At 70.5% G+C, this 182,910-nt stretch carries 181 protein-coding genes, 2 pseudogenes and 1 riboswitch; of the genes and pseudogenes, 89 read left to right on the forward strand and 94 right to left on the reverse strand.

The annotated features are described in order from the left end of the window. The 5 genes from AW273_RS20390 to AW273_RS20410 form a co-directional block, all read right to left on the reverse strand. Nucleotides 1–761 (reverse strand): Clp protease N-terminal domain-containing protein (locus AW273_RS20390; protein ID WP_275935594.1); only part of this gene is annotated, 761 nt, incomplete at its 3' end. A gap of 292 nt (nucleotides 762–1,053) precedes the next feature. Next, complete coding sequence (locus AW273_RS20395) at nucleotides 1,054–1,395, reverse strand: histone-like nucleoid-structuring protein Lsr2 (protein WP_030452969.1); 342 nt, start codon at nucleotides 1,393–1,395, stop codon at nucleotides 1,054–1,056. 465 nt (nucleotides 1,396–1,860) lie between these two features. Continuing rightward, nucleotides 1,861–2,631, reverse strand: coding sequence for an RDD family protein (locus tag AW273_RS39130; protein ID WP_083949898.1), 771 nt, complete (start codon nucleotides 2,629–2,631; stop codon nucleotides 1,861–1,863). Between the two features lie 187 nt (nucleotides 2,632–2,818). Beyond that, nucleotides 2,819–3,976 carry an RDD family protein gene (locus tag AW273_RS20405; protein ID WP_083949916.1) on the reverse strand — a complete coding sequence of 386 codons (1,158 nt, stop codon included), beginning with the start codon at nucleotides 3,974–3,976 and terminating at the stop codon, nucleotides 2,819–2,821. A 199-nt stretch (nucleotides 3,977–4,175) separates the two neighbouring features. Next, nucleotides 4,176–4,685 (reverse strand): amino-acid N-acetyltransferase, encoded by a 510-nt coding sequence (locus AW273_RS20410; protein ID WP_062336944.1) that lies wholly within the window; start codon nucleotides 4,683–4,685, stop codon nucleotides 4,176–4,178. A 177-nt stretch (nucleotides 4,686–4,862) separates the two neighbouring features. Continuing rightward, a riboswitch (cyclic di-AMP (ydaO/yuaA leader) is annotated at nucleotides 4,863–5,013 on the forward strand. 2 nt (nucleotides 5,014–5,015) lie between these two features. Here AW273_RS20410 and AW273_RS39135 point away from each other — a divergent pair. Next, complete coding sequence (locus AW273_RS39135) at nucleotides 5,016–5,987, forward strand: C40 family peptidase (protein WP_269750254.1); 972 nt, start codon at nucleotides 5,016–5,018, stop codon at nucleotides 5,985–5,987. Here the strand turns inward: AW273_RS39135 and AW273_RS20420 are convergent. The 7 genes from AW273_RS20420 to AW273_RS20450 form a co-directional block, all read right to left on the reverse strand. Continuing rightward, nucleotides 5,984–6,199 (reverse strand): LuxR C-terminal-related transcriptional regulator, encoded by a 216-nt coding sequence (locus AW273_RS20420; protein WP_030452964.1) that lies wholly within the window; start codon nucleotides 6,197–6,199, stop codon nucleotides 5,984–5,986. The two genes, AW273_RS39135 and AW273_RS20420, sit on opposite strands and share 4 nt — an antisense overlap. Before the next feature lie 169 nt (nucleotides 6,200–6,368). Beyond that, complete coding sequence (lysX, locus tag AW273_RS20425) at nucleotides 6,369–7,826, reverse strand: bifunctional lysylphosphatidylglycerol synthetase/lysine--tRNA ligase LysX (RefSeq protein WP_062350590.1); 1,458 nt, start codon at nucleotides 7,824–7,826, stop codon at nucleotides 6,369–6,371. Between the two features lie 54 nt (nucleotides 7,827–7,880). Next, entirely contained in the window at nucleotides 7,881–8,663 is a 783-nt protein-coding gene (locus AW273_RS20430; protein ID WP_062336940.1) for a type III pantothenate kinase, read from the reverse strand. A 7-nt stretch (nucleotides 8,664–8,670) separates the two neighbouring features. Continuing rightward, the gene (locus tag AW273_RS20435) at nucleotides 8,671–11,172 is read right to left on the reverse strand and encodes an L-aspartate oxidase (protein ID WP_062350148.1); all 2,502 of its coding nucleotides are present in this window, start codon (nucleotides 11,170–11,172) and stop codon (nucleotides 8,671–8,673) included. Between the two features lie 48 nt (nucleotides 11,173–11,220). Further along, nucleotides 11,221–11,640 carry an aspartate 1-decarboxylase gene (gene panD / locus AW273_RS20440; protein ID WP_062350150.1) on the reverse strand — a complete coding sequence of 140 codons (420 nt, stop codon included), beginning with the start codon at nucleotides 11,638–11,640 and terminating at the stop codon, nucleotides 11,221–11,223. A 10-nt stretch (nucleotides 11,641–11,650) separates the two neighbouring features. Further along, nucleotides 11,651–12,481 (reverse strand): pantoate--beta-alanine ligase, encoded by an 831-nt coding sequence (panC, locus tag AW273_RS20445; protein ID WP_062350152.1) that lies wholly within the window; start codon nucleotides 12,479–12,481, stop codon nucleotides 11,651–11,653. Then, nucleotides 12,472–13,362 (reverse strand): Rossmann-like and DUF2520 domain-containing protein, encoded by an 891-nt coding sequence (locus AW273_RS20450; protein WP_062350154.1) that lies wholly within the window; start codon nucleotides 13,360–13,362, stop codon nucleotides 12,472–12,474. The genes panC and AW273_RS20450 overlap by 10 nt, the downstream gene beginning before the upstream one ends. 119 nt (nucleotides 13,363–13,481) lie before the next feature. Here AW273_RS20450 and AW273_RS20455 point away from each other — a divergent pair, with 119 nt between their 5' ends. The 3 genes from AW273_RS20455 to AW273_RS20465 are packed head-to-tail and all read left to right on the forward strand — an operon-like array spanning nucleotide 13,482 to nucleotide 16,083. Beyond that, complete coding sequence (locus tag AW273_RS20455) at nucleotides 13,482–14,417, forward strand: SAM-dependent methyltransferase (RefSeq protein WP_062350156.1); 936 nt, start codon at nucleotides 13,482–13,484, stop codon at nucleotides 14,415–14,417. 5 nt (nucleotides 14,418–14,422) lie between these two features. Next, entirely contained in the window at nucleotides 14,423–14,905 is a 483-nt protein-coding gene (locus AW273_RS20460) for a cation:proton antiporter regulatory subunit (protein ID WP_062350158.1), read from the forward strand. Nucleotides 14,906–14,910: 5 nt separating this feature from the next. Beyond that, entirely contained in the window at nucleotides 14,911–16,083 is a 1,173-nt protein-coding gene (locus tag AW273_RS20465) for a cation:proton antiporter (RefSeq protein WP_062350160.1), read from the forward strand. A 46-nt stretch (nucleotides 16,084–16,129) separates the two neighbouring features. Here the strand turns inward: AW273_RS20465 and AW273_RS20470 are convergent, their stop codons facing one another. After that, entirely contained in the window at nucleotides 16,130–17,311 is a 1,182-nt protein-coding gene (locus AW273_RS20470) for a cytochrome P450 (protein ID WP_062350162.1), read from the reverse strand. Between the two features lie 37 nt (nucleotides 17,312–17,348). On the opposite strand from AW273_RS20470, the gene AW273_RS20475 reads away from it, so the two are divergent. Next, complete coding sequence (locus tag AW273_RS20475; protein ID WP_062350164.1) at nucleotides 17,349–18,494, forward strand: NADH-quinone oxidoreductase subunit D; 1,146 nt, start codon at nucleotides 17,349–17,351, stop codon at nucleotides 18,492–18,494. Here AW273_RS20475 and AW273_RS20480 read toward each other — a convergent pair whose 3' ends face one another. From AW273_RS20480 to dacB, 11 genes are all read right to left on the reverse strand, one after another. After that, nucleotides 18,495–18,956, reverse strand: a complete 462-nt coding sequence (locus AW273_RS20480) for a DUF3180 domain-containing protein (protein ID WP_062350166.1) — start codon at nucleotides 18,954–18,956, stop codon at nucleotides 18,495–18,497. A 10-nt stretch (nucleotides 18,957–18,966) separates the two neighbouring features. Continuing rightward, on the reverse strand, nucleotides 18,967–19,467 hold the full coding sequence (gene folK / locus AW273_RS20485) for a 2-amino-4-hydroxy-6-hydroxymethyldihydropteridine diphosphokinase (protein ID WP_062350168.1): 501 nt from the start codon (nucleotides 19,465–19,467) through the stop codon (nucleotides 18,967–18,969). Beyond that, nucleotides 19,464–19,805: a dihydroneopterin aldolase gene (gene folB, locus AW273_RS20490; RefSeq protein ID WP_439648639.1), complete on the reverse strand. Its 342-nt coding sequence runs from the start codon at nucleotides 19,803–19,805 to the stop codon at nucleotides 19,464–19,466. Before folB ends, folK begins: the two co-directional genes overlap by 4 nt. Before the next feature lie 514 nt (nucleotides 19,806–20,319). Continuing rightward, nucleotides 20,320–20,760, reverse strand: coding sequence for a nuclear transport factor 2 family protein (locus AW273_RS20495; RefSeq protein ID WP_062336910.1), 441 nt, complete (start codon nucleotides 20,758–20,760; stop codon nucleotides 20,320–20,322). Beyond that, nucleotides 20,747–21,604, reverse strand: coding sequence for a dihydropteroate synthase (folP, locus tag AW273_RS20500; RefSeq protein WP_062350173.1), 858 nt, complete (start codon nucleotides 21,602–21,604; stop codon nucleotides 20,747–20,749). Before folP ends, AW273_RS20495 begins: the two co-directional genes overlap by 14 nt. Before the next feature lie 94 nt (nucleotides 21,605–21,698). After that, nucleotides 21,699–22,292 (reverse strand): GTP cyclohydrolase I FolE, encoded by a 594-nt coding sequence (gene folE, locus AW273_RS20505; protein WP_062350175.1) that lies wholly within the window; start codon nucleotides 22,290–22,292, stop codon nucleotides 21,699–21,701. After that, nucleotides 22,289–24,295 (reverse strand): ATP-dependent zinc metalloprotease FtsH, encoded by a 2,007-nt coding sequence (gene ftsH / locus AW273_RS20510; protein ID WP_062350177.1) that lies wholly within the window; start codon nucleotides 24,293–24,295, stop codon nucleotides 22,289–22,291. The genes folE and ftsH overlap by 4 nt, the downstream gene beginning before the upstream one ends. Nucleotides 24,296–24,555: 260 nt before the next feature. Continuing rightward, nucleotides 24,556–25,113 carry a hypoxanthine phosphoribosyltransferase gene (hpt, locus tag AW273_RS20515; protein WP_083949901.1) on the reverse strand — a complete coding sequence of 186 codons (558 nt, stop codon included), beginning with the start codon at nucleotides 25,111–25,113 and terminating at the stop codon, nucleotides 24,556–24,558. Between the two features lie 11 nt (nucleotides 25,114–25,124). Continuing rightward, the gene (tilS, locus tag AW273_RS20520) at nucleotides 25,125–26,102 is read right to left on the reverse strand and encodes a tRNA lysidine(34) synthetase TilS (RefSeq protein WP_062350593.1); all 978 of its coding nucleotides are present in this window, start codon (nucleotides 26,100–26,102) and stop codon (nucleotides 25,125–25,127) included. Further along, a complete protein-coding gene (locus AW273_RS20525) occupies nucleotides 26,099–27,175 on the reverse strand; it encodes a zinc-dependent metalloprotease (RefSeq protein ID WP_198168258.1) in 1,077 nt (358 codons plus the stop codon). Before AW273_RS20525 ends, tilS begins: the two co-directional genes overlap by 4 nt. 23 nt (nucleotides 27,176–27,198) lie before the next feature. Beyond that, nucleotides 27,199–28,581, reverse strand: coding sequence for a D-alanyl-D-alanine carboxypeptidase/D-alanyl-D-alanine endopeptidase (dacB, locus tag AW273_RS20530; protein ID WP_063910047.1), 1,383 nt, complete (start codon nucleotides 28,579–28,581; stop codon nucleotides 27,199–27,201). Nucleotides 28,582–28,664: 83 nt separating this feature from the next. On the opposite strand from dacB, the gene AW273_RS20535 reads away from it, so the two are divergent. Further along, nucleotides 28,665–29,144: an inorganic diphosphatase gene (locus AW273_RS20535; protein WP_030452941.1), complete on the forward strand. Its 480-nt coding sequence runs from the start codon at nucleotides 28,665–28,667 to the stop codon at nucleotides 29,142–29,144. A gap of 1 nt (nucleotide 29,145) precedes the next feature. Here AW273_RS20535 and AW273_RS37330 read toward each other — a convergent pair whose 3' ends face one another. The 8 genes from AW273_RS37330 to AW273_RS20575 all read right to left on the reverse strand — a co-directional run bounded on the left by AW273_RS37330 (nucleotide 29,146) and on the right by AW273_RS20575 (nucleotide 37,274). Continuing rightward, nucleotides 29,146–30,195: a C40 family peptidase gene (locus tag AW273_RS37330; RefSeq protein ID WP_198168260.1), complete on the reverse strand. Its 1,050-nt coding sequence runs from the start codon at nucleotides 30,193–30,195 to the stop codon at nucleotides 29,146–29,148. 57 nt (nucleotides 30,196–30,252) lie between these two features. Further along, a complete protein-coding gene (locus AW273_RS20545) occupies nucleotides 30,253–30,900 on the reverse strand; it encodes a hypothetical protein (protein WP_062350182.1) in 648 nt (215 codons plus the stop codon). Further along, nucleotides 30,872–32,170 carry an RNA polymerase sigma factor gene (locus tag AW273_RS20550; RefSeq protein ID WP_062350183.1) on the reverse strand — a complete coding sequence of 433 codons (1,299 nt, stop codon included), beginning with the start codon at nucleotides 32,168–32,170 and terminating at the stop codon, nucleotides 30,872–30,874. Before AW273_RS20550 ends, AW273_RS20545 begins: the two co-directional genes overlap by 29 nt. A 60-nt stretch (nucleotides 32,171–32,230) precedes the next feature. Beyond that, nucleotides 32,231–33,196, reverse strand: coding sequence for an alkaline phosphatase family protein (locus tag AW273_RS36415; protein ID WP_198168261.1), 966 nt, complete (start codon nucleotides 33,194–33,196; stop codon nucleotides 32,231–32,233). A gap of 23 nt (nucleotides 33,197–33,219) precedes the next feature. After that, nucleotides 33,220–33,531, reverse strand: coding sequence for a hypothetical protein (locus AW273_RS37980; protein ID WP_062350187.1), 312 nt, complete (start codon nucleotides 33,529–33,531; stop codon nucleotides 33,220–33,222). A 158-nt stretch (nucleotides 33,532–33,689) separates the two neighbouring features. After that, nucleotides 33,690–34,772, reverse strand: a complete 1,083-nt coding sequence (locus tag AW273_RS20565; protein ID WP_062350189.1) for a saccharopine dehydrogenase family protein — start codon at nucleotides 34,770–34,772, stop codon at nucleotides 33,690–33,692. Nucleotides 34,773–34,795: 23 nt separating this feature from the next. Next, nucleotides 34,796–35,587: a hypothetical protein gene (locus tag AW273_RS20570; RefSeq protein ID WP_062350192.1), complete on the reverse strand. Its 792-nt coding sequence runs from the start codon at nucleotides 35,585–35,587 to the stop codon at nucleotides 34,796–34,798. A 76-nt stretch (nucleotides 35,588–35,663) separates the two neighbouring features. Beyond that, nucleotides 35,664–37,274, reverse strand: coding sequence for an ABC-F family ATP-binding cassette domain-containing protein (locus AW273_RS20575; protein ID WP_062350193.1), 1,611 nt, complete (start codon nucleotides 37,272–37,274; stop codon nucleotides 35,664–35,666). 86 nt (nucleotides 37,275–37,360) lie between these two features. On the opposite strand from AW273_RS20575, the gene AW273_RS20580 reads away from it, so the two are divergent. From AW273_RS20580 to murG, 5 genes are all read left to right on the forward strand, one after another. Further along, entirely contained in the window at nucleotides 37,361–38,077 is a 717-nt protein-coding gene (locus AW273_RS20580) for an SDR family NAD(P)-dependent oxidoreductase (protein WP_198168262.1), read from the forward strand. A 20-nt stretch (nucleotides 38,078–38,097) separates the two neighbouring features. After that, complete coding sequence (locus tag AW273_RS20585) at nucleotides 38,098–38,679, forward strand: SDR family oxidoreductase (RefSeq protein WP_062350197.1); 582 nt, start codon at nucleotides 38,098–38,100, stop codon at nucleotides 38,677–38,679. Nucleotides 38,680–38,722: 43 nt separating this feature from the next. Beyond that, nucleotides 38,723–39,523, forward strand: coding sequence for an ion transporter (locus AW273_RS20590; RefSeq protein ID WP_232327518.1), 801 nt, complete (start codon nucleotides 38,723–38,725; stop codon nucleotides 39,521–39,523). 45 nt (nucleotides 39,524–39,568) lie between these two features. After that, a complete protein-coding gene (locus tag AW273_RS20595) occupies nucleotides 39,569–40,471 on the forward strand; it encodes a sporulation protein (protein ID WP_062350202.1) in 903 nt (300 codons plus the stop codon). A 64-nt stretch (nucleotides 40,472–40,535) separates the two neighbouring features. After that, entirely contained in the window at nucleotides 40,536–41,696 is a 1,161-nt protein-coding gene (murG, locus tag AW273_RS20600; RefSeq protein WP_062350204.1) for an undecaprenyldiphospho-muramoylpentapeptide beta-N-acetylglucosaminyltransferase, read from the forward strand. Between the two features lie 14 nt (nucleotides 41,697–41,710). Here murG and AW273_RS20605 read toward each other — a convergent pair whose 3' ends face one another. From AW273_RS20605 to AW273_RS20620, 4 genes are all read right to left on the reverse strand, one after another. Further along, complete coding sequence (locus AW273_RS20605) at nucleotides 41,711–42,742, reverse strand: ABC transporter ATP-binding protein (RefSeq protein WP_062350205.1); 1,032 nt, start codon at nucleotides 42,740–42,742, stop codon at nucleotides 41,711–41,713. Further along, nucleotides 42,739–43,476: an ABC transporter permease gene (locus tag AW273_RS20610; RefSeq protein WP_083949917.1), complete on the reverse strand. Its 738-nt coding sequence runs from the start codon at nucleotides 43,474–43,476 to the stop codon at nucleotides 42,739–42,741. Before AW273_RS20610 ends, AW273_RS20605 begins: the two co-directional genes overlap by 4 nt. A 44-nt stretch (nucleotides 43,477–43,520) precedes the next feature. Further along, nucleotides 43,521–44,267: a molybdate ABC transporter substrate-binding protein gene (gene modA / locus AW273_RS20615; protein ID WP_062350602.1), complete on the reverse strand. Its 747-nt coding sequence runs from the start codon at nucleotides 44,265–44,267 to the stop codon at nucleotides 43,521–43,523. 211 nt (nucleotides 44,268–44,478) lie between these two features. After that, a complete protein-coding gene (locus tag AW273_RS20620; RefSeq protein WP_062350210.1) occupies nucleotides 44,479–45,063 on the reverse strand; it encodes a class I SAM-dependent methyltransferase in 585 nt (194 codons plus the stop codon). A gap of 35 nt (nucleotides 45,064–45,098) precedes the next feature. Between AW273_RS20620 and AW273_RS20625 the strand changes: the two genes are divergently transcribed. Further along, a complete protein-coding gene (locus AW273_RS20625) occupies nucleotides 45,099–46,211 on the forward strand; it encodes an alpha/beta hydrolase (RefSeq protein ID WP_063910042.1) in 1,113 nt (370 codons plus the stop codon). Here AW273_RS20625 and AW273_RS20630 read toward each other — a convergent pair. Then, nucleotides 46,183–46,908 (reverse strand): GNAT family N-acetyltransferase, encoded by a 726-nt coding sequence (locus tag AW273_RS20630; protein WP_062350217.1) that lies wholly within the window; start codon nucleotides 46,906–46,908, stop codon nucleotides 46,183–46,185. The two genes, AW273_RS20625 and AW273_RS20630, sit on opposite strands and share 29 nt — an antisense overlap. An 18-nt stretch (nucleotides 46,909–46,926) precedes the next feature. On the opposite strand from AW273_RS20630, the gene AW273_RS20635 reads away from it, so the two are divergent. The 3 genes from AW273_RS20635 to mmuM are packed head-to-tail and all read left to right on the forward strand — an operon-like array spanning nucleotide 46,927 to nucleotide 48,994. Continuing rightward, complete coding sequence (locus AW273_RS20635) at nucleotides 46,927–47,382, forward strand: GNAT family N-acetyltransferase (protein WP_062350221.1); 456 nt, start codon at nucleotides 46,927–46,929, stop codon at nucleotides 47,380–47,382. Beyond that, on the forward strand, nucleotides 47,379–48,179 hold the full coding sequence (locus AW273_RS20640; protein WP_062350224.1) for a GNAT family N-acetyltransferase: 801 nt from the start codon (nucleotides 47,379–47,381) through the stop codon (nucleotides 48,177–48,179). Before AW273_RS20635 ends, AW273_RS20640 begins: the two co-directional genes overlap by 4 nt. Further along, nucleotides 48,176–48,994: a homocysteine S-methyltransferase gene (mmuM, locus tag AW273_RS20645; RefSeq protein WP_062350227.1), complete on the forward strand. Its 819-nt coding sequence runs from the start codon at nucleotides 48,176–48,178 to the stop codon at nucleotides 48,992–48,994. The genes AW273_RS20640 and mmuM overlap by 4 nt, the downstream gene beginning before the upstream one ends. A 10-nt stretch (nucleotides 48,995–49,004) precedes the next feature. On the opposite strand, the gene AW273_RS20650 is transcribed toward mmuM, so the two are convergent. Together AW273_RS20650 and AW273_RS20655 are read right to left on the reverse strand one after the other, a co-directional pair. After that, nucleotides 49,005–49,331 carry a hypothetical protein gene (locus AW273_RS20650; RefSeq protein WP_062350230.1) on the reverse strand — a complete coding sequence of 109 codons (327 nt, stop codon included), beginning with the start codon at nucleotides 49,329–49,331 and terminating at the stop codon, nucleotides 49,005–49,007. Next, nucleotides 49,328–49,561 carry a hypothetical protein gene (locus AW273_RS20655; protein WP_157554137.1) on the reverse strand — a complete coding sequence of 78 codons (234 nt, stop codon included), beginning with the start codon at nucleotides 49,559–49,561 and terminating at the stop codon, nucleotides 49,328–49,330. The genes AW273_RS20650 and AW273_RS20655 overlap by 4 nt, the downstream gene beginning before the upstream one ends. 125 nt (nucleotides 49,562–49,686) lie before the next feature. On the opposite strand from AW273_RS20655, the gene AW273_RS20660 reads away from it, so the two are divergent. From AW273_RS20660 to AW273_RS20685, 6 genes are all read left to right on the forward strand, one after another. After that, nucleotides 49,687–51,387, forward strand: coding sequence for a CopD family protein (locus tag AW273_RS20660; protein WP_157555981.1), 1,701 nt, complete (start codon nucleotides 49,687–49,689; stop codon nucleotides 51,385–51,387). Further along, nucleotides 51,299–51,712: a hypothetical protein gene (locus AW273_RS20665; RefSeq protein WP_063910048.1), complete on the forward strand. Its 414-nt coding sequence runs from the start codon at nucleotides 51,299–51,301 to the stop codon at nucleotides 51,710–51,712. Before AW273_RS20660 ends, AW273_RS20665 begins: the two co-directional genes overlap by 89 nt. Before the next feature lie 124 nt (nucleotides 51,713–51,836). After that, on the forward strand, nucleotides 51,837–52,481 hold the full coding sequence (locus AW273_RS20670) for a hypothetical protein (RefSeq protein ID WP_062350241.1): 645 nt from the start codon (nucleotides 51,837–51,839) through the stop codon (nucleotides 52,479–52,481). Nucleotides 52,482–52,570: 89 nt separating this feature from the next. Beyond that, nucleotides 52,571–53,410 carry a hypothetical protein gene (locus tag AW273_RS20675; protein ID WP_157555983.1) on the forward strand — a complete coding sequence of 280 codons (840 nt, stop codon included), beginning with the start codon at nucleotides 52,571–52,573 and terminating at the stop codon, nucleotides 53,408–53,410. Nucleotides 53,411–53,449: 39 nt separating this feature from the next. Then, nucleotides 53,450–54,259: a sigma-70 family RNA polymerase sigma factor gene (locus AW273_RS20680; protein ID WP_232327519.1), complete on the forward strand. Its 810-nt coding sequence runs from the start codon at nucleotides 53,450–53,452 to the stop codon at nucleotides 54,257–54,259. A 4-nt stretch (nucleotides 54,260–54,263) separates the two neighbouring features. Then, on the forward strand, nucleotides 54,264–54,641 hold the full coding sequence (locus tag AW273_RS20685) for a nuclear transport factor 2 family protein (RefSeq protein WP_062350250.1): 378 nt from the start codon (nucleotides 54,264–54,266) through the stop codon (nucleotides 54,639–54,641). Nucleotides 54,642–54,647: 6 nt separating this feature from the next. Here the strand turns inward: AW273_RS20685 and metH are convergent, their stop codons facing one another. Then, a complete protein-coding gene (metH, locus tag AW273_RS20690) occupies nucleotides 54,648–58,184 on the reverse strand; it encodes a methionine synthase (protein ID WP_062350253.1) in 3,537 nt (1,178 codons plus the stop codon). Between the two features lie 253 nt (nucleotides 58,185–58,437). Between metH and AW273_RS20695 the strand changes: the two genes are divergently transcribed. Next, nucleotides 58,438–59,604, forward strand: a complete 1,167-nt coding sequence (locus tag AW273_RS20695) for an endo-1,4-beta-xylanase (protein ID WP_062350256.1) — start codon at nucleotides 58,438–58,440, stop codon at nucleotides 59,602–59,604. Here AW273_RS20695 and AW273_RS20700 read toward each other — a convergent pair. Further along, entirely contained in the window at nucleotides 59,601–60,473 is an 873-nt protein-coding gene (locus AW273_RS20700; RefSeq protein ID WP_062350259.1) for a LysR substrate-binding domain-containing protein, read from the reverse strand. The two genes, AW273_RS20695 and AW273_RS20700, sit on opposite strands and share 4 nt — an antisense overlap. Nucleotides 60,474–60,544: 71 nt before the next feature. Here AW273_RS20700 and AW273_RS20705 point away from each other — a divergent pair, with 71 nt between their 5' ends. Together AW273_RS20705 and AW273_RS37335 are read left to right on the forward strand one after the other, a co-directional pair. After that, complete coding sequence (locus AW273_RS20705; protein ID WP_062350261.1) at nucleotides 60,545–61,261, forward strand: SDR family NAD(P)-dependent oxidoreductase; 717 nt, start codon at nucleotides 60,545–60,547, stop codon at nucleotides 61,259–61,261. A gap of 104 nt (nucleotides 61,262–61,365) precedes the next feature. After that, nucleotides 61,366–62,061 carry a hypothetical protein gene (locus tag AW273_RS37335; RefSeq protein ID WP_157555985.1) on the forward strand — a complete coding sequence of 232 codons (696 nt, stop codon included), beginning with the start codon at nucleotides 61,366–61,368 and terminating at the stop codon, nucleotides 62,059–62,061. Nucleotides 62,062–62,230: 169 nt separating this feature from the next. Here the strand turns inward: AW273_RS37335 and AW273_RS39355 are convergent, their stop codons facing one another. Both AW273_RS39355 and AW273_RS20715 read right to left on the reverse strand, forming a co-directional pair. Beyond that, nucleotides 62,231–63,043, reverse strand: a complete 813-nt coding sequence (locus AW273_RS39355) for a very short patch repair endonuclease (RefSeq protein WP_083949903.1) — start codon at nucleotides 63,041–63,043, stop codon at nucleotides 62,231–62,233. Beyond that, nucleotides 63,030–64,322: a DNA cytosine methyltransferase gene (locus AW273_RS20715; RefSeq protein ID WP_062350269.1), complete on the reverse strand. Its 1,293-nt coding sequence runs from the start codon at nucleotides 64,320–64,322 to the stop codon at nucleotides 63,030–63,032. The genes AW273_RS39355 and AW273_RS20715 overlap by 14 nt, the downstream gene beginning before the upstream one ends. A gap of 23 nt (nucleotides 64,323–64,345) precedes the next feature. On the opposite strand from AW273_RS20715, the gene AW273_RS20720 reads away from it, so the two are divergent. Further along, nucleotides 64,346–65,020 (forward strand): Eco29kI family restriction endonuclease, encoded by a 675-nt coding sequence (locus AW273_RS20720; protein ID WP_083949904.1) that lies wholly within the window; start codon nucleotides 64,346–64,348, stop codon nucleotides 65,018–65,020. A 99-nt stretch (nucleotides 65,021–65,119) separates the two neighbouring features. Continuing rightward, the gene (locus tag AW273_RS36425) at nucleotides 65,120–65,833 is read left to right on the forward strand and encodes an Eco29kI family restriction endonuclease (RefSeq protein ID WP_198168263.1); all 714 of its coding nucleotides are present in this window, start codon (nucleotides 65,120–65,122) and stop codon (nucleotides 65,831–65,833) included. Nucleotides 65,834–66,087: 254 nt separating this feature from the next. Here the strand turns inward: AW273_RS36425 and AW273_RS20725 are convergent, their stop codons facing one another. From AW273_RS20725 to AW273_RS20740, 4 genes are all read right to left on the reverse strand, one after another. After that, nucleotides 66,088–67,284 (reverse strand): cellulose-binding domain-containing protein, encoded by a 1,197-nt coding sequence (locus AW273_RS20725; RefSeq protein ID WP_062350274.1) that lies wholly within the window; start codon nucleotides 67,282–67,284, stop codon nucleotides 66,088–66,090. A gap of 75 nt (nucleotides 67,285–67,359) precedes the next feature. Beyond that, a complete protein-coding gene (locus AW273_RS20730) occupies nucleotides 67,360–70,596 on the reverse strand; it encodes a discoidin domain-containing protein (protein ID WP_232327521.1) in 3,237 nt (1,078 codons plus the stop codon). After that, nucleotides 70,593–71,963 carry a glycoside hydrolase family 43 protein gene (locus AW273_RS20735; RefSeq protein ID WP_232327522.1) on the reverse strand — a complete coding sequence of 457 codons (1,371 nt, stop codon included), beginning with the start codon at nucleotides 71,961–71,963 and terminating at the stop codon, nucleotides 70,593–70,595. Before AW273_RS20735 ends, AW273_RS20730 begins: the two co-directional genes overlap by 4 nt. A gap of 69 nt (nucleotides 71,964–72,032) precedes the next feature. Then, the gene (locus AW273_RS20740; RefSeq protein WP_062350284.1) at nucleotides 72,033–73,022 is read right to left on the reverse strand and encodes a LacI family DNA-binding transcriptional regulator; all 990 of its coding nucleotides are present in this window, start codon (nucleotides 73,020–73,022) and stop codon (nucleotides 72,033–72,035) included. Between the two features lie 148 nt (nucleotides 73,023–73,170). Between AW273_RS20740 and AW273_RS20745 the strand changes: the two genes are divergently transcribed. The 4 genes from AW273_RS20745 to AW273_RS20760 are packed head-to-tail and all read left to right on the forward strand — an operon-like array spanning nucleotide 73,171 to nucleotide 77,825. After that, nucleotides 73,171–74,448, forward strand: coding sequence for an ABC transporter substrate-binding protein (locus AW273_RS20745; RefSeq protein ID WP_062350287.1), 1,278 nt, complete (start codon nucleotides 73,171–73,173; stop codon nucleotides 74,446–74,448). Continuing rightward, complete coding sequence (locus AW273_RS20750; protein ID WP_062350290.1) at nucleotides 74,445–75,320, forward strand: carbohydrate ABC transporter permease; 876 nt, start codon at nucleotides 74,445–74,447, stop codon at nucleotides 75,318–75,320. The genes AW273_RS20745 and AW273_RS20750 overlap by 4 nt, the downstream gene beginning before the upstream one ends. Beyond that, nucleotides 75,317–76,096: a carbohydrate ABC transporter permease gene (locus AW273_RS20755; protein WP_062350293.1), complete on the forward strand. Its 780-nt coding sequence runs from the start codon at nucleotides 75,317–75,319 to the stop codon at nucleotides 76,094–76,096. The genes AW273_RS20750 and AW273_RS20755 overlap by 4 nt, the downstream gene beginning before the upstream one ends. Further along, nucleotides 76,089–77,825: a glycoside hydrolase family 127 protein gene (locus tag AW273_RS20760; RefSeq protein ID WP_062350296.1), complete on the forward strand. Its 1,737-nt coding sequence runs from the start codon at nucleotides 76,089–76,091 to the stop codon at nucleotides 77,823–77,825. The genes AW273_RS20755 and AW273_RS20760 overlap by 8 nt, the downstream gene beginning before the upstream one ends. A 2-nt stretch (nucleotides 77,826–77,827) precedes the next feature. On the opposite strand, the gene AW273_RS20765 is transcribed toward AW273_RS20760, so the two are convergent. After that, complete coding sequence (locus tag AW273_RS20765; protein ID WP_157555987.1) at nucleotides 77,828–79,141, reverse strand: MFS transporter; 1,314 nt, start codon at nucleotides 79,139–79,141, stop codon at nucleotides 77,828–77,830. A 121-nt stretch (nucleotides 79,142–79,262) separates the two neighbouring features. On the opposite strand from AW273_RS20765, the gene AW273_RS39140 reads away from it, so the two are divergent. The 3 genes from AW273_RS39140 to AW273_RS20780 are packed head-to-tail and all read left to right on the forward strand — an operon-like array spanning nucleotide 79,263 to nucleotide 82,437. Further along, a complete protein-coding gene (locus AW273_RS39140; RefSeq protein WP_062350301.1) occupies nucleotides 79,263–80,855 on the forward strand; it encodes a sugar phosphate isomerase/epimerase and 4-hydroxyphenylpyruvate domain-containing protein in 1,593 nt (530 codons plus the stop codon). A gap of 24 nt (nucleotides 80,856–80,879) precedes the next feature. After that, nucleotides 80,880–81,521, forward strand: a complete 642-nt coding sequence (locus AW273_RS20775) for a TetR/AcrR family transcriptional regulator (RefSeq protein ID WP_062350304.1) — start codon at nucleotides 80,880–80,882, stop codon at nucleotides 81,519–81,521. 49 nt (nucleotides 81,522–81,570) lie between these two features. Further along, complete coding sequence (locus AW273_RS20780; protein WP_062350307.1) at nucleotides 81,571–82,437, forward strand: shikimate dehydrogenase; 867 nt, start codon at nucleotides 81,571–81,573, stop codon at nucleotides 82,435–82,437. A 35-nt stretch (nucleotides 82,438–82,472) separates the two neighbouring features. Here AW273_RS20780 and AW273_RS20785 read toward each other — a convergent pair whose 3' ends face one another. The 3 genes from AW273_RS20785 to AW273_RS20795 form a co-directional block, all read right to left on the reverse strand. Then, nucleotides 82,473–82,868: a hypothetical protein gene (locus AW273_RS20785; protein WP_157555989.1), complete on the reverse strand. Its 396-nt coding sequence runs from the start codon at nucleotides 82,866–82,868 to the stop codon at nucleotides 82,473–82,475. A gap of 29 nt (nucleotides 82,869–82,897) precedes the next feature. Then, nucleotides 82,898–83,179, reverse strand: a complete 282-nt coding sequence (locus AW273_RS20790; RefSeq protein WP_062350313.1) for a hypothetical protein — start codon at nucleotides 83,177–83,179, stop codon at nucleotides 82,898–82,900. A gap of 195 nt (nucleotides 83,180–83,374) precedes the next feature. Then, nucleotides 83,375–85,375, reverse strand: coding sequence for a cellulose binding domain-containing protein (locus AW273_RS20795; RefSeq protein ID WP_062350605.1), 2,001 nt, complete (start codon nucleotides 85,373–85,375; stop codon nucleotides 83,375–83,377). Between the two features lie 178 nt (nucleotides 85,376–85,553). Between AW273_RS20795 and AW273_RS20800 the strand changes: the two genes are divergently transcribed. Continuing rightward, nucleotides 85,554–86,531: a polysaccharide deacetylase family protein gene (locus AW273_RS20800; protein ID WP_062350315.1), complete on the forward strand. Its 978-nt coding sequence runs from the start codon at nucleotides 85,554–85,556 to the stop codon at nucleotides 86,529–86,531. A 23-nt stretch (nucleotides 86,532–86,554) separates the two neighbouring features. On the opposite strand, the gene AW273_RS20805 is transcribed toward AW273_RS20800, so the two are convergent. Continuing rightward, a complete protein-coding gene (locus AW273_RS20805; RefSeq protein WP_062350318.1) occupies nucleotides 86,555–87,724 on the reverse strand; it encodes a cytochrome P450 in 1,170 nt (389 codons plus the stop codon). A gap of 49 nt (nucleotides 87,725–87,773) precedes the next feature. Between AW273_RS20805 and AW273_RS20810 the strand changes: the two genes are divergently transcribed. After that, nucleotides 87,774–88,505 carry a GDSL-type esterase/lipase family protein gene (locus AW273_RS20810; RefSeq protein ID WP_083949905.1) on the forward strand — a complete coding sequence of 244 codons (732 nt, stop codon included), beginning with the start codon at nucleotides 87,774–87,776 and terminating at the stop codon, nucleotides 88,503–88,505. On the opposite strand, the gene AW273_RS39145 is transcribed toward AW273_RS20810, so the two are convergent. Further along, on the reverse strand, nucleotides 88,502–88,630 hold the full coding sequence (locus AW273_RS39145; RefSeq protein ID WP_269750256.1) for a hypothetical protein: 129 nt from the start codon (nucleotides 88,628–88,630) through the stop codon (nucleotides 88,502–88,504). The two genes, AW273_RS20810 and AW273_RS39145, sit on opposite strands and share 4 nt — an antisense overlap. Before the next feature lies 1 nt (nucleotide 88,631). Then, nucleotides 88,632–89,213: an HNH endonuclease family protein gene (locus AW273_RS20815; RefSeq protein ID WP_062350324.1), complete on the reverse strand. Its 582-nt coding sequence runs from the start codon at nucleotides 89,211–89,213 to the stop codon at nucleotides 88,632–88,634. A gap of 75 nt (nucleotides 89,214–89,288) precedes the next feature. Between AW273_RS20815 and AW273_RS20820 the strand changes: the two genes are divergently transcribed. From AW273_RS20820 to AW273_RS20835, 4 genes are read left to right on the forward strand one after another with little or no spacing between them, the layout of a single operon-like run. Then, the gene (locus tag AW273_RS20820) at nucleotides 89,289–89,975 is read left to right on the forward strand and encodes an HAD family hydrolase (RefSeq protein ID WP_232327523.1); all 687 of its coding nucleotides are present in this window, start codon (nucleotides 89,289–89,291) and stop codon (nucleotides 89,973–89,975) included. 36 nt (nucleotides 89,976–90,011) lie between these two features. Beyond that, a complete protein-coding gene (locus tag AW273_RS20825; protein ID WP_062350327.1) occupies nucleotides 90,012–90,989 on the forward strand; it encodes an aldo/keto reductase in 978 nt (325 codons plus the stop codon). Between the two features lie 20 nt (nucleotides 90,990–91,009). Then, entirely contained in the window at nucleotides 91,010–91,330 is a 321-nt protein-coding gene (locus AW273_RS20830; protein WP_062350330.1) for a hypothetical protein, read from the forward strand. Further along, a complete protein-coding gene (locus tag AW273_RS20835; protein ID WP_062350333.1) occupies nucleotides 91,330–91,971 on the forward strand; it encodes a nucleotidyl transferase AbiEii/AbiGii toxin family protein in 642 nt (213 codons plus the stop codon). Before AW273_RS20830 ends, AW273_RS20835 begins: the two co-directional genes overlap by 1 nt. A 23-nt stretch (nucleotides 91,972–91,994) precedes the next feature. On the opposite strand, the gene AW273_RS20840 is transcribed toward AW273_RS20835, so the two are convergent. Beyond that, nucleotides 91,995–92,639, reverse strand: coding sequence for a response regulator transcription factor (locus AW273_RS20840; protein ID WP_062350336.1), 645 nt, complete (start codon nucleotides 92,637–92,639; stop codon nucleotides 91,995–91,997). After that, nucleotides 92,636–94,633, reverse strand: coding sequence for a sensor histidine kinase (locus AW273_RS20845; RefSeq protein WP_062350339.1), 1,998 nt, complete (start codon nucleotides 94,631–94,633; stop codon nucleotides 92,636–92,638). Before AW273_RS20845 ends, AW273_RS20840 begins: the two co-directional genes overlap by 4 nt. Before the next feature lie 147 nt (nucleotides 94,634–94,780). Between AW273_RS20845 and AW273_RS20850 the strand changes: the two genes are divergently transcribed. Next, nucleotides 94,781–95,377, forward strand: coding sequence for a hypothetical protein (locus tag AW273_RS20850; protein WP_062350342.1), 597 nt, complete (start codon nucleotides 94,781–94,783; stop codon nucleotides 95,375–95,377). Nucleotides 95,378–95,411: 34 nt separating this feature from the next. On the opposite strand, the gene AW273_RS20855 is transcribed toward AW273_RS20850, so the two are convergent. Further along, nucleotides 95,412–98,594 (reverse strand): glycosyl hydrolase family 95 catalytic domain-containing protein, encoded by a 3,183-nt coding sequence (locus tag AW273_RS20855; protein ID WP_157555991.1) that lies wholly within the window; start codon nucleotides 98,592–98,594, stop codon nucleotides 95,412–95,414. A gap of 154 nt (nucleotides 98,595–98,748) precedes the next feature. Further along, nucleotides 98,749–99,807: an NAD(P)/FAD-dependent oxidoreductase gene (locus AW273_RS20860; protein WP_062350345.1), complete on the reverse strand. Its 1,059-nt coding sequence runs from the start codon at nucleotides 99,805–99,807 to the stop codon at nucleotides 98,749–98,751. A gap of 96 nt (nucleotides 99,808–99,903) precedes the next feature. On the opposite strand from AW273_RS20860, the gene AW273_RS20865 reads away from it, so the two are divergent. Then, complete coding sequence (locus AW273_RS20865) at nucleotides 99,904–100,788, forward strand: RNA polymerase sigma-70 factor (protein WP_232327524.1); 885 nt, start codon at nucleotides 99,904–99,906, stop codon at nucleotides 100,786–100,788. Here the strand turns inward: AW273_RS20865 and AW273_RS20870 are convergent. The 4 genes from AW273_RS20870 to AW273_RS20885 all read right to left on the reverse strand — a co-directional run bounded on the left by AW273_RS20870 (nucleotide 100,730) and on the right by AW273_RS20885 (nucleotide 106,413). After that, nucleotides 100,730–101,950, reverse strand: a complete 1,221-nt coding sequence (locus tag AW273_RS20870; protein WP_232327525.1) for a glycosyltransferase family 4 protein — start codon at nucleotides 101,948–101,950, stop codon at nucleotides 100,730–100,732. The two genes, AW273_RS20865 and AW273_RS20870, sit on opposite strands and share 59 nt — an antisense overlap. Before the next feature lie 111 nt (nucleotides 101,951–102,061). Continuing rightward, complete coding sequence (locus AW273_RS20875) at nucleotides 102,062–103,363, reverse strand: FAD/NAD(P)-binding protein (RefSeq protein WP_062350349.1); 1,302 nt, start codon at nucleotides 103,361–103,363, stop codon at nucleotides 102,062–102,064. A gap of 27 nt (nucleotides 103,364–103,390) precedes the next feature. Further along, nucleotides 103,391–104,416, reverse strand: coding sequence for an LLM class flavin-dependent oxidoreductase (locus AW273_RS20880; protein WP_439648640.1), 1,026 nt, complete (start codon nucleotides 104,414–104,416; stop codon nucleotides 103,391–103,393). Next, nucleotides 104,380–106,413, reverse strand: a complete 2,034-nt coding sequence (locus tag AW273_RS20885) for an MMPL family transporter (protein ID WP_062350351.1) — start codon at nucleotides 106,411–106,413, stop codon at nucleotides 104,380–104,382. The genes AW273_RS20880 and AW273_RS20885 overlap by 37 nt, the downstream gene beginning before the upstream one ends. A gap of 91 nt (nucleotides 106,414–106,504) precedes the next feature. Here AW273_RS20885 and AW273_RS20890 point away from each other — a divergent pair, with 91 nt between their 5' ends. Beyond that, entirely contained in the window at nucleotides 106,505–107,104 is a 600-nt protein-coding gene (locus AW273_RS20890) for a TetR/AcrR family transcriptional regulator (protein ID WP_062350354.1), read from the forward strand. Here AW273_RS20890 and AW273_RS20895 read toward each other — a convergent pair. The 4 genes from AW273_RS20895 to AW273_RS20910 form a co-directional block, all read right to left on the reverse strand. After that, nucleotides 107,094–107,651 (reverse strand): DUF11 domain-containing protein, encoded by a 558-nt coding sequence (locus AW273_RS20895; RefSeq protein WP_198168264.1) that lies wholly within the window; start codon nucleotides 107,649–107,651, stop codon nucleotides 107,094–107,096. The genes AW273_RS20890 and AW273_RS20895 overlap by 11 nt on opposite strands. 50 nt (nucleotides 107,652–107,701) lie before the next feature. Next, nucleotides 107,702–108,211: a hypothetical protein gene (locus tag AW273_RS20900; protein WP_198168265.1), complete on the reverse strand. Its 510-nt coding sequence runs from the start codon at nucleotides 108,209–108,211 to the stop codon at nucleotides 107,702–107,704. Nucleotides 108,212–108,273: 62 nt separating this feature from the next. After that, on the reverse strand, nucleotides 108,274–117,150 hold the full coding sequence (locus AW273_RS20905; protein ID WP_157555993.1) for a DUF7927 domain-containing protein: 8,877 nt from the start codon (nucleotides 117,148–117,150) through the stop codon (nucleotides 108,274–108,276). After that, nucleotides 117,143–118,000 (reverse strand): fimbrial biogenesis chaperone, encoded by an 858-nt coding sequence (locus tag AW273_RS20910; protein ID WP_157555995.1) that lies wholly within the window; start codon nucleotides 117,998–118,000, stop codon nucleotides 117,143–117,145. The genes AW273_RS20905 and AW273_RS20910 overlap by 8 nt, the downstream gene beginning before the upstream one ends. Nucleotides 118,001–118,253: 253 nt before the next feature. Here AW273_RS20910 and AW273_RS20915 point away from each other — a divergent pair, with 253 nt between their 5' ends. Then, on the forward strand, nucleotides 118,254–118,787 hold the full coding sequence (locus AW273_RS20915; RefSeq protein WP_062350368.1) for a hypothetical protein: 534 nt from the start codon (nucleotides 118,254–118,256) through the stop codon (nucleotides 118,785–118,787). 22 nt (nucleotides 118,788–118,809) lie between these two features. Here AW273_RS20915 and AW273_RS20920 read toward each other — a convergent pair whose 3' ends face one another. Next, nucleotides 118,810–120,753, reverse strand: coding sequence for an ATP-binding protein (locus tag AW273_RS20920; protein WP_063910043.1), 1,944 nt, complete (start codon nucleotides 120,751–120,753; stop codon nucleotides 118,810–118,812). A 72-nt stretch (nucleotides 120,754–120,825) separates the two neighbouring features. Then, nucleotides 120,826–122,664 (reverse strand): asparagine synthase (glutamine-hydrolyzing), encoded by a 1,839-nt coding sequence (gene asnB / locus AW273_RS20925; protein WP_062350374.1) that lies wholly within the window; start codon nucleotides 122,662–122,664, stop codon nucleotides 120,826–120,828. Between the two features lie 155 nt (nucleotides 122,665–122,819). Here asnB and AW273_RS20930 point away from each other — a divergent pair, with 155 nt between their 5' ends. The 14 genes from AW273_RS20930 to AW273_RS20995 all read left to right on the forward strand — a co-directional run bounded on the left by AW273_RS20930 (nucleotide 122,820) and on the right by AW273_RS20995 (nucleotide 132,445). Then, nucleotides 122,820–123,428 carry a dihydrofolate reductase family protein gene (locus tag AW273_RS20930; protein ID WP_062350377.1) on the forward strand — a complete coding sequence of 203 codons (609 nt, stop codon included), beginning with the start codon at nucleotides 122,820–122,822 and terminating at the stop codon, nucleotides 123,426–123,428. 27 nt (nucleotides 123,429–123,455) lie between these two features. After that, nucleotides 123,456–123,809: a BlaI/MecI/CopY family transcriptional regulator gene (locus AW273_RS20935; RefSeq protein WP_062350381.1), complete on the forward strand. Its 354-nt coding sequence runs from the start codon at nucleotides 123,456–123,458 to the stop codon at nucleotides 123,807–123,809. Continuing rightward, nucleotides 123,806–124,750 (forward strand): M56 family metallopeptidase, encoded by a 945-nt coding sequence (locus AW273_RS20940; RefSeq protein WP_062350385.1) that lies wholly within the window; start codon nucleotides 123,806–123,808, stop codon nucleotides 124,748–124,750. The genes AW273_RS20935 and AW273_RS20940 overlap by 4 nt, the downstream gene beginning before the upstream one ends. 4 nt (nucleotides 124,751–124,754) lie before the next feature. Next, entirely contained in the window at nucleotides 124,755–125,180 is a 426-nt protein-coding gene (locus AW273_RS20945; protein WP_232327526.1) for a helix-turn-helix transcriptional regulator, read from the forward strand. Nucleotides 125,181–125,190: 10 nt separating this feature from the next. Then, entirely contained in the window at nucleotides 125,191–125,613 is a 423-nt protein-coding gene (locus AW273_RS20950) for a VOC family protein (protein ID WP_062350388.1), read from the forward strand. 34 nt (nucleotides 125,614–125,647) lie between these two features. Continuing rightward, nucleotides 125,648–126,247, forward strand: a complete 600-nt coding sequence (locus tag AW273_RS20955) for an HNH endonuclease family protein (protein WP_062350391.1) — start codon at nucleotides 125,648–125,650, stop codon at nucleotides 126,245–126,247. Nucleotides 126,248–126,301: 54 nt separating this feature from the next. Next, entirely contained in the window at nucleotides 126,302–126,715 is a 414-nt protein-coding gene (locus tag AW273_RS20960; protein ID WP_062350394.1) for a hypothetical protein, read from the forward strand. Further along, nucleotides 126,712–127,017: a winged helix-turn-helix domain-containing protein gene (locus AW273_RS20965; protein WP_062350398.1), complete on the forward strand. Its 306-nt coding sequence runs from the start codon at nucleotides 126,712–126,714 to the stop codon at nucleotides 127,015–127,017. The genes AW273_RS20960 and AW273_RS20965 overlap by 4 nt, the downstream gene beginning before the upstream one ends. A 66-nt stretch (nucleotides 127,018–127,083) precedes the next feature. Continuing rightward, the gene (locus AW273_RS20970; protein WP_062350401.1) at nucleotides 127,084–127,830 is read left to right on the forward strand and encodes a S1C family serine protease; all 747 of its coding nucleotides are present in this window, start codon (nucleotides 127,084–127,086) and stop codon (nucleotides 127,828–127,830) included. Between the two features lie 16 nt (nucleotides 127,831–127,846). Further along, nucleotides 127,847–128,839 (forward strand): AAA family ATPase, encoded by a 993-nt coding sequence (locus AW273_RS20975; RefSeq protein WP_062350404.1) that lies wholly within the window; start codon nucleotides 127,847–127,849, stop codon nucleotides 128,837–128,839. A gap of 3 nt (nucleotides 128,840–128,842) precedes the next feature. Continuing rightward, entirely contained in the window at nucleotides 128,843–129,703 is an 861-nt protein-coding gene (locus AW273_RS20980) for a DUF58 domain-containing protein (protein ID WP_062350417.1), read from the forward strand. Then, nucleotides 129,700–130,662, forward strand: a complete 963-nt coding sequence (locus tag AW273_RS20985) for a VWA domain-containing protein (protein WP_062350420.1) — start codon at nucleotides 129,700–129,702, stop codon at nucleotides 130,660–130,662. Before AW273_RS20980 ends, AW273_RS20985 begins: the two co-directional genes overlap by 4 nt. Beyond that, nucleotides 130,662–131,732, forward strand: a complete 1,071-nt coding sequence (locus tag AW273_RS20990) for a VWA domain-containing protein (RefSeq protein WP_062350422.1) — start codon at nucleotides 130,662–130,664, stop codon at nucleotides 131,730–131,732. Before AW273_RS20985 ends, AW273_RS20990 begins: the two co-directional genes overlap by 1 nt. Before the next feature lie 17 nt (nucleotides 131,733–131,749). Continuing rightward, complete coding sequence (locus AW273_RS20995; RefSeq protein ID WP_063910050.1) at nucleotides 131,750–132,445, forward strand: siderophore-interacting protein; 696 nt, start codon at nucleotides 131,750–131,752, stop codon at nucleotides 132,443–132,445. Between the two features lie 12 nt (nucleotides 132,446–132,457). Here the strand turns inward: AW273_RS20995 and AW273_RS21000 are convergent, their stop codons facing one another. Together AW273_RS21000 and AW273_RS21005 are read right to left on the reverse strand one after the other, a co-directional pair. Further along, nucleotides 132,458–132,691 (reverse strand): DUF3040 domain-containing protein, encoded by a 234-nt coding sequence (locus AW273_RS21000; protein WP_083949909.1) that lies wholly within the window; start codon nucleotides 132,689–132,691, stop codon nucleotides 132,458–132,460. Between the two features lie 64 nt (nucleotides 132,692–132,755). Then, complete coding sequence (locus tag AW273_RS21005) at nucleotides 132,756–133,364, reverse strand: 2'-5' RNA ligase family protein (protein WP_198168266.1); 609 nt, start codon at nucleotides 133,362–133,364, stop codon at nucleotides 132,756–132,758. 105 nt (nucleotides 133,365–133,469) lie between these two features. Here AW273_RS21005 and AW273_RS21010 point away from each other — a divergent pair, with 105 nt between their 5' ends. Next, complete coding sequence (locus AW273_RS21010; RefSeq protein WP_062350433.1) at nucleotides 133,470–134,207, forward strand: VOC family protein; 738 nt, start codon at nucleotides 133,470–133,472, stop codon at nucleotides 134,205–134,207. Here the strand turns inward: AW273_RS21010 and AW273_RS21015 are convergent, their stop codons facing one another. After that, complete coding sequence (locus tag AW273_RS21015) at nucleotides 134,208–134,891, reverse strand: CAP domain-containing protein (protein ID WP_157555997.1); 684 nt, start codon at nucleotides 134,889–134,891, stop codon at nucleotides 134,208–134,210. A 77-nt stretch (nucleotides 134,892–134,968) separates the two neighbouring features. Between AW273_RS21015 and AW273_RS21020 the strand changes: the two genes are divergently transcribed. Beyond that, a complete protein-coding gene (locus AW273_RS21020; RefSeq protein WP_062350441.1) occupies nucleotides 134,969–135,601 on the forward strand; it encodes a class I SAM-dependent methyltransferase in 633 nt (210 codons plus the stop codon). Between the two features lie 21 nt (nucleotides 135,602–135,622). Here AW273_RS21020 and AW273_RS39360 read toward each other — a convergent pair. Both AW273_RS39360 and AW273_RS21030 read right to left on the reverse strand, forming a co-directional pair. Further along, nucleotides 135,623–136,156 (reverse strand): annotated as a pseudogene (locus AW273_RS39360) (hemerythrin domain-containing protein); the annotation flags it as partial. A gap of 53 nt (nucleotides 136,157–136,209) precedes the next feature. Further along, entirely contained in the window at nucleotides 136,210–136,728 is a 519-nt protein-coding gene (locus tag AW273_RS21030) for a D-glycero-alpha-D-manno-heptose-1,7-bisphosphate 7-phosphatase (protein ID WP_062350446.1), read from the reverse strand. A 133-nt stretch (nucleotides 136,729–136,861) separates the two neighbouring features. On the opposite strand from AW273_RS21030, the gene AW273_RS21035 reads away from it, so the two are divergent. Genes AW273_RS21035 through AW273_RS21090 form a run of 12 tightly spaced genes read left to right on the forward strand, consistent with a single transcriptional unit; the run spans nucleotide 136,862 to nucleotide 148,070 of the window. Beyond that, nucleotides 136,862–138,490, forward strand: a complete 1,629-nt coding sequence (locus tag AW273_RS21035) for a carbamoyltransferase family protein (protein WP_062350455.1) — start codon at nucleotides 136,862–136,864, stop codon at nucleotides 138,488–138,490. Continuing rightward, a complete protein-coding gene (locus AW273_RS21040) occupies nucleotides 138,487–139,455 on the forward strand; it encodes a glycosyltransferase family 2 protein (RefSeq protein WP_062350458.1) in 969 nt (322 codons plus the stop codon). The genes AW273_RS21035 and AW273_RS21040 overlap by 4 nt, the downstream gene beginning before the upstream one ends. Further along, on the forward strand, nucleotides 139,440–139,991 hold the full coding sequence (locus AW273_RS37350) for a D-sedoheptulose-7-phosphate isomerase (protein ID WP_062350461.1): 552 nt from the start codon (nucleotides 139,440–139,442) through the stop codon (nucleotides 139,989–139,991). Before AW273_RS21040 ends, AW273_RS37350 begins: the two co-directional genes overlap by 16 nt. Then, nucleotides 139,988–141,346 carry a PfkB family carbohydrate kinase gene (locus AW273_RS21050; RefSeq protein WP_062350464.1) on the forward strand — a complete coding sequence of 453 codons (1,359 nt, stop codon included), beginning with the start codon at nucleotides 139,988–139,990 and terminating at the stop codon, nucleotides 141,344–141,346. The genes AW273_RS37350 and AW273_RS21050 overlap by 4 nt, the downstream gene beginning before the upstream one ends. Next, complete coding sequence (locus AW273_RS21055) at nucleotides 141,328–142,005, forward strand: SDR family oxidoreductase (protein WP_062350466.1); 678 nt, start codon at nucleotides 141,328–141,330, stop codon at nucleotides 142,003–142,005. Before AW273_RS21050 ends, AW273_RS21055 begins: the two co-directional genes overlap by 19 nt. Then, nucleotides 141,996–142,877, forward strand: a complete 882-nt coding sequence (locus tag AW273_RS21060; protein ID WP_062350469.1) for a glycosyltransferase family 9 protein — start codon at nucleotides 141,996–141,998, stop codon at nucleotides 142,875–142,877. The genes AW273_RS21055 and AW273_RS21060 overlap by 10 nt, the downstream gene beginning before the upstream one ends. Next, nucleotides 142,874–143,818 carry a UDP-glucuronic acid decarboxylase family protein gene (locus AW273_RS21065; RefSeq protein ID WP_062350471.1) on the forward strand — a complete coding sequence of 315 codons (945 nt, stop codon included), beginning with the start codon at nucleotides 142,874–142,876 and terminating at the stop codon, nucleotides 143,816–143,818. The genes AW273_RS21060 and AW273_RS21065 overlap by 4 nt, the downstream gene beginning before the upstream one ends. Then, on the forward strand, nucleotides 143,815–144,798 hold the full coding sequence (locus tag AW273_RS21070; RefSeq protein WP_062350474.1) for a glycosyltransferase family 9 protein: 984 nt from the start codon (nucleotides 143,815–143,817) through the stop codon (nucleotides 144,796–144,798). Before AW273_RS21065 ends, AW273_RS21070 begins: the two co-directional genes overlap by 4 nt. Then, complete coding sequence (locus tag AW273_RS21075) at nucleotides 144,795–145,700, forward strand: glycosyltransferase (RefSeq protein ID WP_062350478.1); 906 nt, start codon at nucleotides 144,795–144,797, stop codon at nucleotides 145,698–145,700. The genes AW273_RS21070 and AW273_RS21075 overlap by 4 nt, the downstream gene beginning before the upstream one ends. Further along, on the forward strand, nucleotides 145,697–146,896 hold the full coding sequence (locus tag AW273_RS21080) for a glycosyltransferase (protein ID WP_062350481.1): 1,200 nt from the start codon (nucleotides 145,697–145,699) through the stop codon (nucleotides 146,894–146,896). The genes AW273_RS21075 and AW273_RS21080 overlap by 4 nt, the downstream gene beginning before the upstream one ends. After that, a complete protein-coding gene (locus AW273_RS21085) occupies nucleotides 146,893–147,432 on the forward strand; it encodes a cysteine hydrolase family protein (protein WP_062350484.1) in 540 nt (179 codons plus the stop codon). Before AW273_RS21080 ends, AW273_RS21085 begins: the two co-directional genes overlap by 4 nt. Before the next feature lie 11 nt (nucleotides 147,433–147,443). After that, complete coding sequence (locus AW273_RS21090) at nucleotides 147,444–148,070, forward strand: GAF and ANTAR domain-containing protein (protein ID WP_198168267.1); 627 nt, start codon at nucleotides 147,444–147,446, stop codon at nucleotides 148,068–148,070. Here the strand turns inward: AW273_RS21090 and AW273_RS39480 are convergent. The 5 genes from AW273_RS39480 to AW273_RS21105 form a co-directional block, all read right to left on the reverse strand. After that, entirely contained in the window at nucleotides 148,067–148,318 is a 252-nt protein-coding gene (locus tag AW273_RS39480; RefSeq protein ID WP_062350489.1) for a YihY/virulence factor BrkB family protein, read from the reverse strand. The two genes, AW273_RS21090 and AW273_RS39480, sit on opposite strands and share 4 nt — an antisense overlap. Next, entirely contained in the window at nucleotides 148,207–148,542 is a 336-nt protein-coding gene (locus AW273_RS39530) for a YhjD/YihY/BrkB family envelope integrity protein (RefSeq protein WP_500778875.1), read from the reverse strand. The genes AW273_RS39480 and AW273_RS39530 overlap by 112 nt, the downstream gene beginning before the upstream one ends. A 3-nt stretch (nucleotides 148,543–148,545) precedes the next feature. Continuing rightward, on the reverse strand, nucleotides 148,546–148,935 hold the full coding sequence (locus AW273_RS21100) for a hypothetical protein (protein WP_062350495.1): 390 nt from the start codon (nucleotides 148,933–148,935) through the stop codon (nucleotides 148,546–148,548). Between the two features lie 86 nt (nucleotides 148,936–149,021). Next, nucleotides 149,022–149,180, reverse strand: a complete 159-nt coding sequence (locus AW273_RS37355) for a hypothetical protein (protein WP_157555999.1) — start codon at nucleotides 149,178–149,180, stop codon at nucleotides 149,022–149,024. Nucleotides 149,181–149,366: 186 nt separating this feature from the next. Next, nucleotides 149,367–149,948: a TIGR03086 family metal-binding protein gene (locus AW273_RS21105; RefSeq protein WP_062350496.1), complete on the reverse strand. Its 582-nt coding sequence runs from the start codon at nucleotides 149,946–149,948 to the stop codon at nucleotides 149,367–149,369. 89 nt (nucleotides 149,949–150,037) lie between these two features. Here AW273_RS21105 and AW273_RS21110 point away from each other — a divergent pair, with 89 nt between their 5' ends. Further along, the gene (locus tag AW273_RS21110; RefSeq protein ID WP_062350498.1) at nucleotides 150,038–151,033 is read left to right on the forward strand and encodes a helix-turn-helix transcriptional regulator; all 996 of its coding nucleotides are present in this window, start codon (nucleotides 150,038–150,040) and stop codon (nucleotides 151,031–151,033) included. Here AW273_RS21110 and AW273_RS21115 read toward each other — a convergent pair. After that, on the reverse strand, nucleotides 150,998–151,927 hold the full coding sequence (locus tag AW273_RS21115; protein ID WP_062350501.1) for an SDR family NAD(P)-dependent oxidoreductase: 930 nt from the start codon (nucleotides 151,925–151,927) through the stop codon (nucleotides 150,998–151,000). The genes AW273_RS21110 and AW273_RS21115 overlap by 36 nt on opposite strands. A gap of 82 nt (nucleotides 151,928–152,009) precedes the next feature. Here AW273_RS21115 and AW273_RS21120 point away from each other — a divergent pair, with 82 nt between their 5' ends. The 3 genes from AW273_RS21120 (at nucleotide 152,010) to AW273_RS21130 (ending at nucleotide 154,141) form a co-directional block, all read left to right on the forward strand. Then, on the forward strand, nucleotides 152,010–152,567 hold the full coding sequence (locus tag AW273_RS21120) for a TetR/AcrR family transcriptional regulator (RefSeq protein ID WP_062350505.1): 558 nt from the start codon (nucleotides 152,010–152,012) through the stop codon (nucleotides 152,565–152,567). 67 nt (nucleotides 152,568–152,634) lie between these two features. Next, nucleotides 152,635–153,537 (forward strand): TIGR03564 family F420-dependent LLM class oxidoreductase, encoded by a 903-nt coding sequence (locus tag AW273_RS21125; RefSeq protein WP_062350508.1) that lies wholly within the window; start codon nucleotides 152,635–152,637, stop codon nucleotides 153,535–153,537. An 88-nt stretch (nucleotides 153,538–153,625) separates the two neighbouring features. After that, nucleotides 153,626–154,141, forward strand: a complete 516-nt coding sequence (locus AW273_RS21130; RefSeq protein ID WP_062350512.1) for an RICIN domain-containing protein — start codon at nucleotides 153,626–153,628, stop codon at nucleotides 154,139–154,141. 103 nt (nucleotides 154,142–154,244) lie between these two features. On the opposite strand, the gene AW273_RS21135 is transcribed toward AW273_RS21130, so the two are convergent. The 7 genes from AW273_RS21135 to AW273_RS21165 form a co-directional block, all read right to left on the reverse strand. Then, nucleotides 154,245–154,550 carry an STAS domain-containing protein gene (locus AW273_RS21135; protein ID WP_062350515.1) on the reverse strand — a complete coding sequence of 102 codons (306 nt, stop codon included), beginning with the start codon at nucleotides 154,548–154,550 and terminating at the stop codon, nucleotides 154,245–154,247. Between the two features lie 199 nt (nucleotides 154,551–154,749). Continuing rightward, nucleotides 154,750–155,532 (reverse strand): nickel/cobalt transporter, encoded by a 783-nt coding sequence (locus tag AW273_RS21140; protein WP_062350518.1) that lies wholly within the window; start codon nucleotides 155,530–155,532, stop codon nucleotides 154,750–154,752. Then, nucleotides 155,529–155,744, reverse strand: coding sequence for a hypothetical protein (locus tag AW273_RS21145; RefSeq protein ID WP_062350521.1), 216 nt, complete (start codon nucleotides 155,742–155,744; stop codon nucleotides 155,529–155,531). Before AW273_RS21145 ends, AW273_RS21140 begins: the two co-directional genes overlap by 4 nt. 174 nt (nucleotides 155,745–155,918) lie before the next feature. Then, nucleotides 155,919–156,740: a molybdenum cofactor guanylyltransferase gene (gene mobA / locus AW273_RS21150; RefSeq protein WP_062350524.1), complete on the reverse strand. Its 822-nt coding sequence runs from the start codon at nucleotides 156,738–156,740 to the stop codon at nucleotides 155,919–155,921. Beyond that, a complete protein-coding gene (locus AW273_RS21155) occupies nucleotides 156,737–157,048 on the reverse strand; it encodes a DUF1048 domain-containing protein (RefSeq protein WP_062350526.1) in 312 nt (103 codons plus the stop codon). The genes mobA and AW273_RS21155 overlap by 4 nt, the downstream gene beginning before the upstream one ends. A gap of 1 nt (nucleotide 157,049) precedes the next feature. Continuing rightward, on the reverse strand, nucleotides 157,050–157,406 hold the full coding sequence (locus AW273_RS21160) for a DUF1048 domain-containing protein (RefSeq protein ID WP_062350529.1): 357 nt from the start codon (nucleotides 157,404–157,406) through the stop codon (nucleotides 157,050–157,052). After that, nucleotides 157,403–157,729: a PadR family transcriptional regulator gene (locus AW273_RS21165; protein ID WP_062350532.1), complete on the reverse strand. Its 327-nt coding sequence runs from the start codon at nucleotides 157,727–157,729 to the stop codon at nucleotides 157,403–157,405. Before AW273_RS21165 ends, AW273_RS21160 begins: the two co-directional genes overlap by 4 nt. A 225-nt stretch (nucleotides 157,730–157,954) precedes the next feature. Between AW273_RS21165 and AW273_RS39365 the strand changes: the two are divergent. Then, nucleotides 157,955–158,254 (forward strand): annotated as a pseudogene (locus AW273_RS39365) (monooxygenase family protein); the annotation flags it as partial. A gap of 132 nt (nucleotides 158,255–158,386) precedes the next feature. Here the strand turns inward: AW273_RS39365 and AW273_RS21170 are convergent. Next, nucleotides 158,387–158,824, reverse strand: coding sequence for a pyridoxamine 5'-phosphate oxidase family protein (locus AW273_RS21170; protein WP_062350535.1), 438 nt, complete (start codon nucleotides 158,822–158,824; stop codon nucleotides 158,387–158,389). 112 nt (nucleotides 158,825–158,936) lie between these two features. On the opposite strand from AW273_RS21170, the gene AW273_RS36450 reads away from it, so the two are divergent. After that, the gene (locus AW273_RS36450; protein ID WP_083949912.1) at nucleotides 158,937–160,466 is read left to right on the forward strand and encodes an Acg family FMN-binding oxidoreductase; all 1,530 of its coding nucleotides are present in this window, start codon (nucleotides 158,937–158,939) and stop codon (nucleotides 160,464–160,466) included. Between the two features lie 16 nt (nucleotides 160,467–160,482). Here the strand turns inward: AW273_RS36450 and AW273_RS21180 are convergent, their stop codons facing one another. Beyond that, nucleotides 160,483–161,331 carry a universal stress protein gene (locus tag AW273_RS21180; RefSeq protein ID WP_062350539.1) on the reverse strand — a complete coding sequence of 283 codons (849 nt, stop codon included), beginning with the start codon at nucleotides 161,329–161,331 and terminating at the stop codon, nucleotides 160,483–160,485. 175 nt (nucleotides 161,332–161,506) lie between these two features. On the opposite strand from AW273_RS21180, the gene AW273_RS21185 reads away from it, so the two are divergent. Further along, the gene (locus AW273_RS21185) at nucleotides 161,507–161,710 is read left to right on the forward strand and encodes a DUF1918 domain-containing protein (RefSeq protein ID WP_062350629.1); all 204 of its coding nucleotides are present in this window, start codon (nucleotides 161,507–161,509) and stop codon (nucleotides 161,708–161,710) included. Between the two features lie 11 nt (nucleotides 161,711–161,721). On the opposite strand, the gene nhaA is transcribed toward AW273_RS21185, so the two are convergent. Together nhaA and AW273_RS21195 are read right to left on the reverse strand one after the other, a co-directional pair. Next, nucleotides 161,722–163,539: a Na+/H+ antiporter NhaA gene (nhaA, locus tag AW273_RS21190; protein WP_063910044.1), complete on the reverse strand. Its 1,818-nt coding sequence runs from the start codon at nucleotides 163,537–163,539 to the stop codon at nucleotides 161,722–161,724. Between the two features lie 61 nt (nucleotides 163,540–163,600). Then, a complete protein-coding gene (locus AW273_RS21195; RefSeq protein WP_062350632.1) occupies nucleotides 163,601–164,161 on the reverse strand; it encodes a PadR family transcriptional regulator in 561 nt (186 codons plus the stop codon). A gap of 43 nt (nucleotides 164,162–164,204) precedes the next feature. Between AW273_RS21195 and AW273_RS21200 the strand changes: the two genes are divergently transcribed. The 8 genes from AW273_RS21200 (at nucleotide 164,205) to AW273_RS21235 (ending at nucleotide 173,614) form a co-directional block, all read left to right on the forward strand. Continuing rightward, the gene (locus AW273_RS21200) at nucleotides 164,205–165,362 is read left to right on the forward strand and encodes an FAD-dependent oxidoreductase (RefSeq protein ID WP_062350547.1); all 1,158 of its coding nucleotides are present in this window, start codon (nucleotides 164,205–164,207) and stop codon (nucleotides 165,360–165,362) included. A 16-nt stretch (nucleotides 165,363–165,378) separates the two neighbouring features. Beyond that, nucleotides 165,379–165,885: a PadR family transcriptional regulator gene (locus AW273_RS21205; protein WP_062350550.1), complete on the forward strand. Its 507-nt coding sequence runs from the start codon at nucleotides 165,379–165,381 to the stop codon at nucleotides 165,883–165,885. Next, on the forward strand, nucleotides 165,878–166,543 hold the full coding sequence (locus AW273_RS21210; protein ID WP_062350553.1) for an ABC transporter ATP-binding protein: 666 nt from the start codon (nucleotides 165,878–165,880) through the stop codon (nucleotides 166,541–166,543). The genes AW273_RS21205 and AW273_RS21210 overlap by 8 nt, the downstream gene beginning before the upstream one ends. Then, nucleotides 166,540–167,754 (forward strand): hypothetical protein, encoded by a 1,215-nt coding sequence (locus AW273_RS21215; protein ID WP_062350555.1) that lies wholly within the window; start codon nucleotides 166,540–166,542, stop codon nucleotides 167,752–167,754. The genes AW273_RS21210 and AW273_RS21215 overlap by 4 nt, the downstream gene beginning before the upstream one ends. A 132-nt stretch (nucleotides 167,755–167,886) precedes the next feature. Further along, nucleotides 167,887–169,212 carry a PP2C family protein-serine/threonine phosphatase gene (locus tag AW273_RS21220; RefSeq protein WP_083949923.1) on the forward strand — a complete coding sequence of 442 codons (1,326 nt, stop codon included), beginning with the start codon at nucleotides 167,887–167,889 and terminating at the stop codon, nucleotides 169,210–169,212. Nucleotides 169,213–169,393: 181 nt separating this feature from the next. After that, nucleotides 169,394–172,123: a cation-translocating P-type ATPase gene (locus AW273_RS21225; RefSeq protein WP_062350558.1), complete on the forward strand. Its 2,730-nt coding sequence runs from the start codon at nucleotides 169,394–169,396 to the stop codon at nucleotides 172,121–172,123. After that, entirely contained in the window at nucleotides 172,120–172,971 is an 852-nt protein-coding gene (locus AW273_RS21230) for a universal stress protein (RefSeq protein ID WP_062350561.1), read from the forward strand. The genes AW273_RS21225 and AW273_RS21230 overlap by 4 nt, the downstream gene beginning before the upstream one ends. 10 nt (nucleotides 172,972–172,981) lie before the next feature. Beyond that, complete coding sequence (locus AW273_RS21235; RefSeq protein ID WP_062350564.1) at nucleotides 172,982–173,614, forward strand: CBS domain-containing protein; 633 nt, start codon at nucleotides 172,982–172,984, stop codon at nucleotides 173,612–173,614. 25 nt (nucleotides 173,615–173,639) lie between these two features. Here the strand turns inward: AW273_RS21235 and AW273_RS21240 are convergent, their stop codons facing one another. Together AW273_RS21240 and AW273_RS21245 are read right to left on the reverse strand one after the other, a co-directional pair. After that, nucleotides 173,640–174,485 carry a universal stress protein gene (locus tag AW273_RS21240; RefSeq protein ID WP_062350567.1) on the reverse strand — a complete coding sequence of 282 codons (846 nt, stop codon included), beginning with the start codon at nucleotides 174,483–174,485 and terminating at the stop codon, nucleotides 173,640–173,642. 59 nt (nucleotides 174,486–174,544) lie between these two features. Next, nucleotides 174,545–176,218 carry a SulP family inorganic anion transporter gene (locus AW273_RS21245; RefSeq protein WP_062350570.1) on the reverse strand — a complete coding sequence of 558 codons (1,674 nt, stop codon included), beginning with the start codon at nucleotides 176,216–176,218 and terminating at the stop codon, nucleotides 174,545–174,547. 119 nt (nucleotides 176,219–176,337) lie between these two features. Here AW273_RS21245 and AW273_RS21250 point away from each other — a divergent pair, with 119 nt between their 5' ends. The 3 genes from AW273_RS21250 to AW273_RS21260 are packed head-to-tail and all read left to right on the forward strand — an operon-like array spanning nucleotide 176,338 to nucleotide 178,527. Then, nucleotides 176,338–177,183 (forward strand): universal stress protein, encoded by an 846-nt coding sequence (locus AW273_RS21250; protein ID WP_062350574.1) that lies wholly within the window; start codon nucleotides 176,338–176,340, stop codon nucleotides 177,181–177,183. Nucleotides 177,184–177,208: 25 nt separating this feature from the next. Continuing rightward, nucleotides 177,209–178,063: a universal stress protein gene (locus AW273_RS21255; RefSeq protein ID WP_062350579.1), complete on the forward strand. Its 855-nt coding sequence runs from the start codon at nucleotides 177,209–177,211 to the stop codon at nucleotides 178,061–178,063. Continuing rightward, complete coding sequence (locus AW273_RS21260) at nucleotides 178,060–178,527, forward strand: CBS domain-containing protein (protein WP_062350582.1); 468 nt, start codon at nucleotides 178,060–178,062, stop codon at nucleotides 178,525–178,527. The genes AW273_RS21255 and AW273_RS21260 overlap by 4 nt, the downstream gene beginning before the upstream one ends. 2 nt (nucleotides 178,528–178,529) lie before the next feature. On the opposite strand, the gene AW273_RS36455 is transcribed toward AW273_RS21260, so the two are convergent. Together AW273_RS36455 and AW273_RS21270 are read right to left on the reverse strand one after the other, a co-directional pair. Then, on the reverse strand, nucleotides 178,530–180,086 hold the full coding sequence (locus AW273_RS36455; protein WP_083949915.1) for an Acg family FMN-binding oxidoreductase: 1,557 nt from the start codon (nucleotides 180,084–180,086) through the stop codon (nucleotides 178,530–178,532). Between the two features lie 89 nt (nucleotides 180,087–180,175). Next, a complete protein-coding gene (locus tag AW273_RS21270) occupies nucleotides 180,176–182,773 on the reverse strand; it encodes a bifunctional acetate--CoA ligase family protein/GNAT family N-acetyltransferase (RefSeq protein ID WP_062350587.1) in 2,598 nt (865 codons plus the stop codon). Nucleotides 182,774–182,910: the final 137 nt, after the last annotated feature.

The following is a 182,910-nucleotide window of genomic DNA, read 5'->3' on the forward strand; positions in this document are numbered from 1 at the left end:
CCCGCCACCAGCGCACCCAGGTCGAGGGTGTAGAGCTGCTTGTCCTTCAGCGTCTCGGGCACCTCGCCCTTGACGATCTTCTGGGACAGGCCCTCGACCACGGCGGTCTTGCCGACGCCGGGCTCACCCACCAGGACGGGGTTGTTCTTGGTGCGGCGGGACAACACCTGCATGACCCGCTCGATCTCCTTCTCGCGCCCGATGACCGGGTCGAGCTTGCCCTCGCGAGCGGCCTGCGTGAGGTTGCGGCCGAACTGGTCGAGAACAAGTGACGTGGACGGAGCCGCCTCCTGGGGGCCTCCCGCCGCCGCCGGCTCCTTGCCCTGGTAGCCGTGCAGCAACTGGATGACCTGCTGCCGGACCCGGTTCAGGTCGGCGCCCAGCTTCACCAGAACCTGAGCGGCGACACCCTCGCCCTCACGGATCAGGCCCAGCAGGATGTGCTCGGTCCCGATGTAGTTGTGACCGAGCTGCAACGCCTCACGCAACGACAGCTCAAGGACCTTCTTGGCGCGCGGCGTGAAGGGAATGTGGCCCGACGGGGCGGACTGGCCCTGGCCGATGATCTCCTCGACCTGCTGGCGCACCCCCTCAAGGCTGATCCCCAGGCTCTCGAGAGCCTTGGCCGCCACACCTTCACCCTCATGGATCAGACCAAGAAGAATGTGCTCCGTACCGATGTAGTTGTGGTTGAGCATCCGGGCCTCTTCTTGGGCCAGGACGACCACCCGCCGCGCACGGTCGGTGAACCTCTCGAACATTCGTCGCTCCTCACGAGCGGTCGGGCGGACCGGGAGTTCCGGCTCCGTCGTTCCGCATGCCAGCCCCGGCACGGAGAACAGTCAAGTCTATTGGAGTAGGCGTTCCCCGGGCGCAGGGCGTTCACCCTCCATCCAACTACTGCCGGAGGGTGCGGTGTTCCCGATACGCCGCAAGCGAACGACGTTTATGTGGGCACAAAACACGATCGTGCGATCATCCCGATGGCCGTGACATCCCTTCGACTTCGGGACCCCCGGCGACCGGTATAACCGCACGATCGCTTCGCAGCACTTAGTGAGCCGCTTCGTAGGCCTCCACGATCGAGGCGGCAATGCGACCGCGCTCGCTCACGGGGTGGTTGTTCGCCTTGGCCCAGGCGCGGATCTCCGCGCTCTTCTCGCGGGTCATCGCGCGCTGCGAGCTACCGCCGCCACGACGACGGCCACGTGAAGGAGTCGATTCCGCACGACGGGCACCGTTGACGAAAGGCAGGACCGCTTCGCGGAGCTTCTTGGCGTTCGAGTCGCTGAGGTCAATCTCATATGACGTGCCGTCAAGCGCGAAGGTGACAGTCTCATTGGCCTCGCCGCCATCGAGATCGTCGATGAGAATCACCTGCGTGTGCTTGGCCATCCGGCAATCCTTTCGCAGAGCAAAGTTTGATTCGTCAGCCAAACATATACCCGGTTTCCGCCGCTGACAATTCACGATTGCCAGGAGGCGTTCAGGTTCAGGCGTTGTCGGAAGACTTCTCGTCCGGTTCGCGCCTTCCTCGGAGCCCGGCGGCATCAGAACGCAGCAACTTTACGACGCCGTAGACGACGGCGGCACCGACTACGAGAGGTGGTATGAGGGCGGACAATACCTCTGACATTCGACCTCACTCCTTCCCTGGGAAATCGCCGGGAACCCCTATGAAATCGGGGCTTTCGTGTCAGAAGGTCCACGGAGACGTCCCTGACGATAGCGGAGTCCGTGACCGGTGGGTCGCGCGGGGTGGTCAGGCCGCTTACCCGATGCTTATGAATCGTACCGATGAAAAGCGAGAGGGGCGGTCGCCGAGCGACCGCCCCTCTGTTTGGAACGCTTCCGCGGGCCTCAGAGCTTGACCACCACAGTTCCGGCGACCTTGTCGTGAATCGCCTGCTGCAGGGGCTTGTCCCACAGCGGCCACAGCACGTTGACCAGGCTGAAGACGCCGCCGATGAAGCTCAGGATCGTGTTGAACGCCAGGAGCTGCGGGCCCCACATGACGCCGATGCGCTTGATGGAGCTTTCGGCGTCGATGCCGCCCATGGCGGGCTGGCCGAGCTTAACGATCCGGATCTTCATAACCTTCTTGCCGATTGTCTGACCGTCGCGCGAGATCTGGAAGAACTCGTAGGCGGCGTACAGCAGGAAGGAGACCACGGCCTGGATCAGAAGGCCGACGAACGAGACCGTCGGGAGCTCGATCGTAAGGCCGCCGATCTCGCTGGTCGTCGTCGTGGTGAACGCGCTGGAGATCAGGCCGCCGATAAGCAGGTTGACCACGACGCCCAGGATTAGGCCGTCGATGATGCGGGCGACCAAACGCTGCCACCACTCGGCGAGAGGCGCCGGAACTCCGGGAGGAAGAGGTGCGCCCTGCGGTGTGCCATAAGAGGGGGCGGCGCCATAACCCTGCGGGGCGCCATATCCCTGGGGAGCCTGGGGCGCACCATATCCACCCTGGGGTGGGTAACCACCCTGAGGGGGGTATCCGCCACCCTGCTGCGGAGGCGGGTAACCACCCTGGGGCGGGTAACCCTGGGGCGGCGGGTAACCGCCTTGCTGCGGCGGCGGGACGGAACCATATGGGTTCTGACCGGGGGGCGGTTCCGGGTGCATTGGTTACCTCTCGTCACTTCTATGTGGGGACATGAGTGTTCATGGTCTCAAGGCACGCTAGCACCAACCGCTTACCGCTTTAGGAAGTTATTTCGGATACAACGGACCGAACACGCTGTGTACATGAAACGGGGTCGATGGCGCGATCCATCGACCCCGGGCACGGTTAGTTCTGTGCGCTATGTCACTACTTGACCTTGACGACGATCGTATTCGCCACCTTGTCGTGAAGCGCCTGCTGCAGGGGCTTGTCCCAGAGCAGCCACAGAACGTTCAGGAGCGAGAACAGGCCCGCCACGGCGTTGATGATGGAGCCCACCACGGGAACAATCGCCAACGCGCGGATGAACTGCGGGCCGTACATGACGGCGGCTCGCTTGCCGGCGGTCTCGACGGAAAGTCCCGGCGTCGACAGGTCGCCGCCCACCGGAATGACACGGATTCCCATCACGATCTTTCCGAGGGTCTGGCCGCGCGACTTCAGCATGAAGAACTCGTACGCGAACCAGGCCGTGGCGCTCACGAGCGTGATGAGGATGGTCGCGAGGGTGAACCCGCCGGGCTCGATCGACGTCAGGTCGTCGGGGTTGAACGACGGCTGCGTGACCACCAGGGCGGTGATCGCGAACGACAACACGAAGAACACGACGCCGATGATGAGGCCGTCGACGATGCGGGCCACGAGCCGCTGCCACCAGTCGGCGAGCGGGGCCGGCACGCCCGGGGGCAGGGCCTGGGCCGGGTAGCCGGGGTTGTAGGCGGGGGCGGAGTACTGCTGCTGGCCGTAGGTGCCCTGGGGCTGGCCGGGGTAGCCGGGCTGCTGCTGGTAGGACGGGGCCTGCTGCTGGCCGTAGCCCTGCTGAGGCTGCTGACCGTAACCGGGCTGCTGTCCGTAACCAGGCTGCTGCCCGTAGCCCTGCTGCTGGCCGTAGCCCTGCTGAGGCTGCTGACCGTAGCCGGGCTGCTGCTGGCCGTAACCCGACTGCTGGCCGTAGCCCTGCTGGGGCTGCTGGCCATGGCCGGGCTGCTGCTGCCCATAACCGGGTTGCTGACCATAACCAGGCTGCTGGTCGTAGCCGGGCTGCTGCCCGTAACCAGGCTGCTGGCCGTAACCCTGCTGCTGCCCGTAGCCCTGCTGAGGCTGCTGGCCGTAACCCTGCTGTTGCCCGTAATCCTGCTGGGGCTGCTGTCCATAACCGGGCTGCTGCTGGCCGTAGCCCTGCTGGGGGTAGCCCTGCTGGCCGTATCCCTGCTGGCCCTGCTGGCCCTGCTGGGCGTAGGGCTGCTGGCCGTAGACGGGCTGCTGGCCGGTCCCCCCGGTGGGGTTGCGGCTCACGATCGTCATGTCCGGGTCATAGTCCTGCGCGGGCTTGTCCTGGCCTTGCTGCCCTTCACGGTCGTCCGGGCGGTATGGCGGCTGGGCGCTCACCGTGTCACCTCACTTCGAGTACGCATGCGGTACACGTGAGACACGCACGCTTGACATAGCCAAAAGTATCGATAGCCGGATCTACAGTCACCTTCCCGGCCCGTTATGACCACGGTCAAGCACGCGGTTCCAAGTGCAGGATCATGCGTGTATTGCCCAAAGTGTTGGGTTTCACATGTTCAAGATCAAGGAATTCCGCGACACCCTCGTCGTAGGAGGCGAGCAGTTCGGCGTACACCTCGGGGGAGACGGGGGTGCCGTTGATCTCGCGGAAGCCGTGGCGTTCGAAGAACGGGACCTCGAAGGTGAGGCAGAAGACGCGCCGCACCCCGAGTTCGCGCGCGGTGGCGATGAGGGCCCCGACGATCTCGTGGCCGATGCCCATTCCACGGCAGGCCGGATCGACCGCGACGGTCCGGATCTCGGCCAGGTCCTCCCACAAGACGTGGAGCGCGCCGCAGCCCACGACCGCGCCGTCGAGCTCGGCCACCCAGAATTCCTGGACGTCCTCATAGAGGGTGACGGTGCTCTTCATGAGCAACCGGGGACCCGACCCGGAGTAGGAGTCGACGAACCGGCGGATCGCCCGGACGTCGGGGGTACGCGCGCGGCGGACCTTGACCATGCAAGGACCTTAACGGCCCAGCACAAATCGACGAAGCCTACGGTCACAGATGGCGACCGAAACCCCCCTGGCCACCTCGGTTACCCTGGTCTCTTGCGTGATCTGTCCGTGATTGTTCGGTTGTCGAACCTAGACAGAAATCGCAGTTCCGGTTGAGCACGAACATGACGTGCACTAATGTCCAGGCGGCCGAGTCCTCCGCCTGAGGCGGGGGAGCCGGGGACCCACCGGGACCGCCTCCGCGCGGTCCGATGGGGTGAATCCGCAAGGTAGGGCTGCTTCCGTCCGAACCCGTCAGCTAACCCGGCAGGCCCTCTGGAAGGAGCATGGTTGTTTCGTCGAACCGTCCGCAGGGTCGTGTTCGTGGGCTCGGCGCTGGCCCTCATCACCATCTGCGCTCCGGTGGTCTCCGCCACCGCCGACCCCGAGCCCACGCTGAAAGAGCTCACCGCCGAGGTCGAGAAGCTGCACGAGGAGATCGAGTCGCTCACCGAGCAGTACAACGGTGAGCGCATCAGGCTCGACGAGGCCAAGCGCTCGGCCGCGACGGCCAAGAAGACGCTCGACACGAGCGAGGCCGACCTGGAGGCCCGTCGCAAGCGCGCGATGGTGTTCGCCACCAACGCCTACATGACCGGTGGCGCCAGCGGGATCGCGTTGATGAACGCCCCCAACCCCGACGCCTACATGGACGTCGCCTCCACGACCTACGCGCTGCAGTTGCAGAGCGGCGAGGAGGTCGTCCAGCTCACCAAGGCGCGCAAGGCCGCCGAGCGGGCGCGCGTCAGCGCCAAGGCCCGCCAGGACGAGGTGAGCAAGCTCATCAAGAGCCTCGACAAACGCGAGAACACGATCCGCGGCCTGATCAAGAAGACGGAGAGCCGGCTGTACGCCCAGGTCGCCGGCCAGGTGTCGGTGGCGAAGCGGCTCAGCCTGCCGGTCGTCGGCGACGGCAAGGCCGCCCAGGCGACCAGATGGGCGCTCACCCAGCAGCTCAAGCCCTACGTGTGGGGCGCCGAAGGACCCAACTCCTACGACTGCTCGGGCCTCATCATGGCGGCCTACGCCACGGTCGGCATCAGCATCCCCCACTACACCGGCAGCCAGTGGACGGCGGGCACGCACGTCTCACGGGACGACCTGCGGCCGGGTGACCTGGTGTTCTTCTACAACGACCTGCACCACGTGGGCCTCTATATCGGAGGGGGCTACATGGTCCACGCTCCCCGCACGGGTGACGTCGTGCGGGTCGCGGCGATCGGCAACAGGCCGTTCGCGGGCGCCGTGCGGATCGCCGACTAGATCAAACGCCGTCGGGCCGCCCATGCGACGGCCTCGATGGCGGTGGCGACGCCGATGCGGTCGCAGATGCCGCGCAGCCGACGACGCACCGTCCGGCCGCTGACATCAAGGCTCCGCCCGACACGGTCGACGGTCACGCCCTTGGCCAGTTCGGCCAGCAGCAGCAACTCGTCGTCGGTCAGGCCGACGCGCTCGGTCTCGGAAACTGACATCGTGAGCCCCTCTCCCACGACGGATGATTCTCGCCACCCCTCAGGGAAGGTAAACGTCGGGGAGAAAGGACGTCAAGCAGGGGTATTGACTTGCTCAGGCGTATGTGAACGCCTAGTAACATGAGGCCCCCACGTGCTGTGGGGGCCTCACCTGCTGCTAAACGGGAATTCAATGGCTGGGGCGTACCAGCGGGAACAGAATTGTTTCGCGAATGTTTTTTCCTGTGAAGGCCATGATCATGCGGTCGATGCCCGCTCCCATACCGCCTGTCGGGGGCATCGCGTACTCCAGGGCCTGCAGAAAGTCCTCGTCGAGCTGCATCGCCTCGGCGTCGCCGCCGGCCGCGAGGATCGACTGCTCGGTGAGGCGGCGGCGCTGCTCGATCGGGTCGACCAGCTCCGAGTAGGCGGTGCCGAGCTCGGTGCCGAAGCCGATCAGGTCCCACTTCTCGGTCAGCAGCGGATTCTCTCGGTGCTGACGGGTCAGCGGCGAGGTCTCCAGCGGATAGTCCATCACGAACGTGGGCTGGATGAGGGTGTGCTCGACGAGCGCCTCGAAGATCTCCTGCACGAGCTTGCCCTGGCCCCATTTCGGGTCCCAGTGGATCTCGCGCCGGTCGGCCAGCTTCCGCACGGCCTCCAGCGGCGTCTCGGTGGTGATCTCCTCACCGAGGGCCTTGGAGACCGAGCCGTAGAGGGTGATGCGCGGCCACTCGGCCAGGCCGAGGTCGATCTCCTGGTCGCCGTGGCGGACGACGCTGGTGCCGAGCGCGGCCACGACGGCCTTCTGGTACATGCGCTGGGTCAGGTCGGCCATGTCGTTGTAGTCGAGGTAGGTGCCGTAGGCCTCGAGCATGGTGAACTCGGGGTTGTGGGTGGAGTCGGCGCCCTCGTTGCGGAAGTTGCGGTTCATCTCGAAGACCTTCTCGATGCCGCCGACGACCAGCCGCTTGAGGTAGAGCTCGATCGCGATGCGAAGGTAGAGCTCCATGCCGTAGGCGTTGATGTGGGTCTTGAACGGCCGGGCCGCCGCGCCGCCGTGGATCGGCTGGAGCATCGGCGTCTCGACCTCGAGGTAGCCCTCTTCGTGCCAGAAGTCACGGACCGCGCGCACGGTGGCGCTGCGGATGTGGGCCATCTTGCGGGCCTCGTCGTTGACGATGAGGTCGACGTAGCGCAGCCGGACGCGGGCCTCGGGGTCGCTGAGCCCGGCGTGCTTCTCGGGCAGCGGGCGCAGGCACTTGGCGGTGATCGCCCACGAGTCGGCCATGATCGACAACTCGCCGCGCTTGGAGGTGATGACCTCGCCGGTGATGCCGACGTGGTCGCCCAGGTCGACGTCGCGCTTCCAGGCCGCCAGCGACTCTTCGCCGAGCCGGTCGAGCGACAACATGATCTGGAGGTCGCCGGAGCCGTCGCGGATGGTCGCGAAGCAGAGCTTGCCGCCGATCCGGGAGAGCATCACGCGACCGGCCACGCCGACGGTCTCGCCGGTCGCGGCGCCCGCCTCAAGGCCGGCGTGTTTCGCGCGGACCTCCGCGTTGGTCGCGGTCCGCGGGTAGTTCACCGGATAGGGGTCGACGCCTTCGGAGATCAGACGGTCCAGCTTTTCGCGGCGGACGCGCATCTGCTCCGGAAGCTCGTTCAGCTCTTCGCTCACGGCACTACAGATTAGCGGCGTTTAGGCGGTGTTTCGGGCGTAGACCAGCCGCAGGCCGATGAGGGTGAGCCAGGGTTCGTGTACGTCGATCGTCCGCGCCTCGCTGACCACCAGGGGCGCCCCGGGGCCGGTCGCGACGACGGTCACCTCGTCGGGGTCGGCGGCGAGCTCGGCCGTCATGCGGTCGACGATGCCGTCGACCAGGCCGGCGAAGCCGTAGATGATGCCCGACTGGAGGGCTTCGACGGTGTTCTTGGCGATCACCGAGCGGGGCCGGATGAGCTCGACCTTGTGGAGCTGGGCGCCCGCCTCGGCCAGCGCGTCGACGCTGATCTCCAGCCCGGGGGCGGTCACCGCGCCGACGTACTCGCCCCTCGCCGAGACGGCGTCGAACGAGGTCGCGGTGCCGAAGTCGACGACCACGCAGGGGCCGCCGAACAGGCTGATGGCGGCCAGCGCGTTGACGATGCGGTCGCTGCCGACCTCTTTCGGGTTGTCCATCCGCACGGGCACCCCCGTGCGGACGCCGGGCTCCACGACCACCGAGGTCACGTCGCCGTAGTAGCGGCGGGACATCTCGCGCATCTCGTTGAGGACCGAGGGCACGGTCGAGCAGATGGAGATGCCCGAGATGTCGGTGTTCTTGAGGATGGCCGACTGGGCCAGCAACCCCTGGAGGATCACCGCGAGTTCGTCGGCCGTCCGGCGGGCGTCGGTGGCGATGCGCCAGTGCTCGATGACCTCTTCACCTTCGAACAGGCCAAGCACCGTGTGGGTGTTGCTGACGTCGATGGTGAGGAGCATGCCCCGATTATGCACCACGAAGATCTAGTGCAATATCGAGCGCGGGGGACGAATGGGTCAGGGCTCCGACGGCCAGGAAGTCGACCCCGGTCTCGGCCACCGCCCGCGCGGTGTCGAGGGTGAGGCCGCCGCTCGACTCCAGCCGGGCCCGCCCGGCGACCAGCTCCACGGCCTCCTTGAGCTGCGGCACGGTGAAGTTGTCGAGCAGGATCTCCTCGGCGCCCTCGGCCAGCACCGGCTCGATCTGGTCGATGCGGTCGACCTCGACCTCGATCAGGATGTCGGGGTAGGCCTTGCGCACCGCGCGGAACGCCTCGGCGACGCCGCCGGCGGCCACCACGTGGTTGTCCTTGATCAGGGCGGCGTCGTAGAGGCCGATGCGGTGGTTGACGCCGCCGCCGCAACGGACGGCGTACTTCTCCAGGGAGCGCAGGCCCGGGTGGGTCTTGCGGGTGTCTCTGACCCGGGCGCCGGTGCCCTCGATCGCCTTCACCCACTGGGCGGTGGCGGTGGCGATGCCCGACAGGTGGGTGAGCAGGTTCAGCGCGGTGCGCTCGACCGTGAGGAGCTCCCTGGTCTCGCCCTTGACGGTCATCAGCACGTCGCCGTAGCAGACCTTGTCGCCGTCCTTGGCCCGGAGCTCGACCTCCAGGCCCGCGTCCCGGAACGCGGCGGCGGCGACCGGCAGGCCGGCCACCACGCCGGAGCGGCGGGCCACGATGTCGCCGACGGCCTTCTGACCGGCCGGGATCGTGGCGGCCGAGGTGACGTCCTCGCCGGTCGCCAGATCCTCGCGGAAGGCGGTCTCGATCAGGGTGTGGATCTCGGCCGGGTCGAGCCCGGCGGCCAGCAGGTCGGCGTCGGCGCTGACGTGCGGTACGTGCTCCATGACCAGTTCGCCCTTCTCGGTGAGCGTGATGTCGAGGTGGCCGAGCCACGTGTCGTCACGGCGGTCGGGGAAGTCCTCCCGCCAGTGGGAGCCCCGCGTCTCCTGCCGTGCCGAGGCGGCCCGCGTCAGGGCGGTGGCCACGGTGTGCAGGTTGGTCGCCTCCCACGCCTCCAGACAGGGCTCGACGGCGATCGGGGTCCACTGCGCGTCGCGCAGCGCCTTGGCGACTCCGGAGAGGCTCTCCACGCTGCGCAGTACCCCGGCGCCCCGGCTCATGAACGCCTGGACGCGGCCGCGCGTGCGCGGGTCGACGAGTCCGCTCCGTCCGTCGAAGACGTCCGGGCCCGGCGCCGCACGGGGTGTGATCAGATCCGAGGCGATGCGTTCGGCGTACACGAGCCCTTCGAGCAGGGAGTTGGACGCCAGGCGGTTCGCCCCGTGCACCCCCGTGCACGCCGTCTCACCGCACGCGTAGAGGCCGGGGACGCTGGTCCGCCCGAACAGGTCGGTCCGCACGCCGCCGCTGGCGTAGTGGGCGGCCGGGGCGACCGGGATCGGCTCGGTCACCGGGTCGATGCCGTGCTCCCGGCAGACCGCGAGGATCGTGGGGAACCGGGCCTGCCACTTCTCCTCGCCGAAGCTGCGCGCGTCGAGGTAGACGTGGTCGTCGCCGGTCTCGGCCATCCGCCGCATGATCGCCTTGGCCACGACGTCGCGGGGGGCGAGGTCGGCCAGTTCGTGCACGCCGACCATGAAGCGTTCGCCGGCGGAGTCGACCAGCACCGCGCCCTCGCCCCTGACCGCCTCGCTGACCAGCGGCTGCTGGCCGGTCGACTCGTGGCCGAGCCACAGGACCGTCGGGTGGAACTGGACGAACTCCAAGTCGCGGACCACCGCCCCGGCGCGCAGCGCCAGCGCCACCCCGTCGCCGGTGGAGACCAGGGGGTTGGTCGTGGAGGCGTACACCTGGCCCATGCCGCCGCTCGCCAGGACCACCGCGCCCGCCCTGACCGCGCCCACGCCGTCGCGGGCGCCCTCGCCCATGACGTGGAGGGTGATGCCGCAGGCCCGGCCCTGGGCGTCGGTGAGCAGGTCGAGGACCAGCGCGTGTTCGATGATCTCGATGCGCGGTTCCTGGGCGGCCGCCTCGACGAGGGCCCGCTGGACCTCGGCGCCGGTGGCGTCGCCGCCCGCGTGCACGATCCGGTTGCGGCGGTGGCCGCCCTCGCGGGTGAGCTGGAGCTCGCCGCGGTCGTCGCGGTCGAAGCGGGCGCCGTGCTCCATCAGGCGCTTGAGCGCGTCGGGGCCCTCGGTGACCAGGACCCGCACCGCCTCCTCGTCGCAGAGCCCGGCCCCGGCCAGCAGGGTGTCGCTCAGGTGCTCGTCAGGGGTGTCGCCGGGGGCGAGCACGGCGGCGATGCCGCCCTGGGCCCACTGGGTCGATCCGGCCGACAGGACGTCTTTGGTGACGACGAGCACGCGACCGGCCGGGGAGAGCTCGGTGTAGCGCAGCGCCACGGTCAGGCCCGCGATCCCGGAGCCGACCACGACCACGTCGGCGGACGTCGTCCAGCCGGGAGGTGGCGCGGTCAGCCTGCGGGGGAGGGTGGTGTCGGTCATCGCGAGCCCCTTTCGTCAATATGACGATAACGCCCGCGACGAAAGGGCTCATCCCCGGGTGGTCACTTCGTCGCCCCTTTGGAGACCGGGAAGCAACGTTTCGGCCAAATCAGCGCCCAGGTCCACGATGCGGTTGTCGCGGTCGACATGGACGACCTTGGGGGTGAACACCCGCGCCTCGGCATCGGTGAGCTGCCCGTACGCGATGATGATCACCAGGTCGCCCGGCGAGACCAGGCGGGCCGCGGCCCCGTTGACACCGATGATTCCGGAGCCCCGGGGGCCCGGAATGGTGTACGTCACAAGCCGCGCCCCGTTGTCGATGTCGACGACGTGGACCTGCTCGCCGGCCAGCAGGCCGGCCGCGTCCAGCAGGTCTTCGTCGACCGTCAGGGACCCCACGTAGTGGAGGTCGGCCTGGGTCACCGTGGCCCGGTGGATCTTGGCCGTGAGCATGGTCCTGAGCATCGCGGTCCCTTCACAGACTCAGTACGACGTTGTCGATCAGGCGGGTCGTCCCGACCTTGGCCGCCACCGCGAGGATCGCCTCCCCCCGGTGGCCCGCGGGGACCTCGTCGAACGTGGCGGGGTCGGCCAGCGTCAGGTAGTCGAGCAGCAGCGGGGGCTTGAGCCGGGCGGCCTCTTCGAGCACCGCCTTCGCGGCCTCCTTGGCCCTGTGGGGGTTGGCCGCCCCCGCCCTGAGGGCCCTGGACAGGTGGAGCGCGGTGGCCCGGTCGTCGGCCGACAGGTAGCGGTTGCGGCTCGACAGGGCCAGGCCGTCGGGTTCGCGCACGGTCGGGCCCGCGACGATCGTCACCGGCACGTCGAGGTCGGCGACCATCCGCCGGATCAGGGCGAGCTGCTGCGCGTCCTTCTGGCCGAACACGGCCACGTCGGGCCGGGTCAGGTTGAACAGCTTCAGCACCACCGTAAGCACTCCGTCGAAGTGCCCCGGCCGGAACGCGCCCTCGGCGACCGTCCCCATCGCCCCCGCCGACACCGAGACCTGCCGGTCGGGCAGGTACATGTCCTCGACGGCGGGCGCGAACACGACGCTCACGCCCTCTTCGCCGCAGACCTCCAGGTCGTGGTCGAAGGTGCGGGGATAACGCCCGAAGTCCTCGCCCGGCCCGAACTGGAGCGGGTTGACGAAGACGCTGACGATCACGTGGTCGGCCTGCTCGTGGGCCAGCCGGATCAGCGACCGGTGCCCGTCGTGCAGCGCGCCCATCGTGGGCACCAGCGCGTAGGAGCCGGGCCGTCGCGCGCCCGCGAGCTCGGCGTGGTTCCCGGCGACCGTCAGGTCCATATGTTGCCTCCCAGCGCGTCGAGGAGCCGTTCGGCCGCTTCGGGCTTCAGCAGGCCCGCGGCCAGCGCGCGGTCGGCGGTCAGCCGGGCCAGCGCGATGTAGGCGTCGGCCGCTTCGGGCGCCGCCAGGATCAGGGCGTCGACGTGTTTGCGCACCGTCTCGGCGTCTCCGCGGACGACCGGCCCGGTCAGCCCGGTGATGCCCAGCCGCAGCACGTTGTCGAGCGCGGCGCCGAGCAGCGGCCCCAGCATCCGGCCGGGGTGCTCGACCCCGATGCGCGACAGCAGGTCCTGCGACTCGGCGATCAGGGTGACCATGTGGTTGGCCGCGCCCGCGACGGCCGCGTGGTAGAGCGGGCGGTCGCGGTCGTTGATCCAGACCGGCTCGCCGCCCATCTCGATCACCAGCGCCTCGGCCACCGGCCGTAGCTGATCGGGCGCGGTCACCCCGAAGGTGCAGCCGTTCAGCCGGCCGAAGTCGTCGCCGCGCCCGGTGAAGGTCATCACGGGGTGGAGCGCCAGCGGCAGCGCGCCCACGTCGGTCGCGGGCTGCAGCACGCCCAGGCCGTAGGCCCCGCTGGCGTGCATCAGCAGCTTGCCCCGCAGGTCGGCGCCGGTGGCCGCGAGCCCCGACACCAGGCCCGGCAGCACGTCGTCGGGCACCGTCAGCAGGATCAGTTCGGCCTTGCGCATGACCTCGTCGGGTCTGCTCAGCTCGACGCCCAGCAGGTCGTCGGCCCGTCGCCGGGACGCGTCGGATACCCCGCTGGCAGCCACCACCCGGTGTCCCGCCTGGGCCAAAGCGGCACCGAGAACGGAACCCACCCGTCCGGCTCCGAGCACCCCCACGCTGAGCCGCGCGGGGCGATCGCTTGTGTCCATGCCGTCCTCCCGACCGCCAGAGTAACGGCGGGGAGTTACTGGAAGCCGTAAGGGTCGGGGGGTCACGGCGATCAAGAGTGTCCACTTCCGGACACCGCTTCCTGGGTAGGGTCGTGCGGATGTGGGTTTCGTGGCGGGAGGCGACCCATCGGGCGCTCTACGGAGACGGCGGGTTCTACCTGAAGGAGCGCCCTTCGGCGCATTTCCGCACGTCCGTCCACGCCTCCCCGATCTTCGCCGAGGCCGTGTCGCGGCTGCTCGACCGGGTCGACGCGCGGCTCGGCCATCCGGCGCGGCTCGACTTCGTCGACATGGGGGCCGGTGACGGGCGTCTGGCGGCGGGGGTGCTGGCGGCGTTCGGCGGCGACCGGCTCCGGGTGACCGCGGTCGAGGTGGCGTCGCGGCCGGCCGGCCTTCCCGCGGAGATCGAGTGGGCCGAGGAGGCCCCCGGGGAGATCACCGGTCTGGTCGTGGCCAACGAGTGGCTCGACAACGTGCCGCTCGACGTGGTCGAGCAGACCCCAGACGGCCCCCGGATCGTCCTGGTCGACCCTGAGACGGGCGCGGAGCGCCTGGGGCCCCCGCTCACCGATCCGGCCGACCTCGCCTGGCTCGCCGCCTGGTGGCCGCTCCCCCGCGTCGGGTCGCGCGCCGAGATCGGGCGTCCGCGCGACGAGGCGTGGGACTCCCTTCTCGCACGCCTGTCGCGAGGCCTGTGCGTCGCCGTCGACTACGCCCACACCGCGGCCGACCGCCCCGACCGGGGCACCCTGACCGGCTACCGAGACGGCCACGCGGTGGCCCCCATACCCGACGGGAGTTGTGACATCACCGCCCACGTCGCCCTCGACGCCTGCGCCCGGGGAGAGGGCCTGCTCACCACCCAGCGCGAGGCCCTGCGCGGCCTGGGCCTGACCGGCGCGCGACCGCCGTTGGAGCTGGCTTCCCGGGACCCGCGCGGCTACCTGCGGGCGCTGGCCCGCGCCTCGGCCGAGGCGGAGCTCATCGATCCCCGGGGGCTGGGAGGTTTCGGCTGGTTAGAACAGGTACGGTAAAGGGTGTGGAGATCGAGCAGACCGCATTGCCAGGAATCGGCCTAAAACACGAGTTCACGACCCACACGGGCCGTCGCATCGGAATCGTGTCGCACCGTTCCGGCAGACGCGATCTGATCATCTACGACCGCGACGATCCTGATCGGGCGTGTGAGAGCGTGCAGCTCACCGACGAGGAGGCCGACGCCCTCGTCGAGCTTCTCGGCGCTCCCCGCATCGTCCAGCGTCTCAACGCCCTTCACCGCGAGGTCGAAGGCCTGGTCAGCGTGCAGATCCCGGTGACCCCGAGCTCGCCCTACGAGGGCCGCACACTCGGAGACGCCCGCATCCGCACCCGCACCGGCGCCTCCGTGGTGGCCGTGGTGCGCGGTGGTCAGGTGCACGCCAGCCCGACGCCCGATTTCGTGTTCCGGGCCGGAGACGTGGTCGTGGTGGTCGGCGACGCCGAGAACACCGGGGCGGTCGCCGACATTCTGGCTGACGGGTAGGACGCGTGCACCACACCGCGATACTTTTCCTTGAGCTCGGCGGGGTCATTCTCGCGCTCGGCATTCTGGGGGCCCTGGCCCTCCGTGTCGGCATCTCGCCGATCCCCCTCTACCTCGTCGCGGGCCTGGCCTTCGGCACGGGCGGCATCCTCCCCCTCGCGACCAGCGAGGAGTTCATCGCCACCGGCGCCGAACTGGGCGTGATCCTCCTGCTGCTCACCCTGGGCCTGGAGTACAACGCCGACGAACTCATGACCAGCCTCAAGAGCAACGCCCCCAGCGGCCTGGTCGACCTGGTCCTCAACGCCGCCCCCGGCGTGATCGCCGCGCTGCTGCTCGGCTGGGGCCCGGTCGCGGCGGTCGCGATGGGCGGCGTCACCTACGCGACGTCGTCGGGCATCACCGCGAAGGTCCTGTCGGACCTGGGCTGGATCGGTAACCGCGAGACGCCCGTCGTGTTGTCGCTGCTGGTGTTCGAAGACCTGACGATGGCGCTCTACCTGCCGATCCTGACGGCCCTGCTGGCCGGGGTGTCGCTGCTGAGCGGCGCGGTCACGGTCGCGATCGCGCTGGCGACCGTGACGGTGGTTCTGGTCGTGGCGCTGAAGTTCGGCGACTGGATCGAGAAGTTCGTCGCCAGCCCCAACTCCGAGGTGCTGCTGCTCAAGGTCATCGGTCTGGCCATGCTGGTCGCCGGTCTCGCCCAGCAGCTCCAGGTCTCGGCGGCGGTCGGCGCGTTCCTCGTCGGCATCGCGCTGTCGGGCGAGCTGGCCCACGACGCCCGAGCACTCCTGATGCCCATCAGAGACCTGTTCGCGGCCGTGTTCTTCGTGTTCTTCGGGCTCCAGACCGACCCCGCGAAGATCGTGCCGGTGCTGTGGCTGGCCGCGATCCTGGCCTTCGTCAGCATGGTCACCAAGCTCGCCACGGGCGCCTTCGCGGCCCGCCGCGCCGGCATCGGCAAGGCCGGACGGGTCCGCGCCGGCATCGCGCTCATCCCCCGGGGCGAGTTCAACATCGTCATCGCCGGCCTGGCCGTGGCGGCGGGCGCCCATCCGGACCTGGGGCCCCTGGCGGCGGCCTACGTGCTGATTCTGGCGGCCTTCGGCCCGCTGGCGGCCCGGTTGACCGCCCCGCTGGTGGCGGCCCTGACCAAGTCCAACCCCACTCCCCACTGAGCCCTCCCGTTGTCCACAGCCTGTGGACAACGGGTGGGCAACTCTCTCAGGCTGTGGAGACCCGCAGTTCCGTGAGGCCGCGGATCACGTAACCGGGTTTCCAGGCCGGTTCCTCGACCAGGTCGATGCCCCGGTCGAGCAACGCCCCGAACGACTCGATCAGCTCGATGCGGGCCAGCGGGGCGCCCAGGCAGAAATGGATGCCCGCCCCGAACGAGATGTGCGGATTGTCGGCACGCCCGGCGTCGAAGCGGTCGGGTTCGGCGAACACCGACGGATCGCGGTTGGCCGAGCCGAACAGCAGCGCCACCTCGCTGCCGCGCGGGATGGGGGTGCCGCCGACCTCGATGTCCTCCAGCACCCACCGCTCGAACATCTGGAGCGGCGTGTCCCAGCGCATCATCTCCTCGACCGCCGTGGGCAGCAACGACCGGTCCTCCCGCAGCCGCGCCAGCTCGCCGGGGTTGCGGAACAGCGACCACCAGCCGTTGCCGGTCACGTTGACCGTCGCCTCGTGCCCGGCGTTGAGCAGCAGCACGCAGGTGCCGATCAGCTCGTCCTCGGTGAGCCCGACCTGGGTCAGCGCGCTGATCAGGTCGTCGCCGGGGTTCTCGGCCCGGACCCGGGACAGGTCGCGCAGGTAGGCCGCGAACTCCTCGGCCGCCCGCGCGGCGGTGTGCTGGGCTTCGAGGGAGGGGTTGAGCTCGTACATGCCGCAGATGTCGGCCGACCACGGCCGCAGGTGGGGGCGGTCCTGCTCGGGCACGCCCAGCATCTCGGCGATCACCGTCACCGGCAGCGGCTCGGCGACCTCGGCGATCAGATCGCCACCGCCCTTGGCGGCCAGCGCGTCGGCCAGTTCGGCGGCCATCACCCTGATCCGGGGCCGCAGCGCCTCGACCATACGCGGCGTGAACGCCTTGGACACCAGCCGCCGCAGCCGGGTGTGGACGGGCGGCTCGACGTCGAGCATGCCCGCCCGCACGACCCGCCAGAACGGCTCCTGGAACTCCGGCTCAGGCTCGTGCCCGAAGACGGAGTGGTCGTCGAGATGGAGGTACGACCGCCCGAGCCGCCGATCGCGCAGCAGGGCGTTGACGTCCTCGTATCGCGGGATCAGATATTGGTCGGTCTTGTCGAAGTAGTGAACCGGCCCGTCGGCGCGAAGATCGGCGTAGACGTCGTAAGGATGGGCCACGAAATCCGGGTTCCAAGGGTCAAACCGCACATTTCACATGCTAAACGGGTCGTGGCACGATGACACCATGAGCGAGATCGTGGTCGGCATGGGCGCGGGCGCCAAAGAACTCGCGACCGAGGACATGATCCTCAACATCGGCCCGCAACACCCGTCGACCCACGGCGTGCTGAGGCTCCGCCTCACCCTCGACGGCGAACGCATCGGCACCGCCGAACCGATCATCGGCTACATGCACCGCGGCGCCGAGAAACTCTTCGAGGTCCGCGACTACCGCCAGATCATCGTCCTGGCCAACCGCCACGACTGGCTCTCGGCCTTCGCCAACGAACTCGGCGTGGTCATCGCGGTCGAGCGCATGCTCGGCATGGAGGTCCCCGTACGCGCGGTCTGGGCCCGCACCCTGCTGGCCGAACTGAACCGCGTGCTGAACCACCTGATGTTCCTCGGCAGCTACCCCCTCGAACTGGGCGCCATCACCCCGCTCTTCTACGCCTTCCGCGAGCGCGAAACCCTCCAGGCGGTCATGGAGGAGATCTCCGGCGGCCGCATGCACTACATGTTCAACCGCGTGGGAGGCCTGAAGGAGGAACTCCCCAAAGGCTGGATGTCCCGCACCCGCCAGGCCGTCGCCGACGTCCGCCGCCGCCTCCCCGACATCGAGAACCTGATCTCCGGCAACGAGATCTTCCTGGCCCGCACCCGGGGCGTCGGCGTGCTGACCCCCGAGACGATCCGCCAGTACGGCGTCAGCGGCCCCATCGCCCGCGCCTCCGGCGTCGACTGGGACCTGCGCCGCGACGACCCCTACCTGGCCTACGGCGAGCTTCCGGTCACGGTCGTGACCCGTGAGGCGGGCGACTGCCACGCCCGTTTCGAGGTCCTGCTCGACCAGGTCAAGGTCTCTCTCGACCTCGCCGACGCCTGCCTCGACCGGCTGGCCGACCTGCCGCCGGGCCCGATCAACCAGCGGCTGCCCAAGATCCTCAAAGTGCCCGAAGGCCACACCTACGCCTGGACCGAGAGCCCGCTGGGCATCAACGGCTACTACCTGGTCAGCCGGGGCGAGAAGACACCGTGGCGGTTGAAGCTGCGCAGCGCCAGCTTCAACAACATCCAGGTGCTGAGGGAGATGCTGCCCGGCCGTCTGGTCGCCGACATGGTCGCCATCCTGGGCTCGATGTTCTTCGTCGTGGGAGACATCGACAAGTGATCAGGCGGGCCGCTGGTCCTGGTTGTTCTTGTCGCCCGGGATCCGGCAGCAGAACTCCAGGAAGAGCGCCGCGCAGACCAGCACCACCGCCGAGATCAGCGACCCGGCCGACACCAACGCGTCGTGCCTCGGGCCGGGGATGTCGAACATCCCCAGGGTGTGGATGAGGAACCCGCCGAACATCCCCGCGAACGCCGCCCCCGCGAGAGCCGTCGCCTTGGCCAGTGCCGCCAGCCGCGCCACCACCAGCGGCTCAGGCGGGGTGGTGTCTTCCTTCCGCATGATCCGCCCCCGGGTCAGCCACCCCGTGTACGCCTCGCCGATCGCCAGCAGCAGGAACGTCGGAATGGCCGTCCACGGCACCTGCGGCAGGCTCGCGTAGGCACCCTGCAGGAATGCCCAGGTCACCACGGCGAACACGACCACGACGCCGACGAGCACACCGGGATTGCTGGGCTTCACGACACGACTCCTAAAGCGGGGGTTCCAGCGACAGGTCAGCCCGGAGGCGCACGCCGCTCTGGTCGAGACCGGCCAGCAGCGCCGCCACCGACCCCCGCCCCGGCAGCACCGCCGAGGCGTCGGTCTGCGACCACGGCACCAGCACGAAGGCCCGTTCGTGGGCCCGGGGATGAGGCAGGGTCAACTCGGCCTCGTCGGACAGAAGGTTGCCGACCATGATGATGTCGACGTCCAGGGTGCGCGGCCCCCAGCGCTCCCTGCGGACCCGCCCGAACGCGTCCTCCACCCCGAGGGCCCGGTCGAGCAGGGTGCGGGGATCGAGCGTGGTCTCCGCGATCACCACGGCGTTCAGATAGGCCCCCTGGGAGGGCCCGCCGACGGGATCGGTCTCGTAGACCGGCGAAAGCGCCACGAACGACATGCCGGGCGCGTCGAACAGCGCGTCGAGGCCGCTCTGCAGATAGTCCATCCGCTGCCCGAGGTTGGAGCCCAGCGAGAAGACGACCCTCACCGCGACCTCCTGACCGTCACCACCACGTCGTCGAACGGCAGCGGAATCGGCGCCGCCGGCTTGTGCACGCTGAGCTCGACGTCCTCCACGAGCTCGTAGCGCAGACAGACCGCGGCCAGCCGCTCGGCCAGCGTCTCGATGAGATCGACCGGCTCCCCCTCGACCACGGCCACCAGTTCGAGCGCCAGCGCCCCGTAGTCGACGGTCTTGGTCAGATCGTCACCGGCCGCCGCCGGCCTCACGTCGAGGAACAACGTCGCGTCGACGACGAACTCCTGCCCCAGCTCGCGCTCAGCGGGCAGGCAACCATGCCGCCCCCTCGCCCGAAGCCCTTTCAAGCTCACCGTATCGAGGCCCACGACACCTCCGCACCGATCTCCATCAGGCTTCCTGCCCGAGATCACTTTCTACAGCCAACCGATTCCGCCGATCACAACGCCCCCCGCCCGAACGCACATTCCGCCGAACGCCATGACACCCCCAAAACCCTCCCCGCATAGCACGACACCCGCCGATTGCGGGCGGCGTGACAGGGCCGGCAGCGGCATTCCAAGGGATGGCCGGCGATGGTCATGCACCCTTCAGCCGCGGGCCGACGGGCCGCCGTCGAGCGAGCCGTTCGAGTCCTCCTCCGGCGGTCGCGCTGCGATGAACCGGCCGTGACGTCAGGTGCTCCTGCCACCCGGAGCACCACATGGCGAGACCAGCGACGCCAAGCGCGCCGCAGCCGGCCCGAATCCCGACATCGTGTACTCAGACTTGGCCGGCTAGGTGTGTCGGAGACCCGCCGTTACATCGTCCACGACAGGGATCACCACACAGCCCAGCCCTGTTGCGGCGACCTCACCCGGGTCAGGACGTCTCTTCCTCTTCCTCGTCGTCGCCCGTCTGCAGCACCGGCGACCCGTGGTGGTGCCACAGACGCCAGCCGCCCGCCGTCTTCACGAACGTGTTCGTCGCCACCACCCGCCCGGCCGCGAACCCCGTGTCGCCGACGTCTTCGGCGTCGGCCGCCGTGAGGATGTTCTCGGCGCAGGTCAGCACCGCGACATTCCCTAAAACCGTCGTCTGTACGTCAGTGAGCACAAACTGGATATAGGGCGTGTTGGCCATGATCAGCGCCCACGACCGCAGCACCTCGCCACGACCGGACAACATCGGCCACCCGGGATGGACGCACATCGCCACCAGGTGGTCGGGCACGTCCTCCACCCAGATCTCCGACATTCGATCCAGGTCGGCGCTTTCGATCGCGGCGTAAAAGGCCTGGTTGAGGTCTTCAACCTCTTTCATCGGCTGCCCTCCACGCCGCGGCAACCCGTACGGCGTCGGCGTTGGGTCGGACGTCGTGGACGCGTACGCACCAGGCGCCGTCTCGGGCGGCGAGCGCGGTGACCGCCAGGGTCGCGTCGTCGTTCTCGGCGAACGGGCGGGGTTCGCCGTCGGGACCGGCGAGCAGCCGGCCGAGGAAACGTTTGCGGGACGCCCCGATGATCAGGGGCCGGCCCAACTCCCGGAGCCGGTCGAGACCGGCCAGGAGCGCCCAGTTGTGGTCGGCCTGTTTGGAGAACCCCAGGCCCGGGTCGAGGATCAACTGCTCCTCGCGGACGCCCTCGGCGAGCACCGAGTCGACGCGCTTGCGCAGTTCCTCGCTCACCTCGGTGACCACATCGCTGTAGATCGCCCGGCTCTCCATGTCTCTGCTGTGGCCGCGCCAGTGCATCACCACGTAGGCGACGCCGGAGGCGGCCACCACCCGGGGCATCACGGGGTCGGCCAGGCCGCCGCTCACGTCGTTGACCAGCCGGGCCCCGGCGGCCACGGCCAGCTCGGCGACCTCGGCGCGCATCGTGTCGACGCTGACGGCGACGCCCTCGGCGGACAACGCACGGATCACCGGCTCGACCCGGCGCAGTTCCTCTTCGAGGGAGACCCGCGCGGCCCCGGGACGGGTCGACTCGCCGCCCACGTCGACGATGTCGGCGCCCTGTTCGACCAGGGCGAGGCCGTGGGCGATGGCGATCTCGGGGTCGAACCACCGGCCGCCGTCGGAGAAGGAGTCGGGGGTGACGTTGACCACGCCCATGACGAGGCAGCGCCCGGCGTCGGGCAGCCCCGGCACGGTGAACGCGCTCATCAACGGCTCCTCATGTGGTCGATCGGGATCAAGCCTAGGCGTTCCGGCAGCACGATCCGCCGCCCGGGGGGCACCTGTGGATAACGATCGAAAACTAGCGGCCGATGATCAGGGACATCGCCTCGGCGCGGGTCTTGTCGTCTTCGCGGAAGATGCCGCGGACCGCCGAGGTGATGGTCTTCGCGCCCGGTTTGCGGACGCCGCGCATGGTCATGCACATGTGCTCGGCCTCGATGACCACGATCGCGCCCCGGGGCTTCAGCACCTCCATGAGGGCGTCGGCGACCTGGGAGGTGAGCCGCTCCTGGACCTGGGGCCTGCGGGCGTAGAGGTCGGCCAGCCGGGCCAGCTTGGACAGGCCCGTCACCTGGCCCTTGTCGTTGGGGATGTAGCCGATGTGGGCCACCCCGTGGAAAGGGACCAGGTGGTGTTCGCACGTGGAGTAGATCTCGATGTCGCGCACCAGGACCATCTCGTCGTGGTCGGCGTCGAACACCGTGGTGAGCACGTCTTCGGGCCGCTGCCCGAGCCCCGCGAACTGCTCCGCGTAGGCTCGGGCGACACGCGCCGGGGTCTCGACCAGGCCCTCACGGCCCGGATCTTCGCCGATCGCGATCAGAATCTCGCGTACGGCCGCTTCGATCCGGGCGTTGTCGACCTGGAGAGGCTTGCCAACCACTTTTTTTATGCCTCGTCCTTTTGGGGGGCGGGCTGCGCGACAGCGGCGCCGTTGCCGGAGGCGATGGCGGGGGCGGCGTGGCCGTTGGCCGCGGCCACCTCCTTGGGCGTGATGACCGGAGGACGGTCGGAGGGCAGCCGCTTGCCGTAGCCGGCGTAGGACGGGCGCTTCTCCCTGACCACGATCGGGCTGAAGATCTCCAGCACCTGCTCGCGGGACAGGGTCTCCTTCTCCATCAGCTCCAGGACCAGGTTGTCGAGCACGTCACGGTATTCGACCAGGATCTCCCAGGCCGCGTCGTGGGCCGACTCGATCAGGCGGCGGACCTCGTCGTCGATCGACGACGCGATCTGCTCGGAGTAGTCGCGCTCGTGGCCCATCTCGCGGCCGAGGAAGACCTCGCCGTTGCCGGAACCGAACTTGCGGGCGCCGAGCTTCTCGCTCATGCCGTATTCGGTGACCATGCGGCGGGCGATGGAGGTCGCCTTCTCGATGTCGTTGGAGGCGCCGGTCGTGGGCTCGTGGAAGACGAGCTCCTCGGCCGTGCGGCCGCCCAGCAGCATCGCGAGCTGGTCGTTCATCTCCGAGCGGGTGGCCAGGAACTTGTCTTCCATCGGCAGCGTCATCGTGTAACCGAGGGCGCGGCCGCGCGACAGGATCGTGATCTTGTGGACCGGGTCGGAGTTGGGCAGCGCGTGGGCCACCAGGGCGTGGCCGCCCTCGTGGTACGCGATGATCTTCTTCTCCTGGTCGGACATGACCCGCGACTTGCGCTCGGGGCCGGCCATCACGCGGTCGATCGACTCTTCGAGGATCTCCATCGTGATGAGCTTCTTGTCCTGGCGGGCGGTCAGCAGGGCCGCCTCGTTGATCACGTTGGCCAGGTCGGCGCCGGTGAAGCCAGGGGTCCGGCGGGCGATGACGTCGAGGTCGACGCCCTCGGCGAACGGCTTGCCCCGGCCGTGGACCTTGAGGATGCCCTTGCGGCCCTCAAGGTCGGGACGGTCGACGGTGACCTGCCGGTCGAACCGGCCGGGACGCAGCAGCGCGGGGTCGAGGATGTCGGGCCGGTTGGTCGCGGCGATGAGGATCACGCCGCCCTTGACGTCGAAGCCGTCCATCTCGACGAGGAGCTGGTTCAGGGTCTGCTCGCGCTCGTCGTGACCACCGCCGAGGCCCGCGCCGCGGTGACGGCCGACGGCGTCGATCTCGTCGATGAAGATGATGGCGGGGGCGTTGGCCTTGGCCTGCTCGAACAGGTCGCGGACGCGGCTCGCGCCGACACCCACGAACATCTCGACGAAGTCGGAGCCGGAGATCGAGTAGAACGGCACCCCGGCCTCGCCGGCGACGGCCCTGGCGAGCAGGGTCTTACCGGTTCCGGGCGGGCCGTAGAGCAGGACGCCCTTGGGGATCTTGGCCCCGATGGCCTGGAACTTCGCCGGTGCCTGCAAGAACTCCTTGATCTCCTGGAGTTCCTCGATGGCCTCGTCGGCGCCGGCCACGTCGGCGAACGTGGTCTTCGGGGTGTCCTTGGTGATGAGCTTCGCCTTCGACTTGCCGAAGTTCATCACCCGGGAGCCGCCGCCCTGCATCTGGTTCAGGAAGAACAAGAAGAAGAGCACGATCAGAATGATCGGCAGGAAACTCATGAGCAGGGTGACGAAGAAGTTCTCCTTGGGAACCTCGACCGTCCACCCGTTCTTCGGGTTCGCCTTCGCGAGCGCCTCGGTGATCTGGACGCCCTGACCGGTCACCCAGGAGGCCTGGATGCGGTCGGTCGACTTGCCGCCCACCTGGATGGGCTTGGCCAGGGTCACCGCGGCGACCTGGTCTCTGTCGGTCACCTTGGCGCTGACCACATTGCCGCTGTTGATCTGCTGGAGAACAGTGGAGGTGTCGGCGGTGGTGTAATTGCCGCCGGTGTTCATCAACGTCGTGACGAGGAGCAGAAGCACGACGATGCCCAGGATCCACAGCAGTGGCCCACGTGTAAATCGCTTGAGATCCATCCGATGCGGAACCCCGGCGGGCCCGTCCCTTCCTGACCAAGGCCTGGCCCCCTTTGGGTAAAGGGGGTCGCGGCACCCTTTGCCGCTCCTTCTGACTACCCAGGGCCGCCCCCGGGTTATCAGAAGGTACACCGAGCCGCCGGTGAGGGTCACCGCCCGGCAGGCTCGGGCATTGCTCATCCAACGTACGTCAGGGACAGGCGTGTTCCCTTCGCGGAGAGCAAATATCAAGCCTCCGGAGGGGCCACTTCGCTCAGGGCTTATTCGCCGCCATAGACATGTGGCGCCAGAGTGCCGATGAATGGGAGGTTTCGATAGCGCTCGGCGTAGTCGAGCCCGAAGCCGATGACGAACTCGTTGGGGATGTCGAATCCCACATATTTGACGTCGAGGGGGACCTTCACCGCGTCGGGCTTGCGGAGGAGGGTGCAGATCTCGACCGAGGCCGGGTTGCGCGACTGGAGGTTGTTGAGCAGCCACGACAGGGTCAGGCCCGAGTCGATGATGTCCTCGACGACCAGCACGTGGCGCCCTGCGATGTCGGTGTCGAGGTCTTTCAGCACCCGCACCACGCCCGACGACTTGGTGCCGGCGCCGTAGGACGACACCGCCATCCAGTCCATCTGGACGGGCACGTGGAGCGCGCGGGCGAGGTCGGCCATCACCATGACGGCGCCCTTCAACACCCCGACGATGAGCAGTTCGTGGCCCGCGTAGTCGGCGTCGATCTTCCCGGCGAGTTCCCTGATCTTGGCCTGGAGCTCTTCCTCGGAGATGAGGACCCTGGACAGGTCTCTGCCCATGTCGGCTGCGTCCACCTGCGAATTCCTTACGAGAGGGAGCTGGTGAACATCAGCCTGCCATATCGGCGAACCACACCCACCCCTCCGGGTAGGTCCACCCCCTTCTGCCCCGTCCAGCGGGTGATCAGCCGCTCGGCCTCCTCGATGTGCACGGCCGCGAGCGCGGAGGGCGGCGACCCGGCGGCCACGGCGGCCCGGTGGATCACCCGGCGGCGCACCGCCGCGGGGAGGTCGGCGAGGAGGGCGGTGGACAGGCCGGTGCCCAGGTCTCTGGCCTCGGCGTAGACGCGGTCGGCCCAGTCGTCGAGGGCGTCGGCGTCGTCGCGGCACAACCGGGCGGTGCGGGCGAGCGCGTCGGCGATGCCGGGGCCGAGATCGGACTCCAGGAGGGGCAACAACGTTTGCCGTACCTTGACCCGGGTGAACCGCGGGTCGTCGTTGTGGGGGTCGTGCCAGGGGACCAGGCCGAGCGCCGCGCAGGCCTCTTCGGTTCTCGCACGGCTCACGCCCAGCAGTGGCCGCCGGTAGACGCCCGTGACCTCGGCCATGCCCGACAGGGAGCGCGAACCGCTGCCCCGGGCCAGCCGCAGCAGCACGGTCTCGGCCTGGTCGTCGCGAGTGTGGCCCAGCAGGACGACGGCCCCGAGGCGGGCCGACACCTCGTCGAGGGCGGCGTAGCGGGCGATCCGGGCCGCCGCCTCGGGGCCTCCGAGGGTGCCGACCTCGACCGTCACCGCCTCGGCGACGTCGAGGCCAAGGCTGGGCGAAAGCCGTACAAGATCATCGGCTCTCGACCGGGAACCGGGCTGCAGGTCGTGGTCGACGGTGACCAGCCCGGCGCGGAGGCCGAGTCGCGGCGCGACGAAGCCGAGGCAGGCGGCCAGGGCCAGGGAGTCGGCGCCGCCGCTGCAGGCGGCGAGCACCAGACTGCCCTTGTCGAGATCGGAGAGCGATTCGCGGATCGCGCGGCGGACGTCGGCGACCGCCGGATGAGGACCCATCAGGCGGTCTTGTGATCGGGCTCCAGCGCGTTGGTGGCGAGGACCCGGCGCATCCACGCGTGGGGATCGGAGATCTCCTGGCGGGTGGGCAGGGTCTCGGGGGAGGTCCAGACCCGGTTGAAGCCATCCATTCCGGCCTCTTGCACCACGGTGGTCACGAAGGTGGAGCCCTCGGCGTACTGCTTCATCTTCAGGTCGACGCCGAGCAGGCGGCGGATCACCTGGTCGACGCGGGAGCCGCCCGCGCGGCGATGCTGGAACTTGGCCCGGATCTCGGCCACCGAGGGCACCACGCTGGGGCCGACGGCGTCCATCACATAGTCGCCGTGGCCCTCGACCAGGGTCATCACGGCGGTCACCCGGTCGAGCACGGCCTTCTGCTCGGGGGTTTGGATGGCCTCGATCAGGTTGCCCTCGCCGCCGCGGAAGGCGTCGGCGACCGCGTCGGTGATGTCGCGCATGCGGCCGAGGAGGGCCGACAGGTCCATGTCGGAGATCGTGAGGAACTCCTTCATCTGGGCCTGGAGGTATTCGCGCAGCCACGGGACGCCGGTGAACTGCACCCGGTGGGTCTCCTCGTGGAGGCAGACCCAGAGGCGGAAGTCGCGGGGGTCGACGCGCAGCTCGCGCTCGGTGTTGACGATGTTGGGTGCCACCAGGGTGAGGCGCCCGGTCGGGGCGTTGCCCTCGGGGTCGGGCGGCAGGAACAGTTCGTACTGCCCGAGGACCCGGCTCGCCAGGAACGACAGGACGGCGCCGACCTCGACGCCGGTGATGCGGGAGCCGACGGCGCCGATGATGGGCGGCACGTTGCCGACCTTCTCCGACAGCGGTTCGAGGACGACCTTGAACCCCTCGACGTTGGCCCGGATCCAGCCGGGGCGGTCGACGACGGTGGCCTCCTCGGGAGGCGCCGAGTCGATCCCGGTGAACTCCTTGACGTGGACCTCGGCCTCGCGCGACAGGCGCCGAAGCTCGCTGACGGCCTGCCTGGCCTCTTCACGGCTCACCTGTGGCCCCGGGCGGACGAGCCTGACTCCGGTAGCGACGGCGAGATCCCAGTCGATCACCTGCATGTTCACCACCGTATGTCGTCGGTTCAGGCGGCGCGCGAGACCAGCGTCGCCAGCCGGTCGAGCGCCTTGACGGTCTTGCCCGGGTCGGTGACGCCGTTGGCCATGAACGCGAAGCTCAGCAGCCTTCCGTCGGCGGTGTGGACCAGGCCCGTCAGTGTGTTCACTCCGTCGAGAGTGCCCGTCTTCGCCCGGACCAATCCGGCGGCGGCCTTCGAGTCGGCCTCGCCGTAGCGGCCGTGGAGGGTGCCGGTGAAGCCCGCGACCGGCATTCCGCTGATCAGCGAGTGGAGCTGGGGGTGCTGCGGGGAGGCGCCCAGCGCGACGAGTTTCGCCAGCGCCGCCGGGGTGATCTTGTTGGCGGTCGACAGGCCGCTGCCGTCGTGGACCTCGACGCCCTGGGTGATGCCGAGGCGGGTCAGCACGGCTTGGTAGGCCTTGGCCTGGCCGGCGTAGGTGTGGGGCTGCTTCTCGGCGATGGCCACGTGGCGGCCCAGCGCCTCGGCCAGGTCGTTGTCGCTCTCGGTGAGCATGCGCTCGACCAGGGCGTAGACCGGGGCCGACTCGACCCGGGCCAGTTCCTGGCCGGGCTGCGAGGTCTTGACGGGCTTGATCGTCTTGCCGACCTTGATGCCGTATTTGGCCAGCAGGTCGCCGAACGCCCTGGACGCGTCGGCCGGCGGGTTCGCCGAGCGGGGGGCGTCGTTGCGGGGCACCAGGCGGCCCTCGTCGATGGCCAGGGCGGTCACCGGGGAGGCGCTGCCTTCGGGCACGTAGGTCGGCTTCCAGCCCGGGGCGGTCACCGGGCCCTGGAAGAGCGAGGCGTCGTAGGACAGGACGATCGACTTCACTCCGGCGGCCTTGAGCGCCTTGGCGGTGCGGGAGGCCAGCGTCTGGAGGCTGGCCGCGCGCGGATAGTGGTCGCGCGGGTCGGCCTTGGGGCCGGCCAGGGTCGGATCGCCGCCGCCGACCAGAACGATCTTGCCGGGGGCGGTCTGGACGACCGTCGTGGCGAACGTCACATCGGCGCCGATCGAGGCCAGCGCCGCGGCGCCGGTGACCACTTTGGTGGTGGACGCCGGGGTCAGCGCGGTGGTCGAGCCCTCATCGAACAGCGTTTGCCCGGTTTCGGTGTCGATGACGGTACCTGCGACCTTGCCGCCTATTCCCGGGTCACCCATGGCGTCACGGAGGAGGGTGGTCAAAGTACTCTTAGCCGGGAGAGGGCCGTCGAGCGCGGCGACCAGAACAGGCGGTGCCGTGACGATCGGTGTGGGGGCCGGTTTGGGGGCCGCGGCCTGTATCGGAACCCGCTCGCCGCCGTTGACCACGAGGTAGACGCCCGCGGCGATGACGAACATCTGTAGCAGCGCGAGGGTGGCGACAACCACCCAACGCTCGCGTCGCACCACGTGACCTCTCCCTAGTTACGCCTACGAGACACTAACGCCACTCCGGGACCACTCGGATGGCTTGAGCGGAGGAAATGGCAGTGGAGTTCGACGTTGTCGTTGAGATACCCAAAGGGCAACGCAACAAATATGAGGTGGATCATGAGACCGGCCGGATCCGACTCGACCGGATGCTCTTCACGTCCACTCAGTACCCTGCCGACTACGGCTTCATCGAGAACACCCTCGGCGAGGACGGCGACCCCCTCGACGCCCTCGTCCTCCTCCAGGAACCGACCTTCCCCGGGTGTCTCATCCGCTGTCGCGCCGTCGGCATGTTCCGCATGACCGACGAGAAGGGCGGCGACGACAAGGTCCTCTGCGTCCCCTCACGTGACCCCCGCCAAGAACACATCCGCGACATCCACCATGTCCCGGAGTTCGACCGGCTGGAGATCCAGCACTTCTTCGAGGTCTACAAGGACCTCGAACCCGGCAAGTCGGTCGAGGGCGCCAACTGGGTCGGCCGGACCGAGGCCGAGGCCGAGATCGAGCGCTCCTACAAGCGCGCCAAGCACTGAATCAACCCGGTCTCGTGGCGCCGACGTAGTCGGGCCGCCACATCGACGCGATGCGGACCACGTCTCCCGTCTGGGGGGCGTGGACCATCAGGCCGCGTCCGATGAACAGGCCGACGTGGTGGATCGGGTCGCCGAAGAAGACCAGGTCGCCGGGGCGCAGGTCGGCGGATTCGACATGCGGCCCGGCGGTCCACTGCGTGCCGGTCCAGTGGTCGAGCGGCACCCCCGCCCGTTCCCAGGCCCGCATGGTCAGCCCTGAGCAGTCGAAGCTCTCCGGGCCGTCGGCCGCCCACACATAGGGCTTGCCGAGCTGGGCCAGCGCCCAGCGGGCCGCCTCCCCACCGGCGCCCCCGGCGGTGAGCGCCCAGCCGGGAGCCGCCGGGCCGGCCCCGACCCGGAACGTGGCCAGGTCGAGCCGCTCCTCGATCTCGCGCTGCTCCCTGCGCAGTTCCCTGGTCTCGGCCAGTTGCGTCTTCACGGTCTCCTCCGCGGCCGTCTTGAGACGCTCGGCCTCCGCCGCGGCCCGATGGGCCTCGTCGAGCATGTCGGCGGCCTCGTTCTGCAGGATCCGGAGCACCTCGCGGCTGTCGTCGAGGCGGTCGATGACGGCCGCGCGCTCGTCGCCGATCTGGGTGACCAGGCTGGCCCGGCGCATCAACGCGTCGGGGGCGCCCGGCAGGGCCATCATCGGATTCGCCAGGTCGACGCCGTAGGCGTCGGCCGCCAGGGCGGCGGCCCGGCTCCTGGCCGCCTCGACGGTCCGCTCGGCGGCCAGCAGGTCGGCGGTCACCTCGGCGTGCTCGGCCTGGGCCCGCCGGACCTTGACGAGCTCGCCGTTGTAGGCCTCGATGAGGCGTTCGGCGTCTCGGACGAGCTCGCGGCGGCGCTCCTTGGCCCGCGCCAGCTTCACCTGGTTGCGGGCGAGCTCCCGGACCTGCGCGGTGATCGTGTCGCGGGGACCCGGCGTCGCGGCGGCCTCGCCCGGCGCCCCGGCCAGCAGCCCGGCGACCACGAGCGTCGCGGGCAGCGCCCTTGACCTGCGATTCGACATGGGCAGGCCCATTCCCGCAGGTCACTCAAGGAACACCAGCCTCATTGGCAAAGGAGTTCACATGAGTCTCAGCAACCGCGCGATCCAGGGGCGCATGCCCGTGGTCACCGGCTCGGGGCCGCGCGGATAGGCGAACACCGGGGCGTCGCCACCGTGGGTGGCCCTCAGCTCGGCCGCCTTGCACCAGTCGGCGGCGGTCCGGCAGGCCGCCCACGCGACCGACAGGGCCGGCCGGGCCTCGGGGTGGCGTTCGTGGATCTGCGCCAGGGTGATGGCGGCGTGGGCGGCGGCGTAGCCGTCGTCGGGATAGGCGGTGCCGGCCAGGTAGGGGGCGGTGACCCTGCCGCCGTGGGGGGTGCTCTGCACCCACGTCCAGTTGGCGACGACCAGGTTGAGGACGGGGTCGGGGAGGCGGGCGGCCTCGCCGTACATGCGGTCTTGGCGGGGGCCGGTGAGGCGGCGGGAGGACAGCAGCCAGGTGACGTCGTCGGGGGTGTGGGCCTCGGCCAGCCAGGTCAGGATGGCCAGGGCCCTGGCGGCCTGGAGGCGGCTGAGGTCGAGGACGTCGCGGATCATCCGGGGCCCCGGGTCGAGCCAGACCGGCCAGGCCGCCTCGTGGGCCTTGGCCACGAGCTCGGCCAGCGGCGCGGGCGGCAGGTCCGGGTAGACCCGGCGATCACGAACGGCAAAGCCGTCGGCGGCCATGGTGTTCGCCCTTCACGTGCTCGTGCTCGTGGTCGCCGTCGTCCGTCTGGGGGTTGGCGGCCAGTTCGACGTCGACCGGTTCGGCCGCCGGGGTGACGGTGGCGACCGGGGTCGGTGACGGGCGGGGGCCCGGCGGGCGGCTGTGCGGGGGCTCGCCCTGGGCGGTCTTCGTGGGGCGCGGACGCGGCAGGCCGACGCGTTCGGGCCTCGGGTAGTGGACGCCGAGCACGGTCGGGCGGGGACGCGCCACCGCGCTCTCCGACGACTCCCTGACCGGGTCGAGCGTGCGGACCGGCGGCGGCACCTTGGGCGGGACCTTCGGCGGGTAGTCGCTGACGGTCGCGGCGGGGGTGTAGAGCCGGGCGCTCGGCGCGGCCACCCCACCGCGCTTCTCCATCGGGTAACCGGTGACCTGCATGACCAGCACGACCACCACGGCGGCGGCGGCCACGGCCGCCAGCGCGCCCACGGCCACGTGGCGCCCGCGCCGGTGCCGCGTGCCGGGGAAGCCGTCGGGGTCGAGCGGCCCGGCCCGGCGGGCGACGTAGCGGCGGTAGGGCAGCAGCTCGGGGTCGATGAAGCAGCTCATCACCCGTACGCGGACCGTGTCGGGCATGACCGGGAGGGGCAGCAGGGCGAAGACCTTGCCGGCCGAGACCTGGCGGGCCCGGTGGGGGCGGCAGGTCTCGCACGTGAAGATGTGGTTCACCACGCGGGCGCGGCGTTCGTCGGGGTCGCCGCCCTCGGCGTCGGCGACCAGGACCGAACGGGCCGGGCAGTCGCCGGGGTCGCGGCGGGCCAGCACCTCGGCGGTGATCGCGTCTTGCAGCCGGAGCGAGGCCGACTCGCGCAGGGCCTCGGCATGGCGGGTGCTCAGGCCGAGCACCGTGCCGAGGTCGGCGGCGGCCAGGCCGTGGCGCAGGGACAGTTCGAGGATCTCCCGGTCGGCCGGCGGCAGGCCGTGGACGGCGTGCCAGGCGGCGGCGTCGGGGGCCTCCTCGGGCTCGACCGGCGCCCCGGCCTGCCACCTGCGCCGGCACTCGGCGCGGGCCAGCGCGAGCAGCCAGACGTAGAGGCGGTCGGGGTCGCGCAGGGCCTCGACGTGGGCCTCGGCGGCGATCATCGTGTCGCGTAACGCCACCTGGGCGCCCTCGGGGCCGAGCAGGAACCAGCAGAAGCGGTAGACGCCTTCGGCGTGGGCGTCGTAGAGAGCCGCGAGAGCACCCGGATCGCGGGCGCGCAGGGCCTGAACCAGATCGCGATCGGTCATGTCACCGAAGGTAATGGATCCGTAACTTGGAGTTCAGGCTTTCCGTCGCATTCTCGGCCGCTATTTTCCCGGCATTTCTCCGCCGAGCGGAACACCTTCGAAGTCGTCCGGAATTCGCATCCCCAATTGGGCGAAAACGGTCGGCGCGACGTCGACGAGTTCGGCCTCGTGGCGGCGTTCGTGCCGGATTCCGGGGCCGGCGGCGAGCAGGAAGATCTGCAGTTCCTCCGGCGAGAGACCGCCGTGGCCGCCCTCGTCGCGGTGCCCGTGGTCGGTCACCACGATGACCGACCACTTCTCGTTCGGGTACGTCGGCCGCCGCCTGACGGCGTCGACGAGGCGGCCGACGCCGAAGTCCATGGTGTCGAGCGCGGTGACGTACTCGGGGCCGAGAGGCCCGTGCCGGTGGGCCACCTTGTCGGGGTTGACCAGGTGCAGGAAGACGACGTCGACCTGGTGGCGGGCGATCAGGTCGGTCATCCGCCGGATGATCATCTCGTCCTTGAGGTGCTCGGCGTAGTCGACGCCGGGGCGCAGGGTGGCGTGCCAGTCGACCTGGTGGAGCAGCCCGGTGTCGAAGAAGGTCCGCCACAGGGTGACGGCCAGGGTGTCGAGGTCGGGGCGCACCCTTTCCAGCCGGGTCAGGAAATCGGGATATCTCGTGTATTGGCGTCCGACAAAGGTGTTGTCGCGTACGCCATGCTTTTCCGGATTGACGCCGGTGAGAATGGTCGACCACGCCGGACCGCTCAGCGATTTCACGCCGGGGGCCAGATCGAGTTCCCCGGTGGCGTAGAGTCCCTCGCTCATGAGGGCGCGCAGATAGGTCGCCTCGGTGGTGAGCACGCGGTCGGTGCGCACCCCGTCCACGCCGATCACCAGGACCTTCGGCACCGGCTTCGGCGGGGGCGGTTCGACGTGGCTGACCGGCCCGCAGCCGAGCGCCACCACGATGGCGAGGGCCAGCGCAACGCGGACGGCCGAAGAACGGCCGTGGCACGCGCGGCGAATCCGCCTGTAAGACACCGCCCCCGCCCATGGGCGAGGTCTCACGCCAGCCCGCCGGCCACGATCGCCAGGCCCGCCGCCGCGGCGGCCGAGGCGCCGAGCGCGAGGGTCACCCCGGCGCAGACCATGGCGGTCTCGACGACGCCCCGGTTGATCGACCGGGGGTGGTCGTCGGCGATCTCCCGTAGCGCCCGCACGCCCATGACCAGCGCGCCCAGCGCGAGGAAGACGCCCACGCCGCCCAGGAACAGCAGCGGGAGCGAGAGGTAGCCGAGCCGGGCGGTCCAGACGACCGAGGTGTAAGGAGCGTCGCGCCGCGCCACCGCCGCCTCGACGAGGGCCCAGGAGGTCATGAGGTCCTTCGTGGAGGCGGTGCCACGCCCGAATCGCGGTGTAGGCCGTACTTTGAGGTTCTTCATGGCAATCGCCCCCGGAAGAAAGATCGAGCCTTATTCGGGGGAATATCACGAACGCTGAGTGATACCTCCGCGACGCGCGGTTTCTTGGTGATTCACGGGGTCAGTCCGACGGACGCGCAGCCGTCGGCCAGGGCGTCGAGGCCGAACGCCTCGGCCGGGCCGAGCGCGCCGATGCCGCCCACCCCGCCGACCAGGGCGGTCGTCGCGCCCCAGGCGAGCAGCTTGGCGGTGAGGTCGTAGGGGTCGCCGCCGTTGAGACGGACGGTGGCGAGCAGGGTGCCGTCGTGGGCGTAGGCCTCGGCGATGGTCTGGGACGCGATCGGGTGGGCCTCCTGGTTCGCCGATCGGGCCGCCCGCTCGGCCATGGCCTCCATGAGCCTCCGGGAGCCGGGCAGCGCCCTCAGCAGGGGGGTGGCCCTCGCGAAGACGCCCGCCGCGCGGGTCAGGCCGCCGAGCCAGCCCAGGTAGACGTTGACCTCGCGCAGCCGGGGGTGGGTGCGCGGCAGGGCGAAGTGTTCGCTGGCGCCCATGGCGATGCCGTGACGTCTCCTCGCGCCGAAGGCGAAGGCCCGGGTCCGGCCCGTCTCCCGGACGATGCGGCCGTCGCGGAAGCCGTACATGGGTTCGAGGATCATGCTCAGCGCGGAGGCGCGGGTTCCGGCGCTGGCCCTCTTGGCCACGTTGCCGCGCAGGAAGTAGCCCACGTCGACCCTGACCGCGTCGGTGCCTGCCTTGCGCAGAGCCAGGGCGGCGGCGAGGTTGCCGGGGACGTAGTCGTAGCCGAAGGCGGGGATCAGGGTCGCGCCCGCCGCGGCCGCCTCGGGGCCGTGGCGCTGGAAGACGCGCTTGACGAAGGGCGGTTCGCCGGTCGAGTCGAGGTAGACCGCGCCCGCCTCGATGGCCGCCCTGACCGCCGCGTCGCCCCACCGCAGGAACGGTCCCACGGTGGAGACCAGTACGTCGCCGGGTTCGAGCAGGCGGGCCACCGAACGCGGCCGGGTCGCGTCGGCCACCGCCGTGGGCGGCGCGCCCGGCAGCGAGGCGGCCAGGTCGGCCAGCCGGACGGGGTCCCGCCCGGCCAGGAGAGGCTCCGCGCCCAGCGCGACCAGCGCCTTGGCCGTGAGCCGCCCGGTGTAGCCGGTGGCGCCGAACAGGACGATACGGGGGGTGGTCATGCCATTACCGTAACCTCAGCGGTTCACGGCTTCTGTTCGGTGATGACGGTGTAGCCCCGGTCTTTGGCGAACGGCGCGGTCTTGGGGGCCTGCGTGAAGATCGGCGCGGCCCCGCCGGCGGCCAGGTCCTCATAGGGCTTGGCGGTCGCGCCCCACGTGCGCGCCGTGACGGCCGTGGCGGCGGCGACCCCGGCGCTGACGCTCTCGACCGTGATGATGAACCGCCGGCTCGCCCCCGGCCGCACGTCGTCGACGAAGGCGGTGCCCCCGCCGATCAGCTTGCCCGCGGCGTCGCGCAGCAGCCCGGTCACCACCAGGCTCCCGGCCGGACGCGTGTAGGGCGACTCGACGTAGCCGGTGATCAGGTAGGACGTGGCGCCCAGCTTCTCCGTCGACACCCGGGTCACCGGGAACGTCTTGTACGCCGACGGCACCCGCGCCGCCTGGTGCCACGAGGCCGGCTTGTAGTCGATCTTGACGCTCACCGGCTTCTCGACCGCCAGCGCCTCCCCGGTGAACGCCAGCGACCCGCCGGGCGCGACCGCGTCGAGCGGCTGCTCCATCCGGACGACCTCCTTGCCGGCGGCGTCCTTCCCGGTGATCGTGGCGACCGCGTTCTCGCCGAAGTGCCACTTGTTGCCGTTGTTGAGCACGGCGGCCCAGTTGACCAGGTAACCGCCGCTGGCCTGTACCACCGAGGAGGTCTGCTCCTTCAGCGCGAGCGGGGCGAGTTCGGTCTTCTTGGTCTCCTCTTCCCCCGAGCACCCGGAAACCAGGAGCGTCACGGAGAGGAACGACAGGGCCAGGGCTGTCATACGGTGCGTCACCAGGCCGTGATAACGCCTGCGCGCGGCCCCGTTCACCTCGACCCGCCAACAGCGGACCCAATCTTTAACGCGCGCGGACGACCCGCCCCTCGTCCCAGACGGGCTCTGACGATTCGTAGACCTTCCCATCGGCGCCGAAGACCAGGTAGCGGTCGAAGTCGGCGGCGAACCAGCGGTCGTGGGTGACCGCCATGACGGTGCCCTCGAAGGCGTCGAGGCCCTCCTGGAGCGCCTCGGCGCTGGCCAGGTCGAGGTTGTCGGTCGGCTCGTCGAGCAGCAGCAGGGTCGCGCCCGACAACTCCAGCAGGAGGATCTGCAGACGGGCCTGCTGGCCGCCCGACAGGGTCTCGAAACGCTGCTCGGCGATGGTCCCGGCCAGCTCGTAGCGGGCCAGGATCTTCATGGCCTCGTTCTTGAGCCGGGCGTGCTCGGTCATCACGATCTCGCACGGGGTGCGCTTCATCAGCTCGGGATGCGAGTGGGTCTGCGCGAAGTGCCCGGGGATGACCCGCGCGCCCAGCCGGGCGACGCCGGTGTGGTCGACGTCCTCGCCGCTGAGGAGCCGGAGGAAGTGGGATTTCCCGGAGCCGTTGGAGCCCAGCACGGCCACCCGTTCGCCGTACCAGATCTCCAGGTCGAACGGCTTCATCAGGCCGGTGAGCTCCAGGCGTTCGCAGATGACCGCCCGCTTGCCGGTGCGGCCGCCGCGCAGCCGCATGTTGATGTTCTGGTCTTTGGCCGCCATCTCGGGCGGGCCCGCCTCCTCGAACTTGCGGAGCCGGGTCTGCGCCGCGTGGTAGGCGGCCGACATGCCGTCGTTGTAGGTGGCCTTCTGCTTCAGCATGTTGACCAGGCGCTTCAGCTTGGCGTGCTCCTCGTCCCACCGTCTGCGCAGCTCGTCGAGGCGCTCGTTGCGCTCCCGGCGGGCCTGCGCGTAGGTGGTGAAGCCGCCGCCGTGGACCCAGATGTTGCCCGACTCGACGGTGACGATGCGGTCGGCGGCGTTGGCGAGGAGCTGGCGGTCGTGCGAGACGAGCAGGACCGTCTTCGGGGTCTCCCGCAGGACCTGCTCCAACCACTGCTTGCCCGGCACGTCGAGGTAGTTGTCGGGCTCGTCGAGGAGGAGGACCTGGTCGGGGCCCCGCAGGAGGGCCTCCAGGACCAGCCGCTTCTGCTCCCCGCCGCTGAGGGTGTTGACCTCGCGGTATTTGCAGTCGTCGTACGGGATGCCCAGGGCCGCCATCGTGCACGTGTCCCAGAGGACCTCGATGTCGTAGCCGCCCGCGTCGGTGTAGTCGGTGATCGCCTGCGCGTAGCGCATCTGGGTCTTCTCGTCGTCGCGCTCCATCATCAGGAGCTCGATCTTGGCGAGGTGTTCGGCGGCGTCTCTGACCCGGGTCGGGGCGACCGAGAGGAGCAGGTCGTGGACGATCCGGCCGTCGCGGATGCTGCCGATGAACTGGCGCATCACGCCGAGGCCGCCGGAACTGGCGACCGTGCCCTCGACCGCCTGGAGGTCGCCCGCGATCAGCCGCATGAGCGTCGTCTTGCCCGCGCCGTTGGGGCCCACGAGGGCGGCCTTGACGCCTTCGCCGATGCGGAAGGAGACGTCGTTGAGCAACGGCCGGCCGTCGGGCAGGACATGGGTGATATGGGCGATCTCGACGTGGGCCATGCGGTCGAGGGTATTGACACGATAGATCGGGTGCCAACAGTTATCCATTCGGAACTGAGCTGGGCGATTTGCCGGTTATGTCTGTTATGAGATCTGTGCTTATCACCGGGTCCACCGAGGGCATCGGCGCCGAGAGCGCCCGCGTGTTCGGCGCCCAGGGCGACGACGTGATCGTGTCCGGGCGGGACGCCGCCAAGGGCGCCATGGTCGTCGACGACATCGTGCGGAACGGCGGCTCCGCCCGGTTCGTGCCGGCCGACCTCACCGACCTCGACGCGCTCCGCGATCTGGCCGCCGAGGCGGGCGACGTCGACGTGCTCGTCAACAACGCCGGCATGGCGCCGGTGTCGGCGACCGTCGGCCAGGAACCCGAGGTCTTCGAGAAGACCCTCGCGCTCAACCTCAGGGCGCCCTACTTCCTCACCCAGGCGCTCGTGCCCGGGATGATGGAGCGCGGGCGCGGCGCGATCGTGAACATCTCGACCATCGCCGCCGTGGTGGCCGTGCCGTTCCTGTCGGTCTACGGCGCGACCAAGGCCGCCATCAACGAACTCACCCGGACCTGGGCGGCGGAGTTCGCCGGCCGGGGGGTGCGGGTCAACGCCGTCGCGCCCGGCCCGGTGGCGACCTCCATGTACGAGAGCATGGGCGAGCGGGCCAAGGAGTTCGACGAGGGCACCATGCTGCACCGGGCGGCCGACCCCAAGGAGATCGCCGACGTCGTGGCGTTCCTGGCGTCCGACAAGGCCTCCTACATGACCGGAGCCGTCGTGCCGGTCGACGGCGGCGGCTCCGCGCTCTAGGGGGTTCGATGCCGCCGGATATGAGCAAGGAGTTCCTCGGCCGCCGGGCCGTGGTGACCGGGGGCTCCCAGGGCATCGGCGCCGCCGTCGCGCGGCGCCTGCTCGACGGGGGCGCGCGGGTGGTGGTGACGGCGCCGCACCGCGTGCCCGAGACGCCCGGCGACGCGATTCTCGTCGAGGGGGACCCGGCGAGCCTCGAAGGGGCCGGGACGACGGCCGAGGAGGCGCTCGGGGTGCTCGGCGGCTGCGACATCCTGGTCAACAACGCCGGCGCGATGCCCGACGAGGCCTGGCAGGACTCGATCGACGGCGACTTCCTGTCGGCCGTCCGCATGACCGCCGCCCTCATGCCCGCCCTGCGGCGCTCCGGCCACGCAGCGATCGTGAACGTGTCGGCCCACTGTCGGGTGGCGGAGGCGGCGCTGAACACGTACACGCGCTCGCTGGCGCGGGAGCTCGCGCCGCAGGGCATCCGCGTGACGATCGTGACCCAGGGCGAGCCGTCGGAGGTGGCGGAACTGGTCGCGATGCTCGCGTCGGACCGCGGGCGGTGGATGACGGGCGCCGACTACCACGTCGACGGCGGCTCACGGGCACTCTGACCCACCAGGGTTGACCGACTCGTCCGGTGGGATGATCTTCCGCGTGGAATTAGCCCGACATGAACGTGTTCGCCGGTTCCTCGAACGTCCGGCCGTCCAGCGAGCCGTCGTCATCCTCATCGTCGTCAACGCGATCACCATCGGCTGCGAGACCAGCACCACCCTCATGGCCCAGATGGGCTGGCTGCTCGTCACGATCGACCACGTCGCCCTGACCGTCTTCGCCGTCGAGATCCTCGCCCGCCTCTACGCCTACCGCCGCGACTTCTTCACCGACCCGTGGAACTGGTTCGATCTGATCATCGTGGTGGTCGCGCTCGTCCCGGCGTCGGGGCCGACCTCGGTGCTCCGGGCGCTCCGCATCCTGCGGGCGCTACGGCTGGTGTCGGCCGTGCCCAGCATGCGGCGGGTGGTGAGCGCGCTGCTCACCGCCGTGCCCGGGATGGCGTCGATCATCGGGCTGCTGCTGCTGATGATCTACGTCGCGGCCGTGATAGCGACCAAGTTGTTCGGCGAGGTCGCGGCCGAGCGCTTCGACGAGCTGCCCGACTCGCTGTTCACGCTGTTCCAGATCATGACCGGCGACGACTGGGGCACGGTCGCCAAGGAGGTCATGACACACAAGCCGTGGGCCTGGGTGTTCTTCATCTCGTACATCCTGATCTCGACTTTCGTCGCGCTGAATCTCTTCATCGCGGTGGTGGTCAACGCCATGAACGACGCCGAACCCTCGCCGTCGGAGGAGCTGGCCCAGGCCGAGCTGGTCGAACTCCGCGAAGAGGTCGCCGCACTCCATGCCAAACTCGATCTTCTTCTCGAACGCGGAACCGTAGGCCGGCGCTGAGCGTTCTGGCGTGCGGCCGAGACGTCCAACTCGACAGGAGAAAACGTGGTCTTCAAACGGATGCTGAGCGCATTCGGCGTCGGCGCCCCCTCAGTGGACACCGTTCTGCACAACCCGCGCACCCAGCCCGGTGGCGCCCTTTCCGGCGAGGTGCGGATCAAGGGTGGCGAGGTCGACGCGGAGATCGAGCACATCACCCTCAGCCTCGTCGCCCGGGTCGAGATCGAGCACAGCGAAGGCGAGAGCAGCGGGCTGCGCGAGTTCTTCGGCTTCCCGGTCTCCGGGCCGTTCACCCTCCGGACCGGCGAGGAGCGGACGATCCCGTTCCAGCTCCCGGTGCCGTGGGAGACGCCGATCAGCGAGGGCCTGCGCGGCATGGCGATCGGCGTGCGCACCGAACTGGCCATCGCCAAGGCGGTCGACAAGGGCGACCTCGACATGATCGAGGTCGCGCCGCTGCCCTCGCAGGTCCACGTGCTGGAGTCGCTGTCGCGGCTGGGCTTCCACTTCCGCTCGGCCGACCTGGAGGCCGGGCACATCGGCGGCTCCCGCCAGACGCTGCCGTTCTACCAGGAGATCGAGTTCACCTCCCACCAGTACGGCGAGATCGAGGTGACCTTCATCTCCGACCCCCACCACCTGGAGGTCGTGATCGAGGGCGGCCACGACGCGATCGGCCGCTTCCCGACCACCCACCAGGAGGCCCTGAGCACCGACTGGACGTCGGTCTTCGGCAACTGGCTGGCCCAGCGCTCCTACGGCCACCACGGCGGCCATCACGGCGGTCACCACGGGGGCCACTACGGCCACCACGACGACGATCACCACCACGGCGGCGGCGTCGGCATGGGCGGCGTGATCGCCGGCGCCGCGGCGGGCGTCGTCGGCGGCATGATCCTCGGCGAGGTCGTGGAAGAGGTCTTCGAGGACGCCTTCGAAGAGGAGTGACGAACCCGGCGGACGGCGGTCACCGTGTCGGTGGCCGCCGTTCCTGCTGCTATCGTCCCGGGTCGTGATCTTCGAGGCAGAACCGTTCCGCCTGATCGTCTCCGGGGGCGGCACCGGCGGGCACACCTTTCCGGCGCTGACCACCGTCCGTGCGCTGCGGGCCCGGACCGCCGGGCGGCTGGAGGTGCTCTGGGTCGGCGCGGCCGGGAGCCTGGAGGAGCGGGTGGCCACCGCCGAGGGCATCCCGTTCGTGTCGGTGGCGACCGGGAAGGTGCGCCGGGCCCGGAGCGTGCTGGGGATGGTGTCGGCCGAGAACGTGCGCGACATGTTCCGGGTGCCGCTCGGGGTCTACCAGGCCGTCTCGATCGTGCGCCGGTTCCGGCCCGACGTGGTGCTGGGCACCGGCGGCTACGTCGCGGTGCCGGTCGGCGTGGCGGCGCGGGTGTGCCGGGTGCCGCTGGTCATCCACGAGCAGACGGTCCGGCTCGGGCTGGCCAACCGGGTGCTCGCCCGGGGGGCGGCGCGCGTCGCGGTGACGGCCGAGGCGTCGCTGGAGCTGCTGTCGGGCCCGGCGCGCAAGCGGGCCGTGGTGACCGGCAACCCCGTCAGGGCCGAGGTGCTCACCGGACGGGCCGACCGCGCGCCGGTCGACGGCTTCGACCGCGCCCTGCCGACCGTGTACGTCACCGGCGGCGCCCAGGGCGCCCGGCAGATCAACGGGCTCGTCACGGCGATCCTGCCGTGGTTGCTGGAGCGGGCGAACGTCATTCACCAGTGCGGCCCGGCCGAGGAGGAGCAGGTGGCCGCGGCGGCGCGCACCCTGCCGCCCGCGCCGGCGGCCCGCTACCAGGTCAAGGGGTTCGTGGGCGCCGAACTGCCCGACGTGCTCGCGCTCGCCGACGTGGTGGTCTCCCGCAGCGGCGCCGGCACCATCGCCGAGGTCACGGCGCTCGGCAAGGCGGCCGTGCTGATCCCGCTGGCCACCTCGGCCGGGAACGAGCAGGCCCACAACGCCTCCTACCTGGAGCGGGCCGGGGCCGCGGTCGCGCTGCTCGGCGAGGTGACGCCCGAGAGCCTGCGGGCGGCGGTGGGGCCGTTGCTGGCCGACCCGGCGCGGCGCGAAGCGCTCGCCGCCCAGGCCCGCCGCCACGGCCGCCCCGACGCCGCCGAGCGGCTGGCCGACGAGGTGCTCGGAGCCTCCCGGTCACGCGGCCGGGCCCGATAGACGAGCGACTTCCGTCACGCCGGATAGGCGTGCGTCTCCGTCGCCTTGACCGAGACCCAGATGCGGCGGCCGGGCGTCAGGTCGAGCTCGGCCACGGCGGCCGGGGTGACGTCGGCGGCGACCGGCACCGGGCCGTCGACGTGGACGCGGATGTGGTCGCCGTGCCGTTCGATGCCGTCGATGCGGCCCTCCCACAGGTTGCGGGGGCTGCCGTCGGGACGGGTGCGGTAGAGCGCAACCGCGCGCGGCGCGAAGGCCACGAACGCCGGGCCGCTCACCCGTTCCCCGGCGGCGAAGGCCAGGTCGCCGACCGTCACCCGGTCGCCGTCGCCCTCGCCCCTGAAGAGGTTGAGGCCGACGAGCCGGGCCACGTAGTCGGTGCGGGGACGGCGGGCGATCTCGGCCGGCGTGCCCTCCTGGACGACCGCGCCGTCTTCGACGACCACGAGCCGGTCGGCCAGCACCATCGCGTCGAGCGGATCGTGGGTGACCAGGACGGTCGCGCCGTCGAAGCCGGTCAGGCGGCGGCGCAGCTCGGAGCGGATCTCCAGGCGGGTGTGGGCGTCGAGGGCGGCCAGCGGCTCGTCGAGGAGCAGCAGGCGCGGCTCGACCGCGAGGGCTCGGGCCAGGGCCACCCGCTGGGCCTGGCCGCCGGAGAGGCGGTGGGGGCGTACCGAGGAGAACTCCGCCAGGCCCATTCGGTCGAGCAGTTCCCGGGCCCGCAGCCGGGCCTCGGCCTTCGACCTCCCCTGGCAGCGGGGGCCGAAGGCGACGTTGTCGAGCGCGGACAGGTGGGGGAAGAGCAGGTAGTCCTGGAAGACGACGCCGACGGGGCGCCGCTCGGCGGGTTCGCGCTCGATGCGGACGCCGTCGAGTTCGATCGACCCCTCGGTCAGCGGGATGAGGCCGGCGAGGGCACGCAGGGCGGTCGTCTTGCCGGCGCCGTTGGGGCCGAGCAGCGTGACGACCTCGCCCCGGCCGACCGTCAGGTCGAGGTCGAGCCGGAAGGCCGGCCGCCGGACCACGATCCGGGCGCGCAACGTCATGCCGCCGCCCCCACCCAGCGGTCGCGCAGCGCGACCAGGATGAGCACCGACACGGCCAGCAGCACCAGGCTGAGCACGATCGCCGCCTCGGGTTCGGTCTCCAGCGCCAGGTAGACGGCCAGCGGCATCGTCTGGGTGCGGCCGGGGAAGTTGCCCGCGAACGTGATCGTCGCGCCGAACTCGCCCAGGGCCCGCGCCCAGCAGAGCACCGCCCCGGCCAGCACGCCCGGCGCGACCAGCGGCAGCGTCACCCGGCGGAACACGGTGAAGCGGGAGGCGCCCAGGGTCGCGGCGGCCTCCTCGTAGCGCACGTCGGCGGCGCGCAGCGCGCCCTCGACGGCGATGACCAGGAACGGCATCGCCACGAACGCCTCCGCGACGACCACCCCGGCCGTCGTGAACGGCAACGAGAACCCGAACGCCGACTCCAGCCACTGCCCGACCAGCCCGCGCCGGCCGAGGACCAGCAGCAGCGCCACCCCGCCGACCACCGGCGGCAGCACCAGCGGCACGGTCACCAGGGCGCGCAGGAGCCGGCGGCCGGGGAAGTCGGTGCGGGCCAGCAACCACGCCAGCGGTACCCCGAGCACCAGGCAGACCGCCGTCGCGACGGACGCGGTGACCAGCGACAACCGCAGCGCCTCCAGAACCTGGGGTTCGGAGAGCCGCTGCGGCAGCGTCGACCACGGCGCCCGGACGAGCAGCCCCGCCAGCGGCAGGACGAGGAAGGCCATCCCCAGCACGGCCGGGACGACCAGCAGCCAGGGAACACGGCTTCTCACGGCGCCTCGAAACCGGCCTTCGTCAGCACGTCCTCGCCCTGCGGCGACAACACGAGGTCGACGAACTGCTGAGCAAGGGGTGAGGCGTCCTTCAGGGTGGCGATCGGGTAGTCGTTGACCGCCTGGTCGGCCTCGGGGAACGGGATGCCGGAGACCTTCCCGGCCGACGCGATGACGTCGGTCCGGTAGACCAGGGCGGCGTCGACCTCGCCGAGTTCGACCTTGGTGAGCGTGGCCTTGACGTCCTGCTCCAGGGTGACCGGGGTGACCTCGATCCCGGCCGCGCCGAGGGCCCTGACGGCGGCGGCGCCGCACGGCACCTGCGCGGCGCACAGGGCGACCTTGACCTTGGGGTCGGTCAGGTCCTTGAGGTTCTCGACCTTGGCGGGGTTGTCCGGCGGCACCGCGATCTCCAGCTTGTTCTTCACGAACACGGTCTGCGTGCCCGCGAGGCCGGCGTCGGCCACGGTCTTCATCGTCGCAGGAGAAGCGGCCGCGAACACGTCGGCGGGCGCGCCCTGGGTGATCTGCTGGGCGAGCGTGGCACTGGAGCCGAAGTTGAAGGTGACCTTCGTGCCGGGGTGGGCGGCCTCGAACTGCTTGCCGAGTTCGGTGAAGGTCCCGGTGAGCGACGCGGCGGCGAACACCGTCAGCTCGGTCTCGGCGGGTACGGCCGACGACGACCCGCAGGCCGCCAGCACGAACACGGACGTGATGGCCGCGACGAGGGACAGGCGCTTCAGCACCGAGCACTCCTTACCGTGGGAATCCTCCCAAGATTACGTGGCACCCGCCAATCATTCGATAGCAAATACATCGCAATCGCCACATTATTCGAGCGATACCCTCGCTTCTGCGAGGAGAACTACTTTCCTTCCGTTACGGCTTCGCCCACCCCGGCACCGCCCGCCGCCCCCGCTCCCGCCGTATCCGGCGCCAACCGGCCGCGCCGGCTCATGCACCCGACGCCGAGGCGGCCCTGCGAGCCACAGCCAGGTAGTGGTCGTCGTCATCGTGGAAGTGCACCGGTTCCCAGCCGGTGGCCTGGAGCAGGGGCGTGATCCGGTGTTCGGCGCGGATGTCGTCCGGTGACAGTTCGCGGCCCCGCCGGGCCGCCAGCACGGCGCGGCCGACCGGGTGGAAGAGGGCCAGTCGGGCACCAGGCCGGGCGACGCGGGCGAACTCCAGCAGCGTCCCCCGAGGGTCGCCGAGGTGACCGATCAGACCGGCGGCCAGGATGGCGCCGATGGTCGCGTCGGCGAAGGGCAGTCCGGAGGCGTCGCCGATCAGCGCCGGCCCGCGCTCGCTCGCCTTCAGGGCCATCCCCGGTGTCAGGTCCACCCCGACGACCCGGTCGGTGTGCTCGCGCAGCAGGGGCATCGCGCGCCCGGTGCCGCAGCCCGCGTCCAGGGCGACCAGACCGGGTCGCAGCTCCAGGTGGGCGACGGCCCCGGCGAAGGCCGGGCCGTCGTCGGGGAACGTGTCGTCCCAGGTCGCGGCGCGGGCCGCGAAGAAGGCTCTGGTCTCGTGCTTTTCCATGTCAGCGATGCTAGGCCCACGTATAAATTGCACCCATGCGGACGAAATGGCGGCGCCGTGTGCTGCTGGGCGCGACCGGCACGGTCGTCGTCGTGGTGCTCGCCCTGGGCGCCGCGGGCTATTACTACTCCGGTCTCGTGATCGACCCCGTCCACGCCTCCGACTACCCGATCGAGGTCACCGCCGTCGGCGACGGCCGGGTCACGCTGAAGGGCGGCGGCGACACCGACGCGCCGGGGACGTACGGCCTCACCTGGGCCGGGGGCAACGCCGTGCTAGGCGAGACGATCTCCGTCGGGGCGGGCACGGTCACCCGCAGGCTGGAGCAGGTCCGCGACGGCGACCTGAAGCCGGGCGTGTCGGCCTACCTCGACCGCTGGATGTGGGGCGCGGGCACCCCCGAGTCGGTCGGGGTGCCCTACCGGGAGGTCGAGGTGCAGTCGCCGCTGGGCGTGTTCCCCGCCTGGCGGACCGAGGGCACGTCGGACACGTGGGTGATCGCGGTCCACGGCCGCAACGGCGGCCGCGGCGAGGCCCTGCGCATCCTGCCCACGCTCCACGACCTGGGTCATCCGGTGCTCGCGATCACCTACCGGAACGACGACGGCGCCCCCGCGAGCCCCGACGGCCGGTTCCACCTCGGCGACACCGAGTGGGAGGACGTCCGGGCGGCCATGGACTACGCGCGCACCCAGGGCGCCGGGAAGTTCGTCCTGTACGGCTGGTCGATGGGCGGCGGCATCTCCGCGATGACGGCCAGGCGGCTGCCCGGCGCGGGCGTGACGGCGCTGATCCTCGACAGCCCGGTCCTCGACTGGCGCTCGCCGATCGCGCTGGGGGCGCGGCAGATGGGGGTGCCCGGTTTCCTCACCACGGTCGGCCAGTGGGTGATCATGGCCCGGACCGGGCTGAGCTTCGACGACCTCGACCACGTCGAGCACGCCGCCGAGTTCGGCCTGCCGATCCTGATCTTCGTCGACCACGATGACGCGACCGTGCCGGTCGACCGGGCGCAGGCCTTCGAGCGGGCCCGGCCCGACCTCACCACGCTGGTGGAGACCAAGGGCGGCGGCCACACCGGGTCGTGGAACGTCGACCCGGACGCCTACGAGCGGGCGGTCAGGGAGTTTCTCCGATCGCCACGGTGAACGAGGTCTGGGTGACGGCGAATCCGAGCCGGCTGTAGACCCGCTGGGCCGGGTTGCCGTCGCTGACGGCCAGGCCCAGCCGGTCGAGCCCGTCGGCGGCGGCCTTGAGCTGCACGTGGCGGAGCAGCCGCCCGCCGGTGCCCGGGACCGACAGGGCGGGGTGGCGGAAGACCTCGGTCACCCACGGGACGGTCTTGAAGTCGTTCACGAACACCCCCGCGACGACCGCGCCCGCGTCGTTCACGGCCAGCGCGCTGCAGGGCATCAGCGGGCCGACGAGGGTGCCGTCGAGGAGCGGGACCAGCTCGGTCGCGATGGCCTGGTCACGGTCGCGCGGGTGGTGGTCGACGTGGCCGGGCGGGTAGGCCTCGCTCATGGCGGGATAGATGTCCTCGGGCGAGCGGTCGACGGGGGTGAACCGCACCCCCTCTGGCGGGGCGCCGGGGGCGGAGGGAAGGGCCGTGAGGTCGGCGTACATGGAGTGGGCGTGCCGGAGCCTGCGGGCGCCGCGGGCGACCAGCTCGCGGCCGAGGTCGACGTCGGTGGAGACCGCCCAGCCCTTGAGCTGCGTCAGGATCACCTCGACGGCGCCGGGGCCGATCACTTCCAGGTAGTCGGCCCACGGGCGGCCGTCGCGGACCCCTTCGACGAAGCTGATCGCCGCGACCCCGAGGTCGTTGGCCCTGATCTGTCGCATGCGGCCCAGAATAGGCTCGTGTCCGAGATAGAGGTTCGCCCGGCGAAGCCGTCCGACTACGACGCCATCAAGGCGGTCGTCGACGACTGGTGGGGCGTGCCGGTCCAGAGTGGGCTGACGCGCCTGTTCCTCGACCACTTCCACAACACCAGCTTCGTCGTGTACGCCCACGGCCACCTCGTGGCCTTCCTCGTCGGCTTCCTCTCGCAGGGGCAGCGCGACCTCGCGTACATCCACTACGTCGGGGTCGCCCCGACGTTCCGGCGCAGCGGGGTGGGCCGCGAGCTCTACCGGCGGTTCTTCTCGCTGGTCCACTCCGTCGGCCGCACCCGGGTCGCCGCGATCACCTCGCCGCGCAACACCCGGTCGATCGCCTTTCACACCGCGATGGGATTCCGCGTGAGCGAACCGATCGCCGACTACGATGGCCCGGGTGCGGACCGTGTCTACTTCGACCGATTGATTGACGAATGACGTTTTCGATCCACCGGCTCGGCGTCGACCGGCTCGACGACTTCCTCGCCCTCGCCGTCGACCGCGAGTGGTCGCCCGAACGGGAGAAGTGCCGTCTGCTCTACGAGATCGGCGAGATCCACGGCATCGACGCCCCCGACGGCGACGGCCTGGCGGCCACGGTCGCGCTGGTCCGGTTCGGCACCCGCGTGACCGCGATCAGCATGATGCTGGTGGCCCGCCGCTACGAACGCCAGGGGATCGGCGGCCGGCTGATGCGCCACGCCCTCGATGTGGCCGGCACCGACACCGCGACCCTGACCGCCACCGCCTACGGCCGTCCCCTCTACGAACGCCTCGGCTTCCGCTCGACCGGCGTCTGCGACGTCTACACCGGCGTGTTCACCGGCACGGCGTCCGGACGCACCGGAGAACTGACCGACCTCGCTGCCGTCGCCGAGCTCGACGAGGAGGTCTACGGCGCTCCCCGGGCCGAACTGTTCGCGCGGCTGCCGGGCTTCTGCGAGAGCTTCCGGGTGACCGACGGCGGCTTCGGCGCCTCCTGGCACAACGGCCACATGACCATCCTCGGCCCCGTGGTGGCGGCGTCGGCCGCCGACGCCGGAGACCTGCTCTCCGACCTGGCCGCCGAGGCGACCGGCCCGATCCGCGTCGAGGCGTTCCTGCCCGCCGCCGCGCGCTGGGCCCGCGACCACGGCCTCACGCCCGCCTTCAGCACGACGATCATGGAATACGGCAAGCCGATGACCACCGACCTCTCCCGCGTCTACACGCCCGTCATGCAGGCGCTCGCATGATCCTCGACGGCGGGCTCGCGACCCATCTGGAGACCCTCGGCGCCGATCTGGGCGACGACCTCTGGTCGGCCCGGCTCCTGTCCGACGACCCCGGCGTGATCCGACAGGCCCACCTCGACTTCTTCGCCGCCGGGGCCGACGTCGCGACGACGGCCAGCTACCAGGCCACGATCGAGGGCTTCACCCGCCACGGCGCGTCCCCCTCCGAAGCAGCCGCGCTGATCGTGTCGTCGGTCGAACTGGCCCGGCAGGCCCGCGACGAACACGGCGCGGGCCTGGTCGCGGCCAGCGTCGGGCCCTACGGCGCCTACCTGGCCGACGGCCAGGAATACACGGGCGACTACGGCGGCCTGACCGAAGACGACCTCTACGCGTGGCACCGCGACCGTTTCCACCTGCTGGCCGGGGCGGGCGCCGATCTGGTCGCGGCCGAGACCATCCCGTCGCTGCCCGAGGCCAGGGCGCTGCTGCGGCTGTTCCACGAGACCGGGGCCGACGGCTGGATCAGCTTCTCGTGCCGCGACGACCACACCATCAGCGACGGAACCCCGTTCGCCGAAGCCGCCGCCGCCATGGACGTGCCGGTCGGGGCCAACTGCACCAACCCGGCATACATCGCCACCCTGATCACGCTGGGGGCCCGGGTCGTCTACCCGAACTCGGGCGAGACCTGGAACGCCCGGGAGCACACGTGGGAGGGCGTCGGGACCGACTTCCCCGTCGCCGACTGGGCCGGAGCCACGCACGTCGGCGGCTGCTGCCGCACGACGCCGAAGCAGATCACGGAGATCAGACGGCGACTCGGCTTCACGTGAAACACTCGCCTCACCCCGCGAGCAGGGCCGCTCTGTCGGCCGCCGACAGGCCGGCCTTGTCGAGGTGGGCGAGCAGTTCGCGGTGGGCCTGCCACACCTCTGGCGAGACGCCCGGCAGGTCGTACTGATAGTCGACCTCGACCGCCGTGTCGGAGGACACGTCGAGGATGAAGTGCTTCACGCCGTTCACGGCCTCGCGGAGTTCGGTCAGGGTCTCGGCCGACACCCCCGAGCGGATCGGGGCGTCCACCGGGCGGGCGTACCAGACCTCGATGTCCCGGTCGAGTGCGCGTTCCCTGCTGACCCTGACGGTCAGCCGGTGGACGGCGGTCGTCACCGCAACCAGCCCCTTCCGAAGACGTGTTCAAGGTCGTGCTCGACGTCGTCAAGAGCCGCACGGGTGATGTTCCGTATCGGCACCATCGAGCGTCCCACGACCACCTCGGTTCCGTCGTAGAGCAAGAGTAGGCGACTCGCCGTCGTCGTTTCGCGCCATCTGACCGACAGCGCATGTAACCGGGCCAGGGTGTAGATGCGGTCGACGACTTCGCGGTAGGAGGTCACCATGCCTCCACTGTGCGTGGCGGAAAAGCGCAGCTCAATGCGGGCGCGGGCCGGCCGGGGCCGGGCATCGCACATTGTTACCTTTTCGTTGGCCGAACCCGATCGTGCCGGGCGGCGTATCTCCGGGCGTGAGGCGACCCGTGCTCGTGTGCGCGCTGGCCCTGGCCGCGGGGCTGGGTGCTCTCGTGCTCGTCCAGTCGTTCGGCGGGCCGCGTGACCTGCCCGCCATCCGGGGGCTCCCGTCACCGGGCGCCTTCACCACGTGGGGTCTGCCGATCATGCGGCTGGTCCACGACCTGTGCGCGGTCGGCACGGTCGGGTCGCTGCTGGCGGCGGTGCTGCTCGGCGAGAAGGACATCCTGGCGCGGGCGGTCCCCCGGTGGGCGCTGGCGTGGGCGGGCAGCGCGGCGGCGACCGTGCTGCTCACGCTGTCGGACTTCGTCGGCGCGCCGGTGCCCGACGCGCTGCGGTCGGGCATGCTCTCGACCTTCGTCCTGTACGTCCCGCAGGGCCTGTCGTTCCTGATCGTGTACGTCCTGGCGCTCGCGATCACGTTGCTGAGCTACGTGGCCAGGGGCCGGCCGTGGATGCTGCTCGCTCTGGCCGTGCTCGCGGTGCTGCCGCCCGCCTACGCGGGCCACTCGGCCTCGGCCGTCGACCACGACTTCGCGGTGTCGAGCCTGCTCGTCCACCTGGGCGGGGTCGTCCTGTGGGTCGGCGGGCTGTTCGGCCTGCTCGTGTTCATGCGGGAGGCGCCGGTCAGGGCGGTCGAGCGGTTCAGCGCCCTCGCGTTGTGGTGCTACGTCGCGGTCGCCCTGTCGGGCCTGCTGAACGCGTGGGTCCGGCTGGGCCGGGTGGAGCTCCTCTGGACGTCCGAGTACGGGATGCTCGTGCTCCTCAAGCTGGCCGCGATGGGCGCGCTGGGGTGGTTCGGCCGGCGCCACCGGACCCGCACCATCGCGGCCCTCACCACGACCAAGGTCCCGTTCCTGCGGCTGGCCGCCGGGGAGATCGTGCTGATGACCGCCACGATGGGCCTGGCCGTGGCGCTCTCGCGCACCCCGCCGCCGCCCGGCGAGTCACCGGCCCACGGTGTGCTCGGCTTCTACCTGCCGATCCTGGCCCCCGGACGGTTCGTCACGGAGTGGCGGCCCGACCCGATCCTGCTGCTGGCCGTCGCGCTCGCCGGCGCGGCCTACTTCCGCTGGTCCGACCGGCGGCGTCCGGTGTTGTGGACGGCGGGCCTGGCCCTGTTCGCCTGCGCGACCGTGGGCGGCCTCGGCACCTACGCCCGCGCCATGGTGTCGGTGCAGCTCATCCAGTGGGCGATCGTGGGCGCGCTGGTCCCGGCGATGCTGGCGATGGCCTGGCGGCCGTGGCGGCCCCCGGCCTGGCTGGGCCTGGTGACCGCGACGGCGCCCGGTCTGGCCCTGTTCACCACGCCGCTGTTCGAGCTGTCGCAGTCGGTGCTGGCGGTCCGGCTGCTCGTGCTGCTGGGGCTGGCCGTGGCGGCGTACACGACCATCTGCGGTGGGGTCTGGCCGGTCCTGGCCGGGACCCAGGCGCTGGTCGCCCTCTATCTGCTGTTCGGCCCGGACCAGGGCCGGGGCTGGTATCCGCAACTCGACGACATCACCTGGCTGCCGGCCGGCGACCAGTGGCTCGGCGCCCTGGTCTACGCCGCGATCGCGGCCGTCGCCGTCGCGACGGCGCGGCTCTCACCGAAGAAGGAGGACGGTCATGCCGCTAGTCGTGACCAGACGCTGGACACTGCCGATCCTCGCGCTGGCGGCGATCCCCGTGATCTGGTGGGCCATCGGGGGCGCTGAGTCCCAGGCCACCGGTCACCACGCGGTCGCGCCGGCGCACACCCTGGAGGAGATCACCGGCGTCATCGGCTGCACGCCGGAGATCCAGGGCCGGCAGCCCGACATGCGCCAGGCGATGTGCGCCGCCCCGACCTACCAGTCGGTGGTGCTGACCTTCGCGGCCGACAAGAACCAGACCGACTGGCTGAGGGGCGCCCAGGCCTACGGCGGCACCTACCTGGTCGGCACCCGCTGGGTCGTCGTCGGCCCGGAGAAGGAGCTCACCGGGCTGGTCCCCCGCCTCGGCGGGCACGTCGAGGCGGCCGAGCACGGCGGCCACTCCTGAACCTCGGCGACGGCGCCCGATGTGAAGGTTTTGTGATGGCGGCACGAAGTTCAACACCTGAGGACTTCCCACCAATACGCTGTCCGCCATGAGGCGATTAATCGCATTCGCCGGGAGTGCGGCCATGGTGGGCACGGTTCTCGCCACCCCGGCCGCCGCCGCGCCCGCCGACCCCCTCCAGGCACTCGCGGCCAAACTCGAAAGCGCCCACGGGGTGCATTACGAGACGGTGCAGAGAACCGACGACGCCACCTACCGAATCTACGGCGACCTGCAGTTCGGATGGTCCCGGGTGAAGGCCAACCGCGCCATCGTGGAACGGGTCCTCGGGCCCTCGGCCACGCAGGAAGAGCGGCACGAGAACATCAGCGAGACCATCTGGGTCGGCGACGACGTCTACCACGACGACGACAACGGCGGATGGAAGCTGAAGGGCGACGTGACGGCCGCGGGGCTCGACGACCCCGCCGTGCACGCCCTGTCGGTGGCGGAAGTCGGCGCACTATTGAAATCGGCGAAGAAGAAATCCGCTGGGGGTGTCCTCGACGGGGTGTCCACGACGGTCTACGAAGGCCGCATACGCGGCAAGACCCGTGTGACGGACTGGAAGGTCTGGATCGGCGGTGACGGTCTGATTCGGCGGGTCACGAGTGACACGGCGAAAAAGGATGGAAAAGACCGGACGGTCCGCGACACCTACCTTTCGGAATGGGGCAAGCAGGTCTGGATCTACGCCCCTGACCAGCGGTTTGTCACGTCCACCGCGTAATTGAACCAGTTTGCAATGTCCGCTTGATAACCCTGTCCGGATAGGACAGGGTTACCGGCACATCACAACCAACGGGGTGGCACACAACAATGAGGCGATTAATCGCGACCGCTGCGGCGTTCGTCATGGTGACCGCGCTGACCACGGGGGCGGCGCAGGCCAAGGCGGCAGATCCGGTGGCGGCGCTGGCCGCGCAGCTCAAGAGCGCCCACGGCGTGCACTTCAACTCGGTCAGCAAGATCGAACCCTCCCTGGGGTTCAAGAGCCGGTCGTACGGCGACCTCCAGTTCGGCCGGTCCCGCGTGACGGCCAGCAGCGTCATCACCACCAGCTCCTTCGACCGGGAGGTGCCGAAGGAGCTCACCGAGCTCTTCGGCGACTTCTCCGAGACGGCGTCCCAGACGATCAACGTCAAGGGCGCGACGTACCTGAGCGGCGGTCTGGTCGACTACCTGGACCTGCCCGCGGGCAAGAGCTGGATCCGGTCCAAGGAGAAGGGCAACGCGTCGGGCCTGGGCGGCACGGCCATCAACGTGTTGTCGCCCAAGGAACTGCGCACGCTGCTGAAGACGACCACGTCGAAGAAGGCGGGCGGCGTCGTCGACGGGGTGGCGACCACGCTCTACACGGGCAAGCAGAAGATCAACCTGAGCCTGCCCGACTTCCCGCTCTTCTGGACGCTCAACTGGAAACTCTGGATCGGCACCGGAGACGGCCTGATCCGGCGCATCACCACCCATGACGTGCTGGAGACCTACGACACCAAGGGCAAGGCCCAGAAGGTCGTCCTCGGCACCGACACCCACCTGACCAACTGGGGCAAGCAGGTCTGGATCGACGCCCCGGCCGAGAAGTACGTGGTCGACCTTGAGGATGCCTTCGACAACCTCAAGCCGAACGTCATCGGCGCGATCAACCTGGGCGACTGACGCCCCTCGTCACCCCGCCGGTTCGGCAGAATCGGCGGGGTGACGTCTTTCGAGGAGGTCGCCGGCTACCGCGACGAGCTACGGGCCCACTGCTACCGGCTGCTCGGCTCCATGGACGACGCCGAGGACGCCGTGCAGGAGACCCTCCAGCGGGCCTGGCGCAACCTCGACGGGTTCGAGGGCTCGTTGCGGCCCTGGCTCTACAAGATCGCGACCAACCGGGCGCTGACCCTCATCGGGCAGCGGAAGAAGCCGGTCGAGCTCGGGCCGCCGATGTTCGTGGAGAGCGCCGAGACGCAGGTGCTCATCCGGGAGAGCGTCGAGCTGGCCTTCGTGGCGGCCATCCACCACCTGACCCCGACGCAACGGGCCGCGCTGCTGCTGCGCGACGTGCTCGGCTATTCGGCCCGGGAGGCCGCCGACATGCTCGGGACCTCGGCCGCCGCCGTGCACAGCGCGGTCAGGCGGGCACGGGCGGTCCTCGCCGAACAGGACTCGCTCGGCGAGGAGGGGCAGCGGGAGGCCGCCGCCCGCTACGCCGAGGCCTGGACCGCCGGCGACCTGGAGGCGATCGTCTCGATGCTGACCGACGACGCCCGGTTCACGATGCCGCCGTTCGACGAGCGCTACCACGGCCACGCCGAGATCCGGAAGTTCCTGGCCGGCGGGCCTCTCCAGTACGGCTGGCGGTTCGTGCCGACGGCGTCGCCGAAGGTCTGGGTCACCTACGTGATCGACGACGGCGTGGAGATTCCCGCCAGCCTCGACGTCCTCGTCTTCCGGGGCGCGAAGATCTCCGCCGTGGTCTCGTTCATCGGCGACGAATTCGTGAAGTTCTGCGGGTTGTAGGGGTATGGATGACATCCGCAAGCTGATCGAGAACTGGGCCCGCGCGGCCCACGAGGGCGACCTGGAGCAGGTCACCGCCCACCACACCGACGACGTCGCCATGTTCGACGTGCCCCCTCCCTACGAGGGGGTCCACGGCCTCGACGCCTACCGGGCCACCTGGCCCGGCTTCTTCGAGTGGCAGCGCTCGGGCGCGGTCTTCGAGCTCGAGTCGCTCGACGTCGTCGAAGGGACCGATGTGGCGTTCGCGTACGCCCTGGCCCGCTGCGCCGACGCCGCCGACGACGGGCCGGCGCGGCTGCGCCTCACCTTCGGCCTGACGAAGGCCGACGGGCAGTGGCGGATCGCCCACGAACACCACTCGTTCCCCACGGAGCACTGAGGCTCTTTACGGCTCGTAGGCGAGGTTGGGGCGCAGCCAGCGCTCCACCTCGTCGACCGGCATGCCGCGCCGGGCCGCGTAGTCGTGGATCTGGTCCTTGTCGAGGCGGCCGACCGTGAAGTAGCGGGCGTCGGGGTGCTGCAGGATCAGGCCGCTGACGGCCGCCGCCGGGGTCATCGCGTAGGACTCCGTGAGGCCGATGCCCACCTGTTCGGCGCCGAGCAGCTCGAACAGGTCGCGCTTCTCGCTGTGGTCGGGCGTGGCCGGGTAGCCGAGGGCCGGGCGGATGCCGCGGAACTTCTCGGCGTGCAGGTCTTCGAGCGCGGGCTCGGCGCCGGGCTCGAACCACTCGCGGCGGGCCTTCAGGTGGATCCACTCGGCGAACGCCTCGGCCAGGCGGTCGGCCAGCGCCTTCACCATGATCGACTTGTAGTCGTCGTTGTCGGCCTCGTAGCGGGCCGAGAGGGTCTCGGCGCCCTGGATGGCCACGGCGAAGCCGCCCATGTGGTCGCCCTCGGGCGCCACCCAGTCGGCCAGGCACCGGTTGGGGCGTCCTTCGGGCTTCTGGGTCTGCTGCCGCAACATCGGGAACCGGCGCTCGCCGATGACGATGTCGTCGCCCTCGGAGTGGGCCGGCCAGAAGCCGTAGACCCCTTCGGCCCGGAAGGAGCCGTCGGCGATGATCTGGTCGAGCATGGCGAACGCGTCGTCGTAGAGTTCGCGCGCCTCGGGCCGCTCCAGGATCGCGGGGTACTTGCCCTTGAGGCCCCAGGCCAGCCCGAGGAACTGCCAGTCGATGAACTCGCGCAACTCGGCGATCGAGGGGCTCACCCGGCGCACCCCGGTGAACTCGGGGGTCGGCAGGTCGTCGTAGGAGACGGCGGTGCGGTTGGCCCGGATCTTGTTCAGCGACAGCAGCGGCTGCCGGATGCGGGTCTCGTGCTGCTCGCGCAGCCGCTCCTGGTCGGCCTTGGACCTGATCGCCAGTTCCTTGGCCCGCGCCGGGTCGAGCAGGTCGGAGACCACGCCGACGACGCGTGAGGCGTCGAGCACGTGGAGGGTGAGGGCGTTGTAGGCGGGCGCGATGCGGACCGCGGTGTGCTGCTTCGACGTGGTCGCGCCGCCGATCAGCAGCGGCGTCGACATGCCGCGCTGGGTCATCTCGGCGGCCACCGACACCATCTCGTCGAGCGAGGGGGTGATCAGGCCGGACAGGCCGATCACGTCGGCGCCCTCGGCCTCGGCGACTTCGAGGATCTTGGCCGCCGGGACCATCACGCCCAGGTCGATGACCTTGTAGTTGTTGCAGCCCAGCACGACCCCGACGATGTTCTTGCCGATGTCGTGGACGTCGCCCTTCACCGTCGCCAGCACCACCGTGCCCTGGCCGGAGTCGGACTTGTCCTGCTCCATGAACGGTTCGAGGTAGGCGACCGAGCGTTTCATCACCCGGGCGCTCTTCACGACCTGCGGCAGGAACATCTTGCCGCTGCCGAACAGGTCGCCGACGATCTTCATGCCGTCCATCAGCGGCCCCTCGATGACGTCGAGCGGCCGGGCCGACTTCTGCCGGGCCTCCTCGGTGTCCTCGACGATGAAGTCGACGATGCCGTGGACGAGCGCGTGCGCCAGCCGCTCCTCGACCGGCGCCTCGCGCCAGGAGAGGTCGACGGTCCGGGCGGTGCCGCTGCCCTTGACCGTCTCGGCGTAGGAGACGAGCCGGTCGGTGGCGTCGTCACGCCGGTCGAAGATCACGTCTTCGACGAGCTCCAGCAGCTCGGCGGGGATGTCCTGATAGACGGCGAGCTGCCCGGCGTTCACGATGCCCATGTCGAGCCCCGCCTTGACGGCGTGGAACAGGAACGCCGAGTGCATGGCCTCGCGGACGACGTCGTTGCCCCGGAACGAGAACGACAGGTTCGAGATGCCGCCGCTGATCCGGACCCCGGGACAACGCTCCTTGATCAGCGGGAGGGCGTCGATGAAGTTCTTCGCGTACGCGTTGTGCTCGCTGATGCCGGTCGCCACGGCCAGCACGTTGGGGTCGAAGATGATGTCCTCGGCCGCGAACCCGGCCCGCTGGGTGAGGATGTCGTAGGCGCGGGCGCAGATCTCGACCTTGCGCTGGGTCGTGTCGGCCTGGCCCTGCTCGTCGAAGGCCATCACGACGACGCCGGCGCCGTAGTTCTTGATCTGCCGGGCGTGGTCGAGGAAGACCTCCTCGCCCTCCTTCAGGCTGATGGAGTTGACCACGCCCTTGCCCTGGACGCACTTGAGGCCGGCTTCGAGGACCGACCACTTCGAGCTGTCGACCATGATCGGCACCCGGGCCACCTCGGGCTCGGTCGCGATCAGGTTCAGGAAGGTGGTCATGGCCTGCTCGCTGTCGAGCAGGTCGGCGTCCATGTTGACGTCGAGCAGGTTGGCGCCGCCGCGCACCTGCTCCAGCGCGACGTCGACGGCCGCCTGGTGGTCGTTGCCCTCGATGAGCCGCCGGAACTTGGCCGAACCGGTCACGTTGGTGCGCTCGCCGATCATCACGAACCCGGTGTCGGGCCCGATCGCGAACGGCTCCAGGCCGGAGAACCGGGTCGCCTTCTCGGGGGCGGGCACCTCACGCGGCCTGAGGCCCTTCACGGCCTCGGCGATCTCGGCGATGTGGGCCGGGGTGGTGCCGCAACACCCGCCGGCGATGTTGACCATGCCCTGCCGGGCGAACTCGCCGAGCAGCGCGCCGGTCTCCTCGGGCGTCTGGTCGTAGCCGCCGAACGCGTTGGGCAGGCCGGCGTTGGGGTGGCTGGCGACGTACACGCCCGCGATCTTCGAGAGCTCGGCCACGTGGGGCCGCATCTCGGTCGCGCCCAGCGAGCAGTTGACCCCCACGACCAGCGGTTCGGCGGCCTCGATCGACCGCCAGAACGCCTCGACGGTCTGCCCCGAGAGGGTGCGCCCGCTCAGGTCGACGATGGTGACCGAGATCCACAGCGGCAACTGGGGCGCGACCTCGCGGGCCGCGGCGATGGCCGCCTTGCAGTTGAGCGTGTCGAAGATCGTCTCGATCAGCAGCAGGTCGACCCCGCCCTCGGCGAGCGCCTCGATCTGCTCGACGTAGGCGGCCTTGACCTGGTCGAACGTGACCGCCCGGTAGGCCGGGTCGTCGACCTTCGGCGAGAGCGAGAGCGTGACGTTGAGAGGCCCGACCGAGCCGGCGACGAACCGCCCGCCGAACTCGTCGGCCGCCTGCCGCGCCAGCCGCGCGCCCTGGAGGTTCTGCTCCCGCACGAACCGCTCGGCGCCGTAGTCGGCCTGCCCGAAGCTCGTGGCGGTGAAGGTGTTGGTCGTGGTGATGTCGGCCCCGGCGGCCAGATATTGCCGGTGGACGTCGAGGATCACGTCGGGCCGGGTGACGTTGAGCATGTCGGGGTCGCCGGCGTAGCGCTCGTCGCCATAGTCGGCAGGGGTGAGACCGGCGCCCTGGAGCATGGTTCCCCAGGCGCCGTCGAGCACCGCGACCCGGTCGGCGAGCAGCTGACGAAGATCCACTAAGCCTCCTCCGAACGATGGAAGAGGCGACCTTGTCGGGGTGGTTCCAGCCGAGCGTGGCGGGCGTTGACCAGCCCGTTGCAGCGCCTCTCGACCTGCCGCCTAGTTTAACAAACGCCCCGGCTGTCAATGCCATCGAAACTTTTCGGCGTTTCAAACTGGGTCTTTCTCACTTTGCCCGACACGGTTAGCATCCGGTTTCGGAACATCTCCGAAACATTTTGGAGCCTGACCCCCCAAAGGAGAGAGTTCGATGAGACGACTGGTGGTCATCGCGGCCACGGCGCTCGGACTCGTGGCTGTGCTCAGCCAGGGACCCGTGTCGGCCAACGGCCGGCCTCCGGCCGTACAGGACCAGAGCCTGAAAGCCCTGGCCGCCCGGCACAACCTGGCGATCGGCACCGCCATCAGCAACGACGCCCTGGCCGAACCCCAGTACAAGGCCATCGCCACCCAGCAGTTCAGCAGCGTCACCCACGAGAACGCCATGAAGTGGGAGAGCCTCGAACCCACTCGCGGCACCTACAACTGGGGCCCCGCCGACACGTTGATCGACTTCGCGAAGAAGAACAACCAGAAGGTCCGCGGGCACGTGCTCGTGTGGCACAACCAGTTGCCGACGTGGCTGACCGAGGGCGTGGCCAACGGCACGATCTCCAAGACCGAGCTGCGCGACCTGCTGAAGAAGCACATCACGACCGTGGTGAAGCGCTACAAGGGCAAGATCTGGCAGTGGGACGTCGTCAACGAGGCCGCCAGCGACCCGTGGGACACCCCCTCGGAGATCCACCTGAAGGGCTTCTGGGCCCAGAACCTCGGCCCGACCTACATCGCCGACGCCTTCCGCTGGGCCCGCGCCGCCGACCCCCACGCGCTGCTCTTCTACAACGACTACAACATGGAGGCCTTCGGCGACCGCGGACCCTCCGACAAGGTGTGGTTCATCTACAACCTGATCAAGAACCTGCGCGCGCAGGGTGTGCCGATCGACGGATTCGGCTCCCAGGGCCATCTGGGGACGCAGTACGGCAACTTCGACGCCTTCCAGGTGAAGGAGGTCCTGGACGCGTTCTCCGACCTGGGGATGGTGTCGGCGTTCACCGAGGTCGACGTGCGCAGCCAGATGACGGCCGGGGTGCAGGCGGGCGACTCCAACGAGATCAACCCGCGCCTGCAGGCGTCGGCGTCGAACTTCAGCGTCCTGTTGCAGGCGTGCCTGCTGAACCGGAACTGTTTGTCGTACACGGTGTGGGGCTTCACGGACAAGCACTCGTGGGTGCCGACGTGGTTCACCAACCCGCCGGAGGGGCTGGCGACGCTGTACGACGAGAACTATCTGCCGAAGCGGGCTTACAACTCGATCAAGTCTGACCTGGTGTTCGCGGGCCCGCCGCACGTCCAGCCCAGACCTCGCCGCTAATACGGGACAAGGCCCTGTACGAACCTCTCCAGCACCGGCGAGGTGTCAGAGGTTCGCCACAGGGCCGCTCCGGTGATCGTGGCCGTCGGCCCCTTCAGCGGGACGAAGGCCACCCCCTCCCTTCGCAGGCCCTCCGTCGAGGCCGGGACCAGGGCGACGCCCAGCCCGGCCGCGACGCTCATGAGCTGCGTGGAGACCTGGCAGACACGGTGGGTGACGTGGGGGCGGAAGCCGGCCGACGTGCACATGTCGTGCACCGTCTGGGCCCATTCGGCGCAGTCGGCGAGGTCGAGGAAGACGAACGGGTCGTCGGCCAGCTCGGCGATCTCGATCACCGGGTGGGACGCCAGACGGTGTTTCACCGGCAGGGCCGCGATGAACGGTTCGACCGAGAGGATCGCCCCCTCCGGGCAGTCGATGCCGCCGATCCGGGAGATGAAGGCGACGTCCACATCGGGCGGCTGGCTCGTGGTGCCGAGCGGCAGTTCGAGCAGATCGACCTCGACCCCGGCGTGTCGGTCGCGGAAGTCGGCGAGCATGGCCAGGAAGGGGCCCGAGGAGGTCGTCGGCATGTACGCCACCCTCAACCGCCCCAGTTCGCCGCGTCTGGCCCGGTCGGCGACCGCCTGCGCGGCCTTCGCCTGGGCGAGGGTGCGGCGGGCCTCGACCAGGAACAGCTCGCCCACGGAGGTCAGGCGGGTGCGGCGTTTCTCCCTGATGAGGAGTTCGACGCCCAGGACGGACTCCAGCTTCTGGATCTGCTGGGACAGGGCCGGCTGGGCGATGTGGAGGCGTTCGGCGGCGCGGGCGAAGTGGAGCTCCTCGGCCAGGGCGACGAAGCCCTCCAGGTGGCGCAGCTCGAAGTTCATGCGCACAGCTTATCGACGTATCGGAAAACGGTCTTTGATCTTATTAAGACCCTGCTCCTAGCCTCGGAGCCATGAGACTTTCAGGCAAGATCGCACTCGTCACCGGCGGCACCTCGGGAATCGGCGAGGGCATCGCGCGGCGTTTCGGCGCCGAAGGGGCGACCGTGGTGCTCACCGGCCGCCGGGCCGACCTCGGTGAGCGGATCGCCGAGGAGATCGGGGCCGCCACGTTCGTGCCGGGTGACCTGACCTCGGCCGGGACCCGCCACGCCCTCGTCGCCGCCGTCGAGGCCCACGGCGGGCTGAACGTGCTGGTCAACAACGCCGCCGCCTTCGGGGACACGGTGACCGACCAGGTGACCGACGACGATTTCGACCGGATCGTGGGGCTGAACTTCCGGGCGGCGTTCCAGGTGACGCGGGACGTGCTGCCGTACCTCATCAGGAAGCCGGGCGGGCGGATCGTGAACATCTCCAGCATCGGGGTGACGCGGACGTGGCCGGGGGCGTCGGTCTACAACGCCAGCAAGGCGGCGCTGGAGAACCTGACGCAGACGTGGGCGCACGAATACGGGCCGTTCGGGCTGACGGCGAACGCGTTGACGTTGCCCATCGTGGACGCGCCGATGTCGCTGGCCGCCCGCGAGCACGTCGACCTGGAGGCCATCCCGTCGCGGCGGATCGGGACGGTGGAGGACGTCGCCGACATGGCGGTGTTCCTGGCGGGGGACGAATCGGGTTATCTCAACGGGGCCCGCATTCCGCTCGACGGCGGGCAGACGGCTTAGCGAGGCCGCTCATAATATTTCACTCGCAGAATGTTGGGATTGGCCCGAATTTCGAGGGAAATGTTCGATCGCCAGTTCGATTCGGATGAGGTAAATTCCTCGCCATGATCCAGTCCGAGCACGAGGTTCTCATCGAACTGATCCGGCGATCTCCCTCCCTGGCCACTCGGCTCTTCGCGGAATTGGGCTTCGATACTCCGAAATACACATCAATTCGGGTGGAAACCACCGATATCGCCGCAGATCATCACCACTTAGTGATTCTCCTCCTTGACGGCGACACAATCGTTCTGGCGGTCGTAGTCGAGGTGCGGCTCCATGAGCATGAAGAATTTCGCGACTGGGTTCCCTGCGCGGCGGATGTCTGGGCCCGCCACCGGCGACCCACCGTTCTCCTGGTTTTCGCGCCCAGGCCAACGGCCCAACGCCTCCGACCACCACTCCTTGTTGGCCACCCTGGCCTGACCTTGAGCCCCCTGGTCGTCGGTCCTGAGACCATCCCCGTCATCACCGATCTCCAGACAGCCCGCGAGCTTCCCGAACTTACTCTGCTCTCCGGAACCGCCCACGGGGAGCACCACCATGATGTCCTCCAAGCCATCGCTCACGCCCTGAAAGCCCTTGAGTGGCCTATGCGCGCCGCATACGTTGAGCACCTGGCGAGGCGGCTTTCTGGGCCCTCGATAAGCAAGCTGGATGCTTTCATGACAACTGTCGGATCCGGCCGTAGCATCGTCGCGGCGACCGGCGATGAGGTCAAAGAAGAGCCTGAAAGCCATCAGGGCGTGGATCGCCCCTAACGGCATGACAAAGACTTATTAGAAAGACAAGTCTGCCAGACGTCTCGAAGGGCTTGGCCACTTTTCAGATAGCTTGGATGGCACCGTACGAACTGGAATCAGGAAAACCGTTTGATGCGACTCATTCGTAAGAGAGTGACCTATCCATTACCTGGGTCGCTTATTGCTGTCAGTTATTGGCAGATCGTAATTTCGACGCTGCGGAACGTCTCCTGTGAACTGTCTCAGCGACACGAGCCGCGGCCTCTCTAGCAGGTTCATGTTCCCAGATCCGAATTACCTGCCACCCGGCGTCTCGCAGAACGCTGTCGGTCTCTCGGTCTCGTGCTCGGTTTGAGGAGATCTTCTGGGACCAGAACTCGGCGTTCTTGCGTGCGGGACGGTAGTGCTCTTCGCACCCATGCCAATAGCAACCGTCGAGGAAAACCGCGATCTTGTCTCTGGTGAAGACCATGTCAGCGGTGCGCCGCACTCCTGGCAGCGGACGAACGCCTACCCGATATCTCAATCCAAGGGCGTGAACCGCTGAGCGCAGTGCTCGTTCCGGACGAGTGTCCCGCCCGCGATTGGCACGCATGACCGACCGCACCGCGGGACTCGATGCCCATGACTCGGCCATCGATTCGACCACGCTGGCAGGTGGCTTCGCGCTGAGGAGACCACGGCGTACCGCCAGGAGCCAACCCTGTGCGAGGTTTTCCGCTCGCGTCTCGTGCTCGACCTCGCCAACATAGCGTGCTGGTGAGCGGCCACGATCAGACCATCGCAGATACGCGCGAATGCGTCGCGTTTTGGGCAAAAGCTTTAGATAGATGGACGCGCACGCCTGACGCCCATCTCCAAGATCTACGAACCGAACCTGGCGACCACCGGCCGCCCGGTCCTGTTCCTCCGCGGCCTGAGCGCGTGTGCGCCCTTCGCGCCCCCTCCAAGCCCGATCCGGGGGAGGTCGACGCTTCCAGCGTCCCTCAGCCGCGGTCATGGCCTTGCCGTGCCTCTTCCAGGACTCGCGCGACCGCGCTCGCGAAAACCTCACCGAGCACCACGGGAACCGCGTTGCCAAGCTGCCGCATCTTCTCTCCTCTGGGGCCTTCAAGGCGCCAGTCGTCAGGGAAGGTCATAACGCGAGCCGTCTCCCGCACGGTCATATAGCGGTGTGTTCCGTTGTCCAGCATGACTACCGACTCACCACCGGGAACACCGTGAACCCCCGCCTTGACCGTCTTGGCCGGCCGATCAAGCTCGTTAGGAGTGTGACCCGTGTAGATCCGAGCCCCGGGCCAACCGATGTGATCACTCACGCCGCCCAGGTGTCTCTCTTTCCGGTCCATATGTTCCGGGAGGATGGGCGGGAGCGGCTTCTCACATCCCTGGATCTCCGGGATTCCCGCCAGCGCGTCTCGCATCGTTCGCCATGGGCGCATCCCGTCGTCCTCGATTGTCATCTCTTGAGGAAGCCGCGCCAACACACGATTCCTGACCTGGTCTGGGACGTCATGGCGTGCCCAATAGTCGCCGTCCCACATCGACCGTATGAGGGCCGCTTCGGAGAAGCGAGGCTTGACGAGGTTCTCGAACCGCCTTATGTCAACACCCAGATCCGCGCGAAAAGCCACGATGATGATCCGTTGCCTGATCTGCGGCACACCGTAGTCGGCGGCGTTGACCGGGACCATCAGGACCTCATATCGGCGGGACGGGTCGCCATTCGCCGCTCCCAGCCGAGACCGCAGCACGGCGTCATGTTCCAGCCAACTCGCGCCTTCGTCGCGTTCCTCGAACGGGAGGCACATCTCACGCAGAATGTAATCGAAGTAGGGCTTGAACGATGGACGCAAAAGGCCTCGAACGTTCTCGCAGATGACGGCCTTGGGGCGGGTCTCGCGAATGGCCCGAAACATCTGCGGGAACATGTTGCGCTCGTCCTCGTCGCCTTTGGCGACACCACCCAGACTGAAGGGCTGGCAAGGTGGCCCTCCCGCCAGGACGTCAACCTTGCCCTCCAGGTAGCCGAACTCCACCTTGCGGATATCGCCCTCGATCAACGGCCATGGTTGGCCCGGACCGGGAATCCATGGATCGGCGCCTTCCTCGACGCGCCGCGCGCCGTTGGCCACGAGAGTCTCACAGGCTCTTCTCGCGAACTCGTTGAACAGCAATGGCCTGAAGCCAGCGCGGTGGACGGCCATGGCCAGACCTCCTCCACCAGCGAAGAGCTCGACAGCGGATCGACCGATGACTTCTTCTCGCTGATCAGGCATGCCGAAAGCATACCGCGGAGTTGATGATCTTCAAGAGCTTTGGGAAAAGTGTTCGATATCGAGATGATCGACGCTACTCTCTCGCCGTGACAGCCTTCACCCCTCGCTTCTATGACCCGATGGACACCCGGAACATCACCTCGGTCATCTGTCGTGAGCTTGAGGCGCAGCCCCTGACACCCCTCCCCGAGCTACCTCGTTTCGAGGGGTCGGGTCTCTACGCGATCTACTACACGGGGACCATCGAGACTCTGTACGTGCCCCTCGTAGGACACGACGTTCCTGTGTACGTGGGCCAGTCCCACTCTCACAACAGCGCGACGGGCGTCGCCGTGAGTGGCCGAACCCCACTTTTCTCGCGTGTCAGCGGGCACGGGAGGTCCATCGCCGGCGGCAACCTCACATTGACGGACTTCGCCGTACGACTCCTTCTCATGCCCGATGTCCACGCCGACCTCGGGGAGAACGGCCTGCGTGTCAACTATCAGCCGGTCTGGAACGCGATCCTTCGTGGCTTCGGGAGCAACGAGCAAGGCTCCTCGACGAGAAAGAGCGCGCGCACTAAATGGGACACGGTCCACGCCGGGCGGAGCAGATCGTACGGGAGCAGTCCACACGATCGTGACGCGTTGATCGAGCGCGCCCGAGCACACATAGCCGAACGGATCGCGTTGATCGGCGAGATCCCGTGGCGGTAGCGGATGTATCCACAGGCACAAGGCGAGGGCACGGGCGGACGTAGCCGGGGTTGAATCTATTCTCACCAGATGTCGGTTATGTGGCTTAGCCTCTCTCTCGTGGACGACCACATCGAGCCGTACGAGCCGTACAACCCCTTGGATGAGAGGAATCTGGCCCAGAGCGTCGCCGACGCCCTGGAACGTGAACCCATCCGGTCACTACCACCTGACCCATTCGCGGGACCCGGCCTTTACGCCCTTTATTTTGTGGGGAGCACCGGTCTCTACGCTCCACTGGGCGAATTGTGTCGCCGCGGGGCCAACGCGGACCTCGGTGTCGGGCCCGACGCCGTGCCGATCTATGTGGGGAAGGCCACGGCGTCGGGCAGTCGTCACGGCAATCTGCGGAATTCCAAGGACAAGACCCTCAGTGATCGTATTCGGAAACATACTCGCTCCATCGAGATGGCGACGTCGACACTAAAGATCACCGATTTTCGAGTGCGCTATCTTCGAGTGAAGGACATCTGGATCCCACTGGGGGAATTTGGGCTACTGCAGCGATACACCCCGATTTGGAATCGAGTGCTTGACGGTTTCGGGAACAACGACCCCGGACGAGGCCGCTACGAGCAGGCTCGATCTCCATGGGACACCCTTCATCCCGGCAGAAGGTGGGCGGAGAAGCTACCGGTCAACCCTGAGCCGCGGGAGCGCTTAGAAGCGAAGGTACGCAAAGCGATGAATGCGATCGTGTCTCGTTTTCCCATACCCGAGGACGTACTAGCGGACGAGCCCTCGTATGACCTTACGGGTTCTGGCGAGATTTGATTGTCACATTCTCTGGCCCAGGTTGAGCTCAGCTCGCGCGATCAGGAGTGAGTCGCGCCAAAACCCGCCCTAGTTTATCTGAAGTGCACGATCTCTTCGAGAACGCCCTACCGGGACCAGGGCCTTAATGTGTGTACAAATCGCGTTCGCAAGTCGCTCCCATACACTTCCCGGGAAAATAGGTCGCGGCTCGCGCCCAGGGATTCACTCAGCGGACGGGTGCGCCCGGTCAAGGCCAGGCGCACCCCTCCTAATCAGAGCCCATACCTGCTCTTCAGGTGGCGCCAGAAGTCACGCAGCATCCACGCGTCGAACTCCGTGATCTGTGATGCGCTGCCGGCCTTCATCAGGAAGCCGCCCACGCCCGTCGGAGTCCAGTCGTAGAAGTCGTCCAGCCCGAAGGTGTGCCCTATCTCGTGCAGCAGGATGTGCATGTTCGAGGCGTTGATGTTGTTCATGAAGTACTCGGAGCCCATGCGCTGCCCCCAGTCGCCGCCCGCGCCGCCGCCCATGCCGGCGGTCAGCCACAGTGACATGTCGTAGTGCCGCGCGACGCCTCCCGGGCAGTTCGGGTACGTCCCGCCCTGGTTGAAGAACCGGCCGCACGGCGGCGCGCACTGCGGCGCGTTCTCGCGGATGTCGCCCACGTAGATGTCGACGGAGTTGTCGGTCCACTGGAGTTGCGCCCGGTCGCGGACGGCCCAGCCGACGACCCTCACCGGCACGTCGGCGTAGGGCCAGGCGTTGTGCCCGGCCATGACGTCCATCCACTTCTTGAACTGCCGCTGCAACGCGGCGTGGATGGCGTCGCGCTGGGCGGCGGTCACCGAGGCCGGGGAGTCCCAGCGCACGCAGTAGTTCACGTAGCCCCGGTTGGCCATGACCTGGTCCCAGCCGTAGTTGCGGAACCCGTAGAGGTTCCCGTAGGTGCTCTCGACGTGCGACCAGACCTGGTTGAGCGGGTTGACCAGATTCGCGGGCGGGTTCCAGCCCGTCGAAGAGGTCGGAGTGGGCGTCGGGGAGGGAGTCGGCGAAGGAGTCGGCGAAGGTGGGACGGAGCCGCCGCAGGTCACCCCGTTGACCGAGTACGAACTCGGCACCGTGTTGGTCCCGCTGTAGGTCCCGTTGAGCCCCACCGTGACACTCGCGCCCGTGGACAGGACGGGCGCGTATCCCGGTGCGGTCACGGTCACGTTCTGGCCCGACTGGGCCCACGTCCCGTTCCAGCCCTGACCGACCTGCTGGTTCCCCGGCCAGGTGAATCGCAGGACCCACGGGTCGAGCGGGTCGCCGAGGTTGTTGATCGTCACGTTGGCCCCGAAGGCGCCGCCGTTGTCCCACGTCTTGGCGTAGGTCACGGAGCAGGCGACGGCCGCCTGCGCGGGCTGGGCGGCGATCACGCCCAGCGCGGCCATGACCGAGAAGGTCACGGCCCAGATGGATGTTCGCATTGTGGGAGCGCTCCCATTCAAGGGATAGGTGGGAGCGGGTGCCGTCCGGAAGAGTGACGGCACCCGCCGATGGACCTAGTTCGCGAACGCCCGGACCTCAAGGAGTCCGAGTGACGCCGTGCCCGTGCTGGTCAGCACCACTCTCAGGCGGGTGCTGTTCACGGGTGTGAAGGTGACCGCGTTGAACTGGTTCTTCGCCAGGCCGTAGGTGCCCGGCAGGTCGACGTAGGACGACCCGTTCCAGTACTGGAGCTTCCAGGCCGACGGCATGTCGATGCCCTGCTCGTCGTCGAAGAAGTACACCTCCGCGCGGCCGAGCGTCTGGGCGGAGGGCCAGGTCAGTTCCGCCCACTGCTGACCGGTCTCCGGCCAGGTTCCCCACCGCGGGTTCACGGTGTCGTTCGACGACGGCGGCTGGATGCCGTCGTTCAGCGCCGCCACCGACTCCCACGATGAGGTGTAGGAAGCCGACGGCGTCGCCGACAGGGCCAGGTTGGTGACGGGAGGCGGGGTGCCGCCCCGGTTGTAGGCGGCGATCTCCGTCAGGCCGGTCTTGGCGCTTCCCGCGTTGGTCACCTGGACGCGGATCCGCGCCGTGGACACCGGCGGGAAGGTCACCACGTTGTAGTTCGCCCGCGGCGCGGCGGGGGTCTTCGTCTGCGAGGGCACCGCCGTCCACGTCGATCCGTTCAGGTACTGGATCGTGTAGACGGATGGCGCTCGGTAGGTCGCCGAGGCGGGGCGTGAGTCCTTGAACCACAACCGCACCTCGTTGACCGGCTGTGACGAGCCCAGGTTCAGCTCGTACCAGTCGGTCGTCGACCCCGTGCCACCCCAGAACGGCTCGTTGACCGGCAACCCGTCGACCGCGCCGGCCACGTTGCCGCCCGATGCCGTCGTGGAGGCGCTGCCGGAGGCGGGGATGAGCCCGGGGGCCACGTTGATCCCGGCCTTGGCCAGGATGTCGGTCATCCGCCCGCTCGTGAAGGACACCTGCGACGGCGTCTGGAGGCCCGGGTACGCCTGGTTGTAGGCGACCGTTCCCGACGTGGTCACGGCGCCGGTCGCCGGGTCCCACGTGAACGGCACCAGGGAGTTCACCGTGGCGACGCGGGTGCCGTTGATGAAGATCGAGTAGCCCTGCGGCACACCCGGGTAGCGGGTCACCCCGTCGTTGGGGTCGTCCCAGGTGATGGTCAGGTCGGCGTTGCGGTAGCGCAGGTTGTTGACGGTGAAGTGGGTCCAGCCGATGTTGATCGGCGAGAGTTCCACCTTCGCGTCGTTGCGCGGGCGCAGGCCGGCGACGTCCTCGATCACCGTCCAGTTGCCGCTGCCGAGGATGTTGTGGTGGATCCACGAGCGGTACTGCACCGAGTTGCCGTTCCAGTCGGCCCAGAACTCGTTGGCGTCGGGCCAGGCGGTGTTGCCGCCGACGTACTGGGCCCAGGTGTTCCAGTACAGCAGCTTCTTGTAGTCGTTGGCCGTCATCCACGAGTTCGGGTAGTTGCGCAGGACCGACGAGTAGAGGCGGAACTGCACGGTCGAGTTGATGGTGGAGAAGTTGTTCGACCCGGGCTCGCCCTGGGCCGCGGCGGCGGCCTTGTCGACCTGGTTGGCGGTGTAGAAGGGGAAGATCGGGTACTGCGCGGGGTCGTCGTAGAGCCGTAGCGCCTGCCGGTAGGTCGCCGTGTTGGGGATCGCGCCGACCGCGAACGGATAGTAGTTGTTGATCTCCTTCCACGGCACGTGCTCGTTCGTCGACTTCAGCCGGTGTTCGAAGAGCTGCCGTGACGGGTTCCAGAGCACGTTCACGATGGCGTTCTGGATGTCGGTCGCCAGCGTCTGCATCTCGGCGGCCTTGGCGGTGTTGCCGACGGCGGCGTAGGCCTGGGCGGCGGCCAGCGCGCCGCTGTACTGGTAGGCCGACTCGGCGCGGTCCATCCGGCCCGGCTTCCAGTGGAACGACACCGCGTCGGCGTCGTTGCCGGTGAGGGCGCCCCAGTCGTACTCGATGAGCTTGTTGTTGTCGGTGTCGTAGTAGCTGAGCTGGCCCTTCACGTCACGCTCGGCATACCTGGCGAGCGCGCCCGCGATGGCCGGCTGGCCGCCGTGGATCTGGTAGGCCCGCCACGCCGCCTCGGAGATGTACTGGGTGTAGCTGTTCGACCAGTTCTCCGGGTCGCCGGGGTTGTCCATGAACCGGCCGTTCCTGGACGTCTGGCCCGTCGACAACCAGTTGCCGTAGGCGTACATCGGAGTTCGCAGGTACTTCAGGTCGTCGATGTGCATCGGCTGGGTCAGCGCGATGGCGTTGTTGTAGCCGAGCACGCCCTCCATCGACACCGGGAACTGGAAGGTCTGGCCGGGGATGTCCGCGTCGAGGTTGTTGTAGCGCATCAACCACCAGCGGTAGTAGACGTTCTTCTTGATCGCCGGTTCGGCCAGGTCGATGTAGGGCAGGTTCCGCGCCCACCACAGGTTGTAGGCCCGCACGTGCGTCGCGAACGCGGTCGCGTTCGTATAGCCGCGGTAGGCGTTGTACTCGGTCAGCGAGTCGGGGATCTCGCTGGTCACGAAACCCATCACGACCTTCGCGGTCACGGTCGCGCCCGGCGCCACGGTGACCGAGCGGTTCAGGCCGCCGCCGCTGACGGTGAAGTCGTCGCCGCTGAGCCTGGGGAACAGCGTGGTCAGGTTGTTGTACGCGTTCACCTGCCCCGTCAGTTCGCCGCCCGACCCGCTGCTGGCGTACGGCGAGGTGGCCCTGATCTGGAGCGTCGACGACGACGTGCCGTTGTTGACGATCGAGAGGTTCGCCACGGCGACGTTGTTGTCGGTGATGAACTTCTGCTGCGTCACCACGAGAGACCCGCTCGTGTGCACGCTGCGCCAGTACGAAGGCGCCTGGAACCGCTGGGAGACCTGCTCGGAGAAGGTCCCCGGGGTGATCGCGACCGTGAAGGCGGAGGACCCGCCGATCGCCTCCCAGTACGCCACCTGGCCGGAGAAGCCCAGCGTGCCGGGGTTGTGCGTCTTCATGTAGAGCGCCCGGCCCCGCGTCATCAGCCAGTTCCCGGCCGGGTCGCTGCCTGTTCTGCCGAGGAGGCGGTCCATCCAGAAGTCGGTGCCGGAGGATTCGGCGTCGTACACGGCCTGCATCATGTCGCCGGTCGTGTAGGGCGCCGGTGCGGCCGGGATGGTCCCGCCGCTGAACGTGGGGAAGCCGATCGTCTGCGCCGCGTCAGCGGCTGGACCTGCGACGATCAGCCCGGCTAAGAGGGCCAGCGCGGTTGAGGTCCGGAGGAGTTTCACACGCCCACCGTCCATTCGATCATTCCGGTCGAGAAACCGGCGCGAGAGGTCATGTTGAGCCGGAGCCGGGTGGTCGAGATCTGCGGGAAGGTCATCGTGTTGAACTGATCGGCGGTGACCCCGCAGGAACCGATGTTCACGTAGGACGATCCGTTCCAGTACTGAAGCTGGCACGACGCCGGCAGGTCGATCCCCTGGTTGTCGTCGAACCAGTAGGCGGCGCTCTTCGAGATGTTCTGCGCCGTGGGCCAGCGATATTCGACCCATTGGGTGCCCTGCTGGTTCCAGTTGCCGTAGACACCGTGGGAGCGGTCGGCCGAGCTCGTCGGCGTGAACCCGTCCTTGACGGCGTTCAAGGTCTCCCACGAGGAGACGTAGGAGGTCGAGGCGGTGGCGCTCAGCGCCAGGTTCGACGAGGTGCCGCCGGAGGTCTGGACGACCTTCTGCATCGTCCCGTCGGCGTTGAAATAGAGCTTGTCGAGCGTCACCGACCTGCGGAAGTTGCCGCCGCCCGGCGCGGCGGCGTTGTGGTAGACCATGTACCACTGGCCCTTGTACTCGATGATCGCCGGGTGGTTGGTCGTCGAGCTGACCATGTCGAGCACGACGCCGCGGTGCGTCCACGGGCCGAGCGGGTTCGACGCGGTCGCGTAGCGGACGCACGCGTAGCCCGGGGTGGCGCAGCCGGAGTCGTTGGCCGCGTAGGCCAGGTAGTAGGTGCCGTTGCGCTTGAACATCCACGGCGCCTCCCAGAAGTTCGACACCCCCTGCGGGGTGACGACCGAACCCTGGGTCGAGGTCATGTTGGCGTTCAGCCGCACGGCGCGCAGGCCGTAGTAGGAGCCCCAGTACATGTAGACCTGGCCGTCGTCGTCGGTGAAGACGGTCGGGTCGATGTTCAGCGGCGAGGAGTTCGGGGTGGAGTCGCTGATCAGCGGGCCGCCGATCGCGTCGGTGAACGGGCCGGTGGGGCTGTTGCCGACGGCCACGCCGATGTTCATCCAGCCGGGGCCGTTGCCGTTGACGGAGACGTACCAGTAGTAGCGCCCGTCGGCGCCGCGTTCGACCTCGCTCGCCCAGGCGTCGAGGCCGGCCCAGGAGAAGTTGGAGATCGCCAGGCGTGCGCCCTGGTCGGTGAAGGTGGCCGCGTCGGTGGAGGAGTAGACGTGCCAGTCGCGCATGACGAAGTTCTGGCCGGTGGACGAGGCCTCGTCATGGCCCGTGTAGAGGTAGAGCGTGTCGCCGACGACGAGCGCCGCGGGGTCGGCGGTGTAGATCTGGGTGGTGATCGGGGCGGCTGCCTGGGCGGGGAGGGTGAGGCCGAGTAACAGCAGGAGGGGCGTCAGGAGGGCTAATCGGCGTTTCACGGGAGCGGTTCCTTTCCTCGATGTTAGCGCTAACATCCGTAGGGCACCACCCGGGTGGCGGTGCGAGGATCAGGTGGAGTCGCGGATGACGAGCTGTACCGGCATGCGGTGCACGCCCGGGGTGGCACGGCCGTCGATGGCCGCGAACAGATGCTGGGCCGCCGTGCGGCCGAGCACCTCCAGGTTGGGGTCGATGGTGGTCAGCGGGGGGCGGCTCTCGGCGGCCAGCACCTCCCAGTTGTCGTAACCGACGACGGCGATGTCCTCGGGGATGCGCCGCCCGCGTTCCCTGGCGGCCTCCACGAACCCGGCCGCGATCTGGTCGCTGCCACAGAACACCGCGTCGATCTCGGGGTCGGCGTGCAGCACCATCGCGGCGGCCTGGCGGCCCCAGCGCTGCGACCACTGGCCCCAGAACACCGGCCCGGGTTCCAGGCCCGCGTCGGCGAGCGCGGCGGCGGCGCCTTCGGCGCGTTCCCGTGCCGCCTGGTAGGTGGCCAGGCCGGTGACGTGCGCGATCCGGCGGCGGCCGAGGGTGACCAGGTGCTTGATGGCCGTGCGGGACCCTTCGAGGTCGTCGGGCACGAACGACACGTCGCCGGGATCGTCGGAGGGGCCGTAGGCGTACACGACCGGAACGCCCAGGTCGCGGCTGATCGACGGGCGCGAGTCGGTGCTCTCGCCCACGACGATGATGCCGTCGACCCGGCGGGCCAGCAGCGTGCGGATGTAGTGCTGCTCCCTGATCGAGTCGCCACGCGCGTCACAGAGCAGCACGGCCATCTCGCCGGCGCCGAAGGCGTCCTCCGCTCCGAGCATCACCGGGATGCCGAAGCGGCCGACGCTGTCGCTGGTCAGCAGGCCGACGGTTCGCGTTGGACCGCCCAGCAGGCTCCGGGCGGCCGGATTGGGCTTGAACGACAGTTGCTCTGCCGCCTCCAGGACACGCTGCCGAGTCTCGGCGCGGACCTGGTCTTTGCCGTTGAGCGCCTTCGAAGCAGTGGCGACCGACACCCCGGCCAGGTGGGCCACATCGCTGATCGTGGCGATACGTTGCATCGAAAGCCTTTTCCGTAGTGGTGGTATACCCGCAGAAGGTAGCTGCGCATTTGTGACAGAGCAAGGGCTTCACACGCCCCCGATCGGGGCGTATGTTGCGGCTACATTTCCGAAAACCTTTTCAGTTTTTCGGTCGAGAGGAACCCCCATGCTCAGAAGACTGCCCGCGCTCGCCGCGGCGGCGCTCCTCGCGACATCCATGGCCGCATGTGGTTCTGCCGCCCCGGAGGAAAGCGCCCCCGGTGGGACGGCCGCCGCAGGTCCGACCACCATCACGATGTGGACCCGGGCGGCGACCCAGGCGCAGAGTGAGCGCCTGGTCGAGGCTTACAACAAGTCTCACACGAACCAGGTCAAACTGACCGTCATTCCGACGGACAACTACCAGCCGCGCATCGCCGCGGCGGCCGGGGCCAAGCAGCTCCCCGACGTGTTCGCGGCCGACGTCATCTTCGTGCCGAACTACACGTCGCAGGGCCTGTTCGCCGACATCAGCGACCGCGTCGCGGCGCTCCCGTTCAAAGACTCGCTGGCCCCCTCGCACATGAGGCTCGGCACCTACGAGGGCCGCCAGTACACCCTTCCGCACACCCTCGACCTGTCGGTCTGGTTCTGGAACAAGGACCTGTACGAGAAGGCCGGGCTCGACCCCGAGAAGGGCCCGGCCACCCTGAAGGAGTTCGCCGAGCAGGCCACGACCGTGCAGGAGAAGCTGGGCGCCGACGGCAAGGTGCACGGCACGTTCTTCGGCGGCAACTGCGGCGGCTGCTACGTCTTCACCTTCTGGCCCTCGGTCTGGGCGGCCGGCGGCACGGTCATGAACGCCGAGGGCACCGAGTCGACCGTGGCCTCCTCCCCCATGACCGACGTGTTCTCCATCTACCGGAGCCTGTACGACAACGGCGTCACCGGCCCGACCACGAAGGAGGAGCAGGGCCCGACCTGGACCGGCTTCTTCCCGAAGGGCGAGATCGGCGTCATGCCGATGCCGTCCACCACGCTCGGCTCGATGCCGGCCGACATGAAGATCGGCGTCGCGCCCATCGCCGGCCCCGACGGCGGCGAGTCTACGTTCGTCGGCGGCGACTCGGTCGGCATCTCCGCGACCTCGCAGAACGTCGACGCGGCCTGGGAGTTCCTGGCCTGGACGGTCTCCGACGAGGCCCAGGTCGAGATCATGGCCAAGAACAAGGACGTGGTCGCCCGCACCGACCTGGCCGACAACAAGTACTCGGCCGAGGACCCGCGCGTCGTGCTGATCAACTCGCTCGTGGGCAAGGGCCAGACGCCCTACGCGCTGAAGTTCGGTGAAACGTACAACGACCCGCAGGGGCCGTGGTTGCGGTTCGCCCGTGAGGCGCTGTTCGGGGACGTCGCGAAGCTGCCCGAACTCAACGAGACCCTCAACCAGTCGCTCACGCAGTGACCAGTCCGTTGTCGACCGCCCCCCGGCTCCGGCGCCGCCGCGCGCTGGCCGGGTGGGCGTACGCCGCTCCCACGGCGGTGATCGTGGCGGTGCTGTTCATCGCACCGCTGGTGCTCGTCGTGATCATGTCGCTGCACAAGTGGCCGCTGCTGGGCCAGGCCAGGCCCAACTTCCCGGCCAACTACACGAAGATCCCCGACGACCCGCTGTTCCTCGACTCGGTGCTGTTCACCCTGAAGTACACGGTGATCGTCACGATCCTGCTCTCGGCGGTGGCGCTCGGGCTGGCGCTGCTGGTGCAGGACCGCCGGCCGGGGGTCGGCTTCTTCCGTACCGCGTTCTTCCTGCCCGGAGCGGTCGGGTTCGCCGCGGCGGCGCTGCTGTTCTACGGCCTGCTGAACAACGACTTCGGGCCGTTCGGGTTCCTCGGCGTCAACTGGATCGGCTCCCCGAACATGGCGCTGACCTCGACGATCCTGCTGGTCCTGTGGAGGTTCGCCGGGTTCAACATGCTGATCCTGCTGACCGGTCTGCAGGCCATCCCGGTCGAGGTGTACGAGGCGGCGCGCGCCGACGGGGCGAACCGGTGGCAGATCTTCACCCGGATCACCCTGCCGCTGCTGCGGCCGACGCTCGCGCTGATGCTGATCCTGTCGATCACGGGGTCGCTGCTGGCGTTCGACCAGTTCTTCATCTTCACCAACGGCGGCCCCGACAACAGCACGGTGTCGATGGTGATGGTCGTCTACCGCAACGCGTTCTTCCGTTTCGACCTGGGCGGCGCGGCGGCGTTGTCGGTGGTGCTGCTGGTCGTGCTGGTCGCCCTGAACGCCGTCCAGATGCGCATCCTCAGGGGGGCGACGACCAAGTGAAGTACTACTCGCCCAGGCTGGCCCTGGCGGTCATCTTCCTGTTCCCGCTGATCTGGAGCGGCTGGGCGTCGGTGCGGGGTCCTGAGGGCTTCACGCTGGCCAACTATCGGAGCATCACCGGCTACGGGGAAGGGCTGGCGACCTATGTCGGCAACAGCCTGATGCTCTCCGGCATGACCGTCGTCGGCACCCTGGTCGTCGCCACGTTGGGCGGCTACGCGTTCGCCCGGTTCCACTTCCCCGGGAAGAACCTGCTGTTCCTGGCCGCGCTGGCGATCCTCATGGTCCCGTACGCGACCATCCTGATCCCCCTGTACGTCCTGCTCGACCACGTCGGGCTGCAGAACTCGCTGCTCGGGCTGAGCCTGGTGTTCGTCATGTTCCAGTTGCCGTTCGCGCTGTACATGATGCGGAACTCGTTCGAGGCGATCCCGCGGGAGATCGAGGAGTCGGCGCTCGTCGACGGCGCGGGGTCGGTCAAGGTGCTGCTGTCGGTGTTGCTGCCCGCGGTCCGGCCGGGCCTGGTGACCGTCGGGCTGTTCGCGTTCCTGGCGTCGTGGAACGACTTCTTCGCGCCGCTGATCCTGCTCAGCGACGGGGCGAGCTTCCCGCTGCCGGTGGCCGTGGTGAGCATGACGCAGCGTACCTTCGGCGCGATCGACTACGGCGTGCTCCAGGCGGGCGTCATGGTCATGGCCGTTCCCTGCCTGGTTCTGTTCCTCGTTCTCCAGCGCTACTACGTGCGCGGATTCATGTCTGGAGCTCTGCGTGGATAGTCCTGTCGTTCCGTCGGGCGGCGTGCTGACGCCTCTGGGGGTCTCTTCGGTACGTCTGAATCCCGGCTTCTGGGGTTCGCTGCCCACCGAGACGATCATCGATCACTGCTACGAATGGATCTGCCGGGTCGGCTGGGCGGCCAACTTCACCGGCGCCTCGCGCCGGGGCCGGGAGTTCAGCGACTCCGAGGTCTACAAGCTGATGGAGGGCATGGCCTGGACCCATGACCCCCGGCTCGACGAGCTGACCTCGCTGATCGCCGGGGCCCAGGAGTCCGACGGCTACCTGAACACGAAGTGGGGCCACGCCCGCTACAGCGACCTGGAATGGGGCCACGAGCTGTACTGCTACGGCCACCTCATCCAGGCGGGGGTGGCCCAGGCGCGGGCGTCCGGCGGCGGGGAGCTCTTCGAGCTGGTGAAGCGGGCCGCCGACCACGTCTGCGACGTGTTCATGAACAGCCGAGGCGTCTGCGGGCACCCCGAGATCGAGATGGCCCTGATCGAGCTCTACCGGGTCACCCGGGCCGAGCGCTACCTGGAGATGGCCCGCCGGTTCATCGACCGCCGGGGCACCCCGGCGCTGGCCGACATCGAACTGGGCCGCTCCTACTTCCAGGACGACGTACCGGTCCGGAAGGCCGAGGTCTTCCGGGGCCACGCGGTCAGGGCCCTCTACCTGGCGAGCGCGGTGGTCGACCTCGCCGTCGAGACGAACGACCGCGACCTGCTCGACCTGGTCGAACGCCAGTGGGAGCGGACCGTCGCCCGCCGCACCCACCTCACCGGCGGCATGGGCTCCCGGCACAACGGCGAGTCGTTCGGCGAGGACTGGGAGCTGCCGCCCGACCGGGCCTACAACGAGACGTGCGCCGGGGTGGCCTCGTTCATGTTGTCGCACCGCCTGCTGCTGGCCACCGGCAACCGCCGCTACGCCGACCTGGCCGAACGCACCTTCTACAACGTCATCGCCGCCGGGCCCGCGCTCGACGGCCGGTCGTTCTTCTACACCAACCCGCTTCAGGTCAGAGTCGCCGGAGAGGCCACATCGGGAGTCAGCCCGCGCGCGGACGGCGGACTGCGTGCCTCCTGGCGAGCGGTGTCCTGCTGCCCCACGAACCTGGCGCGCACCTTCGCCGCCCTCCCCGCCTACGTCGCCACCGGCACCGACGCGGGGCTGCAGATCCACCACCTGACCCCGGCCCGCGTCGAGCACGACGGCTTCGTGGTGGAGGTGGACACCGAGATGCCGTGGCGGGGCGCCGCCACCCTGCGCGTGGTCCAGGCCCCCGACCGGTTGCGGGTGTTGTCGTTGCGGCTGCCGATCTGGGCCGGCGGCGGCACGGCCGAATGGTCCCGCGTCTGGGCGCCGGGCGAGGAGGTGTCGGTCGACCTGCGGATGACCCCCCGCTGGGTCGAACCCGACCCCCGGATCGACGCGCTGCGCGGCTGCGTCGCGGTCGAACGCGGCCCGCTCGTCTACTGCGCCGAGTCCCCCGGCGACGAGCCGCCGCTGACGCGGATCACGGTCGACACCTCCCGCGCCCCCGAGGTCGCCGACGAGGAGATCGAGGTCTCGGCCAGTGTGACCTCGGCCGAAGACCAGCCCTGGCCGTACGGGCCGCGCCCCCGGACCGAGGCCGAACCGGTCCGGCTGCGGTTGCGCCCCTATTACCAGTGGGGCAACCACGGTCCGGCGACGATGCGGGTGTGGTTGCCCCAGGGGTGACGTCATACGCCGGCGGTCTCGCGGCGGCCGAGGTCGGCCGTGGGCACCTGGTACGTCTCCTTCGCGGTCAGCACGGAGATCGCGCTGACCGCGCAGAGCACGGCGGTGAAGATCCCCACGCCGACCCAGCCCCGCAGCCCGAGCCAGCCGTCGTCGGTCATGATCCCGGCCGCCGAGGCGACCGCGAAGCCGGCCACCGCGAACCCGATCTGGGTGCCGATGGCCATGCCCGACAGTCGGACGCGGGTGGTGAACATCTCGCCGTAGAGGGCGGGCCAGATGCCGTTGGACGCCGAGTAGACGACGCCGAAGCAGAGGCAGCCCGCCAGGAAGACCAGGACGTAGTCGCCCGAGTTGATCGCGGCCAGGTAGGCGAAGATCATGATCGGGCTGCCGATCGCGCCGACCAGGAAGACGGGCCGGCGGCCGATGCGGTCGGACAACCGGGCCCACAGCGGGATCGTGCCGAGCGCGACCACGTTGGCCAGCACGCCGACCCACAACATGACCGCGCGGTCGAGCCCGACGGCGTCGCTCGTCGCGTAGTTGAGCGCCCACACGGTGAAGATGGTGCTGACCGTCGCGATCAGGGCGGCGCCGACGACGCGCAGCACGTCGGCCCAGTGGGTGCGGAACAGCTCGGCCAGCGGCATCTTCGGCACCGAGCCGTCGTCGACCTGCGCCTGGAAGGCCGGGGTCTCGTCGAGGTGGCGGCGGATGAGGTAGCCGACGACCGCCACGACGACGCTCAACCAGAACGGCACCCGCCAGCCCCACGACAGCAGTTGCTCCTCGGGTAACGCCGCGACCGGGATGAAGACGAGCGTGGCGAGGATCTGGCCGAACTGGGTGCCGTTCAGAGTGAAGCTGGTGAAGTAGCCGCGCCGGTTCTCGGGGGCGTGTTCCAGCGTCATCGAGTTCGCGCTGGCCTGCTCACCCGCCGCCGACAATCCCTGGAGGACACGCAGCACGACCAGCAGCACGGGCGCGAGGCCGCCGATCTGCTCCCTGGTCGGCAGGCAGCCGATCAGGAACGTCGCCACCCCCATCAGGACCAGCGTGAAGACCATGATGCGGCGGCGGCCGAACCGGTCGCCGATGTGGCCGAGGATGAGGGCGCCCACCGGGCGGGCGGCGTACGCCACGCCGAAGGACGCGAGCGACTGCAGGGTCGCGGTCGCGGGGTCGGAGTCGTCGAAGAAGACCTTGGAGAAGATCAGCGCGGCGGCGCTGCCGTAGATGAAGAAGTCGTAGTACTCCAGGGCGCTGCCGATCCAGGCGGCGAGGGCGGCGCGGCGGGGGGTGGCCTGGGTCATGAAGCTTGTCCTAACTGGATAGTTCATAACGTGTGGCCGCAATGCTGCGTTCACGCCATCAGCGTGTCAAGATGATGGAGTCAAATAACTCACTAGTTCGTACATTATCTGTGAGGGCCCCATGCGGAAGTCGATCGCGACCGTCTCCGTGAGCGGGACACTGCCGGAGAAGCTGCGGGCCGTCGCGGCGGCCGGGTTCGACGGGTTCGAACTGTTCGAGAACGACCTCGTCGCCTGCCCGCTCTCCCCCGAGGACATCCGCGACATGGCCGCCGACCTGGGCCTGCGCGTCGAGCTCTACCAGCCGTTCCGCGACTTCGAGGCGGCGCCCGCCGACCGGCTGGCCGACAACCTGCGGCGGGCCGAGCACAAGTTCCGGCTCATGGCCCGGCTCGGCGCCGACCTGCTGCTGGTCTGCTCGAACGTGTCGCCGCAGGCAGTCGACGACGACGCCCTGGCGGCCGGCCACCTGCGCCTGCTGGCCGAACGGGCCGCCGAACACGGTGTCCGGATCGCCTACGAGGCGCTGGCGTGGGGCCGCCACGTCGACGACTATCTGCGGTCGTGGCGGATCGTCCGGATGGCCGACCATCCGGCGCTCGGGGTGTGCCTGGACAGTTTCCACATCCTGTCGAAGGGCACCGACCCGGGCGGCATCGAGGCCATCCCCGGCGACAAGATCTTCTTCCTCCAGCTCGCAGACGCGCCCCGGCTGACCATGGACACCCTCCAGTGGTCGCGGCACTACCGCTGTTTCCCCGGTCAGGGCGACTTCGACCTGACCGGGTTCACGCGGCACGTCCTCGCCGCGGGATATCGCGGGCCCCTGTCGCTGGAGGTGTTCAACGACGTCTTCAGACGCTCGGATCCGGCGAAAACCTCCTCCGACGCCATGTTGTCGCTGCGGTTCCTGGAGAACAGCGTCCTGGGCGCCGGCGCGCCGCCCGACCTGACCGGCTTCGCCCACGTCGAGCTCGCCACCGGTCCCGACGGCGACCGGCTGCGCCGCCTGGTCGAGACCCTCGGGTTCGACCGCGCCCGGCTGGTCGACGGAGGCGAGGCGGCGGAGCTCCGCGCGATCGGCATCCAGACACCCGATCCCGTCGCGGCGGCCGGGCACGCGGCGGCGTTGTCGGCCCCGGCAGAGGCACCCGACGGCACCCGGATCGACTTCCGCACGGCCGGCCCCGGCCGTTCCACCATCGACCACGTGGCGCTGACCGCCCCCTTCGCCGAGGCGTCGTTGTGGTGCCGGTGTGTGCTCGGGCTGCGCCCGCACGAGAGCCTCGACCTGCCCGATCCTTATGGGCTGGTCCGCAGCAGGGCCATGACCAGCGCCGACGGCAGCGTGATGCTGGCGCTCAACATGGCCGACACCGCGTCGAACGTGCCGTGGCAGCATGTCGCCGTCGCGTGTGACGACGTCGTCGGCATGGCCCGGCGGCTCATGGCGGCCGGCGAGCCGCCGCTGCGCATCCCCGCCAACTACTACGACGACCTCGACGCCCGTTTCCCCGGCGCCCCCGACCTGCGCGGCACCGACGTCCTCTACGACCGGGCCGACGACGGCGAGTTCCTGCACCTCTACACGGCCACGATCGGGCGGGTCTTCTTCGAGGTGGTGCAGCGCATCGGGGGATACTCCGGCTATGGCGCGGCGAACACGCCCGTCAGGCTGGCGGCGCAGCACGGTCATAAAATGAGGCGCGAGTAGATCCCGCCCACCTCATGGAGCCGAATGTCCACCCCCGGGGACCGCCAGCGCGACGCCGACCGCACCCGCGCCGAGATCCTCGACGTGGCGATGGCCGAGTTCGCCCGCAGCGGCTACGCCGGCGCCCGGGTCGACGAGATCGCCGACCTGACCCGCACGACCAAGCGGATGATCTACTACTACTTCGGCGGCAAGGAGCAGCTCTACATCGCCGTGCTGGAGAAGGCCTACTCCGAGGTCAGGGCGGTCGAGAAGACGGTCGACGTCGACCACCTCGATCCGGTCGAGGCGATCCGCACCCTCGCCCAGCTCACCTTCGACCACCACGACGCCCACCGCGACTTCATCGCGCTCGTGGCCATCGAGAACGTCCACCGGGCCGAGCACATCCGCAAGTCCGAGGTGCTGGCCAACCTGGGCGCCCCGGTCCTCGACCTGATCTCGCGCATCCTCGACGCGGGCCATGAGAGTGGCGACTTCACCACCGAGGCCGACGCGATCGACGTCCACATGATGATCAGCTCGTTCTGTTTCTTCCGGGTCGCCAACCAGCACACCTTCGGCGCCCTCTTCGGGCGCGACATGACCGCGCCGGAACACCGCGAGCGGCTGCGGACCATGGTGGGCGAGATGGTCGTGGCCTATCTCAAGGGTGCCGGGAGGTGACGATGTGGGTTATAAGTTAACTCACTAGTTCGTACATAGGAGGACCGCAATGACGTCCTACCTCATCGGGCTGATCGGCACGGGCATCGGCCCCTCCCTCAGCCCCGCCCTCCACGAACACGAAGCCGACCACCACGGCCTCCGCTACCTCTACCGGCCCATCGAGTTCACCGAGCCGATCGGCGACCTGATCAGAGCCGCCCGCCTCACCCTGTACGACGGCCTCAACGTCACCCACCCGGTCAAGCAGACCGTGATCGACCACCTCGACGAGTTGTCACCGGACGCCGCGAAACTCGGCGCGGTGAACACCGTGGTCCTCCGAGACGGCCGGGCCGTCGGCCACAACACCGACTGGACCGGCTTCGCCGAGTCGTTCCGGCGCGGGCTGCCCGGAGCCGCGACCCGGCACGTGGTGCAACTGGGCGCGGGCGGCGCGGGGGCGGCCGTCGCCCACGCGCTGCTCACCCTGGGAGCGGGCCGGGTGACGGTGGTCGACGTGGATCCCACCCGGCCGACGGAGCTCGCCGCCCGCCTGAACGCGGCGATCGACCGGCCGGCACGGGCGGCAGTGCCGGCCGCCGCCGAGCCTGGCACGATACGCGCGGCCGGTCCCGCCGAGTTGCCCGCGCTCCTCGCCGACGCCGACGGGCTCGTCAACGTCACCCCGGTGGGCATGGCCGCCCACCCCGGCGTCCCGCTCGACCCCGGCCTGCTGCGCCAGGACATGTGGGTGGCCGACGTGGTCTACCGGCCGCTGGAGACCGAACTGCTGCGGCACGCCCGGCGGCTCGGCTGCCGGACCCTGGACGGGAGCGGGATGGTCGTCTTCCAGGCGGCCGGGTCGTTCCGGCTGTTCACGGGGGTGGAACCGGATGTGGAGCGCATGCTCGCGCACCTGACGGAACTGATCTGATCACTCCGCGCCTGACGACCCGCGAGGGTCATCGGTCATTCGGGGTCTTCGGTGATCTCGATGATGTGAAGCGGGTGCTCCAGCGCCTTGGACGGACCCTGCCACTTCTTGGCGTCGACGGTCAGGATCGGACAGACACTCGCGTCGGCGACGGCCGCGACGTGTCCGTCCCACGGGTCCAGGCCCGTGACGGAGGTGACGCGGGCCAGGCGGAAGCCCTGTTCCACGCCTTTGAGCGGCGCGACAGTGACCACCTCCAGATTCGCCACGCCGGTCAGGAGGTCTTCGGCGTCGGTGTCGTGGTGCATCGACGTGCCGACCCCGGCCAACGCCAGGGAGGGGACGACGAGCGACTGTCCGATGCTGTCACAACGCTGAAGAAACGTGATCAACTGGGCGTCGCCCCGGGCGACCTCGTCCAGAACACTCACATCCAGCACCCATGGGGTCGGGACGTGGGTCACGCGGCACCGGCGTCGGGGAGTCCCTGCTCACGAAGCTGGCGGTTGACCGAGGCCATCATCCGGTCCACCTTCTCACCGGCCGCGGGATCGGCGGCGGCCTCGTCGAGCTTGTCCTGCCACGCCTTGGCCGCCCGCAGATCCCGGGCGTGCAGGCTGGCCAGAGCTGTCGAGACGACCGCGCTGACCGACGCGGCGCGTCCGGTCTCGACCATGCGCTCGGCGAAGTCGTTGAGCGCGTGATCCACCGTGACGGTGATCCGCTTCTTCGTTTCGCTCATACAAAAATCATACTTTTCCTGATGGGTGGTCGCCAGCGGTTCCGCCGGATTCGGCCAACGGCTCGGCACATCGTCGGAACAGGTCGAGCCGGGCAGACGGGGTCGCCCGGCTCGACCTGCTTCGAGACGTGGCGCCCGACCCGGTCGGGTGGCCGGGCGGGCGGAGCCGTAACGGAAGAAGGCTCTTGGAAGTCGTCAGCCGCAGACGCGGCCGTTGAGTTTGAAGCCGGTCGGATAGACGTTGGGGCCCGAGTAGTTCCCCACGTAGCCGATGTTGATCGTGGCTCCCGTGGCCACGGTCTTGTTGAAGTCGGCGTTGGTCACCGTCACCGTCTGGCCCGTCTGGGTCCACGTGCCGTTCCAGCCGCTGCCGAGGCTCTGCCACGCCCGCGGCCAGGTGAACGTCAGGGTCCAGCCGTCGATGGGGTCGCCCAGGTTGGTGACGTCGAGTGAGCCGACGTAGCCGTTGCCCCAGTTCGACGCGTCGGTGAAGGTCACCTTGCAGCCGCCGGGTGCGGGGTTGCCGGTGGTGAAGGTCAGCGGGACCGACGGGCGGGAGGTGCCGCCGCCGGTGTCGCGGGTGATCACGTTGACGACGTAGCGGGTGTTCGGGGTCAGGTTGTTGAGGGTGAGGGTGGTCCCGGTGGTCTCGCCGAACTGGCCGCCGGCCTGGTTGTGGACCTCGTACTTGCTGATCGGCCGGGATCCGGCCGTGGCGGCGGGCCAGGTGACGGTGGCGGTGGTGCCGGTGACGGCGGAGACGACCGGCTGGCCGGGGCGGCCGGGCAGGCCCGCGGGGTTCGACGACGCCTTGACCACGAAGGTGGTCATCGACAGCGGCGCCAGGGTCGTGGAGGGCGAGGTGGACAACGCGGTCGCGCCGTTGGTGTGCAGCCACCCGGTGGGGGCGGCGGCCGAGGGGGTGAAGCCCTGGTAGCCGAGGCTGACCGTGCGGGTGGTGTCGTGCGAGGTGTTCAGCAGCATGACGGCGAGGTCGCCGTTGGGGCGGCGGGCGGCGTGCGCGACCACGGCCGGGTCGCCCGAGGTGGCCTTCACGAACTGGTCGCCGGGGCGGACGAACTTGCTCATCATCTGGAGGGCGAAGTAGGGCGCGAAGGGGGTGTTGAACGCCGGTTCGCAGACCGTGCCGTCGCTGGTGCAGCCGCCGCTCGACAGCAGGCCGAAGTCGCCGTAGTCGGTGTGGCCGGCGACCTGGCCGATGGCGCCGATGCCGTTGTGGACGTTCCACCAGTCGACCGAGAACACCCCGCCGGCGAGCAACTGGGCGTAGGAGTCGGCGGCGGCGACCGCGCCCGGCTGGGTGGTCGCGCCGTTGGCGCTGCTGCCGGTGTTGAACTCGGTCATGGCGATGCCGATGTCGGAGCGGCCGGTGTGCCGGGCGACCTGCTCCTTGGCGAGCTGGATCATGTCGGTGATGCGGTCGGTGCGGTCGGTCGCGCCCGGATACCAGTGCAGGATGACGAAGTCGATCTTGGCGGCGGCGTTGGTGAGGACGACCTGGTTCCACGGCCCGGCGTCGCCGGAGGCCGTGATGGCGTCGGGCCACTCGCCCGGCGTGGTCAGCACGGCGCCGATCTTGATGGTCGGGTCGACGGCCTTCATCGCGTCCGCGTAGGCGACCACCTGGCGGGCGTACTCGGCCGGGCTCTTGTCCTCGCGGTTGTCGGCCTCCCAGGGGGTGCCGTAGCGGCCGTTGCCGTAGTTCTCGTTGCCGATCTCCCAGTACTTGACGCCGTAGCCCTTGGTGACGTTGGCGTACTCGACCCAGCCCGCGGCCTCCTCGGCCGTCCCGGTGCCGTAGTTGGCGGTGATCATCGGTACCGCGCCGGTCCGCCGGGCCCCGGCCATGAACGTGTCGAAGTCGGTGTTGGGCGCGACGTAGCCGCCGGGGGCGGTGTGCGTCTCCCAGTGGTAGATGTCCGAGTAGGACCCGCCGGGGTAGCGCACCAACTGCACTCCGGCCTCCTTCAGCAGGTCGGCGGTCTCGTCGGCGCCCAGGGTGGTGTCCCAGATGGCGTGGTTGGCGCCGATTCCGGTGTCGGGTACGACGGCGAGCCCGGCCCTGGCGTTCACGGTCACCGGAACGGGCGCGGGCGGGTCGGCATGGGCCGCGGTCGGGGTGAGGAGCGGCGCCAGCAACAACAACGACGCGGCTCGCAGGAGGATTTTCGGCATCACAAACACCTGACTCGGGAGCGGTGAACGGAAGCCTCCTCCTGACCAGAAGGCACGATGATCGTGCGCCGGACGGCCCGCTCCCGTCAAGTTCCGAAAGTTTCTGTTACTTATTGACAATTTTCGGAACACGTTCCCAGAATGCGTCGGTAACCGCTCGCCACCCGGAGGTTTCGTGATGCGTCTGAGAACCATCCTGCTCACCGCGGCAGTCGCCCTGGCCGGAGCGCTCGTCTCCGTCCCGGCGAAAGCCGCCGACTGCAGCGCCGGCTACGTCGGCCTGACCTACGACGACGGCCCAGGAGGCAACACCAACACCCTGCTGAACGCCCTGCGCAACGCCGGCCTGCGGGCCACCATGTTCAACACCGGCCAGAACGCCGCCGCCAACCCCGCGCTGGTCCGCGCCCAGGTCAGCGCCGGCATGTGGGTCGGCAACCACAGCTACACTCATCCGCACCTGACCCAGATGAGCAGCTCGCAGATCCAGTCGGAACTGTCCCGCACCCAGACCGCCATCCAGTCGGCCACCGGCACCGCCCCGCGCCTGTTCCGCCCGCCCTACGGCGAGACCAACGCGACTCTGAGGTCGATCGAGCAGCAGCTCGGCCTGACCGAGGTGCTGTGGGACGTCGATTCCCAGGACTGGAACGGCGCCAGCACCTCGGCCATCGTCCAGGCGGCCGGCCGCCTGCAGAACGGCCAGGTCATCCTGATGCACGACCAGTACGCCACCACCGTGGCCGCCGTACCGCAGATCGCCCAGAACCTGGCGAGCCGCAACCTGTGCGCCGGCATGATCTCCCCCACCACCGGGCGCGCGGTGGCCCCGACCGACGGAAACCCCAGCCCGAACCCCACGCCGACCCCCACCCCGACCGGCGGCGGGGGCTCGTGCACGGCCAGCCTCTCGGCGGGTTCGTCGTGGAGCGACCGCTACAACCTGAACGTCTCGGTGTCCGGTTCGAGCAACTGGACGGTGACGATGAACGTGCCGTCGCCCGCCCGGATCATCGCGACGTGGAACATCAGCGCGGCCTACCCCAACGCCCAGACGCTGACCGCGCGCCCGAACGGCAGCGGTAACAACTGGGGCGTGACGATCCAGCACAACGGCAACCGCAACTGGCCGACCGTCTCCTGCCGGGTGGGCTGAAAGTTTCGGGCTCTCGGCGCCGCCTACCAGGCGACGGGAAGCGTCGAGAGCCCGTACACGAAGTGATGCGACCGGAACACCGCGCCCGGTTCGGTCTCGCGCAGGCCCGGGAACCGGGCGAACAGCGCGGGGAACGCGATGCGCATCTCCATGCGCGCCAGCGGCGCGCCCAGGCAGTGGTGCGCGCCGTAGCCGAAGGCGACGTGCGCGTGGTTCTCCCGGCCGATGTCGAGCCGGTCGGGGTCTTCGGCGAAGGCGGGGTCGCGGTTGGCGGCCGGGAGCGAGACCACCACGACGTCGCCCTCGCGGATCTTGGTGCCGGAGAGCTCGACGTCGCGGGTGGCGACCTTGGCGACCCCGGCGTGCAGGATGCTGAGGTAACGCAGCAGCTCCTCGACGGCGCCGTCGACGTCGCCGGGCAGCTTGGCGAGCTGGTCGGGGTTGCGCAGCAGGGCGAGGGCGCCGAGGCCCAGCATGTTCGTGGTCGTCTCGTGGCCCGCGATCAGCAGCAGCCCGCCGATCCCGATGAGCTCGTCGGTCTCCAGGTCGTGCTCCCGGATGAGCATGCCGAGCAGGTCGTCGCCGGGTGTCGCGGTGTGCCGCGCGACCAGGTCGGCCATGTAGTCGCGGGCCTCCCGCTGCGCGCTGACGCGCTTCTCGGGCGGGCAGGCGAAGTCCATCATCGTGGCGGTGCGTTCCTGGAACGCCGCCCGGTCCCGGTAGGGCACCCCGAGCAGTTCGCAGATGACCAGCGACGGAACCGGCATGGCGAAGTCGGTGACCAGGTCGGCCGGCGGCCCCTTGGCCTCGATCGCGTCGAGGTGGTCGTGGACGATCTCCGTGACCCGGGGTTCCAGGCGGCGGATGCGCCGCATCGTGAACTCGGGCGTCAGCATCCGCCGCAGCCGGGTGTGCTCGGGCGGGTCCATCATGAGCATCGCGCCCGCGCGCATCTGGACCCGCTCCTCCGGCGTGGGCTCCGGCAGGTCGGGGAAGCGCAGGTTCAGGCTCAGCGCGTTGCTGAACGTCTCGGTGTCGCGCAGCACGTCGCGCACCTCGTCGTAGCGGGTGACCAGCCAGGCCTCCGGCCCGCCGTAGAGCGTCGGGACCCGGGCGAGGCCTTCCTGGCCGAGCAGCCCGGTCAGATCGGGGTGGGGGTCGAACTCCTGACGGCGCATGTGCAGAGGCAGCATGACAACTCCTGAATGACGAACCGTGTTCATACAGCTACATTCAGTGATTATGAGCGTTGTCACCTTGATGATCGTCGGCGACTCCATCAGCCACGGCAGCAGCGGCGACTGGACCTGGCGATACCGCCTGTTCAAGCACCTCAAGCAGCACGACGTCACCCTCGACTTCGTCGGTCCCCGCAACGACCTCGACGCCATCGCCACCCCCGAGCAGGGCGACGGCGACGACACCTACGCCGACCCCGACTTCGACCCCGACCACAACGCCCGGTGGGGCCGCCCCTACTGCCGGGAGATGACGGAGATCGCCCAGAAGGTGGCCGCCCACCGGCCCGAATACCTGCTGGTCCTGCTCGGGATCAACGATCTGTTCTGGTACGGCCACTCCGCCGACCAGAACGAGGCCAACCTGCGGGCCTTCATCTCCAACGCCAGAACCGGCAACCAGAACGTGAAGATCGTCCTCGGCACGGTCCTCGACACCCACCGGGCCTCCGTCGACCCCGAGTTCAACGCCCGAGTGTCGGAGTTCAACCGCCGGTTGGTCCTCACGGCCTGCGACATGACGACCACCCGCTCCCCGATCGTCATCGCCGCGACCCACGCCGAGTTCGTCGCCTCGGCCCACACCTGGGACGGCACCCACCCCAACGGCCAGGGCGAACTGCGCATCGCGGCGGCCTTCGCCGACACGCTGTCGGGCCAGTTCGGCGTGGGCGCGCCCTATCCGAGGCCGTTCCCGGTGGTCGTCGAGGCGCGCAAACCCGCCCCGGCGGTCTAGGAGACCGCCGCGCCCACCGACACCCCGCGCAACACGATCCGCCGGCCCGTGCCGGGCGGTTCCGCCCCCTCGACGAGCAGGAACGGCCCGTCACGGGTGCCGGTGATCGTGAACTCGCCGGGCACCTCAGCAGGTGAGCAGCATGTCCAGAAGCGCCGCCTTCTCCGCGTCCTGGAGAGTCAGCGTGTACGCGTGTTTGACCGCGATCCACGACTTCGCGTACACGCACTGGAAGTCCCGCCGCGGCGGCTTCCAGTCGGACGGGTCCTTGTCGCCCTTGGCCTGGTTGACGTTGTCGGTCACCGCCCAGAGTTGCGGCCCGTCGAGATCGTTGGCGAACCGGCGCCGCTTCTCGGTCGTCCACGCCCAGGCGCCCGACCGCCACGCCTCCTTGAGCGGGACCATGTGGTCGATGTCCACGTCGGAGTCCCTGGTCCAGATCCCGCCGTCGTAGGGGCTGTGCCACGTGCCGGAGACCGCCCGGCAGGCCGCGTCGGAGACGACGCCGACCCCGTCGCGCCTGAGCACGGTCTCGCGGGTGTTGCAGGTGCCCGACACGGTCGACCAGTGCGGGAACAGCACCCGGTCGTAGGTGGACGCGTTCCGCTCCTCGGCGACCTCCAGCGTCTCCAGTTGGTTGAGCGCCTCGGCGACGGTCGGCACCCCCGGCACCTCGGCCAGCAGAAAAGCGGCCAGAACCCAGCTCATCGGTCATTCCTCACGTTCCGCCGGGCCCCCGTGGTCCGGCGAACGTGATCATGACGTCACCGGGTCGCGGTTTCCATGACCTCGTCGTCCCACGGCAAGTCGCGCCCCGGCGACCTCTATAAAGTCGGCCGCATGCAACGGCTGGTCCTGTTCGACATGGACAACACGCTCATCGATCTCGACGGGGCGTTCGGCGCCTGGGCCGCCGAGTTCGCCGACGTCCACGGCCTGGGTGACGACGGGGTCCGGTGGCTGGTCGATCTGGACATCCCGCATCGGGACCTGATGTTCCGGTGGATCAAGTATCACTTCGACCTCGCCGCGTCCGCAGAAGAACTGTGGGCCGGATACCGCGCCCGGATGCCCCATCTCGTGCGCTGCCGCCCGGAGGTGCTCGCGATGCTGGCCCGGCTGCGCGGCGGCGGCTGGAAGGTCGGGATCGTGGCCAACGGCATGGCCGACAACCAGCTCGGCAAACTGCGCGCCACGGGGCTGGCCGACGCGGTCGACGGGTTCGCCGTCGCCGGCGTCGAAGGGATCAGGAAGCCCGACGTCGCCCTCTTCGAGATCGCCGCCTCGCGGTGCGGGGTGCCGCTGGCGGGCGGCGGGTGGATGGTGGGCGACAACTCCGTCGCCGACATCGAAGGGGGCCGGGCGGCCGGGCTGCGCACGATCTGGGTCACCCGGGAGCCGCACGGCTCCGGCGCCGACCACATCGTCGCCGACGTCCTGGAGTCGGAAGCCCTGATCTCGGGTGACTAGTCTCGGACCCGCAGATTCCACTATGGAAGGAAAGACGTGGAACACCGCACACTCGGCCGGACCGGCCGCGACGTGTCCGTGGTCGGCCTCGGCACCTGGCAGCTCGGCGCCGACTGGGGCGACGTCAGCGAGGAGACCGCCTTCGCCGTCCTGGAGACCGCCGTCGAGACGGGCGTCGACTTCTTCGACACCGCCGACGTCTACGGCGACGGCCGCAGCGAGCAGTTCATCGGCCGCTTCATCAAGGACCACCCCGGCATCCTGGTGGCGACCAAGATGGGCCGCCGGGTCGAGCAGACCCCCGAGAACTACAACCTCGGCAACTTCCGCGCCTGGAACGACCGGTCACGCCAGAACCTGGGCGTCGACACCCTCGACCTGGTCCAGCTCCACTGCCCGCCCACGCCGGTCTACTCAAGCGACGAGGTCTTCGACGCCCTCGACACCATGGTCGCCGAGGGCCGCATGAAGAACTACGCGGTCAGCGTGGAGACCCGCGAGGAGGCCCTGAAGGCGATCGCCCGTCCGGGCGTGGCCAGCGTGCAGATCATCCTGAACATGCTGCGCCTCGGCCCGCTCGCGGAGGTGCTCCCCGCCGCCCGGAAGGCCGGGGTCGGCCTCATCGCCCGGGTCCCGCTGGCGAGCGGCCTCCTCTCCGGCCGGTACGACGCCGCCACGACCTTCCCGGAGAACGACCACCGCAACTACAACCGCCACGGCGCGGCCTTCGACGTCGGCGAGACCTTCTCGGGCGTCGACTTCGAGACGGGCCTGGAAGCGGTCCGCCGCCTGGCCCCGCTCGTCCCCGAGGGCGCCACGATGGCCCAGTTCGCGCTCCGCTGGATCATCGACCAGCCGGGTGTGAGCGCTATCATCCCGGGCGCCAGCAACCCGGCCCAGGCCCGCTCGAACAGCGCCGCCGCGGATCTCGCGCCCCTGAGCGGCGAGACCCTGGCCGCGGTCAACAATATCTACGACGAACTGATCGCTCCCCAGGTCGCCGATCGGTGGTGACCTCAGTCACACTGGGAGACATGGATCCGAAGGGGTACGGAGCGCTCCGGCCATACGTCGTTCCCGCGACGTTGGAAGAGCTCAGCGGGCCGGTGACCGGCGCCGTCAAGCTCCCCAGGCACATCGACTGGGGGCCGGAGCGGGCCTACCGGCTCGACCAGATCACCGACGTACGCCTGCTCTACATGCGGGTGATCAGAGAGAGCGCCACACCCGACGATCTACGGCAGTTCCTCGACGCCACGATTCTGCGCAAGGTCTGGCACGAACTGGTGCTGCCACCCCGGGTGCGCTCGCTGTGGCACGAACGGTTCCCTGAGCTGCGGCGTCGAGCGGCCTGATGGACGACTTCCATGAGCGGCTGGCACGCGTGGCGCTGCGGGCGTCCGCCGACCACGGGTTCGCCCTGGCCGGCGGCTACGCCGTGCAGGCTCACGGTTTACTCCAGCGTCCGAGCGAGGATCTCGACCTTTTCACGTCCAGCGTCCGCAAGGACTTCGCAGAAGGTGTCGGCAAGATCCGCGACGCATTCGCGTCTCATGGTCTGGCGGTAGCGGTCGACATCGACAGCCCTCAGTTCGTACGGCTCACGGTCGCCGACCCCGCCACCGATCAGACCAGCAAGGTCGAACTGGCCGCCGACTTGCGTGCGCATCCGCCGGTGACCATGGAGATCGGCCCGGTCGTTCACCTCGACGACGTCGCGGGCGGCAAGGTCGAGGCCCTCTTCAGCCGGGCCGAGGTCCGTGACTTCATCGACGTCGACGCTTTTCTGTCCAGCGGCAGGTTCACTCGGGAACGACTGCTGGAGCTCGCCGCCTCCCGTGATCTCGGCTTCGATCGCGCCGTCTTCGGAGAGATGTTGTCCGCGCTGGACCTCTACCCTGACAGCGAGTTCCTGGCATACGGGCTCTCCGAGGCCGACACCGGGCGGCTCAGGGAGCAGTTCTCCGAATGGCGAAGGGTCTTGGCCATCGGATAGTCCCGGGCCTGCCGGTGTCAGACTCAACGGCCGAGGCCGGCGTCCCTCGCGCGGATGATGGCCTCGGCTCGGTCGGCCGCCTGGAGTTTGCCCATGACGGCGTACACGTGGTTGCGGACGGTCTTCTGGGACAGGAAGAGGCGGGCGGCGATCTGGCCGTTCGACAGGCCGGCCGCCACCAGGTCGAGGACCTCGCGTTCCCGGGCCGTCAGGGTCGGGAACGTCTCGCCCGAGGTGGCCGGAGATCGGGGGGCGAGGAAGTCGGCGATGCGGCCGGCGAGGACGGCGCCGAAGACCACGCCTCCGCCGGCCACCGTGGTGATGGCGCGTACGACCTCGTCGGGTTCGGCGCCTTTCAGCAGGTAGCCGCGGGCGCCGGCGCGGAGGGCGTCGAAGATCGTGCCGTCCTCCTCCGACATGGTCAGGACGACCACGCCGGTTCCCGGGTGGTCGGCCAGGATGCGGCGGGTGGCCTCGATGCCGTCCATCTCGGGCATCGAGACGTCCATGACGACCACGTCGGGATGGTGGTCGCGGACGGACGCCACGGCTTCGCGGCCGTTCGCGGCGGTGCCGATCACGTCGATCTCGTCGATGCTGCCCAGGAGGGCGGCGAAGCCCTCGCGGAACACCGGGTGGTCGTCGACGACCAGGACCTTGATGGTCATACCGTCACCTCGTCGCGGGCGGGCAGCCTGGTCAGCACGCGGGTTCCTCTCGGCTCCATCGGGGCGATCACGCAGGTGCCGCCGAGTTCGGCGGCGCGTTCGCGCATGGACACCAGGCCCACCCCGGTCGTCGCGGCCGCTTCCAGGCCGACGCCGTCGTCGGTGATCTCGACGGACAGGACGCCGTCGGCGCGGGTCAGGGTCACGGTGCAGGTCGTCGCGCGGGCGTGGCGGCGGACGTTCGTGATCGCCTCGGCGGCGATCCGGTAGGCGGCCACCTCGACCGCCGCGGGCAGGCCCGTCAGGTCGCCGTGTTCCGCCACGCGCATCGTCAGGTCGGGGGCGAGCTGGCGGATCGCCCCGACCAGGCCGACGTCGTCGAGTGCCGGGGGGCGCAGGCCGTGGACCAGGCGTCTGACCTCGGCGAGCAGGCCCGTGAGCTCCTGGCGGGCCTGGCCGAGGATCTGGTCGGCGTCGTCGCCGGAGCGGCGGGCGGTGATCCTGGCCATGTCGATGCGGGCGGCGACGGCCGCCAGGGTCGGGCCGAGGCCGTCGTGGAGCTCGCGGCGCAGGCGGCGGCGTTCGTCCTCGACGGCCGACACGATCCTCTCCCGGCCGCGTTGCAGCTCCTCCGCGAGGTGGACGGCCCGCGCCGCCGCCGCGGCCTGGCGGATCACGTCGGCGAGCAGCCGCTCGTCGCCCGACGTCGGGCGGGTGACCCGGGCGGGCAGCACCAGCCGGCCGACGCGTTCTCCCCGGTAGGCGATGGGCAGCGCCCGGGTCTCGGCCGGGCGTTCGCCGTCTTCGACGAGAAGCGCGTCGGTGATCTCGACGGCGACGTACGACGACCGGAACGCCCGCCGGACCGTGCGGGCCAGCGTGAGGAGCTGCGCCTCGGAGTCGTCGGTCGCCTCCAGGCGCTCGGCCAGGCCGGAGACGACGTGGTAGGGGTCGTCGCGGTCGCCCACGACCCAGCGGCGGACCAGCCGCCACAACCGGTGGCGCAGTTGCGCGTAGCCGATGGCGACCGCGAACACCGCGATGACCAGGCGTTCGCCGTCGTTGAGGCGGGAGCCGAGGTACTGCCCGACGCTGCCCAGGACGACCAGGTCGAGCACGAAGGTCAGGGCCAGCAGCAGGGCGTACACGACGGTTCCGCCGAGCAGCCGGTCGACGTCGACGAGGTCGGGCCGGACGACGCCGATCGCGACCGCCGCGGCCGTGAGGGTCACGCCGGCGGCCAGGCCGATGGCCGTCCACGAGTGGGGCAGCAGCCGGAAGGTCAGCATGACCATGAGGTCGACCACGCCCGCCCAGACCAGCCAGCGCAGCCGGGTCCGGTCGAGCCCCGCCGAGGCGCGATAACGCCGGACGACCACGACGAACGGCGCGACCAGGCTCAGCGGCACGCAGAGCTGGGCCACGCGCAGCAGCACCGTCCACACGTCGTCGGGCAGCGGCACGTAGAGCAGGTCGAGGTTCAGCGCCAGCAGCGGCGCGGGGATCGGCCCGGATTCCGCGGTGGCCTGGGCGATCTCCGAGGGCGCCGCGATCAGCGCCAGCGGGAGCAGGCTGGTCAGGCCGAGGCTGACCAGCGCGACCACCCGCCACCGGCCCGTGGGCAGCCTCCCGTCGGGGAACAGCAGCAGGACGAGCGGCAGCAGCAGCGTGAGCCCCGCGCCGAGCCGCTGGTAGATCAGGAAGGCCGCCGAACCGCCGGGCAGCCCCGCGGAGGTGGCGTACGCCAGCCACGACGCCGCCAGCCCGTCGAGCGCCCACCACGCGCCGAAGACCGACATCAGCCACCCGAGGGCGTGGCGCGGGAACCGGCCGAGGACCGCCAGCCCGGCCGCCGCGAGCGCGACCCCGGTCAGCGTGTCGACCACGCCCGGCTGGAGTTGCAGCAGCGCGCGATGGGCCGCCGGAACCCGTACGTCGACGAGGGCCGCGGCGGGCAGGGCGGCCACCGCGACCGCGAAGAGCACCTTCCGCACCAGGAAAGTGTGCCGCAGCAGGTCAGCGAAGTCCCTAGGACTCCCGTCCCATTTGTGCCGGGCACCGGAACAGGACGCCACGCCCTGCCGGTCCGGGCCGTGCGATCCGCAACATGGTCGTCGTCGCCGAGAGACGAAGGATGCACGATGACCCTCACCGCCACCCCCGCCGAGACCGAGACCACCACCCGCAGACTGGCCCTGGGCCTGTCGTCCGGCGCGCTGATCTGGTCGGCCGCCAGCTTCTTCTACGGCTTCCAGCCGACCACCGACCTGGGCTGGAAGCTCACCGACCTGGGCGGACTGGCCTTCCAGTTCGGGCTGATGTGCCTGCTGGCCCTCATGATCCGCACCCAGGCGACCGGGACGAGCCGGCCGGCCCGCGCCATGCTGCAGGTCGAGCGGGTGCTGCTGGCGCCGGCGATGGTCTGGAGCCTGCTGCACGCCCTGCTGCCGGGCGAGCGCGACGCCGGCTGGCTGGCGATCCTCGACGTCTTCTGGCCGCTCTCGATGCTCGGCATGTTCGTGATCGGGATCAAGGTCGCCTTCGCCGGGCGCTGGCGCGGTCTGGCCCGCGTGTGGCCGGTGGTCGCCGAGAGCTGGGCCGTGGTGACGATCCCGGCCATGGGCATTCTCGGCCCGGAGACGGGCAACGTGGTCGGCGCGGTGCACCTGCTGGCCGGGTACGCCACGCTCGGCCTGATCATCGCCTTCCGGCCGGAGCTGGTCCGTACGGAGAGGTAGGAGAAGGGCGCCCCGGCGGGGCGCCCTTCTCATGTCAGGACACCGTGAAGGAGTCCACGTCGAACAGCGAGCCCGCGCCTCCCGTGAAGACCAGGTAGAGCGGCCCGGAGGCCGATCCGGTCAGCGTCGTGGAGACCGTCACGTGGGTGTCCCAGCCGCCTGTCGGCGCCACCGCGACCGAGCCGAGCAGCGTGCCGGTCGGCGAGCCCGACCTGATCTGGATGGTGCCGCCGGCCCCGGCCGACGACACCCGGGCGCTGAAGGCGCGCAGGCCCGAGGTGTTCACCCCCGAGTAGGCCGTCCAGTCGCCGTTGTCGATGTAGCCGACCGAGTATCCGCCCTGGGCGTTCGGGTGGTCGGCCTGCTGCACCCCGCTCATCGAGGTCCAGGCCTCACCCTGGACGGTCACCGGCTGCGGGCCACCGCCGGTGGTCGACACGGTGATGGTGTCGACGTCGAGCAGGCTGCCCGCGCCGCCGGAGAAGACGAGGTGGAGCGGGCCTGAGCCGGTCCCGGTCAGCGTCGTCGTCACGGTCGTGAACGTGTCCCAGCTCCCGGTCGGCGCGACCGCCACCGACCCGAGCACGGTCCCGGTCGGCGATCCGGCCCTGATCGTGATCGTCCCGCCGGGGCCGCCCGAGGAGACCCGGGCGCTGAAGGTGCGCAGGCCCGCGGTGCTGACCTGCGAGTAGGCCGCCCAGTCGCCGTTGTCGATGTAGCCGGCGGTCTGGCCGCCGCTGGCGGCGGCGTGCCCGGCGGGCTGCACGCCCGACTGGGAGGTGTACGCCTCGCCCTCGACGGTCTGGCTGGTGCCGCCACCGGCCGTGAAGCTGATCGTGTACGTCTTCCCGGCGGTCGCGTTCCAGCTCAGCGTGTCACCGGTCCGGGTGGCGGCGACGGTCGCGCCGGTCTCGTCCTTGACCGAGTAAACGCCCGTGGCGGCGGCCGTGCGGACCTTGATCGGGTTGGTCCGGGCGGTCCGCAGGATGATCGTCTCGGCCGCGCCCGACTTCCACGTCGTGTCGACGGTGATGTCACCGCGCGCCTTGAGTCCCGTCACCGAGCCGTTGGCCCAGGTCGAGGGCAGGGCCGGCAACACGTGCACGGTGTCGTGCTGGCTCTGCACGAGCATCTCGGCGACGCCCGAGGTCGCGCCGAAGTTGCCGTCGATCTGGAACGGCGGGTGGGTGTCCCACAGGTTGTCGAGCGTGGACGACTTGAGCTGCTCCGACAGCAGCTTGTGGGCGCGGTCGCCGTCGAGGAGACGTGCCCAGAAGTTGATCTTCCAGGCCTTCGACCAGCCGGTGCCGCCGTCGCCGCGCGCGTTCAGCGAGACGCGGGCGGCGTTGGCCTCGGCCGTGCCCGGGAGGATCTGGTTGCCCGGATGCAGCGCGAACAGGTGGGAGACGTGGCGGTGGGTGTCGGTCTGGGAGTCCCAGTCGGTCTTCCACTCCTGGAGCTGGCCCCAGCGGCCGATGCGCAGGCCCGGGTCGAGCCGCGACAACGCGGTGGTCAGCTCGTTCTGGAGCGCGGTGTCGACGCCCAGGGTGCGGGCGGCGGCCAGGGCGTTGGTGAAGACCTCCCGCACGATCTGCTGCGACATCGACGCGCCGGCCGAGAAGTCGCCGTTCTCCGGGGAGTACGACGGCGAGACCACCAGGCGGTTGTCACGCGGGTCGACGTGCAGGAAGTCGAGCCAGAACTCGGCCGCGCCCTTGATCGCCGGGTAGGCGGTGGTGCGCAGGTAGTTCACGTCGCCGTTGAAACGGTAGCTGTCGTAGAGGTGCTGGGTCGTCCAGGCGGCGGCCTCGGGGAACCAGAACGACTGCGGGTAGTTGTGCACGCCGGTGAAGCCGTAGGGGTTGGTCTCGTTGTTGACCACCCAGCCCCGGGCGCCGTACATGTTCTGGGCGGTGACCCGGCCGGGGGCGACCATCGAGTTCACGTAGCGGTCGTAGGGCCTGGTGGTCTCGCGGAGGTTGGTCTGCTCGGCCGGCCAGTAGTTCATCTGCAGGTTGATGTTGACGTGGTAGTCGGCGTCCCATGGCGGGTTCACCACGTTGTTCCACACGCCCTGCAGGTTGGCCGGCAGGATGTCGTTCTCCCGCGAGGAGGAGATGAGCAGGTAGCGGCCGTACGCGAAGAACATCGCCTCCAGCGCCCGGTCCTGCGTCGACGAACCGCCGGTGTAGCCGGCGCGCAGCGTGTTCGTCGGCACGGCCGGGTTGGTCTGGCCGATGTTCAGCTTCACCCGGTCGAACAGGTTCCTGTAGTCGGCCAGGTGGGCGGCCTTCAGCTCGTCCCAGCTCTTGGCCGCGGCCGTCGTCACCCGTGAGGTGACCCCGGCGGCCGGGTCGGCCCCCCGGTAGGTCGGGTAGACGTCGGAGTAGCCGGTGCCGGCCGACAGGACCAGCAGCACGCTGTTCGCGCCGGTGACGGTGACCCGGTCACCGGCGTCGGTGCGGGTGCCGCCCTGGTTGACGACCTGGACCTGGGCCTCGAACTTGAGCCCGTTGTTCGCCAGCGTGCCCTTGATGGTCAGCCGCCCGTTCGAGGCGGTGATCGTCTTGTCGTTGCGCGGCGAGGTGTGCCGCAGTGTGAACGACACCCGGCCGGTCTGGTTGGCCGAGATGCGGGCCACGATCACGTTGCCGGGGTTGCTGGCGAAGTACTCGCGGGTGTACTCGACGCCGCCCGCCGTGTAGCCCACGCGGGCGACGGCCTCGCGGAGGCTGAGCTCGCGGCGGTATTCGCCGGTGCTCGTGGGCGGGTTGGCGAAGTCGAGGAACAGGTCGCCGAAGGTCTGGTAGGAGCCGAAGTTCGTCTTGCCCTGGCCGAGAGCGTTGGCCACGGTCTGCGGAGTGATCCGGCCCTGCTGGTCGATCTGCGCCTGGATGCCGTCGACGGCCCCGGGGCGGGGGGAGGTCCAGTTGCCGTGGTTGTAGCCGCCCTGCGCGCCGGGGCCGCCGGTCCACAGCGTCTTCTCGTTGAACTGGATCTGCTCGGAGGCGACGCCGCCGAACACCTTGGCCCCCAGCGGGCCGTTGCCGATCGGGAGGGCCTGGGTCTCCCAGTTGGTGGCCGGGGAGTCGTACCAGAGGGTCAGGTCGTCGGTGGGCGGCAGGGCCAGCGCGGACGCCTGCGTCTGGGTGATCGCGGTCATACCGGCCACCATGGCGAACACCGCCAATCCGGCGATGCATAATCTTCGGCGCACGGGGTCCTCCGGTCAGGTGAGGGGGGTCAAGTCAAGGAAATAGCATCGAAACAACCTCGAAACAAGGCTTGGCATCCGATGTTTCCTCGACTATCAGGCGATTCCTGACCGGTTGATCCCGTCATTGCTCTTCACAGATCGGATGTATTTCGAGTTATCTGAACGGGATGCCCGACTTCGCCCCGAAGACGGTGCCCCGCGTAACCTGCTCCTTGAGCACGGCCCCGGCGCGTCCGGCCAGGTAGGCCCTGCGGGGGGAGTCGTCGAAGTGGGTGAATTGGGCCACCGCGTCCGCCCGGCCGAGGCTGACGCAGAGGGCGACGAACCGCACGACGTGCGGGGTCAGCTCGCGGCCCTGGATCGTCCGTGCCACGTTGAGGGCCGCCGTGGCGCCCTGGGGCTCCGAGGCCTGGCAGGACATCCGCGCCCCCGGCACGGACGCGCAATCGCCGGCGGCGAAGATGCGCGGGTCGTCGACGCTGCGCAGGAACTCGTCGACGACGAGGCGGCCCTCCTCGTCGACGGTCAAGCCGCTGCGCGCGGCGAGGTCGGGGACGCCCGAGACGATGCCCCACAGGGTGAGGTCGGTGGCGAGAGCCGTACCGGACCGGAGCACGACCTGCCCGTCGGCCACCGCCGTGACGCCGTCTTCGACGACCTCCACCCCGATCCGGTCGAGCCCGGCGCGCACCCGGCGCCGCGCCCCTTCGGCGAAGCCGCCGGCGACGGCCGTGCCCACGAGTCGGACCCGCAGATCAGGGCGGGCGGCGGCGATCTCGGCCGCCGTCTCGATGCCCGTCGGGCCGCCGCCGATCACCGTGACGACCGCCCCGGGGTCCAGCGTGGCGAGCGCGGCGCGCGCCTGTTCCGCGCCCTCCCAGGTGGCCGCCGGGATGGTGCCCGGCATGGGCTGGGCCGTGCTGCCGACGGCCAGCACCGCGAGGTCGAAGGAGAGCGAGGCGCCGTCGTCGAGCGTGACGAGCCCGTCACCGATCTTCTCGACCGTCCCGATCCTGGTCGTGATCCCGGCGCGCAGCATCGATGTGAGCGGGGCCTGCGCCGGGGAGGTGCCCGACACCCGCTGGTGCAGGCGCACCCGCTCGACGAAGTGGCCGCGCGGGTTGACCACTGTGATGTCGGCCTTGGTCTTCCTGGCCAGGATGTTCGCCGCGTAGGTGCCCGCGTATCCGGCTCCGATCACCACGATCTGCATTGCCGTCTCCTTGTCTCGACTGCCTCGGACAGGAGATGCTCGGCGCGACTTCTTTGTGACATGTCACGAAACGACCGGTTCCGGCATCTGATGGATATGACCGATCCCGCGACGGAGACCTTCGTCGCCCACCGCACCCTGCTCTTCACCGTCGCCTACGAGCTGCTGGGCTCGGCCGCCGACGCCGAGGACGTCGTCCAGGAGACGTGGCTGAAGTGGACCGGCGTGGACCTCTCGGCGGTCCGCGACCAGCGCGCCTACCTGGTCACCATCGCCACCCGGCAGGCGCTCGGGCGGCTGCGTGTCCTGGGCCGCCGCAAGGAGACCTATTTCGGCCCGTGGTTGCCCGAGCCCCTGCTGACCACGCCCGACGTCGCCGAGGACGTCGAACTGGCCGACAACCTGTCGACGGCGATGTTGCTGGTCCTGGAGACCCTCACCCCGACCGAGCGGGCCGTCTTCGTGCTCCGCGAGGTCTTCGACTTCGAGTACGCCGAGGTCGCCGAGGCCGTCGGCAAGACCCAGGCGGCGGTCCGGCAGATCGCCCACCGCGCCCGCGCCCACGTGGCCGCCCGCCGCCCCCGGGCCGCCACCAACCGGCAGCAGACCAGAGACGCGATGGCCGCCTTCCAGCACGCGATCGAGACCGGGAACCCGCAGGCCCTGCTCGACCTGCTGGCCCCCGACGTGGTGCTGCTGGCCGACGGCGGCGGCAACGTCCAGGCCATGCACCGGCCTCTCGTGGGCGCGGACCGGATGGTGCGCTTCTACGCGGGCGTCCTCCGCTCCTACGGCACGATGATGACGCTGGAGCCGACCGAGGCCAACGGCTGGCCGGCCTTCCTCGCCTACCTCGGCGACGTCCTCGACGGACTCATGACCATGCGCGTCGAGGACGGCCTGATCACCGAGGTCTACTACGTCAGGAACCCGGAGAAGTTGTGCCGCCTGACCGAGGAGACGCCGCTGAGCACGCGGTGAGCAGTTCCTCCCACTGGGGGCCGATCGCGGCCATGTCGTACTCCTTGGCCGTGACCAGGCCGTTCTCGGCCAGGTGGGTGCGCAGATCGGGGTCGACGATGAGGCGGCCGATGGCGTCGGCCATGGCGTGGATCTTGCCGGCCGGGACGAGCAGGCCGTTGTGGCCGTCGGTGATGATCTCGGCCGGGCCCGTCGGGCAGTCGTAGGCGACGACCGGCACGCCCACGCTCATGGCCTCCAGGATGGTCATCGGCATGCCCTCGCGGCGGCTGCTGAGCACGTTGATCGACGCCTCGGCCAGCACCGCGGCCACATCGGTGGCCGGGCCCATGAGGCGCACGCAGCCGGTCAGCTCCTTCTTCTCGATCGACGCCTGGAGCTTGTCGTGGCGGGGGCCCGAGCCGTAGATGCGCAACTCCCACTCGGGGTGGGCGCGGTGGACGTGGGCCCAGGCGCGGATCAGCAGGTCGTAGCCCTTGACGTGGGCGAGCCGCCCGATCGCCACCACGACCGGCGCGGTGCGCCGCGCCGTCACGCCGGTCAGCTTGGGGACCGCGTTGGGGATCCGGACCAGGTGGGCCGGGCGCTTCCTCAGGGCCTTCCGGTACGACCGCAGGTCGGTCTCGGTGAGCGTGGCCACGGCGGTCAGGCGGCCGTAGCGGCGGACGATCTGCTTCGTGGTCTCCTCGCCGTGCGAGGGGAGGTTCGCGTGCTCCTGGCCGATGGTGATCACCTCGGGTCCGGCGAACCGGGCGATCAGCAGGTTGAGGGCCGGGCGGGTGCCGATGAGGACGCCGCCGCGGCGGCCGCGGATGTAGCGGGCCAGGGCGAGGTCGGTCTTCAGGGTGAACCAGTGGGCGGCGGCCTCGTCGGGCGGCGTCAGGCGGCTGCGGAAGCGGTTGAGCAACCCTTTTCTGCCGTTCACGCGATCGTCCAGATAGGTGATCCGCACGCCGGGTGGCGGTTCGAAGAAGAAATCGGGCAGTTCGCGTACGACGCTGACGATCTCGACGTCATGGCGTTCGGCCAGGTGGGCGGCCAGGTTGAAGACCGTTCTGATGGTGCCGCCCAAACCGTAGGCGTGGAGCAGGAGAATGCGGATCTCGCGAGTGTCGGGTGGTGGCGCCTTTCTGGCCCGCCGATGGTCGCGTTTCTCCAGCAATCGGATGACGAATCGTCGTAAAGCTCCCGAAATAGGCAACATTTTCCCCCTTTGAAATGTGTGCTTTCCCCGGTATTAAGACGCAGTGAACACACAATTCGCTTATGTGATCTAGATCACACTTGGCCACCGCGCGATCGCGTCGATGACGTGGGGGGCGAGCGTGGCGGCCTGGCCGCGGATCTCGGGGACGGCCGTGGTCTCGTAGCGGCTGCCCCTCAGCACCGGGCCGAGGGTGACGAGCCGGTCGTCGGCGCGGCCGGTGGCGTCGACGAGGCGTCCGCGCGCGTCGGCCTCCACGCCGAGCCCGAGCCGGTCGGCCCGCACCAGGCCGTCGCCCATGAGGCGGGTCAGCAGCGGGTCGCGGGCGCAGACCGAGCCCGGCCCGGTCGCGTTGACCACCCAGGAGACGGGCAGGTCGTGGTCTTCCAGGTGCACCGTCACCCCATCGGCGCGGGGCGTGACCCCCTCGACACAGCCGCTCAGCAGTCTCAGCCGGCCCGACGACCGCAGGTCCTCGATCCTCGCGGCGGTGACCGGCGGGATCCGGTGCCGGTGGATCTCCCAGTAGCGTGCGGCCAGCGCCAGGAACCGGCGCTGCTCCTCCAGCGGGAGCCGGGACCACAACTCCGGCACCCGGGGCCGCAGCCCGTCGACCACCCCCCGCCAGTCGTCGCGCGCCGCCGCCTCGCGCACCGCCCGGACGAGCTCCCGCAGGGTCAGCGGCCCGTCGGGCAGCGTGACCGGGCGGGGCGTCACCGGGCCCTCGACGTGCACGCGGGGCAGCAGGCCGTGCCGCGACACCGCGTAAACCGTGCGGCCGGGCACGCGGCTGAGCGTGACGGCCATGTCGACCATGGTCAGGCCGGTCCCCACGACGAGCACGTCACCGTCGGCGACCCGGTCGAGCGCGCCCACCGCCCAGGGGTCGTTGGTACATCGTTCCCCCGGCAGCCGCAGCCCCGGGGCCGCGTTCCCGGTGGCCAGCACGATGGCGTCGGCGTCGAAGCGCCTCCCGTCGGCGAGGCTCACCCGGTAGGGCCGCCGCGAGACCGTCGCGACCTCGCCGGTGACCCGCTCGACGGTGCGGGCGGGCCCGTCCTGGGCACGCTCCAGAACGTCGCGCAGGTAGTGGCCATAGGTCTGCCGGGGCAGGAAGGCGCATTCCGGCGCCCTGGCCCAGCGCACGAAGTCGTCGGGGTCGTGCTGGAGGGCGCTCATCTTCGCCGCGGCGGCGTTGAGGAGGTGCGCGGGATCGGTGGTGGAGTAGGCCTGACCGAGGCCGTGCCGGGCGTACCGGTCGATCAGCACGACCCGCAGGGGGAGCCGGCGGGCGCGCGCGTTGTGCAGCAGGTGAACGGCGGCCAGGGTGCCACTGGCCCCACCGCCCACGACCACGATGACGGGAGTCATGCCTCCAGGATAGGCAACTTTACCTACCTAATTTATAGGCAATCTCAGGCGCGGCAGGAGCTCCCGGCCGAGCCTGGCCACGTTCTCCAGCGTCCTGCGGTGCTCGCCCGCGCCTTCCACCAGGAGGATCACCCGGTTCAGGCCGGTCTTGCGCAGCGTCTCGCGCATGACCCGCGCGCAGTGCTCCGGCGAGCCGACCGGGTGGATGCGGCAGAGCAGGTCGACGTAGGCGTCGACGTCCCGGGCGGGGCGCGGGCGGTCGTCGACCGGGACGTAACCGGCCAGGCCGGGGCGGAGCCATCGCGGCATGGCCTGCTTCAGTTCGGCCACGGCCTGGTCGGTCGTGTCGGCCACGAAGCCGACGGCCGCCCCGATGTGGTCGGCCGATGCCGCCCCGCTCGCGTAGCGGGCGAGCGTGGCGGCCTTCTCGTCGTCGCCGACGTGCATGCCCAGCAACATCGGCAGGCCGCGCGCGGCGGCCAGGTCGGCGGTCTCGTCCGACGTGCAGGCGACGACCGGGCACAGGCCGGGTGGCGAGGGCGTCATCGGCACCTCGCGGAAGCGGAAGAACTCCCCGTCGGCCGAGACGCTCTCCCGGGTCAGCGCCGCGCGCAGCAGGTCGAGGGACTCGGCGAAGCCCCGCTCGAAGCGGGGCAGGCCGGTGCCGAAGACCTCCAGGTCGACCCACGGGCCGCCGCGCCCCACGCCGAGTTCGAACCGGCCGCCCGACGCGTGGTGCAGGATCGCGGCCTCCTCGGCGAGGGCGACCGGATGGCGGGTGGACAACACGCTCACCGCCGTCCCGACGCGGATCCGCGACGTGCGGCCCAGGGCCACCCCCGCCAGCGTGACGGCCGAGGGGATCACCCCGTAGGACATGAAGTGGTGTTCGGCGAGCCAGGCGTCGTCGAAGCCGGCCCGCTCGGCGGCGACGACGGTCTCGACGGTGTTCCGCAGCACCTCGCCGGAGGTCTGGCCGGGGAACAACGCGCCGACCAGGAAGATCCCGATGCGGATCAGCGGCGTCTCCTTGTCAGTAGTCGCGGCGCCCACCAGTTCGCCTGCCCGGCCAGCGCCATCGCGGCGGGCAGCAGCACCCCTCTGATGATCGTCGCGTCGACCACGACCGCGAGGGCCATTCCCACGCCCAGCATCTGGAGGAAGACGACGCCGGAGGTGGCGTACACGGCGAAGGAGGCCGCCAGGATCGCGGCCGCCGCGGTGACGAGCGGCGCGCTCCGCGCGATCCCGTTCGGTACGGAGGTCACGACGTCACCGGTGCGGTCGTACTCCTCCTTGATCCGGGAGAGCAGGAAGACCTCGTAGTCCATGGACAGGGCGTAGGCGACGCAGAACATCAGGATCGGGATGCTGGGCTCGATGCTGCCCGTTCGGTCCTGGAAGAGGAAGACCAGCGCGCCGAACATCACCGACAGGCTCAGCAGGTTCAGCGCCGCCGCCTTCAGCGGGGCCACGACGCTGCCGCTCATCACGAACAGCACCACACACGTGACCAGCACGATCAGCCCGGCGACCAGCGGCAGGCGGCCGACGACGCCGTCGCGGTAGTCGGTCAGCTCGGCCGGGTAGCCGCCGACGACGACCTCGGCGGGAGCCGGCACGGACCGGATGTCGGCGACCAGCTCCAGCCGGTCGCCGGAGGCCACGACCGACAACCAGGTCGCGCCTCCGGCCGCGAACCGGGTCCCCTCGGGCGTCTCGACCGGCCGCCCGTCGGCGAACGACCCGGCGGCCGAGTCGACCCGGGCGACGCCCTCGATCCGGGACAACTCCGCCGCGTAGGCGGCCGGAAGGATCCCCGAGGGCGCGACGACCTGGACCGCGTCCGCCTCCTCGACCGGGAAACCGGCTCTGACCTGGTCGTAGAGCTGACGGGCCGGGGCCGATTCCGGCAGCACGCGGTCGTCGGGCAGGCCGAACCTGATGCCGAGGAACGGCGCGCCGAGCAGCAGGACGAGCGCCAGCGCGGCCCCGCCGAGCAACAGCGGCCGGCGCATGACCCGGGTGGCCACCTCCCCCCAGAAGACCGGCGGAGCCGCCGCGCGCCGCCGGGTGACCCGGTGGCCCAGCAGCCGCAGCGCCGCGGGCAGCAGCACCGTGGCGCTGGGGACGGCGGCGGCGACGACCGCGAGGCCTGCGTACCCGAACGACCGGAGGAACGGGAACGGGAAGGCGAGCAGGACCGCGAGCGCGGCGGCGACGGTGACGCCGCTGAACACGACGGTCCGCCCGGCGGTCCGGACGGTCCGGGCGACCGCCTCGGCGACCTCCGCGCCCCGGCCGAGCTCCTCGCGGAACCGGAAGACGACGAACAGGCCGTAGTCGACGCCGAGGCCGACGCCCATGACGAGGGCGAGGTTGGCGGCGAACGTGGAGACGTCGGTGAACAGGGTCACCCCGCGGATCAGCGCCAGCGAGCCGGCCACGGCCGCGACGCCGACGGCGAGGGTGACCAGCGCGGCGGCGAACCGGCGGTAGACCAGCCAGAGCAGCAGCAGGACCATCGGCAGCACGACCAGCTCGGCGCGCAGGAAGTCGGCCCTGGCCTGCTCCATGACCTGCCGGAACACCTCGTCTCCCCCGCCGACCTCGACCTTGACCAGCGGCCCGTCGCGGGTGAACGACGGGACCAGCGCGGGCAGCACGGCGCGCCGCACCGTGTCGGCGTCGCCGGGGATCCAGGCGAGCACGAGCGCCTGGCGGGCGTCCTGGCTGCGCAGGGTGGCCGAGCCGCGGGTCCAGTACGACCAGGCGTCCCCGGACCGGGCGGCGAGTTCGCGGGTCAGCTCGCGGCCCGCCTCGGCCACCTCCGGGTCGTCGACGGTGCCCCGCCGGGCCGTGACGAGGAGGGCGAGGTTGGGACTGCCGGTGCCGAACCGGTCGGCGAGCGCCTCCTTGGCCCGCATCGACTCCGAGCCGGGGGCCTCGAAGCGGTTGAGGGACAGGGCGTTGAGCGTTCCGGCGGCCACGGCTCCGGCGGCGAGCGTGATCAGGACACCCAGGACGAGCACCCATCTGGCTCCGCGCACGACGAATCGATCCCCTTGGTAGGATTTTTGCGAGCAATCGCTCGCGTTTGAACAATACGAGCGGTCGCTCGCGTTTTCAAGGGAGATCGTGATGGAGCGACGCCGGCAGGCGCGCGGTGAGCGGCGGATGGCCGAGATCCTCGACGCGGCGGCCGACGCCTTCGCCGAACTGGGCTACGAGAAGGCGTCCACGAACGCCATCGCCGCACGGGCCGGCATCTCGCCCGGGTCGCTCTACCAGTTCTTCCCGAGCAAGGAGGCGGTGGCCCGCGCGCTGGCCGACCGGTTCGTGACCGACATGCGGGCCGCCCACGCCTCGGCGTTCGGCGGGGCCGACGTCGCGGGCATGGACCTCGGCGAGCTGCTCGACCTGGTGGTCGACCCGCTGGTGGCGTTCAACCTCGCCAACCCGGGGTTCAAGGCCCTGTTCGCCCGGCCCGACATGCCGTCGGCGCTCGCCGAGTCGTCGCAGCCGATCCAGGCGGCGATGCTGGGGCAGGTCGAGTCGATCCTGGACGCCCGGGTGCCGGGGCTCGCCCCGGCCGACAGGGCGAGGAGCGCGCGGGTGCTGGTCCGCGTCTTCCAGGCCATGACGCCGCTCGTGGCGGCGGCGCCGGAGGAGGAGCGCCCGGCCGAGATCGCCGAGCTCAAACGGGTGCTGGGGGGATATCTGACGTCGCTCAGCGCGTAGCGCTCGTCCGGCGGCGCCACACGAGCACCAGCAGCACCGCCAGCAGGGCGGCGCCCGCCCCCCAGGCCACCGGCACCGACGACCCCTGGGTCTTCATGGCCACCGGCGCGGGGGCGGCCACGGGGGCGGAGTCGGTCGCGCACACCAGGGGCCGCGCCTCACCCGAGCGGGCCGCGCACGAGACCACCGCCAGGCGCTTCAGGCCCGGGGTCAGCCGCTTCACGTCCATGGTCACGCTGAACGTCACGGTCTCGCCGGCCCTCAGCGGGTGCGTCCAGCGCACCCGGCCGTCGGCCGCCTTCCCCGACGGCGACGACGAGACCAGCGTCAGGCCGGGGTCGATCGTCTGGCTGATGTCGAGGGACCTGGCGTCGCCGGCGCCGGTGTTGGTCACCGTCGTCGTGTAGGTCAGCCGCTGCCCCTGCCGGATCGCATCGCCGCCGCCCTCGACCGCGATGGTCAACTGGACTTTCGGTTTCGCGTGTGCGGCCGGCGCCGCGAACAGCAGCACGGCGATTATCGCCGCGACTTTTCCCCAAAACGCCATGGTCCCTCCAGAGGCCGGCGGACGAATATTCCGCCGGCCATTCTCCGGCATTAGAGCGTGGTGGCGATGTAATTCAGCGTGCCCGTGTAGGTGTCGGGGCGGACGAACGGAACGGTGATGCGGTAGTTGTTCGCGATGACGTCGCCCGTGGGCGCCGACGCGGACGCCTTGGTGTCGACGACGACCGGCGCCGCCGGGTTCACGGGAGTGAAGGTGCCCGCCTGCGCCGGGCCGCTCACCTCCAGCAGCGAGGCCGGGATGACGTCGGCGGAGCCGCCGATCGACGGCAGCAGGTTGGGCGTCGTCGGCTGCACCGTCACGGTGTAGCCGGCGAAGTTGTTCGTGGTCACGCGCATGGTCACCGGGGACGCGGTGGTCACGACCGCACCCGGCACGCCGGTCAGCGTGAACGACGGGGTCAGCTCGGTGAGAGTGATCTCGTCGGTGACCGCGACGATCGCCTCGGTGTTGCCGGTGGCCGTGTCGGCGGCGGCGGGCACGGCGTGCAGCACGCCCGCGAGGCAGGCGAAAGCCGCGCACGCGATTTTGATGTCAGGCATTTGTCCCATCCCTTTCAATTAACCTCGTCAGCCATGATCACCGCGTTTTACCGTAGTTAAACTCACGATGTGCTGGCAATGTAGTCGAGGGTCACCGAATAGCTCCCGCTCGGAACAAAAGGAATATCAACCTCATAATCATTCGAGAGTGAATCTCCGATTTGCGCCGACGGCCGGGACTGCTGGTGCACCACGATCGGCGTCGTCGCCGACAGCGGCCGGAACCCCGACGTCCCGGGCGACCGCACCTTCAGCGCGGAGATCGGGATCGAGGCGCCGGTCACCGGCGAGGTCAGCGCGGTCGCCGACGACCGCACGGTCACCGTGTAGCCGGTCGGGCTGTTGGTGATGACGTTCATCGTCACGACGCCGTCGCCGCGTCGCGTGCTGTCGGGTGGGCCGGTCAGGGTGAAGTTCCTGGTCAGGTCGGCCAGGGCGATGCTCTGGGCGAGCACGCCGATGGTCGTCGAGCAGCGCGGGTCGGACGAACCCACCGCACAGTTGGAGCCCCGGGTGGGCGACGTGATCGTGGTGGCCAGGGTGCCGTTCCCGGCGGCCGGGTCGATCCGCGCCGAATAGGTGACGGTCGCCGTCACGCCCTCCGCCAGGTCGCCCGTCCAGATCAGCTCGCCGTCGACAGGCGACACGAAGCCCGAGGACGCCCAGGCGTCGCCGCCGTAGATCGCCACGCCGACCGGGTCGGTGTAGGTCGCCCCCGTGTACGACGTCTCCCCCGTGTTGGCGACCGTCACGGTGTAGTGCACGATGCCCCCGCCCACGATGCTCGCCGTGTCGGCCTGTTTGGTGATCGTGAGTTGTGGCGTCAGCACCCGCACGGTCGTCGAGCACGACGGGCCGCCCGGACAGGTCGCGCCGCTCGTCGGCGACACGACCTGCTGGGTGAGCCGGTCGTCGCCCGGATCCGGATCCTTGACGCGCACCGAGAAGGTGACCGTGACGACCGCGCCGACGGCCAGGTCGCCGGTCCACGACAACGTCGGCTCGGCGTAGTTCACCACGCCCGAGGTCGCCGTGGCGTCGCCGCCGTAGTCCGCGTCGCCGAGCACACCGACCAGGGACGTGCTCCAGGTCGCGTCCTGGTAGGGCGCCTCGCCGGTGTTCGCGGCGGTGATCGTGTAGGTCACGACGTCGCCCGGGGTCGCGGTCTGCCGGTCGGCGACCGTGGTCAGGGTCAGTTCCGGGATGAGGACGGTGACCGTGGTCGTACAGGCCTGGCAGTCGAGGCCCGGCGTCGTGGAGGCGAGTTCGCTGGTCAGCGTGCCGCCGTCGCCGCCCGGGTCGATCACGGTGATCGAGGCGGTCGCGGTGACCGACTCGCCGGGGGCCAGCGGGCCGTTCCAGGTGACCGAGCCGTCGAGGTTGAAGGTCAGGGCGCCGCCGCCGACCAGGGCGTCGTTGTTGTACTCGGCGTTCGCCAGCGCGCCGGCCAGCGACAACGTGAAGTCGCCGGGGGTGAGGTCCGTGCGGCCGGTGTTGGTCGCCGTCACCGTGTAGCGGACGACGTCACCCGGCATCGCGACCGTGCGGTCGGTGGCGGTGACGACGGTGAACACCGCCACCGGCACGTCGGTCCCGCAGCGCGGGTCGGTCCCGCAGTTGCCGCCGGTCGTCGGGGAGGTGATCCGGCTCGACAACATCCGGTCGCCCGGGTCGGGGTTCCGGACGGTGACCGAATAGGTGATCGTCGCCGACTGGCCGGGAGCCAGCGCGCCCGTCCAGGCGAGTTCGCCGGGCGAGTAGCCGACGGTCCCCCTCGTGGCGCCGCCGTCGTCGTTGTAGACGGCGTCGTCGAGCACCCCCGCCAGCGCGTCGGTGAACGTGGCCGCCGGGTGGCTCGTCTGCCCGGAGTTGGTGGCCGTGATCGTGTAGGTCACCGTCCCGCCCGGGGCCGTCGACCCCGGGCTCGCCGACTTCACGATCGTCAGCGCCGGGGTGAGGATCTGGACGCTGCTCGCGCACGCCCCGCACGACACTCCTTCGGCGTCCGACGTCACCGTGTTGGCCATGATCTTGTCGCCCGGGTCGGGCGACCGCACGGTCATCGTGTAGGTCACCGTCGCCGACACTCCCACCGCCAGGTCGCCGGTCCAGGTCAGCGCCGAGTCGGCGAAGGCCGCCGAACCGGTCGTGGCGGCGGCGTCCGCGCCGTACACCGCGTCGTCGAGCGTGCCCGCCAGCGGGTCGGTGACGCTGATCCCCGTGTAGGGCGTCTCGCCGGTGTTCGCGATCGTGATCGTGTACGCCACCACGTCGCCCGGCTCGGCCGTCACGCGGTCGGCCGTCTTGGCGATGGTGAGCTCCGGCACCAGCACGGGCACGTCGAGCGCGCACGACGGGCCGGAGCCGCCCGCCGGGCAGTTCGAGCCCGGCGCGGCCGACACCACCCGGGTCGCGATCCGCCGGTTCCCGGTCGGCGGCGCGTTGGCCGTGAACGGCGACGCCACCGTGACGCTGCCGCCGACGGGGACGTCGCCCGTCCAGACGAGGTCGAGACCCTCGACCGACAACGTCCCCGAGGTGAGCGTCGTGTCGCCGGTCGGCGTGGCCGCGTCGACCAGGTCCCCGGCGGGGATCGACACGCGGATCCCGCGATAGGGCGTCTGCCCGGTGTTGGTGAACACGGCGGTGAGCTGCAACGCCTGCCCCGGCTTGACGCTGCCGGCGCTGGACGACACGGCGATGTCCAGCTCCGACACGGTGACCCCGGCCGAGCAGCGCGGGTCGGCGCCGCCGGCCGGGCAGTTGCCCCCGGGCGAGGCCGAGGTGAGCGCGCCGGTGAGCAGGTCGTCGCCGGAGCCGCGCACCGGATCGACCGTCACCGAGTAGGTGACCGTCACCGCGCCCCCGGCCGGGACGTTCCCGGTCCAGGTCACGTTCGGCGACGTGAAGGCGGCCGTGCCCGACGTCGCGGTCAGGTCGCCGTTGTACGTGGCGTCGTCCAGCACCCCCGTCAGCGGGTCGGTGAAGGTCGCCCCCACATAGGTCGTGGCGGCGGAGTTGGCCACGGTGATCGTGTACGTCACCACCCCGCCCCGCACCACCGACGACGGGTCGGCCGTCTTGGTGAAGGTGAGGTCGGTGACGTCGGTGACCGGCACGGTGACCGCGCACGGCGTGCCGGCCGACCCCGCCGGGCAGTCGGCGCCCTTGGCCGCCGAGGTGGTCACCGCGGTCAGCCGCCTGTCGCCCAGGTCGGGGTTGTCGACGACCGCCGTGAAGGTGATCGTCGTACCGGCGCCGACGGCGAGGCCGCCGGTCCAGGTGAGCACCGGCGCCGTGTAGGCCACCGACCCCGACGTGGCGACGGCGTCGCCGCCGTACGCGGCGTCGTCGAGCAGCCCCGCCAGGTCGGTGAGCGCCGTGGTGCCCAGGTAGGGCGTCTGGCCGGTGTTGGTGATCGTCGTGGTGAAGGTGACGGTGTCGCCGGGAACGGCGGTCTGCCGGTCGGCCGAGGTCGCCACGGTCAGCGCCGGAGTCAGCACGACCACCCTCGACGTGCAGGCCGGGACGCACGTGCTGCCCGGCGCGGCCGAGGTCACCGCGTTGATGAGCTGCTTGTCGCCCGGATCGGGGTCGCGGACGGTCACGCTGTAGGTGACGATCGCGGAGGCCCCGACGGCCAGGTCGCCCGTCCAGGTCAGTTGCGGCGTGGCGAAGACGGCCGTGCCCGTCGTGGCCGACGCGTCGTTGCCGTAGACGGCGTCGTCGAGCAGACTGCTCAGGTCGTCGGTCACGCTGATCCCGGTGTAGGGCGTCTGGCCGGTGTTGGTGATCGTCGTCGTGTAGTGGACGACGCCGCCGGGCTCCTGGGTGGTGGTGCCGGGCGTGGTCGTGATGGTCAGGGCGGGGACCAGCACGTCGATCCGCGCGGTGCAGGCCGGGTCGGTCCCGCCGGCCGGGCAGGAGCCGCCCGGCGCGTCGGAGACGAGCGTGCCCCGGATGACCTTGTTTCCGGTGCCGGGGTTCCGCACGGTCAGCGTGCCGGTGACGGTCACCGTGCCGCCGACGGGGATGTCGCCCGTCCAGTTGATGCCGGTTGGACCCAGGACGAGGTTCCCCGAGCTGGCGACCTGGTCGCCGTTCGGGACGGCGTCGTCGATCACGTCGGCGCTGGAGGCCGCCACGGTGAGGCCCGTGTAGGGCATCTGGCCCGTGTTGGCGAACGTCGCGCTCAGGTGGATGACCGAGCCGGGTGTGGTGCTCGTCTCGGTGAAGGCCTGGCTGAGGGCGAGCCTGGACAGGCGCACCGTCGAGGAGCAGCCGGTCGGGCAGGTCGACCCGGGGTCGGTCGAGACGACCGTCCCGGTGATCAGGCCGTCGCCGGGGTCGGGGTCGCGCACCGTCACCGAATAGGTGATCGTCGTGGTCGCGCCGACGGCGAGGTTCCCCGTCCAGGTCAGGTTCGGCGCGGTGTACGTCACCGTGCCGGAGCTCGCGGCGGCGTCGCCGTTGTAGACGGCGTCGTCGAGGAGCTGGGCGAGCTGGTCGGTCAGGCTCGCCCCGGTGTAGGGCGTCTGGCCGGTGTTCTCGGCCGTGATCGTGTAGCGGATCACGTCGCCCTGGACGGCGCCGGTCCGGTCGGCCTGCCGCGTGATCGACAGGCCGGGCACGAGCACGTTCACCACGGAGGTGCAGTTCGGGTTCGACGACCCCGAAGGGCAGGTGCTGCCCAGCGTCGACGACACCACTGTGTTGATCATGAGGCGGTCGCCGGGATCGGGGTTCTTCACGGTCACCGTGTACGTCACCGTCGCCGTGGCCCCCACCGCGAGGTCGCCCGTCCACGACAGCACCGGGGCGTTGTAGGAGAGCGTGCCGGAGGTGGCCGCGGCGTCGCCGTTGTAGACGGCGTCGTTGAGCACGCCGGCCAGCGACTCGGTGAAGGTCGCGCCCTGGTAGGGAGTCTGGCCGGTGTTGGCGGCGGTGATCGTGTAGGTGACCGTGTCGCCGGGTGTGACGGTCGGGGAGCTCGCGGTCTTCGTCAGGGTGAGCCGCGGTTGCAGGATCGGGACGGACGTCGTACACGACACGCAGTTCAGGCCGGCCGTCGTCGAGGTGACGTTGCCGGTCACCGCGCCCGTGGCGGGATTGCCGACGGTGACCGACGCGGTGGCGGTCACCGACTGGCCGGGCGCGAGCGGGCCGGTCCAGGTGATCGTCCCGTTCGGGTTCAGCGTCAGGTTGCCCGAGGTGGCGGTCGCGTCGTTGCCGTATGTCGCGTCTCCGGCCGGCGCGAGCGTGAAGTTCGCCGCCGGATAGGTCGTCTGCCCGGTGTTGGTGGCGGTCACCGTGTAGCGCACCACCCCGGTCGGCGTCGTGCTCGACACGTCGGTGGCGGTGGTGACGGTGAGCCGCGGCACCAGCGTCGTGACGGTGCTCGTGCACGGGCAGTTGTTCCCCGGACTGGCCGAGGTCACCGTGTTGGTCAGCGAGCGGTCGCCGGGGTCGGGGTCGCGGACCGTCACCGAGTAGGTGATGGTGGCCGACGCGCCCGCGGGCAGGTTGCCCGACCACGACAACGTCGGCGCACCGTAGTTCACGGTGCCCGAGGTCGCCGCCGCGTCATTGTTGTACGTCGCGTCGTCGAGCACTCCTGCGAGCGCGTCGGAGAACGTGGCCGGGGAGTACGCCGTCTTCCCGGTGTTGGTCACCGTGATGGTGTAGTTCACGGTCGCCCCCGGCGTGGGGCCGGCCGCGTCGGCCGTCTTGCCGATGACGAGCGCCTGCAGCGTGACCGTCGACCGGCAGCGGCTGTCGCCGCTCGACGCGGCGCAGTTGGTGCCCGAGGCCGGCGAGGAGACCGTGTCGGTCAGGATGCCGTTCCCGCCCGTCCGCACGGTCACCGAGTAGGTGATCGTCGCGGTCGCCCCGGCGGCCAGATTGCCGGTCCAGGTGACGTTCTGCCCGGCGAACGAGACGTTCCCGAGCGAGGCGGCGAGGTCGCCGTCGTAGGTGGCGTCGTCGAGCACGTCGGCCAGCGGGTCGCTCAGGGTGACCCCGGTGAAGGCCGACGGACCGGTGTTCGCCACGGTGATCGTGTAGGAGACGGTGGATCCCGGGACCGCGGCCGACTGGTCGGCCGTCTTGGTGATGACCAGCGGCCCGGCCCCGACCGTGACCGTGCCCGACCTGGTGTCGCTCTGCCCGTTCGTGTCGGTGACCTTCACCGTGAAGGCGTAGGCGCCCTGCGTGGTCGGGGTGCCCGAGATCAGCCCGGTCGAGGTGTTCAGCGTCACCCCGGGCGGCAGCGTCCCCGAGGCGAGCGAGTAGGTGTAGGGGCCGGTGCCGCCCGACACCGAAAGCGGCAGGTTGTAGGCCACGGCCACCTGCGCGGCCGGTGGCGTCGGAACGGTCAGCACGGGAGGCGGCACGATCGTCACCGTCGCCGCCCGGGTGTCGCTCTGCCCGCCGGCGTCGACGATCCTGACGGTGAAGTCGTAGGTGCCCGCCGACGTCGGCGTGCCCGACAGCAGGCCGGTGGACGGGTTGAGCGTCACCCCCGGAGGCGGCGACCCGGCGCTGATCGACCACGTGGTCGGCGCGGTGCCGCCCGTCATCGTCAGCGGCACGTTGTAGGCGACGTTCACCTGACCACCCGGCGGCGGCCCGAAGGTTAGCCGCGGGTTGGCGTTCGGCGTCACGGTCGCGGACACCGTGGACGGCGACCCCGTGCCGGCCGCGTTCACCGCCGCGACCGTGAAGGTGTACGACGCCCCCGCCGTCAGCCCGGTCACCGTCTGCGTCGTCGCCGTGGACGGATAGGAGATCGGCGTCTGCTCCACCCCGTTGAGATAGGGCGTGACGATGTAACCGGTGACCGCGCTGCCGCCGTTCGCGGCCGGCGGCGACCAGGTCAGCGTGGCCGACAGGTCTCCGGCGGTCGCCGAGGTGATCGTCGGCCGCCCCGGCACGGTGTAGGGCACCACCGCGTTCGACTGCGCGCTCGCCGTTCCGGTCCCGATGGTGTTCACGGCCGCCACGGTGAAGGTGTAGGAGGCCCCGGCCGTCAGGCCGGTGAGCGTCTGCGTCGTCGCGGTGGAGGAGTAGGAGATCGGCGTCTGCGCGACGCCGTTCAGGTAGGGCGTGACGACGTAGCCCGTGATCGGGCTGCCGTTCGGCGACGGCGCGGTCCACGTCACGGTCGCGCTGGTCGCGCCCGCCGTCGCGGTGGGCGCGGCGGGGGTGCCGGGCGCGGAGGTGTAGGTGTAGGCGGCGGACCCCGCCACGCCCTGGGTCACCACCGTCACCGTCACGGCCGCCGCCGACGGGCGCGACGGCATCGACGAGATCGTCAGCGTGCCGTTGGCGTTGGCGGTGAAGCAGTTCGTGGTGATCACGCTGGAGCACGGCAGCAGCACGACCGGGGTGCCGGCCTGCTGCTCGGCCGTGGTGCCGATCTCGACGGCGGTCGCGCCGGTCAGGTTCGACCCGCTGACGGTCACGCTTCCGCCGCCCGCGATGGTGCCGCTGGTGGTCGACAACGTGAGGCCGGACGGCGCGGCCGGGATCGTGCCCGCCGTGGTGGTGGTCGCGATGCCCGGGTTTCCGTCGTTGGAGGAGACCGTCACCGTCGAACCGGTCTGGACCGTCGAGGGCGTCACCGAGCTCCCGGTGACGATGCCGACGACGGTGATCGTGGGCAGGGTCGTGCCGCCGGCGAAGGGGGTGCCGGAGTTCGTACAGGTGATCTTCTGCCCTGACGGCGCCCCGCAGACCCAGCCGGCGCCGAACGCGCCCACGGGCACCACACCCGCCGGGAGCGTCTCGGTCACCGAGATCGGCAGCGTCTCGTTGGCGCCCGTCGCCGACACCACCGGCCTGACCGTGTACGTCACCGGGTCGCCCGGCTTCGGCGCCGAGCCGTTGTAGCTCGTCTGCGTCACGCTCAGGTCGGGCACCGGGTTGAGGCTGTTGACCACGACGTTGTCGATCTCGTGGAAGTCGGTGACGCCGCCCGTCGAGGCGACCCAGCCGAACGCGAGCTGCCGGGGGATGCCCGCCGCCGTCGTCCACGTGGACGACGGGTAGAGGCTCGACGACACCGTGGGCAGTGTGCCCGTCAGCGTGCGGGAGGCGCCGCTGACCGGGGTGAACTGGACCACGTAGGTGCCCGCCGCGACCGACAACCCGGCGGCGGTGGTCAGCGTGCTCGACGTCGGGTTGATCGCGACCGCGACCGGGACCACCGACACCGAACGGGTGGTGCTCCGCAGCCGGAGGGCAGCCGAGTTCGTCGAGGTGGCCGTGCTGTTGATCGCGCAGTAGCCGACGGTGCCCGCGCCGGGCCCGCGCACCACGACCTGACCGGGCACGGTCGTGGTGGTCGAGATGTAGGGCGGGTTGCTGCACCCGCTGCCCTGGTAGGAGGAGTTGCTGAAGTTGCCGTACGCGTCGAACCCGAACCCCAGATAGGCGTTGGCCAGCCCGTCCCCGGCCGAGAACGGCGAATACCCCAGCGAACCGCCGGGCCGCCCGATGGTGGCGGGCGGCACCGGGTTGGCCGGATCTACGGCCGCGACGACGAACGCCAGGCCGTCGGCGCCGCCGCCGCCGTACTGGTACATGTTGAACGTCACGTCGAGGCCCTGCGACGTCGGCACCGACGTGGCGCCGAAGACCCCGCCCTGCTGACTGGTGACGGCGCTGGTCAGCCGCAACACGCCCGAACCGTTGGCGTCGGTCGAGGTGGTGCAGCTCTTGAGCCCGGTCCCGGTGGTGTTCCCGGCGGCCGACAGGCAGACGGCGTTGGTGCCGGCCGACCCGGCGGGCAGCGCCGGGATCGACACCGGATAGGCGGAGGCGATCGTGTTGTTCTTGAACGGCTGCACGAACAGCGTCGACCCGGCGGCGTGCGACACCGACGCGGGAACGTGGACGACCGCCGCGACGAGGCCGACGGCGAGCGCCCGCCTAAACACGGCTCCCACTCCCGGCCAGCTCACGCGCGGCCGCCTCGACCCGGCGCCGGTACCGGTGCCGGGCGACGACCCAGATCAGCGCGCCGCCCATCACGAGGGCGACGAGGACGACGACCAGGTGCAGCGGGAAGACGACCACCTGCACCGTCCGGGTGTTGCCGCCGGGGACCGCCACGGTCACGTCGCAGAAGCAGACGAGCGGCGTGTCCCAGGTCGCCGCCACCTCACGGGTCGCGCCCCGCACGACGGTGAAGTCGGGGAACAGCAGGTCCGACCCGCCGGCCCGGATCCTGAGGCGCTCCGCCCCCCGGAAGTCGCGGTGCACCGTGCCGGTGCCGCGGATCCGCGCGGTGATCGGCACCGGCCCGCCGAGCACGAACCCGGGCGCCCGCAGTTCGGCGATCTCCGCTGATCTGTCGATCGCCCCTGGCACGGTGACGAACACCGGCGCGGCGATCCCCCGGTTGATCCGGATGTTCGCCGTGGTCTTCGTCGCCGGGACCTTGAAGATGACCGCGAACTGGTGGTCGCCGGGTTCGGGGGTCCGGGGCACGACCACCCGCAGCGTCACCGGCCGGGTCTCCCCCGGCGGCACCGTCAGTCGCGCCGGACTCACCTCGGCCCAGGCCGCCGCCGCGTAGGGCGCTCCGGCCTGGAATCGCATCGCCCCCGACTCACCGGCGACGAAGTCGGATTTCTCGACGGTGACCTGGAACGCCTCCCGGCCCTTGTTGGTCACGTCGAACCGGTGCTCGGAGGTCCCGGCCGGGACGATCAGCCGGGTCGGCGTGACCTGCATCGAGAAGGCGGGCTCTGGTTCGGCCGCCCGAACCGGTGTGCCTTGGGTCAAGAAAAGACACAACACGACGAGGAATCCCGCCGTGCCACCCCGAACCGAATTGACCATCCGCAATGCCCCCCATAGCGATCAATTCGAGAAGGTAGTCAATCGACCGCCAAGAGGACTGCTCAAGATCGTCCGTGGATTCCTAGTCTCCATCCATGGTTTTCAGTGGGGTCATATTCCGTAAAGCTTCCTCCGATGCGCCTTACTTCCCCCAATTGGGTATATGGGCCGGAGGGCAGTGATATACGGGGGAGAAATGAGAAAAGGCATCGCCGCGCTGGCGGGACTGTTGTTCGCGGCCGTCACACCGGCAGCCGCGCTGGCGTCGGAGGATCCTGGCTCGATGGGGGTCTCGATCCGGGTGCTGCCCCCAGACGGTCCGGTCGACCCGGTGGATCCGGTCGACCCTGTGAACCCGGCGCATCCGGCGCATCCGGTGGACCCGTCCGCCGAGGAGCCGGACGGGCACCGCGGAAGGCCGATGACCCATCATGTCGACGACGGCCATAGGGGTGGTGTCGACGGCATTCAGGGCAATGTCGACGGCCAAAACTTCGAGGGCGGCTCAGACAACTCAGACATTAACCGCGATTCGACAATTCACCGGGATTCCGGCGTTCAAGGCAGTTCGGAGGCGAACCGCGAATCCGGGGCCAGGCCCGAGGAATTGCCGTTCACCGGAATGAACGGCGACGCCCTCCTGGTCCTCGCCCTCGCGGGCGCGGTCGCGTCGCTGGAGGGCGCCGCTCTGATCGTGCTGACCCGTCGCCGGTTCAGACGCTCACCTTGACCTCCGGCCGGAGGCGGGCGCTTCAGGGACGCACCTCAGGTTCCCGCAGCGCCGGAGGCAGAAGTCGGGCATGCACCCGGCGGAGGTATTCGATCCCCTCGTCTCTGCTCGATCGGTGCTGGAGACTGTCGGCGACGAACTTCAAGCGATGCTTCGCGTCAGTGATCGCCTCGGCCCAGGTCTTGGCGATCACGCGGTAGCGTTTCGTCTGTTTCACCACCCCGACGGGGCGGTCTGGCGAAGTCGCTTCCTCACGCACATAGTCGTCCAGTTCGTTGCCGATGATCCAGAACTCCCAATGGACATTGGGTTGGTTGAAGCGTTCGTCCTGGGCAACGGCGAACGCGTAGTCTTCGATCTGCTGAAGTTCGGCACGCCCGATCTTCACCTTGGGCCGCTTCAATTCGACCACCAGATGCTCCAGCCGGTTGTCCCGATTCTTCAGCGGACGCGACAGAACGAGATCCGGAATCGCCTCGGTCCCGTCGAGGCGAGTGATCGGCTCGTCTCCGGCAAGCTCTACGTCCTCACCAAGGGCGGCAAGATGCTTCCGGAGTACGACAAGCAGACGATCGTCGTCGCCGGTCAATGCGTACTCCTCACCGAACAACCAGGTCTCTTCGGCGAGAATTCGGTGGAGTTGTCGTCGTTCAAGGGTCTGCCGCCTGGGCTCCGCGTCGAAGAGAAGCGCGTCCAAGCCATCCAGGAAGTTCAGTCGGTCGGCGATTGTGCGGGCGGACACGATCACCGATGTCAGTGGAGCGCGCTGCAGCAGATGGGCCAGGTCGCTCACCTGTTCGTCTGACAGCTCAAGGACATCCGACAGGACGGATTTCAGATTCGTGGGCTTCGTCTCCAGAGCTTCTTTCAGAAGACGAAGAGCCAGTCGCCGTGCCTGCCTGTCCGATGACTCAAGAGGTTTGGCAGCGCTCAACGCCACGACGTCGAACAGTTCCCGTTCGCGTTCCTCGATGGAATCGGCCGGTGGCCCGGAGAAGGGATAGCTCTGCTCGGCCTTCCAGCGTGTGACCATCTGCTGGCGTTTCTCGTCGACACGGGCCCTGAAGTGAGCTTTCAGCGTATCCCGCGCTGCTTGAACGATGGAGGCGGTGGCTTCGTGCTCCATGTCTGCCAGCAGGATGTCATGGCCGATATGGCGAAACCCGTCCCAGCGCACGTAGGCCGTGAAGTCAAAGCCGGGTGCCTGAACATTGGGCTGCATCTCGTGCAACGCCTGTCCGTTGGCATCACAGAGATAGAGCAGCCGCCGCACCTTCTTCCGCCATTCGATCACCACGAGGGTCGCCGCTCCGGCGCCAGGCAGAGAAAGCGGGTATTCCTTGCGAATCTCCTGCAGATCCCGGGGGGCCACCAACAGCCCTTGCCATGTGATCCGGAGCGGATAGGACTCCAGATAGAGAGCGAATGTCGTCGTCAGGTAGGTGAGAACACCAGGGCGCTCAAGTGCAAGGCTCGCCGCAGCCCCCAGTCTGTCGATCGATACGCGGGTGCCCGTCTCGGCCACCACCGCGATCGGCGATGAGACCTCGAATTCATCCAATCTCTCGCGTACACCCGTTATTGCGATCTCAAAATTGCCGGCACCCTCGTGGGTAGCCACGGACTTCCAGACGACCGTGTCGCCGATCCCGAACGCCGCATAACGGCCCTTGCCCTGGCTTCCGTGCAGGGCGCGCTTCCGGTTTCTGGAGACGACAGCCTTCGGTTTCCATGATTCGCCGAGCGCGCCGAAGTCTCGCTCCGCTTCGACCTGGGTCATGCCATGCCCGTCGTCTTCGACAAGCACGGAACAGATGATGTCAGCCGAGTCGCGGTCAACCGTGATGTCGACGACTGTCGCATCTGCGTCCAAGGCGTTCCAGATGAGCTCGGCCAGCCCATGAACAGCGGACCTGATCTGACCTGCCAGATGATCTCGCCCGAGTCGAACGGTTACGCGTGACATGCCAAGGATTCTCGCAGGCACAACCGTTTGTCGTACGGGTTCACGACAGGCCCGGCGCTTATGCGGCAAATGTCAGACGCTCACCTTGACGTCGTAGTCCTTCAGCCAGGCGTCGAGTTGGAGCAGGCGCTCCAGCGGCGGCCTCGGCAGCGGCTCGCCGTCGGTTCGGCTCACCATCCTGCGGGCGTCGACGAGGTCCATGACCTCCTGGCTCGGCAGGTAGTCGCCGCGCAGCAGGTCGCGTGCGGCGTCGCGGAGCGCGACCCCGTACGACGGGTCCTGGGTCGAGGGGTAGGGCGACTTGACCCGGCGCAGGATCGAGTCGGGCAGGATGTCCGCGCAGGCCGCCCGCAGCAGGCTCTTCTCCCGGCCGTCGAACGTCTTCATCGCCCAGGGCGCGTTGAAGACGTAGGTGACGAGGCGGTGGTCGCAGAAGGGCACGCGGACCTCCAGCCCGACGGCCATGCTCATGCGGTCCTTGCGGTCGAGCAGCATCTGCACGAACCGGGTGAGGTTGAAGTAGCTGATCTCCCGCATCCGCGCCTGCAGCCCGGTCTCGCCGGGCACGCGTGGCACCTCGGCCATCGCGTCGTGGTAGCTGTCGGCCTGGTAGCCGGGGATGTCGAGCAGCCGCAGCAGGTCCTGGTCGACCAGATCCAGGTTCACCTGGCCCACGACGTCGCCGACGGCCAGCCACGGGAAGGTGTCGGCGTTGACCGCCCTGGGGTCGTGGAACCACTGGTAGCCGCCGAAGACCTCGTCGGCCGACTCGCCCGACAGGGCCACCGTCGAGTGGCTGCGGATCGCGCGGAACAGCAGGTAGAGCGAGGTGTCCATGTCGCCCATGCCGACCGGCAGGTCGCGGGCGCGCAACACCGCCGCCCTGACGGCGGGGTCGATGAGGTCGGCCGAGTCGAGCACGATGTCGGTGTGGTCCGACCCGACGTGCCGCACCAGGTCGTGGGCGTAGGGCCCGTCGGGAGTCGACCGGGCGGCGTCGGGCTTGAAGTTCTCGGTGTAGCCGGTGAAGTCGACCGAGAACGACCGGACCCTGCCGAGGCCCTGCGCCTTCAGGTCGTGCGCGGCCAGCGCGGTGACGGCGCTGGAGTCGAGCCCGCCCGACAGCAGCGTGCACAGCGGCACGTCGCTGATGAGCTGGCGGGCGATGATGTCGTCGAGCAGCCCCCGGACGTTCAGCACGGTGGCCGCGATGTCGTCGGTGTGCTCGTACGAGGTGAGCCGCCAGTAGCGGCGCTTGGTGATGCCCTCCCGGCGGATCTTGACGATCTGGCCGGGGCGGACCTCGTACATGCCCTTGAAGATCGCCATCTCCGGCGTCTTCACGAACGCGAGCATCTCGCGCAGCCCGTCGGCGTCGACGACCCGCTCGGCCATCGGGTTGGCCAGGATCGCCTTCGGCTCCGAGCCGAACAGCACCCCGTCGTGCGTCGGGTAGTAGTAGAGCGGCTTGATCCCCATCCGGTCGCGGACCAGGATGAGCTGCTCGGCGCGGGTGTCCCAGACGGCGAACGCGAACATGCCGTTCAGGTGGTCGGCGAGGTCCTCGCCCCACTCCAGGTAGGCGTGCAGGAGGACTTCGGTGTCGCTGTACGTCCGGAACGTGTGCCCCCGCGAGACCAATTCGTCGCGGAGTTCCTGGAAGTTGTAGACCTCACCGCTGTAGGTGAGCACCGCCAGCTCGCGTCCGTCGTCCTCGGCGACCATCGGCTGCCGTCCTCCGGCGAGGTCGATGATGGCGAGACGCCGGTGCCCGATCGCGGCGTGCGGAGAGAGCCAGAGCCCCTCGTCGTCGGGCCCCCGACAGCTCATCGTGTCGGTCATGGCCTGCGCGATCTCCCGTGCTCCCGTCAGATCACGCTCGTAGTCCACCCAGCCGGTGATTCCACACATGCTCCCGATCCCCCAATCGCTTGCACACCTGTGGCAACCCACGCTCGGGGGCTCGATATGCCCGGATAAAAGTTTTTTGGAGCCCTGATGTCGAAACCACGGCAACCCGGACGACGCGTTGACGGAAGACCAAGAATCCGAAGGAGACACCAAAGATGAGCAAGGTCATCACCGGCGGCACGATGTCCCTCGACGGCTTCATCGCCGGCCCCGGCGAGAGCGGCTTCGACCTGCTGTTCCAGTGGTACGGCAACGGCGACGTCGAGGTCGTGGGCGCGAGCCCGAACGTCCCTCCGCTGCGCCTGTCGCGCGCCAGCGCCGACCTGATGGCCGAGGAGCACGGCGGCATCGGCGCCCTGGTCGTCGGCCGCCACCTCTACGACATGACCGACGCGTGGGGCGGCACGCATCCGATGGGCGTCCCGGTGGTCGTGCTGACGCACCGCGTCCCGGAGGAGCGGCCGAACTTCGTGTTCGTCGACGAGGGCATCGAGGCGGCCGTGGCGAAGGCGAAGGAGATCGCGGGCGGCAGGGACGTCGTGGTGAACGGCGGCCAGATGGCCCGCCAGGCGCTGGAGGCCGGCCTGATCGACGAGGTCGGCGTGGAACTCGTCCCGGTGCTGCTCGGCGGCGGCACCCCGCTGTTCGCGGACCTGGGCATCGCGCCCGTCCAGTTCGAGGGGCCGGTCAGGGTGGTCGAGGGCGCCGGAGTCACGCACCTGCGCTACCGCGTGCGCCGATCCGGTGACGGCGGCCCCGCCTAGAGACCCGGTTTGCGTACTCTGTAGGGCATGGCACGGCTGGGCACTCTTGAGCGCTCGATCATGGACGCCCTGTGGGAACACCCCGACGGGGTCTTCGCCCACGACCTGACGGCGAGGTTGCCGTCCAAGCCGGCGATCACCACGGTCCTGACCGTACTGGTGCGGCTGACGCACAAGGGCCTGGTCTCCCGCGAGCGGGTCGGCCGCGCCCACCTCTACCGGGCCGCCGTCGACAAGGACGCCGTCGTCGCCGAGGCGATGCGGGCCGCGCTCGACGAGGCCGGCGACCTCGAAGGTGCCGTGCAGCGGTTCGTCGGCACGGTCTCCCCCGAGGTCGCCGCCGCCCTGCGCGAGGCCCTCGACGCGAGGGACGCCCGATGACCCCGTGGTTGCTGTCCGCCCTGGTCGCGCTGCTGCCGATGAGCTTCGCGGCACGGCTGGCGAAGGCCGAATGGGCGTGGCGGCACCCCCGGGCGGCGCTGGCGCTCTGGCAGGCCGTCGCCCTGTCGGCCGGGCTCGGCGCGGTCACCGCCGGGCTGGTCGCGGCGGTCGCCCCGCTCGACGCGGTCTTCCCGCACGGCATGCACACGTTCGTCCGCCAACTGGCGTGGGGCCACGGCTTCCACGGCCTGGGCTGGGCCGAGTTCGCCGCGCTGGCCTGGTCGGCCGGGGTGCTGGTCTGGCTGGCGGCCCACACGGTGAAGGCGGCGCTGGTGGCGCTGGCCGAACGACGCCGCCAGCGGCTGCTGGTCGACGTGGCGGCGGAGCACCTCCCCGATTCCGACGTGTACGTCCTCCCGAGCGCCCGCCGCCTCGCCTACTGCGTGCCGGGGGCGGGCGGCCGGGTGGTGCTCAGCCAGGGGGCCGTCGACTCGTTGTCGGCGGCCGAGCTCCAGGCCGTGCTGAGACACGAACGGGCCCACGCGAGGGGCCGCCACGACCTGGTGCTGCTGCCGTTCGTGGCGCTGGCCAAGGCGTTCGCCTGGTTGCCGTTCGCCCGCACCGCCCGGCAGGCCGTGGCGGTGCTGCTGGAGATGATCGCCGACGACCACGCCCGCGACCCGATCCCGCTGGCCCACGCCCTGGTCGCGATGACGGCCCCGGCCCCCGCCGGCGGGCTGGGCGTCGCCGACGCCGGGGTGGTCGAGCGGGTCCGCCGCCTGCTGGCCCGCGGCCGTCGGGCGGTGTGGTGGGTGTCGGTGCTGGCCTACTCGTCGGCGCTGCTGGTGCTCAGCGGGCCGGTGGCCGTGCTGGTCGCGCCGTGGTTGTGGTGGGACTGCCACCCGTCGGCCGACCTGCTCACCTGCGTACCGGACAACTGAAGTAGTGCGGCTCGATCAGTTGCGGCAGGTCCGCCTGGCCAAAGACGCCATGGACCGCGACTGGGCCGCCCCGCTCGACCTCGACGCGGTCGCCGCCCACGCCGGCTACTCGCGCTACCACTTCGTCCGTCTCTTCAGGGCCGTCTACGGCCTGACCCCCGGCCAATACCTGAGCCGCCGCCGGATCGAACGGGCCGAGAACCTGCTGCGCACGGCCAACCTGTCGGTCACCGAGATCTGCGCCCTGGTCGGGTTCGCCAGCCTCGGGTCCTTCTCCGCGACGTTCAAGAAGGAGACCGGCCTGACGCCCGGCGAATACCGGTCCCGGCACGCCGGAACCGCGATGGTCCCCGGCTGCTACACGCTGCTCTGGCACGGCGCCTTCAAGACCGCAATCCAGGAGAAGCCCGGTCCGCAGGCCGCTGACTAGCCTCGACACCATGATTAAAGGACTGTCCATAGCGAACGTCTGGGTCCTCGACCACGAGCGGGCCAAGGCGTTCTACACCGAGAAACTGGGCCTGGAGGTCCGCTCCGACGTGGTCATGGGCGAGGGCGGGCTGCGCTGGCTCACCGTCGGCGCCGAAGACCAGCCCGACGTCGAGATCACGCTCATGGTCCCCGGCCCGCCCGCCCTCGACCCCGAGTCGGCCGAGGCGCTGAAGACCCTGATCGCGAAGGGCGTTCTGGGCGCCGGGGTCTTCTCCACCGACGACATCCACGCCGACTACGCCGCCCTGAAGGCACGCGGCGTGGAGTTCCTCCAGGAACCGGTCGAACGCCCCTATGGCACGGAGGCCATCTTCCGCGACGACTCCGGGACGTGGTTCTCCTTCACCCAGCGCCGCGACCGGCTCGACTGACTACTGAGTGTAATCACGGGGTATCGCCAGGGTCATGACCGCCGCTCTCATGACCGCCCTGCTCCTCTCCGCCACCCTGCCGGCCTCGGCCGGAACACTCCCGGCCCGCACCGCGCTGGAGCGGCTGCACGTGAAGCCCGCCAGCGCCCTGATCCTCGCCCGCTACGAGCGCTCGAAGTTCATGACCGGCTGGCGGCGCGACGGAGCCGAGGGTTGCGACACCCGCCAGCGTGTCCTGCTGCGCAGTGACCGATCGCCCGGCACCGGCGAGGAGTGCGGCGGCGCGGAAGGGCGTTGGCTCAGCCCCTACGACGACCGGACCCTGACGAACACCGCACAGATCGACGTCGACCACGTGGTGCCGCTCGCCAACGCGTGGATCTCGGGGGCGTGGCGCTGGAGCCCGGCCCGGCGGCACGCCTTCGCCCACGACCTGACCCGGCCCGAACTGCTCGTGGTGAGCGAGTCGGCCAACCTGGCCAAGGGTGGCCACAGCCCGGCCAACTGGCGACCTCCGGTACGGGCGTACTGGTGCGCGTACGCCCGTCACTGGATCACCGTGAAACACCACTACGACCTGTCGGTCACCCCGAGGGAGAAGTCGGCCCTCCGGACCATGCTCGACACCTGCTGACACAAGACCGGCAAGTACTTGCCAACTTGGAAAGTAGTTGCCATCATCGAACCCATGGATCGAGATGAGGCGGCCGCCGTCCTGCGGGCGGCCGAGGCGCACCGGGAGACGGTGCGCACCGCGGGCAGGTGGCCCGTGACCGTCCTGCTCGCGCTGGGCGGCGTGTTGTTCGCGACCGAGTTCACGACGGCGTTCACGTCCGGCGCCTGGACGTTCGTGCCCGCTTCGTGGGCCGCGATCTGCGCGATGTGGGTGGGCTGGTACGCGAACCGGCAGAGCGTCAAGCCGCACGGTTATCTCCGCCGCTACTCCGTCTCGCTGGGAGCTGGGATGATGCTGCACGTCGTCTACGTGCTCGTCCTCGCGCTGGCCGGCTGGCGCGGCGATCCCGTGGTCGCGCTCGTCGGCGCGGCGGCCGTGGCGACCCCGTTCCTCGTCGGTGCCTATGTGGAGAGCCGAGCCGCGTGACCCATCCCCGCCACGATCTCGACGAGGTCATCCACTCGCCGGTCCGGATGTCCATCGTCGCCGTGCTGGCGGCGGCCGAGGAGGTCGAGTTCGCGTTCGTGCGCGACGCCGTCGAGGTCACCGATCCCACCCTGTCGAAGCAGGTCACCACGCTGGAGAAGGCCGGATACGTCGAGGTCGTCAAGGGCTACCTGGGCAAGCGTCCGCGCACCTGGCTCAAGCTCACCCCCGAGGGGCGCGCGGCGTTCGCGCGTCATCTGGCCGCGTTGAAGGCGATCGCCGACGGCGCCGGGATGCCGTGAAAACGATCAGACACCCCAAGGGCGCCCTTTAAGGAAGTTTTCAGGACTCGCACGTACCGTCAAATCATGACCAAAGGGCCGAAGTCATGGTTGCTCGTCGCGGCCGCCGTGGTCTGGGCCGTGGTGATCACCGCGGTGGTCCTCTTCCGCGGAGGCGACGTGCCGGAAGCCGCCGCCCCGAGCCCGTCACCGTCCCCCGCCGACACCCCGTTATCCGCCGCCGAGGTCTACCGGACGCTTCTCCCGTCGGTCGTCCGCATCGAGACCAAGCGTGACGGCTCCGACCATTCCAGCATGACCACCTCGGCCATCGGCACCGGCGTCATCGCCAACGCCGACGGCACCATCCTCACCGCCGCCCACGTGGTGGCCGGGGCCTCGTCCATCGAGGTCGCCTACACCGACGGCAGCCGGACCCCGGCCAAGGTCGCGGCCAGCGATCCGGAGAAGGACGTCGCGACCCTCCGGCCGGAGAGGCTCCCCGGCACGCTCGTGCCCGCCACGCTCGGCGGCGGGGCCGAGGTCGGCGACGGCGTCGTCGCGATCGGCAACCCGCTCGGGCTCACCTTCAGCACCAGCAGCGGTGTGGTCTCGGGCCTGGACCGCGAGGTCGCGGGCACCGAGGGGCACATCCAGTTCGACGCGACGGTCAACCCGGGCAGTTCCGGCGGCCCGCTCGTCAACGACCGAGGCCAGGTGATCGGCATCGTCGTCTCTCTCGCGAACCCCACCGACGCCGGCACGTTCATCGGGATCGGCTTCGCCATGCCCGTCGGCACCGCGCTCGGCGACGGCCCGGCCCCGCCCCTGTGAGGAAGGACCCTCCCCCGTGAGTTGGAACGACCCCGGCAACGTACCGTCCGGCCCGATCGAGAAGCTCCTGTACGAGGTCAAGAAGACCATCGTCGGCCAGGACGCCCTCCTGGAACGCATGCTCGTGGCGCTGCTGGCGCGGGGACACATCCTCGTCGAGGGCGTGCCCGGCCTCGCCAAGACGCTGGCCGTGAAGTCGCTGGCCGAGGCGATGGGCGGCGACTTCCGGCGGGTGCAGTTCACCCCCGACCTGGTGCCCGCCGACATCGTCGGCACCCGCGTCTACCACCAGCCGAGCGGCGAGTTCCAGGTCCAGCTCGGGCCCGTGTTCACCAACCTGCTGCTGGCCGACGAGATCAACCGGGCCCCGGCGAAGGTGCAGAGCGCCCTGCTGGAGGTCATGCAGGAACGCCAGGTCACCATCGGCCGCGACACCCACCGGGTGCCGAACCCGTTCCTGGTCATGGCCACCCAGAACCCGATCGAGAACGAGGGCGTCTATCCGCTGCCGGAGGCGCAGGTCGACCGGTTCATGATGAAGGTCCTGGTCGGCTACCCGAGCACGACCGAGGAGTTCGTGGTCGTCGAGCGGGCCCTCACCCGCACGGCCGCCATCCAGAAGATCATCGAACCCGAGAACCTGAAGGACCTCCAGCAGGAGGCCGACCAGGTCTACGTCGACCCCTCGCTGATCGAATACTCCGTCCAGCTCGCCCACGCCACCCGCGACCCCGCCCGCGTCGGCCAGCACGACCTGGCCCGATACGTCACCTACGGCGCGAGCCCGCGCGCGTCGATCAACCTGGTGCTCGCGGGCCGCGCGCTCGCCCACATCCGGGGGCGGGAGTACGTCGTGCCGGAGGACCTGATCGACCTCGCCCTCGACGTCTTCCGGCACCGGCTGGTCCTGTCCTACGAGGCCCTGTCCGACGACGTGACGGCCGACCTGATCCTGTCGAAGATCCTGGCCAACCTGCCGGTGCCGAGGCCGGCCGGCCGGGGACGCTGAGCGATGGCCACCCCGCCCGACCGGCTGCTGCGCCGCCTGGAGTGGCGGCTGAGCAGACGGCTCGACGGCCGGCTCCAGGGCGCCTACCGCACGGTGTGGCGCGGCGCCGGCATCGACTTCACCGACCTGCGCGGCTACCTGCCGGAAGACGACGTGCGGCACATCGACTGGAACGTCACCGCGCGGCTCGACGAGCCCTTCGTGCGCCTCTACACCGAAGACCGGGAGATGACCGCCTGGCTCGTCGTCGACCGCTCGGCCTCGATGCGGGCCGGGAAGACCGAGGCCGCCACCGATCTGGCGGTCAGCATCGCCCGGATCGTCTCCCGTGGCGGCAACAAGGTCGGCGCGATCCTGTACGACAACACCGAGCACCGCGTCATCCCCCCGCGCACCGGCCGGGACCAGGTGCTCCGCCTGGCCGGAGACCTCATGCGGGAGTCGGCGTTCGCCAAGGCGACCACCGACCTGGCCGGGATGCTGCGGCTGGCCACCGCGACGATCCGGCAGCGCAGCCTCGTCGTCGTCATGTCCGACTTCATCGGCGACCCCGGCTGGGAGAGGCCGCTCGGCATGCTCGCCCACCGGCACGAGGTCGTGGTCGTGCGCGTCGTCGACCCGTCGGAGCTCGAACTGCCCGACCTCGGCCTCATCGTGGTCGAGGACGCCGAGACCGGCGAGCAGTTACTCGTCGACTCCAGCGACCCGCTGCTGCGCGGGCGGCTGGCGGAGCAGGTCGCGGCGCGGGAGGCGCGGCTCGCCGACGACATGCGGAAGGCGGGCGTGGACGCCCACCGCGTCACCACGGACCATGACCTACTGGCCACCCTGCTCGGCCTCGTGCGTGGACGGAGGGCCCGGTGACCTTCGACCAGCCCTTCGTGCTCGCGCTCGCCGTGCTGCTCACGATCGGCGCGGTGGCGGCCTACGTCGCCGTCCAGAGGCGGCGCAACGCCACCCTCGCGGCGGCCGGTTTCGCCGGCCTGGCCGGTGGCGGCCTGCGCCGGCACCTCCCGTACGCCCTCCTCCTCGCCGCCCTGCCGATCCTGCTGACCGGGCTGGCCCGTCCGCAGGCCGAGGTGAGCGTGCCGCGCGTCTCGGGCACCGTGCTGCTGGCCTTCGACGTCTCCAACAGCATGAAGGCCGACGACGTGCGGCCCTCCCGGCTGGCCGCCGCGCAGGCCGCCGCCAAGGGCTTCGTCGACAGGCAGCCTGCCTCGGTGGACATCGGGGTCATCCTCTTCGGCGACCAGGCGCTGCTCACCCAGGCCCCGACCGACGACCACGGCGCGGTCCTGGCCGCGATCGGCCGGGCGCGGGCGAGCGGCGGCACCTCGCTCGGCCGCGCCATCCTCGTCGGGCTCGGCACGGTCACCGGCGAGCCGGTCGCCCTGCCAGAGGAGGGGCGGCAGCCGCAGAGCCTCGGCTACTTCCCGGAGGCGACGATCGTCGTCTTCTCCGACGGCCAGGAGACGGGCGGCCCCGACGTCGCGGCGGCGGCCGAACTCGCGGCGGCGTCGGGAGTTCGCGTCCAGACCGTGGGCGTGGGCACCACCCGGGGCTCGACCGTCGAGGTCGACGGCTTCCGCCTGGCCACCGCGCTCGACGCGGAACTGCTCTCCTCGGTCGCCCAGGTCACCGGCGGGCGTTACCACGAAGCCGCCGACGCGCAGGCGCTGGCCGCCTCGACCGACGCCATCGACCTGCGGCTCACCATGAAGAAAGAGCCCCTAGAGCTGACCGCTCCGTTCGCCGGGGCCGGGTTGCTGCTGCTCACCCTGGGCGGCCTGCTCGGCACCCGCTGGCACGGGAGGATCGTCTGATGTCGCTCAGCTGGCCACTGGCCCTGCTCGCGCTGCTGGTCGTGCCGCTGCTCCTGCTGGCGCGCTGGTGGTTCGACCGCCGCCGCAAACGCTCCGCGATCGGCGTCTCCAGCGTCGGGCTGATCCGCGCGGCCATCCCCGGCCGCAGCGCGTGGCGGCGCCGGGTGCCGGTCGCGTTGTTCCTCGTGGGCCTGCTGCTGATCGGCTTCAGCCTCACCCGCCCGACGGCCATGGTCTCGGTGCCGGCCGACAACACCTCCATCATCCTGGCCATGGACGCGTCGGGCTCGATGTGCTCGACCGACGTCGAGCCCAACCGCCTGTCGGCGGCCGGCGAGGCCGCCCGCGCGTTCGTCGAGCAGAGCGACGACGGCACCCGGATCGGCCTGGTCGCCTTCGCCGGCATCGCCGGCCTGCTCGTCCCCCCGACCACCGAGAAAGACCGGCTCCTCGACGCCATCGACGGCCTGCGCACCTCCCGGGGCACCGCGATCGGCCAGGCGATCCTCACCTCGATCGACACGATCGCCGAGTACAACACCGACGTCACCGAGACCGGCGTCGCCCTGAGCGCGCCGACCGCCCGGGGCGACTACGAGCCCGACACGATCGTGGTGCTGACCGACGGCTCCAACACCACCGGCGTCGACCCGATCACCGCCGCCGAGCAGGCCGCCGCCCGCCGCCTGCGGGTCTTCACGATCGGCTTCGGCACCACCGAACCGGCCGCGATGGTCTGCACCGCCGACCAGGTGAGCGGCGACAACTGGCGGGGCGGCGGCGGAGGCTTCGGCCGTTGGGGCGACGACAGCGGCCTGCGCCGCCGGGTCATGCAGCTCGACGAGGAGACCCTCACCCAGGTCGCCGACACGACCGGCGGCAAGTACTTCCGGGCCGAGGACGCCGGGCAGCTCACCGACGTCCTGACCGACCTGCCCGGTGAGATCGGCCTCCACGAGGCCGAGCGCGAGACGACCGTCTGGTTCGTGCTGGCCGGCACGCTGCTGACGTTCGCCGGAGCGGGCCTGTCGTTGTGGTGGAACCGGGGACGCCGGCCGGTGGCGCGGTGACGCTAGAGTCGGGCGCCATGGCACGGATCACCGAACGGCTCGCCGACCTCGCCAGCGGCGCGTTCTTCACGCAGGCGGTCGTCACCGCGAAGACGGCGCTGTCGGAGCATTTCGTGAGAGTCGACCTCCGGTCCGACCGTTTCCGAACCGCGTCGTGGACGCCGGGCTGCAAGGTCCAGCTCCGCACCGACCGCGGCACGATGATCAGGCGCACCTACACCCCGTTCGCGTGGGACACCTCCGAGGGCACGGTCTCGCTGGTCGCCTACGTCCACGGCGCCGGACCGGCGGCCCGCTGGCTCGACCGGGTGACGCCCGGCGACGACTGCGAACTGTTCGGCCCCCGCCGGTCCATCGACCTGACCGGCGCCGCGTCCAAGGTGGTCTTCGTGGGCGACGAGACCAGCGTCGGCCTGGCCGCCGTGCTCCGGCAGACCCGGCCCGAAGGCGTCACCTACGTGCTGGAGGCCACCGACCCGGCCGAATACACCGAGGTCCTGGCCGCGCTCGGGGTGACCGCGACGGTCGTGCCGAAGACCCCCGACCGCCGCGACCTGCTCGCCGCCGCCGGAACGGGCGCCTACGACCTGGTCGTCACCGGCGACGCCGCGACCGTGGGCCCGATCAGGCGCGCGGCCGGCGGCTGGACGCCCGGCCCGGGGAAGGTCTTCGGCAAGGCGTACTGGGCCGAGGGCCGCACCGGCCTCGACTAGATCCGGCCTCGACTAGATGTGGAGAGTGGCCAGCACGACCACGGCCACCATGATCCCGGTCATGATCCCGGCCGCCACCAGCACCGTCGCCGTCCCGGTCGTGGCGGTCCGTCTGGGGCGGCGGCCGGCCGGCTGCGCGCAGGCGGCGTTCATGCGGTCGATCCGGGTGGCGAAGGCCCGGTCGTTCGTGCGCAGCGAGTGTTCGATCTCCGTCAGGATGCGCTGTTCAGCCGCCGACATTCCCATGGCCTGATCCTTCTCGTGGGGCAACCGGATGCCCTGCTACCCACGAGATCCGCCGGGGAACCGGTCACACCGCGGCGTGTTCGGTCCACTCGTACATGCGCTGGTCACGGTGGATGACGATCAGGTCGGCCTTCTCGACGCGGGCGCGCGCCGGGGGCGCGTCGATCGCCGCGAGGACGCCGGCGACGGTGGCGTAGGGGACGGCCGCGTTGCTGTAGGCGATCGAGACATGCGGGACGAACCCCGCCTCGCGGCCCGGCACCTGCGGCCACACCTCGGCCATCGCCTGCCTGATCGCCTGCCGCACCGCCACCACGGGCGCGACCGGAACCGGGTCCCAGCGCACCGCCTCACGGGTGATGACCGGCCGGGCCAGTTCGAGGTCGAAGGCGGGCAACACCGCGAGACGCCGCCTGGCGGCCTCGACCATCGCCTTCACCTGGTCGTCGGTGACCTCGTCGACGAACCCGACCTGCTGCATGGTCAGGTGCAGCGACGCGTCGGGCACCGGGTCGAGCTCCCGCACCCCGGCGAGCCCCTGCCGGTAGACGGCGGCGAGTCGGTGCACGTCGGCGGCGTCGCGGAAGGTGAGGTGCCAGGCGTAGCCGCGCCGCCCCACCCGCCAGCCGGGCCGCCACCACCAGTGGTCGGCCATCCGCTCTTCATCGCTCACGCCGTTCAGTGTGCGGCACGGCGTCTCAGCAAACGGCATAGTCCGCGCCCGTGGACGTCAAGCCCCAGACCGTGAAGCAGTCGGGGGCTACGTAAGATCGCCGCCATGGCTTCGCGACCCGCGCAGGTGAACATCAAGGCCCTCGACGCCGCGGCGGTCGGCCGGTTCTGGGCGGCGGCGCTCGGGTGGAGCGCCTACAGCCCCGGCGTGACCACCTACGTCGGGCCCCCCGGCGGCCTCGTGTGGCCCGACCCGGTGTTCGTCGGGGTCGACGTCGTGCCCGTACCGGAAGCCAAGACGGCGGCGAAGAACCGGATGCACCTCGATCTCGCCACCACCTCCGCCGCCCACCAGGCCGAGCTGGTCGCGCGCCTCCGGACGCTGGGCGCGACGCCGGTCGACATCGGCCAGGGCGAGGTGCCGTGGACGGTCCTCGCCGACCCCGAGGGCAACGAGTTCTGCGTCCGGGAGCCGCGGGAGGTCCACCGCGACACCGGCCCGATCGCCGCCGTCGTCGTCGACTGCGCCGATCCGCGCGCCATGGCCCGGTTCTGGGGGGAGGCGCTCGGCTGGACCGTCCATCGGGTGACCGGCGACCACGCGACGCTGCGCTCCGCCACGGGCACCGGGCCCTGTCTCGGCTTCTTCCGCACGCCCGAGCCGAAGACCGCGCCCGACCGCGTCCACCTCGACCTGCTGCCCTCCCCTGGTGACGACAGGGCGGCGGAGGTGGCCAGGCTGCGGGGGCTCGGGGCCGCCGACCTCGACCTCGGCCAGGGCGAGGTCGAGTGGTCGTGCCTGACCGACCCGGAGGGCCACGAGTTCTGCGTCCTGAACCCCTAGTCAGCCACAGCGGCCGAACATCTGCACGTAGGTCATCGCCGGAGTGGCCGACACCGAGGGATCCGCGCTGCCGTAGGCGGCCCGCGTGTACATCTCCGTGTAGCCCGGCGTCAGGATGGTCGCGCGGTGCGGCGGGCTGCCCATCCACCAGGTCACGGCCGCGCGGGGGGTGACGGAGGCGCGGCCCCAGCCGAGGTAGGCGTTCTCGGCGACCGCCCACGAGGTGCTCGTCCGGCAGTAGCCGGCCGCCTTCGCGCGGGCGGCCGGGTCGGTGCCGGTCTCCGGGTTGATGTGGACGTCGCAGCGCGACGGGTCCGACTTGAGCGGCGTGCAGTCGCCGACCTGGGCGACCGTCCCCCACCAGCGGATCCGGACGGCGGCCTCGACCTCCTTGGAGGCGGCGCTGCGCAGCGCGACCTGCCGCCCGCCGAGGCCGACGTACCGCTTCACCGGCTGTAGTCCCCGGGCGGTGCGCTCGGCGTTGACCAGGCACAACACCGACTGCTCGATCTTGCTGGTCTGCATGTGGTGGTCGTAGCGGCCTCTGGCGGTGTCGGGGAAGGCCGACTTCTCCCGGTAGACGAGGTCGGCGTCGGGGCAGGCGGCCGAGGTGGTCGCCGAGGCGGGGAAGGCGAGTGCGGCGGCCACCAGAGCGGGTGCGCCGAGGAGGACGAGGCTTTTCATGCGCCGATGGTGCGCCGGGGTGCTTGCCGGAGGCTTGAGTAGTCCTTTACTCAATCGTGCCGGGCTAACCTCAGGTTGTGCTCGACTGGGATCACAACGCCTACTACCACCGGCTTCTGCTCCGCCACCTGCCGCCGGGCCCTCAGCGGGTGCTCGACGTCGGCTGCGGCTCCGGGGCCTTCGCCGCCGAGCTGGCCCGGCGCGCGACGTGGGTGGACGGCCTCGACCGCTCCCCGGAGATGATCGGGGAGGCCGCCCGGCGCGACCTCGGCAACGTCACCTGGACTCTCGGCGACGTGCTGACCGACCCGCTGCCGGGCAAGGACTACGACGCGATCTTCTCGATCTGCGCCCTGCACCACATGCCGCTGCGGGAGGTGCTGCCCGTCCTGGCGGCGGCTCTGCGGCCCGGCGGGGTGCTGGCCGCGATCTCGTTGCCCCGGCGGGACCTCCTCAGGGAACTGCCCGTCGAACTCGCCGCGGCGGCCGGGCAGCGGGCGCTCGGCGCGGTGTTCCTGACGAGACGGCTGCTGAACGGCGGCGGCGGGTTCGCCAAGGACGCCGCCCACGCGGCCATGCCCATGGTCCTGAACCCGCCGCTCACCACCCGTGAGGTCGCCCGCGAGGCCGCCGCGCTGCTCCCCGGCGCGCGGGTGCGGCGGCTCGTCTTCTGGCGCTACCTCCTGACCTGGGAGAAGCCCGCGGGCTGAGTCAGCCGCCAGTGCGGCCAAGAGTTCGTCTTTGGTCATCGAGCCGTAGCCCTCGATGTTCTTCTCCTTGGCCTGTTCCAGCAATTCTTCCTTGGTGCGGACGCGCGGCTTCGGCGCCTTGGCCAGTTCCTCCGCCTTGGCCTGGCTGAAGGTCCGGCCCAGCCGGACCAGCTTCTCGCCCGGCACGGCCTTGGCCAGCGCGGGGAGGATGTCGCTCTCCTCCTCCTCGACGTGGTGCTCGACGGCCTTCTCCATCTGCTCCAGAACCGATGTGAACTCCGCCTTGTCGGGGTCGGCCGCCATCAGCGCGGCCAGCAGTTCCTCGGCCTCGTGATGTTCCTGGGTGCCGTGGTGGACCTCGCCCCGTTCGCTCGGCGCGGCCTGGGCCAGCGCGGAGTAGACGTGGGTCTCCTCGGCCCGGGCGTGCGCGACGAACTTGGCGGCCAGTTCGGCCACCAGGGCGGGCCGGTTCTCCCGCTCCTTCCTGAGCCTCTCGAAGAGCTGCTCCACGTCGCGGTGGTCGGCCAGGATCAGGTCGATGACGGTCTGGCTCATCTCGCCTCCAGAGTTCCGAAGAGGCTCGGTCACGGGCAGCACCGCTGCCCCTCTCACGGCGGTTGAAAAGCGAGCGCCGCCTCGACCGCGGCCGGAAGATCGGGGGCGACCCGTTCGGCCGCCCTGATCTCGCCGATCTTGGTGACGGCCGTGGGCACGAGGATGCCCCGCGCCCCGGCGGCCCGCGCGGCCTCCATGTCGCGGCCGATGTCGCCGATCACCACGCAGTCGGACGGCGGCACGCCCAGCCGCCGCGCGGCCGACAGGACCATGCCCGGCGCCGGTTTCCGGCAGGGGCAACCGTCGGCGTCGTCGTGGACGCAGACCTCCCACACGTCGAACGGGCCGAGGAGTTCCTCCACTCGATCGTTGACTTCGGAAAGTTCACGGAGAGTGATGAGGCCCCTGGCCACCCCCGACTGGTTGGTGATCACCCCGATCGGGACCCCCGCCTCTCGCAGGCGGTCGAGGGCGGCCCGCGCGCCGGGCATCGGGATCACACGTTTGGCGTCGTTGTTGTAGGGGAGGTCGACAATCAGGGTCCCATCCCGGTCGAACAGAATCGCGCGCATGATCTCGCGCTACCCGTGACCCAGGCCGGAAATGTCAACGCCGCCAAACCAGGTGCGGTCGTTTCAGACGCTGGTGAAGCGCTACTCGGAGGAGCGCTTCTCGAGTGGTTTTCTCCACGCGAAAGCGGGTCCCATGAGATTTCTGGGAATCAACGCGATCTTCCATGACCCTTCCGCCGCGCTGGTGGTCGACGGGCGTACCGTCGCCGCCGCAGAAGAGGAGCGATTCAGCAGGAGGAAACACGGCAAACGGCCCCTGGCGTTCTCGGCCTGGGAGCTGCCGGAGATGGCGGCGACCTGGTGCCTGGAGAAGGCCGGGCTGCGGCCGGAGGACCTCGACGGGGTGGCCTACTCCTACGATCCCGCCCTGGTGGTGGAGAACGGGCCCGGCCAGGACGGGGCCTGGGAGATGCTGCGCACCGCCTACGCCGTCCGGGCCCCCGCGTTCCTGGCCACCGCGTTGCCGGGGCTCGACCCCGCGCAGGTGAAGTTCGTCCCCCACCACATCGCCCACGCCGCCTCGGCCGGGCTGGCCGCGCCGTTCGGCGACTGCGCCGTGCTGGTCTGCGACGGCCGCGGCGAGGCGGTCTCCCACCTGGCGGGCGCCTACCGCGACGGCGAGCTGACCGTCCTGGCGAGCCAGGCGCTGCCGCACTCCCTCGGGCTCATGTACGAAGAGGTCACCGACCACCTCGGCTTCCTGCGCTCCAGCGACGAGTACAAGGTCATGGCGATGGCCTCCTACGGCACGCCGAAACACCTCCCCGCGCTCCGCGAGCTGATCGGCGCGACCGGCGACGGCGGCTTCCACGTCGGCCCGATCGACTGGAACGTCTTCGCCAAGCAGGTCCCGCGCGGCGGCGTCTGGAACGGCGAGCACGCCGACCTGGCGGCCAGCGTGCAGGCCCGGCTGGAGGAGGTGCTGCTCGACCTGGCCGCCTGGCTGCACGACCGCACCGGCCTCGACCGGCTCGCCCTGGCCGGCGGGGTCGCGCTGAACTGCGTGGCCAACACCCGCCTGTTCGACCGCGGCCCGTTCCGCGAGGTGTGGGCCCAGCCTGCGGCCGGCGACTCGGGCACCGCCCTGGGCGGCGCGCTCCACCTGGCCAGGACCTACGGCGACCCGGTCGCCCCGATGCCGGGCGCCGACCTGGGCCGGGGGTTCACCGACGCCGAACTGGCGGCCTGGCTCGACGTGGCCCAGATCCCCTATTCACGACCTCCCGACATCGCGGTCGCGGTGGCCGACGCCCTCGCCCAGGACCGGATCGTGGCCTGGTTCCAGGGCCGCGGCGAATACGGCCCCCGTGCGCTGGGCCACCGCTCGCTGCTGGCCCACCCGGGCAATCCGCGCAACACCGAACGACTCAACGACGTGAAGGGCCGGGAGCAGTTCCGGCCGGTCGCGCCCATGGTGCTGGAGAACCGGGCCGCCGAGATCTTCTCGCGGGGGCCGGTGCCCAGCCCGTACATGCTGTTCGTGCACGACGTCGCCCCGGTGTGGCGCGACCGGATCCCGGCCGTGGTGCACGTCGACGGGACGGCCCGCGTCCAGACGGTGTCGGCGGGGCGCGACCCGCTGATGGCGGCCGTGCTCAACGCCTTCGAGTCGCTGACCGGGTTGCCCGTGGTCGTCAACACGTCGCTGAACACGGCCGGGCGGCCCATGGTCGACGATCCGCGCGACGCCCTGGAGTGCTTCGGGTCCGCGCCGGTCGACGTGCTGGCCATCGGGCCGTTCCTGGTGCGGAGGTCGGCATGAGCGACCCCGAGATCACCGTCGTGATCCCGACCATCGGCCGGGAGACCCTGCGTGTGGTCGCCGAGGCGGTGCCGGAGCGGTTCCCGCTCATCGTGGTCGACGACCGGCCGTGGCGGCGGGCCGATCCGCTGCCCGTCGGGGAGCCGTCGGCGACGCTCGTGATCCTGCCCTCGGGCGGGCGGGGCCCGGCGGCGGCCCGGAACCAGGGGTGGCGCGCGGCCTCCTCGGAATGGGTCGTCTTCCTCGACGACGACGTGCTGCCGGGGCCCGGCTGGGCCGAGAAGATCAGCGCCGACCTCCGGCGGCTGCCGCCGGAGGTGGCGGGTTCGCAGGCCCGGATCGTGGTGCCGCTCGACTCGGGCCGGCCGCCGACCGACGCCGAACGCAACACCGCCGGCCTGGCCACCGCCCGGTGGATCACCGCCGACATGGCGTTCCGGCGCAGCGCTCTGGCCTCCGTGGGCGGCTTCGACGAACGGTTCCCGCGGGCCTACCGCGAGGACGCCGACCTCGCCCTGCGGCTGACCGCCGCCGGGCACCGGCTGGTCACCGGCCTGCGGACCACCGTCCACCCCGTCCGGGACGAAGGGTTCTGGGCGAGCGTGCGGCGGCAGCGCGGCAACGCCGACGACGCGCTGATGCGCCGGATCCACGGCCCCGGCTGGCGGGCCCGCGTCGGCGGGCCCGGCCGGTTGCGCGACCACCTGCTGACGACGGCGCTCGGGCTGACCGCCGCCGTCCTGGCCTGGCGCGGGAGCCCCGCCGCCAAGCCGGCGTTCGCGGGCTGGGCCGGGCTGACCGCCCGCTTCGCGTGGAGCCGGATCGCGCCGGGGCCGAGAACGCCGGCCGAGGTGCTGCGCATGGCCGCGACCAGCGTGCTGATACCGCCCGCCGCCTGCCTGCACCGGCTGGGCGGCGAACTGCGGGTCCGAGTGAGAGGGGGAGGCGCGTGCATCCGCACCTGAACGATCTGACCGCCACGCTGAACCGGCTGGAACACGAGACGGCCCGCGTCCGCATATGGGGCCGCAAGCTGGCCGGGGTCCTCGACGACGGGGGCCGCCTGCTGGCCTGCGGCAACGGCGGGTCAGCGGCCGAGGCGCAACATCTGACCGCCGAACTCGTCGGCCGGTTCCGGGCCGACCGCCGGCCGTACGCCGCCATCGCCCTGCACGCCGACACCTCGTCGACCACGGCGATCGTCAACGACTACGGCCCGGACGAGGTCTTCGCCCGCCAGGTGCGGGCGCACGGCCGGCCGGGCGACGTGATGATCGCCCTGTCGACGAGCGGGACCAGCTCCAACGTGCTGGCCGCCGCCAGGGCGGCCCGCGACGGCGGGCTGATGGCCTGGGCGATGACCGGGCCGCCGCCGAACGAGCTGGCCGACGCCTGCGACGACGCCATCGCGGTGTTCTCGGCCAGTCCGTGCGTCGTCCAGGAGGTCCACCTCGTGCTGGTGCACCTGCTGTGCGAGGCGATCGAGGAGGCGCTGCCGTGACCGGTCCTCTGGTCGTCATCGGCGACACCCTGCTCGACTGCGATCTCGACGGGCGCAGCGACCGGGTCGCGCCCGACTCCGGCGCGCCCGTCGTCGAGGACGTGTCGGAGCACGTGCGGCCGGGCGGTGCCGGGCTGGCCGCGCTGCTGGCGGGGGCCGACGGCACGCAGGTCGTGCTGGTCACGCCGCTCGGCGACGACCCCGACGGCCGCCTGCTGCACCGCCTGCTGGCCCGCCATCTGATCGTCGTCCCGCTGCCCATGCGCGGCACGACCGTGCGCAAGACCCGGATCAGGGTGGGCGGCGCCACCCTGGCCCGGCTCGACTCCGGCGACGGCGTGGCCGCGGACCTGACCGACCGGGCGCTGGCGGTGCTGCGGCGGGCGGGGGCGATCCTCGTCTCCGACTACGGGCGCGGCGCCGCCGACCTCGTGGCGAAGCTGCTGCCGGGCCTGACGGACGAACCCGTGGTCTGGGACCCGCATCCGCGCGGGCCGCTGCCGCCGGAGTGCACCATGGTCACGCCCAACCTGGCCGAGACCATCGCCCTGACGGGGCCCTGCCCACCCGCCGAGGCGGCCCGCCGCCTGCTGGCCATGCTCGGCGGGGAGGCGGTGGCGGTCACCCTGGGCGCGCGGGGCGCCCGTTTCCACTCCGGCGACCGGGGCTTCCACGTGCCCGTGCCCGAGCGGGTCACGAGCGGCGACACCTGCGGCGCGGGCGACCGGTTCGCCACCGCCGCGGCGGCCGCCCTGCTCGGCGGCGCGACCTGCGCCGAGGCCGCCGTGGCGGCGACGGGGGCGGCCACCGCCTTCGTGGCGGACGGAGGCGTCTCGACCGTCCCCGGCTCCGCGCCCGAAGACGACGCCGACGTGCTGCGCCGGGCCGACCGGGTGCGCCGGGCGGGCGGCCGGGTGGTCGCCACCGGCGGCTGCTTCGACCTGCTGCACGCCGGGCACGTCAGCCTGCTGCGCCGGGCCCGCGAGCTGGGCGACCTGCTGGTCGTCTGCCTCAATTCCGACCTGTCGGTCCGCCGCCTCAAGGGCAGGGGCCGCCCGGTCTCCCGGCAGGACGACCGCATGGCCGTGCTGAACGCGCTGGAGGACGTCGACGGCGTCGTCGTGTTCGACGAGGACACCCCGGCCGAGGTCATCCGCGCCCTGCGGCCCCACGTGTGGGTCAAGGGCTCCGACTACGGCGACCGGACGCTGCCCGAGTCGGCGGTGCTGGCCGACGTCGGCGCCGAACTGGTGCTGCTCGACACGGTGCCCGAACGCTCGACCACCCGGCTCATCACGGCCGCCGCCCGACGGCCCGACCTCTGGAAGGAACATCGATGCTGGGAAACATCCTGATCACCGGGGGCGCGTCCGGCCTCGGGCTGGCCACCGCGCGGGCCGTCGCCAAAGCGGGCGGACGACCTCTGGTCGTCGACCGCGCCGTGCCCGACGAGTTCGAGCACGTCCGCGCCGACCTGGCCGACGGCCAGGCGACCGAGGCGGCCGTCCGGTCCCTGGCCGTCCGAGCCGGCGGGCTCGACGGCGTCTTCACCGCCGCCGGGACCGACGCCTGCGGCGCGCTCGCCGACGTGCCGGGCGGCAAGTGGGAACGCGTCGTGAAGGTGAACCTGCTCGGCACGGCCGCCGTGGTGCGGGCCGCGCTGCCCTACCTGGTCGAGAGCCGGGGGCGGGTGGTGACCTGCGCGTCCACGCTCGGGATCAAGGCCGTCGGCGACGCCACGGCCTACTGCGCCAGCAAGTTCGGCGTCGTCGGGTTCACCCGGGCGCTGGCGGCCGAACTGGCCGGGACGGTGGGCGTGACGCTGCTGATCCCCGGCGGCATGAGCACCAATTTCTTCGACGGCCGCCCCGAGCAGTACAAACCGGGGCCGGACGCCCAGCTCAACCGGCCCGAGGACGTCGCCGAGACGGTCGTGTTCGTGTTGTCCCAGCCGCCCGGGTGCGAGCTGAGGGAACTGGTCGTCTGCCACTCGATGGAGACCTCGTGGCCCTAGACCTGCTGGTGCTGCGCGGCCTGGGGCTCGGCGACCTGCTCACCGGGCTGCCCGCGCTGCGTGCCCTGCGGCGGGCCTTTCCGCGGCATCGGCTGGTGCTGGCGGCGCCGGAGGCGTACCGGGAGCTGCTGGGCGGGGAGGCCGACGCGTGGCTCGACGTGCGCGGTCCCGGCCCGGTGCCGATGAGCGGCTGCGACGTCGCGGTCAACCTGCACGGCCGGGGGCCCGAGAGCGTCGCGGCGCTGCGCGCGACCGGGCCGCGCCTGCTGATCGGCCACACCACGGGCCCCCACACCACGGGCCCGCCGTGGAACCCGGCCGCGCACGAGGTCGCCCGATGGTGCGACCTGCTCGGCTGGTACGGCATCGCCGCCGACCCGGCCGACCTGCGGCTCGGCGCGCACGAGGGCGGCGGGCCCGTCGTCGTCCACCCGGGCGCGGCCTTCCCGGCCCGTCGCTGGCCGCCGGAGCGGTTCGCCGACGTGGCCGCCGCGCTGAAGGCCGAAGGACGGCCCGTGGTGATCACCGCGGGGCCCGGCGAGGCGGACCTGGCCGCAGCGGTGGCCGGCGACCTGCCGGTGCTGACGCCGACGCTGCCGCAACTGGCCGATCTGGTGCGCCGGGCCCGGCTGGTGATCTGCGGCGACACCGGCGTGGCCCATCTCGCCGCCGCCTACGGCACCCCGTCGGTGGTGCTGTTCGGCCCCACGCCCCCGTCGCTCTGGGGGCCGCCGCCGGGGCCGCACCGGGTCATCTGGCACGGCCGCGCGGGCGATCCGCACGGCCGCGCCCCCGACCCCGGACTTCTGGAGATCACGGTGACCGAGGTGCTGGGCGCGGCCCGGGACCGGCTGGAGGTGAGCGTCGCATGAGGACGGTCGTGACCGGCGGAGCCGGGTTCCTCGGCTCCTACCTGTGCGAACGGCTGCTCGACCGGGGCGACGAGGTGGTCTGCCTCGACAACCTGCTCACCGGCGACCCCGAGAACCTCGACCACCTGATGGAACGGCCCGGCTTCCGGATGGTCGACTGCGACGTGACCGACTTCCTGCACGTCTCGGGGCCGGTCGACCTGGTGCTCCATTTCGCCTCGGCGGCGTCTCCGGCCGACTACCTCGCCTATCCCGTCGAGACCCTCAAGGTCGGCAGCACCGGCACCCTCCACACGCTGGGCCTGGCCCGGGAGAAGGGCGCGCGGTTCGTGCTGGCGTCCACGAGCGAGGTCTACGGCGACCCGCTGGAGCACCCACAGCGCGAGGACTACTGGGGCAACGTCAACCCGGTCGGCCCCCGCAGCGTGTACGACGAGGCCAAACGGTTCGGCGAGTCGCTCACCACCGCCTACGGCCGCGCCCACGACATGGACACCGCGATCGTCCGCATCTTCAACACCTACGGCCCGCGCATGCGCCCCCACGACGGCCGCGCCATCCCGACGTTCATCCGCCAGGCGCTGGCCGGGGAGCCGATCACGGTCACCGGCACCGGCGAGCAGACCCGGTCGATCTGCTACGTCGACGACACGGTCTCCGGCATCCTCACGCTGGCCGACAGCGACTTCGCCGGCCCGGTGAACATCGGCAACCCGGCCGAGACGACCATGACGGAGCTGGCCAGGCAGATCCGCGACCTGGCCGGGTCCCGCTCCCCGATCACCTACGTCGGCCGCCCGGTCGACGACCCCCACCGGCGTTGCCCGGACACCTCGCTGGCCGCCGCCCGCCTCGGCTGGCGGCCGACGGTCCCGGCCACGGCCGGGCTGCGCCGCACGATCCGCTGGTTCGCGGACGAACGGGAGCCGTCGAAGGGATGAGCGCACACGTCCTGCTGGCCCGCCTCGACAGCGTCGGGGACGTGCTGCTCACCGGCCCGGCGGTCCGCGCCGTGGCGGCGGGGGCGGCCCGGGTGACGCTGCTCGCGGGCCCGCGCGGGCGCTCGGCCGCCGACCTGCTGCCGGGCGTCGACCGGGTGCTGGAGTGGCCCGCGCCCTGGATCGAGCCCGACCCAGATCCGGTCGACCCCGAGCACCTGCGCCTGCTGGTCAAGACGGTCGACGACGTCGACCGGGCGCTGATCTTCACCTCGTTCCACCAGTCGCCGCTGCCGCTGGCGCTGCTGCTGCGGGTGGCCGGGGTGCCGTGGATCGGCGCGATCAGCGACGACTACCCGGGCTCGCTGCTCGACCTGCGGCACCGGGTGCCCGACGACATCCCCGAGACCGAACGTGCCCTCAGCCTGACCACGGCGGCGGGTTATCCGGACCGCGGCTCCGCACTGGCCGTCCGGCGACCGCTGCCCGATCCGGGCCTTCCTCCCGGTTACCTCGTGGTGCACCCGGGCACCTCGGTGCCCGCGCGGGCGTGGCCGCCGGGCCACTGCGCCGAGCTGGTCGAGCTGCTCGCCCGGCACGGCCACCCGGTGGTGGTGACCGGCTCCCCGGGCGAACGCGAGCTCACCGCCCGGGTCGCCGGGCGGCACGGCGCCGACCTCGGCGGCGGCACCACCCTGGCCGAACTGGCCGGGGTGCTGGCCGGCGCGCGGGTGGTGGTGGCCGGGAACACCGGCCCCGCCCACCTCGCCGCCGCCGTCGGGACGCCCGTGGTGTCGCTGTTCGCGCCGACGGTGCCCGCCGTCCGCTGGGCGCCCTACGGCGTGCCGCACCGGCTGCTCGGCGACCAGGGGGCGGCCTGCGCCGGGACCCGGGCCACGGTCTGCCCGGTCGCCGGGCACCCGTGCCTGAGCTCGGTCGGCCCGGCCGAGGTGTACGAGGCGATGAAGGAGATCATGCGATGAGGATCCTGGCCTGGCACGTGCACGGCTCCTGGATGACGGCGTTCGTGCACGGCCCGCACGACTACCTGGTCCCGGTCACCCCCGACCGAGGCCCCTACGGCCGGGGCCGCGCCCGCACCTACGACTGGCCCGCCGGCGCCCGCGAAATCGCCCCCGGGCGGCTGCGCGACGAACACGTGGACGTCGTCGTCCTGCAACGCCCCGAGGAGCGGGAACTGGCCCGCCGATGGCTGGGCCGCGACGTGCCGTGGGTGTACGTCGAGCACAACACCCCGCCCGACGTGCGGACCCGCCATCCCATGGCCGACGAGGGCGGGCCGCTCGTCCACGTCACCCACTTCAACCGCCTCTTCTGGGACAACGGCCGCGCCGCCGCCACGGTGATCGAGCACGGGATCCCCGACCCCGGGAGGCGCTACACCGGCGAACTCCCCCGGGCCGCCGCCGTGATCAACGAGCCGGTCCGCCGCACCCGCGTGGCCGGCACCGACCTGCTGCCCCTCTTCTCCCCCGTGGACGTCTTCGGCATCGGCACCGAGACCCTGGAGAACGGCCAGGGCGACCTCCCCCACGACCGCATGCTGACCGAACTGGCGCGGCGGCGGGTCTACGTCCACCCGTACCGATGGACCTCGCTCGGCCTGTCGCTGCTGGAGGCCATGGCCCTCGGCATGCCCGTCGTCGCGGTCGCCTCGACCGAGGCCGGGGAGGCGGTGCCGCCCTCGGCGGGTGTGCTCTCCACCGACCCCCACCGGCTCGCGGAGGCGGCGCGGCAGTTCGCCGCCGACCCCGGCCTGGCCCGCCACGCGGGTGAGGCGGCCCGCGCGGCGGCCCTCGGCCGCTACGGACTCGACCGGTTCCTGGCCGACTGGGACCGGCTGCTCAAGGAGGTGGTGCGATGAGGATCGCGATGGTTTCCGAGCACGCCAGCCCGCTCGCCGGGCTGGGCACCCCGGACGCGGGCGGCCAGAACGTCCACGTGGCCGCGCTGGCGACCGCGGTCGCGGCGCTCGGTCACGAGGTCACCGTCTACACCCGCAGAGACGACCCGGGCCTGCCGGAACGGGTGCCGTTCGGGCCCGGCGTCACGGTCGCGCACGTGCCGGCCGGGCCGCCGGAGCCGATCCCGAAGGACGACATCCTGCCCTGGGTGCCCGACTTCGCCTCCTGGTTGCGGGAGCAGTGGGCCTTCGAGCGCCCCGACGTGGCGCACAGCCACTTCTGGATGAGCGGCCTGGCCACGCTCGGCGCCGCCGGGCGGCTGGGCGTGCCGGTCGCGCACACCTTCCACGCGCTCGGCACGGTCAAGCGCCGCCACCAGGGCCCGGCCGACACCAGCCCGGCCGAGCGGATCGCCGCCGAGACGGCCATCGGCCGCGCCGCCGACATGATCATCTCGACCTGCCCGGACGAGGTCGACGAGCTGGCCCGGATGGGGGTGCCCCGCCATCGTGCCCGCGTGGTGCCGTGCGGGGTCGACCTGGGCCTGTTCCGTCCGGGGGTGCCCGGCGAGCGGCCGGAGCGCCCTCGGTTGTTGTCGATCGGGCGGCTCGTGCCCCGCAAGGGCGTCGACACGGTCATCCAGGCGTTGCCGTACGTGCCGGAGGCCGACCTGGTCGTCGGCGGCGGCCTGCCGATCGACGACCTCGACCGCGACGAGGAGGCGACCCGGCTGCGGGCGGAGGCCGAACGGGTGGGTGTGGCCGGCCGGGTGACCTTCACCGGCCAGGTCGCCAGAGAGGACGTGCCGGGCCTGATGCGCTCGGCCGCCGCCGTGGTCTGTGTGCCCTGGTACGAGCCCTTCGGCATGGTCGTGCTGGAGGCGATGGCCTGCGGCGTGCCGGTGATCGCGTCGGCGGTGGGCGGCCAGAAGGACACCGTCGTCAACGAGGTGACGGGCCTGCTGGTGCCGCCGCGCCGGCCGAAGGCCGTCGCCGGGGCGGTCCGGCGGCTGCTGGACGACCCCCTGCTGAGCGACTCGTTCGGGATCGCCGGAGCCGACCGGGCGAGCACCCGCTACGGCTGGGACCGGGTGGCGAGAGACACCGTGAGCGCCTACGCCCAAGCGATGCGCCGCGTGGAACGGACCGCCTCATGAGCGGCGCCTCGACCGCGGTCGTCGTGATGGACATGCTCAACACCTACGACCACGAGGACGCCGAGACGCTGGCCGCCAACGTGGAGCAGACGATCGGCCCGATCGTCCGGCTGATCGACAAGGCCAGGCGCGCCGACGTGGAACTGATCTTCGTGAACGACAACCACGGCGACTTCAGCGCCGGCCGCGAGGAGCTGGTCCGGCGGGCCCGGGCCGGGAAACGCCCCGACCTGGTGGAACCGCTGGTGCCGCCGGGGAACTTCGCGTTCCTGCCGAAGGTCCGCCACAGCGTCTTCTACGGCACGCCGCTGGAGTACGCGCTGAACCGCGAGCGCATCGAGACCATCGTGCTGGCCGGGCAGGTGACCGAGCAGTGCGTGCTCTACAGCGCCCTCGACGCCTACGTGCGCGAGTTCTCGGTCCGGGTGGCCGTCGACGGCGTGGCGGCCATCCACGACGACCTCGGCGAAGCGGCGCTGCGCATGATGGAGCGGAACATGCGGGCCGAACTGCTCCCGGCCGCCGACTGCCTGTGATGGAGACCTCGATGCGAAAAGACGTGCTCCACGCCCTGGCCGACGAGGCGGCGGCGGTGGCGGGCGGGTGCGGCGCGACGATGGCGGTCTGGCCGTCGTCCGGCGTGGAGACCGTGCTGGTGGCCTCCCATCCGGAACTCGGGGAGCTGGTCGAACTGGAACACGTCCTCGGCGACGGCCCCGGCCTCCACGCCCTGCGCGCGGAGCAGCCGGTGAGCGTGCCCGACCTCGTCCACGACCCGCGCTGGGCGCGGCTGGGGCACGAGGCGCTGGCCCGGGGGCTGCGGGCCTGCGTGGCGGCGTCCGGTCCGGGTCCCGGGGCGACCGCCGTGGTCACCGTCTACGGCCTGCGCCCGGGTGAGCCCGGCGAGACGGCCGTCCCGTTCCTCGCCTCACTGGCCCGGCAGGCGGCGTGGTTGTCGGCCTTCGCCGAGACCCGCGAGCAGCAGGAGCGGGAGGTCCGCCGGCTCCGCCAGACCATGGACGGCAGGGAGACGATCGAGCAGGCCAAGGGCATGATCATGCAGGCGCTCGGGGTGGACGCCGAGGAGGCCTTCGCCGAGCTGCGCCGCACCTCCCAGAACGCCCACATGAAGCTCAGAGACGTCGCCCAACGCCTCGTCGCCCGCGAGATCTAGAGATTGCGGCTGTCCCGGGGCTCCACGTAGGGCTCCTGGTCGGCGGGCTGCCCGGCGGCGATGGCCCGCCCCCTGGCGATCTCCGCGTCGAACTCCACCCCGAGCAGCACCGCGATGTTGGTGATCCACAACCAGATCAGGAAGACCACGACCCCGGCCAGCGTCGCGTACGTCTTGCTGTACGACCCGAAGTTCGCCACGTAGAAGCCGAACAGGCCCGAGGCCGCGATCCACCCGATGACCGCCACGGTGCTGCCGGGCGTGATCCACCGGAAGCCCGGATGCTCGACGTTGGGCGCGAACCAGGCGGCAGGGTCTTCCAGATCGGGCGGCCCTCCGGCATCTCGTACATGATGTTGGCGGCCCGCATGAACGCCCTGACGTATCCCGACGCCGACCAGAACGCGACGGCGAGCCCGATGACGGTGGCGATCCCGGCCGCGCCCTGGCTGCTCTGCAGCGACTGGAGCACGGGTCATGGACCTCCGCTACCCGGAGTCCGGACGAGCAGTCGTTCCATCAGCGCCCGCGGGTCGGCGACCGTCACCGTGAGCCCCGGATGACGCAGCGGCCCGATCGGGCGGCGGAACCGCAGGCAGACCCCCTGCCGTGTGCCGGTGCCGAAGGTCAGCCCCCGGTCGGAGAGCGAGACCCGGGGCCCGATGGCCTTGATCGCCGAGTAGGGCCCGCTCAGCTCGGCCCCGGCCAGGTTGGCGAGGTCGGTCGCCACCTTCCAGGGCCCGAACGCCACCCGGACGTGGTCGTCTCCCACCACCACCCGGCACGTGTCGGGACGGATGCCGAGCAGCCCCAGGAGCCGCCGGTAACGGTCGTCGAACTCGAACTCGAAGACTTCGTTCGTCATGAATCCGCCCTACCCGGGATCAGGGACGTATCGCCGGGCAGGGGGAACTCATGAAGGCACTGGTCATCAACTGCACGCTCAAACCGTCACCCGCGCCGTCCAACACGCAGGCCCTCGCCGACGTCGTCATCGCCGAGCTCGGCCAGAGGGGTGTGGAGGTCGAGACGGTGCGCGCGGTCGACCTGAACCTGCCGCCCGGCGTCGAGACCGACCTGGGACCGGGGGACGACTGGCCGGCCGTCCACGCCAAGGTGCTGGAATCGGGCCTGGACGTACTGGCACCTGGGCCCCGGCGCGGGCCCCGACTACCTCGACGACCGGCGCGGCCACGACTGGTCGGCCAAGACCGGCCGCACCATGGCCGCCAACCTGGTCTCCGTCGCGGCGGCCCTGGCCGCCGAGCCGATCGGCGCTCCGCCCGGCTGACCGGGTTACGCGGGGGTGCGGCCCAGATAGCGGAGCAGTTCGTCGGCGACGGGGGTGCCGGAGGGGTCACCGCCGGCCTCGACGACGGGGGCGTAGGCGCCCCACTGGCGCAGCGGTTCGACGATCTCCCGCGCGGCGGCGAGCAGGTGGCCGGCGATCTCGTCGTCGAGCGGGGAGGGCCGGCCCGTGGCGACGGCGACGTCCCAGGCGTGCACGGCGGCGTCGAGGGCGCACATCACCATGGCGACCGAGGTCGGCAGCTCGCCGTGCGGCAGCGGCGTCGGCACGGTCGCGGTGTCGTCGGACACCGTGGCCCACGCCGCCGCCCCCACCTCGACGGCGTTCTTCACCAGCCCGGCCGCCGTGCCGTCGATCGAGCCGGAGGGCGAGAAGGGGTCGTAGGCCGGGCCGGGCCCGACGCCGAGCGCCTGCGCCCACACGAGCTGGTCGGCCGCGGCGTGCTGGACGACCTGGGCGACCGTCCATTCGGAGCACGGAGTGGCGGCGTCCCACTGATCGTCGCGCACACCGGCGACGGTGTTCTCCAGGGCCAGGAACGAGGTGGCCAGAACCTCACGAGCGTTCATCGTGTACGCCTTTCGATCTCATTCGCGCTGATGAGAAAAGGCTATGGGCCCATTAGGCTAGATTCCTTCCTAATATCCCCGAGGACAAGATGGCTCCGACGACGACCCGCGTGCTCCGTCTCCTGTCCCTGCTGCAGGACCGGTCGCAGACCGGCCGTGAACTGGCCGAACGCCTCGGCGTCACGGAACGCACCCTGCGGCAGGACATCCAGCGCCTGCGCGAACTCGGCTATCCGGTGCACGCCACCCGCGGCGCGGTGGGCGGATACCGGCTCGGCCAGGGCGCGACGATGCCCCCGTTGTTGCTCGACGACGACGAGGCGGTGGCCGTGGCGGTCGCCGTCGGCCTGGCCGAAGACGGCTCCAGCGGGATCGCCGACATCGACGCCAGCCTCACCCGGGCGCTCGCCAAGCTCCAGCGCATCCTCCCCAAGCACCTCCAGCGCAAGGTGTCCGCGTTGCGGTCGGCCACGGCGGTCGGGCCCGCCACGGTCGGCTCCCGCGAACCCGACGCGCCCGTGCCGGCCGCCACCCTCACCGTCGTCGCGAGCGCGATCCGCGACGGCGCGACCCTGCTGGCGGCCTGCGCCGGCGCCGAGATCGAGGTGGAGCCCTACCGCCTGATCAGTTGGCGGCGGCGCTGGTTCCTGGTCGCCTACGACCTCGGCACGCACACCTGGCGGGCGCTGCCGGTGGCCGATCTGTCGCTAGTGCGGTCGGGGGCGCGCCGTTTCGCCGCCCGCTCGCTGCCCGACGACGACCTCGTGGCCTTCGTGCTGCGCGAGGTGGCGCAGACCGGCTGGAAGGTCCAGGCCCGCGTGACCGTCCTGGCCCCGGCCGAGACCGTGATCGCCCGCATCAACCCGGCCGTCGGCTTCGTCGAACCCGTCGACGCGGGCACCTGCGTGCTGGTCACCGGCGCGGACGCCCTGGAGACCATCGCGATCTACCTCAGCATGCTGATGATGGACTTCCGCGTCGACGGCCCGCCCGAACTGGTCGCCCACGTCCGCACCATCGCCCGCCGCTACACCGAGGCCCTCGGCGGGTCACACGGGGAACCTCACCCCGGTCAGCTCCTCTGACAACGCCCACAACCGGCGCTGGGCCGTGACGTCGTACGACTGCGGGCTCGACCGCACCACCTTCGGGTGCCCCTTGCTCTCCTGGAACCCCTCGGGGCCGAAGTACTGACCTCCCTCGACGTCGGGGTCGGTCGCGGCGCGCAGCGAGGGCAGCGCGCCCATCTCGGCCGGCTGGATCAGGAACGGCCGGACCAGCGCGAAGAAGGCCCGGAAGTAGAAGGGCTGGAGCGACACCGACGTGCGGGACCCTCCGGTGTCGGAGCCACCGGGATGGGCCGCGACGGCCATCGTCCCGGTTCCGGAGAGCCGCCGCTGGAGTTCGTAGGTGAACATCAGGTTCGCCAGCTTGGAGTTGCCGTACGCGGCGACCCGGCTGTAGTCGCGGGTGGTCCAGCCGAGGTCGCCGAAGTCGATGGGGCCGCCCTGCCGGTGCCCGGCGCTGCTGACGGTGACCACGCGCGAGCCGTCGACCGGCAGCATCAGGCCGAGCAGGAGCCCGGTGAGGGCGAAGTGGCCCAGATGGTTGGTGCCGAACTGCAGCTCGAAGCCGTCGGCCGTGGTCCGTCGCGGGGTGTACATGATGCCCGCGTTGTTGACCAGCAGGTCGATGCGGTCGTGAGCGGCCCGGAGCTCGCCGGCGGCGGCGCGGACCGACGCCAGCGACGCCAGGTCGAGGCGCTGCACGGTGACGTCGGCCCTCGGGTGTGCCGCGGCGATCTCCGCCGCGGCCTGCTTGCCCTTGTCCGCGTCGCGTACGGCGAGGACGACGGACGCCCCGCGCGCGGCGAGCACTTTGGCGGTCTCGAAGCCGATACCGGTGTTACCACCGGTGACGACGGCCACCCGCCCTCGCTGATCGGGCACGTCGGCGGCGGTCCAGCGCCGTGGGGGCATGGGTCCTCCAGATACAATCGGGACGCTCGTTCCGTTTAGCACCATACCGGAACGTACGCCCCGTTTGTCAAGGAGGACCCCTGTGACCGAGAAGGACCGGCCGCTGCGCGCGGACGCCGCCCGCAACCGCGCCCGCGTGTTGCGGGTCGCCTACGAGACCTTCGCCGAAGAGGGCGGGGGCGTGCCGATCGACGAGATCGCCCGCCGCGCGGGGGTGGGCGCGGGCACGATCTACCGGCACTTCCCCACCAAGGAGTCGTTGTTCCAGGCGATCGTGGCCGACCGGCTGCGGCAGGTCGTCGAACGGGCCCGCGACCAGGCGGCGACCGACCCCGGGGAGGGCCTCTACGCCTTCCTCTTCCACCTGGCCGAACAGGGCGCGACCGACCTGGGGCTCACCGAGGCCTTCGCCGGAACCGGCTTCGACCTGGCCACCTCCCTGCCCGAGGCCGAGCGGGAGTTCACCACCCTGATGGCCGACCTGCTCGCCCAGGCCCAGCGCGCGGGCACCGTGCGGCCCGACGTCGACGTGGACGACGTCAAGACCCTGATAGTCGGCCTGCAGGCGATGCGGCGCTTCCGCGGCGAGCAGGCCGACCGCGTCTACCCGCTGATCCGGGCCGGGCTCACCCGCAGATAAGCGGGGCAATCGTTCCGGTATAGTCCCAAACCGGAACGACCGCCCCGAATAACCCCGGAGGGACCGCATGGAAATCGGACTGTCGAGCTACGGCGCCGCACCCGTCCCGGAACTCCTGGCCGAGATCGAGCACGCGCCGGCGCAGGGCTTCTCCCGGTTCTGGCTGGGCGAGCACGGCGGATGGGACCCGCTGACGGTGTTCGCCGCACTGGGAGACCGCGCCCCCGGCATCGGCCTGGCCACATCGGTCGTGGGCACCCACCCGCGCCATCCCCTCGCCCTGGCCGCCCAGGCCCTCACCACCCAGGCCGCGACCGGCGGCCGGTTGACGCTCGGCATCGGCCCGAGCCACCAGCCGGTCGTCGAGAGCCGATACGGGCTCACCTGGCAGCCGCCCCTGCGCCACTCACGGGAGATCCTGGAGATCCTCGGCCCGGTCCTGCGGGGCGAGCAGGTCGACGTCCACGGCCCCTCGATCACGGCGGTCGGCGGCGTCGCCGCCCCCGCGACGGCCCCGCCCGGCCTGCTGCTCGCCGCGAACGGCCCCCGCATGCTCGCCCTGGCCGGCGAACGGGCCGACGGCGCGCTCACCATGTGGACCACACCCCGTTTTCTCGACGAGGTCGCCGTCCCCGCGGTCACCGCCGCCGCTGCCGCGGCGGGCCGCCCCGCGCCCCGTATCGCCGTGGGCCTGCTCACCTCGGTGACCTCGGACGTCGACGGAACCCGTCAGCGCATCGACGAGGACTTCCGCCATGCCGCGGCCCTGCCCACCTTCCGCGGACTGCTCGACCGGCAGGGCTCGTCGGGGCCCGGCGACACCCTCGTCGCCGGCGACGAGACGGCCGTCGAGAAGACGATCTCCCGCTTCGCCGACGCCGGGGCCACCGAGCTGATCGTCTTCCCGGTCGGCCGCCCAGAAGACCACGACCGCACGATCGCCCTGTTCGCCGACCTCGCCAAGAGGTAGGCCGGTTGCGTACGGGGCTACTCATGTGGACCGTGCCAAAACTCCGGAAGCTGGTCTCACCCAGTCCCATCGAGAACGGGAGAGACCCATGCTCCGCAACCTCGCTCGCGCCGGTGTGGCGTTCGCCGCCGTGGCAGGCGTCGCCCTGGCGACGGTCCCGGCCGCCCAGGCGTCCGTCGGCTACTACGTCCAGAACCAGCAGACGTCCCTGTGCGCCACCATCTCGGGCGGCGTCTCCACGGCCAACAACGTGCCCGCGGTCCAGTACTACTGCGACGGCCACGGTTCACGCCGCTGGACCCTGGCCCCCGGCGTCGGCGGCGGCGTCAAGATCCAGAACGTCTACACCGGCAAGTGCCTCACCCCCGCCGGCGGCGTCTCCACCGACAACAACCTGGCGATCGTCCAGTTCGACTGCGACAACCACAACTCGCGCTCGTGGTACCTGAACTACACCGGGACGCCGGGCCTCTACCAACTGCAGAACGTGCAGACCGGCAAGTGCCTGACCGTCTCCGGCGGCGTCTCCACCGCCCCGAACGTCCCGCTCGTGCAGTTCACCTGCGACAGCCACCCCTCGCGCGCCTGGTACGTCTACCTGTGACCGGCCGCGGCCGGGTGGGACGGCCCCCGTCCCACCCGGCTCACGGACTCGTTCAGGTCCCGTTCGCGGTGAAGCAGACCAGCGCGCGGCCCGCCATCAGGATCTATCGCTCGGTCAGGATCGGGAATCGGTCGCTCAGCTCGGTGATCTCAAGCAGTCTGGCCATCCGAGGGGTGAGGCCGGCCAACGCCAGGGTCACGCCGCGAGATCGGGCCCTCCCCTGCGCGTGGAGCAGCACGCCGAGCCCGCCGGCCCCGCAGAAGGTCACCTCGGACAGGTCCAGGACGAGCGTCTCGGCGCTCTGGTCGAGCGCGTCGAGAATCCGCCGTCGCAGGTCGGGGGTGGTGCAGACGTCGATGTCTCCGGACAGATGAAGGGTCGTGGGCGCCGTCGTTCCGAGCACGGTCATGACGGAACTTCCTCTGAGTCGTGTAGGCGGCCGAATGCCCCGGTCACGGGGTGACTCGGTCATGGTTCGCCGGGGCGACGCCGACCTGAGTGCCAACGCTCGAAAAGTCCTCGGTGCCCTCACCATATCCCAGCACTTCCGGTATGCGGTGTTTCCGGAAGTACAGCCAAGGCGTGGCGATGGGAAAGACCGGGTCCCGTCAGCCGGTGAGGACCAGGACCGCGCTCGCCAAGTAGAAGAACCCCGCGATCGTGACGGCGACGCCCGCCACCACCGGCGTCCACGCGGACACGGCGGCCGCCGCCGAGCGGCCCCGCATCCCGCGCGTGAGCAGGCCGTGGCCCCGGATCGTGACGACGCCCACCGCCGTCAGCGTGCCCGCCATGCCGAACCCGAACCCGAGGACCAGCACGACCGCGTCGAGCGCCCGCCCGGTGAGCAGCCCGCTGACCAGCACGATGAAGGCCGACGGCGACGGCAGGAGCCCGCCGGACAGGGCCAGCGCGACCAGCCCCTTCCGCGACCAGGGGTCGGTGGCCTCGTGCCCATGGCCGTGCCCATGCCCATGCCCATGACCGTGACCGTGGCCATGGTCGTGAGCGTGGACGTGCGCCCGCCGGCGGAGGTGGCGGACGGCGAGGTGGACGCCGACGCCGATGACGACGACCGCGGCCACCACCTGCATCCAGGCGGTGATGGACTCCGTGCCCAGCCCGGCGACCCCCGAGACGCCGACCCAGAGCAGGGCCAGCACCAGCACGGAGAACGTGTGCATGACCGCCACGATGACGCCGAGCCGGACGGCGTCCCGGTAGCGGCCGTGGGTGCCGACCAGGTAGGCGGCGGTGACGCTCTTGCCGTGGCCGGGCGCGACGGCGTGCATCGCGCCGACGCCCAGGGCGATGGCCAGGGCCACCCAGAAGGCCCCGCCGCCGTCGAAGAACGCGACGAACCGGCTGTCGATGCCGTTCAGGCCGTTCATGCCGTCTTGCTCCCGCGCCGCGTCCGCGGCATGACCACGCCGCCGAACCCGGGCGCGAGGTCACTGAAGGCGCCCTTTGCCGTCTCGTCGGGGCTCGGCGAGCCGGTGGCGCTCATCCGCGCCGTCGGCGGTGCACCGAAGGGGTGCGCGGAGGCGGGCCCGGCGAGGCCCGCCATGACCGGCGGCACCGCCGCGCGGGTGGGGAAGTTCACGCGATCTCCTGCACGAAGCCCGGTGGATCATTTCCGACTCGTGATCTTCAGGTGGAGTGTCGCGGCCCCGGAAGAGCGAGCGTTCACATTAAGTCAGGCGTGGTCAGCGGGTGTGCGACCAGAGAGCGACCAGTGAATGAACGTCCGATTCCAGCGAAATCAGGACGAGAGGGGTCATGGGAGCGAAACGGTGTCGCCTGCCACCAGAGGCAGCCGCTCGTCGGGGGCCGTCTGGTCGCCGTTGAGAACGACCACCACACCGGGGCCCAATTTCAGCCCGACCTCAGCGGCGGCAATCCCGAGGGTGGCGGCCCGGACCCGGTGCGGCCCACGGCCGCACTCCACCACGATCTCGGGCTGCGGCCGCTCGCGCGCCGCCGCGTAGTCGTCAGGGGAGTTGACGTTCACCACCGACTCCAGCGCCGGGTCGAGCCGGGCGAGCTCGGCGTCGGCCAGCAGTCGCTCGTCGTCGAGCCGGACGACCTCGCAGTGCTCGAAGAGCATGCCGGGCCGGAGGTCGCCCTCGGCCAGGAGGTCTTCTACCAGCCCGGCCAGCCCGGTCCGGTAGGCGGCGGCGAGCGGCTGCCGGTAGCCCCGGGCCACCGGGAGCGCGACGTCCGCCCCGGCGGGCAGGGCGCGCACGACGCGGCGGACGAAGGCCGGGTGGAGGAACGGCATGTCGGTGGAGCACACGAACGCGGTCCCGGCCCGGTCGGCCACCGCCGCGAGCCCCGCCGCCAACCCCTGCATGGGCCCCAGCCCCTCGACGGGGTCGGCGACCACCGAGACGTCCGGGGGCAGCGGCGGCAACTCCTGCCCGGGGGCGGCCACCACGACGACCGGACCGCCGACCGTCCTGGCGAGGATCGCGGCGGCCCGGTGGAGCAGGGTCGAGCCGTGCCACTCCAGCCAGGCCTTCGACCGCCCCATCCGGGTGGAACGCCCGCCCGCGAGCACGACGCCCGCGGTCGCCGGCAGGCCGGATCGCCAGGTCACGCGGTTCCGCCGATGGACTCCTGGTAGATCTCCGCATAGGTGCGGGAGTCCTTGATCAGGCCGTCGCTGAAGGCGGCGACGTCGTCGCCGATGAGTTCCAGTACGCCCTTGCCGTCGGCGGCGCCCTGCTCGAAGAAGTCGACGATCCCGGAGAGCAGCGTCCCGTCGTGCAGCCCGACCGGCCCGACCTTGAAGAAGTACCGCTGCATCTCCTTGTAGACGATCTGGTAGTCGGGCGGCAGCGCCTTGACCCGCGCCAGGTGCGCCCGCCACTGCCGCTTGCCCTCGACGATGTCCTGGATGCCCACGTCAGCCTCCCAGCCGGCTCAGTTTCCGCGCCACGTTCCTGTTGAGCTGCGCCCGCCACCGGTCGCGGAAGGTCCGGGCGCCCTCTCCGCCGGCCAGGGCCGCGCAGAAGCCGGGGATGTCGTCGCCCAGCACCTCCTGGACGGTCCGCCCGTCGGCCGCCGTCTCTTCGAGCAGCCCCAGGGCGCCGTCGAGGATCGGCATCAGGTTCCGGCCCGTGAAGTCTCCATAGGGGAGGAGATGGGCCTGGATCTGCTCCCACGCCGCCCGATGGTCGGCCGGCAACTTCTCGGCCCGCACCCCGAACGCCTTCCACTCTCTGGTGAGGTCGTTGCCCGTCATGGCGTCCCAGAGGTTCATCTCCCGCCTTCCCTGAGCTTCTCGATCCGCGAGGTGACGTACTCCCACTTCGCCCAGAACGTCGCGAGCCGGTCACGCCCGGCCTCGTTGAGCGCGTAGAACTTGCGGGGCGGCCCCATCCCGGACGGCCGTTTCGTCACCTGGACGAGGCCGTTCTTCTCCAGCCGCAGCAGGATCGTGTAGACCGTCCCCTCGACGACGTCGGCGAAGCCGAGGTCGTTCAGGCGGCGCGTGATGGCGTAGCCGTAGGTCTCCTCACTGCCGATGATCTCCAGCACGCAGCCCTCCAGCGTGCCCTTCAACATCTCGGTCAGGTCGTCCATCGCAGTCCTCCTCAGTACTCAGTAGCACCGAGTACTGCTATACGGTACCACGGAGTAGTGAGTTCGGTGCGAGGCGACCGCGACGGTCCGGTCCACTGAGCGCCTTCCGGGTCCGTTCAGTGTCAATCCAGTTCGTATTCGTACGGTGAGGCTCCCACCCACGAGGAGGCTCCGAGCCAACCTCGGCAGACCGTCGATCTGTCCCCGTATCCCGATCTCATCGTCCTGTACCTGGGCATGCGGGTGAATCACCTGTACGGAATCCGGACCTTCTTCGGCTTCGGCCGGAAGATTCAGGAATCGGTCGCGAACAAACCTGACGGGCTCCTGCTCCACGAGCCCGTCTATTATTCGCTCTTTCCGATGAACATGGGAATGCGGCAGTACCGGCGCGATCTGCCGTCACTGCTCGCCTTCGCCCGGTCGGAACCGCACCGGCAATGGTGGCTCGATTTCCTGCGCGACTCGGGCGGCACCGGTTTCCGGCACGAGACCTACTCGGCGAAGGGCGGCATGGAGGCCGTCTACGACGACGTCGCGGTTCGCCGGAATCCGGCGCGCGCGTGGCCCCATGTTCGGTTCGGCGGCCCGCCTGGGCCGCTCCGACGACGGCGACCCGGTGTTGAGCGAGACGGATCTCTACAAGTCCTGACCTGCCTAGATCCGGTTGATGCGGCGACCCGTCACGCGTTGCGGCGCGATGCGCACGTAGTGGTCGCGGTCGTCACCGGCCCAGGACTCGACGTCGGCCGACGCCGCCCGCAGTTCGTCTTCGGTGACGTGGTGGGCGGGCCCCTGGATCAGCACGCTCCAGCCCTCGCGGCTCTCCTCGTCCACATGGTCGACCTGAAAGGCGATTTTTACTTCCAGATCGTCGATCCCGGATTGCAGACTCTGGTCCATGGTCCCGCCTTTGCGGATTCGGAACACGACCCGTCCGTCGACCAATCGATAATTCACCGGGAAAACCGTCGGCCCGGCCGCTCCGCCGAAAGCCACCCGGCCGATCCCACCCGGGCCGACGAGCTGGAGACACTCCTGTTCGGTCAGTTCTTCCAGCGTGCTCGAACCGGTATCGCGCCTCGCGTTCAACATGATCCCCTTTCCTCGCCCGGGTTCAGTCCGGTTTACAGTGGTCTGCTAGGAAGGAAGAACAAAACTCACTCGCATTCTACCGTCGGCCCCATTCGTGAAAGGGGGCGGTCCAATGTCGATCAAAGTCGGACAGGTGATGGGCCGGGACGCGGTCGCCGTACGGCCGGGAACGCGCCGCGCGGAGATCGCCTCGGCGATGTCCCACTACGGCCTCGCCGAGGTGACGGTCGTCGACGACGACAACCGGCCGGTGGGTGTGGTGTCCGAGGAGGCCGTGCGCGCCGGAGACGAGCGCCGCGCCCCCACGGCCGGGAAGCTGATGACCTCGCCCGCCGTGACGGTGACCCCCGACGTCTCGGCCCGGGAGGCCTGCCGTCTCATGTACTGCCACCGGTTGCGGGCGCTCCCCGTGGTCGACCCGGCCGACGGGCGGTTCATGGGGGTCGTCTCGCAGGCGGAGGTGACGCAGGTCTTCGACACGCTCACGGAGGAGGTCCGGCGGGAGGTCGTCGAGGCCGTCCGGGCGATGACCGACCTCGACCCCGGCACGCTGACGATCACCGTGGACCAGGGCGTCGTCGGCATCGCCGGACCGGCCCGCCCCCACACGCCGATCTCCCACCTGATCGAGGCCGTTCGCGGAATCGACGGCGTCGTGCGCGTCGACTGCGATCTCACCCCGTGCCGTCCCGACGATCTCGAAAGCGTCGTGGAGGCGGCGATGTGGGCGCCGTCCATCCACAACTCACAACCCTGGTCGTTCGCCATCGACGGCGAGGAGATCATGCTGCGTTCCGACACCGACCGGAGGCTCCCCATCAGCGACCCCCAGGGCCGGGAGCTGATGATCAGTTGCGGCGCGGCCTTGTTCAACATGCGGACGACGGTGCACGGCATGGGCCGCCGCCCGCTGATCCACACGCTGCCCGACCCCGACCGCCCCGGCCTGGTCGCCACGGTGCGCCTGGGCCCCGAGGAGCCGGCCCCCGACGACATCTGCGCCATCCGGAACGAGATCCCCCGGCGGCGCACCCACCGCGGCGGCTTCTCCGACCGGCCGGTTCCGGGCGATCTCGTCGACCGCCTCGTGGGCCTGGCGGCGATGGAGAACGTCCGGCTGGCGCCGCTACAGCCGGACACCGACGTGCGGATCCTGGCCGCGCTGACCGCGGCGGCCCAGGTGTCGCAGGGACGGAACCCCGACTTCGAGATGGAGATGATCCGCTGGGGCCTGCGTCCCGGCAGCCCGCGCAGAGACGGGGTGCCCGCCGACGCCTACCCCCGCAGCGACCCGGAGGCCCATCTGGAGTTCGCGCAGCGTGACTACAGCCGGGGACAGGGCTGGGGGGCCGACGCCGACCAGCCCACGGAGACCGGGGTGGTGGTGCTGTTGTGCACCGCCGGTGACGAGCCGGCCGACTGGGTGCAGACGGGGCAGGCGCTCGAATCGGTGCTCCTGTACGCCTCCTCCCGAGGCGTCCGCGCCGCCTTCCACACCCAGACGCTCGAATATCCGCTGCTGCGCGAGTTCATCCGGCAGGAGTTGTGCGCCGGAGAACATCCGCAGGTCATCCTCCGCCTGGGCTACCCGGTCGGCACCAGCCCGGCCGTCCGGCGCCCACTGGTCGAGGTGCTGTCCTGAGACCGGGGCCGGTGTCCTACCGCCGGCCCTCCGCCGCGACGACGGCGACCGGGCAGTGCGCCCGGTGCAGCAGGCCGTGGCCGACCGAGCCGAGGGCGGCACAGGCGAGGGCGCCCCGCCCGTGCGAGCCGACGATCACGAGGTCGGAGGTGCGCGACTCCTCCGACAGCAGGAAGACGGGGTGGCCGCAGACGGCCGTGCGCTCGACCGGGACGCGGGGATACTTGCGCGTCCAGGGCGCGAGCCGCTGCCACACGAAGGTGACGCGCTCGTCGAACAGTTGCTGGAGCAGCGCGCCGTAGACGACGGCTGAGGCGGCGTACGTCGGCGGCTCCCACGCGTACACGAGTTTGAGGCGGGCGCCGCGCCGGTCGGCCTCGTTGAAGGCGAAGTCCAGCGCCGGCTCCGACTCGTCGCTTCCGTCGTACCCGACGACGAGTTGCCCGTAGGTGTGGCGGGCGGGCTTGCGTACGACGACGACCGGCCCGGGGACGTGACCCACCAGTGACAGGCCGACTGAGCCGAGGATCAGCCCGGCGAAGCCGCCCTTGCCGCGGCTGCCGATCACGACCTCGTCGGCGTCGCGCGCCGCCTCTCTCAGCCGTTCCGCGGGCGGCCCAACGACGAGCCGGGTGCTGATCTGGATGTCCGGGGCGCACTCCCAGGCCCGGCGCTGCGCTTCGGCGAGGACGTGCTGGTGGTGTCTGTCGCGCATCGTGTTCAGTTCGCCGTCCAGGACGACCGCCGACCGTGTGTGGACGATCCGCAGGGCGGCGTGCCTGCGGGCGGCGTCCTGCGCCGCGTATTCCACGGCCGCCAGCGCGGGAGCCGATCCGTCCACGCCCACGACGATGATCGGAATCATGGCTCGTGTCCCTCGTTCAGCGTGGTCATGACTCCACTTTCGCCCGCGGCTCCCGGTCGCCACAGGGGCCGTGCAGCATTTTTCACGTCTCTTGGCGTTCACCACACAGGCCCGGACGGACGATGGATGAAAGGCCCATCTGACGACGAGCCCGGCGTCGAGAATGGAGAACACGATGAAGGCCGCTATGGGGGACTGGCTGATCGTCGAGGGCAGCAGCGATCACGAATCCCGGAAGATCGGCTTGATCACCGAGGTGCGCCACGCGGACGGCTCTCCTCCCTACCTGGTCCGCTGGACGGACGACGACCATGAGTCCCTGGTGTTCCCGGGGCCCGATGCCCACGTGCTGACCAAGAGGGAGCGGGAGGAGGTCTGAGCACCCGGCGGTCAGAGCCGCCGCTCGGCCTCTCTGATCGCCCGGCTGATCGACTCCAGATCCATGCCGCCCTGGTAACGCAGGCCGTTGATGAACAACGTCGGGGTGCCGCGCACCCCGCTGGCGCGGCCTGTCTCCTCGTCATGGCCGATCCTGGCGAGCCGGACCGGCACGTCCGGCCAGGGCTCGACGCCCATGTCGGCGGCGTAGCGGGCCAGGTCGTCGTCGGTCAGGAACCGCTGGTTGGCGAACAGCGTGTCGTGCATCTCCCAGAACTTCCCCTCGGCCCCCGCGGCCTCGGCGGCCAGCGCGGCCGGCACCGCCCTGGGGTGGATGGTGCGCAGCGGGAAGTGCCGGAACACCAGCCGGGTCGTCCGGTGCCTGGCGAGCAGTTCCTCCATGATCGGATGCAGCCGTCCGCAGTAGGGGCACTCGAAGTCGCCGTACTCGACGATCGTGACCTTGTGGACGGCGGGGCCACGCACGTGGTCGCCGGGGCCGACCGACTCCGAGAGCACGACCGGCAGTTCCTCGACCGGTTCGAGGGCCGCCTCGGGCGGCGCGCACACGCCTCCCCTGTCCCAGGCCATCCGGAAGATCAACCAGCCCGCCAGCGCGGACAACAACGAGCCGGCCAGGATGCCGATCTTGGCCTGGCTCTGCACCGCCGGATCATCGAAGGCCAGTCCGACGATGAACAGCGACACCGTGAACCCGATGCCCGAGACGGCCGCGCCGCCCAGCAACTGCCCCCACACCAGGTTGCCCGGCAGCACCCCCCACTTCAGCCGCAGCGGCAACCACGTGCCGAAGGCGATGCCGACGAACTTGCCCAGCAGCAGCCCGAGCACGACGCCGATCGTGATCGGCGAGGTGACCGCCCGCCGCAGCGACTCGGCGTCGAGCACCACCCCCGCGTTGGCCAGCGCGAACACCGGCACGATCAGGTAGCTGCTCCACGGGCTGATCCTGAGCTGCAGCCGCTCGTTGACCGAGACCGCCGCCTGCACCTTGCGCGCCGCCCTCCGGGCCCCGCGCGCGCTGGGGTCGGCGGTGAACTCGTGGACGGCCTCGCCCGCCGTCATCAGCTTGTAGTCGCTGGGCGCGTACACGAAGACCAGCACCCCGAGCGCGATGCCGATCAGCGTGGGATGCACCCCGCTCTCCAGCGTGGCCACCCACAACGCGAACCCCAGCACGATGTACGCCGGCGCCCGCCAGATCTTCAGCCAGCGCAGCATCACGATCGCGGCCAGCAGCGCCGCCGCCGTGAACAGCGACGCCATCGACAGGTCCTCGGTGTAGAAGACGGCGATGACGATGATGGCCAGCACGTCGTCCACGATCGCGAGCGTCAGCAGGAACGCCCGCAACGGCTCGGGACACCGCGCCCCCACGACGGCCAGCACCCCCAGCACGAACGCCGTGTCGGTGGCGATCGGCACCCCCCAGCCGCCCGCCCCCGGCCCGCCCGCGTTCAACGCCAGGTAGACCACCGCCGGCACGACGAGCCCCCCGAACGCGGCGACCGCCGGGACGGCCAGCAGCCGCCGGTCGGTGAGCTGGCCGAGGCGCACCTCGTAGGAGATCTCCAGGCCGATGAGGAAGAAGAACAGGGTCATGAACCCGTCGTTGACCCAGTGGCGCAGATCGAGCGAGAAGACCGCGTCGCCGAACGACAACCCGGCTTCCAGGTGCCAGAACGCCTCATAGGTGTCGCCCCACGGGGAGTTGGCCCACAGCAGCGCCACAAGGGTGGCCCCGAGCAGCACGCTCGTGCTGCCCGCCTCGGTCCTGAAGAACGCCCGCAACATAGAAGCCTCGATCATAGGGGGCGATACCGCTCCGACCTGGGCACCGACCGCAACGTCCGGGCAAAACAACGGGCCGTCAGGGCCAGTGGATCTCGCCGCTTCGCAGGTCGCCGAGCAGTCGGCGGACATATTCGGCCTCGGCGGCCACCACGGTCCGCTGATATTCGGTCTCCACCAGGAACACCCGCGGCAGGAAGGTCGCGCCGTCCGTGAGCTCGGCGTCGAGGGCCGCGACGCGGGTTTCCAGAGTGGTCAGCCGTTCGGTCAGCGCCTCGACGGCCTCGTCGACGGTCACGACCGGCAGGAAGGCCAGCGCGGCCGGGAACTCGGGGAACTCGGGCTTCGGCGTGGAGAGCATGGCCCGCATCCACTCGCGGAGCGTGTCGCGGCCGTCGGCGGTGGGTTCGTAGACGGTGCGCTCGGGCCGGTTCTCCTCGCGAGCCGTCGTCCGCACGGTGATCAGGCCATCGCGGAGCAGCCGGTCGATCGTCTGGTAGACGCTGTTGCGCTGCGCGACGTTGACGACGTCGTCCTTGTGGCGCTCCTTGATCAACTGCTGCATGCGATAGGCGTGCATCGGCGTCTCCACGACCAGTGAGAGCACCGCCATCGCCAGAGGAGATCGCCGGGGTTTCATGGCGGCCATCGTATTTGTTAGTCATTTTATGTATAGTCATATTATGACCAAGCAAGCTTTGATCATCGGTGGTGGCATCGCGGGGCCGGTCACGGCCATGGCGCTCCGGAAGGCCGGGCTCGGAGTGCGCCTGTTCGAGGCGTACGACCGAAGCTCCGACGGCGTCGGGGCGTTCCTCACCCTGGCGGAGAACGGGCTGGAGGCGCTGCGGGTGCTCGACCTGCGCGACCTGGTGATCGGCCTGGGCATGGACACGCCCGAGGGCGTCATCGTCAACGCCAAGGGCCGCGAGCTGGCCGTCACCCGGCAACCCAGCCGCACCCTCCGGCGCGGCGACCTCTACGGCGCCCTGCGCGACGAGGCCGCCCGACGCGGCGTGACCGTCGAATACGGCAAACGGCTGACCGAGGCGGCCGTCGTGAGCGGGGGCGTACAGGCCCGGTTCGAAGACGGCACCACCGCCGACGGCGCGCTGCTCATCGGCGCCGACGGGCTGCGCTCGCGCACCCGCCGCATCATCGACCCCGGCGCACCCCGCCCCCGGCACCTGGGGCTGCTCAACACGGGCGGATTCGCCGAGGGGGTCAGGCCGCCGGGACGCCCCGGCGTCAGCTACTTCGTCTTCGGCAGGCAATGCTTCTTCGGCTACCTGATCCACCCGGACGGCGAGGTCTGGTGGTTCGCCAACCCCGCCAGCCCGAAGGAGCCCACCGCCGCCGACCTGGCGGCCGTCACCCCGGCGGCGCTGATCGACCTGTTCCGCGACGACGAGGGCCCGATGCGCGACATCATCGCCGCGACCCCGCGCATGCTCCCGGCGTGGAACACCTACGACCTGCCGACCGTCCCGACCTGGTCGAACTCCCACATGGTGATCGTCGGCGACGCCGCACACGCGACCTCGCCCTCGTCGGGCCAGGGCGCGTCGATGGCCATCGAGGACGCGGTCGTGCTGGCCAAATGCCTGCGCGACCACGAGCCCCCGGAGGCCTTCGCGGCCTACGAGCACATCCGCCGGGGCCGCGTGGAGCGCGTCGTCGCACAGGGCAAACGCAACGGCGACGGCAAGGCGCCGGGCCCGTTCGGGGCCCTCGTCCGCGACCTGATCCTGCCGGTGGTGCTCCGCCAGGTCGCCAGACGAGGCGCCCTGTCCTGGATGTACGACCACCGCATCACCTGGGACGAGGCAACTATTCACTGAGTGTATAGTCGCCCGCATGACAACCGGTCATGTGCTACTTGGTCTCCTCGTCGAGCGCCCGAAACATGGCTACGAGCTCAAGAAGGAGCACGATCACCGTCTCGCCGGCGCCAAGCCGCTGGCGTACGGGCAGGTCTACGCCACGCTGCAACGCCTGGAGCGCGACGGCCTGGCGGAGGTGGTCGAGACCCAGCAGGAGGGCGGCCCCGAACGCACCCTGTACGCGATCACCGACAACGGCCAGGCGGAGCTGGAGCGGTGGCTGAACACCGTCGAACCGTCCGCGCCGTACGTCTCCAGCCCGTTGTTCGCCCGGGTCGCCGTGGCCGGGAACGCCGCCGACGGCTACCTGGTGCGCCAACGTGAGGCCCACCTCGCCCGCATGCGAGAGCTGACCGCCGAGAAGGCGTCCGGCGCGCCCGCCCAGGTGCTGGCGGCCGACTACGCGCTTCAGCACCTCGACGCCGACCTGCGCTGGATCGAGACCGCACTCGCGCGGATGAAGGAGCACAACAATGCTTGAGGCCAGAGGCCTGGGCAAGTCGTTCGGCCAGACCAGGGCGCTGACCGACGTCTCCCTGACGATCGCGGAAGGCGAGCTCGTCGCCATCACGGGACCGAGCGGCGCGGGCAAGTCGACGTTGCTGAACTGCCTGGCCGGGGTCGTCCGGCCGGAATCCGGCGAGGTCGTCCTCGACGGCAGGCGCATCGACACGCTGCCCGAGGCCGATCTGACCAAGCTCCGGCGCGAGAGCTTCGGCATCGTCTTCCAGTTCGGCGAGCTGGTGCCCGAGCTGACCGCGGCCGAGAACGTCGCGTTGCCGATGTTGTTCAACCGGCACGGCAGGCAGGAGGCGATGACCGTCGCCGCGCAGTGGCTGGCCCGCCTGGAGGTGTCCGACTGCGCCGACCGGCGCACCGGTGAGCTGTCCGGAGGGCAACGGCAGCGGGTGGCCGTGGCGCGGGCGCTGGTGACCGGCCCGCGTGTGATCTTCGCCGACGAGCCCACCGGCGCCCTCGACACGATCGGCGGCGAGCAGGTCATGAACGCGCTGATCGGCGCCGCCCGCGGCAGCCGCACCGCCGTCGTCCTGGTCACGCACGACAACCGGGTGGCCGCCTACGCCGACCGCGAGATCGCCCTGCGCGACGGAGCCGTGCTGGCAGGGGTGCGACGATGATCACGGTGCTGCGGATGTTGCACAGGGGACGCTCCCGGGCCGAACGGGTGCGCGCCCGGCTGGTCGCCGCCGGCGCGGCGGCGGCGACGTTCCTGGTCTGCCTGGCCGTCAGCCTGGCCGACTACCAGGACGAGGGGGGTTCCCTGACGGGCCTCGGCCTGGCCCTGCTGGCCGTGCCGGTCGCCGGCCTGGTCCACCAGGCCAACCGGCTGGCCTCGGCCACCAGGGAACGGCGGCTGGCCGCCCTGCGGCTGGCCGGGGCGACGCCGGGTGACGTGCGACAGTTGGGCGCCCTCGAAGGAGGCGCGCTGGCACTGGCCGGCTCGCTGGGCGGCGGTGTGCTCTACGTGGTCACGCACCTCTCCGGCCCGCTGCCGCAGGTGCCGGTGGTCGTGGCCGTGGTGACGCTCGGCGGGATCCTGTCCGGGGCACGCGCCGGCCGGCACGTCGTCGCCTCCCCGCTGGGAGTGATCCGCCGGGCGCGCGTGCGGGGGCCGCGCGTGCGCGACCTGGTCCTGGTCGTGGCGGGCGTCGGCCTCTTCGTCCTCGGAGCCGTGGTGAAGGGCCGTTTTCCACTCGTCGGGAAGTACGGATCCGCAGTGGCCATAACAGCGGGCCTGGTACTGCTGCTGTTCGGCGTGACCCTGGCCGCGACCTGGCTGATCAGGGCATACGCCCGCCGGGCGGGTCGGCGGGCCCGATCGGCGGAGGCACTGCTGGCCGCCCGGCTGGTCGAGGCTGATCCGCGGGCGTGGGCCAGGGCAATGTCCGTGGTGAGCCTGACGGTGTTCTTCGGCGCGGGGACCGGAGCCCAGCAGGCTCTCGTCGGCTACTCCCAGGCCCACGCGCTGGTGGACGTCGCGCTCCTGGTGGCCCTGGCGACCTCGGCGGTCGCCCTGGTGGTGCACCAGGCGGAGGAACTGATCGACCTTCGCCGCCCGTTCGCCGCGCTGACCGCCTCCGGGGTGCCCGAGCGGGCACTGGGCGGGGTGCTCGTGCGGCAGGCGGTCATCGCCGCGTCGCCGGTGTGCGTGGTGGCGGCCGTTTCCGGAGTCGCGGTGGTGGTCGTGACCGTCATGGACGTCTACCGGGTTCAGTCGCTCGGGTGGGCGGTCGGCAGGGCCGCGGCCATGGCGGGCGTGGGAATCCTGGCGGCGGTGCTCGTCGCCCTGGCGGCACGCCCTCTGCTGCGCCGCGCACGGCCGCGCTGATCAACGAGCTCCGCCGCACGTCCGGGTCCGGGGGGCCAGATAGGCAAAAAGAGGCGTCGTAGCTGGTCACAGCCGTTTCCTGGGCACATCCTTGGAGTGGGCCCACCGGGCCCGCACGGGGGTGTGACCAAGATGGCGGAGAAAGCGGAAGATCCGCAGCAGGCCTCCTTTCTCGGGGCACGGCTGCGCCTGGGCGCCGAGCTGAACCGGATAGCCGAGCAGTTGAGTTCCCTGGCCCGCGCCCAAGACCGCCTCAACGACATGTACGAGGCCGTCCTGAGCCGGAACATGGACCTGTCGGTCGTGCTGGGATTGATCGTCTCGACCGCGACGAACCTGGTCGGTGCCCGCTACGGCGCGCTCGGCGTGCTCGACGAGACCGGCGAGCGCCTCGGCCTGTTCGTGCCGATGGGGTTGTCCGAGAAGGAAAGGGCCGATCTGGCCGGCACGCCGCTTCCTCGCGGACGCGGCCTGCTCGGCCACCTGATCAGCAACCCAAGGCCGCTGCGGGTCGACGCCATCGACGCCCACCCGGAATCGGCCGGTTTCCCGCCCGGCCATCCGCCGATGCGGACTCTGCTGGGAGCCCCGATCATCATCCGGGGCGAGATCTTCGGGAACCTGTACGTCTCCGAGCGGCTCGACGGGCGGCCCTTCGACGTCCACGACGAAAGCCTGATCGTCGCGCTGGCGGGCGCGGCCGGGCTCGCGATCGACGACGCCCGCCTTTATGAGGAGAACCGCCGGGACGCCGAACGTTTCCAGCGGCTCCTGCTGCCACGACTGCCCGACCACGTCGAACCGTTCTCCGTCGCCGCCGCCTACCGCCCCGCCTGCGCGCCAAGCCGCGTGGGCGGGGACTGGTACGACCTCATGCCGGCTCCCGGCCAGGCGTGCGCGGCGATCATCGGCGACGTGGTCGGGCACGACCTCCAGGCCGCCGCCGCCATGACGCAGATCCGCAACATGCTGCGTGCGCTGCTGTACGACCACCGCACCTCGCCCCGGGCCGTCCTCACCCGGCTCGATCGCACGGTCCACGCGATCACCGACAGCCCCGTGACCACCGCCTGCCTGGCCCGCATCGAACCGGCCTGCGAGGGCTGGACCCTGCGCTGGAGCACGGCGGGCCACCTCCCGCCGCTGCTGCTCGTTCCCGGCCGGCCGCCGGGTTTCCCGCACGTGCGGCCCGATCTGCCCCTCGGCGTCGACGTCGCCCGGCCGCGCCACAACCACAGCCGGGTCCTGCCTCCGGGAACCACGGTGATCTTCTTCACCGACGGGCTCGTCGAGCACCGCGGGCACTCCATCGACGACGGGATGGACCGCCTCGCCGCCCTCGCCGCCGACGCTGCCGCCCTGCCCGTGCACGACCTGGTGACGGCGCTGATCGACGGGCATCCCGGCGACGGCCAGGACGACATGGCCATCCTCGCCATCCGCACCCCGCCCAACTGACTGCGATCGTGGGCGTTTTTACCAAACGGCTTCCCTACGCAGGACTTCCATCCTCTTCCAGAGGAAATGGGCACATTGGATCGGCTGGCCCGCCATAGAAGAACGGGAGGCGCGACGTGAAGGCGATGATCCAGCGAGGGTCCGACGCCGTCGTTCGGCGGCCCCGCCGCCGCGTTCGGTGATGGCCTCGCCGTCTGGGCTCTGCCCGGAGCCCGACCCGTGTGAGCCGCTGCCACGGCTGTTCACCGACCTCGGCACCGGCTCCGGCGGGTTGTCCGACCGGGAGGCCGCCCGGCGCCTGGTCGCCTATGGGCCCAACGAGGTGCGCCGCCGGGAACACGCGTCCTTGGCACACGAGGTGGTCGTGCAACTCGTGCATCCTCTGGCGCTGCTGCTCTGGGGTGCCGGAGCCCTCGCGTTCGTGGCGGGCACGGCGGTCCTGGGCTGGGCCATCCTGGCCGTCGTCGCGCTCAACGCGGCCTTCGCCCTGCTCCAGGAGCGGCAGGCCGAGCGGGCGGTCGAGGAACTGGCCCAATACCTGCCCGAACACGCCCGGGTGGTGCGCGACGGTCAAGATCGCACGGTGGACGCCCGCGACCTGGTGCGCGGAGATCTGCTCGTCCTCGACGAGGGCGACAAGGTGCCGGCCGACGCGCGCCTGGTCGAGGGTGCGCTGGAGGTCGACCTGTCGATGTTGACGGGCGAGTCGGCTCCGGTGGACCGGGTGGCGGCCGACTCCGAGGAGGGGCTGCCCGCGCTCAGGGAGCCGAACCTCGTCTTCAGCGGCACCATGTGCACGGGCGGGCAGGCCAAGGGGGTCGTGTTCGCCACCGGCGGCCACACGGAGCTGGGCCGGATCGCCGCGCTCAGCCAGCGCGCCCGCCGCGAGACCAGTCCGCTGGAGCGCCAGGTTCAGCGGGTCGCCTGGCTGATCGCCGCCGTGGCGATCGGGATGGGTGCCGTGTTCCTCCTGGTGGGGGCGCTGGCCGGGCTGCCGCTCGCGGATGCGCTGCTGTTCGCGATCGGGCTGCTGGTGGCCAACGTACCGGAAGGACTGCTGCCGACGATCACGCTCGCCCTGGCCGTCGGAGTACGGGTGCTGGCCCGGCAGGGGGCGGTGGTCAAGCGGCTGAGCGCGGTCGAGACCCTGGGCTCGACCGACGTGATCTGCACCGACAAGACCGGCACGCTGACGGCCAACCAGATGCGGCTGCGCGCGCTCTGGACCCCGGACGACGCCGGAAAGGGCCGGCTGGGACGGGCGGCGGCCGAATGCACCACGGTCGACCACGCCGAGCAGGGGCTCGTCGGCGACCCCACCGAGATCGCCCTGGTGGAAGGGTGCACCGGCTGGGCCGAGGGCCGGGAGGGCGGGACCGCGGGCCGGGACGCCCGGCGCCTGGCCCTGTTCCGGTTCGACGCCCGTCGACGGCTGATGTCCGTGGTGACCACCGAGCCGGGCCGGCCCACAGTGGTCGTGAAGGGCGCCCCCGAGGCGGTGCTGGCCCGCACGGACGATCCGCCCTCGGGAGGCCCCGCCCGGCAGCGGGTTCTGGCGGCCGTCGCGGACATGGCCGGGCGTGGACTGCGGGTCCTGGCGGTCGCGGTCCGGGACCTCGCGCCGGGCGAGGTGCCGCGGCAACGCCAGGACGCCGAGCGGGACCTGCGCCTGGTGGGCCTGGTCGGCCTCTACGACCCGCCCCGCCCCGAGGTCGCCGACGCGGTGCGCCGCTGCCACACCGCCGGGCTCCGGGTACACGTCGTGACCGGCGACAACGGCATCACCGCGACGGCGGTGGCCCGGGAGGTCGGCATCGGCGCACCGGACCTGGTGACGGTGGCCGACTCGGAAACCCTGGACGACGCCGCCCTGGACCGGCTGCTGGGCGGGCAGGCCGAGGTCGTCTTCGCCCGGTCGTCGCCGGAGACCAAGCTGAAGATCGCCGACGCCCTGCGCGCACAGGGCCGGGTCGTGGCGATGACCGGGGACGGCGCCAACGACGCCCCCGCCCTCCACCGGGCGGACATCGGGGTGGCGATGGGCCGCTCGGGCACGGGCGTGGCCCGTGAGGCGGCCACCATGGTGCTCACCGACGACAGCTTCGCCACCATCGTCACGGCCATCGAGTCGGGGCGGCGGGTCTACGACAACGTCCGCAAGTTCATCCAGTACATCTTCGCCCACGCCGTACCGGAGATCGTGCCGTTCCTGGTGTTCGCGCTGAGCGGCGGCGCCGTCCCCATTCCGCTGACGGTGCTCCAGATCCTCGCCATCGACCTGGGCACCGACACCCTGCCCGCGCTCGCGCTCGGCCGCGAACCGGCCGAACCCGGCATCATGTCCCGGCCTCCCCGCTCCCGGTCCCACGGCGTCATCTCGCGGCGGATGTTGCTGCGGGCCTGGGGAACCATCGGCGTCCTCTCCGCGATCCTGGTCATGACCGCCTTCTTCTACGTGTTGTGGCGGGCCGGTTGGCGGCCCGGCGACCCGACCGGTGTGGGCGCCCCGTTGCACCACGCCTACCTGACCGCCACGACCGCGACCTTCGCGGGCCTGGTTGCCTGCCAGATCGGCACCGCCATGGCGGTCCGGACGGAGCACGCCTCCCTGCGCCAGGTGGGCCCGTTCACCAATCCGATGTTGCTGGGCGGGATCGCCGTGGAGGTGGCCTTCGCCGCCGCGCTGATCTACCTGCCGCCTCTCCAGCGGCTGTTCGGTACGGCGGCCCTCCCCCTCGACGTCCTGCTGCTCGTCCTGTGCTTCCCCGTCCTCATCTGGGGGTCGGACGAACTGCGGCGGTGGGCGGGCCGCCGAGGTCCCCCAAGTGAAGGACCTTCGCCCCAGGCGCGGGCACCGTCCGCACTGTGGGATGGAGACAGGAGTTGTGCCGAGAAAGGGAGCAGACCATGAGTCCGATCATCGTCGCCGGAGCCGACGGATCCGTGTCCGCGCTCGCCGCCGTCGAATACGCGGCTCAGGACGCGGCCCGGCGGGGTGGAGCGCTCCGTATCGTGTACGTCCGGGAGCCGTGGGCGGGCGTGCGGTTGAGAGATCTGGACGCGATCGAGCAAGACCACGGGGCACAGGTCCTGGCCACCGCCGAACGGCGCGCCCGCGCCCGCGTGCCCGATCTTGAGATCAGCGCCCGCGTGGCCACCGGTGACGTGGTCAACCGGTTGAAGGACGAGGCCGAGAGGGCCGACACGATCGTGGTCGGTTCCCGGGGCGTGGGGGGCTTCGCCGGCATGGTCCTCGGATCGGTCGGCCTGGGTCTGGCGGGGCGCACCCCCGGCCCGGTCGTCGTGGTGCGCGAGGCCGTCGCCGACACCCGGGGAAAGGTGCTGGTCGGCTACGACGGGACCGAGGACGCCGACGTGGCGCTGGAGTTCGCCTTCGCCGAGGCCGATCGTCGCGGAGCGGGCCTGGAGGCGGTGTACGCCTGGCGACCGCCGTCGTTCACCTCCCTGGGCGCCGGATACGACAACCTGATCCACTGCGTGTACGAGGAACGCAACGATTTCGTGCGGCAGAAGTTCATGGCCTGGCAGGGCAAACATCCCAACGTGGCGTCCGCGCAGACCGGGGTGAGCGGGCACCCGGTGGAGGCACTGTCGGACATGTCCCGCACGGCCGATCTGGTGATCGCGGGATGTCGTGGCCTCGGTTCGTTCGCGGGGGCGATGCTGGGCTCGGTCGGCCACGGCCTGCTGCACCACGCCCACTGCCCGGTCGCCATCGTGTCGGCCGACGTGAAGTAGGGAGGCGTCGATGGCTGTCACGGTCGAGGAGGTCATGACCTGGCAGGTGATCTCGGTCCGGGAGGACACCTGCTTCAAGGAGGTCGCGGCCAAGCTCTTCGAACACGGGGTGACGACGGTCCCCGTGCTCGACGCGGGCGGCGGCGTGGCCGGCGTCGTCTCGGAGGCGGACCTGCTGCGCACCGAGGAGTTCCGGGGCGGCCTGGCGCCCACCGACTCCCACGTCACCTGGCGGGCCGCCGGCACCAGCGCCGGTGACCTGATGTCGGCTCCGGCGATCACCGTCACGCCGGAGACGTCGGTGACGGTGGCGGCCCGCGTCATGAACGCGTGCGGGATCAAGAGCCTCCCGGTGGTGACCGCCGACGGGCGCCTGCTGGGCATCGTCAGCCGCCATGACGTGCTCAAGGTGTTCGTCCGCTCCGACGAAGATCTGGAGCGCCAGATCAGGGTCGAGGTGCTGAACCGGGCCCTGTGGATGGACACGACGCGGGTGCACGTCGCCGTCGTGGACGGGGTGGTGACGCTCTCGGGGCGGATGTGCCTCCGGCGGGACGCCGTGATCGCGGTCTGGATGACCCGTCAGGTGAACGGGGTCGTCGACGTGATCGACGAGATCGACTGCGACCGGGACCCCGACTGAGGGTCCACCGGTGCCGGCGACGCCGTCAGCGCGCGGCCCCGACCCGTACGACGGCGATCGGGCAGGGAGCCAGGTGCAGCAACGCCTGGCTGACCGACCCGAGCACCATCCCCGACAGGACGCCGTGCCCGTGCGATCCGACCACCAGCAGGTCGGCCGAACCGGCGGCGTGGCGCAGCACGTCGACGGGATGCCCTTCGACGACCTCCATCGACACCTGGACGTCGGGGTACCTGTCCCGGCGGCCCGCCAGCGCCTCCGCCAGGCCCCGCGTGCTGATCTCCGGCTCCTCGCCCACGGTCGCGTTCGCGGCGATCTGCCGGCAGTTCCAGGCGAGCACGGCACGCAGGCGGGCCCTGTGCGTCGCCGCCTCGTCGAACGCGAAGTCCAGGACCGTCTCCTGCGCCTCCGACGCGTCGACGCCGACGACCACCACCCCGTGGGGCTCGGGGTTCGCACCGCGCACGACGACCACGTCACAGTGAGCGTGGCCGGCCACCCCCTGTGTCACCGACCCGATGAGCAGGCCGCGAAGCGAACCGAGTCCCGTGCTTCCCATGACGAGCAGATCGGCCCCCTGGGAGGCCTCGATGAGTTTCCGCCGCGGGTCGCCGCCGAGCAGCGAGGTTCCGGTGACGACGTCCTGCGCGGCGTGCCGGGCGGCGTGCACGGCCTCCGTGAGCGCGGTCTCGCCGCCCTGGCGCATCCAGGTGCCGATGCTCGCGACGCCCCCCGACAGGCCGTCTTGCAGGCACCATTCGGGAACGACGTTCACGATCTTCAACGGGACCCCGCGAAGGACTGCCTCCCTGGCCGCCCATTCGGCCGCCGCGACACCGGGCGGCAGCCCGTCGACTCCGACAACGATCACGTCATCCTCGAATCGCTCAGTGTAGTCAATTGCCTTCATATTGTGACATGACCCAGTTCTCAGGGGTGGCTTGAGCGCCACTCTTCGTAGGCGGCGACCGTGGTGGGAAGGGTGGGAAACAGGAACTCCTCCCCGATCGACCGGCTCAGTCCATAGGAATCCAGATACTCACGAAGGTCCCGCTTGACCCGCGCCAAGCCGAAGACGATCCCGCGCCTGGCGAGTTCCGCTCGCAGGGATTCGACGGCGTCCAGAGCGGTGATGTCGACCTCCACGTTGGCCTCGACGTTGAGCACGAACCACCGGACCGGGCCGTCATGGTCGTCGACCGAGGCCAGGGCGCGACGGCGGAAGTCCTCGGCGTTGGCGAAGAACAGCGGCGAGTCGTAGCGATAGATGACGAGACCGGGAATCGTGTGGGCCTGGGGGTAGTCGTCGATGTCGTGCATGCCGGCGAGGCCGGGGACGAGCCCCAGGACGGCGTCGTGTGGGCGGGCGATCCGGGCCAGCATCTCGGCGACCGACAGGGCGACGGCGAGGAGCACCCCGTACAGGATGTCGAGGAGCAGCACGCTCAGGCAGGTGGCCGCCGCGAGGAGGAATTCACTTCGGCGGAAGGCCAGCAGGCGGCGGAACTGCCCGATGTCGATGAGGCGGGTCGCGGCGAAGATGACGATGGCGCCCAGCGCGGCAACGGGAAACCAGGCCAGCAGCGGCCCGGCGGCGACCAGCACGACGACCACCGCGACCAGGCTGACCAGGGAATAGACCTGAGTCCGTGCGCCGGCCGTCACGCCGAGGGCGGTCCGGCTGCCGCTGCTGCTGATCGGGAAGCCGCGCAGCACTCCGGCGCCGAGGTTGGCGACCCCCAGGGCGAGCAACTCCCTGTTGGCGTCGATGCGCTGGTTGCGGCGGGCCGCGAACGACCGGCCGGTGAGCATGTTGTCGCTGTAGCCGACGAGCAGCACCCCGACCGCGGGCAGGATCAGTTCACTCCATCCGGAGGGAGTCGGAAGCTGGGGTGCCGGTAGCCCGGCGGGGATCCGGCCGATCACCGCGATACCGGCCCTTTCCAGCCCGAACATCGCCACGACCACCGTGGCCAGCAACACTGCCAGCAGGGGGCCGGGGAAAGCGGGCAGCAGCCGGTCCAGCAGAAAGAGGAAGCACAACACGACCACGGCGAACAGCAGCGTCCACAGGTCCAGGTGACCGATGCCGACGGCGAAGGACGCCAACTCCTCGAAGAAGGTGTCCCCCGAGACGCGGACCCCCGTGATCCGCTCCAGCTGACTCATGATCATGGTGAGGCCGAGACCCGTCAGGTAGCCGATCAGGACCGGACGGGAAAGCAGATCGGCGACGAAGCCCATCCGCAACAACCAGCAGATCAGTGCGAGCACGCCCACCACGATGGCCAGCGCGGCGGCCAACTGGGCGTACCGGACGGGATCACCGGCCGCCAGCGGCCCGATCGTGACAGCGGTCATCAGCGCGGTCGACGACTCGGGCCCCATGGACAGTTGCCTGGACGAACCGAACAGCGGATAGAGCGCCAGCGCCGGAAGCGCCGCCCACAACCCGGCCACCGGAGGCAGGCCGGCCACGGTCGCGTACGCCATCACCTGCGGCACCAGGTATCCGGCCACGGTGAGCCCGGCGAGCAGATCGCCCCGAACCCAGGCCCGCCGGTATTCCCGCAGGTCGGATATCACTTTCGGCGCATGGATCATGACTGTCAGTCTCGCACCCGGCGGGGCTGGGGTCCCGCCTCAAAGGGCACCCCGGCTCCGGGGTCCATCTGGCCGTGGGGGGAGAGTGGAAGAGAACCGAAGAACGGCGGGTGAGACGTATGACCACGATGAACGGGGTCGTCATCGGCTACGACGGCTCAGATTTCGCGATGCAGGCCCTGGACTGGGCCATGGACGAGGCGGAGATGCGGAAACTGCCGCTCACCGTCGCCCACGCCTGGCACTGGCCCTACGGTGAGGCCACCGACGACGCCGAAGACCACCTGCGCCGGGCCGCCGACCACGTGCTCTGGCACGGCGTCTCGTGCGCGCGGGCGACCAGCTCGGTGACGGAGATCAAGGGCGAGTTGTGGAAGGGCTCGGCCGGCGACCAGCTCGTGGCCCTGTCCGGGGCGGCGGACCTGCTCGTGGTCGGCTCCCGGGGGCTGAGCCGGGTGCCGTCCATGATGATCGGCTCGGTCGCCGGCCACGTCGCCGCCTACGCCGCCTGCCCGGCTCTGGTCGTACGCGGACCGGGCCCCATCCCGGCCCCGCTCGATCCGGGCCCCGTCGTCGTGGGGGTCGACGGGGCACCCGGAGGGAGAGCCCGGCCGGTGGTCGAGTTCGCCTTCGCCGAGGCCGCGCTCCGGCAGATTCCGCTGGTGGCGGTCCGGTGCGGCCTGACCGCCCCGTCGTTCGGCACCTCGATGCCGCTCGTTCCCGACCTGACCCTGGCGGAGGAGGAACTCGCGGAGGCGCTCACCGCCTGGCAGGAGCGCTACCCGGAGGTCCGGGTCAGCGCCAGGGTCACCCTCGACGCCCCGCGTGAGGCCCTGACCCGCCTGTCGAGGCAGGCCGGCCTCGTGGTGGTGGGACGCCGCCGCTTCGGCCACCTGGGCACGACCGCCGCCCCGGTGCTCCGGCACGCCTCCTGCCCCGTCGCCGTGGCCGCGATGGCGGACTGAGACACCTCGGGAAGGGAGAACGACCATGACCTCGACCATCGTCGTGGGCGTCGACGGATCGGCGCCCTCGCTCGCCGCAGTGGAGTACGCGGCGCGCGACGCGGCCCGCAGGAACGCCGCGCTGCGCATCATCCACGTGTGGCCGCCCCTCACCATGGGCGACCGGGAAGTCCACGAGACGGGGCGCAGGCACCATGAGGGCATCGTCGCCGAGGCCCAGCGCCGGGCCTGGGACGCCGCCCCGGACATCGAGATCAGCGCCCATCTGATCAGGGGCGACGTGATCGACCGGCTCGATCGGGAGGCGATGGGCGCCGACGAGGTCGTGATCGGCAGCCGCGGCATGGGCGGCTTCGCCGGCCTGATCCTCGGATCGGTCGGCCTGGCCCTCGCCGGCCACACCCCCGCTCCCCTCGTCGTCGTCCGCAAGCCCTCCCGGCACACCTACGGGGAGATCGTGGCCGGTTACGACGGCAGCGAGGAGTCGGAGACGGCGCTCGACTTCGCCTTCGCCGAGGCCGAACGGCGCGACGCCCGGCTCAAGCTCGTGTACGCCTGGCAACCCCCGACGCTGGCCGCCTCCGCCGCCGGCTACGGCACCCTGATCCAGAAGATGTTCGACGAGCAGACGACCTTCGTCTGGCAGCAGCTGGCCCCGTGGACGGAGAAGTTCCCGCACGTCCCGGTCGAGCACACGGGTGTCTGCGGCCACCCGGTCTACGTGTTGTCGGAGGAGTCCCGCACGGCCGACCTGGTGATCGTCGGTTCACGCGGCCGGGGAGTCATCCGCTCGACCGCTCTGGGATCGGTCGGATACGGCCTGCTGCACCGGGCCCACTGCCCGGTCGCCATCGTCACCGAGAAGGAGGACGGACGATGATCGACCCGACGAAGCTCACCGCCAGTGACGTGATGACCCGGGTGGTCGTCACGGTCACCCCGGACGAGTCCCCGATCATGGCCTGGGAGCTCATGCGCAAAGGCGGCATCCACCACATCCCGGTCGTCGGCCCCAGCCGCTGGCCACACGGGATCCTGTCGATGCAGGACATCGCCACCAACTGCTCGGGCACGCTGGCCGAGTTGTCCCGCCGCAAGGTGGGCGACCTCATCAAATCGACGCTCACGCCCCGCGTCCCGCTCAACCGGCCGCTCGCCGGCGTGGCGGCCGTGATGCTCGACTCCGGTCACGACGCCGTCCCGGTCGTCGACGAGCAGTGCCGGGCCGTCGGCGTGATCACCACGGTCGACATTCTCCGCGCCGTCGCCGGCCGGATCACGCCGGAGTCCGGCGCGTCCGGCGACGTCCATCCGGCCCTGTTCCGGGTGGAGCCCGTGACCTGAGACTAGGAAAGGACCTCCACCAGCGGGCGCCGGAACGCCTGCGGTGTGCCGGCGCAGTAGCCCAGCCGCAGGATGATCTGCGGATGCTCTCCCGAGCAGAGTACGGTGCGGACGAACTCGCGCAGCAGCGGATATTCCAGCGGCTGGGTGTGGAACGCGGCGCGGACACCCTGGGAGGAGGCGTACAGGAGCACCGATTCCAGCGCCTGCCCCGCCTGCACCCAGTCGGCCGGCTCGTCACCGATGGTGGTGAGCAGCACCACCACTCCCGTCTCCCTCCGCTGGCCGACCTCGCCGCCCCAGCCCTGCCCGCGGCTGTAGTCGCGCTGCGCGAACTCCAGCCCGGCTTCCGGGTCACGCCGGGGATAGGCCTCCGCGGGCACGCCGTCTCTGCGCGAACTGCCGGGACGCAGCCCCCAGCGGATCATCTCCATCTCGAACTCCGGATCCCGCGCCTGCGACTCCTGCGCCACCGTGGTCAGCGCGGCCAGGATCGTCACGTCGGTCGCCGACCTGAGCGGGATCAGCCGGACGTTCTCCATCGCGGCCGCCCTGACCAGGGAATCGAGCACGGCCTCCGGTACGGGCCGATCGGAGAAGCCGCCTCGATGGGTGCGCCGCCGGGGGATCTCGTCCCGGAGGGCGCAGATCTCCTCCGGCGCCGGCTCCTCGGGACCGACGCGCACGGTCGCCACCAGACCGGGACGATCCGGGTCGGGCAGCGTCCGCACCACCGGGCGATGACCGGTCGCGCGCACCAGCGTCTGCATGTTGAACAGCGCCGCACCGCAACTGATCGTCAACTCCCGCCCCTGCGGATCGCTCACGGGAAGCCGCCGGTCGGCGTCGGAGCGCAGGCAGATCTCCTCGCCGTCGATGGCGAACGACCACGGTTGTGAGTTGTGGATCGACGGCGCCCACGTCGCCGCCTCCACGACGGCCGCCAGACCGTCGCCTTGCTGGGCGGGCATGCCCTCGCCCGTGGGGAAGGTCAGGCCGCAGTCGACCTCCACGACGCCGTCGACGCCCCGGACGGCTTCGATCAGATGGGCTACCGGCGTGCCGGCCGGAACCTCACCGCTGATGCCGACCGTGCCCTGGTCGACCGAGATCGTCAGACTGTTCGGATCAAGGTGGGCCGCCTCGCGGATCGTCGCGTCGACCTCACGCCGCACCTCCTCCGACAGGCTGTCGAAGATCGGAACCACGTCGTCCTGCGTCACCACCCCCATGAACCTTCCGTCGGCCGGATCGACCACAGGCAGTTGCCGAAGCTCGTGGCAGTACATGAGCCGAGCGGCCTCCCGGGCCGTCACGCCGGGCGTGACCGTCACCGCCGGTGATCTCATCAGCTCCTCTGCCGTGCGCCCGGCACGGGACCCGTCCTCGGCACGCAGAGCCTCCTCGGGAACGACACCGATCGGCCGGCTCTCGGCGTCGAGGACGGTGACGGCGGGGAGCCGGTATTTGTCCATCGCGGACACGATCTCCGCGCGCCGCGTGCCCGGCCGTACGGCGACCGCGTCCCGGCCCATCAACTGTCCGACCTTGATCGTCATTCGAACCACCCTTCCCATGCTCGGCGAGCGGGTGACGGCAGAATGCGCAGAAGTCCTGTTTCTTCCTTCCTAGCAGACCGAACGCCATGTCAGCGGAGCCTGCGGATGTAGGGCGAAGGCGGGCGTCCGGCCGGTGCCAGCCGGATCCGGGCGTCGACGGTGACGGCGCCGCCGGGGGTGACGATCACCGGGTTGAGGTCGAGTTCGGCGACCTCCGGGAGGGCGTCCATGAGCAGGCCCACCCTTCTGATGACCTCCGCCAGCGCCTCGGCGTCGACCGGGGGGCCGCCTCGGTAGCCGTACAGGACGGGGTGCGAGCGGAGCTCGCGGATCATCGCCTCGGCGGTCGCCGCCGAGAAGGGCGGCACCCGGAACGAACGGTCGGCGAGCAGGTCGGCGGTGACGCCGCCCATGCCGACCATGACCAGCGGGCCGAAGGCCGGATAGTTGACGCCGCCCACGATGATCTCGATGCCCTGTTCCACCATCGGCTGGACCACGGCGCCGGTCATCTCGGCGCCGATCGACTCCCGCATGGCCGCGAACGCGGCCCGCGTCTCCTCCGGGCCGGTCAGACCGACCCGGACCCCGCCGACGTCGCTCTTGTGGAGGGGGCCGACCGCCTTCAGCACCACCTGACCGCCCAGGGACGCGGCGGCCTCGGCCGCCGCGTCGGCGTCCGGCACGCGGATCGTCTGGACGGCCGGGATGCCGAAGTGCCGGAGCAGGCCGTCGATCGTGCCGGCGTCGAGCCATCCTTCGGGGGCCGCACCCGGCAGCAGCGCCCGCGCGGTGAGGTCGTCGAAGCCGCCCGTCTCCACCTCCTCCGCGGGCGAGTTCCGCCATTCGGTGTAGTCGACGACGCGGGTCAGCGCCTGCACGGCCTGTTCCGGGTAGGCGTAGGTGGGCACCCGGCCGTCGATGAGACCGTCCTCCCCCAGAACGCAGGCGATGACCGGCTTGCGCGCGTCACGGGTGGCCTTGGCGATGGCGTCCTTGGTGGCCGGCGCGCCTGAGCCGAAGGGCGGGGTGTAGACGACCAGGACCACGTCCACTTCGGGGTCGGCCAGGGCGCTTTCGATCGCCAGCCCGATGTCCTCGGCGGAGGCCTCCGCGCCCAGGTCGACCGGGTTGCCGAGCGCGGCGGAGGGGAACCGGTGCCGCAGCCGGGCGGCGGGGGTGAGGGCCGGAACGGTCAGCCCGGCGCGTTCGCAGACGTCGGCCGTCATGGCCTCCGGGCCGCCCGAGTTGCCGACGACGGCGACCCGCCGCCCGGCGGGCAGCGGCTGCGTCTCCAGGAGGCGGGCGGTGTCGTACAGGTCGCGGATGCCGTCGAGGCGGATCACCCCGGCCGCGCGGACCAGCGCGTCCACGGCGATGTCCGGCGTCGCGGCGGCGGCCGTGTGGGAGCGCACGGCCCGGTCACCGGCCTGCGAACGGCCGCTCTTGACCAGCAGAACCGGCTTGCGCCGTCCCACCCGGGCGGCGATCCGGGCGAACCTGCGGGGGTTGCCGAACGACTCCAGGTAGAGGGCGATGACGCGGGTGGTCTCGTCGTCCTCCCAGTACTCCAGCAGGTCGTTGCTGCTCACGTCGGCCTTGTTGCCGACCGACACGAACGAGGAGATCGGCAACCGGTCGAGCAGCACCGCGCCGACCGCCCCCGACTGGGACAACACCGCGACACCACCCGGTTCCGGCGTGCCGCGCAGGAAACTGGCGTTCAGTCGGACGACGGTGTTGACGATGCCCAGGCAGTTGGGGCCGATCAGGCGCATGCCCGCCGTCCGGCAGATCGTCAGCAGTTCGTGTTCGGCGTCCCCGCCGTCCTGCTCGGCGAACCCGGCCGAGAGGACCACCAGGCCGCGCACCCCCGTCGCCGCGCAGTCCCGGGCCACGTCCAGGACCGCCTTGGCGGGCACCGCCACCACGACGACGTCGACCCGCTCAGGCAGCGTGGCCAGCGAGGGATAGGCCGGCCGGCCGGCGATCACGTCGGCGTGCGGGTTGACGGGATAGACCGTGCCGGGAAAGCCGCCGTCGATCAGGTTGCGCAGCACCTTGTGCCCGACCGAGGCGGGATCGCGCCCGGCGCCGACCACGGCCACGGCGCGTGGTTCCAGCACCCGCCGCAACGAGGCGCGTTCGGCTTCGTGGTCGCGGGCCGCGATGGTCCCGGCCAGCCGGTTTCCGGCCGTGAGCGCCACGACCACGCGGGTCTCGGGACCGCTGTGGGTGATCTCGATCGGCAGGCCGACGTTGGCGAGCACGTCGAGCATGACCTTGTTCTCGGTCAGCACGTCGGCGGTGAACCGGGTGACCCCTTCGGCCGCGGCGGCGAGGGCCAGGTGTTCGATGAGCAGGGTGCCCAGGCCGGTGCCGTGCACGGCGTCGTCCACGAGAACGCCGATGTCGGCGGTGCCGTCCCCGGCCGGGACGTACTCGGCGACGGCGGCGAGCCGTCCCGCCACCAGGGCGACCAGGGCCCGGCCGTCGTGGCCGGTCCCGGTGATCTGGTCCATGTACGTATGGGCGGTCGCCCGCCCGCCGGTGAAGAACCGCAGGTATGCCGAGGTTTCGGAGACACGTTCGACCAGGTCGTGCAGGTCCGGCGCGTCGGCGGGATCGAGAGGGCGGAGATGGGCGATGCCGCCGTCACGCAGCAGGACGTCGCATTCATCGGACATGGCAAAGACTCCTTAGCGGGCTCTGCCTTCAGCCTCCCGCCGACGATCCCCTCCGACGCAGGGCCGGACGGCTCCGAGATCAGGGACTTTGGTCAGGGATGTCCGCGGTCAGGGACGAAAGTCCCGTCCGGCAGGGG

The sequence above is a fragment of the Herbidospora yilanensis genome (genome assembly GCF_001570565.1).
GTDB classification, from domain to species: Bacteria; Actinomycetota; Actinomycetes; order Streptosporangiales; family Streptosporangiaceae; genus Herbidospora; species Herbidospora yilanensis.

Coding starts and splice junctions, on each gene's coding strand:
- AW273_RS20395 (WP_030452969.1), bottom strand. CDS start 1,395: ATGGCCAAGCACACGCAGGTGATTCTCATCGACGATCTCGATGGCGGC.
- AW273_RS39130 (WP_083949898.1), bottom strand. CDS start 2,631: ATGCACCCGGAACCGCCCCCCGGTCAGAACCCATATGGTTCCGTCCCG.
- AW273_RS20405 (WP_083949916.1), bottom strand. CDS start 3,976: ATGACGATCGTGAGCCGCAACCCCACCGGGGGGACCGGCCAGCAGCCC.
- AW273_RS20410 (WP_062336944.1), bottom strand. CDS start 4,685: ATGGTCAAGGTCCGCCGCGCGCGTACCCCCGACGTCCGGGCGATCCGC.
- AW273_RS20420 (WP_030452964.1), bottom strand. CDS start 6,199: ATGTCAGTTTCCGAGACCGAGCGCGTCGGCCTGACCGACGACGAGTTG.
- lysX (WP_062350590.1), bottom strand. CDS start 7,826: ATGCGCGTCCGCCGCGAAAAGCTGGACCGTCTGATCTCCGAAGGCGTC.
- AW273_RS20430 (WP_062336940.1), bottom strand. CDS start 8,663: ATGCTCCTCACCATCGACGTCAGCAACACCCACACGGTGCTTGGCCTG.
- AW273_RS20435 (WP_062350148.1), bottom strand. CDS start 11,172: ATGACCGACACCACCCTCCCCCGCAGGCTGACCGCGCCACCTCCCGGC.
- panD (WP_062350150.1), bottom strand. CDS start 11,640: ATGCTCAGGACCATGCTCACGGCCAAGATCCACCGGGCCACGGTGACC.
- panC (WP_062350152.1), bottom strand. CDS start 12,481: ATGGACCTGACGGTCGCCGGGAACCACGCCGAGCTCGCGGGCGCGCGA.
- AW273_RS20450 (WP_062350154.1), bottom strand. CDS start 13,362: ATGGACACAAGCGATCGCCCCGCGCGGCTCAGCGTGGGGGTGCTCGGA.
- AW273_RS20455 (WP_062350156.1), top strand. CDS start 13,482: ATGTGGGTTTCGTGGCGGGAGGCGACCCATCGGGCGCTCTACGGAGAC.
- AW273_RS20475 (WP_062350164.1), top strand. CDS start 17,349: ATGAGCGAGATCGTGGTCGGCATGGGCGCGGGCGCCAAAGAACTCGCG.
- AW273_RS20495 (WP_062336910.1), bottom strand. CDS start 20,760: ATGAAAGAGGTTGAAGACCTCAACCAGGCCTTTTACGCCGCGATCGAA.
- folP (WP_062350173.1), bottom strand. CDS start 21,604: ATGAGCGCGTTCACCGTGCCGGGGCTGCCCGACGCCGGGCGCTGCCTC.
- ftsH (WP_062350177.1), bottom strand. CDS start 24,295: ATGGATCTCAAGCGATTTACACGTGGGCCACTGCTGTGGATCCTGGGC.
- AW273_RS20525 (WP_198168258.1), bottom strand. CDS start 27,175: ATGCAGGTGATCGACTGGGATCTCGCCGTCGCTACCGGAGTCAGGCTC.
- AW273_RS37330 (WP_198168260.1), bottom strand. CDS start 30,195: ATGTCGAATCGCAGGTCAAGGGCGCTGCCCGCGACGCTCGTGGTCGCC.
- AW273_RS20545 (WP_062350182.1), bottom strand. CDS start 30,900: ATGGCCGCCGACGGCTTTGCCGTTCGTGATCGCCGGGTCTACCCGGAC.
- AW273_RS20550 (WP_062350183.1), bottom strand. CDS start 32,170: ATGACCGATCGCGATCTGGTTCAGGCCCTGCGCGCCCGCGATCCGGGT.
- AW273_RS37980 (WP_062350187.1), bottom strand. CDS start 33,531: ATGACCTCCTGGGCCCTCGTCGAGGCGGCGGTGGCGCGGCGCGACGCT.
- AW273_RS20565 (WP_062350189.1), bottom strand. CDS start 34,772: ATGACCACCCCCCGTATCGTCCTGTTCGGCGCCACCGGCTACACCGGG.
- AW273_RS20570 (WP_062350192.1), bottom strand. CDS start 35,587: ATGACAGCCCTGGCCCTGTCGTTCCTCTCCGTGACGCTCCTGGTTTCC.
- AW273_RS20575 (WP_062350193.1), bottom strand. CDS start 37,274: ATGGCCCACGTCGAGATCGCCCATATCACCCATGTCCTGCCCGACGGC.
- AW273_RS20580 (WP_198168262.1), top strand. CDS start 37,361: ATGAGATCTGTGCTTATCACCGGGTCCACCGAGGGCATCGGCGCCGAG.
- AW273_RS20585 (WP_062350197.1), top strand. CDS start 38,098: ATGAGCAAGGAGTTCCTCGGCCGCCGGGCCGTGGTGACCGGGGGCTCC.
- AW273_RS20605 (WP_062350205.1), bottom strand. CDS start 42,742: ATGACGTTGCGCGCCCGGATCGTGGTCCGGCGGCCGGCCTTCCGGCTC.
- AW273_RS20610 (WP_083949917.1), bottom strand. CDS start 43,476: ATGGCCTTCCTCGTCCTGCCGCTGGCGGGGCTGCTCGTCCGGGCGCCG.
- AW273_RS20620 (WP_062350210.1), bottom strand. CDS start 45,063: ATGGAAAAGCACGAGACCAGAGCCTTCTTCGCGGCCCGCGCCGCGACC.
- AW273_RS20625 (WP_063910042.1), top strand. CDS start 45,099: ATGCGGACGAAATGGCGGCGCCGTGTGCTGCTGGGCGCGACCGGCACG.
- AW273_RS20630 (WP_062350217.1), bottom strand. CDS start 46,908: ATGCGACAGATCAGGGCCAACGACCTCGGGGTCGCGGCGATCAGCTTC.
- AW273_RS20640 (WP_062350224.1), top strand. CDS start 47,379: ATGACGTTTTCGATCCACCGGCTCGGCGTCGACCGGCTCGACGACTTC.
- mmuM (WP_062350227.1), top strand. CDS start 48,176: ATGATCCTCGACGGCGGGCTCGCGACCCATCTGGAGACCCTCGGCGCC.
- AW273_RS20655 (WP_157554137.1), bottom strand. CDS start 49,561: ATGGTGACCTCCTACCGCGAAGTCGTCGACCGCATCTACACCCTGGCC.
- AW273_RS20665 (WP_063910048.1), top strand. CDS start 51,299: ATGCCGCTAGTCGTGACCAGACGCTGGACACTGCCGATCCTCGCGCTG.
- AW273_RS20670 (WP_062350241.1), top strand. CDS start 51,837: ATGGTGGGCACGGTTCTCGCCACCCCGGCCGCCGCCGCGCCCGCCGAC.
- AW273_RS20675 (WP_157555983.1), top strand. CDS start 52,571: ATGAGGCGATTAATCGCGACCGCTGCGGCGTTCGTCATGGTGACCGCG.
- AW273_RS20685 (WP_062350250.1), top strand. CDS start 54,264: ATGGATGACATCCGCAAGCTGATCGAGAACTGGGCCCGCGCGGCCCAC.
- AW273_RS20695 (WP_062350256.1), top strand. CDS start 58,438: ATGAGACGACTGGTGGTCATCGCGGCCACGGCGCTCGGACTCGTGGCT.
- AW273_RS20700 (WP_062350259.1), bottom strand. CDS start 60,473: ATGAACTTCGAGCTGCGCCACCTGGAGGGCTTCGTCGCCCTGGCCGAG.
- AW273_RS20705 (WP_062350261.1), top strand. CDS start 60,545: ATGAGACTTTCAGGCAAGATCGCACTCGTCACCGGCGGCACCTCGGGA.
- AW273_RS37335 (WP_157555985.1), top strand. CDS start 61,366: ATGATCCAGTCCGAGCACGAGGTTCTCATCGAACTGATCCGGCGATCT.
- AW273_RS39355 (WP_083949903.1), bottom strand. CDS start 63,043: ATGACCGCGGCTGAGGGACGCTGGAAGCGTCGACCTCCCCCGGATCGG.
- AW273_RS20715 (WP_062350269.1), bottom strand. CDS start 64,322: ATGCCTGATCAGCGAGAAGAAGTCATCGGTCGATCCGCTGTCGAGCTC.
- AW273_RS20720 (WP_083949904.1), top strand. CDS start 64,346: ATGATCTTCAAGAGCTTTGGGAAAAGTGTTCGATATCGAGATGATCGA.
- AW273_RS20725 (WP_062350274.1), bottom strand. CDS start 67,284: ATGCGAACATCCATCTGGGCCGTGACCTTCTCGGTCATGGCCGCGCTG.
- AW273_RS20740 (WP_062350284.1), bottom strand. CDS start 73,022: ATGCAACGTATCGCCACGATCAGCGATGTGGCCCACCTGGCCGGGGTG.
- AW273_RS20745 (WP_062350287.1), top strand. CDS start 73,171: ATGCTCAGAAGACTGCCCGCGCTCGCCGCGGCGGCGCTCCTCGCGACA.
- AW273_RS20765 (WP_157555987.1), bottom strand. CDS start 79,141: ATGACCCAGGCCACCCCCCGCCGCGCCGCCCTCGCCGCCTGGATCGGC.
- AW273_RS39140 (WP_062350301.1), top strand. CDS start 79,263: ATGCGGAAGTCGATCGCGACCGTCTCCGTGAGCGGGACACTGCCGGAG.
- AW273_RS20775 (WP_062350304.1), top strand. CDS start 80,880: ATGTCCACCCCCGGGGACCGCCAGCGCGACGCCGACCGCACCCGCGCC.
- AW273_RS20780 (WP_062350307.1), top strand. CDS start 81,571: ATGACGTCCTACCTCATCGGGCTGATCGGCACGGGCATCGGCCCCTCC.
- AW273_RS20790 (WP_062350313.1), bottom strand. CDS start 83,179: ATGAGCGAAACGAAGAAGCGGATCACCGTCACGGTGGATCACGCGCTC.
- AW273_RS20795 (WP_062350605.1), bottom strand. CDS start 85,375: ATGCCGAAAATCCTCCTGCGAGCCGCGTCGTTGTTGTTGCTGGCGCCG.
- AW273_RS20800 (WP_062350315.1), top strand. CDS start 85,554: ATGCGTCTGAGAACCATCCTGCTCACCGCGGCAGTCGCCCTGGCCGGA.
- AW273_RS20805 (WP_062350318.1), bottom strand. CDS start 87,724: ATGCTGCCTCTGCACATGCGCCGTCAGGAGTTCGACCCCCACCCCGAT.
- AW273_RS20810 (WP_083949905.1), top strand. CDS start 87,774: ATGAGCGTTGTCACCTTGATGATCGTCGGCGACTCCATCAGCCACGGC.
- AW273_RS20815 (WP_062350324.1), bottom strand. CDS start 89,213: ATGAGCTGGGTTCTGGCCGCTTTTCTGCTGGCCGAGGTGCCGGGGGTG.
- AW273_RS20820 (WP_232327523.1), top strand. CDS start 89,289: ATGACCTCGTCGTCCCACGGCAAGTCGCGCCCCGGCGACCTCTATAAA.
- AW273_RS20830 (WP_062350330.1), top strand. CDS start 91,010: ATGGATCCGAAGGGGTACGGAGCGCTCCGGCCATACGTCGTTCCCGCG.
- AW273_RS20835 (WP_062350333.1), top strand. CDS start 91,330: ATGGACGACTTCCATGAGCGGCTGGCACGCGTGGCGCTGCGGGCGTCC.
- AW273_RS20840 (WP_062350336.1), bottom strand. CDS start 92,639: ATGACCATCAAGGTCCTGGTCGTCGACGACCACCCGGTGTTCCGCGAG.
- AW273_RS20850 (WP_062350342.1), top strand. CDS start 94,781: ATGACCCTCACCGCCACCCCCGCCGAGACCGAGACCACCACCCGCAGA.
- AW273_RS20860 (WP_062350345.1), bottom strand. CDS start 99,807: ATGCAGATCGTGGTGATCGGAGCCGGATACGCGGGCACCTACGCGGCG.
- AW273_RS20865 (WP_232327524.1), top strand. CDS start 99,904: ATGACCGATCCCGCGACGGAGACCTTCGTCGCCCACCGCACCCTGCTC.
- AW273_RS20875 (WP_062350349.1), bottom strand. CDS start 103,363: ATGACTCCCGTCATCGTGGTCGTGGGCGGTGGGGCCAGTGGCACCCTG.
- AW273_RS20890 (WP_062350354.1), top strand. CDS start 106,505: ATGGAGCGACGCCGGCAGGCGCGCGGTGAGCGGCGGATGGCCGAGATC.
- AW273_RS20895 (WP_198168264.1), bottom strand. CDS start 107,651: ATGGCGTTTTGGGGAAAAGTCGCGGCGATAATCGCCGTGCTGCTGTTC.
- AW273_RS20900 (WP_198168265.1), bottom strand. CDS start 108,211: ATGCCTGACATCAAAATCGCGTGCGCGGCTTTCGCCTGCCTCGCGGGC.
- AW273_RS20915 (WP_062350368.1), top strand. CDS start 118,254: ATGAGAAAAGGCATCGCCGCGCTGGCGGGACTGTTGTTCGCGGCCGTC.
- AW273_RS20920 (WP_063910043.1), bottom strand. CDS start 120,753: ATGTCACGCGTAACCGTTCGACTCGGGCGAGATCATCTGGCAGGTCAG.
- asnB (WP_062350374.1), bottom strand. CDS start 122,664: ATGTGTGGAATCACCGGCTGGGTGGACTACGAGCGTGATCTGACGGGA.
- AW273_RS20930 (WP_062350377.1), top strand. CDS start 122,820: ATGAGCAAGGTCATCACCGGCGGCACGATGTCCCTCGACGGCTTCATC.
- AW273_RS20935 (WP_062350381.1), top strand. CDS start 123,456: ATGGCACGGCTGGGCACTCTTGAGCGCTCGATCATGGACGCCCTGTGG.
- AW273_RS20940 (WP_062350385.1), top strand. CDS start 123,806: ATGACCCCGTGGTTGCTGTCCGCCCTGGTCGCGCTGCTGCCGATGAGC.
- AW273_RS20950 (WP_062350388.1), top strand. CDS start 125,191: ATGATTAAAGGACTGTCCATAGCGAACGTCTGGGTCCTCGACCACGAG.
- AW273_RS20955 (WP_062350391.1), top strand. CDS start 125,648: ATGACCGCCGCTCTCATGACCGCCCTGCTCCTCTCCGCCACCCTGCCG.
- AW273_RS20960 (WP_062350394.1), top strand. CDS start 126,302: ATGGATCGAGATGAGGCGGCCGCCGTCCTGCGGGCGGCCGAGGCGCAC.
- AW273_RS20970 (WP_062350401.1), top strand. CDS start 127,084: ATGACCAAAGGGCCGAAGTCATGGTTGCTCGTCGCGGCCGCCGTGGTC.
- AW273_RS20980 (WP_062350417.1), top strand. CDS start 128,843: ATGGCCACCCCGCCCGACCGGCTGCTGCGCCGCCTGGAGTGGCGGCTG.
- AW273_RS20990 (WP_062350422.1), top strand. CDS start 130,662: ATGTCGCTCAGCTGGCCACTGGCCCTGCTCGCGCTGCTGGTCGTGCCG.
- AW273_RS20995 (WP_063910050.1), top strand. CDS start 131,750: ATGGCACGGATCACCGAACGGCTCGCCGACCTCGCCAGCGGCGCGTTC.
- AW273_RS21000 (WP_083949909.1), bottom strand. CDS start 132,691: ATGGGAATGTCGGCGGCTGAACAGCGCATCCTGACGGAGATCGAACAC.
- AW273_RS21010 (WP_062350433.1), top strand. CDS start 133,470: ATGGCTTCGCGACCCGCGCAGGTGAACATCAAGGCCCTCGACGCCGCG.
- AW273_RS21015 (WP_157555997.1), bottom strand. CDS start 134,891: ATGAAAAGCCTCGTCCTCCTCGGCGCACCCGCTCTGGTGGCCGCCGCA.
- AW273_RS21030 (WP_062350446.1), bottom strand. CDS start 136,728: ATGCGCGCGATTCTGTTCGACCGGGATGGGACCCTGATTGTCGACCTC.
- AW273_RS21035 (WP_062350455.1), top strand. CDS start 136,862: ATGAGATTTCTGGGAATCAACGCGATCTTCCATGACCCTTCCGCCGCG.
- AW273_RS21040 (WP_062350458.1), top strand. CDS start 138,487: ATGAGCGACCCCGAGATCACCGTCGTGATCCCGACCATCGGCCGGGAG.
- AW273_RS21055 (WP_062350466.1), top strand. CDS start 141,328: ATGCTGGGAAACATCCTGATCACCGGGGGCGCGTCCGGCCTCGGGCTG.
- AW273_RS21065 (WP_062350471.1), top strand. CDS start 142,874: ATGAGGACGGTCGTGACCGGCGGAGCCGGGTTCCTCGGCTCCTACCTG.
- AW273_RS21070 (WP_062350474.1), top strand. CDS start 143,815: ATGAGCGCACACGTCCTGCTGGCCCGCCTCGACAGCGTCGGGGACGTG.
- AW273_RS21075 (WP_062350478.1), top strand. CDS start 144,795: ATGAGGATCCTGGCCTGGCACGTGCACGGCTCCTGGATGACGGCGTTC.
- AW273_RS21080 (WP_062350481.1), top strand. CDS start 145,697: ATGAGGATCGCGATGGTTTCCGAGCACGCCAGCCCGCTCGCCGGGCTG.
- AW273_RS21085 (WP_062350484.1), top strand. CDS start 146,893: ATGAGCGGCGCCTCGACCGCGGTCGTCGTGATGGACATGCTCAACACC.
- AW273_RS21090 (WP_198168267.1), top strand. CDS start 147,444: ATGCGAAAAGACGTGCTCCACGCCCTGGCCGACGAGGCGGCGGCGGTG.
- AW273_RS21100 (WP_062350495.1), bottom strand. CDS start 148,935: ATGACGAACGAAGTCTTCGAGTTCGAGTTCGACGACCGTTACCGGCGG.
- AW273_RS21105 (WP_062350496.1), bottom strand. CDS start 149,948: ATGAACGCTCGTGAGGTTCTGGCCACCTCGTTCCTGGCCCTGGAGAAC.
- AW273_RS21110 (WP_062350498.1), top strand. CDS start 150,038: ATGGCTCCGACGACGACCCGCGTGCTCCGTCTCCTGTCCCTGCTGCAG.
- AW273_RS21115 (WP_062350501.1), bottom strand. CDS start 151,927: ATGCCCCCACGGCGCTGGACCGCCGCCGACGTGCCCGATCAGCGAGGG.
- AW273_RS21125 (WP_062350508.1), top strand. CDS start 152,635: ATGGAAATCGGACTGTCGAGCTACGGCGCCGCACCCGTCCCGGAACTC.
- AW273_RS21130 (WP_062350512.1), top strand. CDS start 153,626: ATGCTCCGCAACCTCGCTCGCGCCGGTGTGGCGTTCGCCGCCGTGGCA.
- AW273_RS21135 (WP_062350515.1), bottom strand. CDS start 154,550: ATGACCGTGCTCGGAACGACGGCGCCCACGACCCTTCATCTGTCCGGA.
- AW273_RS21140 (WP_062350518.1), bottom strand. CDS start 155,532: ATGAACGGCCTGAACGGCATCGACAGCCGGTTCGTCGCGTTCTTCGAC.
- AW273_RS21160 (WP_062350529.1), bottom strand. CDS start 157,406: ATGAACCTCTGGGACGCCATGACGGGCAACGACCTCACCAGAGAGTGG.
- AW273_RS21165 (WP_062350532.1), bottom strand. CDS start 157,729: ATGGACGACCTGACCGAGATGTTGAAGGGCACGCTGGAGGGCTGCGTG.
- AW273_RS21170 (WP_062350535.1), bottom strand. CDS start 158,824: ATGTTGAACGCGAGGCGCGATACCGGTTCGAGCACGCTGGAAGAACTG.
- AW273_RS36450 (WP_083949912.1), top strand. CDS start 158,937: ATGTCGATCAAAGTCGGACAGGTGATGGGCCGGGACGCGGTCGCCGTA.
- AW273_RS21180 (WP_062350539.1), bottom strand. CDS start 161,331: ATGATTCCGATCATCGTCGTGGGCGTGGACGGATCGGCTCCCGCGCTG.
- AW273_RS21185 (WP_062350629.1), top strand. CDS start 161,507: ATGAAGGCCGCTATGGGGGACTGGCTGATCGTCGAGGGCAGCAGCGAT.
- nhaA (WP_063910044.1), bottom strand. CDS start 163,539: ATGATCGAGGCTTCTATGTTGCGGGCGTTCTTCAGGACCGAGGCGGGC.
- AW273_RS21195 (WP_062350632.1), bottom strand. CDS start 164,161: ATGAAACCCCGGCGATCTCCTCTGGCGATGGCGGTGCTCTCACTGGTC.
- AW273_RS21200 (WP_062350547.1), top strand. CDS start 164,205: ATGACCAAGCAAGCTTTGATCATCGGTGGTGGCATCGCGGGGCCGGTC.
- AW273_RS21205 (WP_062350550.1), top strand. CDS start 165,379: ATGACAACCGGTCATGTGCTACTTGGTCTCCTCGTCGAGCGCCCGAAA.
- AW273_RS21210 (WP_062350553.1), top strand. CDS start 165,878: ATGCTTGAGGCCAGAGGCCTGGGCAAGTCGTTCGGCCAGACCAGGGCG.
- AW273_RS21215 (WP_062350555.1), top strand. CDS start 166,540: ATGATCACGGTGCTGCGGATGTTGCACAGGGGACGCTCCCGGGCCGAA.
- AW273_RS21220 (WP_083949923.1), top strand. CDS start 167,887: ATGGCGGAGAAAGCGGAAGATCCGCAGCAGGCCTCCTTTCTCGGGGCA.
- AW273_RS21225 (WP_062350558.1), top strand. CDS start 169,394: ATGGCCTCGCCGTCTGGGCTCTGCCCGGAGCCCGACCCGTGTGAGCCG.
- AW273_RS21230 (WP_062350561.1), top strand. CDS start 172,120: ATGAGTCCGATCATCGTCGCCGGAGCCGACGGATCCGTGTCCGCGCTC.
- AW273_RS21235 (WP_062350564.1), top strand. CDS start 172,982: ATGGCTGTCACGGTCGAGGAGGTCATGACCTGGCAGGTGATCTCGGTC.
- AW273_RS21245 (WP_062350570.1), bottom strand. CDS start 176,218: ATGATCCATGCGCCGAAAGTGATATCCGACCTGCGGGAATACCGGCGG.
- AW273_RS21250 (WP_062350574.1), top strand. CDS start 176,338: ATGACCACGATGAACGGGGTCGTCATCGGCTACGACGGCTCAGATTTC.
- AW273_RS21255 (WP_062350579.1), top strand. CDS start 177,209: ATGACCTCGACCATCGTCGTGGGCGTCGACGGATCGGCGCCCTCGCTC.
- AW273_RS21260 (WP_062350582.1), top strand. CDS start 178,060: ATGATCGACCCGACGAAGCTCACCGCCAGTGACGTGATGACCCGGGTG.
- AW273_RS36455 (WP_083949915.1), bottom strand. CDS start 180,086: ATGACGATCAAGGTCGGACAGTTGATGGGCCGGGACGCGGTCGCCGTA.
- AW273_RS21270 (WP_062350587.1), bottom strand. CDS start 182,773: ATGTCCGATGAATGCGACGTCCTGCTGCGTGACGGCGGCATCGCCCAT.